Here is a 230,686-nt window from a genome sequence, read left to right on the forward strand (position 1 = left end):
GCTTTTCTCCCGCCGTGTAACCTTGCGCCTCGAGATAAAGTGCCCCTGCGGGCATCTCCTCTGTTGCGCCGGGTCGACGGCTCTCGGACCAGTCATCGCATCGGGGTGAGTGATGATGCGATCGGAACCCTAGCCGTCCATTGGAACCTGAATTGTCTGGCAGCCGATGATGCGCTGCCGATACCCCGTATCTCTCTGTTCAAGGCAAGATGGATGCCCGTTAGGGGGTTCTTGTTGCCTAAACAGCAGCTTGGGTGTGTCTGGTCGCCCGTGCCGTCGGGCCGTGGTGGGTGTGAGTGTTTGTTGCTGGTGCAACAACCGCCGTGCGAGCACTGATGTGGTGCATGGCGTGAGAATTGCCCTGATGCAGAACCGCTATAGCGGCGTCTTGCTTGCCTCGCCGGGTATCTCGCGCACCAGGCGCGGCATCAGAAAGCCCGGCAGGGCCTTGCGCAGCTCCGCGACCAGCGCGCGGGCATCAACGTCGGACACGTCGAAGTGCGCCGCCCCCGCCACCGGGTCGAGCACGTGGAGGTAGTAGGGCAGCACGCCGGCTTCGAACAGCCGCTCGGAGAGCGCCGCCAGGGCATCGGCGCTGTCGTTGACGCCGCGCAGCAGCACGCTCTGGTTGAGCAGGGTGACGCCGGCGCGCGTCAGCCGCGCGCAGGCTGCCACCACTGCGTCGTCGATCTCGTTGGCGTGGTTGATATGCAGCACCACCACCTTCTGCAGCCGCGTGGCGGCCAGCCAGTCGATCAGGGTCGCGTCGATGCGTTCGGGGATCACCACCGGCAGGCGGGTGTGGATGCGCAGCCGCCTGAGATGGGGGATCGCCTCGAGTTCGCCCACCAGCCAGGCGAGCTGGCGGTCGCTGGCGGCCAGCGGGTCGCCGCCGGAGAGGATCGCCTCGTGAATGCTGCTGTCGTCGCGCAGGTAGTCGAGGCTCTCCTGCCACTGCGCCCGCGAGGGGGCGTTGGCGTCGTAGGGGAAGTGGCGCCGAAAACAGTAGCGGCAGTTGATGGCGCAGGTCGGGCTGGCGATCAGCAGCACCCGGCCGGCGTACTTGTGGATCAGCCCGCGACGCGGGGTATGCGCCGCCTCGGCCAGCGGGTCGTTGACGAACCCCGCGGGGGTCTCGGCTTCGGCGGCCAGCGGCAGGATCTGGCGCAGCAGCGGGTCGTGGGGATCGCCGGGGACGATGCGGGCCAGATACGCCTCGGGCACGCACACCTCGAACAGCGCATGTCCGGTCGCGGCGCCGGGTAGCCAGGCGTGGTCGAGCCCCAGCCGCCGGCAGAGTGCCTCAGGGCTACGGATCGCCTGGGACAGCTGGCGCTGCCAGCGGGCCTGGTCGTGGGCGTCTGAGGCCAGCAGCGGGGTTGCGGTCTGCACTTTGGCGGGGCTTCGGGTTATCATGCGGCACACTCAACATGGCAAGGCGGTGGGCGAGGCTCGTCGTCGACATTTTCTCTGCGCGTGAGCCGGGCCACCGGTTTACGGCGTCAGCATCATCAGCGAGGCATCATGGCGAACTATTCTACCAACGAATTCAAGGGCGGTCTGAAGGTCATGCTCGACGGCGACCCCTGCTCGATTGTGGAGAACGAATTCGTCAAGCCGGGCAAGGGCCAGGCCTTCAGTCGTGTCAAACTCCGCAACCTGATGACCGGCCGGGTCTGGGAGCGCACCTTCAAGTCCGGCGAATCGCTGGAAGGTGCCGACGTCCTCGAGCTGGAGATGGAGTACCTCTACTCAGACGGCGAGATGTGGTACTTCATGATGACCGATGGCTCCTTCGAGCAGTATGCCGCGGAGAAACGCGCCCTGGGCGACACCGAGAAGTGGCTCAAGGAGCAGGTGGCCTACACCATCACCCTGTGGGACGACAAGGTGATCAACGTCAACCCGCCCAACTTCATCGAGCTGGAAGTCGTCGAGACCGACCCCGGCCTCAAGGGCGACACCGCCCAGGGCGGCTCCAAGCCGGCCACACTTTCGTCGGGTGCCGTGGTGCGCGTGCCGCTGTTTATCAACCAGGGCGAAGTACTCAAGATCGATACCCGCTCCGGCGAGTACGTTTCTAGGGCCTGACAAGCCGCGGTTTCGTACTTTCCCCACGAAGGCCATGCTGTTTCTCGGCGTGGCCTTCGCCGTTTCTTGAGGACATCGTTATGGCGACCGACTGGCGACCAACGGCGGAGATTACGACGCTGCGCGAGCGCGCCCGGCTGATCGGCGCGCTACGGGCGTTCTTCGCCGAGCGCGATGTGCTCGAGGTGGAGACCCCGGCGCTGGGCCACGGCGGCAGCAGCGACGTGCACCTGGCCTCGCTGTCGACCCAGGCGACCACTCCGGACGGCCGCGAGAGGCTGTGGCTGCAGACCTCGCCGGAATTCCATATGAAGCGGCTGCTGGCCGCAGGCTCAGGGCCTATCTTTCAGCTGGCGCGCAGCTTCCGCGACGGCGAGGTGGGGCGGCGCCACAATATCGAATTCACCATGCTCGAGTGGTACCGCCCGGGTTTCTCGCTGGGCGAGCTGATCCGCGAGTGCGATGCCCTGATCCGCCACCTGCTGCCCCAGGACCCCGGACCGCTGCGCCAGCGCCGCTATCGTGAGCTGTTTCGCGAGGCACTCGAGATTGACCCGTTTAGCGTGGCGCTGGATGAACTGCAGCGGCTAGCCTCCAAGCATGGCGGGTTGGATATGGCCGGTAGCCCCCGCGACGACTGCCTCGATCTGCTGATGAGCCTGGTGATCGAGCCGAGCCTGGGCGTCGATGGCGTCGACGTGGTGGTCGACTATCCGGCTAGCCAGGCGGCACTTGCGCGGCGACACCGCGACCCTGAGGACGGCGAGTGGGTGGCGGCACGCTTCGAGATCTATCTGGCCGGGCTGGAGCTCGCCAACGGCTACGACGAACTCACCGACACCGCTGAGCAGCGCGCCCGCTTTAACGCCGACAATGCCCAGCGCCGCGCGCTGGGACGCCCCGAGGTCGATATCGACGAGCGGCTGTTGGCGGCGCTGGCGGCGGGCATGCCGCCGGCCTGTGGCGTGGCGCTGGGTCTCGATCGGCTGCTGCAGCTGGCGCTGGGCAAGCAGAGCGTGGCGGAGGTCATGGCCTTTGCCACTTCACGATGTTAAAGCGGTAGTTAAGCGTTAAGCGACTTTCACCGCTCGGGGCTGATCCGTCGACAGGCCTACACGGGGGCGCTGTGAACCCTTCCCTGGGCGCTACTTCTTCCTTCCCTGGAAGAAGACCCCCGTTTCGACCTATCCCCGGCGCCCTTCGCTATGGGGTGGTAAGCGCGCCCAGCGACTGCCCCATGCGCACCGTATCTCCAAACGCGAGGGCGTCCTCATCGAAGGGCATCTCCTCCGCGAAGCACATCACCACCGTGGAGCCGAGCTTGAAGCGGCCCATCTCGGCGCCGCGCTCGAGGGTGATGGGAGCGTCGAAGCGGATCGACTGCACCTCGTTGCCCAGCGGCGTGACCTGGCCGGCCCACACCGTCTCGATGCCGGCGACGATCATCGCCCCCACCAGCACCATGGCCATGGGACCGCGCTCGGTATCGAAGATGCATACCAGCCGCTCGTTGCGGGCGAACAGCGCCGGCACGTGGTCGGCGGTGGCCTGGTTGACGGAAAAGATCCGCCCCGGCACGTAGATCATCTCGCGCAGGGTGCCGGTCAGCGGCATGTGCACGCGGTGGTAGTCGCGGGGGGAGAGGTAGACGGTGGCGAAGCTGCCCTGGCGGAAGGGCTCGGCGCGCTGCATGTCGCCCCCCAGCAGGCTGGTGACCGAATAGGCCTGGCCCTTGGCCTGCACCAGGGTACCGTGGCGGGTCACGCCGAACTGCGACAGGGTACCGTCGGCGGGGCACAGCAGCCCTTCACTGAGCGGGCGGGCGTCGGCCTTGAGGGCGCGGGTAAAAAAGGCGTTGAAGCAGGCGTAGGCGGTGGGGTCAGGCTCGGCGGCCTGGCTCATGTCGACCTTGAAGCGACGGATAAAGGCCTTGATCAGCAGGTTCTTGAGCCAGCCGATGCGCGTCTCGGCGAGCTTGCCCACCAGTCGCGAGATCAGGTGGTGGGGCAGCGGGTACTGGATCAGGGCGAACAGCTTGGCTAGGGACACGTGGAGATGGCTCTCTTAAAGGCTTCGGAGTAGAGGTGGTGGTATCGATCTTGACGCTGGGAGATAGCCGCTTCCCGCTCACTTCTCTATCGGCGTATCGTCGCGGTTGCCCCACTCCTTCCAGGAGCCGGCGTAGGCGCGTATCTTCTCGAAGCCCAGCGCCTTGCCCACCAGCCAGGTCAGGCCGCTGCGATGGTGGCCCTGACAGTGAGTGATCACTTCCTTGTCGGGGGTCAGGCCCAGCGCCTCGAGTTCGGTGATCAGCTCGGCGTAGTCGCGGATGCGCAGGCCGCGCTCGGCGTCCATGGCGCGAGTCCACTCCATGTTCACCGCGCCGGGGATATGGCCGAGGTGTTTGTTGTGGCCCTTCTCACCGGCGTACTCCTCGGGGGAGCGGGCGTCCCATACCGCGAACTGGCGATCACCGATGCGCTCCTTGATTCCCTCGACGTCGATATTGACCTCGGGGTTGAGGATCTCCGCCTGGTAGTCGCTGGGCGTCGGCTCGCTGGCCTGCTGCGATACTTCGAGCCCCTCCTGGCGCCAGGCGTGGATGCCGCCGTTGAGGTAGGAGTAGCGGGTATGGCCGATCAGCTCCAGGGTCCACAGCAGGCGCCCGGCCCAGCCGCCGCCCTCGTCGTCGTAGGCCACCACGTGGCTGTCGCGGGTCAGCCCCAGCGACGCGAACAGCGCTGAGAGCGCCGCGACGTCGGGCACATCGTTGGGCACCTCGCCGCTGCCGCGCACCAGCCGGCGGTGGTCGAGGAACAGCGCGCCGGGCACGTGACCCTCGGCGTAGCTTTCGGCCTTGAGCGGTACGTCGATGATCAGCAACTCAGGGGCCTCGAGGTGCTCGGCCAGCTGGTCCGGCTCGACGATCAACGGCAGGAGGTTGGCTTCAGAGCTCATGGGTGACTCCTTGCGGTCTGCAATGACGTTGGGGCGATGATGGCATACTCCCACCGCGCGCGGCGAGCGGCCTCAGTCGCCGTCCGCCTCCAGCGAGGCGAGGATACGACGATAGCTGGCAAACCGCTGCGGATGGATGTCGCCGCGGGCGACGGCGGCCAGCAGCGCGCAGCCGGGCTCCTCGCGGTGGCGACAGTCGCGAAAGCGGCAGCGACCGAGATAGTCGCGGAACTCGATGAAGCCCTCGGCGACCTGCTCGGCGTCGAGGTGAATGAGGCCGAACTCACGGATGCCCGGCGAGTCGATCAGCTCGCCGCCGGCGGGTAGGTGGTAGAGCATCGCCGTGGTGGTGGTGTGAGTGCCCTTGCGCGAGTCCTCGGAGAGCGCGCCGATGCGCAGCGCATGATCGGGCAGCAGGCAGTCGATCAGCGACGACTTGCCGACCCCGCTCTGGCCGACGAACACCGAGGTGCGGCCGGTCAGGCGCTGGTGCAGGGCGTCGAGCCCGCCCTCGCGCTTGGCGCTGGCCAGCACCACCGGGTAGCCCAGCGCCTCGTAGCGGCCCAGCAGGTCGCGCAGCTCGCCACCCTGCTCCGGCAGCAGGTCGACCTTGTTGAGCACCAGGGCCGGGGCGATGCCGGTGGCCTCGGCGGCGATCAGGTAGCGGTCGATCAGGTTGGCATGGGGCTCGGGTTCGGCGGCGAACACGATCAGGATCTGGTCGAGATTGGCCGCCACTGGCTTGAGCTGGCCGCGGGCGTCGGGGCGCTCGAGGACGCTGTCGCGCTCGCCGCGGGCCACCACCACGCCGCTGCCGTCGTTGGCCTGGCGCCATATCACGCGGTCGCCGGTGACCAGCCCATCCATGTTGGCGCGCATATGGCAGCGGTGGCGGTGACGCTCGCCGCTGTCATCGACGGCCTCGACGTCGAGGCTGCGGCCGAAGTGGGCGGTCACTCTGCCCGGCTGTTCGGGGCCGAATTCGCCGGCCTCGAGGCGTTCGCCATCGCGGGCGTCGACGCGCTCGGCGCGCTTGGCGCGTTCGGCCTGGATCTTCTCGATGCGCCAGCGCTGCTGGCGGGTCAGCTTACGTTTGCTCATGACGGCCTTGTGACGGGTACAATGAGAGCATTGTACCTCAAGGAGAGACCCCTGATGGCGGATGATCAAGGCCAGGCCCCCCGCGACGACCTGCTGGTGTGGATCGACCTGGAGATGACCGGGCTCGACCCGGCCCGTGAACGTATCATCGAAGTGGCGACGCTGATCACCAACAACCACCTCGAGGTCATCGCCGAAGGCCCGGTGATCGCGGTGCACCAGAACGCCAGCCTGCTGGAGGGCATGGACGCCTGGAACCAGAAGACCCACGGCGAGTCGGGGCTGGTCAAGCGGGTCCAGGAGAGCCGGATCGGCACCGACGAGGCCCAGCGTCAGACGCTCGAGTTCCTGCACCGCTACGTCAAGCCCGGCAGTTCGCCGATGTGTGGCAACAGCGTGCATCAGGATCGACGCTTCCTGGAGCGCGAGATGCCCGAGCTGCTGGCCTTCTTCCACTACCGCAATCTCGACGTCTCGACCCTCAAGGAGCTGGCCAAGCGCTGGCACCCGCAGGCGACCCAGGGCTTCGAGAAGCGCAACGTGCACCTGGCGATGGACGATATCAAGGAGTCGATCGCCGAACTCGCCCACTACCGCGAGACCTTTATCAAGCTGCCGCAGTGAGCGCAGCTCTTTTGTAGGCATCCTCTCAGCTGCTGGCGATCAGCGCGGCCTGCTTGTCGCGCTGCTCGGCCAGCGCCCAGCGCACGTGCTCGCGGACCAGGTCTGAAGGGTAGGCGAGCCGCGCGCGCAGCGCGGCGCGCACCGCCTCGCTGGGCGGGGCGTTGCCCAGGCCCACCGCCAGGTTGCGTAGCCAGCGCGGGTAGCCGATGCGGCGGATCGCGCTGCCCTCGGTCCTGCTCAGGAACTCCTCTTCGCTCCAGCCGAACAGTTGCACCAGCGAGGCGCGGTCGAGGTCGTGGCGCGGCGCGAAGTCGGCCTCGGGGCTGAGCCGCGTAAAGCGCGTGAAGGGGCATACCAGTTGGCAGTCGTCGCAGCCGTAGACTCGGTTGCCCATGGCGCGGCGATACTGCTCGGGGATCGCGCCGTGCAGCTCGATGGTCAGGTAGGAGATGCAGCGCCGCGAGTCGACCACTTTGTCGTCGACGATGGCGCCGGTGGGGCAGGCCACCTGGCAGGCGTCGCACTTGCCGCAGTGCTCGCTGGTGAAGGGTTCGTCCACTGGCAGCGGCAGGTCGGTATAGAGTTCGCCGAGGAAGAACAGCGAGCCGGCCTGGGGGTTGAGCAGCATCGAGTTCTTGCCGAACCAGCCGAGCCCCGCCTTCTGCGCCAGGGCACGCTCCATCACCGGCGCCGAGTCGACGAATGCGCGGTAGCCGAAGGCACCGACGCGCTGCTCGATCTGCTCGGCGAGCTGCGCCAGGCGCTTGCGGATCAGCTTATGGTAGTCGCGGCCCAGGGCGTAGCGCGAGACATAGGCGATCTGCGGTTGTCCCAACGTCTTGGTGGTCTCCACCTCCGGCGGCAGATAGTCCATGCGTACGCTGATCACCCGCAGGGTGCCGGGCACCAGCTCGGCGGGGCGGGTGCGCTTGGTGCCGTGCTTGGCCATGAAGCCCATCTCGCCGTGGTGGCCTTCCGCCAACCAGCGCTCGAGATAGCGTTCGTGGTTTTCCAGATCGGTATCGGTGATGCCGACCTGCTGAAAGCCCAGCTCACGGCCCCAGGTCTTGATCTTAGCGGCCAGCGCATGCAGCTCGCTGGCGGTGAGCGCGGTAGATGTCTCGGACATGATGGAAAGACGATGAAGGCTGAGTGGATGGGCGCAAGGGCGCATCACCTTATACTAGTATCAACAACACGTCATTGAGGAGCAGTCCATGCAGCAGGCCCTGCGCCCCCTGTTCCGCGCCGAGCAGGTGCGCGAACTAGACCGCCGCACCATCGCAGCGGGCATCGACGGCTTTAGCCTGATGCAGCAGGCCGCCAGCGCCGCCTTCGACGCCCTGCGCCAGCGCTGGCCGCAGGCGCGCCGGTTGAGCGTGCTGTGCGGCGCCGGCAATAACGCCGGCGACGGCTACGTGCTGGCGGCGCTGGCAGTGTGCGACGGTTTCGACGTGCAGCTGATCGCCCTGCGCGATCCCGAAAGCCTCGACGGCGACGCTGGCCGCGCCGTGGCCATGGCCCGCCGCGTCGGCCTTAAGCCGCAAGCCTGGTCTGCCGATATGCGCATTACCGGCGAGGTGGTGGTGGATGCGCTGCTGGGCACAGGCCTCAGCGGTGAGGTGCGTGAGCCCTTCGCCGCGGCCATCGCGGCCATCAACGCCAGCGAGCGGCCGGTGCTGGCCGTGGATATCCCCTCGGGGCTCTCGGCCGACAGCGGCGCGATGCTCGGCTGCGCGGTGGAGGCGACCCTGACCACCACCTTCATCGCCGACAAGCTGGGCCTGCATACCGGCGCCGCGGTGGCCCACGTCGGCGAGCATCGCCTGCTGACGCTGGGGGTGGACGCAGCGCGGCACGGCGACCTTGCCGCTGCGGCCTGGCTGCTGGATGACGCACCGGATCCGCTGCTGGCGCCAAGGCGCCGCGATAGCCACAAGGGCGATCACGGCCACCTGCTGGTGCTCGGCGGGGCGCCGGGGTTCGGCGGTGCGGCGCTGCTGGCCAGCGAGGCGGCGGCGCGGCTGGGGGCCGGCCGGGTCAGCCTGGCCACCGCGCCGGAGCATGTCACGGCGAGCCTCGTTCGCTGCCCCGAAGTGATGGTGCACGGCCTGCGCGGCCCCGCCGACCTGGCATCGCTGCTCGACGGCGCCGATGCGATAGCGGTGGGGCCGGGGCTCGGGCAGGGTGCCTGGGGGCAGGGCATGTGGCAGGCGGCGCTGGCGGCGGGCAAGCCGCTGGTGGTCGACGCCGATGCCCTCAACCTGCTGGCCGGGATGGCATCGCCACCCCGGCGGGATGACTGGATACTCACGCCGCACCCCGGCGAGGCGGCGGGGTTGCTAGGCTGCTCGAGTCGCGAGGTACAGCACGACCGGCCTGGCGCAGTGGCCGCACTGGCCAGGCGCTACGGCGGCCAGTGGCTGCTCAAGGGTGCCGGCACTCTGGTCGGCAATGAGGCGGACCTGGCGGTGTGCCCGTTCGGCAATCCCGGCATGGCCAGCGGCGGCATGGGCGATGCGCTGAGCGGGATACTTGGCGCCCTGGTCGCGCAGTTCGGACGCGCCGGCGGCGCTGGACTGGGTGAGCTTGCCCGCTGTGCGGCGGTGCTCCACGCCCGGGCCGCCGATCTGGCTGCGGCAGACGCCGGCGAGCGTGGTCTGCTGGCCGGCGATCTGGCATCCTATGCGCGACGATTGGCTAACCCGCGGACGAGCGATGTACGTGATACTGCCCGATGAAGATGCTCAGGTCGCCTTCGGCGCGGCGCTGGGGCGTGCGCTGGCGGGGCGCGGCCGGGTACACCTGGAGGGTGAGCTGGGGGCGGGCAAGACCACCCTGACCCGAGGTATCCTGCGCGCCTACGGTTATCAGGGGGCGGTCAAGAGCCCCACCTACACCCTGGTCGAGCCCTATCGCCTCGGCGAGATGCAAGTGAATCATTTCGACCTCTACCGTCTCGGTGACCCGGAGGAGCTCGAATTCATCGGTGCCCGCGACCTGCTCGATGACGACAGCCTGAGTCTGGTGGAGTGGCCGAGTCGCGGCGTTGGCTGGCTGCCCGCGCCGGATCTGGCGCTCGAGTTCAGGGTGCTGGACACCGGCCGCGGGGTGAGGCTCGAGGCGCATAGTGCCCATGGTGAGGCAGTGCTGGCGCGGCTTGAAAGTGCCCGCTGGCTGGCGGATAGTCCGCCTGAATGAAAGTGAACAGCGTTTTCCAGGATCCAAGCCGAGACCCGTCGATGAGTCCGAGTGACATCCGCACGACCCCGTGGCCAGGGAACCAGGCCGCCGCTGCTTCGCCCCGTGTGGCAGGGGCGAGGGTGGCGTTGATGCTGCTGTTCGCGGTGTGCCTCGCCCTGCTGCTGGCACCGACCAGCCAGGCCGCCGACATCGACAATGTTCGGCTATGGGCGGCCCCGGACCACTCGCGCCTGGTGTTCGACCTGTCCGATCCCGCCGAGGCGTCGGTGTTCACCCTCGATAATCCCGACCGGCTGGTGATCGATCTCGATAATAGCCGTATGCAGGCGGATACCTCGCGTCTCGATCTCGAGGGCAGCGCGATCAGCTCGCTGCGCACCGGGGTTCGCGACGGCAGTGGGTTGCGGGTGGTGCTCGACCTGGAAAGGCAGGTCGAACCGCGCCACTTCACGCTGCCGCCCAATGACCAGTACGGCCATCGCCTGGTGGTCGACCTCGAGTATCCCGGCGAGAGTGCGGTGGAGAACCCCATCGACCCCATCGAGGCGATGATCCGTGAGCAGGAGATCGCCGCCGGGCGCGCCAGCCTGGATAGCAGCGGGGCGCCGGAGGTGGAGGCCGAGGCCGCCGCTGCCCTGCAGCAGGCGCAGCCGCACCCGCGTCGCGACATCATCATCGCCATCGACCCCGGTCATGGCGGCGAAGACCCCGGCGCCATCGGCCCGGGCGGCACGCGCGAGAAAGACGTGGTGATGGATATCAGCCGACGGCTGCAGTCGCTGGTCGACGGCACCGAGGGCTTCCGCGCGGTGATGATCCGCGATGGCGACTACTATGTCGGCCTGCGCCAGCGCACCCAGATCGCCCGTGAGCAGAAGGCCGACTTCTTCGTCTCGATTCACGCCGATGCCTTTACCAGCGCGCGGCCCCAGGGCAGTTCGGTATATGCGCTGTCGCAGCGCGGCGCCACCTCCGAGACCGCCCAATGGCTGGCCGAGAGCGAGAACCGTGCCGACCTGATCGGCGGCGTCGACGGCAACCTCTCGCTGCGCGACAAGGACGAAGTGCTGCGCGGCGTGCTGCTCGACCTGACCATGACCGCCACGCTCAACGACTCGCTGTCGATCGGTGGCCAGGTGCTCGATCAGCTGGGGCAGGTCAATCGCCTGCACAAGTCGCGGGTCGAGCAGGCCGGCTTTCGGGTGCTGACGTCGCCTGACATCCCCTCGTTGCTGATCGAAACCGGCTTCATCTCCAACCCTGACGAAGAGCGCCGGCTCAACGATCCCGGCCATCAGCGCAAGCTCGCCGAGGCGATCATGGGCGGCCTCAAGGAGCACTTCCAGCGCAACCCGCCGCCGGCCAGCCTGCTGGCCTGGCAGCGCGACCAGGGCCGCGGCGGCGGCAGCAACGAGTACCGCATTCAGCCCGGCGATACGCTCTCGGAGATCGCCTCGCGCCATCAGGTGTCGCTGAGCCAGCTCAAGCAGGCCAACAACATCAACGGCGACGTGATCCGGGTCGGGCAGGTACTGCAGATCCCGCGCTCCTGAACCGCTTGCGAGGTGACATGACAGAGCCGCGCCGTATTCACATACTCAATCCGCGCCTGGCCAACCAGATCGCTGCCGGAGAAGTGGTCGAGCGTCCCGCCTCGGTGGTCAAGGAGCTGATCGAGAACGCCATCGACGCCGGCAGCGGCCGTATCGAGGTCGAGCTCGAGAGCGGTGGCACCAAGCTGATCCGCGTGCGCGACGACGGCAGTGGCATCGCCGAGCACGACCTGCCGCTGGCGCTGTCGCGCCACGCCACCAGCAAGATCGACAGTCTCGAGGATCTCGAGGGGGTGGCCAGCCTCGGTTTTCGCGGTGAAGCGCTGGCCTCGATCAGCTCGGTATCGCGGCTGGAGTTGACCTCCAATGCGGAACAGGACCCCCAGGCCGGCTGGCGCGTGGTCGCCGAAGGTCGCGAGATGCAGCCGCGGGTGACCCCGGCGCCGCACCCCCGCGGCACCAGCGTCGGGGTTCGTGACCTGTTCTTCAATACCCCGGCGCGACGCAAGTTTCTGCGCACCGAGAAGACCGAGTTCGGCCACGTCGAGGAGGCCTTCCGGCGCCTGGCGCTGTCGCGCTACGACATCGGCTGGACCCTGCGCCACAACCACAAGACCGTGCACCAGCTGCGCCCAGTGGGCGACGCCGCAGCGCGGGAGCGACGCATCGCCGCGCTGCTCGGCAGCAAATTCATCGACAACGCCCTGCACCTCGACCTCGAGAGCGGCGGCCTGCGGCTGTGGGGCTGGGTAGGGTTGCCGACCCATGCCCGCGCCCAGGCCGACCAGCAGTACTTCTTCGTCAACGGTCGGGTGGTGCGCGACCGGCTGGTGGCCCACGCCATTCGCCAGGCCTACCGCGACGTGCTGTTCCACGGCCGCCACCCGGTGTTCGTGCTGTATCTCGAGCTCGATCCCAGCGTGGTCGACGTCAACGTGCACCCCACCAAGCACGAAGTGCGCTTCCGCGACGGCCGCCTGGTCCACGACTTCCTGTTCTCCAGCCTGCACCGCGCGCTGGGCGAAGCGCGGCCCAACGACAGCGGCGATGGTGCTGAAGAGCCGCAGCAGCAGGCGGCAACCGAGAGCAGCGCAGCGGCCTGGCAGCAGCAGCCCATGGCGCTGCGCCAGGGCGTTGCCGAGTCGCGGCCCGGTGCCGACCGCGTGCGCCAGTTCATGGCCGGCTATCGGGCGCTGCATCCCGAGCACGAGGAGAGCCTGCTGACCCCCCAGCCGGCGCCGCCGGGCGGGGGCGCCGCGCAGACCGCACTGGCCGAGCGGCGCGAGACGCCGGTTGCAGGGACAAGTGAACTGCCTGGGGCGCGGATGACATCCGCACCCTCGCTGGGCGAGGACGACCCCACCCAGGCGCCGCCGCTGGGCTACGCCATCGCCCAGTTGCACGGCGTGTATATCCTCTCCCAGTCGCAGCGCGGCCTGGTGATGGTCGACATGCATGCCGCCCACGAGCGCATCGTCTACGAGCGTATGAAGACCCAGGTCCACGGCGGGGCGCTCGACGCCCAGCCGCTGCTGGTGCCGGTTTCGCTGGCGGCGAGCCCCGCCGAGGTGGCCACCGCCGAGGCCGAGCGCGAGGCCTTCACCCGGCTCGGCGTCGAGCTCGACGTGGCGGGGCCCGAGACGCTGCTGGTGCGCCAGGTGCCGGCGCTGCTGGGTGACGCCGACGTCGAGCCGCTGGTGCGCGACATGCTCGCCGACCTGGAGCGCTACGGCCGCTCGGACCGCCTCGAAGCGCGCATCAACGAGCTGCTCTCGACCATGGCCTGCCACGGCAGCGTGCGCGCCAACCGCAAGCTCAGCGTGGCCGAGATGAACGCCCTGTTGCGCGACATGGAACGCACCGAGCGCAGCGGCCAGTGCAACCACGGCCGCCCGACCTGGACCGAGATGAGCATGCACGATCTCGACAAGCTGTTCCTGCGCGGTCAATAACCACTTTAATGCTGGCTACCAGCCTTGCGAGGAGCCCTGGGGGCAGGGTGTAGCGAGGGTCTTTTTCCAGGGAAGGAAAAAGTAGCGCCCAGGGACGGGTTTACAGCGCCCTCGCGCAAGCCTACCCCCAGGTCAGCTCCTCTACGCCAAGCCGAGAGAAAGACCGACAAGCCCATGCCCGATACGCGCCCCCCCGCCATCCTCCTGGTGGGCCCCACCGCCGCCGGCAAGACCGATCTGGCCATCGCCCTCCACGAGCGCCTCGGCTGCGAGCTCATCAGCGTCGACTCGGCGATGGTCTACCGCGGCATGGACATCGGCACCGCCAAGCCCTCCGCCGAGGAGCTGGCTCGCGCCCCGCATCGCCTGATCGATATCCGCGACCCGGCCGAGCCCTATTCGGCAGCGGAGTTTCGCGACGATGCCCTTCGCGAGATGCGACAAATTAGCGCAGCCGGCGCCATGCCGCTGCTGGTCGGCGGCACCATGATGTACTACAAGCGGCTGCTGGCCGGGGTCGCCGAGCTACCCGCCGCGGACCCCGAGGTGCGCGCCGCGCTGGCGCGGCAGGCCGATGAGCAGGGGCTCGGCGCGCTGCACGACGAGCTGGCGCGGGTCGACCCGGCCGCGGCACGGCGCATTCATCGCAACGATCCCCAGCGGCTGATGCGCGCGCTCGAGGTGTTTCGTCTCAGCGGGCGCACACTCACCGAGCACTGGCAGTCGCAGCCCACGGAAACCTTCCCCTGGCGTACGCTGTCGATAGGACTGGCACCGTTCGAGCGCGATGTGCTGCATCAGCGGATCGAGGCGCGTTTCGACGCCATGCTGGCCGCCGGTTTTGTCGATGAAGTAGACCTGTTGCGCCAGCGGGGCGACCTGCACCCGGGGCTGCCGTCGATCAAGAGCGTCGGCTACCGGCAGGCCTGGGAAGCGCTGGAGGCGGGACATGATGATGACTGGCTGCGTCACAAGGGCGTGGTCGCCACGCGCCAGTTGGCCAAGCGCCAGCTGACCTGGATGCGCAGCTGGGAGGGGCTCGAGTGGGTCGATAGCCTGGCCCCGGATTGTCTGGATCGTGTCCTGAAACTCGTGCGCCGCCTAGGCAGTTAGCGTAAGATACGTGTTTCGATTGGCTGCCTTCTTGGCACCGTTGATGAACCATGCGCCGGCCGTGTCACCGCCGGTGTCATAGAAAAACGACATCACTCAAAGAGACAGTTAGGGAGAGCAAAATGTCCAAAGGGCAGTCCCTCCAAGACCCGTACCTGAACATTCTGCGCAAGGAGCGCATTCCGGTATCGATTTTCTTGGTCAATGGCATCAAGCTGCAGGGCCAGATCGAATCTTTCGATCAGTTCGTGATTCTGCTGCGCAATACCGTTAGCCAGATGGTTTACAAGCACGCTATCTCGACGGTGGTACCGTCGCGTAACGTGCGTCTGCCGGCCCAGGATCCTGCGGCGGCACAAGAGAGTTGATCGCGAGGTAGTGATTGTTTTTTGAACGTCCCGACGCCGGTGAAACGGCGATACTCGTCCATATCGATTTCCAGGACGAACAGGAGCGCGAAGATTCCGGCGAGTTTCTGGAACTGGTGCGCTCCGCCGGCGCCGAACCGGCTACCCTGCTGACGGGTAGCCGGCATCGGCCCGATTCTCGAACCTTCATCGGCAGCGGCAAGCTCGACGAGCTGAAGGCGCTGATGCCGATTCATCAAGCCGAGCTGGTGATCTTCAACCACTCGCTGAGCCCCTCCCAGGAACGCAACCTGGAGCGGACGCTCAAGTGCCGGGTGCTCGACCGCACCGGCCTGATTCTGGATATCTTCGCCCAACGGGCGCGGACCCACGAGGGTAAGCTGCAGGTCGAACTGGCCCAGCTCGAGTACATGTCGACGCGCCTGGTGCGCGGCTGGACTCACCTCGAGCGTCAGAAGGGCGGTATCGGCCTGCGCGGCCCGGGTGAAACCCAGCTCGAGACCGACCGCCGCCTGCTGCGCGGGCGCATCAAGTCGATTCACAAGCGCCTCGACAAGGTGCGCAGCCAGCGCGAGCAGAATCGTCGCGCCCGGGCACGCGCCGAGATTCCCAGCGTGTCGCTGGTGGGTTATACCAATGCCGGCAAGTCGACGCTGTTCAACGCCGTGACCGAGGCTTCGGTGTACGCCGCGGATCAGCTGTTCGCGACCCTCGACCCGACCCTGCGACGTCTCGAGGTACAAGACGTTGGTCCAGTGGTACTGGCCGATACGGTGGGGTTTATTCGTCACCTGCCGCACAAACTGGTCGAGGCGTTTCGTGCCACCTTGCAGGAGGCCGCCGAGGCCAGCCTGCTGGTCCACGTGATCGACGCCGCCGACCCCGACCGCGATCTCAACGTCGAGCAGGTGCAGCGGGTCTTGCAGGAGATCGGTGCCGATGAGGTACCCTGCCTGCTGGTGATGAACAAGATCGATCTGCTCGACAGCGCGCCGCGCATCGAGCGCGACGGCGAGGGGCGTCCCGAGGCGGTGTGGCTGTCGGCGCAGCAGGGCCTGGGGCTCGAGCTGCTGGCCGAGGCGCTCTCCGAGTGCCTGGCCGACGACGTCATCGACATCGCCCTGACGCTGACGCCGGCGCAGGGTAAGCTGCGTGCCGGGCTGCATGAGCTCGGAGCAGTGCGTGACGAGCAGTTCGACGAGGGTGGCTGTAGCCAGCTCGAGGTGCGCCTGCCGCGCCGCGACTTCCTGCAGCTGATGGCGCGCCTGGGTGAGCGTGCCGACGATTACCTGCCCGTTGAAGAGCGCAGCCGTCCGGTCTGGGAGGCCTGACGGCTGACGCTTCGGCGGGCCAACGCGTCGCCGTGCCGACGCACGCGATAGCGCAACCGATGCTGTTGCCGTACCGGACGGCGGTGATGTCCGGTATCGCATGAGTGATCAACGCATAGTGGAGACGACGTATGGCTTGGAATGAGCCTGGTGGTGGCAACCAGCACGACCCTTGGAGCGGCGGTGGCCGACGCGGTGGCGGCGGTAACGGCGGCGGTGGGGGTGGTGGCGGCAATAATCAGGGGCCGCCCGACCTCGATGAGGCGCTGAAGAAATTTCAGGACAAGCTCAATGGCATGCTCGGCGGTGGCCGCGGCAAGCGCGGCGGCGACGGCGGCGGCAATAAGGGGGGCGGCAAGCCGCGCAATACCTTTGCGCTACCCGGGCTGCTGGTGGTGGTGGCGCTGGCGATCTGGGCGGCCACCGGGTTCTACCTGGTCGACCAGTCGGAGCGCGGCGTGGTGCTGCGTTTCGGTGAGTACCAGGAAGTGGTCACGCCGGGTCTGCACTGGAACCCGCCGCTGATCGACGACGTGCGCATGGTCAACGTGACCCGCGTGCGTTCGCTGACCCAGACCCAGTCGATGCTGACCCGCGACGAGAACATCGTCGAGGTCGAGATCTCCGCGCAGTACCAGGTCGCCAGTCCGCGTGACTTCGTACTCAATGTGCGTAATCCGGAGCTGTCGATCGAGAACGCCCTGGACTCCGCCCTGCGCCACGTGGTCGGCGGCACCGACATGATCGATATCCTGACCTCGGGTCGTGAGATCCTCGGTAGCTCTGTCGCCAGCCGTCTGCAGTCCTACCTGGACAGCTACGGTACCGGTATTCGCCTGCAGACCATCAACATCGAGTCGACCTCGGCGCCGCAGCCGGTCATCGACGCCTTCGATGACGTGATCCGCGCCCGTGAGGATCGTCAGCGGACGATCAACGAGGGCATGGCCTACGCCAACGCGATCATCCCGGCCGCCCAGGGTCAGGCCCAGCGCCTGATCGAGCAGGGCCAGGGCTATCGTGAATCGGTAGTGGCCGAAGCCCAGGGTCAGGCCAACCGCTTCAACTCGCTGCTGACTGAGTACCAGACCTCGCCGCAGATCATGCGCGAGCGCCTCTACCTGGATGCCATCAGCGAAGTGTTCGGCAAGACCAACAAGGTGCTGATCGATGTCAGCGACAGCAGCCCGCTGATGTACCTGCCCCTCGACCAGTTGCGCTCCGGCAGCAGCGGCCAGGGCGGGCAGCGCTCCAGCGAGTCGAGTAGCGATGATATCGACCCGCAGGTGATCGAGCGCCTCCGCCAGCAACAGAGCGGCAGCGGTAGCGGTAGCAGCAACAGTGGTATCCGTCGGGAGGGCCGCCAATGATTAACAACAAGTCATTGCTCATCGTGGGTGGCCTGGCGGCCGCCGCCTGGCTGGCCAGCAACAGCCTCTACGTGGTCGACGAGACCGAGCGCGCGGTCAAGCTGCGCTTCGGTGAGGTCATCGAAGAGAACATCCAGCCGGGGCTGCACGTCAAGATCCCCATCACCCAGACGGTGCGCAAGTTCGACACCCGGGTGCTGACGCTGGATACCGATACCAGCCGCTACCTGACCCTCGAACAGAAGGCGGTGATCGTCGACTCCTACGTCAAGTGGCAGGTGGTCAATCCGACCCGCTACTACGAGGCGACCTCCGGTGACGAGATGCAGGCGGTACGCCTGATCCAGCCGCGAGTCGACGAGAGCCTGCGTAACGAGTTCGGTCGCCTGGACCTTCAGGAGATCATCGCCGAGCGGCGTGACGACCTGATGATCGGGCCGGCCGAGGAGCTCGACTCGCTGATGCGCGAGGAACTGGGGGTGTCGATTCGCGATATCCGCATCAAGCGTATCGACCTGCCCGAAGACGTCTCGGCGGCGGTCTTCGACCGCATGCGCTCCGAGCGTGAGCGCGAGGCCCGCGAATGGCGTGCCCAGGGTCAGGAGGAGGCCGAGCGGATCCGCGCCAACGCCGACCGTCGGCGCCAGGTGCTGCTGGCCCAGGCCACCGAGCGCGCCGAGACGCTGCGCGGTGAGGGTGATGCCGAAGCCGCCGCGATCTTCTCCGGCGCCTACGAGCAGGATATGGAGTTCTTCACCTTCTATCGCAGTCTCAACGCCTACCGCGAGAGCTTCGAAGGCGACGGCAACATGCTGGTGCTGGAGCCGACCAGCGACTTCTTCCGCTACCTCAACAGCGCCAACCCGATGGGCGTCGACGAGGAGTGAGCGGCCGGGCCCCGGGGTTCACCCCGGGGCCAAACGTGGTAGAATCCGCAAACCGGGCGTGGCCCGGTTTTTTTGTGCATTCGTGGCAGGACAGGACACATGACCATCGCTGACCGCTGGCTGCTTCCCGACGGCATGGACGAAGTGCTGCCGCCGCAGGCGGCCCGCATGGAGGAGCTGCGCCGTGCGCTGCTCGACCTCTATTACCGCTGGGGGTATGACCAGGTAATGCCGCCGCCGGTGGAGTTTCTCGACTCGCTGCTGACCGGCACCGGCACCGACCTCGACCTGCAGACCTTCAAGCTCACCGACCAGCTCACCGGGCGGATGATGGGCGTCAGCGCCGACGTCACCCCCCAGGTGGCGCGCATGGACGCTCACTCGCTGCGCCGCCAGGGGCCGGTGCGGCTGTGCTACTGCACCAACGTGCTGCGCGCCAAGGCCGACCAGCATCAGGGCGGGCGCAGCCCGGTGCAGGTCGGCGTCGAGCTGTTCGGTCACGCCGGCCAGGAGGCCGACCTGGAGATCCTGCGTCTGGCACTGTCGAGCCTGGCGGTGGCCGGCGCCGATGAAATTCACCTGGCACTCGGCCATATCGGCATCTACCGTAGTCTGGTGCAGGCCGCTGAACTCGATGCCACCCAGGAGCGAGCGCTGTATGAGGCGCTGGATCTCAAGTCGCCGGGGGACCTCGCGGCGCGGGTCGCGGAGTGCGTCAGCGACCCGACCCTGGCCGAGATGTTCCTGGCGCTGGCCGAGCTGCACGGCGGCGACGAGGTGCTCGAGGCGGCGCGCGGCGCCTTCGCCGAGGCGCCGGCCGCGGTCAATGCGGCCCTCGACCAGCTGCTGGCGCTGAGCGCCGGGGTGCGCGCCGAGTATCCCGAGGTCGAGCTCTATTTCGATCTCGCCGAGCTGCGCGGCTATCAGTACCACACCGGCATGATGTTCGCCGCCTATGTGCCGGGCTACGGCCAGGCGCTGGCCAAGGGCGGGCGCTATGACGATACCGGGCGCGCCTTCGGGCGCGCCCGGCCGGCCACCGGGTTCTCCATGGACCTCAAGCTGCTGGCCTCGCTGGCACTGCAGCCGCCGGCCTGCAACGGCATCTGGGTGGCGGCCGACGCGGCCGAGCAGCAGGCGGCCACCATCGCCGCACTGCGCGACGCCGGCGAACGGGTGGTGGTGGCCTTGCCGGGGCAGCGCACCGGCCCCGAGGCGCATCGCTGCAACCGCCAGCTGACCCGCAGCGGCGACGACTGGCAGGTGTCCCCCCTGGACTGATGGCCGGGGCAGGCATCGCGCGGATTCTTCGATCAAGAGACCAAAGCAATGGGCAAGAACGTAGTCGTACTGGGCACCCAGTGGGGTGACGAAGGCAAGGGCAAGGTCGTCGACCTGCTGACCGAATCGGCCAGCGCCGTGGTGCGCTTCCAGGGTGGGCACAACGCCGGCCACACGCTGGTGATCGACGGCGAGAAGACCGTCCTGCACCTGATTCCCTCCGGCGTGCTGCGTGACGACAAGATTTGCGTGATCGGCAACGGGGTGGTGCTGTCGCCGGAGGCGCTGATCAAGGAGATCCGCGAGCTCGAGGCCAAGGGGGTGCCGGTGCGCCAGCGCCTGCGCCTGTCGCCGGCCTGCCCGCTGATCCTCTCCTACCACGTGCGCCTCGACCAGGCCCGCGAAAAGGCCCGCGGCGTGGCCAAGATCGGCACCACCGGGCGCGGCATCGGGCCGGCCTACGAGGACAAGGTGGCGCGTCGCGGGCTGCGCCTGGGCGATTTGCAGCACCGCGAGCGCTTCGCCTCCAAGCTCGGCGAGGTACTCGACTACCATAACTTCGTGCTGACTCAGTATCACGGCGAGCCGCCGGTGGACTTCCAGCAGGTGCTCGACGAAGCCATGGAGATGGCCGAGGAGCTGCGCCCAATGGTCTGCGACACCGTGGGCCTGGTACATGACATGCGCAAGGCCGGCGAGAACATCCTGTTCGAGGGTGCCCAGGGCTCGCTGCTGGATATCGACCACGGTACCTATCCGTTCGTCACCAGCTCCAACACCACCGCCGGCGGCACCGCTACCGGCTCCGGGGTCGGTCCGCTGTACCTCGATTACGTGCTGGGCATCACCAAGGCCTATACCACGCGGGTCGGCTCGGGACCGTTCCCCACCGAGCTGTTCGATGCCCACGGCCGTCATCTGGCCGAACGCGGCCACGAGTTCGGCGCCACCACCGGGCGCGCGCGCCGCTGTGGCTGGTTCGATGCCGTGGCGCTGCGCCATGCGGTGCAGATCAACTCGGTCTCCGGCCTGTGCCTGACCAAGCTCGACGTGCTCGACGGTCTCGAAAACATCCGCGTCTGCGTCGGCTACCGCAGCAAGGATGGCGACGTGCTCGATACCCCGGTGGACTCCGAAGGTTACGAGGCCATCGAACCGGTCTATCAGGACCTGCCGGGCTGGAGCGATTCGACCCTGGGCATCAAGCGGGTCGAGGAACTGCCGGCCAACGCGCGTGCCTACATCAGCTTCCTCGAGGAGCAGGTCGGCACCAGCATCGATATCATCTCCACCGGGCCAGACCGCAACGAGACCATCGTGCTGCGCAATCCCTTCGACGCTTGATATTGCCAGTGCCGAGTGCGCGCGACACGCAAAGCGCCGCCCCCAGGGGCGGCGCTTTGCGTTGTGGCGGCGCGATGCTTACTGGATCGCCGCCGACAGGTCGCGGCTGCCGATGACGTCTCGTGCACTATCTTCGGTGAGCAGCTGGCGCAGGGTCTGGGAGGCCAGTTGGCTATCGCCTTCGATCACACCCTCGAGCCAGATCAGCGCCTGCTCGTTGTTGGCGCCCTCCAGGCCGTTGGCCGCCAGGTAGGCTTCGGCCAGCGCCAGGCGCGCACTTTCATGGCCCTGCTCGGCGGCGGCCAGCAGCAGGTCGCTGCCGCGCTCGGCGTCGTAGGCCAGCACCTCGCCGCGCAGGTACTCGCGGCCCAGCACCGCCTGGGCGCCGGGGTGGCCGTCGTCCACCGCGTCCTGCAGGTAGTCGAGGCCGCGCTGGGTGTCCTGGGGCAGGCCCTCGTCGCCGTGCAGGTAGGCCTGGCCGAGGTGCAGGCGCGCGCCGCTATGGCCGGCGTCGGCCGCTTGCGTGAGCAGCTGCATGCCGCGCTCTGGGTCGTCGCCGGAGTCGATCAGCAGTTCGCCCAGGTCGGCCTGGGCACCGCCGTGGCCGCCGGCCACGGCGCGCTCCAGGTAGTCGCGGGCAGCGGCTTCGTCGCCGGCCTCGAGCTGCAGGCGGCCGAGGCTCGCCGAGGCACCGGGATGACCGGCGCGGTCGGCGCGCTGCAGCCAGGCGCGGGCCTGGTCGGCGTTGGCCGCCACCCCTTGGCCCTCGAGGTAGGCGCGGCCGAGATCGGCCATGGCCCCGGGGTGGCCCTCTTCGGCGGCGCTGACCAGCGCTTCGATATCCCCCGCGGCACCCAGGTCGCGCTGGGTGTACATCAGCGCATCGCCGGCCGATTCGTGGCCGGCATCCTCGGCCTGGCGCAGCCAGTAGGCGGAGCGCTGCAGGTCGCGCTCGACGCCGTCGCCATGGCGATAGGCGCGGCCCATCACCAGCATGGCGTAATCGTCACCCTGGCGAGCGGCGTCCTCGAGCAGGTCGATGCCCCACTCGGGCTGCAGCTCGCCCTCGATCCCTTCCAGGTACGCCTCGCCGAGCACTGCCATGGCGGTGGTGTCGCCGGCCTCGATGGCCTCGCGCAGCAGGCGCTCGCCGCGCGACGGGTGATAGTCGAGAGTCTCGCCCTCCAGGTAGGCCTCGCCGAGCAGCCGCTTGGCGCTGGCCTGGCCCTGGCGTGCCGCCTCGCGCAGCAGTGTCTCGGCCTGGCGCGGGTTGCCGGCCACGCCGCGCCCCTCGAGATAGACCTCGCCGAGCTGCATGGTGGCGTAGGGGTGGCCGAGTTCGTGGCCGCGCTGCAGGTAGTCGACGGCCTGCAGCGGCTGCGAGGGCAGGTGCTCGTCGCTGAGGTAGAGCTCGCCGAGCAGCGCCAGGGCGAAGCCGTCGTCCTGGTCGGCTGCCTGCTCGAGCAGGGCTACGGCCTGCTGGGGGTCACCGGCGACGCCGTTGCCGTCGAGGTAGGCGCGGGCCAGGCTGACCGCGGCATCGGCCGAGCCGCGCTCGGCGGCGCGTTCGAGCCAGGCGATGCCCTGGCCGTCGTGGGCCGAACGCTGCAGCAGGTGGTCGCCGAGCAGCGCCATGGCGTCGACATCGCCGTGGCCGGCGGCGGTCTCCAGCAGGCTGATGGCCTGGGCCTCGTCGCCGCTCTCGAGCAGCAGGCGCGCGGCCTGGGTCTGGGCGCCGGGCTCGCCGGACTCCGCCGCCGCCAGCAGCCAGTCGAGGCGCTGCTGCGGGTCGCCCTCGAGCAGACCATCGTCCCCATGCAGGCGAGCCAAACGCTGCATGGCGCCGGTATCGCCGGCTTCTGCCTCAGCCTGGAGCCCGGCGGCGGCCTGCTCGGCGTACTGCCGGGAGCGCTCGGGGTCGTCGACCAGCCAGCCGTCGGCGCGATAGGCCTCGGCCAGGGCCAGCTGGGCGCGCTCATCGCCACGTTCGGCGGCGCGCTGATAGAGGCGCCGGGCCAGCCGGGGGTCGGCCTGGACGCCGTCGCCGCCCTCGACCATCAGTTCCGCCAGGGTGATCTCGGCGTCGCGCTCGACCTCTTCGTCGATAGCCTGCCACAGCAAGTAGTAGGCCAGGGCGTCGTTGCGCGCCACGCCGTCACCCTCGAGATAGAGCTTGGCCAGGTTGAGCGAGGCGTGGCCGCGGGAGGAGGACGGCAGCTCCAGCGCCTCGGCGTAGTGGCGCGCGGCCTCGGCGGTGTCACGCTCGACCCCGAGGCCGTTCTCGTACATCCGCCCCATGTGGTAGGACGCCGGCGGGAAGCCGAGGTTGATCATCTGGCGCAGCTGATCCTGGGCGCGGGCGTAGTCGCCCTCCTCGATGAGCTGCTGGGCGTAGTTGATGCGGCTCCAGTCGTCGCCGCTCATGTCGGCCTCGACGTTACCCTCGAACCAGTGGCTGTACTGTGCGGGCAGGGCGGTGGCGTGGTTTTCCCCCGGCGGCGTGCCGCCTGAACTGGCGCACCCGGCTAGGCTGACCAGCAGGACCAGGCCGGCACAGGCGGACAGCTGCTGCCGTGAGGTGACGAAGCGGCGTGAGTCGTGTGGTCGTAGCATGGTGGATTCCTTCCCGTGTGAGGTTGGGCGACGCTCAGCGTGCCGCCAGGCCGTCGAAACCTTGGGTGGCCGGGGCGTCGTCGTCGATGATGACCTGCTGCTGCGTCTCGGGTGGCATGACGTAGAGCGTCATGTAGCCACCGGCGCTGCGGTTGTAGAGTGGACGCAGGTGCGGCAGGAAGTCGGCGATGCGCGGATCGTCGAAGCGGGTCTGGTAGAGCTCCATCCAGACGAAGTACTGCGGGTCCTGGAGGAAGCCGGTGTACTGCTCGAGGGGCACGTCCTCGCCGAGGTTGGTCGGGTCGTCAATGGCACGCATGGCGAAATCGACCGCGTCGTGGATGTCGCGACCGTCGATTTCGAGGGCATGGATGTCGTACCCCTGGCGAGCGACCACCTCCATGATCGGAATCAGGTAGAGCAGGGCGTAGTTCTGGTAGTGGGTGGCGCGACGGCCACGGGCCACTTCCAGCGGCAGGGCGCCCTCTTCGGTGAGGTCATGGAGCGCCGAGTAGACGGCGCTGACGCCGACCTGGAACAGCTCGTCGTCCTCCAGCAGCACGCCGACCATCGCCGCGTAGAGCGCCCGGCGGTAGAAGTGGTTATTGCAGCAGCTGTTGCCCTCCTCGCCGGGGATGCTGATATGCCGGTCACTGAGGCGCTTGAGCCACTCTTCGACGTCCGCCTGCTCCTGCTCGCGTCCTTCGACGTGGGGACGTACCACCGAGTAGGCCATGGCCGCGGCGAAGATCATCGACTCGGTGGCGAACCACGCCTGGGGCTCCATCGATTCGTAGTGGAACTCCATCAGCGCATCGTTGACCGCCCAGCGTTCGAGGAAGCGCACCAGGCAGTCGGCGTAGTAGTCGTCTCCAGTGGCGACGAAGCTGCCGGCCAGCTGCGACACGCTGTCTTCGAACTGGAACAGCGGCTCCGAGGCGAGCTGCCACTCCTCGGGGTTGGGGTAGTAGCCCGGTACTCGTAGTCGGGTGGTGATCGGCGGAATGCTCAGCAGCTGCTGGCAACTGGTGCCGGTGGCGAGTTCGTCGAGCTCTTGCAGCAGCATGGCGTTATGGGTGTCGTCGAGTAGTGCCATGCGCGCCTCGACGTCGAAATAGCCGGCGTCGCGATCGGTGACGGTGTAGTCGGAGAGATCCAGGGCCTCGCGCTCGGCAGTGGTCAATGCATGGGCGCTCGATGCCACGACCAGCAGCGCGGCGCCAGCCAGCCCGGCGAGTGCCGAACGTCGAGCGGGGAGCGATAGGGCGAGAGTCGACAGCATCGGCATCATGCTCCTGGCACATACAGGCGGAAGTCACCGAAGTCGGCGTGCTGGTCGCGGGGCGTGCGCCAACCCTCGCCGTGGCCGCCGAAGAAGCTCGAGAACATCACTCCCTCGATGCCAACCCGTTCGCTGGTGCGATAGACGATGCCGTGCTGCTCGAGCACCGGCTCGCCGTCGATCCACACCCGGGCGACGCCGTCGTCGCGGTCGGGGTGATTGAGCACCACCTCCTGCTCGACGGTGACCCAGCGGTCGGTGGGGAAGTGCCACAGGCCGCGGCCCACCGAGGCGCCGTGATCCTCGTCCTGATTGACCACGTACTCATAGAGCTCGCCCTGGCCCTGCTCGCGCCACATGAAGCGCATCGAGAAGCCGTTGTCACCGTCGGCGGCCTCGCCACCGCTGGGTCCGTCGCCGCCGTAGAGCCCCGGCAGCTTGCCGCCGCGCACGAAGTCGAAGTCCTCGGCGAAGCGCACCTGATAGCGCAGGCAGGCGCGGTCGGCGTCGGCGAGGCCGGCGTCTTGGGTATAGAAGCCGGCGCCGCCCTGGCCGCGACCGTTGCCGTCATCGCCGGGGGAGGAGGTGCCGGCCGGGTAGTGCACGCGCAGCACCGGCTGGTCGAGACCGCTTTCGCCCGGGGCCAGCACCTCGACGTTGTGCTCGGTGCCCCAGTCGCGCTGGGTATCGAAGCCGCGGCGTACCGCTTGCTTGGGGGTGGTGGCATCGCTGTCCGGGCGGTGGTGGGCGACCTCGCTGTAGCGCGCCGAGCAGCCCTGCGAAGTCGGAATACTCAAGGCGTCATCGACGTCGTCGGCGGCCAGCGGCAGTGTCGCCATCAGCGCAGTGGCGGCCAGCGCAGCGCCGATGGGCCATGGACGGGGGGCAAACATCGCCATCATCAACTCTCCTGGGCTTGCTCGGGGGTATCGTCTGCGTCGCCTTGCGCCGCCTGATAGAGGCGCTCGACGAACTGCGCCACGGCGCGACCGCCCTGCCAGACCCACTCGGCGCCAGCGGCCAATACCGGCTGCTCGGTGAAGCGCACGTCGACCGGCTGGCCCACGGCATCCGCCGGCAGGTCGGTCTCGGGCACCAGCAGCACGCTGGCCACGTTCTGCTGCTGACGCACCCAGTCCGGGAAGCCGGCGCGCGGCTGGCGCTCGACGTCCAGCGCCACGCTGCGGACCTGGGCGCGAATCGGTTCCGAGGCGTGGGGCAGGGCGACGTAGGCAACCTGTTCGGGTTCGATGCGCGCGATATCGCTCATGTGCACCAGCGCCTCGACCATCACGTCGTCCTCGCCGGTGCGAATCAGCGTCATGATGCGTTCGCTCTCGTTGATGTAGGTGCCGTCGGCGCTGGATAGCGCCCAGGCCACCAGGCAGTCGCAGGGGCTTGAGATCTCGTTCATCGACATGCGTGACTGCAGCGCGCTGATCCGCGAGCTCTCGTAGTCGCGAGTGGTCTCGAACTGCTCGACCCGCGCCTGGGCGATCTCCGGCGAGGCGGTCTCGTAGTTGACGGTGTCGCCGCTGGCCGGCTGGGTCGAGTTGACCAGACTGACCTGTTGGGCGTTGGGGTCGTCGAGGCTGGCCTGGAGGTTGTCGATCAGCTGCGAGTTGTAGCGGTGCGAGGCCTGGGCCAGTATCAGGTCGGACTCGAGGTCGCTGTTGTTGACGCCGGTCAGGTACTCGTCGCGTTCGACGCGGTCACCGGCCTCCCACTGGTGCTCGCGGAGGATCCCCGCCCCGGGGGCGCGGATGTCGATGCGCGGCGCGGTGACTGCAGCGAAGCTCGGCTCGATGAGCATGAAGTTGCGGTAGGCGGTGGCGGCCGCGGCGATCACCAGTACCCCGGCGGCGGCAAACAGCAGCGCGTAGCGGCCCCATGGTTTGGGTGGCCGCCCCGGCGGGGTCGGGCCGCTGGTCTGCTGGCGCTTACGCGGGGTCTGCGGGTCCTCCTCGCTGACCAGCCGCTCGATGCTGGCATGCCGGCCGCTAAGGTGGGCGCGCACCACCTGGCGCAGCAGCTCGAGGTGGGGCGGGTCGATGGCGACGATCTGGAACGCCAGCTTATGGTCGCCGTGCTCCCCGAACGGATGGCAGCGCAGGCAGCGCGCCTGTAGCGGAATGATCAACTCGGCGCCGCCGGCTTCGACCAGCAGGCTGGCGTCGACCAGGCTGTCGATGGCCAGGGTAGTGTCGGCATGAGCGGCGAAACCACCCAGCGACAGGTCCAGCCCGCCCAGACGGCGTCCATCGGCCAGCTCGACCTGGAACGGCGGTGAGATGCGCACGTGCTGACGCTCGTCGCGGCGCTCGTGGCGCAGCGATGCGTCGGCACGGGTCGCCTCGCGGTAAGCACGCGGCTCGCTCATATGGCCGTTGCGCTCGCCATCGCGTGCGCTTGGGCCATCGTCCAGGTAGCGACGTCGAGCGCCGAGGGTGGGTTCACTTCGATCGTGGTGACCGGGAGATCGTGGGTCCATGTGACAGACTCCTTGAAAGCGCGAATCGGGGCGGACGTCAGCGGCCGTTGAGGCCGCCGCCGTCCTGGAAGATGTTCAGCGACACGGCATCCGGCGGGGCCAGCACGCCGGTGGCCAGCACCAGCACGAACAGCAGGCTGGCCAGGTAGACGCCGTGCATGAAGTGACCCATGTGGCGCTGGCGGCGTGCCGCGCGCAGGCTCGTCGGCTCGCCGGCGGAGATGCCCTGGCGCGACCACTTCTGACGATTGAAGCGGAAGCTAACGTAGGTCTTGAGCAGGGCGCCGCCGATCTGGTTGTAGTAGAGCAGTGGCACCCACAGCAGGCTGAAGCGCCCGCGCTGCCAGGCCAGGATCAGCGCGGCGATACTGCGCGTGAACAGGATCCACAGCAGGTAGGCGAAGATGAACGACGGGCGCACGAAGGCGGTCACCAGGATCGCCACCGTCGGTCCCACTAGCGTGGTCCACATCGACAAGCGCTGATCGACCAGGCTCCACCAGGTGAACAGCCCCATCGGCCGTGGCCCCAGGGCGATGGCGCGATTGCTGGTACGCAGCATGTTGCCGTACCAGCGGCGCATCAGGTCGAGGGTCGAGGCGAAGAAGCGCCGCCGGTCGGGGAGCTCCTCGAACCCCGAGACGTAGACGTCGGGCAGGTAGCGCATCTTCCAGCGGCGCTGCAGCAGCCAGTACCAGGTCGACTTGTCGTCGCCTGACAGGAACTTGAAGTTGCCGAAGCGCCAGTGCTCGACGTGGTCGTGCTCGACCAGCTCGATGAAGCTCGGCAGGGTCGCCAGCTCGGCACGAAACACGCTGTAGCGGCCGGTCAGTACCAGTAGGCGCTGTGACAGCGACATCGAACTCATCACCAGATGGCGCTGGGCGTAGCGCAGGTCGTACCACTCCTTGGTGGCGTCGCCGCCGGTGACGATGGCGTTGTTGTTGGTGGTCAGGGCGCCGAGATCATCCTGCAGCGCAAAGAACGGCAGCGAGCGAGACAGGGTGCCGGGCTCGAGGCGGATGTCGCCGTCCATCGATACCAGCAGGGCGTCCGGCGCCGGCATGCAGCGCGAGATGGCGCGCAGCACTTCGGCCATCGCCGAGCGCTTGCCATCGCCCTTCTGGAACATGTAGCGCACCTCGACGTTGGCCGGCCAACCGTGCTCGTCGAGCACATGGTCGATCACATCGACATCGCTGCGATCGGAGATCGCGGCAAAGATGACAGTGGGTACGCCATAGTCGCGGACCTCGCCAATCAGCGCATCGTAGACCGCGAAGTTGACCTCCGGCTCGATGCGGTAGGAGGTGCACAGCACGTACAGCTCGCTGGGCTTGGCCGCGGTCCCTATGGCATCCGCTTCGGCGCGCAGCCGGGGAAAGACCTGGCGGTTGTACCACACCGAGCGCAGTGCCTGGACGAGCCACCAGGAGTAGCGCCAGATACCGATGGCACCGATCACGAAGAAGAAGCTCTGCGACTCCGGCGAGAAGATGTCGCGCGGCAGTTCGCTGATCAGCACCACCAGCAGCGTCAATCCGAACAGCAGCACGGTGACCTCCGTCGCCCAGCTGGCGACGGAGGGTTTGGGACGTTTCGCTTGCATGCCGACTCCTAGGCCAGGGCGGCCTGCAGTGAGTCGCCGCGCCCGATGGCGTAGTAGTCGAGGCCGGCCTGCTTGACGCTGGCCGGCTCGAACAGGTTGCGGCCATCGATGACGATGGGGCTGGCCAGCGTCTGCTTGAGCATGGCGAAGTCGATGCTGCGAAAGGCCTTCCACTCGGTGCAGATGACCAGCGCGTCGGCGCCCTCCAGCGCTTCGTCGCGACGCTGGCACAGCGCCAGATCATCACGCTCGCCGTAGAGGCGCCGGCACTCGTCCTGGGCCTCGGGATCGTAGGCCTGCACTCGCGCTCCGGCGGCCCACAGCGACGCCATCAGCGCGCGGCTCGGGGCTTCGCGCATATCGTCGGTGTTGGGCTTGAAGGCCAGCCCCCACAGGGCGATGGTCTTGCCCGCCAGGTCGCCGTTAAAGGCGCGTTCCAGCTTAGCGAACAGCTGGTCTTTTTGGCGCAGGTTGATCGACTCCACCGCTTCGAGCAGCTGCGGCGGGTGGCCGACTTCATGGGCGGTGCGCGCCAGTGCCTGGACGTCCTTGGGGAAGCACGAGCCGCCGTAGCCGCAGCCGGGATAGATGAAGTGGTGGCCGATGCGTGGATCGCTGCCGATGCCGTGACGCACGTGCTCGATGTCGGCCCCCAGCTTCTCGGCCAGGTTGGCGATCTCGTTGATGAAGCTGATCTTGGTGGCCAGCATCGCGTTGGCGGCGTACTTGGTCAGCTCGGCGCTGCGTACGTCCATGAAGATCAGCTTGTCATGCAGACGGCTGTAGGGCGCGTAGCATTCGCGCATGGCCTGGCGCACGCGGTCGCTGTCGGTGCCGACGACGATCCGCGCGCCGCGCGAGAAGTCCTCGATGGCCGCCCCCTCCTTGAGAAACTCCGGATTGGAGCAGACATCGAAGGCCAGCGTGGCGCCACGTTCGGCGAGGGTCTCGGCCACACAGGCGCTGACCTTCTCGGCGGTGCCTACCGGGACCGTCGACTTGTCGACGATGACCTTGTACTCGCGCATATGGGTGGCGATGGTGCGGGCCACCTGCAGCACGTACTGCAGGTCGGCGCTGCCGTCCTCGTCGGGGGGCGTGCCGACGGCGATGAACTGCAGCATTCCGAACTCTACCGCCCGGGCGGCGTCGGTGGTGAAGCGCAGTCGGCCGGCATCCAGATTATGACGGATGATGGTCTCCAGGCCCGGCTCGTGAATCGGCACCTGGCCGTCATTGAGGGCGGCGATCTTGTCGCTGTCGATGTCGACGCAGATGACGTCGTGGCCAACATCGGCCAGGCAGGCGCCGGTGACCAGGCCCACGTAGCCTGAGCCAAAGATGGTAATCCGCATGAGTGACGCTCCTTGCTTGTCGGCTCTTCCATGGCGTGCGTGCTGTGAGCGGAAGATAGCGTGATAAAACCCTCTGGCCGGCCGCTTGCCCTCTCATCCATGGGGCATTCACGGCCGGCGAGATTCCAGTGAACACCCCCACGGGTTGCGCAAATCGTGCCAGGTGATTTTTTATCCGTTTAATAACAGCAATTTATTAGATTTTTTGCGTGCACATGTCGGCGCTGCTGCTTGCCGATCAGCGCCTGCTGTGTCGGTGCTCGGCAACGCCTTGTCGCCTATGGAAAAAAATATGACATGAAATCAATCGGTTAAGAATGTCTCTTCGGGGGGACACCGGGCTGTCGTCACGATGTGCCGCGCGGCGGGAGGCGGCGGATACGAGGTAGAGTCTAAATGTGAATAATTAGCATTATTGGTGGAAACGGTTGCGATCATGCCGACATCCTGCCGTCGAAGGTAAGGAAATGTGCAGGGTGCTTCACATCGGAGTTATACAGGACTAAAATGGTCCCCAATCCGAGCCGCCCACTGGCCACGACCCTCGAGGATGTGCCGCATGCTCAAGCTCTCACGCATGACCGACTATGCCGCCGTGGTGATGGCGCACATTGCGCGCCACCCGCAGCAGCCGCATGCAGCGACCGAGCTGGCCGACGCCGTCCACCTGCCGCACCCGACGGTGAGCAAGACCCTCAAGTCGCTGGTGCGTGCCGGATTGCTGGTCTCCCAGCGCGGGGCCCAGGGCGGTTACCGGCTGGCGCGAGAGGCCAGCGAGATCACCGCCAGCGATATCATCGCGGCCATCGAAGGCCCGGTGGCGATGACCGAATGCAGTCATGCCGACGGCGACTGCGATCTGGTCGCCACCTGCGGGGTCGCCGACAACTGGCAGCGCGTGTCGCTCGCCGTGCGCACCCTGCTCGACAGCGTGACCCTGGCGCACCTGGCTCAGGCCACGCCGATCAAGCTGCCGGTGCAGCTGCCGATTCAGACCGTAACGCTGGCCGCTGGCGCCAGCCGCTAATCCTACAAATGTTCATGTTGAGCTAGCTGCTCGACGGCAACGCCCGGGAGGGGATTGAACATGGCAACCGAGGAAATGGAACAGCTCGTTCGTCGCGACTACAAAGAAGGCTTCGTGACCGACATCGAGAGCGATACCCTACCGCCCGGCTTGGATGAGGACACCATCGCGTTCATCTCCAACAAGAAGGGCGAGCCGCAGTGGATGCTCGACTGGCGTCTGGACGCTTACCGCCAGTGGCTCAAGATGACGCCGCCCTCCTGGGCGCACCTCGACTACCCGCCCATCGACTATCAGTCGATCTCCTACTTCAGCGCCCCCAAGCGTGACGAGGATCGTCCTCAGAGTCTCGATGAGGTGGACCCCAAGCTGCTCGAGACCTACGAGAAGCTGGGGATTCCCCTCCACGAGCGCGCGGCGCTGGCCGGCGTGGCGGTGGATGCGGTGTTCGACTCGGTATCGGTGACCACCACCTTCAAGGAAAAGCTGGGCGAGGCGGGGGTGATCTTCTGCTCGATCTCCGAGGCGATCCGCGACTACCCGGAACTGATCAAGCAGTACTTGGGCACGGTCGTGCCGGTGGCCGACAACTATTTCGCCGCCCTCAACTCGGCGGTGTTCACCGACGGCTCCTTCGTGTTCGTGCCGGAAGGCGTGACCTGCCCCATGGAGCTGTCCACCTACTTCCGCATCAACGCCGCCAACACCGGCCAGTTCGAGCGCACCCTGATCATCTGCGAAAGCCGCGCTCAGGTCTCGTACCTCGAGGGCTGCACCGCGCCGATGCGTGACGAGAACCAGCTTCACGCCGCAGTGGTCGAGCTGGTGGCACTGGACGACGCCTACATCAAGTACTCCACGGTACAGAACTGGTACCCCGGCGACGAGAACGGCAAGGGCGGCATCTACAACTTCGTCACCAAGCGCGGCGACTGCCGCGGTGCCCGCTCGCGGATCAGCTGGACCCAGGTCGAGACCGGCTCGGCGATTACCTGGAAGTATCCCTCCTGTGTGCTGCGCGGTAAGGATAGCATCGGCGAGTTCTACTCGGTGGCGGTAACCAATGGCCGCCAGCAGGCCGACACCGGCACCAAGATGATCCACATCGGCGAAGGTACCCGCTCGTATATCGTCTCCAAGGGCATCTCCGCCGGGCGCAGCAACCAGTCCTACCGAGGTCTGGTCAAGATCGGGCCCAGGGCCAAGGGGGCGCGCAACTTCACTCAGTGCGACTCGCTGCTGATCGGCGACCAGTGCGGCGCCCACACTTTCCCCTACCAGGAGATTGGCAACAGCACCGCGACCATCGAGCACGAGGCGACCACCTCCAAGATCGGCGAGGACCAGCTGTTCTACTGCCAGAGCCGCGGGATCTCCGAAGAGGATGCGGTGAGCATGATCGTCAATGGCTTCTGCAAGGACGTCTTCCAGGAACTGCCGATGGAGTTTGCCGTGGAAGCCGAGGCGCTGTTGAGCGTCACCCTGGAAGGCGCCGTAGGCTAGGCGCTATTGCGCTCGGTCTTCGCGTAGAACATTTATTTTCGGGTCGCCTAGAGGATTTCTTAGGCGGCTTGCCAGAATCGGAAAAGGGTAATTGCAATGCTCGAAGTCAAGGATCTGCACGTTGCGGTGGAAGGCCAGGCCATCCTCAAGGGCCTCAACCTGACCATCAAGGCCGGTGAAGTCCACGCCATCATGGGCCCCAACGGGGCCGGCAAGTCGACGCTGTCGGCAGTGATCGCCGGCAAGGACGGCTACGAGGTCACCCAGGGCTCGATCACTTTCGAAGGCAAGGATGTGCTCGAGATGGAAGTCGAAGAGCGCGCCCAGGCGGGCCTGCTGCTGGGTTTCCAGTACCCGGTGGAGATTCCCGGGGTCAAGAACATCTATCTGCTCAAGGCGGCTCTCAATGCCCAGCGCACCGCGCGCGGCCAGGAAGAGGTGCCGGCTCCGGAGTTCATGAAGCTGGTCAAGGACAAGCTCGGTGAAATGAAGATGGACGCCAGCTTCCTGCAGCGCGCAGTCAACGAGGGCTTCTCCGGCGGTGAGAAGAAGCGCAACGAGATCCTGCAGATGCTGGTGCTGCAGCCCAAGCTGGCGATGCTCGACGAGATCGATTCGGGTCTCGACATCGACGCCATGAAGGTCGTCGCCGACGGCGTCAACAGCCTGCGCGCCGAAGATCGCGGCATCCTGCTGGTGACCCACTATCAGCGCCTGCTCGACTATATCGTGCCGGATCAGGTGCATGTGCTGGTCGACGGTCGCATCGCCAAGACTGGCGACGCCGAGCTTGCCAAGCAGCTCGAATCCCGCGGCTACGACTGGGTGGTCGAGGAGACGGCGGCATGAGCGAACAGAACTTTCTCGACAGCCTCGCCCGGCGCCAGGCCAAGCGCCACCAGCAGGGCCCCGAGCCGACCTGGATTGCCGCACGGCGCCAGGCCGGGGCGGCGCGCTTCGAGGCACTGGGGTTCCCCACGCGCCGCGACGAGGCGTGGAAATACACCGACGTGCGCGCCATCGCCAACGGCGAATTCTCCCTGGCGGAGGACGCCGACTTCTCGCAGACCGTCGCTGCCACCCTGACACTGCCCATAGACGCCTATCGGCTGACCTTCGTCGACGGCGTCTATGCCCCGGCGCTGTCGCAGCTCGAAGGCCTGCCCCAGGGCGTGCAGCTGGTGCCGCTGTCACAGGCGCTGGCCGACAATCACGAAGCCGTCGGCGGGCCGCTGGGCCGCTTGACCGGCGTCGAGTTCTCGCCGTTTTCGGCGCTCAATACCGCCTTCATGGAGGAGGGCGCGGTGCTGCGCCTGGCGCCGGGCAGCGTGGTCGACAAGCCGCTGGTGGTGCAGTTCCTGTCGCGTCACGGCAAGGCCCCGGTGATGAGCCATCCGCGCCTGCTGGTCGAGGCCGGTGCGCGCAGCCAGGCAACGCTGATCGAGCATCACATCGGTGAAGAGGGCGCCACTAACTTCACCAATCTGGTCGCCGAGCTGATCCTCGAGCGCGGCGCCATCCTCGATCACTACAAGCTGCAGGAAGCGCCGCTGGGCGACCTGCACGTGGCCAGCATCCACGCCGAGCAGGCCCGCGACAGCCGCTACACCTCGTATAACCTGAACCTGGGTGGCGGCCTGGTGCGCAACGACCTGATTAGCGATCTCAACGGTCAGGGGGCGGTGGCCAATTTCTACGGGCTGTTCTACGGCCAGGGCCGCCAGCACATCGACAACCATACCGTGGCCAATCACAACGCCCCGCTGACCTTCTCCAACGAGAACTACAAGGGCATTCTCGACGATCGTGCCCGCGGCGTGTTCAACGGCCGGGTGGTGGTCAAGCGCGACAGCCAGAAGATCGAGGGCTTCCAGAGCAACGCTAATCTGCTGCTCTCGGATCGCGCCGAGATCGACGCCAAGCCCGAGCTCGAGATCTATGCCGACGACGTCAAGTGCTCCCACGGCACTACCACCGGCCAGCTCGACGAAGAGGCGATCTATGCGCTGCGCGCCCGCGGCATCGACCTGCAGACCGCCCGCGGCCTGCTGACCCTGGCCTTCGCCGGCGAGGTGCTCGAGCAGGTCAATCTCGACGCCATCGCCGAGCGCGTCGAACTGGCGGTGGCCGGCAAGCTGCCGGAACGTTTCAATCTGGCCGGGCTGGTCGAGGCGGCGGCAGCGCTCGACGAGCAATGAGCGGCGCAGCCCGCAGGAGTATGTCATGACCGATCTTGCCACCCAGCCCCGGCTCGCCACACCGCCGCTCGACGTCGCCGCGCTGCGCGAGGAGTTTCCGATCCTCGCCCGCGAGGTGCACGGCAAGCCGCTGGTGTATCTGGACAACGCCGCCACCAGCCAGACCCCGCGGCGGGTGATCGCGGCGTTCGATGACTATTTCGGGCGCTACAACGCCAATATCCATCGCGGGCTGCACACCCTGGCCGACGAGGCCACGGCGGCCTTCGAGGGCACCCGTGAGACGGTGCGCGGTTTCCTCAACGCCGGCGACAGTCGCGAGATCATCTTTACCCGCGGCACCACCGAGGCGATCAACCTGGTTGCCAACGCCTGGGGCCGCGCCAACCTGCGTCCCGGCGACGAGGTGCTGGTGTCGCGCCTCGAGCATCACTCCAATATCGTGCCCTGGCAGCTGCTGGCCAGCCAGTTGGGCATCGTGATCAAGGTGATTCCGGTCGACGCCCGCGGGGTGCTCGATCTCGACGCCTATCGCGGCCTGTTCAGCGAGCGCACCCGGCTGGTCGCGGTCAATCACGTCTCCAACGCCTTCGGCACCGTCAATCCGGTGCGTGAGATGGCATCGATTGCCCACGCCCACGACGCGCTGATCCTGGTCGACGGTGCCCAGGCCGCGCCGCATCAGGCGGTGGACGTGCGCGATATCGACGCCGACTTCTACGCCTTCTCCGGGCACAAGGTCTACGGGCCCACCGGGGTCGGCGTGCTCTACGGCAAGGCGGCGCTGCTCGAGGCGATGCCGCCGTGGCAGGGCGGCGGCGAGATGATCCAGACGGTGTCGTTCGAGTCACCGACCACCTTTGCGGCGATTCCCCACAAGTTCGAGGCCGGCACGCCGGCGATCGCCGAGGTCATCGCCCTGGGTGAGGCGCTGCGCTGGATCGAAGGGGTTGGCGTCGAGGCCATCGGCGCCTGGGAAGCCGAGCTGCTCGAGGCCGCCACGGCGCGCGTGCTGCGCATCGACGGCCTGCGCCTCCTGGGCACCGCACCGCACAAGGCCAGCGTGCTGTCGTTCGTGGTCGACGGGGCGCATGCCCAGGACATCGGCCTGCTGATCGACCAGCTCGGCGTGGCGATTCGCACCGGGCACCACTGTGCCCAGCCGCTGCTGGCGCAGTTCGGTGTCGATGCCACCTGCCGTGCCTCGTTTGCAGCCTACAACACCCTCGAGGAAGTCGAGATCTTCGCTGCCGCCCTGGAGCGGGTCATCGGCATGGTGAGATAAGGAGTCGAATGAGCGATATCGAGCAGATTGCCAGCCTCCAGAAGGGCCAGAGCCTGCCGCTGCAGCGTGACGTGGAGGTGATTTCGATCCCCTTCGGCAAGACCATCACCCTGCCCGAGGACAGCATCGTCTCGGTGATGCAGGCCAAGGGCAGCAGCATCAGCGTGGCCTTCGAGGGGCGCCTCTACCTCGTCGAGGGGGCCAATCTCGACGCCCTGGGACTGGAGGCGCTGCCGCGCCCGACCTTGCACGAAAATGCCAGTGACGAGGAGATCGAGCAGTTCGTATGGGACCAACTGCGCACCTGCTTCGACCCCGAAATCCCGGTGGATATCGTCGAGCTGGGGCTGGTCTACGGCTGTCGTATCGAGCGTCTGCTGAGCGGCGAGCGCATCGTCACCATCCGCATGACGCTGACCGCGCCGGGCTGCGGCATGGGCGACGTGATCGCCGCTGACGCGCGTAACAAGATCCTCGGCGCGCCGCAGATCAGTCAGGTGCATACCGAGATCGTCTTCGATCCACCCTGGAGCCGTGAGATGATGAGCGACGAGGCCAAGCTGGAGCTGGGCATGTTCTGAACCGGCGCCCCGACGCCAGCCGCGGCTCGCCGCGTTTGCGGGGCATGCCTGTGGTCAACCGGGGAGCCCGATGCCGATATCGCTATGGAAGCCGTTCAAGGCCGTGCTGATGGCGCTGGGGGCGTTGCTGCTGGTGCTGGTGCTGCTGTTCGTCGGCGCCAACGCCTGGGTGCTGGCCAAGACCCATTCGCGCATCGAGCACGACCTGCCGATGTGCAGCGCGCAGCCGGTGGCGATCGTCTTCGGCACCTCCCACTGGACCCGCGCCGGGTCGCGCAACCCCCACTTCGAGGCGCGCATGAGTGCCGCCTCGCGACTCATCCGCATGCGCCGCGTGCAGCATCTACTGCTCTCCGGCGACAATCGCACGCGTTTCTACAACGAGCCGGTGACCATGTGGCGCGACCTGCGCGCTCGCCAGGTGCGTGACGTCGACATGACCCTCGACTACGCCGGCTTCAGTACCTTCGATACCCTGTCCCGGGCGCGTGATGTGTTCGGCGTCGAGCGCGTGCTGCTGGTCACCCAGTCGTGGCATCTGCCACGCGCGCTGTTCATCGCCGACGCGCTGGGGCTGGACGCCACCGGCTGTGCGGCCCCGGCGCAGCCGGTGGCAGGGGTATGGCGATTGCAATTGCGCGAATGGGTGGCGCGGGTGGCGACCCTGGGCGATCTCTATGTGTGGGAGCGGCGGCCCTATTTTCTGGGGCCGCTGGAGCCGCTGGAGATCGCGCCTCGGGCGTAGGGCCAGGGGTCGCTTAGCGCCGCTGTTTCTGGATGCGGTACAGCTCGCGAATCAAGGTGCGGCAGTTCTTCCAGCAGCGCTCGATGACCGGCTCGATGGCGTCCGGCAGGGGGTGGGTATGCACCGTGGCCAGCGCCTGCATCAGCACGCGCTCCTGTTCCAGCAGCTCGCCGATCAGCACCTGGCTGTCGTTGCCGACGAAGCTCTTGAGGCGACTCCACAGCCACATGTAATCGTCGCGCTCGACGTCGGCGTCGCGGGGTAGCAGGCGCAGATGTTTCTTGGCCAGCGCCTGTAGCTCATGCATGGCGACGTCGCGCTCGTCATAGTGAGGTTTCAGCGTTTCGCGCAGGGAAGGTCGCAGGCGTTCGAGATTGTCCTGAAAATAATCGAGACTGTCGGCCAGCGCTTCCAGCAGGCTATCCATCGCCACCTGGCGATTGTCGAGAAACATGAGCGGTCACCTCCTCCGGTGACCCAAATTGTGCGGGCGGAAACAGTGTTTTGCTAGCCCCGCTGCGAATAATTTTCGTGTTTGCACACTTTTATCCGTTATTCGGGGCTTAGCTTGCCTGTGGTCAGCCCTTGGGCTTAGGAGGCGCCTTGAGTGAGGGGGCGGCGTGCTTCTCGATATGTTCGATGATCAGGCCGGCGATGTCCTTGCCGGTGGCCGTCTCGATACCCTGAAGACCGGGGGAGGAGTTGACCTCCATGATCACCGGGCCATGGTTCGAACGCAGCAGGTCGACCCCGGCGACGCGCAAGCCCATGGCCTTGGCGGCGCGGATCGCCGTGGAGCGCTCTTCCGGGGTGATACGGATCACGCTGGCGCTGCCGCCGCGGTGCAGGTTGGAGCGGAACTCGCCCTCGGCGGCCTGGCGCTTCATCGACGCCACCACCTTGTCGCCGATCACGAAGCAGCGGATGTCGGCGCCCTTGGCCTCCTTGATGTACTCCTGGACCATGATATTGGCCTTCATGCCCATGAAGGCCTGGATAACGCTCTCGGCGGCCTGGTTGGTCTCGGCCAGCACCACGCCGATGCCCTGGGTGCCCTCGAGCAGCTTTATCACCAGTGGCGCGCCCTTGACCATGGTGATCAGGTCGGGGATGTCATCCGGCGAATGGGCGAAGCCGGTGATCGGCAGGCCCAGCCCCTTGCGCGACAGCAGTTGCAGCGAGCGCAGTTTGTCGCGGGAGCGGGTGATCGACACCGAATCGTTGAGCACGTAGGTGCCCATCATCTCGAACTGGCGCAGCACCGCGCAGCCGTAGAAGGTCACCGAGGCGCCGATGCGGGGAATCACCGCGTCGAATGGTTCGAGTTCCTGTCCCTTGAGGTGGATCGAGGGGTGGTGGGAGGCGATGCTCATGTAGCAGCGCAGGGTGTCGACCACGCGCACACCGTGGCCGCGGGTCTCGGCGGCTTCGATCAGCCGGCGCGTCGAGTACAGGTTGCGGTTACGCGACAACAGGGCGATATGCATGGCTAACTCCATTGGACTCGGTCTGAAAACTGGCTGTGCTTAGCCATACTGCATTAGGTGTCGTCACGGCTGACTCAGGGCTCCCCGTGCAGGAAGGTCTCGCCGGGCGCAATCAGCAAGCGGCGCATGGCGCGCCGGCCGAGCAGCATCGGGTGGCGCAGGTTGCTGCGGTCGGCCAGGGTCAGCTCGGTGTTGAAGCTCAGCGTGCCTAGCTCGAGGCGCGTGCGGATCACATAGCGCCATTCGGCATGGCCGTTGGAGCTGGTCACCCGGCGTCGATCATGCAGGTGCATCTTGAACGGGTGAGCCGGGCTGCTCGGCCCCCCGGCGCGAGTGACGAAGCTGACCCAGACGTGGCCGTGCTCCTCGAAGGACTCGATGTCCTCGGCGTGCAGCGACGAGGTGCGCGCGCCGGTATCGGCCTTGGCACACAGGCTCAGACCCAGCTCGGGCAGGGTGACCATCTCGCGGCGGCCGATGACTGCCTGGGCGTGGTAAGGCAACGATTTCATGCAAGGCTCCTCGCTCAGCGCTGAGCTGTCAGGCCGCTCAGGCGCTGGCCGATGGCCGAGCCGGGATCGGCTTGGCGCAGGGTCATCAGTACCGGCAGTCGCAGCCGGGGGATCAGGGCCAGGTCGCGGGCCAGGGCGCTGAATTCGGCCTGGGGATGTTCGGCCAGGCGGGTCAGAAAGCGCGGCAGGCGCTCGCCGTCCTCGAGGTGCTCCCAGCCGCGGGCGGCCATCGCCGCCAGCAGGTCGGGCCCGCACGCCGCCGGGTCGTCGAGCAGTTCGCCGTACCAGGCCGCGGCCACCGTGTGGCTGGCCCCCACCGCCCGCACGCAGGCGCACAGCGTCTCTAGGTCGCCCTGCTCGGCGGCTTGCTCGCCGCGCCGGCGTAGCGCCGCCGCCAGGACCGCCGTTAGTGCCAGGTGCTCGAGGCAGTAGCATAGCGGGTGCAGCACCTCACGGGGTAGGGCGTCGAGGCGTGTGGCGATGCGCTCGGCCTGGGCCGCATCGTGGCGTACCGCCACGTCGGCCAGGCCCTGCAGGCCCAGCGCCTGCCAGTCGTGCTCGCGCTCGCCAGTCAGGTACTCCTCGGCCAACTCGTGGTGCGCGCTGGCGGGGGCCTCGAGGTCGGCGCTGGCGCGGGCGTGGAGCATGGCCTGCAGCGGCAGCGTCGGCGTGAAGGCCAGCGGATTGTCCTTCATCAGGTTATCGATGCCGCCCGCCTGGGCCGACGTCTCGAGTCGTTCGGCGCTGCGGCCCAGGGTCTCCAGCAGGCGCTGAATAAAGGCGTCGCGGGGGGCCGCGCTGAGCTGGCCCTGCTCATCGAGTGGCAGGGCCAGGAACCAGATCATCGGTTCCTGGTCGGGATGCAGGCGAAATACGCAGGCCAGGCGCGCCTCGCCCTGCCAGGGGGCAGGCCAGGGCTGGTCACGCTTTTCGAACGTCGCCAGGGTCTCGGGCGCACAGGGCTCGACGCGACGGCCCATGTGATAGAGCCGCACCTCGGCGCCGCTACGGTCGAAGAAGTCGCTTAGTGTGGCAATCGGCTGCATGGCACTTTTCCTGAGTCGAGCCGCGCACTGTACCGCGAGGCCGGGCCGCTTGTCAGTAGCCGCTGAGCGGAGAGAGGCAGGGCGCTGCGTGCAGTGTTGGTCATAAAATAACCAATATCCGCCGTGGCCGATGAGGCCTGCGGCTGCGAGAGTTGTCACAAGGTTATCCACAGTCTCTTGCAGTGAATCTGTGAATTCCCTCACAGCATCGGGGTGGCCAGGCCAGGATCGGCGCGGGATAATGGCGGTATGTCCAAGGGAGAACTCATGAATCCGCATCAACAACTCGACCAGGCGCTGCGCGAACTGGAAGCCACCCTCAAGGCGGCCGACCTGTGGCGGGTCGAGCAGCCCTCGGCCCAGGCGCTGGCCAGCCAGCAGCCGTTCTGCGTCGACAGCATGGAACTGCCGCAGTGGCTGCGCTACGTGTGCGTCGCCAGACTCGATGCGCTGGTCGATGCCCGGGCGCCGCTTCCGGCCAGCTGCAGCGTGGCACCCGCCGCCGAGGTCTACCTGCGCCAGGCCCAGGTCCCGGCGCATCACCTGCTGCTGGTGGTCAAGGCAATCGAGCGCGTCGACCTCGTGGTCACGGAGAACTGAGCATGGCCTACTACTTTGCCTACGGTAGCAACATGAACCCGGCACGGGTCGAAGCGCGCATCGGCAGCACCCGGCGGGCGCTGCCGGGCACTCTGGCGGATCACGCGCTGCGCTTTGACAAGGCCTCGCGGATTCCGGGCATTGCCCATGCCAATGTCGCCAGCCAGCCCGGCGCGCGGGTCGAGGGCGCGCTGTTCGAGCTCATGTCGCCACAGCAGATCGAGCTGATGGACCCCTTCGAGGGCGTACCCCACGACTACCAGCGCCAGTGCCGCGAGATCGTCACCCACCAGGGCGTGGTCGAGGCCTGGGTGTATATCGCCGTGCCCGAGCGGGTCCGCGCTGCGCTCAAGCCGGCTCGCGAGTACCTGGCTCACCTGCTCGCCGGAGAGGCCTTCCTGAGCGCCGACTACCACGCCCGCCTGCGCGAGGTGGAGGCGGTGGAGGGGCTGGATGCCGCGACCCTGGCGGTGCTGGGGCTGCACGCCTCGACCCAGGGCTGATGCCGGGTGCGGCGCGGTCCACTGATGCCGCTTTCACCGTGCACACACAAAGACGCCGGGGCCATGGCCCCGGCGTCGCGCTTCAGCGGCTCGCAGTCGCGAGGGCCGATCAGAAGCGGAAGGTCACGCCACCGCCGATGGTCAGCGGATCGACCTTGGCGGTGCCAATTTGCTCACCGCCGGATTCGATATCGCCTTCGACGTCGGCATAGTTGGCGAAGCCGTTGAGCATCACGTTGTCGGTCACGGCGAGATCGATGCCTACCTGGCCAACTGCACCGTAGGAACGACGGACGTTCAAGTCAGGCACTGCCGCTACATTTTCGCTAGAGAAGCGAGTGTAGTTGAGGCCGGCGCCAACGTAGGGCTGCACGCGCGAGTCGAGGCCGCCCAGCGGGTAGTAGTTGACCATCAGGTTGATCGGCATACGATCCACGGTGCCAATGCCGTCGCCACCTAGGCTGAGATCGTGTTCGAACTGTTCGGTACCCGAGAGTTCGACGCCGATGTTGTCGTGAAACAGGTAGCCGAGGCCGTAGGAGAAGCCGCGCTCTGCGCTGCTGATGCCCAGGTCTTGACCCAAGGCATCACCGTTGTCGGAGCGGGTGTCGGTCTTGGCGACGCCGCCGCGTACGAAGAAGTCACCGGCGCTGTAGGCCAGGGCGGACTGCGCAGCGAACAGGCTGCAACCGGCGATGGCGGCGGCAGTGATCAATTTGGTCGTTTTCATGGGAGTTCTCCTTGAAGCCTTGCTTCGTCACATCAATGCCTTGCCAGTTGGCAACGGCGTTCCAAACCGTGTCAGGCAACCTAGTATAAGAAACGCTGTTTCCTAAGTCTGGTTGAAAAAAGCAATGAGCGCAATAGGGCCGATAAAAACTGGGTATGACGCCTTGCTCAGATGAGTATAGCGGAATCGAAGCTTTACACAAACCAGTCTGCGTAATGTTTATGTACAATAAATGCTGTGCTACATCAGGTCGCGGCAGGAGCCGCCGAGAGACCTCGCCGTGACGGCTTTTTTCATCTTAACTGAAAGAGCAATGAACCGCTGGGAGAATCGCATGCCGAGTTTCGCGACACGCCTTGCCGGACTGCCCCAGGCACCGCTGGTGGCGATGGCGCTATCGACGCTGCTGGCGCTGTGGCTACTGTGGCGACCTGAGCTACTCAGCGCGCTGGCGATGGTCTGGCGACTACCGCTGATCGTGCTGGGCGCCTGGGCGCTGGGGGCAGGGTTCAGCCTGGGGGCGGGGCTGGTGCCCGAACAGGGCCGCCTGCGCCGCTGGCTAGGGCCGCCGCTGTGCTGGTGGCTGCTGGGCGCCTTCTCGCTGGTGGTCGTGGCAAGGGCGCTGTGGGGCGGCGGCTGAGCTGCCGCTTCGGCGGGCATCAGCCACAGCGCAAGGAGCCGCCTAGCGGCGGCTCCTTGCGTTCAGGGTGTGACGATTAGCCGCGCTCGAGGGCGTCGAACTCGGCGGTCACGCTGGCTGCCGGTTCATCGGTCGCCAGGCTGACGGCGACGATGGCGAGATAGGCGAACAACACCCCGGGCACGATTTCGTAGAGGTCGAACAGGCCGCCGGAGAGCTCGGCCCAGACCACTACGGTGACGCCGCCGACGACGATCCCGGCCAGCGCGCCCCACTGGTTCATGCGCCGCCAGAACAGCGACATGATCAGCGCCGGGCCGAAAGCGGCACCGAAGCCGGCCCAGGCGTAGGAGACCAGGTCGAGCACGGTGGCATCGGGGTTGAGGGCCAGCAGGTAGGCGATCACCGCGATGCCGATCACCGCGAAGCGCCCGACCCATACCAGCTCCGACTGCGAGGCATCCTTGCGGAACAGCGCCTTGTAGAAGTCGTCGGTGAGCGCCGAGGAAGAGACCAGCAGCTGGGAGTCGGCGGTGGACATTACCGCGGCCAGGATGGCGGCGAGCAGGATGCCGGCGATCACCGGATGGAAGATCAGGTTGACCATGACCATGAACACTGTCTCGCCGTCGCCGAGCTCGCGGGAGACGAAACCCACCCCGAGCAGCCCCACGGCCACCGCGGCCACCAGGCACAGCGCCGACCAGCTGACGGCGATGCGGCGTGCGGCGGGGATGTCGTCTTCGCTACGAATCGCCGCGAAGCGCGCCAGGATGTGCGGCTGGCCGAAGTAGCCCAGGCCCCAGGCCAGCGAGCTGATGATGCCCATGGCGGTCAGCGCCTCGCCGGTGGAGGCGTCGCGGAACCAGGACAGCATGTGCTCGCTCTCGGCGGCCAGAGCCGCGCCGGCGCCGCTGGCGCCGCCGAGGTCGGTGAAGGCGATGATCGGCACGATGGCCAGGGCCGCCGCCATCATCAGACCCTGAATCAGGTCGGTCCACGACACCGCCAGGAAGCCGCCGAAGAAGGTGTAGAAGATGATCGCCAGGGTGCCCACCGTCACCGCGATGGTGTAGTCGAAGCCGAATACCGTCTCGAACAGGCGGCCGCCGGCGACCAGCCCGGAGCTGGTGTAGAACAGGAAGAACGCCAGAATGAAGATCGCCGAGATCACCCGCAGTAGCTGGGTATTGTCGTTGAAGCGGTTGGCGAAGAAGTCCGGCAGCGTCAGCGAGTCGCTGGCGCGGAAGCTATAGATGCGCAGGCGACGCGCGACGATCAGCCAGTTGAGCCAGGTACCGATCAGCAGGCCGATGGCGATCCAGCTGGCCGAGATGCCGCTCACATAGGCCGCGCCGGGCAGGCCCAGCAGCAACCAGCCGGACATGTCCGAGGCGCCGGCGGAGATCGCCGAGGTCCAGGGACCCAGTGAGCGCCCGCCGAGAATATAGTCGGAGAGGTTGGTGGTGCGCCGGTAGGCGACGATACCGATGCCGAGCATGACCAGCAGATAGACGCCAAACGTCAGACCGATGGTGATGTTGTTTTGTACCACTGGGTTGTCCTCTTGGGCGAATGGCGCGCCGCAGCGCGCCGTGAATGCTTACTTGCCGAAATCCTTGGCCATCTCCTGGGCGCGAGCGGCACAGGCCCGCATGGCACCCTCGACGGTGTGGCGCAGTTCGGCGTCCTCGAAATGCTGGATGGCGCGCTCGGTGGCACCCTGGGGCGACATCACGTTGCGTTTGAGCTGGGCCGGCTCATGCTCGCTCTTGAGGGCCATGCTGGCTGCACCAAAGCCGGTCTGCAGGGCCAGGCGGCGGGCCGTTTCGCGGGGCAGACCGAGCTTGACGCCGGCCTCTTCCATGGCCTCGAAGAACAGGAAGAAGTAGGCCGGACCGCTGCCCGACACCGCGGTGACGGCATTGAGCAGGGCTTCCTCGTCGACCCACTCCACCAGCCCCACTGCGCTCAGCAGTTCCCCGGCCAGCTCGCGCTGCGTGGCGTCGACCCGCGGGTTGGCATACAGCCCCGAGGCGCCGGCGCCGACCAGCGACGGGGTGTTGGGCATGCAGCGAATCACCGCCAGCTCGCCGCCCAGCCAGCCCTCTAGGGTATCGGCCTCGAGGCCGGCGGCGACCGATACGATCAGCGGCTTGCGCTCTTGCACCGCCTCGCGCAGTGGTTCGCAGACCTGGCGCATGATCTGGGGCTTGACCGCCAGCACCACCACGTCGGCTTCGCTGACGGCGCTGGCGTTGTCGGTGTGGGTGCGGATGCCGTAGCGCTCGTGCAGCGGCGCCAGCAGCGTCTCGTCGGGAGAGGTGGCGATGATCGACTCGGCGGGATAGCCGCCCTCGATCATGCCGCCGAAGATCGCGCTGGCCATGTTGCCGGCGCCGATGAAGGCGATGGTCTTGTGCGTCATTATTGTGCTCCTCTGACAGGGGGGCGTGTCACCGCCAGGCGCCGCATGCCGCGGCGCCCTTGTGGGTCAGCGTTCAGTGATGGTCTGCTCGCCGGTGTCGCGGTAGGTCAACTGGCTGACCACCACGGCGACCAGCGCCGAGATCAGGAACCCGGGCACCGCGGCATTGGTGATGCCGAACAGGATGGTGGCGAACAGGTTGTTGATGTCGGGCAGGAAGGCGTAGGTCCAGGCCGGCTGTTGAGAGCCCATCAGCACCGCGATCAGGCCGGCCAGCATGCCCCACAGGCTGCCCTGGCGGGTCAGCTTCTTCCAGTACAGGGTCATCAGCAGCACCGGGCCGAAGCAGGCGCCGAGGCCGCCCCAGGCGAACAGTACCAGCCAGAACACGAAGGTCTCGGCGGAGAACGCTAGCACCACGGCGAGCAGCATGATCGTGGCGGTGGCCAGGCGGCTGTAGGCGACCAGGCGAGTCTGCGAGATCTCTTCGCCACGATGGATCAGCTTGTCGTAGATATCGCGGACCAGGGCACTGGCGCCGACCAGCAGCTGGCTGTCGGCAGACGACATGATGGCTGCCAGTATCGCCACCAGCAGCACGCCCATCAGCAGCGGGCTGAGCAGCTCCTGGCCAAGGCTGGTGAAGATCGCCTCGTGGTTGCCGTCGGGCAGCATGTCGATCTCCGGGAAGTAGACCCGACCGATGATGCCGATCATCACCGCACCCCAGCCCATGATCACGTTCCACAGCGACGAGATCAGTGCTGCCTGGCGCATCTCGCTGACGTTCTTCAGCGACATGTAGCGTACCAGGATATGCGGGTTGCCGGGGCTGCCGAAGCCGATCCCCAGCAGGCCGAGAATCGCCCCGGCGGAGAAGGCGAAGGGGTCGACGAAGCCGGCGCCCTGGGCCTGCATGGCGTCGAGGATCGGGCCGAAGCCACCCAGGTTGATGATGGCGATGATCGGCAGAATCACCAGCGACGCGAACATGAAGCCGGCCTGCAGCACGTCGGTCTTGCTGACCGCGTGGAAGCCGCCGATCATCACGTAGAACAGCAGGATGACAGCCGTCAGCCACATGCCGCCGCTCTGCGACAGCCCCATGGTGCTGGAGAAGGCAGTGCCACCTGCCACCACCTGGCTGCCGACGTAGGCGATCATGAAGAACACCACGATCAGGGAGCTGACCACGCGCAGCGCCTTGCTGCCGCCGGGGAAGCGTGACTCGAGCAGGTCGGGGATGGTCAGGCTGCCGGTGGCTTGGCTGTATTCACGGAAGCGCCGGGCGACGAAGAAGAACATCACGATCTCGGCGGTGATATAGCCAGCGATGGCCCAGATGGCCTGGAAGCCGGACATGAACGCCATGCCGGTGACGCCGAGAATCAGCCAGCCGCTGCGCCCTGAGCTGACAGCACTCAAGGCCACGGTCCACTTGTTGAGATTGCGTCCGGCGAGGAAGAAGTCCTCGAGGCCGCCGGCGCTCTTCTTGGAGCTGGCCAGACCGATGATGACCAGGAAAACCAGATAGGCGCCAAATACGATGAGAGTAACGGGTTCCGCCGTCATGTCAGTTTCCTTGAATTACCTAGGTTGTTGTTCGGGAAGAGGGCGGGCATCACGCGTTACGCTGTCGGTCGCGCTTGCCCTGGATGACGTAGCAGGCGATCGATGCGGCGATCAGCAGGCCGGGGAGACCGATCAGTCCGAAGAAGATGCCGGGGGTCATGGGTGACTCCTGTTGGTATTGTGAAATGTCATGTGCGTCGTGCGGCGCTGCCCCGAGCCGGAGCCCGGGGCAATGCGTTGCTACTCGTCGCCGAGTGCCAGCAGTGACGCGTTGCCGCCCAGGGCGGCGGTATTCACCGTGACGGTCTTCTCGGTGGCGAAACGCAGCAGGTAGTGCGGGCCGCCCGCCTTGGGACCGGTGCCGGAGAGGCCCTGGCCGCCAAAGGGTTGCACACCGACGACGGCGCCGATGATATTGCGGTTGATGTACACATTGCCAACCCGAATTTTCTCCGCGATGGCGTTGGCGAAGGATTCGTTGCGGCTATGCACGCCAAAGGTCAGGCCGTAGCCGCGGCCGTTGATCGACTCGATCACGCCGTCCAACTCGCTGGCCTTGTAGCGCACCACGTGCAGGATCGGCCCGAACTGCTCGCGCTCCAGCGCCTCGATGCCGTCGATCTGGAAGGCCATTGGCGCCACGAAGGTGCCCTCGGTGGTGTGCGCGGGATCCAGCCGGGTCTCGGCGAGCAGGCGCTTCTCGGCCTTGAGTTTATCGATATGCGCATTTAGGCCTTTGCGGGCATCCTCGTCGATTACCGGGCCGACGTCGGTGCCCAGGTCGCGCGGGTCGCCGACGCGCAGCTCGTCCATGGCGCCGTCGAGGATCTCAAGCACCCTGTCGGCGACATCGTCCTGCAGGTAGAGCACACGCAGCGCCGAGCAGCGCTGGCCGGCGCTCTGGAAGGCCGACTGGATCACATCGGCGACCACCTGCTCGGGCAGCGCGGTGGAGTCGACGATCATGGCATTCATGCCGCCAGTCTCGGCGATCAGGGTCGGCAGCGGGGCGCCCTCGCGGGCGGCCAGGGCGCGATTGATGATCTGCGCGGTATCGGTGCCGCCGGTGAATACCACCCCGGTGATGCGCGGGTCGCCGCTGAGCACGCTGCCCACAGTGGGGCCGTCGCCGGGCAGCAGCTGCACCACGTCGCGGGGCATGCCGGCCTCGTACAGCAGTTCGATGACGCGGTGGGCGACGATCGAGGTCTGCTCGGCGGGCTTGGCCAGGACGGTGTTGCCGGCCACCGCGGCGGCCACCACCTGGCCGCAGAAGATCGCCACCGGGAAGTTCCACGGACTGATGGCGGCGAACACGCCCTTGCCGCCCAGCTGGAGGTGGTTGGATTCGCCGGTGGGGCCGGGCAGCGCGGTGGGCTCGGCAAACAGTTCCTCGGCGCGCATCGCATAGTAGCGGCAGAAATCCACCGCCTCCTTGATCTCGTCGACGCCGTCGGTGAGCAGCTTGCCGCCCTCCCGCGAGCACAGCGTCATCAGCTCGGCCATATGGGTTTCCATCAGGTCGCCGAGGCGGCGAATGATCGCGGCGCGCTCGGCCACCGGGGTGGCGTCCCAGCGCGGGAAGGCCGTCCAGGCCGCATCCACCGCGCGGGCGGCCTGCTCGGCGCTGGTCCACTGCACGCTGCCGACGGCCTGGCGACGATCGTAGGGGGCATTCACCGCATGGGTGTTGGCCGCATCGTCGGCGACGTCGAATGCCAGCAGCGGCTTGACGTGGTGCTGGCGGTCCATGAAGCCGGCCATCTGATCCATGAGTGGCTGATACTGACTGCGAATGTTCAAGTTCACTCCCTGCGAGTTCTTGCGACCGGCGCCGAAGATATCCCGCGGCAGCACGATCCTGGGGTTGGCATAGCGCGAGTACTGCTTGAGGGTCTCTGCCGGGTGCACGCACAGCGACTCCACCGGCACCTTGGGGTCGACCAGCTGGTGCACGAACGACGAATTGGCGCCGTTCTCCAGCAGCCGTCGTACCAGGTAGGGCAAGAGGTCCTTGTGGGCGCCTACCGGGGCATAGATACGGCAGTAGGTGCCTTTGGGGGCACGCGCCAGAGCGGCGTCATACAGGGCCTCGCCCATGCCGTGAAGGCGCTGGAATTCGAACGCGCGGTTGACGTCGTTGGCCTGCTCGAGAATCGCACTGATGGTGTGGGCATTGTGGGTGGCGAACTGCGGGAAGATCCGCCCACGGGTGTTGTCGGAGAGCAGGAACTGCGCGCACACCAGGTAGGCGACATCGGTAGATGCCTTGCGGGTGTAGACCGGGTAGCCGTCGACGCCGAGCTGCTGGGACTCCTTGATCTCGCTGTCCCAGTAGGCACCCTTGACCAGCCGAATGGGGATCTCGTCGCCCTGCCGGTCGGCCAGCCGGTTGAGGTAGTGGAGGGTGGGCAGGGCGCGCTTCGAGTAGGCCTGAACCACCAGGCCGAAGTGACCCCAGCCGCGGCAGGTGTCGCTCTCGAGCACGGCGCGGAATACTTCCAGCGACAGCTCCAGGCGGTCGACCTCTTCGGCATCGATGGTGATCGCCACGTCGCGCTCCCGGGCCATGGCGGCGAGCTCGCGGACGCTGCCGACCAGCTCCTCGAGGACCTGCTCGCGGCGCCCGAATTCATAGCGCGGATGCAGCGCCGAGAGCTTGATCGAGATCGAGGGGGCCGGTGTCTTGGCCGGTAGCGCCTTGCTGGTCTTGCCGACCTGTTGGATGGCGCGGGCGTAGTCGTCGAAGTACTTGGCGGCATCGCGACGCGTGCGCGCGGCCTCGCCGAGCATATCGTAAGAGTAGGTGTAACCCTTGTCGAACAGCGGCTTGGAGCGCTTGAGCGCCTCGTCGATATCACGCCCCAGGACGAACTGCTTGCCCATGATCTTCATCGCCTGATACATGGCGCTGCGGATCACCGGTTCGCCCATGCGATTGACCAGCTTGTTGATGAAGTTGGCCGGCTTGCCGTCGCGGGGGTGATCGAGATTGATCACGCGACCGGTCATCAGCAGGCCCCAGGTCGAGGCATTGACGAACCACGACTCACTCTGGCCGAGGTGCGACTTCCAGTCGGCGGGCCCCAGCTTGTCCTCGATCAGTGCGTCGGCAGTGGCCTTGTCGGGAATGCGCAGCATCGCCTCGGCCAGGCACATCAGCATCAGCCCCTCATGGGTGTCGAGGCTGTACTGCTGGAGCAGTTCGTCGATGGAGTCGACGGCGGTGTCCATCTCGCGCACTTCACGCACCAGCTCGGCGGTCTTGGCGGCAATCCGCTGGAAGTCGTCCTTGTCGGCGCTGAGACGCTGGACCAGCTCGTCGACGAAGGCATCCTCATCGACGATGTAGTGCTCGCTGATGCGAGCGAAAAGCGCCTCGAGATCCTGCTGCCAGGTAGCGGCATCCAGCATATTGTTGGCATTGAGCATGACGAACTCCCGCGGTTGACGGTCGGGCAGGGCCTGGCAACGACAAGACCAGGCGCACGACGCCGCCTGTCTCGACCAGGGATGTACCCCGACGTGATCGGTGATGCCCAGAATGTAGGGTGGGAGAGGGTCAAGCGTCTTGCCAATTTCCCGGCAGGATTTGTCAAAAACGGGGAAGCTTGGCGTCAGCGGGAAGGGGTTTAGACGTTAGTCGTATAGCTGTCGCCGTGGATCACGTCGGCGCTGCCGCGCTGACGCAGCTTGCTGGGGGGGTGACCGAAGGTGCGGCGGAAAGCGTGGGACAGGGCGCTCTGATTGGCGAAGCCGGTGCGCTCGGCGATATGCGATAGCGGCAGCCGGGTCGAGGTGAGCAGCTGTCGAGCGGCCCCAAGCCGCTGGCGAAGCAAGTACTGGTAAGGCGTGAGGCCGGTCTGCTCGCGGAAGCAGGCACTAAAGTGGGCTTCACTGAGGCAGGCCTCGGCAGCCAGATCGGCGACGGTAATGCGCTCGCTGAGATTGTGCTGGATAAAGCGGTCGATCAGTTGCACGTCGAGGCGCTGTGGTTGGCGCCGGCTGGGTAGCTCGGGGTGCAGGCGGGCGTGGAGGCAGCCTAGCAGTGTCGCCGCGAGCAGGTCACCCTGTGGGCTGCCCTGGGGCTGCTGGCGCTGGTAGGGCTGGGTGAGCTCCTGGGTGAGAAACCTCAAGTACTGGCGCAGCGGTTCGTCGAGGGCGAAAAAGCGTGGCGCATCGAACAGTCGCATCAGCTCGCGATGGGGGCCGCTCAGTGACGGGGCGTCCAGCGGCAGGTCGAGAATCAGCTGCCGATTGTGGCCGATGCCCTCGTAGTAGTGGACATGGTTGGCCGGCACGATGCAGCCCGAGAGGGCGGCGATAGAGCCGCCCATCCCTTCGATCTCGAATTCGGCATGGCCCGAGAGGCCGATCACCATCTGGTGATAGTCGTGGGCGTGATGCTTGATGGTGTTGTCGAGGGGCATCAAGCGAATGACACTGGGCATGGCGTCACCTCCGCGTGGGGGACTGCGCATCAGGCGTAACACATTGTACCTGGCCAGGGAGGCCTTGCCACGCGCTCAAGCGTCGAAGTGCTGTTTGTCGCGCAGCGCGATATGCGAGGCCAGGTGCTCACGCAGTGCGGCAAGTTCCTCGCAGCCAGCCTTGGACAGCAGTGGTTGGCCCCGGGCGGCCTGCCAGGGGCGGCCATGCTCGTCCATCAATCGCTGGGCACGGCGGCGGACGCTTTCGAGATGGTCGTCGTGGCGCACCGGGTAGCCCACCACCACGTTCCACTCGGTTTCACTGGCCTTGCCTTCCAGGGTCTTGTCGAAGATATCCAGCAGATGCTGGGGCTCGGTGCGGTAGCGCGGCGTACGCGACAGCAGCAGGATGCCGATCATGCTGCCGAAGACCAGCGTGCAGACACCGAGAACGAGCAAGTAGAGGGCCATGATCAGGACGGCTCCATGCTGTTGCCTGCCTTAGATGGCGATGGCACGAATGGGGCAGGTTGGGGCAACGGCCCCACGCTACCGAGCGCATGGTGCCATTCTACATGCTTCGTCTGCGGGGCTGTAGGTTGCGCAGAAACACGAGCGCCCCCAGGTGGGGGCGCTCGGGCTGGCAGCGAAGATGATCAGGCCAGATCGAAGCGATCGGCGTTCATCACCTTGGTCCAGGCGGCGACGAAGTCCTTGACGAACTTCTCCTGGTTGTCGTCCTGTGCATACAGCTCGGCGTAGGCGCGCAGGATGGAGTTGGAACCGAATACCAGGTCAACGCGGGTCGCAGTGAACTTGGTGTTGCCACTCTTGCGGTCCACGATGTTGTAGGCATTCTTGCCGGTGGGCTCCCAGCGATTCGCCATATCGGTCAGGTTGACGAAGAAGTCGTTGGTCAACTGGCCCGCACGGTCGGTGAAGACCCCGTGCTGGGTACCGCCGTGGTTGGTGCCCAGTACCCGCATGCCGCCCAGCAGCACGGTCATTTCCGGCGCCGTCAGGCCCATCAGCTGGGCACGGTCGAGCAGCATCTCTTCCGGCTTGACCAGGTACTCCTTCTTCTGCCAGTTGCGGAAACCATCGGCCAGTGGCTCAAGCGGCTCGAAGGATTCTGCGTCGGTCATCGCGTCGGTGGCGTCGCCACGGCCCTTGTGGAACGGCACGTGAACGTCGAAGCCCGCAGCCTTCGCCGCCTGCTCGACGCCGAGGTTACCGCCCAGTACGATCACGTCGGCGATGCTGGCACCGGTCTCGGCGGAAATCTGCTCGTAGACCTTGAGTACCTTGGCCAGACGCGCCGGCTCATTGCCTTCCCAATCCTTCTGCGGGGCCAGGCGGATGCGAGCGCCATTGGCGCCGCCGCGCATGTCAGAGCTGCGGTAGGTGCGCGCGCTGTCCCAGGCGGTGCAGACCAGCTCGTTGAGGCTCAGGCCGCTGTCGGCAATCTTCTCCTTGACCACCTCTTCGATGTAGTTGGTCTCGCCCTGGGGAACCGGGTCCTGCCAGATCAGGTCCTCGTCCGGCACGTCCGGGCCGATGTAGCGGGACTTCGGCCCCATGTCGCGGTGGGTCAGCTTGAACCAGGCGCGCGCGAAGCAATCCTTGAAATACTCGGGATCCGCCATGAACTTCTCGCAGATCGCTCGATACGACGGATCCATCTTCATGGCCATGTCGGCATCGGTCATGATCGGATTGCGGCGCACGGACGGATCGCTGGCATCCACCGGCTTGTGCTCTTCCTTGATGTCGACGGGTTCCCACTGATTGGCACCGGCCGGGCTCTTCTTGAGCTCCCACTCGTAGCCGAACAGCAGGTCGAAGTAGCCCATGTCGAACTGGGTGGGGTTGGTGGTCCAGGCCCCTTCCAGGCCGGACGTCACCGCGTTGGCGGCCTTGCCCTGCATGTGCGGGTTCATCCAGCCGAAGCCCTGGGTCTCCACGTCGGCGCCTTCCGGCTCTGGCCCAAGCGCCTCGGCATCGCCATTACCGTGGGTCTTGCCGACGGTGTGGCCGCCGGCGGTCAGGGCGGCAGTCTCTTCGTCGTTCATCGCCATGCGGGCAAAGGTTTCGCGCACCTGCTCGGCGGTCTTGAGGGGGTCGGACTGGCCATTCACGCCTTCAGGGTTGACGTAGATCAGACCCATCTGCACCGCCGCCAGCGGGTTCTCCATGGTGCTAGGGTTATCGACGTCTTCGTAGCGGCTATCGGACGGCTCCAGCCACTCCTTCTCGGCGCCCCAGTAGATGTCCTTCTCGGGGTGCCAGATATCGGCACGACCGTAGGAGAAACCAAAGGTCTTCAGGCCCATGCTCTCGTAGGCCACGTTGCCGGCCAAGATGAACATGTCGGCCCAACTGATCTTGTTGCCGTACTTCTTTTTCAGCGGCCACAGCAGACGGCGGGCCTTGTCCAGGTTGCCGTTGTCGGGCCAGGAGTTGAGCGGGGCGAAACGCTGGTTGCCGGTGCCACCGCCACCGCGACCGTCGGCGAGACGATAGGTGCCGGCCGCGTGCCACGCCATGCGAATCATCAGGCCGCCGTAGTGCCCCCAGTCGGCTGGCCACCACTCCTGACTATTGGTCATCAGCTCGTGCATGTCCTTTTCGAGGGCGGCGTAGTCGAGCTTCTTGACCTCTTCGCGATAGTCGAAGTCCTCGCCCATCGGGTCGGACTTGCTGTCATGCTGATGAAGAATGTCCAGGTTGAGGGCTTCTGGCCACCAGTCCGTATTGGTGGTGCCGGTGGTGGCACTGGTGTTGCCACCGTGCATGACCGGACACTTGCCTGCGGTGTTGCTGTCATTTCCGCCCATATCACTCTCCATTCATTGATGAGGGTTGCTGCGTCGATGGAATTGATTGGTAACTCAGCAGGGTAGACGCCTTCGCAAAGAGTCTCTCTCGACCCCCACTGTACGCCTCAACCGTGGTCACCTGTCACCATTGGTGCGACCAAGGTTGTAGGGCGATAGGCTTAGGTTTCCCGTCCGCTGCGTTTCATCAGTAAGGTATAACAGACCCATTGATAGTATGGATTTGATTTTTTGCACCAGTCCGATAGTGCAACTCAATAGCCGGCCGTAGGTGTCCGGGCCTCGTCGAGGCAGCCGTTGTGCTGACAGGCAGGGCGTGACGGTGCCGTGAGCGCACAGGGCATTGAGCCTTGACGAACACAAGGGCGCGATGGGGATGGGTATAGAGCGGGAGCAGGGCCGTGGAGCGGGTGAAGGGAATCGTTCATCACTTTGGATAGTTGTTTAAATTCAATGTGTTAAATAGTATCGGTAGCCAGCTGTAGCCCATTCTGTAGCCATTCCAGTAGCCGCCCAATCTCCATGAATATTACAGTCGGGAAGGGTGGCAGGTAACCAGCCGTCTGCTCAGTCTCACCGCTAGGAAGAAATGCCGCTTGGATAGGCTCCTTCCGCTGGTGCAAGCTGGCCGCAGCCGCTTGGCACTCGCTCAATCCTTGGTGGTACTCTAGCGAGGTGATACGCAGAGGGAATGAGGGACGCTATGCTCGTGGAAGTCACAATAAATACCGATGATGAAAATATGGCCGAACTAGCCCGGCGATACTGGATGCTTACGGATGAAGGGAAATTTTTGTTCAAAGTTGCTGAGTTGGCTCGTGATTTCGGCATTAAGTCACATGTCATTCCTCAAGTTGTGCAAGAACTGGCTTTCGCGCACCGCACTGACATTACTTGCACGCATTGCGATACGTACTTCTTATTGACCAAGCGCACGGATGCCACAGTGCCACACCATCGATTGGTTCCTAGTGTAGAGGGTTGGATCTGCCCCGGGTGTGTTGCTGAGGAAGTTGCGGTCGCGCGTGACTTTGCGCGCCACAAGGCGGAAGTATCAAAATCCCGCGCACTTGAGCTTAAGAGTATGTGCTGGGAAGCTGATGTTCGACACCAAATTTTTCTCCTCGCACTTCTTAAGCACTCTGGGGACGAGTTTCTTGAGCGAGTGAATCCTCTAAGTCAAAACAAACTAGATCTCCTGGCGTCTGCGCAGGAGGTGTCGTTCACGGTTGTCCGCGAGCTTCTCCAGGCTGGGCTCATTGCAATAGATCCCAATTCTCCTGAGGGTGCCTATTTTATTAACGATGATGGCGAATTTCGGATCTATCTTGAGCCGTCTGCTTGGCAGATCACCACATTTTTAGATAATGAAAGTGCTGAAAAGGGTGAGTCAGGGATCAATGGTGCGGCACTTTATGTAACTCTGGATAGACATGTCAGTAGTGAACAGTTCCTTAGAGAGAATTCCGAGGAGATCGAGAAGCTTGCCTGGGAGCAGGTGCTAGACGAGGCTCTTGCATATCTGAAGTATGCCTTGATGGAGCGTGGATTACCTCAGCGCTTTGGTGAGATGACCCATCATGTGCTTCGTAAGGCACTTGAAGAATATTCTCTTGCTCAAGTCTATCGAATGATTTGGCAAGCAGCCCGTAACGCAAGTGACTACCTAGTTCGCAATCGCACTCCTAAGCAACAAGCTGCCAATACTGTCCCAAGAAGTATTGACGGCTATTTGGAGCGGGCCAGAGCTAACGACTGGGAGGTTTCGCCTTTCCGAAGGAATTACGACTTTCCACAGTCCGTATTATCGCGCGTAATCTTTAATCAGATATTGAAGACTGACGATGGTGGATTTAACATTCCGTTGCGTGCAATCTTTGAAAAAGTATCATTGGCTTCCACTGGTGAGCCCGGTTGAGCTTGGAGAGCACCGTGAGCGATAAAATAAGAGAATATAAATGTAGTGATGTGAGCGAGATGCATAACCCTTTTTTTGATGGGAGATATACTGTCAACCATCTATATAGGGGGCAGGGAGACGCTGCTCACTCTCTGACTCCAGGAGTGGCAAGAGGTGGTGCTGACAGTGAAAGCCCTCAGCTTGGCCCCATAATATGTGGGAGTGATGAAAGCTATAAAATAATGAAATACGAATTCAGGCTGCTAAGATACTTTATTAAAGCGTGTGACAAGTCTGGTATCTCTATTCCCAATGATGGTGCTGAGCTTCGCAAGGCATTTAACCTAACTGACGAACGAGCCTCTGTTCCATTTGGAATGAGGTTTGAGGATGAGTTAGAGTATGATGCCGATGAATCATTTATTCGGCTAGATAGAAGCTGGCTAACTGAGGATGTTTACTCCCTTATGGTCATGGCCCAGCATCATGGAGTACCTACAAGACTGTTAGACTGGACAAAGTCACCCTATGCCGCTATGTACTTTGCGGCTGTTAGTGGAATGAAGAGCCTCTCCGCAAAAGATAAGGATGGTGCCATCGCCGTATGGGCGATAGATGGCAAAGAAATAAACTCCATTTCTAAAAATAGCACCAATTTTCGAGTTATCGAAACTCCCACTTCGCTTAGCGTCAACATCAATCCCCAACAAGGCTGTTTTACCACTACGATACACAAGGGAAATGACAAGGAGTCATATGAGATGGATAAGCAAGGCAATCTAGCAACACTGATTGAAAAATATACCCTTCCTGCCGAATTCTCTACATCGTTATTTAGACTTTGTGTCAGGAGTGGGTGTTCTGCTGCAAGACTTTTCTCCGGTCCGGATGGTGCAGCTCAAGAGGCCAGGGAGTTTTCCATGTACCGTGACTTGTGTAAGAAAGGATATGATCCGTGACACGTGCTCTCCGTTTAAGGGAGCATTATGGTGAAAACTTTATAACACTACGAAAAAAATAGACCCTACCGTGAAGATAGAGTCTATAAGTTTAGGCTATTTATTAGGCGCCCATTTAATAGTCATTGATTACGATTAGATTGCGATTTCCTTGGCTGACCGACAGGCTCGCTTCACCGAGGCAGGAGAGATGCCGAAGCGGTCTGCAGTGGCCTTGATGCTGGCACTGTTGTCCTGACGCCACTGGGCCACTGCCTCGTCATCAATGACCTTCTCCCGGCCAAGGTTCTTGCCTTCCGCCTTGGCCCGCTCTAGCCCTGCCAGTTGCCTCTCTTTGATGTTGGAGCGCTCCAGCTCAGCCATGGCGGCGAGCATGGTCAGCATGGCCTTACCCATGGGAGTGGAGAGGTCGAAACCTTCACGGATTGAGACCACGGCTACGCCTTTCCGTTGGAGAGTTTCAACCATATCTAGCACGTCGATGGTGTTCCGCCCCATCCGGTCGATGGCGTAGACCACGACGGTATCGGCTTCCCTGACGTAGCTCAGGAGCTGGCCGAATCCGGCCCGTTCCTTCGCCTTGATGGCTCCAGAGGTAGCCTCGTCGTTGAACCAGCGGTCTACTTTGAACCGGTTCTCGATGGCGTGACGCTGGGCGCTGGTGGTCTGGTCGTCGGTGCTGACTCGGACATAGGCGATGGTGGCGGACATGGCTGACTAACTCCCTGATGGTGGCTCATCATGCATGGCTCACAATCTGTAGGGTGGCTCATTGAAAGTCAACAGCTTTGAGCCATATCAGCGGCTGTCCTTTCATGATGGCTCACAGGGTACACCTTTTGACCCACCGTCAGGAGTCATCTGGAGCCTTGGCCGCCCGGCAGTCGCTATCAATTTCTGATTGGCCTGAGCCATCCTCTGATGAGTAGGGAGACGATGCGAGCCGGACGGTAGATGCAGTCCGTGTAATCCCTTGCTTTGTCAGTTCTATAAGAGGATATAATCCTTTATAATCATGTATTTACATTGGCATGGTGGTGCTAGTAGCGTGGCCACTGATGGTGCTCACCGAGGGCACTAAGGGTTTACATCAGACCGATAAGGAGGCGTACCCATGTGGCTGAAGCTAGAGCGTTGTGGAATCGAGTTAGGTCTAGGCAGCATCATCATCCGGCTGGTATATGGCGATGTCTTCGTCCGTGTGCCGTGGGTCGGTCAGTTAGCATGGAACCACACGGGCTTCTGCGCCGACAGGCTGAGGAGAGGGGATAAGCTGGACCCCGTGTGCTGAGTGCTATAGAGCAAGACCGATAGGCCCAGCCCTTGGACATCATCGACAGTCTAGGGGCTGGGCTTTCTTTCGGCTTTCCGATACTGAGAATCCTCCCGTTGGGCAGGGGCTACGGGGAAAAGAGCACGGCTATATACCCATCAATACCGGCTCAGATTTCTGCAGTAAAAAAGCCGCAGGAGTCCCACCAGTTCAGCCCACTTTATGAGCCTCGAACAGAATCCATTAAGGGTGGTCGACTCGCTCAAAACCAATGGCCTCGTAGCTATTGACACACTGCTCTAGCTCGCTTTTGTAGTTCCATTGCCAAGAAGCCCACGGATCAATCTCACATCGCTGTGTTTCCCCTGTGTCGGGGTTATGCATTGTCGCTTGCTTGTGATGGGCTGGGGATGCGCAAGCAGCCAGGAAGAGGAGCAGGGCGGATATGAAAAGCAATCTCACTTTATGAACTCCTATTGAAATGTTTCGACCACCCTAAAACCCCAGTCAGCAGGAGTGCAATCAGCGAGCGGGGGAGGCATGTGCTCAGCCGTTTCTGAAGTATCCCCCACTGTAGCGGCCAGCGCTGGCCCTGCCTGTGAGGCTATACGGATTGTTCTTCGGCTGCATGGACTGATGATTCGCATAGCCCTGAGCGGCAGTCCCTGCCATACCGACCAGAGCAGCGCTGGTGGAGGGACTCTGTCCGCGAGGCAATGAGCTGATCCGGTTGGAAGCTGAGGACTGAAGGCCAGTCTTCTGACGTTGCAGCTGACCAATAGTCCAGTCCTTGTTGCGGTCTAGGGTGGCACGATCCCGAGCAGCGGAAGCACCTATATCGCGGAGCCCCATCCTTACGGAGCTGCCGGACACACCGGCTTCCCCAGCAGACACACGAGCCGTTGCCATAGCGGCGCGGGCTTGGTGAGTGACCTCTTCTTGGCTATCTCGAGATGTTTGTTGTTCCTGGCTCTGCCGGATACCAACATCAGCATACTGATCGCCTAGCGCCTCATAGGTTTGCTGACGATTCTGGGCATACATCTGATTCTGGGCGTCAGCCTGGGCGGAAGCCACTTTGTATTGCTGGTGCTGCCCATACATTTGACTTCCGACGCTCAGAGCGGTTGTTGCTATAGCCACAGGCTCACACATGATAGGACTCCTTCCCTGCATCGATATGGTCGTATTCCCTTACTTCCTCACCTTCAGCGCCAGTCACTGCAAGGGAGTCTGCGAGTTCGTTCTCAGGGTGACCGCTGTGGCCTCTGACCCAATGGAAGCGGACAGAGTGAGCCCGGAGGAGGTCATCGAGCTGGCGCCATAGGTCGGCGTTTTTGACTGCCTTCCCACTGGAGCTTTTCCATCCCTTACGCTTCCAGCCGTGCCGCCACTTAGTGGCACCATTCATCACATATTCGCTGTCCGTCGTGAGATCCACAGAGGCAGCCCCCCTTCAGTGCGGACAGTGCTTCGATGACGGCTGTCAGTTCGGCTCGATTGTTGGTGATAGGGTGGCCCCTTAGCCTTCCGGCAATCTTCAGGCGTCGGCCTGTCGATGGGCTCAGCAGAACAGCTCCCCAGCCTCCTTGGGGGTTACTCTGACCATTGTTGCTACATGCTCCATCCGTCCAGATTCTGACGGTAGGGGAGGCAGTATCTAGTGTTGTATCGTCGGAATCATCGCCCGCCATCTTGAAGGCATGAGCGAGAGCATCAGGTGTAGACATGGTGATTCGTCCTCATTGTCGGAGACAGTCGGTTCCCTTCAGACAGGCGGCACCAGCAGACGGACGAACCGCCAGCCTGACCGACTGCCTTCGAGAATGTGCTGGGTTTGATAGATGATGATTATGGCTCAAGGGATGAGCCTTCTCGATAGCCTGAAGCAGATCTATCGACTTCGTTGGGAGTGCTGGCAGATGAACGGGAGGTTAGTAGATGAGACTGACTTGATGTCTTCGGTAGCGTTTACGGCGGAGCCAAGGAAGTAATGATGTCAGCCCCGAGCGAAGCGAGTTATTGGATACTCTTCAGGAGCATGTGTCAGTCCGACCAAAGACCTTCCAAGCTCGTCTGACAGTCAACCTGAAGACTCGTCAATCGATGGCCATGGTTCGTGGTTTTTACCACTTTTTGAAGCATTCTCTCCTGATGAGGCAGTCCGTGAGCTTCAGACAGTCGCAAGGTTTATCTTAAAGTTAATCCTTTCCGTTGTCCTCATGCCGCGTCTTTCACTACTTCCCAAGGCTTGACCCGATTGACCAATCCAGAAGACATCTTGAGATATACTTATAAACCTGAATTGCTAGAGCCCGAGCTATGGGCTTCGGTGGGGATTTCATACCAGAAACTGTGTGATGAAGACACAACGGACATCGTCCAGGCCTCTACAGCTTTCTTGTGAATTCGGCTGAAGAAGCCTGATGCACTGTAAGGAGTGTATCCATCTTCATCATAATCGTCCCCGCCAGCATGGAAAAAGCCACGCCAGCAGATCGTTGGATTGACCAAGATTATGTGCCGACCTCGTCCAAAGACATTCTTCTTGTAGAATCGGATAAAGCCATCTGCCTCGAACGCCTTGAGGTATCCCGAGACGTGGTTTAGCTTGATCCCGAGATGCTCAGCGATATCACTGGTGTGGTCTTCGAGGATCACGTTGCGTGTCACAATCAGGTCACACAGGGCGGTGAACTTCTGGGCTTTATCCTTCGTGAGATAAGAATCCATGACTGCTCTCACGGCTGCATCAGCCCACCGCAGCTTTTCGGAAGCCTTGCCCTGATCGACGTTCTCCCGAGTGTCCTCGCCAGACCACTCTAGGACTTCTTGTTTGTCTCTACATTGGTCTAGGGACTGAGTTTTACTGGAAGGCAAGCGCATCTCATTGGGCATTGGCCGTTCATCGATAACCTCGCCGGTGGCCATGTCAACGTCGAGAACAACGTTCTCCTCGAGAATCGCTACGCCTCCGATAAGACGATGGGTTTTGCAAATCTTTGGGCTTAACTTGTCGTCCGTTCTGACGGTCCTTCTTCGCTTGGCGTGAGTGATCGCGCTGACGTTGCTGGCTTTGATGGTAGACGTCATATCGTACTTACCTCATGAGTAGAACCACCCACCAGCAAGCCCACCACAAGCCCATAGGCACGGGAATACCTGATCGGGCGTACGAATGGCCCAGTCCCGCGCTTAGCTAGGAGGTGGCTCTACTGATAAGGGGGCGGTGTGTGATGTGGTGCGGAGGGATTGGCATAGACTGCGCGCCCGATGATCCAAGCCAGTGATGCCACCTTCTCCTGTAGTGGGCCGCAATCCGTGTGGGGCTGTGAGGCTCTCTGAGAGGTTTCAAAGGCGTAGCGGTAGGATGGCCCTGATCCGTGTGGTAGCAGCCGTCAGGCAGTCTCTCTGGCCTCAGGTGTGCTGACCCACTGCCCGCTGGAGGGAATCCCGACGAGCATCGGCCAGCTTTCTCTGTTCGTGTTCCTCTTCGAGTTGCTCCTGGGTGTCGGCGGCGAGTCGGAGGGCTTCGGCGAATGTCTGCGGCAGCTTCGGCTGAGCGACCTGCTCTTCCAGCTCCTGCCAGCGGTCCACCAGTCGAGCGGTGAACTCGGGGGATAGCTGGGCGACGATCACATAGCTGTCCCGCTTGCCAACGTGGTAGACGACGCCAGGACGTCCGCCGGAGGACTTCTCCCCCATTGGGGTAAAAGTGATGAGTCCTTTGCCTGACAGACGGGCCATTGACTGCTTCACCTTGTCGTGGCGGGACTCCACCACCTCAGCGATCTCGCGGCTGGACATGGTGGGCTCGGTGGATTGGGTCTTCATCAGATTGCTCATTGCGTAGCTCTCTCAGGCAGTTCACTGCCGTTCACAGTTGTCGAGGAACGAGCGGAGCGAGGCTCCGTCTGGGTGCGTGGCGCGGTGATTCTGTAAGGGGGCCGCATTGCACAAATCCTTCAACTGCTTGGCTTAACCAAGGAGCGTCTCCATGTAGTCCAGTTGGTTGTCTAGGAAGTCTTCGGCAGCATGGTCGGTACTGACACGCTTCGAGTCTGAAGCTCATCGAATTATGTCAGCTAGCTCAGCGGCGAACTCTTCTCCTTTGTCGGTGAGGAACACCAGCTTCCGGCGTCGTTCGCGCGGATCTTCTTTGGTCCAGACTAAGCCAAAGCCGGGTTTATCTACTTCCTGCCACTGAGAGAGAACGGCAATCGTCCTGGAAACTGTCGATTGGCGGCTGCCTGTTTGCTCAATCAGTTGTTTAATTGAAATCCCAGGGCTGGCGGCGATGTGGACAAAAAGAGAGGCAGTCTGAAGGGGCAGGTCAGAGTCTAGCTCTCTGAAAAATTGAACGACTGACAAAGCCCGCCTCATTGAAACTCTGTCAGAGAGGCCCAGGCCTTGCGAGTTGGGCTGCTTTTCTATCATTACATTTTCCTTTCTAGGAGAAGTTGGGTGGGTAGCTTTGGTGGCTTACTCAAGATGATTATATTCGCTCGAGTCTGTCAGCAGCCGTATTGTCCTGATAAATAGCTTAAGGCTAAATCTCCAAATGCTGCCTCCATATCTCTGCCATGTTGCTCCCATGCATCTATTAATTCTTCCGTTCTATATGCTGGGTGTCTAACCGGTTCTCCTCGTTCATACGCATCGAATAGTCCGCAGAATTCTTCTCCGTCCTTACCCTCATGCCGTCTCGCGCCCTCCATCGATATTAGTCCGTCGAACACCCCTTGGGAGTAACTAACACCAATCGTTCTTCCTTGATCTCCTTGCGAGAAGAAATCTTTAACATCCTTTACCGACATCAGTTCTGCAGTTGCGCTTTGCGAAATAAAAAAGGTAGTGAGGGCGAGGCAGATTGCTTTTGGCATATGTGTCATGTCCGATAAACCTTGACTAAAAGTTGTGTGCTATAAAGAGGCGCTAAAAAAAGCCAAGCCACAAGCCTATGCCGTGAATAATGCCAATCGGGAAGAATAGCGCACCCGCTATTAGGAATCCCCACCACCCTTCAGACAATGAAGTGATTACGTGTGTCAGCCATGCCGCAACGCTTATAAGCATAAGGGCCATGCCTATCACTGAGCTTAAATCAGTCTGACCGATCTGTTTTTTCTTCATCCCGTATATCCCTGCTAGGTTATTGCCATGCCAGCCCCAAGGTAGCTTAGCCAAACTCGGATACGCAAGCCGGTGCTTTATCAATGCAAGGCCTCCAGCTGTATCGTCTCCACTGCTTCAAGGCGTGTTTTGAAGGTCGGCCCCCGGTTGTAGACCCTATTGGCGGTAGTGAGCCCTCGCTCATGGCCAGTCACCCAGACGATGATTTCCTCTCTTTGACCAGCATCACCCATGATCGTAATGGCTGTGGTCCTGAAGGAGTGGAAGCATATATTCCGGTCACCCTTGGAGAGGATCTTGTTGATCAAACGGCTAAACCACTGGGAGAACTTCGGGCTCTTCTTGCCATCGCGGCGCTTAGTGGCCTCAGCCTCAGCGAATAGATATTTTCTACCGGAAGCCTTGCCGTCCCTGAGTTGATCGAGAACCCCTTGCTTGATCTCAGGATGTAAGGGGACTTCTCGGGTAGCGTTGCTGTTCTTTCCCTCACGGATTGCCAGACACCAGATACCTTGGCGCTGAACGATGTCCGTAACCTTCAGGGAACAGAGTTCATCGATCCTCGCTCCTGTGTAGAAGCCCAGGCGTGGCAGAACGTAGTAGATCCCCCGGTTGTCCTCGGTGGCGGAGAATATCGCTTCAACATCGGCTCGTGTGAACTGATCATAGTGCCGGACAGTGGCCTTGGGCTTGAGGTTATGGCCCTTGAACGGGTTACCGGAGGGAAGCTCTTCCTCCATAGAGTATTCGGCGTGGTTCCAGATAGCCGACAGTCCCGACAGATAATTGGATATTGTCTGGCGCGTCTTCCCGGTGCCAAGCTGGGAGGTGACGAAATCTTTCACCTTGGACCGCGTGATGTCAGCTAGTGAGCAGTCTTCCTCCCCTAGGTGGCCAAGCAATAGGCCCACGGCCAGGGTGTTCTTCGAGACAGTGGAAGGCTTCCGCTCGATCAAGGGTGACTCTGTCCAGTCCTCTAGAGCGCCTCTGAGGCTCAACCGGTAGCGGTTCGGTATGTGCCCCCGCTGTATGCTCTGGAAGGCGTCTAGCTCGATCTCTGGCAGCTTCTCGGGGTCTATGACGTCGGACAGCGTCACTGGGTCGCGTGGGTCGTAGCTAACAAGTGAAGCTGACGTTTCTCTCAGGTGGTCCCTTGCCTCTAGGAACATCCGCCGCTGCTGGTGCTGGCTGGCCTCTCCCTTGAGCTGGGATTCGATATCGGACAGTTCGACCAGCACTCGGTCCCTGATCCGACAGGCTTCATCGAGGTCGCCCGTCCGGGTGCTCTGTTGAAGGATCTTCTTACCGAGGTGCTTGGCGAGAACTGGCGATAGGCGCTTCTGGATGAACCAGACGTTGCCGCGCTGGCGAAGGCTGCGAGTGTCGGCGGGCTTGCCTCTGGCCATGGTGATTACCCTAATCGTTCGGCGGTCGATAGGGCGAGGATATCATTGGAGCGGGGAGCAGGTGTAGCCACTTGTGTAGCCATTTCTGTAGCACCTAACCCCATGAATGGTGGGTAAAATCATGGGTATCAATGGCTTGGGTGGCTACTGGAGCGGGTGAAGGGAATCGAACCCTCGTCTTAAGCTTGGGAAGCTTCTGCTCTACCATTGAGCTACACCCGCAAGGCGCTTTGGATAGTAAATCCAAGCGCTTAGCCATGCAAGCCGGAGCGGCGGTAGGCGGAAATTTTTACGCCGGGGTGAATCATTTCGGTCCAGGCGTGTCACAAGGGGCATGAGCACATTTCGTCGATAGCAGTCGCGAATCTCGTGCTTATGCTTACTTTCGATCTTGCCGCCACGTTAGCGCGTGGCGGCTTTTCTTTGCGTGTGATTTGCCCCAAGCCAATGCAGACGCTGCCTGGCGTTGGCGGCGGCGTGTCAGTGCTTGCCGCGCATGCGCAGAATGGCCATCAAGACGTCACGACGGGTCACGATGCCCACCAGGCGCTCTTGTTCGACCACCGGGAACACCTTCGGCTTGGTGCCAAGCATCTCCTGGGCGAGGTCGGTGATGCTCTTGTTGGGCGTGACCGACAGCACTTCGTGGCGCATCAATTCCTTGACCAGCGGCGGCTCGTCGTCGAGATAGGCGCTTTCCAGCACCTTGCCGAGCACGTCCTGCTCGGAGATGAAGCCGATCAGGTGGTCGCGCTGATCGACTACCGGTACCCCGGGCAGGCGGTGCAGGGCCAATCCTTCGACAAGAGTGTTCACCGAGGTGGTGGCCGTGACCCGATAGCAGTCGCGCGACATGATCTCACGAACGGTAGTGGGAGCCTTGTTGGGCATTAGCGATCTCCTTATGCCGGTGCGCAGTGCCGTACAGATAAGCGTATTTCGCGCTATCAGCATAGTCGAGTCCGACCACCGGCTGCGCGCGGACGGTTAACACGCCTTGCCAACGCTTTGGCGGAACCCGGTCCGGGGCGCGCGACTCGAAGGGAGACCGGCAACGCAGCTGAGAAGCTGCTGACCATTTCGACGTAAGCAGGGGAAGCCTCATGGATGCACGTCAATACCTTGCCAAGAAGGGCGTGATACTCGACAAGGACGATGACAAGCCGAACACCCTGGAGGAGCTGGCATGGTCGCGGGCCCGCGAGGCCGGCCAGCATCGTCCGCGCAGCGGCACGCCCCATGACTGGGAGGATTGGGAGCGCTATCACGATACGCTGGCGGAAGGGGCCGATGAACTGGGGCAGAAGATCAACCCCCAGGCGCACCTGCACTTCGTCAAAAACGAAGAGGCGGAGGCGCGTCAGCGCTCGCCGCTGCTACAGCCCAGGCCTGCTCGGAAAGACGACTGAAGGCGTCTCAGGCCGAGTTCACCATCAGCCGGGAGGCAAGATAGGCCTCGAGACGGCGTCGCTGCTCGGCGTCAATCAGCAAGCCCAGCTTGGTCCGCCGCCACAGAATGTCGTCCACACAGTGCGCCCATTCATGGCGCATCAGGTAATCCACTTCGCGCTGGCTGAGTCCGGCGCCATACTCCTCACCCAGATCCTCCTCCCGCTTGCAGTCGCTCAGGAAGCCCAGGCACAAGCTGCCATAGCTCGAGGCAAAGCGGCGCGCCCGGGCCTCGCCCAGGAACGGATAGTCCCGAATCAACTGCGCGCTGAACTCACTTTGCGAGCGGATGTCGCCCCCGGGGAGCAGTGCCTCGGCCGTCCAACTACCGCCCATGTGTGGCAATAGCTCGGCGATTTCGCGCAGGGCTGCCTCGGCCAGCTTGCGATAGGTGGTGATCTTGCCACCGAAGATCGACAGCATCGGCGCGCCATGGCTATCCAGATCGAGGGTGTAATCACGCGTCATCGCCGATGGGTCGGTGGACTCGTCATCGCAGAGCGGACGCACGCCGGAGAAGCTGCTGAGCACGTCATCGCGGCTGAGCTGCTGTTTGAAGTGGTAGTTGACCACATCGAGGATATAGTCGGTTTCCTCATCGCTGACCGAGACCTTTGACGGGTCACCGTCATAGCGCCGGTCAGTGGTGCCGATCAAGCTGAAGTCCTGATGATAGGGCAGCACGAAGACGATGCGACCGTCTTTGTTCTGCAGGATATAGGCGCGATCATCGTGGTTGAGGCGCGGCACTACCAGGTGGCTGCCCTGGATCATGCGAATGCCGTAGCGCGACTGACGATGCGCACTCTTCCGTATGAAGCTCTCGACCCAAGGGCCGGAGGCATTGACCAGCACCTTGGCGTGACGAACCGACTGCTCCCCGGTCAAGGTGTTTTCCAAGGTGATGACCCAGCGCCCTTGTGCTTCTTGGGCGTCGACGCAGCGTGTGCGCACCATGATCTCGGCGCCATTGTGCTGTGCTTGCAGTGCATTGAGCACGACCAGTCGCGCATCGTCGACCCAGCAATCCGAGTACTCGAAGCCCTGCACGATGTCCGGGTGCAGCGGGCTGTCGGCATCGAAGCGCACCCGTCGCGAGCCGGGAAGGCTGTCACGCTTGCCAAGGTGATCGTAGAGGAACAGGCCGGCGCGGATCATCCAGGCCGGCCGCAGGTGCGGTTGGTGAGGCAGGATGAAACGCAGTGGCCAGACAATATGCGGCGCTTTTCGCAGTAGCACCTCGCGCTCCTTGAGCGCTTCGCGTACCAGGCGAAATTCTCGGTGCTCCAGGTAGCGCAACCCACCATGAATCAGCTTGCTGCTGGCAGACGACGTGGCACTGGCTAGGTCGGCTTGCTCGCAGAGTCCGACCGAAAGGCCACGGCCAGCGGCATCGTTGGCGATGCCTGTGCCGTTGATCCCTCCGCCAATCACGAAGAGGTCCATACACGGTGTCGCTGAAGGTGAGGGCATGGCGCTATTCCATTGTTGTCATCGCTGGGTCGTCACCGGGTGACTGATCCGACTCATGTGTGTTTGAAAACGAACATAGAAGAATTTTTAACGAACATCAAGCCTCACGCCATATGGCCAAGACATTGTCAGTCAAGTGACTGAAATATTTATAAAAAATTGGTTCAGGGGCGGTGTTGAAGGTTCGTTCATGATTCGGCGTTTTTCGAATTAATCGTTTGATATCAGCGTATTGTCGAGTATCTGAGCGGCTTCGAAATGGCCCTGCATGGCGCTGTGGATCGGCGCGAGCGGCTTAGTCAAAAGTATAATGCCGGTAAAAGTCTATATAAAACAATGGCTTGCTTTGCCATCTCGGTGCGGGAGGGCGGAGGATGGGGTGTGTTCGTAATTTCATGATTGTATGTTCGAACGAAAGTGCACTAGGGTTCGAGAACGCAAGCGACGTCGTTATCCACACAACAATCACGATGAGTTCGGCATGTCTTTGATATTAGAAAATATCGATCATGTAGTCGGCGCCAGTACCCATATCGAGGACATCAGCCTTGAGCTGGCGCCAGGATCTTTCAACGTGCTGCTGGGGCGTACCCTGGCCGGCAAGACGACCTTGATGCGTCTGATGGCGGGGCTCGAGACGCCCACCCGCGGCAAGGTGATGATGCATGGCCGCGACGTGACCGGAGTACCGGTCCGCAAGCGCAATGTATCGATGGTCTATCAGCAGTTCATCAATTACCCGACCCTGACGGTGTACGACAACATTGCCTCGCCGCTGCAGTTGGCCCGGGTCGACAAGCAGGAGATTCGGCGCCGCGTACATGAGACCGCCGAGATGCTGCATATCGAGCATCTGCTCGACCGTTTCCCGCTGGAGCTGTCCGGTGGCCAGCAGCAGCGCACGGCGATGGGCCGGGCGCTGGTCAAGGATGCGGATCTGATTCTGTTCGATGAGCCGCTGGTCAACCTCGACTACAAGCTACGCGAAGAATTTCGCGACGAGCTGCGTGAGCTGTTCAAGGCCAAGAACTGCATTGCCGTCTATGCCACCACCGAACCCAACGAGGCGCTGGCGCTGGGTGGCCATACCGCGGTACTGCACGAAGGACGCTTGTTGCAGTACGGCCGCACCGAGGACGTCTACCATCGGCCGCGGGACATTCTGACCGCCGAGATGTTCTCCGAGCCGCCGATCAACGTGGTGCCTGGGCTGGTGTCAGGTAGTGAAGTCTCCTTCGATGACTCGCTCTACTTTCCTCTCGATGACGTCTTTTCGCGTCTCGACCCGGGGACCTATCACTTTGGCATGCGCGCCTCACATATCAGCCTGTCGCGGCTCCAGCCGACCGACCTGGAGGTTGATGTGAGCGTCGATCTGGCCGAAATCAGTGGGTCGGAAACCTTCCTGCACGTGCGCAACGACATCTTCTCTCTGGTGCTGCACCTGGCCGGCGTGCATCGCTTCGATACCGATCAGCGCATCAAGATCTACCTGCCGACCCACAAGATGTACGCCTTCGACCAACACGGCGCCATCGTGCATGTGCCAAGCCACCGGGGAGGGCGCTGACATGGCCGAGATCATTCTAAAGTCGCTGGCCCACAGTTACTCGGCGAGCCCCAGCTCTGCCGAGGACTATGCCATCCGCGAGATGAGTCATACCTGGCACCAGGGGGGCGCCTATGCGCTGCTGGGGCCGTCCGGCTGCGGCAAGTCGACGCTGCTCAACATCATTTCCGGGCTGCTGCATCCCTCTGAGGGGGAGGTCATCTTCGATCGGCTTATCGTCAACGACCTGCCCCCTGAAGAGCGCAACATTGCTCAGGTTTTCCAGTTTCCGGTGGTCTACGACACCATGACGGTGTTCGACAACTTGGCCTTTCCGCTGCGCAATATCGGCACCCCGGAAAGCAAGGTGGAGCCGCGGGTCAGGGAGATCGCCGATATTCTCGACCTGACGGCTCAGCTCAAGCGCAAGGCCAAGAACCTTACCGCCGACGAGAAGCAGAAGGTCTCCATGGGACGCGGCCTGGTGCGCGACGACGTCTCGGCGATCCTCTTCGATGAGCCCCTCACGGTCATCGACCCACAGCTCAAGTGGAAACTGCGCCGCAAGCTCAAAGAGATCCATGAGCAGTTCAATATCACCATGATCTACGTCACCCACGATCAGCTCGAGGCTTCGACCTTCGCTGACAAGATCGCGGTGATGTACGAAGGGCAGGTGGTGCAGTTCGGTACGCCTACCGAGCTGTTCGAAGTGCCCGCGCATACCTTCGTCGGCTACTTCATTGGTAGCCCCGGCATGAACTTCATTCCCGTCAGCGCCACCTCAGGTTCGCTAATGTACGGCGATCTCGCAATCCCGGTGAGCCAGCGTCTGGTCGAGCGTGCGCGGGACTGTCGCACCGACAACCTCAAGCTTGGGATTCGCCCCGAATTCATCGAGGTGGCTGCCGAGCCCGGCGAGGGTGGTCTCGAGGTCCAGATCAAGGACGTTCAGGACCTGGGGACCTACCGCATCATGTCTTGTTACCTGGGGGATGAGCTCTTCAAGGTGCGACTGGACGAAGACCAGCCGTTGCCTGACGCAGTGGCCTACCTGCGCTTCCCCGAGCGCTGGCTGGGGCTCTACGCCGACGAATTCCGAGTGGAGATCGAGCATGGTCAATAAGGTTCATAACAACAAAGCCTGGCTACTGGTGTTGCCGATGCTGGTGCTGGTGGCGTTCTCGGCGATCATTCCGTTGATGACGGTGGTCAACTATTCGGTACAGGATGTGTTCGACGCCAATACGCGCTTTTTTACGGGTGCTGAATGGTTCGAGCGTACTCTGAATAACGCCGGCCTTCAGGCGGCGCTGCTGCGTCAGTTCGCCTTCTCGTTCACCGTGCTGGCCATCCAGGTGCCGCTGGGCATCGGGATTGCACTACTGATGCCCAAGCGCGGCTGGCAGGCCTCGGCGGTACTGATCCTGATCACCCTGCCGTTGCTGATTCCCTGGAACGTGGTGGGCAGCATCTGGCAGATCTTCACCCGCGGTGATATCGGTCTGATGGGGGCCGGGCTGCGCGGCCTGGGCTACGGCTACAACATCACCCGCGATCCGGTGGATGCCTGGGCGACCATTATCCTGATGGATGTCTGGCACTGGACACCGCTGATTGCGCTGCTCTGCTACAGCGGGCTGCGCTCGATTCCCGAGGCCTACTACCAGGCGGCGCGCATCGATCGCGCATCCAAATGGGCGGTATTCCGCTATATCCAACTGCCCAAGCTGACCAACGTACTGGTCATCGGCGTGCTGCTGCGCTTCATGCACTCCTTCATGATCTACGCGGAGCCCTTCGTGCTGACCGGCGGTGGTCCAGGCAGTGCCACCACCTTCCTTAGCCAGTCGTTGACCACCATGGCGATCGGCCAGCAGGACCTGGGGCCATCAGCGGCATTCTCGCTGATCTACTTCCTGATCATCCTGCTGGTTTGCTGGGTGTTCTATACCGCGATCATGAATATGCAAAAAGACAAAGCCGAACGAGGGGGCGTCTGATATGAACCAGCAAATCGACACTCACGTCGAGCAGGCAGGCGCACAGCCAGGACAGTCCAGCGACGCTTTTCCGCGCGCCGAAGCAAGCAGGCGCGGGCGCTCACGCCTTCGGCCACGTACCCTGCTGGCGCTCTATCTGGTGTTCATTCTGCTGCCAATCTACTGGCTGCTGAACATGTCCTTCCAGACCAATAGCGAAATTCTTGGCTCGTTCTCGCTATGGCCGCAGAACTTCACCACGGCCAACTATACGAGGATCTTCACCGACTCCTCCTGGTACATGGGTTACGTCAACTCCATCGGCTATGTGCTGATGAACATGTTGATCAGTATCTCGGTGGCCCTGCCGGCAGCCTATGCCTTCAGTCGCTTTCGCTTCATCGGCGACAAGCACCTGTTCTTCTGGCTGCTGACCAACCTGATGGCGCCGCCGGCGGTATTCCTGCTGCCCTACTTCCAGCTCTACTATTCGGTGGGATTGTTCGACACCCATGTCGCTGTCGCCCTGGCGCACTGCCTGTTCAACATTCCACTGGCGATCTGGATTCTCGAAGGCTTCATGAGCAGCGTACCCAAGGAGGTGGATGAGACCGCGTATATCGATGGCTATAGCTTCCCGCGCTTCTTCGTCAAGATCTTCATTCCGATGATCCGCTCGGGGATCGGTGTGACGCTGTTCTTCCTGTTCATGTTCTCGTGGGTCGAACTGCTGCTGGCGAGAACCCTGACAGCCACTAATGCCCAGCCCATCGGCATGATCATGACCCGCACCTCGACCGCCTCGGGGATCGACTGGGGCACGCTGGCCGCGGCGGGCGTGCTGACCATTCTGCCCGGCATCGTAGTGGTCTATTTCGTTCGCAATCATATCGCCAAGGGCTTTGCCCTGGGCCGTACCTGAGGGGGATACGCAGATGGCTTGGATGGTCTGGACCCTACCCACGGCGGTGTTCTTCTCGACGATTGCCGCGATTCTCGCCGGCATGACTGCCTGGGAAGTGATTTCACCCACGGTGGAGCGCAAGGGCTTTCTGCCGATTGCCACCACCCGCGGTGATCGCCTGTTCATCGGGCTGCTCAGTGCAGCCTACATTCACCTGATCGTGGTGGGCTTCACCGATATCACGATCTGGTTCGCCCTCGCCGTGTCAGTGGTTTGGCTACTGATACTGATGCGCTGGGGGTGAGACGAAGTACACGGATGGATTTCGCGTCAAGGAAGACAACAATAAGCAATAACGAGGTCATCATGAAATATACCAGGATGAAACTGACGGTGCTCGCCAGCAGCCTGATGCTCGCCTCGGCGGCGCTCCACGCTGACAACCACGATGCCAGGGCCATCGCCGAAAGGCTGGTGGATGAACACTTCCAGAACTCTACGCTGTCTCGCGAGGAGCAGATCGAGGAGCTGCTGTGGTTCGCCGAGGCGGCCGAGCCGTTCCGCGGCCTGTCGATCAGCACCGTTGCCGAGGGGCTTGCGACGCACGAGTACGAGCGTGACGTGCTGGCCGTGGCCTTCGCCGAGCTGACCGGGATCGATGTTACCCACAACATCATCAACGAGGGTGATCTGGTCGATACCATGCAGAACCAGATGCAGTCGGGTAACAGCATCTACGACGGCTTCATCAACGACTCTGACGCCATCGGCACGCATATCCGCTACGGCACCACCATCAACCTTTCCGAGGCCATGGAGAACGAGTGGGCGGATTTCACTTCGCCAACGCTGGATCTCGACGACTTCATTGGCATCCAGTACACCACCGGGCCGGACGGCAGCATCTATCAGCTGCCGGCCCAGCAGTTCGCCAACCTCTACTGGTTCCGCTATGACTGGTTCCAACGCGAAGACCTGCAGGAGCAGTTCCGCGATATCTACGGCTACGACCTAGGCGTGCCCACCAACTGGACGGCCTACGAGGAGATCGCCGAGTTCTTCACCGAGCACGTCGGTGAGATCGACGGCCAGCGCGTCTACGGCCACATGGACTATGGTCGCCGCGACCCGTCACTGGGCTGGCGCTTCCACGACTCCTGGCTCTCCATGGCCGGCATGGGCAGCCCCGGGGTGCCGTTCGGCAACCCGGTGGATGACTGGGGCATTCGCGTCGACGAAGAGAGTCGTCCGGTGGGCGCCAGTGTGACCCGCGGCGGCGGCACCAATGCGCCGGCCTCGGTGTTCGCCATGCAGAAAGCCGTGGACTGGCTCAACGCCTACGCGCCGGAAGAAGCTCAGGGCATGACCTTCGGTGAAGCCGGCCCGGTACCGGCCCAGGGCCAGATCGCCCAGCAGATCTTCTGGTACACCGCCTTCACCGCCGACATGACCGACCCCAGCGTGCCGGTCACCGACGACGAGGGCAATCCCAAGTGGCGCATGGCACCGTCGCCAGTGGGGCCGTACTGGGAGGAGGGCATGAAGGTCGGCTATCAGGACGTGGGCTCCTGGACCTTCTTCGACTCCACGCCTGAGGATCGCCGCACGGCGGCCTGGCTGTTCGGTCAGTTCACCGTCTCCAAGTCGGTGTCGCTCGAGAAGCTGATGCACGGCCTGACGCCGATTCGCGAGTCGGACATCTTCTCCGACCAGATGACCGAGCTGGCGCCCAAGCTGGGCGGCCTGGTGGAGTTCTACCGCAGCCCCAACGAGTCCAACTGGACGCCGACCGGGACCAACGTGCCTGACTACCCGCGCATGGCGCCGCTGTGGTGGCAGAACCTGGCGCCGGTGATGAGCGGTGAGGTCTCGCCCCAGGAAGGCCTCGACAACCTGGCCGAGGCGATGGATGACATCATGGCGCGCCTGGCGCGGGCCAATGTCTTCGAGACCTATGCGCCGATGCTCAACGACGAGCAGGATCCTGAGTACTGGTTCGAACAGCCCGGCGCACCCAAGCCGCAGCTCGACGACGAGATGCCTCAGGGCACCACCATTCCCTACGATCAGATGATGGAAGAGTGGATGGCAGCCGGTACCCGTTGATCGGCAACTAGCCTCCCTTGCCCCGCACGGCTCAGCCGGCGGGGCTTTTTTCATGCCTGGCGATAGCGATAGTAAAGCCGCTCATCCTTGCGCGGACCGCAGATCCGCCAGTCGAGGTCGATGCCATCGTCGTGCAGCCTGAGGCGGGCGCTATACCGGTCGTCGCCGCACAGATGGGCGTCGCGGGCGACCAAGCCATCATCCTCGTCGCTGGCCACCAGATCGAACAGCCATACCGCATGCTCCTCGCCGCGTCGCTCATGATAGAGGCCGATATGATCGTCATGCAGCGCCCAGCGATAGACGTTGTGAAACGCCACCTCGGCGTCGCTGCGGTCTAGCCTGAAGCGGCCCTGTTCATGAAAGCGCAGGCCGTCGGGAGCCTGGCGGACGACCACGCTGCCTTCCCCGCGACCGTTCCAGGCGCACTGCGAGTGTGCGCCTGAACGTGCCTCGAAGCTGACCCGTGCGATGCTGGCCAGGCGTTGCGTGACGCGTATAATGTCTGTCAACTCGTTATCCACTAGAGGTTTACCAATGGGCTATCTGATCGGCGTCACGGTGCTGTGGGCCTTCTCGTTCTCGCTGATCGGCGTCTATCTGTCGGGACAGGTCGACAGCTACTTCGCCGTGCTGATGCGGATCGTGCTGGCGGCGCTGCTGTTCGTGCCGTTCCTCAAGCCACGCCTGCTGGCGCATCGCCACAAGCTGGCGCTGATGGGCATCGGCGCCGTTCAACTGGGGCTGATGTACGTGTTCTTCTACCAGTCCTTCCTGCTACTGACGGTGCCCGAGGTGCTGCTGTTCACCATCTTCACGCCGCTGTATATCACGCTCATCGACGATGCCATGGCTGGACGCTTCACGCCATTCTATCTGCTCACCGCGCTGCTGGCCGTGATTGGTGCCGCGGTGATTCGCTACGACGGCATCGACAGCGGATTCTGGTGGGGTTTCCTGGTGGTGCAGGGGGCCAACCTGTGCTTCGCCTTTGGTCAGGTCGCCTACCGCCACCTGGCGGTCCGGCTGCCTGCCGAGGTGGCGCAGTTGAGCGTGTTCGGCTGGTTCTATCTGGGGGCGGTGTGCCTGGCAGTGGTGGCCTACTTGGCATTCGGCAACCGCAGCATGATGCCGACCACGGGGCTGCAGTGGAGCGTGCTGCTGTGGCTGGGTCTGGCGGCGTCGGGGGGCGGCTACTTCCTGTGGAACAAGGGCGCGACCCTGGTCAACGCCGGCGCGCTGGCGATCATGAACAATGCGCTGATCCCTGCCGGGCTGCTGGTCAATCTGATGATCTGGAACCGCGATGCCGACCTGCCGCGGCTGGTGCTTGGCGGAGGCGTGATGCTGTCGGCACTGCTGATCAACGAGTGGTGGGTCAAGCGCCGGCAGAGCGCGGAGCTCTACCGGCAGGCCTGATCTAGCCTTCGGGCTTGGCCGTGATCTCAAGCGCCCCGTCGCTTGGCAACCCTTTATTGCGCGTTTGCCCGGGCAGGGGGCAGGCCGCATAATGAGCGGCCTCGGCACAGGGGCGATAACATGACGAATTTCAAGACCATCGGGCTGATCGGTCGGCTGGGCAGCGCCAAGGTGGTGGATACCCTCAAGCGGCTGATCCGCTTTCTCGACGGCCACGGCTATACGCTGGTGATCGAGGATCGCACTGCCACGGTGCTGCTCGACCACGGTCATCGCGAGGCGAGTCGCCAGGTGCTGGGCGAGATCTGCGACCTGGCGATCGTGGTCGGCGGCGACGGCAGCCTGCTCGGCGCTGGGCGCGCCATGTGCCGCACCGGTACTCCGGTGCTCGGCGTCAATCGCGGCCGGCTGGGGTTCCTGACCGACATTTCGCCCAATGAGCTGGAGGAGCGGGTCGGCGAAGTGCTGGCCGGGCACTACGAGGTCGAGGAGCGCTTCCTGCTCGACGCCGAGGTGTATCGCGACGATGTGCCGGTGGGGGCTGCCGATGCCCTCAACGACGTGGTCATGCACCCCGGCAAGGCGGTGCGCATGATCGAGTTCGAGCTGTTCATCGATGGCCACTTCGTCTATAGCCAGCGCAGCGACGGCCTGATCATTGCCACCCCGACCGGCTCCACCGCCTATGCGCTGTCCGGCGGCGGGCCGATCATGCATCCCAAGCTCGACGCCATCACCCTGGTGCCGATGTTCCCGCATACGCTGTCGAGCCGGCCGATCGTGGTCGATGCCGCCTCCGAAATTCGCATCCATATCGGCGAGACCAATGAGGCCTATCCGCATGTCAGCTGCGACGGCCAGACCAAGGTGGTCTCCAAGCCGGACGACATTCTCTACGTGCGTCGCAAGCCTCAGCGCCTAACGCTGCTGCACCCCCATGGCTACAACTATTACGAAGTGTGTCGCAGCAAGCTCGGCTGGAGCAGCCGGTTGGGAGATTGATGTGACCTTGGCGGCTAGCATTGAAGGCTACGACCTGATCGGCGACGTCCACGGCTGCGGCGCGACCCTGGCTGCGCTGCTTGAGAAGCTCGGCTATCATCAGCGCGGCGGCGTCTATCGCCATCCGCGGCGCAAGGTGATCTTTCTCGGCGACCTGATCGATCGCGGCCCGCGGATTCGGCTGGCGGTCAATATCGCGCGGCGCATGGTCGAGGCGGGCGAAGCGCAGATCGTCATGGGCAACCACGAGTACAACGCCCTGGCCTACTGCCACCGACTACCCGATGATGGCTGGCTGCGCCCTCACACGCCGCGCCACAACCGCATCATCATGGATACCCTCGAGCAGTATCGCGAGCATCCCGGCGAGTGGGACGACGTCCTCGCCTGGTTCATGCAGATCCCGCTGTTCCTCGACCTCGGCGAGCTGCGCGTGGTGCACGCCTGCTGGGACCAAGCGCTGATCGATGCACTGCGCCGCGAGCGCCCCGACGGGCGTCTCGACCGCGCCATGCTCGAGGCGTCGGTGGATCCCGAGACCCTGGCGTTCCGCGTCCTCGACCGGCTGACCCGTGGCAGCCATCTACCGCTGCCCAAGGGCACCGAGATTCACTCCGGTGACGGCTTTACCCGCAAGACCTTCCGCACCCACTTCTGGGCGCGGGAGCCGCAATCCTATGGCGACGTGGTGTTCCAGCCCGACAACCTGCCCGACGACCTCGAGCGGTACCCGCTAAGCGACGCCGAGCGCCAGCGCCTGAGCTATTACGGCCCCGAACAGCCGCCGCTATTCATCGGCCACTACTGGTGCGAGGGCATCCCGGCATTGCCGGCACCCAACATTGCTTGCCTCGACTACAGTGCGGTGAAATTCGGTCGCCTGGTGGCCTATCGATGGAGCGGCGAGCCGCGCCTGGATGCCAACCATTTCGTGTGGGTCAGCGTGCCCCGCGAGGAGCAGGCGCGGCCGCGGCCGTGGGAGATCGACTTCGACTAGACAGATACAAATTGTTACGCATTTTTTGCATCGGTGGCTGAACTCATGGTCGCCGGCCCCGTCAGAGTAAGTGTTCCCTTGAATGATCCCTTGCTTTAGATCCGGCGGCCCCCTCCGCCGGATTTTTTCTGTGCGTCGGGTATCATGGGCGCCACACGTCAGCCGTGCCTGGCTGGCAGGCGCCGTCGAGAAAGGAAGACGCCATGTACAAGGTGCTTGAACTGCCCCGCGATACCGACACCCGCCCGCTGCGCGAAGCGCTGTGGGCGCATCGTATCGGCCATCGCTTCACCGAGAACGAGCACGGCTACGTCCTCTGGCTGGCCGATCTCGAGCAGCGCGAGGCGCTGATGGAACTGCTCGAGCGCTGGCGCAACGGCGAGTCGATCATGCCCGAGGGCAAGCGGCGAGTGGCCCACCCGGCGGGGGCTGCCGGACTTGCCACACCGTTCACCATGGCCCCGGTCACCGCTGGCTGCGTGGCCCTGAGCCTGGCGGTGTTCGGGCTGATGGCGGTGTTTGGCGATCTGGTGATCGCCATACTGGCCATCGTGCCGCTGGGGGTGTCCAACGGCAGCCTGGTCACCATGCCGCTCGGCGAGGCGCTGGCGTCGGGGCAGGTCTGGCGGCTACTCTCGCCGGCGTTCCTGCACTTCGGCTGGATGCACCTGATCTTCAACATGCTGTGGCTGTGGTACTTCGGCCGCCAGGTCGAGGCGCTGCAGGGCTCACGGCAGATATTGATGCTGGTACTGCTCAGCGGTATCGGCGCCAATCTGGCCCAGTACGCCACCGGCACGGTGCTGTTCGGCGGCATGTCGGGGGTCGACTATGCGCTGCTCGGCTACGTCTGGCTGATGTCGCGACGTGCGCCACATAGCGGGTTCTTCGTGCCGCAGATGCTGGTGGTGTTCATGCTCGGCTGGATGGTGTTCACCATGACCGGCTTTGCCGGCATGGTCGGTTTCGGCAATGTGGCCAACGAGGCCCACGTCGGTGGACTGGCCGTGGGACTGGTCTTGGGCTGGTATTATAGCGAGCGGGCGCGGCGGCGCTGAGCACGTAACAGGAGAGAGCAATGAGCGAGATGACCTTCGATCGCATGGCGCAGCAGATGTCGCCTGAGATCTATGCAAGCCTCAAGCAGGCGGTGGCACTGCGCAAGTGGCCTGACGGGCGGGTGCTCAGTGCCGAACAGGTCGAGCTGTGCCTGGAGGCGGTGATCAAGTACGAGGCCGAAAACAAGGTGCCCGCCGAGCAGCGCGTGGGCTATCTGGAGCGTACCAGCTGCAGCAGCGACGGCGAGGACAGCATCAAGTGGGTGAACTGATCGATACCGCGGTGCAGGGCTGTCTGACCAAGATGGCGATCGTCCCGGGCAGTGGCGATGCGCCGGCCCAGTACACGCTGCGCGCCGGTCAGGAACGCCTCGACCTCAACGCACGCCTCGGCCAGCCGCTGTCGCTGCGTTTTACCGGCGCCATCGCCTGCACTCACTGCGGGCGGGCTACCAAGAAGAGCTTTGCCCAGGGCTACTGCTACCCGTGCTTCAAGAAGCTGGCGCAGTGCGACACCTGCATCGTCAAGCCCGAGACCTGCCACTACGATGCCGGCACCTGCCGCGAACCCGAGTGGGCCGAGCGCCACTGCTTCCAGCCCCACGTGGTCTACCTGGCCAACTCCTCGGGGCTCAAGGTGGGCATTACCCGCGCTACCCAGATGCCGACCCGCTGGCTCGACCAGGGGGCCATCCAGGCGCTGCCGATCATGGAGGTCGATACCCGCCAACAGTCGGGGTTCGTCGAGATGCTGTTCAAGGAGCAGGTCGCCGACCGCACCAACTGGCGGGCGATGCTCAAGGGCGAGGTCGAGCCGCTTGACCTGATCGCCGAGCGCGACCGCCTGATGGCCAGCCTCGACAGCGGCCTGGCCGGCCTGCGCGAGCGTTTCGGCGCCGACAGCCTGCGCCCGCTGGATGCCACACCGCTGCACTTCTACTATCCGGTGCTCGAGCATCCGCGCAAGATCGTCTCGCACAACTTCGACAAGCAGCCCGAGGTCGCCGGCACCCTGCTGGGCCTCAAGGGGCAGTACCTGCTGCTCGACAGCGGCGTGATCAACCTTCGCAAGTTCACCGGCTACGAGGTCAACGTCGCCTGATGACAGGGGGTTAGCGCTGTGAGCGGCGGCGCGCCTCCATCCGCTCCAGAAACACCGCCATGATGCGCTCGTAGAGTCGGGCGCCCATCACCGCATCCTCGATGCCGGCATCGACGTTGGGGTTGTCGTTGATCTCGATCACCACCACCCGCTCGCCGATCTGCTTGAGGTCGACGCCGTAGAGGCCGTCGCCGATCAGGCGGGCGGCCTTGAGGGCGGCCTTGAGCACCGCCGGCGGCACCTCGTGGGGCGGGTGGGTGCTGAAGCCGCCGCTTTTCACCTTGCCGTTGGCGTGCTGGTATATCTGCCAGTGGCCGCGGGCCATGTAGTAGCGGCTGGCGAACAGTACCTGGCCGTCGAGCACGCCGATGCGCCAGTCGTATTCGGTGGGCAGCCACTCCTGCAGCAGCAGCAGCGCCGAACTGTCGAACAGCCGCCGCGCCTCTTCGACCAGTTGGGCGTGGGACTCGATCTTGACGATGCCGCGGGAGAAGGCGCCATCCGGCACCTTGAGCACCATGGGGTAGGTCAGGTCGGCAACCTTGCCGGGCAGCGCGGTGAGGTCGTCGCGATGCAGCAGCAGGCCGTCGGGGCAGGCGATGTGCTTGGCGCGCAGCAGCGCGTGCAGGTAGACCTTGTTGGTGCAGCGCAGGATCGAACGCGGGTCGTCGATCACCACCAGCCCCTCATGCTCGGCGCGGCGTGCCATGCGGTAGGTGTGATGGTCGAGCGCGGTGGTCTCGCGGATGAACAGCGCATCGAACTCGGCCAGGCGACCGGCATCGCGGCGGGTGATCAGCGATACGTCGATGCCCAGCCGGCGACCGGCGCGGATGAACTGCTTCAGCGCGCTCCTGTTGCTCGGCGGCAGCGCCTCCTGGGGGTCGACCAGGATCGCCAGGTCGAAGCGATAGCGGCGCCGCGCCTTGGGCGTGCGCCATACCTTGCGCGAGTGGCGGTTGAGTGCACTGGCGAACAGATCCTGCTCGTCCGGGGCCAGCGAGGTCAGCGGCAGCGGCTTGAGCCGGCTCAGCCGCCAGCCATCGCTGCGGCGAATGAAACGCGCCTCGAGCAGCGGGCAGGGCAGGCGCTCGAACAGCCGCCGGGCCAGCTTGGCCAGTGCTGCCTCCTGACACTCGCCGAACATCACCCGCAGCGTCAGTTCATCCCCGCTCAGGGCACCGCGGCGTGACAGGTCGCCGAGCAGCGGATCCAGGCTATCCAGCTGCAGGTCGATCAGCGCCTTGCGCGACAGCTGGTTGAGTGTCTCGACGCTGGGCAGCACGCGCTGGCCGCGGGCCTGGGCCAGCAGCGACACATAGTAGCCGGTGTCCAGGTAGTCGAGCCCGGCGCACAGGTTGATGACGTGGGTGGCGGCATCGTGCTGTGGCGAGAGCCGCTCATCGGCGAGAAAGTCCGCCGCGCTGATCAGGTCGTCGCTGGGGTAGTAGGGGCGCCAGTCGGCGGGTTGATCGACGACGATTCGCAGCGGACACATGGGCATGGACTCCGAGGCAGGGGAGATTCGGCGCTAGCATGCGACCAAGGTGGCGTGGTAACAAGAGCGCAACACAGTGAAATAATTTCATCTTGCCAGACGCTGACATGCGTTGGCAGTACAGCGACAATCCGCGCAAACGCCACGATACGCGACCATGACCACGCAACTGCGCCCGGCGCACCCCTCCGATCTCGACGCCCTCTGCCAGCTGGAGCAGGACTGCTTCGACGGCGACCGCTTCAGCCGACGTCAGCTGGCCCACCTGCTCAAGGGCGCCAACGCCGTGACCCTGCTGGCGGTGGCCGGCGACGGCAGCCTGCTCGGCTACGGCACCCTGCTGCTGCGGCGCAACAGCCGCCAGGCGCGGCTCTATTCTTTCTGCGTACGCCCCGAGGCCCGCGGCGGCGGCCTGGGGCGGCGCCTGCTCGACGCCCTGGAAGCCGAGGCGCGCCACCGCGAACTGGCGGCAATCACCCTGGAGGTGCGCGCCGACAACCGCGTCGCCCTGGGGCTCTACCGCCGCGCCGGCTTCCAGCTGGTGCGCTGGCTAGACGACTACTACGTAGACGGCTGCGCCGCCTGGCAGATGCAGAAGCGCCTCGAGAGCGAGGCGCGCGAGGCGGGGTAGAGCAGGCCGATGCGTCTCGAGCCGTGTGGCTATCTGCGATAGGCCCTGGGCACCAGGTGCAATGCCCGCAGGCCTGGCATAGAATCGTCGCCAGTTTTCCAAGGAGCCCACGCCAATGCCCTCTTTCGATATCGTCTCCGAGTTCGACAAACACGAAGCCAGCAACGCCGTCGATCAGGCCAACCGCGAAGTCCAGACGCGCTTCGACTTCAAGGGCGTGGACGCCAGTTTCGAGCTCAACGGCGAGGTGGTCTCGCTGCAGGCCGATGTCGACTTCCAGCTCAAGCAGATGCTCGACGTGCTGCGCAACAAGCTGATCGCCCGCGGCATCGACGCGCGCTGCATGGACGAGCAGGACCCGGTGCTGTCAGGCGTCAAGGCGCGCCAAGACGTCAAGCTCAAGCAGGGCCTCGAGCAGGCCGACAGCAAGGCGATCATCAAGCAGATCAAGGACAGCAAGCTCAAGGTCCAGACCCAGATCCAGGGCGACAAGGTGCGCGTGACCGGCAAGAAGCGCGACGACCTTCAGCAGGTGATCGCGCTGCTCAAGGGCGAGCAGGGCCCCGATCTGGCATTGCAGTACGATAACTTCCGCGACTGATGCGTCTTGCTAGACAGCCCTATGGAAGCGCTGAACAAATCGCCGAGCGAGATGAAACACAAGGCGCACGGAGCACAGGAACCGGAGCATATGGGGTATATGTGAGGATTCCGAGCACCGCGCAACGCAGTGATTCGCTCGTGTAGGCATTTGTGCAGTGTTTTCTAGTAATCGATGCCGCGGCGTGCCTGCAGCCCGCTGTTGAAGGCGTGCCGGGTCTCCTGCATCTCGGTCACGGTGTCGGCCATCGCCACCAGCTCGCGGTGTGCGTTGCGCCCGGTGACTATCACCGTCTGCTCGCCGGGGCGCGCCTCGATCGCCTGTTTGACGGTGGCGATGTCGAGGTAGCCGAACTTGAGCATATAGGTGATCTCGTCGAGGACCACCAGATACACCTCGGGGTCGGCAAGCATGCGCTCGGCATAGCGCCACACCGCCTGGCAGGCCTGGGTATCCAGCTCGCGATTCTGGGTCTCCCAGGTGAAGCCGGTGGCCATGATCGCCACCTCCAGATTGCTGTCCTCCTCCAGCCGCTGGCGCTCGCCGCACTCCCATAGCCCCTTGATGAACTGCACCACCCCAACGCGATAGCCGTAGCCCAGCGCGCGGGTCACCGTGCCCCAGGCGGCGGTGGTCTTGCCCTTGCCGTTGCCGGTGAACACCAGCAGCTGGCCGCGCTGCACGGTGGCCTGGGCAACCTTGTCATCGACATGGCTCTTGAGTTTCTGCATTGACTGCTGGTGACGCGCCTGGCGGTCGCTCATGGTGGCTCCTGATGGCAGAGGGGGAATCGCCAAAGCCTACGCCAGTGACGCCCGCACGTCAGCCTGCTGGTAAATTGCATTCATTATTATGGTGCATGAGGCTACTTTCAGGGCACTGGAATTGCTCGCCTTGGTGAATGGCTAGAAAGATGTCGCTTCCCGTTATTACATCACCGCACTGATTTTATATATAGAAATCGATTTTTGGCACGCTCTATGCAGAGTCTGCTTGACTCAGGCATCCCCAAAGGATCAAGCAATGAATGCATCAATGGCCGCCTCCGTAGCCCAAACCGCTGCGTCCAGTGCGCAGAGCGTGCAGCGCCAGAGCGTCATTACTCTCGATGGAGTCAAGAAGACCTTCAGCAGTCCCGGTGCCGAATCTATCGAGGTGATCGAAGACATCACCCTGGATATCAAGCAGGAAGAGTTCGTCAGCATCGTGGGGCCCAGTGGCTGTGGCAAGAGCACGATGTTCAACATCATTGCCAGTCTGCTGGAGCCCAGCGATGGCAGCATTACCCTGCGTGGCAGCGACCCCGAGTGTGGCGCAAAGATCGGCTACATGCTGCAGCGCGACCTGCTGTTTCCATGGCGAACCATCATCGATAATGTCTGCCTTGGCCTCGAGATCCAGGGCGTACCCAAGAAGCGTCGTCATGAGATGGCGCGCGACCAGCTGGCGCGATATGGCCTGGCCGATTTCGCCGACCAGTATCCCAATACTCTCTCCGGCGGCATGCGTCAGCGCGTGGCTCTCATCCGTACGCTGATCACCGATCCCGATCTGATCCTGCTCGATGAGCCGTTCTCGGCACTCGACTACCAAACGCGACTGGTACTCGAGGAGGAGATCGTATCGATCCTGAAAGAGCACCATAAGACAGTGGTCTTGATCACCCATGATATCGGCGAAGCGATTGCCATGTCGGATCGTGTCGCGGTGATGACCCAGCGTCCTACCTCGGTAAAGAAGATCTACGACGTTGGGTTGTCCCGCGAACTGGGGTCATGTCTCAAGGCGCGCAGCGATGTCCGCTACCAGGGCTTCTTCGACAGCATCTGGGACGATCTCGACATTCAGATTGCCGGAGGTGAGTCATGAGCGAGGCACAGCTGCATACCCATGTGATTCGCGCCGGCAGCGTCAAGGAGAACGACGAACAGCTGGCCGGCAATACGCTGCTGACCGACAACCTGTGGCGTGGCGCAGGGCTGGCGCTGGTCATCCTCCTGTGGCAGGTCGGGGTCAACGTCGGCTGGATCAACTCTTTCCTGATGGGCTCGCCGGTGGGCATCGCCGGTGAAGCCTGGCGCCTGATCCAGTCCGGGCAGCTGCTCAACGATACCATTGCCACCGTCTATGCCACCGTGGTGGGTTTTCTGGCGGGCAGTATATTGGGCTCAATCTGCGGTCTGATGCTGTGGTTCTCACGCAGCGTGGCACGCATCATCGATCCGTTCATGGTCGCCCTCAATGGCCTGCCCAAGATCGCCCTGGCACCGATGATCATCATCTGGTTCGGCTCGGGGATGTTCTCCAAGATCATGCTGGCGTTCGTGGCGACCTTTGTCGTTGCGCTGCTCTCCGCTTACCAGGGTACTCATCAGATCGACCGTAACTTGATCAACCTGATGCGTTCGCTGGGTGCCAGTCGGCGTGAAATCTTCTCCAAGGTCGTGGCGCCCGCCACGCTGCCATGGATCATCTCTGCCTTCCGTTTGAATATCGGCTTTGCCCTGATTGCCGAGATCGGCGGCGAATTCATCTCCTCCGACCGTGGCCTGGGGCGCATGATCTTCGTTGCCGGCAACCTGTTCAATCTCAACGTCGTCTGGGTCGGGGTCATCATGCTGATGATCGTGGCCATCGTGCTCTACGTGATCGTCTCTCAGGTCGAGAAGCGCTTATTGCCGTGGGAGAAAGGGCACAAATAGCACCGCAGCGTCGCGTTACCAGCGAAGCAGCATCGAGTGAGCACCACCACCAATAACCACAAGAGGCACTGCACGATGAACATTACTTCAACCTACAAGCGTATCGCCTTCGGCGCTGGCCTGCTGGCACTGGGAGCATCGGCGCATACCCAGGCCGATGACATGGACACCATCCTGATCAACGAGGCCTTCCACTCGCTGCTCTATCTGCCGGTCTACGTGGCCAAGCATGAGGGGTTATTCAACGCGCACAACATCGATGTGCCGGTGGTGCGTTCGGCGGGGTCGGGACCGGCGGCGCTGGCCTCGGTGCTGTCTGGCGAGTCGCAGTTCTCGGTGCATGGGCCGGAGCATGTCGGCTTCGCCCAGGAGCAGGGCGGCAGCGGCAAGGCGATCAGCGCGGTGGCCAACAGCGCCCCGGTGTGGGTGCTGGCGCATCCCGATCTCGACTACTCGTCGCCGGCCGACCTCGAAGGCAAGGAGGTGGTAGTGGGCCTGGCCCCGGGTACGTCGAACACCCTGATCAAGCGCCTGATCGAGGATGCCGGCCTCAATGGTGAGGTCACTGTGACTGAGGTGCAGAACGGCTCCGAGCTCGGCCCGGTGCTCTCCGGGCGCGGCGATATCGCAGTGGCCTATCAGCCGCAGGTCGAGCAGGGCATCTCCCAGGGCCTGGAGATCATTCACGCCTTCACCGACGATTATCCCGAGTATGCCTTCTCGACCATCAACACCTCCCAGGAGATGATCGACGAAAACCCCGACCTGGTGATGCGTTTCGTCAGTGCCATCAACGACTCGCTGGCGCTGATCCACTCCGACGCCGACACTGCCAAGGCGGTGGCGCGCATGGAGTTCGGTGACCTGCAGGGCGATGTGGTGGACGCCGCGGTTCAGCGTATGATCGACAACAACGTCTACCCCGAGAGCGTGATGATCACCGAAGACGCCTTCACCAACGCCATCGAGATGCAGCAGTTCGTCGGCAATATCCAGGGCGAGATGTACTACGACGATATCGTTGACGCTTCCTTTGCCAGCGAGGTCGTTCAATAAGCGCCTGGAACGCGTATTCTCGGGTGGGGCCCGATGGGTTCCACCCGTTACCGTTGTTGGAGCGAGACCGGGATGCTGTCAGCGCTGCTATTCTTCTCCCTGGTGGGCGCGGTTGCCGGCGTGATTGCCGGGCTATTCGGTATCGGCGGCGGCGTGGTGATCGTGCCGGCGATGATCGTGGCTCTCAACCAGCAGGGCGTCGACCCTGCCGTGGTGATTCACCTGGCCATCGGCACCTCGCTTGCCGTCATCACCGTGACCGGCGCCTCCTCGGCCCGGGGACACTGGCGCAAGGGGGCAGTGGTGGTCGATCTGCTCAAGCGCATGCTACCCGGCCTGGTGATCGGGGCGGTGCTGGGAGGGTGGGTTGCCGACCAGCTGCGCGCCGAGCTGCTGGAGCGCTATTTCGGCGTGTTCATGCTGATACTGGCACTGCGCATGCTGCTGGCGGGGCCACCCAAGGCCGGTCGACAGGTGGCGGGTATGCCGGCGATGTTCGCCGCGAGCACCCTGATCGGCACCTTCTCGGCGCTGTTCGGCGTCGGCGGTGGGGTGCTCAGCGTGCCCTGGCTGGCGCGCAGCGGTGCCAGTCTGGCGCGGGCCATCGGTACCTCGGCGGCCTGTGGCCTGCCGATTGCCGCGGTGGGGGCGGCAACCTTCATGGTGACCGGCCAGGGGCAGGTTAGCCTGCCGGCATACACGACGGGGTATCTCTACTGGCCAGCGTTCGCCGGTATCGCACTGTTCAGCGTGCCCTGCGCCAGGCTTGGCGTCAGGCTCGCGCACTACCTGCCGCCGCGGCTGCTCAGGCGCCTGTTCGCGCTCTTGATGCTGCTGGTTGGCCTGACACTGATCCTCTGAGCGGGCTATCTGGCCCATGCACCCAAGGAGAGACGCCTCGTGAACCAAGATATGACCATTGACGCCTATCGGCTCGCGCTCAGCGAGGGCCGCGCCAAGCCGCTCGACTGGTGGCATGCCTGCACCTTGCGCATCGACCAGCGCGAACCCGAGGTGCAGGCCTGGGAGGCGCTGGCCGAGGGGCCGCCGGCGTTGGATGAGCGGCTCGCCGAGCGGCCGCTGTACGGGGTCCCGGTGGGGCTCAAGGACATCATCGAGACCGCCGACCTGCCCACCCGCTGGGGCACCCGCGGCTATCTGCACTCCGACGGGGCACTGGTGGACGCCGCCCTGGTGACGCTGCTCAGGGAGCAGGGCGCGCTGATCATGGGCAAGACGGTCTCCACCGAGTTGGCCTACTTCACGCCCGGCAAGACCCACAACCCCCACGATCTCGCGCGTACTCCCGGGGGCTCTTCGAGCGGCTCGGCGGCGGCAGTGGCCGACGGCATGGTGCCACTGGCCTTCGGTACCCAGACCGCCGGCAGCATGATTCGCCCGGCAAGCTTCTGCGGGGTGTTCGGTTTCAAGCCCACCTTCGACACCGTGAGCGCCGCCGGGGTCAAATCCTTTGCGCCATCGCTGGATACCCTGGGCTGGTTCGCGCGGCATATCGAGGATATCTGCACCACCTTCTCGGCGCTGACCCGTGCCCCGCGGATCACGCCGCTGGAGAGCCTCGCCGGGGTGCGGGTCGGCGTGCGCAGCCTGCCGGGAGACGTCGCGCCGGATGACGACGTCGAACAGGCCTTGGCCCATGCCCAGGCGCGTCTCGAGCAGGCCGGCGCCACGCTGGTGCCGCTGGAGCTGGACGCGCGCTACGAGGCGTTGGTCGAGCACCAGAAGGTGGTCATGGCCTACGAGGCCGCCCAGACCCTGGCCAGCGAGTACGCGCGCTTCGCCGGGCAGATGGGCCCCAAGCTGGTCGAGCTGCTCGAGGAGGGGCGTGGCATCAGCCACGCCCGCTACCTCGATGCGCGGCGCGCCGCGGATGCCCTACAGCAGGCGCTGAGCGCTGTGTTCGCCAGCGAGGTCGACGTGATTCTCGCCGCCAGCGCCGCCGGGGTGGCGCCAGAAGGTATCGATGCCACCGGCGACCCGCTCTACTGCCGCGCCTGGACGCTGCTCGGCGTGCCGTGCCTAAACCTGCCGCTCAGTCACGGCACCGCCGGCATGCCGGTAGGGGTGCAATTGGTGGCCGATCGCTGGCAGGATCAGTGGCTGCTGCAGATCGCCAAAACCCTGATGGCCACGGAGGCATCCGCATGAGCCAAGCGCTGCCGATCAAGACCATTCACGGCCACCACTGCCACCACGGCTGGGACAACAGCATCGCCGCGGTAGAGCAGGTGGCACCGGGCACGACCCTCAGCGTCGTTTGCCACGATGCCGCAGGGGGCCACTTCAATCGCGACTCGGGCATCGAGGCGGTGGCGTCGATGCCCTTCGAGCGCATCAATCCGGTGACCGGGCCGATCCACGTCGACGGTGCGGCGCCTGGCGACGTGCTCAAGATCACCCTCAACGACTTCACCCCTTCGGGTTTCGGCTGGACCGCCAATATTCCCGGCTTCGGCCTGCTCGCCGACCAGTTCCCCGAGCCGGCGCTGACGCTATGGGATTACGACCGTGAGACCCTTAGCCCGGCGGCCTTTGGCCAGCACGCGCGGATACCGCTCAAGCCGTTTGCCGGCACCATCGGCCTGGCGCCGGCTGCCCCCGGCAACCACTCCATCGTGCCGCCGCGGCGGGTCGGCGGTAATCTGGATATCCGCGACCTGGGCGCCGGCAGCGTGCTCTATCTACCGGTGGAAGTGGACGGCGCGCTGTTCTCGATCGGCGATACCCATGCCGCCCAGGGCGACGGCGAGGTATGCGGCACCGCCATCGAGAGTGCCATGGACGTCAGCGTCACCCTCGAGCTGATCAAGGATACGCCGCTGGCCATGCCGCGCTTCTCGACGCCCGGACCGGTGACGCGCCATCTCGACGGCGCCGGCTACGAAGTCTTCACCGGGATCGGCCCGGACCTGATGAGCGGTGCGCGTCAGGCGCTGGAGGGCGCCATCGAGTGGCTGGTCAAGACGCGCAATCTGCCCGCCGAACAGGCCTACATGCTGTGCTCGGTGTGCGGCGACCTGCGTATCAGCGAGATCGTCGACGCCCCCAACTGGGTGGTGAGCTTCTATCTGCCGCGCATCGTCTTCGAATGAGGTGACTTACTCGCCGTCCTGGTTGTTGCCGCGCTCGCGGATCGCCTCGGCGATGCGTTCGATGCCCTGGCGGTAGGCCGCCTTGCGGTAGGAGATCGCCTCCTGGTCGGCGCGGTCGAGAACCAGTGCCGCCTCGTACTCGAGTACCGCGTCCAGACGCTGGTTGACGGTGTCCTCCGTCCAGCGGTCGCCGCTGCGGTTTTGCACCCATTCGTAGTAGCTGACGATTACCCCGCCGGTGTTGGCGAGCACGTCCGGCAGCACCGGGATGCCGCGCGCCTCGAGGGCCTCGTCGGCGGCTGAGGTCACCGGGCCGTTGGCGATTTCGAGGATCAGGCCGGCGTGCACGTCGTCGACGTTGTCCTCGTGGATCTGATTCTCCAGCGCTGCCAGGGCCAGCACGTCGACCTCGAGGGCCAATAGCGCCTCCTGCTCGATCTCCTCGACGCCGTCGGCGTGGCATACCGAGTCGTCGCAGTAGACCATGCCCTTGAGCTGCTGATTGCGGGTCTTCTCCTCCTTGATCGGGTCGGGCTCCAGCCCCTCCTTGGCATAGATGGCGCCGCCGGAGTCTGATACCGCGACGATCTTGTAGCCCTTGGCGTGGGCCAGGCTGGCGAAATGGTAGGCGGCGTTGCCGAAGCCCTGTATTGCCACCGTGGTGTCCTGCGGTTTGCGGCCCTCGCGCTCGGCCCAGATGTCCAGCACCTTGAGCGCCCCGCGGCCGGTGGCCGCCACCCGGCCATAGGAGCCGCCGAGGGTGATGGGCTTACCGGTAATGGCCGCTGGGGTCTGGCCGCGCACCAGATGAGCGTACTCATCCGACATCCAACCCATGACCGTGGCGTTGGTATTGACGTCCGGCGCCGGGATATCGCGGTTGGGGCCCATCACGTCGGCGATGCCGCGAATGTACCCGCGCGCCAGGCGCTCGAGCTCCAGCCGCGAGAGCTGCTTGGGATCGACCTGTACGCCGCCCTTGCCGCCGCCGAAGGGCAGATTGACCACCGCACACTTGACCGCCATCCAGAAACTCAGCGTGGTCACCTCGAGCTGGTCGACCGCAGGGTGGAAGCGTATACCGCCCTTGGCCGGGCCGAGGCTGGTGTCGTACTGCACTCGCCAGCCGGGGAATACCTTGAGGCTGCCGTCATCCATGCGCACTGGCACGCTTACCTGCAGCGACAGCGCCGGCTGCATCAGCCGCTCGCGGGCATCCTGTGAAATCTCCAGCGCCTCGAAGACCTCCTCGAGGCGCGAGCGGGCATCGTCGAACAGATGGGTGTGATCCTGCTGGGTGGCATCTTGGCTCATGACATCCTCCTTAATGGCGATGAGCAGGGGGGAAGCAGCAGCCTATCAGCCGCTACCCCGGCTTGGATATAACGCCAGTCTAGGCCACACTGGCTTGGCAAGCATGGATGCGAGCCAAGGAGGACCGATGAGACCCATCACTCGCCGTGGGCTGCTGTGGGGCAGCCTGTATGTGCTAATGGCGCTGCTGCCGTTGGGCATCGCGCTACTCTCTCCACCCCACGAAACCCGCGGCCTGCTGGGTGCCATCGGCGTGATGTTCGGGCTATTGGCGCTGGGCGTGTTCGGCATGCAGGTGATCATCTCCGGCCGGCACCGCTGGTTTGCCGAGAGCGTCGGCTTCGACAATATCCTGCAGTTTCACCGCCAGACCGGGCTAGTCGCCTTGTGGCTGGTGCTGCTGCATCCGCTGCTGATCTTCGCTGCTGACCCGAGCTATCTCGAGTTTCTCGACCCCCGCGACGACACCCTGCGTGCCCTGGCGCTGGTCGGCCTGCTGGGTGCCAGCGTGGTGCTGATCGTAAGCTCCCTGTGGCGAGTGCAACTGGGACTCTCCTACGAGTGGTGGCGGCTGCTGCACGGCGGCCTGGCGCTGTTCGTGGTGCTCGGCGGTCTCGGCCACGCGCTGATGGCCAGCCACTATACCGCCGGCTGGCTGACCGCCGGGCTGCTGGTCGCCGCGCTGCTGGTACCGGTGTATCTGCTCGCCGACTCACGCTTGCTGCGCGTCTGGCGGCTGCGCAAGCGGCCCTGGCAAGTGGTCGACAACCAGCCGGCGCTGGGCGATGCGACCACCATCACCCTGGAAGCGGTGGGCGAGCATCGCTTCGACTTCAATGCCGGGCAGTTCTTCTGGATCACCCTCGGCGACTCGCCGTTCTCGCTGCAGCAGCATCCGTTCTCGGTAGCGTCGAGCGCTTGCCGGCCGGGCCGGGTCGCCTTCACCGCCAAGAACCTCGGCGACTTTACCGCCACCCTGCCCGAGGTGACGCCGGGCACTCGCGCCTTTATCGAAGGGCCCTACGGTGCCTTCATCCCCGATGTGCGCAGTGCCTCCGGGGCGGTGTTGATGGCTGGCGGTATCGGCGTCACGCCGATCATGAGCATCCTGCGCACCTTCCGCGACCAGGGTGTGACCCTGCCGCTATGGCTGATCTACGCCAATCCCAGTTGGGACGAGGCGACCTTCCGCGATGAGCTGGCCGAGCTCGAGGCCGAGCTGCCGCTCAAGGTGATCCACGTGCTCAGCGACCCGCCCGAGGGCTGGCAGGGCGAGACCGGCTATATCGACAAGGCGCTGCTGGAGCGCTGCCTGCCGCAAGACGACGGCCTGCGCGAGTATTTCATCTGTGGCCCGGAGCCGATGATGAATGCCGCCGAGGGGGCGCTGATCGAGCTAGGGGTACCCGTCACACGGCTCACGTCCGACCGCTTCGCCATCGTTTGAGGGAGTAGACCATGCTGCATCAATACGTGCGCTACGCCGGCAACCTGGCCGGCATCATTCTGGTCGCGGTGGCGATTGCGGCTGCCGTGATGGTGACGCGCTGAGCGAGCCTTCAACAGCCGTAGAAGCGCGCAAAGCGCTCCCAAGGCTCACGCTCGGGCACGAAGCCGTTCTCCGGCGCCGCGGGGTCGGCATGGCCCAGGGCCAGCGCGCACAGCACCAGTTCACTATCGGCAAGCGTTAGCTGCTCGCGAATCACTCGGTGGTAGGGCGCGATGGCGGCCTGGGCGCAGCTGTGCAGGCCCTGGCCACGGGCGGCCAGCATCAGGCTCTGCAGGAACATGCCGCAGTCCATGAAGCTGCCGGTATCCAGGCGCCGGTCGAGGGTCAGGATCATCGCCACCGGGGCATCGAAGAAGGCGTAGTTGCGGCGTGCCTGGGCCAGGCGTTTGCCGCGCTCCTCGCGGTGAATGCCGAGTGTCTCGTATAGCCCGTAGCCGCAGCGCCGGCGCCGACCGATATACGGCTCGAACCATTCGCGGGGATAGTAGACGTACTCGGCCTGGTGCTGGTCCGGCTCACTATCGAAGGCCGCCTGCAGCGCATCGCTCAGCGCGGCAAGCGGCTCGCCGCTCACCACGTGCACCTGCCATGGCTGAATGTTGCTGCCGCTGGGCGCCTGGCCCGCCACCCGCAGCAGATGCTCGAGCGTCTCGCGCGGTACCGGGGTAGGCAGAAAGCGCCGTATCGAGCGTCGCGACAGAATGGCATCGTCTACATGCATGGAAAGCACCTCGCGCAAGAGTAGTGGCCTATCATGGTGACGTGTTAATAGCGCTTTGACGATAACGGGAGTTCCCCTCGATGGCTCGCGCCGACTACCCCGAGACGCCGGATGGCCGCTACTTCGTCGCCAAGGATAAACTCTGGCGCAAGACCGATCCTGCCCTCGACGACACCACCCGCCGCGCACGGGTCAAGGCGCTGATGCAGGCGCGCCGCGCGGTCAAGCACGCCAAGCAGGCCGATGACGACGACGCCCTGCGCGAGGCGCGCCAGGCGGTGGACGACGCCAAGATCGCCCTCGGCGAGCGCGGCCCGGTATGGTGGGATGACGACGCGCCGGACGAGACCGGCATGCATCCGCGTAACAGCTCCTACGCCGAGTGGTGGCGCGGTCAAGAGGCGAGTAAGTGAGCGCTGGCATACTCTGGCACCTGCGTGCAGCGGCCTGGATGCGATGCTGCAGTGACGTGCTGCAGGGGTATCCCAGGTTGTGTGAAGGACGCCGGATCTTCCACTGGGCTGAGCAGGCGTAGCGACTACCCTGCGCCCGGACGCTGACGATTTCAGTCAGGCCAACACCCTGATCAACGAGGTGATGGACGACGCCCAGCGCGAGCAACTGGTCAACAACGCCAACGTTCACCTCAAGGATGGCGTCTCCCCCGAGGTACTGGAATGCGCCATTCAATACTGGCGCAACATCCATCGAGAAGCGGGCGATGTCGCGACCTGCCGCTCGGTGCGCCGAACTGGCTGGTCGAGCAGATATGGCAAGACGGGCACGCAACGCTATCGGGCACGCAGTAGCCAGGAGGCGAGTGCCACACCCACCAGGCCGATAATGGCCCCGGGGAACGCTCCCAGGCCAAGGCTGGCTCCCAGGCCGATAAACAGCGCCGCGCCTCCGCTGACAATGGCCGGTGTACCGGTTGCGTGGGGCACGTCCTGTTTGCGGTATCGCTCGAAGAGGACCACCAGGATCATGATCGGGGCGACCATCAATATGCAGAGCCCAAGCCACTCCAGTCGGCCGATCCAGAAGCCCGGCTCGCCGGGCTGGCCGGCATCTATCGGCCAGTCCAGGCGCATTCCCAGCCAGGCGGCGGGTAGCTCAGCGAGTTTATGCCAGAGATAAAGCTGCAACCCCAGGGCGCCAAGCATCGCCGTCCAGCGCCCCATCTGCTGTCGCTTGAGAAAATGGTGTACCGGTGTCTCGAAGAGCAAGACCAGGCCTATCTGGAGCCACATGACACCGAGTAGCGCCAGGGTTGGCGGCAACAGATTGCTATCGCCGCCCAAGTTGCCATTGACCATGGAAACGGGATAGCCGGCCGCTACGGCTAACCCTAGCCAAGCCAGCCCGCACAGCATCAGGCCCAGGCCGGTACGGCGGCCGAAGAAGCGGCCGTGCCACCAGGCGATACCCAGCTGCTGAGGTAGCACCCATACCAGGACGAGATTGATCCATCCGACAGAGTCATGGGTCTCGGTGACCCGTGCGCCGAACTCGAGTAGGTCGGCGATACCAGTGGGTCGGGCACGTAGCAGATCGATCGCGGCAATCAGGAGAATCAGGCCGGCTACGGCCCTGAGGCCCCAGCGACGGTCGGCCCATAGACACAGCGGCAACAGCAGTTGCACCCCAAGCAGGATCAGCAAGAACCAGAGATGAACCGTCAGTGAATGATTGAGCGGCCCGAGAATGCCCTCTTGGGTCAATAAGGCGGTTAGCGCGAACCCCGTTAATACCACCAGATAAGTGACGGTGGGCCGTGCCAGTCCCAGAGCACGATCTGCCCACCAGTGCAGGTGCGGTCTGCCTCTATCCAGGCGTTGCCGGACCCCCTGTGAGCTGACCGCGGCAGAAACAAACACGAACAGCGGCACCACCTGCACCAGCCAGGTATAAAGCCCGGCCGGCGCCCAGACGTCGAGGATATGCTCGGTATCCCTCAGGATGCCATCCTCGACACGCGGCAGTGTCGCCGCCCAGTGGCCTAACACTACGATCAAAAGTGCCAGGGCGCGCAGCGCATCCGGGTAAGGGTCTCGTTCGTCGTTGGCCGCTTCCTTGGGCTGTGCATCGTGCCGTGCGTCGCTCACAGCGTGACTCGCGCTCCTTGGTGTGCTGGCTGGCTCTTCACTCCCTGCCTTCGCCAGCATCCTAGTTGAATGCAGCGCTGCTGGCTAAGTACCTGCGCCAAGGCGGGGTGGCAACCGGCGATTTCAGTATGGCCCCGTCAACCTCGGCAGAAGTCGCGCGGCGCGATAAAATGCGGCAGCAGGGGTAGTGCTACCCTTGCGTCCTTACCCGCTTGCCCCCAGGCTTGGTTTGAACCCTAACCATGTCAGGAGGCGAGATGACGTCCACGGTATTGATCACCGGCGCCAATCGCGGCGTCGGGCTGGCGCTGGCCCAGCACTACCATCGCGAGGGCTGGCAGGTCATCGGTGTATGCCGCTCGGCCTCCGCGGAGCTGGCTGACGTGGCCGAGCGGGTCATCGAGGGTATCGATGTGACCCGTGAGGCCGATGTGGCGGGCCTGGCAGAGGCGCTGGAGGGTACGCGGCTCGACCTGCTGATCAATAACGCCGGCCTGCTACGCGACGAGCAGCTCGGCGAGATCGACTTCGACACGATCCGCGAGCAGATGGAGATCAACGCCTATGCGCCGCTTCGCGTGGCCGAGGCGCTGCTGCCGTGCCTGGGCGAGGGCAGCAAGATCGCCAATATCACCAGCCGCATGGGTTCGATCGCCGACAACGATTCCGGCGGTCGCTACGGTTATCGCGCCTCCAAGGCGGCCCTCAACGCCTTCGGTAAGTCGCTGGCGATGGACCTCGCCCCCCGCGGCATCGCCGTGGCCCAGCTCCACCCCGGCTATGTGCAGACGCGCATGGTCAACTTCGGCGGCTTGATTTCACCGGATGAGGCGGCGGCCGGCATTGCCGCACGTATCGAGGCGCTGACACTCGCCACCAGCGGTGGCTTCTGGCATAGCAACGGTGAGCCGCTGCCTTGGTAGGTGCCGCGCCGGGTAGCGACGCCGAATGGGGCGAAGGCAAGACGGTACTGCTGGCGACCACCTGGGTACAGACGCTGTGCAGCGCGGCGATGCTGCTGGTGCCGACCCTGGCGCCGCAGATCGCCGCGGCCTTCGGCCTGCCCACCGGGCTGGTGGGACTTCAGGTCAGCCTGCTTTACGGTGTGGCCATGCTGGTGTCGCTGCAGGCGGGCGCCGTCGCGAGTCGCTTGGGCGCCTGCCGGGCCAGCCAGGTGGCGATGCTGGTGGTCGCTGCTGGCTGTGCGGTGGCGCTGTGGCAGACGCCGCTGTCGCTGCTGGTTACCACCCTGCTGCTGGGGGTGGCCTACGGCATGACCAACCCCGCGGCGTCGAAGCTGCTGACACGCTTTACGCCCGCGCAGCATCGCAACATGGTCTATTCGATCAAGCAGACCGGGGTGCCGCTGGGCGGCATTCTGGCAGGCATAGCAGCACCGCCGCTGGCACAGGTGTGGAGCTGGCATGTGACCTTCCTGCTGCTAGGCGCGATGAGCTTGCTCACTGCGTGCTGGCTGCAGACCCGCCAACCCAACTGGGATCGTGACGGTGACGCGGTCGCGCCGGGCAAGGGCATTGGCAGCCTGGCGCTGCTGTGTCGGCGCCGCTCGCTTCGCTGGATGGGGCTGGCAGGGTTCTGCCTGGCCGCGGCGCAGCTGTCGCTACTCAGTTTCGCGGTGGCCTTCATGGTCGAGGAGCTGACGATCACCCTGGTGATGGCTGGCATCGTGGTCTCGGTGATGCATGCCGCCGGCGTGGCCGGCCGCCTGGGCTGGGGCTTCCTGGCCGACCGGCTGGGGCGCAGCCTGCCGGTGCTGACCGGGCTTGCGATAGGTATTGCGGTGCTATTTGCGCTGCTGGCACTGACCGGCACGCATCTGCCGCAGTGGCTGGTGGTGGTGTTGCTGGTGCTGGCGGGGGCCACGGCGATCGGCTGGAACGGTGTCTACCTGGCCGAGGTGGCGCGCACCAGTGCTACCGCCGAGGTCAGCGAAGCCACCGCGGCGGTGCTGGTGTTGACCTACATGGGGGTACTGACCGGCCCGGCAGGCGTTACCCTGCTGGTATGGCTTACCGGCAGCTACGCCATCAGCCTGCTGCTGCCGGCGCTGGCCGCGCTGATGGCGGTGGTGTGCCTGGCGCGCTGCGTGCGTGCCCACCGCCAGGAGCAGGCGGCATAGCAGCGCGATAGTTGTGTCACGCCTGACTAGATGGTCTATTACGTAGTTGCCTAATAACGAAGCGGTGTCGCTGCTGCACCGCCGATAATCAACGACCAAGGCGCGCTGTCGCTGGATGCGCCACAACGGGAGATCGATATGCGCCACTTCTCACGCACCCTGCTGGCCTCCGCCGCGGCGGTCGCCATGACCACCCTGGCGTTCCAGGCCCAGGCCGAGACACGCGTCACCTACAAGTCGGCCTCTGCCGGCACCGCCTACTACCAGATGGGCGTCGAGCTGTCCGAGGCGATCCGCCGCGGTACCGACGATGAGATCGTGCTGACCCTCGAGGAGAGCCAGGGCTCGGTGCAGAACGTCATGGAGGTGATGGCGCGCCAGGGCAACTATGTGTTCACCACGCCGCCGGGTCTGGTGGAGCAGGCGCTGGCCGGCGAGGGACCCTTCGCCGAGCGCCAGAGCCCGCGCTTCCAAGAGATCCGCGGGCTGTTCCCGATTCCCGCCATCACCATGCACTTCGTGGCCGCAGGCGACGAAGGCGTGATCTCGATGCAGGACCTGGAGGGCAAGCACATCCTGATCGGTCGCGGCACCTTCGGCGCCCGCGAGGCGGAGCGCTACCTGGAGCTGTTCGACCTGCTCGACAAGGTCGATATCGCCGATGCCTCCATCGGCAGCGGGCCGGACGCGCTGCAGAACGGCCAGGTAGATGCCTTCGTCACCGCCAGCTCGTTTCCCACGCCCAACGTGATCGAGACCGCCGCGAGCATGTCGATCAGCCTGGTGTCGCTGAGCGACGAGGAGATCGAACAGACCGGCTCGACCCGTCAGACCATCCCCGCCGGCACCTACTCCGGGGTCGACGAGGATGTCGAGACCACCTCGCTGCCGGTGATCGCCTACACCACCAGCAACATGGACGACGAGACCGCCTACCAGCTGACCAAGACCTTCTGGGAGCGCCGCGAGGCGATGGCCGAAGAGTCGGCCTGGTGGGGCAGCATCGAGCCGGACATGGTGGGCAATATCGCCGGTACCCTGCACCCGGGGGCGCTGCGCTACTATGACGAGGCCGATATCGAGGTCCCCGACTCACTGCGCGAATAAATCTCTGACGCTGATTCCTCCCATCCATGCGCCGCGGCTACCCCGGGTGGCCGCGGCGGCCGCTACTTTCTGACTGAACTCTCCTGATGTCGCTACTACTCACTTCTGATGCCGATGACGGGCGACGCCTGCACCCCGCCTGGGTGGCGCTGGGCACGGCCACGGTGGTATTCCATCTCGGCCTGATCTTCTACGGCTTGACCCCGGCGCTGGTCAGCCGGCCGCTGCACATGGCGCTGGCGCTGCCCTGGGTGCTGATCTTCATGGCCAGCACCCCCTGGCAGCGTATCAGCGGCTGGTTGCTGACCGGCCTGGGAATTGCCGCCTGCGCCTATATCGCCCTCAACGAGCGGGCCTTGGCCAACCAGTACGGCTTTATCGACACCCAGCTGCAGATGCTCATCGGGGTGTTTCTGATCTTCCTGGCCCTGGAGGCGGCGCGCCGCGCCATCGGCTGGCCGCTGCCGCTGGTGGCGCTCGCCGCACTGGCCTACGGCGCCCTTGGGCAGTACCTGCCCGGGGTGTTCGGCCACCCGGGCATGCCCATGGCCAGCTACGTGGGCACCCTGACCATCGCCGAAAGCGGGCTGTGGGGCTCGCTGACCGGGGTCAGCGTCGGGGTGGTGGCGATCTTCGTGATCTTCGGCGCGGTGCTCAACGCCGGTGAGGCGGGGCAGGGCTTCATGAACCTGGCCAGTGCCTTCGCCGGCCGCCTGACCGGTGGCGCGGCCAAGGTCTCGGTGATCTCCTCGGCGCTGATGGGCTCGATCTCCGGCTCGGCCTCGGCCAACGTGGCCTCCACCGGGGCGATCACCATTCCCTCCATGGTGCGGCTGGGCTACCCGCGGGCGCTGGCCGGCTCGGTGGAGGCGGTGGCCTCCTCGGGCGGGCAGATCATGCCGCCGCTGATGGGCGCCGGCGCCTTTGTGATGGTCGAGCTGACCGGCACCCCCTACACCCAGATCATGGCCGCGGCGCTGCTGCCGGCGATTCTCTACTTCGTCACGGTGTGGGTGGGTATCAACGCCTACGCCACCCGCCACGATCTCAAGCCGATGGCGGAGAGCGAGCGGCCCAGCCCCAAGGAGGTGCTGATTACCTCGCTGTTCTTCGCGGTGCCGTTCGTGCTGCTGCTGGAGCGCATCTTCCTGGGCGGCTATACTCCGCAGTATGCGGCGAGCATTGCGATCTTTGCCGGTATGGCACTGCTGTTCTTCGACGTCACGCTGAGCTTCTCGCTGCGCGGTTTCTTGACCCGCCTGGCCGACGCGGCGGTGACCGCCGGGCGCCAGGTGGCGGTGATCGGCGCGATCATCATTTGTGCCTCGCTGGTGATCGGCGTGCTGTCGCTGACCGGGCTGGGGGTCAAGATCACCTCGGGGATCCTGTCGCTCTCCAATGACATGCTGTGGCCGGCGCTGCTGCTCACCGCGCTGGCCTGCCTGATCCTGGGCATGGAGGTGCCGACCACCGCGGCCTATGTGATCTGCGTCTCGGTGGCCGGACCGGCCTTGACGGCGCTGGGCCTGGAGCCGCTTCTGGCGCACCTGTTCGTGTTCTGGTTCGCGCTGCTCTCGACGATTACGCCGCCGGTGTGCGGCGGGGTATTCATCGCCGCCGGCATGGTCGGCGAAAACTGGCTCAAGGTGGCGCTCAAGGCCATGGCACTGGGCATCGGGCTGTATATCATCCCGCTGGCAATGATCAGCAACCCCGACATCATCCGCCTCGACAGCAACCCTGTCGGCGCGCTGGTCGATGCGCTGAAGATCGCCGTGGGCCTCACCGGCATCTCGTTCGGGGTGATCGCGCGCAAGGCGTGGTGGCTGCGGCTGGCGCTGATCGTGGCCGGGGCCGTGGTGATCTTCGCTATCTAGCCGGCACCGGGGCGCAGTGGACCAGGTCGCCGTCCAGTGGCCGGCGGCCGAACACCACCCAGGTATCCAGCGCCGGGCCAAGATCGGCCACCAGGCTCAGCCGTTCGGGGTGGCGCTCGAGGTACTCGAGGGCGCAGATGCCCGCCTCGAGCCGCCCCGCCAGCAGCCCCTCGGCGACGCTTACAGTGGTCGGCTCCTCGACCAGCTCGGCGTAGCCGGAGAGGTCGGCGTAGTAGCGGGTGGCCGGCTGCAGGCCGAGTTGCCGGGGGCGCTCAACGTCGCTACGGGCCAGAATCGCCAGCGGCTTGCTCGGTGCGATAAAGCTGTCCACCGGGAAGGCACGATGCATGCTGCGGCCTACCCACTCGGCGTGGCTGGGGTGGGCGGTGCACTGCAGCAGGAAGTCGACCCCACCGTCCAACAGCGCCGCAAAGGCGCTATCGAAGTCGTCATGCAGCTCCATTGCCGCATCCTGAATGGCGCGGCGCTCGAGGTAGCGCTCGAGCACCAGTTCGTGGTTGTTGCCGGTGGGGCCGAGAGTGGCGAATTTCATGGGGATCTGCTGCCGAGTTAGCTGTTGTTGACGATGCACGAGTCCGTGTGAAGAGTGACTACTTGCTCAGGTATGATTTCTCCTGCTTCGCCACCTCCGGCGCCTAGAGTAAATCAACAATATGCCTAAGCATACGAAGCAGCCCTATAAGACCCACCTGCCGTCGTCACGTCACAGCCCTCTTGCTCAAGATCAGGGCTACTGTTCGATTGGAATAGCCGGGGCGTGCTATTCGTCGCACCCGCGACGGCGCTGCTGGCGCCGCCGGGCGGCCTCGCGGTCACGGCGGCGCTGCCTGGACAGGGCGTTGCCGTTGGCCAGTTGCACCAGACTTTCGATCTCGTCGTCGCCGAGCGGAGGGCGTTCGCTATTGGCCATATAGGCCTCCTGGGTCGCGCTATGCTTCATCTCGAGCGTCCAGGCAAGGCTTTGTACGAAAACTGCCTGCGCTCGGCCATGCGGCGATAAAAATCGACTCAAAATACTCATTTACACCCCGTAAACTCCGTTTTTTCGCCGATTTTTGCCTTGCCTGACCTTCGCTCGTCGACTTTTCGTACATAGCCTAAGGCCACGGCATGACAGTGAGATGTCGGCTCTCTCAGAGGGTGAGTGCTAATATAGGCAGGGATGGGAGACAGCTCATCATGTCTGGGGAACCTGCCTCATCAACGAAAGGAGTCGTCACGATGCGAAATGGACAAGGGTGTCTGGTGGTAGGCCTTGCGGGCCTGCTGGTTGCGGGGCTGGTGAGTGCCGATCCTGCCGATGAGCGCTATACCCTTACGCTGTTCCATACCAATGATCTTCACGGCCGCACCGACGCCTATCCGCAGCTGGTCAGCACGCTCGCCAAGGCGCGCGAGCGCCACGGCGACGGTCTGCTGCTCGATGCCGGCGACATCTTCTCCGGTACGCTCTACTTCACCGAGTTCCAAGGCCAGGACGCCGTCGAGTTCATGAACCTGATGGGCTACGACGCCTTCGTGCCCGGTAACCATGAGTTCGATCTTGGCGACCCGGAGGAGGGGCATCTGGCGCTGGCGGCCTTCTTCGAGGCCGCCGAGTTCCCGATCGTCGCCGCCAACATGGACTTTTCCGCGTCACCCGAGTTTGAGGCGCTGCTCGGCGAGTCGCTGGCCGAGGCACCCGAGGGCGGCACGATCCATGACGGCATCGTGGTCGAGCATCAAGGTGAGCGCATCGGCATCTTCGGCCTAAATACCCAAGACACGCCGAATATCTCGAGCCCCGGTGACGTGAGCTTCAGCGACTACCGTGAGGCCGCCGAGGCGATGGTCGAGCGCTTCGAAGCCGAAGGCATCGACAAGATCATCGCCTTGACCCACCTCGGCTATGACAGTGATCCCAGCGTCGGCAATGACCTGCTGCTGGCCCAGCAGGTCGAAGGTATCGATATCATCATCGGCGGGCATAGCCATACCCGGCTCGACCCGCCGACCCTGGTCACCGAGAACCAGCGCGGCGAGACCATGGCACCAACGGTCATCGGCCAGGCCGGCGAGTACGGTGAATATCTCGGCGTGATGGAGGTGATCTTCGACGGTGACGGCATGGTGGTGGATGTCAGCGGCGAGCTGCTGGCGGTGGAGAACAGCGACCCCGACCCCCAAGCCGCGGAGATGCTGGCGCCCTACACGGCGGCCATCGAGTCTCTGCGCGACGAGACGGTAGGCGTGGCGCTGGCGGAGACCCTGGCCAACCCGCGCCACGGCGATGGCGATGAGCAGAGCGTGCGCGCCAACGAGACGGCGCTGGGCAACCTGATCGCCGATGGCCAGCTGGCCGCCGCCCGGCGGGTGGAAACCGACACGCTGATGGCGCTGCAGAACGGCGGCGGCATTCGCCAGCCGCTGCCGGCAGGCGACGTCACCGTTGGCGACCTCATCGCCGTGCAGCCGTTCGGCAACCGCCTGACGCTGGTCGAGCTAAGCGGCGCCGAGCTGATCGAAACCTTCGAGATCGCCCTGGCCGATGCACCAGGCGAGAATGGTGGCTTCCTGCATGTCTCCGACGGCACGCAGCTGGTATACGACAGCCACGAAGCGCCGGGCGAGCGGGTCGTGACCCTGGAGGTCGAGGTCGACGGCTCGCTGGATGCCATCGCACCGGACCAGCGCTATACCGTCGCCACCAACCACTTCACCGCCGCCGGGGGTGACAGCCATCACGTGCTGGGAGCGGCCTACGACGACGGCCGCGGCACCATCGTCGGCACCACCGACTGGGAAATGCTGCGCGACCATCTGCTTGAGCTAGACGAGGTGGCGTATGCTCCCCAGGGGCGTATCGTCGATCTGGCGACACAGGGTGGCGATGAGTAAGTGGTGGGTGGCGGTCGTGCTGACGATAGCCCCGCTGGCCTCGCTGGATGCCGCCACCACGCTGCTGTCGGTCTGTTCCGCGCCCCCCGAGGCGGCCGAGCAGGGCGGCCAGCGCTCGCTATATTCACGGCAGGGGGAGGAGATCTGGTTGAGCTGGTCAGAGCGCGGCGATCTGCCGCTGGGGTGCCACGGGCTGGCGCTGCCGGTGGCCGCCGAGGCGATACGCTGGGTAGGGCCGGCGGAACGTCCCGATGGCATCGAGCTGCCCCGGGAGGTGACCCTGCAGGGAGACGTGGCATCGAGTGATGTCAACGTCAGCGACGTAATCTGGCATCTCGCCGAACCGCCCGACGACAGCACACTGGCCGAGGATGAGCCGGCGCAGCGCACCCAGCTGCCCGACGGTGACGCCAGCGCGCCGCGCTCGGCGTGGGTCTGGGCGCCTGAGGCCTGGCAGCAGACGCCGGAAGCGCTGTGGGAGTTGGCCGACGCTGAACGACTCGATGCGCTCTACCTGACGCTGCCGGTAACGCCGGAGGGCGAGCTGCACGATCCGGACGAGGTCGAGGCGTTTGTCCGCGCGGCCTCCCGCCGTGGCATCGATATCTGGCCGGTGATCGGCGACCCCCGCGATGTGCTGGCAGAGAGCCTGCCGGCGCTGCTCAATCGCGTGGCCGCCTATCGTGACTACAATCGCTCGGTGCCACCGCAGGCACGGCTCGCTGGGCTGCAGCTCGATATCGAGCCCTACCTGCTGGCGGGGTTTTCGCTGGGGGGCGACCACTGGCGGGAGCGCTACATCGCAACTATCCGAGAAGCGCATGCCGCTCTCGACGCTGCGATGACGCTGGATCTGGTAGTGCCGGTATGGTGGGGCAATCACCCGGCCTGGGGCGAGCGCTGGCTCGATGCGCTGCCCCATGACCAACTGAGCATCACGGTGATGAACTACCGCACCGACCCCGAGGCGCTGCGCCGTGGCGCACGGCCCTTCCTGGCCTGGGGCAGCGAGCATGGGGTGCCGGTTCGCATGGCCCTCGAGAGCGGCCCGCTGCCCGATGAAACCCGGCTGACCTTCTCCTCGCAGGCCGCCAGCGCCGACGGCGAGAAGGGCCAGCTATGGCTATTCGAGCAGCTCTCGCCGCCGCTACTGGTGCTCCTTGATGAGCCGCATGCCGGCCTGCCTGGTACCCCCTTTGCGCAGATACGCGAGAGCACCTTCGCCGGGGCCAACCTGACCTTTGCCGGCGACCAGGCGCGGTTAAATGCCGTGGCCGCGAGCCTGGCCGCAGAATGGCGGCAGTGGCCAGCGTTCAGCGGCATCGCCGTACACGGGCTGGATGCGGTGTACTGGTAATCTGCCGGGGCGGCGCAGTATGCCAGTTGCCGCATTCAGCTGGCGGCTGAGGGCCCTGGGTGGCACACAGCCGTGCATAGAGCGCGGCCAGTTCGAGGGCCTTGGCATCCTCGTGCCAGCCTGTCGCATAGTGCTTGGCACGGCGGGCGAGCTCGCCGCGCAGCGTCTCGTCGCCGAGCAGCCGGCTCACCTTGGCGGCGAAGTCGTCGAGGTCCTCGTCGGCAATCAGGCAACCCTCGCCTTCTATCAGTATGTCGCGGGTACCCATCATGGCGGTGGAGACCACCGGCGTGCCTAGCGCCAGGGCCTCCAGCAGCACCAGCCCCTGGGTCTCGGTGCGTGACGCGAAGACGAAGACATCGGCGGCGCGATAGGCGGCTTGTAGCTGGCCATGGCGATCCAGGTAGCCGAGGAAGCGTACGGCGTAGGCCATGCCGATCTGCCGCGCGCGGCGGGTCAGCTCGGCGCGGGCCGGCCCCTCGCCGGTGATGATCAGGCGCGTATCAGGATGCTCGGCGAGTATCCGTGGCAGCAGGTCGATCAGGAAGGCGATGTTCTTCTCGAAGGCGAGGCGGCCGACGAACAGCAGCAGGCGGGCGTTGGCCGGGAGGTCGTAGCGGGCGCGAAAGTCCTCCTCATCGGCGGGCTGGCTGAACCGCTCCAGCGCCAGGCCGGTGGGGATGACCGCGACGTGGGTCTTGACGCCATAGCGCTCCAGCGTCTCGCGCATGGCGTGGGAGGGCGCCACCAGCGCCTTGAGGCGTCGACACTGCCGCACCGAGAGGCGCCGGGCGATAAAGCGCAGCCAGCCGCTGGGTACGCCGCGCACGTAGTGGGGCAGGTACTCCTCGAACAGGGTGTGATAGGTCGCCAGCGCCGGGAAACCCAGGTGCCGTGCCAGCGCCGTGCCGGCATAGTGGGCGACGAAGGGCGTGTGGATATGCACCAGATCGAAGCCCTCCACGGCGAGGCGCGGCAGCAGGGCCATCACCTCGCGGTAGCGCATCATCCGGTCCTCGGGAGAGTTTGCCACCCCGCGCGATGCAACGCGCAGCACGTTCGGCTCGTCTACCTGGCCCACCAGGTAGTCCGGGCAGATCAACGTGACTGAGTGGCCGAGCCGTTGCAGCGCATCGCGGAAGCTGGCGATGGAAGTGGCGACACCGTTGATGCGCGGGAAGTAGACGTCGGACAGCATCAGTATCTTCATGGAGAGGACTCGGCATGGCGGCTGATATGCGCCATCCTGCGCCTTCACGGTGACGCCATGGTGACAACCAAGAGAATGGCGAGGGCGCTACACTAAGCGAGCAACCGGACAAGGAGGCAAGATGAGCAATGGCCCCTACTACCAGGGTGGCTGTGAGTGCGGCGCGGTGACGCTGATCGCAACCGCCGAGCCGCTGGCGCAAGGTCGTGATCCACAAGGGCAGGGCTGGCTGGTGCTGGACGCCGATGCGGTGCAGGTCAGCGGCGGGCTCGAGGCGTTGGAGAACGAGACCCTCGACGCTGGTCATGTCTGCAAGCGTTGCCAGCACTGCCAGCAGCGGCTTTACAGCGAGCAGGAGGGGCTGATGCTGCTGCCCGAGACGCTGCTGCCGGCGACCGGGCCCGCGCCCAGCGACGCGCTGGCCCGGCGCCTGCCATGGCGGCTATATTGAAGGGCCCTCCACCCTTCGCAAGGACTGCCATGTACCGCCTGCATATCGCCAACAAGCACTACTCCTCCTGGTCGCTGCGCCCCTGGGTGCTGATGCGCGAGCTGGGCATCGCCTTCGACGAGCAGTTGAGTCCCTTCGATCCCGACTCCAGCTGGACGCGCTTTCGCGACTTCTCGCCGACCGGCCTGGTGCCATGCCTGGTGGATGACGAGCAGGTGGTGTGGGAGTCGCTGGCCATTGTCGAATATCTTGCCGAGCGCCATCCCGGCGTGTGGCCGGCCGATAGCGCGGCGCGGGCCTGGGCGCGCAGTGCCAGCGCCGAAATGCATGCCGGATTCTCGGCGCTGCGCAGTCAGTGCCCAATGAGCTGTGGCGTGCGGGTGCGCATGGCGCGCCTCGATGATGCCCTGCTGGGCAATCTGGCGCGTTTGGAGGAGCTGTGGCAGCAGGGCCTGGCGCGCTTCGGCGGGCCCTTCCTGGCCGGCGAGGCGTTCAGCGCCGTGGACGCCTTCTTTGCCCCGGTCGCCTTTCGGGTGCAGAGCTTCGGGCTGCCGCTGGGCGAGGCCTCTAGCGCCTATGTCGAGCGGCTGCTGGCGCTGCCTGCCATGCAGCAGTGGTATGCCGAGGCCCTGGCCGAGCCGTGGGTCGACCCACAGCATGAACAGGAGGTGGAGGCGTGCGGCAGCGTACTGGCCGACTATCGAACGCCTGAACGAGACTAGGCGTTGGCCAGGCGCTTGATCTCGACCTGGGCGAACCAGTCGATATCCTGCGCTCGTGCGTCGAGCTGCTGGATGACCTCCGGGCTGGAGAAGGGCGCCTGCTCATCGAGACATACCACCACGGTGACCGCGCCTTCCAGGTAGTGCAGTTCGATATCGCGTATCTCGGGCCAAACCGCGAGTGCCTGCCAGCGCTCGGCCAGGGTCGCTTCCACGTCGGGACGCAGCGGCAGGCCGGGGAAGCGGCTGGGGTCGCCCTCACCGGCGTCGTCCTCTGGGTCGACGTGGAAGGTGAGATCGGTCAATGCCGGGAAGGCATGGCGCAGGCGCCGGCTCACCTCGTTGCCGATCTCGTGGCCTTCGGAGACGCTGATGCGCGGTGATACCACCACGTGGAGGTCGAGCATGGTGCGCCCCGCCGAGAGCCGGGTGCGCAGGTCATGGATACCGGTGACGCCGGGCACGCTCATCGCCACATCGCGCATATCGTGCTGGGTACTCACTGGCAGGGCGGTGTCGATCAGTTCGCGGCCGGCGTCCCACAGCAGGCTCCAGCCGACCTTGCCCACCAGCAGCCCGACGATCACCGCGGCGAGGGTGTCGAGCCAGCCGTAGCCCCACTGGGTGCCGAGCATCGCCAGGATGACCACCGCGGTGGAGAACACGTCGGAGCGCGAGTGCCAGGCGTTGGCCTCGAGCAGGCGTGACTTGGTGCGCCGCGCCACGCGCATGGTGGCATGGTAGAGCGCCTCCTTGGCCAGTAGCGTTACCAAGGCGATGCCGATGGCCCAGTAGCCGGGCGGGGGGATCGCGGCATTCGACAGCAGGCGCTCGACGCTCGACCAGGCGATGGCCCCGGCCACGAAGATCAGCATGCTGCCCAGGAACAGCGTAGCCAGGGTCTCGATGCGGCCGTGACCGTAGGGATGGTCGTGGTCCGGCCCCTGTTGCCCATAGTGGGTGGCGGCCAGCACGAAGCCGTCGGTGATCAGGTCGGAGAAGGAGTGCACGCCGTCGGCGATCAGCGCCGCGGAACCTACGATGACCCCGACGATGACCTTGACGATACCCACCAGGCCATCGACCCAGATGGCCAGTATCGTAATACCTCGGGTAGCGCGTTGGTCGGCCGTCATGGTGTGCTGAGTCGCCTGCTCGGATCGTTCCAGGTTGCGTGCTCGACGCATTGTCATTCGCTAAATAGTACTGAATCGGTACTGTATGAGCAATATCATACGGTGCTCAACACAGCGACTGGCGCGCCTCGCGCAAAGAGGCCTCCGATCCCGACGGCAGCGGCGCTGAGGGCGCCTTCAACCAGGTGGCGATATCGGCCTCGCTACGCTGGCGCTGGGTATAGCGGGTCAGCATATGGTAGCCGTCCGGGTAGAGCGCCAGGCGCCAGTCCGCGGTGACCTCGGCCGGCAGCCGTTCGAGCAGGGCGCACATCGCCTCCGGGGGGATCACCTGATCGTTGTCGCCATAGAGCAGCAGGGTAGGGCCCGTGACCTGGGCGGCGCTCTCCAGCGCCAGATCCATGGCGCGGGTCAGGCCGTAGAGCGTATCGACCCGTGCTCGGCGCAGGATACGCGGATCCTCGGCCAGCTTGGCCATGATCTCCTCATCGTCGGTTGGCTCGATACCCAGCCGCTCGGCGGCGCGCGCCGAGAAGGCCACGTCGGGTATCAGCCGCACGCCCAGCCATAGCCCCACGCGCTGGTACCAGGGCATCGCCACCTGGCCCCACACCGCCGGGGCAATCAGTACGCTGCCATCCACCGGCGGCGGGGTCTCGCGACTCATGGTGAGCATTACCAGCGCGCCGCCCATGCTCTTGCCGACCAGGTACAGCGGCATCTCTGGGTGGCGCTCACGCAGCAGCCTGGCGAGCAGGTCGATGTCATCGACCATGCGCTGATGGCCCGGCCACAGCCGGCGCTGGCGAGTGACGCCGAAGCCGCGCTGGTCGAAGGCATAGACCTCGATGTTGTGCTCGGTCAGCGCCTCCGCCAGCACGTCGAAGCTGCCGCCGTGGTCGTTGAAGCCGTGCACCGCCAGTACTACCGCGTCGGGGGTCTCACCGGCTGTTGACCAGTGCCATAGCGGCAGGCGGTAGCCATCCTCGGCGGTCACGTAGCGTCCATCCAGCTGCGGCGCTTCGCCCCCCGGCCCAGGTGACTGTAGCGTGGCACCGCCACTGCACCCCGCCAACAGCATCAGCAGGGGCAGCAGCACGGCAAATGGGCAGCGGGATGGCGGATTGCCTGACATCAAAGGAAGAGATCGCCCTGTGCAGTGGGTGGTCTGAATCGGCTGCAATCGAGGCCCTCGTCGATGCGCTCGGCCATGCCCAGGCGGCGCCTGGCGTGCTGGAAGCGCTGGGCCAGCAGGTCGGCGAAGACGCCCTCGCCGCGGAAGCGATGCCCGAAGCGGCCGTCGTAGTCCTTGCCGCCGCGGCACTGGCGAATCAGGCTCATCACCTTGGCGGCGCGCTCGGGGTAGTGGGCCTCGAGCCAGGCCTCGAACAGCGGCGCCACCTCGTGGGGCAGGCGCAGCAGCATCCATCCGGCGGTGCGCGCACCGGCGCGGCAGGCGGCCTCGAGCAATGATTCTAACTCATGGTCATTGAGGCCGGGAATCATCGGTGAGAGCAGCGCCCCCACCGGCACGCCCACGGTGTTGAGCTCGCGAATCACCCGTAGCCGCGCCTGGGGCGAGGCGGTGCGCGGCTCCAGGCTGCGCTTGAGGTTGGCATCCAGGCTGGTGAGGCTGACGAAGACCCGCACCAGGCGCTGCTCGGCCATCTCGGCCAGCAGTTCGCTGTCGCGCAGGATCAGCGCGCTCTTGGTCACCAGGGTGACCGGATGGCGGCAGGCCAGCAGCAGTTCCAGCACCCGGCGAGTGGTCTGCCACTCGGCCTCGATGGGCTGGTAGCAGTCGGTATTGCCGGAGAGATTGATCGGTCGGCATACATAGCCCGGCTTGCACAGCTCCTCCTCGAGGCGCTCCACCAGGCCGCTCTTGGCGATCAGCTTGGTCTCGAAGTCGAGCCCCGGCGAGAGGTCCCAGTAGGCGTGGCTGGGCCGCGCGTAGCAGTAGACGCAGCCGTGCTCGCAGCCGCGGTAGGGGTTGATCGAGCGGTCGAAGCCGAGATCCGGCGAGCGATTCCACGACAGCGCCGTCTTGGGATGCTCCTCGCGCACCTCGGTGGCCAGCGTTGCCGGCGCCTCGTCCTGCCACCAGCCGTCGTCCACCGCGTCGCTGTGGGTGGGGGCGAAGCGATTGTGAGGATCATAGGTGGCGCCACGGCCCTTGAGCGGGGCCCGGTAGTCGGCTGAGTGTGAGGCGGGCATCGGTGGCACCTCGCATGATGTGTGTATGAATATACAGTATAGAGGTGTGGCCCGACCCTGCAAGGTCACTGCCGCGGCGACTCTGCTACCATTGGCCCCTTCCCAGGACCTGCGGCCAGGAGCGGCACGTGAGCCACGCCTTTTCTTCCCTTCCCGATGTCGATGCCGCCTGTGCTGCGCAGGCGGCGGCACATCTCGATACCCTGACCAAGCCACCCGGCAGCCTGGGGCGGCTGGAGCCGCTGGCGGTACAGCTGGCCGGCATCCGCGGGGAATCCTTCCCGCTGGTCAGCCCGCCCGGGGTGCTGGTGTTCGCCGCCGATCACGGCGTGGCCGCCGAGGGCGTCTCGGCCTTTCCCCAATCGGTCACGGCACAGATGGTCGCCAACTTCGTCGCCGGCGGGGCGGCGATCAACGTCTTTGCGCGGCAGATCGGCGCGCGGCTCGAGGTGATCGATGTCGGGGTTGCCAGCGTCGTGTCGGGGGCGGGCGTGGTCGACGAGAAGGTTCGTGCCGGCACCGCCAACTTCGCCGTCGAGGATGCCATGACCCGCGGCGAGGCCATGCAGGCTATCGGCGTGGGGCAGCGCGCCGCCGTGCGCGCCGTGGAGGCCGGCTGCCGCTGCCTGATCGTCGGCGAGATGGGCATCGCCAACACCACCGCCAGCAGTGCCCTGCTGGCGGTGCTAACCGGGCGCCCGGTCGCCGAACTGGTGGGGCGCGGCACCGGCATCGATGACGCCGGCCTGGCGCGCAAACGGGCCGTGATCGAGGCGGCCATCGCCGCGCGGGCGCCGGATGCCGACGACCCCCTCGGCGTGCTGGCAAGTCTCGGTGGCCTGGAGATCGCCGCCATGGCCGGCGCCTTTTTGGAGGGCGCGGCGCGGCGAGTACCGCTGCTGGTGGATGGCTTTATCGCCACCGTGGCGGCGCTGCTGGCGTGTCGGCTGGCGCCTGAGCTGCGCGACTACCTGATATTTGCCCACCGCTCGCATGAAGCGGGGCACGGTGCGGCGCTGGCGGCCCTGGAGGCCAGCCCGCTGCTCGACCTCGAGCTGCGCCTCGGCGAGGGCAGCGGCGCGGCGCTGGCCTTTGTGCTGCTGGAGTCGGCCTGCCGCATGCTCAGCGAGATGGCCACCTTCGAGACCGCCGGCATCAGCGCCGGCCCAGCGTAAGAGGCTCGCGCATGTCGCAATGGCTGCTGCCCGGCGCGCTCGCCGTGCCCTTGACCCTCGCCGGCCTGGGCCTGCTGGTGGCGGCGATCATTCTCGACCTGCTCGCGGGGGACCCGCGGCGCCTGCCGCATCCGGTGGTGGGCATCGGGCGTGCCATCACCTGGCTGGAGGCGCGCTGGAACCACGGCCCGGCCGCATCGCGCCGCCGCTGCGGGGCGTTGATGACCGCGCTGGTGGTCGTGGGCGCCTATGCCGTCGGTTGGGCGCTGCTCACCCTGCTGGGGTGGCTGCACCCCTGGCTTGGCTGGGCCGCCGAGCTATGGCTGCTGTGGAGCTGCCTGGCGATCAAGGGCCTGGCCGACGCCGGGCGTGCGGTGGCAGCACCGCTTGCCGAGGGGGACCTGCCGGCGGCGCGCCGGGCGCTGGGCATGATCGTCGGTCGCGATACCCAACAGCTCAACGAGAGCGACATCGCCCGCGGCGCCGTCGAGACCGTCGCCGAGAACAGCGTCGATGGCATCACCGCGCCGCTGTTCTGGGCGCTGATCGGCGGTGCGCCGCTGGCGCTGGCCTACAAGGCGGTGAACACCCTCGACTCCATGGTCGGCTACCGCAACGCCCGCTATCGCGACTTTGGCTGGGCCTCGGCGCGGCTCGACGACCTGGCCAACTGGCCGGCGGCGCGGCTCACCGCCTTAGCGATCTGGCTGTCGAGCGGGTGGCTGCCCGGTGAGTGGCAACGGCGCGGGGCGCTGGCGGCCACGTGGCGCGAGGCACCGCGCCACCCCAGCCCCAACGCCGGCTGGCCGGAGGCGATGGTGGCCAACCTGCTCGGCGTGCAGCTGGGTGGCGTCAATTACTACGCCGGCGAGGTGTCGCATCGCGCGACCCTGGGCAGCCCGCATCGGCCGCTGTGCGCGGCGGATATCGGCGCTGCGATACGCTTGATGCACGGTGGTTGGGTGGTGAGCCTGCTGCTTATGCTAACGTCGCTGCTGCTGCTGGGAGAGATATGGAGATGACCGATGCGACGGGCGCCGCGGGCTGGCCGCGCCACGGCGGCCAGCCCGATGCCTTTATCGAGCTGGCGTGTCGCCATGGGCTCGACCCGGGGCGGCCGCTCTGCGACCTCAGCGCCAATATCAACCCGCTGGGCCCGCCGGCCTGGCTGGAGGCGCAGCTGCGCACGACCCTGCCGGCCCTGGCGCGCTACCCGGACCCCGACTACCGCCAGGCCCGCGAGGCCATCGCCGCACGTGACGGGCTGGCCCCGGCCCAGGTGCTGCTGACCAACGGCGGCGCTGAAGCGATCTTTCTCGCCGCCGCGCTGCACGCCGGCCAGCGCGGGGTGATCGTCGAGCCGACCTTCGGCGAGTATGCCCGGGCGTGCCGCCACTACGGTGTCGGCATCCATCGCCTGGCCTTGACGGCGCAGGACTTCTCCCTCGATCAGGTCGCCGCCGAGGCGGCCATGGCCGAGGCCGACGTGATGTGGCTGTGCCGGCCCAACAATCCGAGCGGCACCCTGGTGCCGCGCACCCAGATCGAGGCGCTGCTGCGCGCCGGATTGACCCACGGCTGCCGGCTGGTCGTCGACGAAGCCTTCGTCGATTTTACGGCACAGGACGAGTGCCTGACGCCGCTGCTGGCCGAGTATCCCAACCTGCTGCTGCTGCGCTCGTTGACCAAGTACTACGCCCTGCCCGGGCTACGCCTGGGCTATCTGCTCGGCAGTGCCGACAGCGTGGCGCGCGCCGCCGAGTGTCAGCTGCCGTGGAGCGTCAATGCCCTGGCCGCCGACCTGGTGGCACCGCTACTGGACGACCATGACTACCAGCGCCAGACGCGGGCCTGGCTCGACGCCGAACGTCCCTATTTGCAAAGCGGCGTGGCGCGACTCGGCTTCGTGGCGCCGCTGACTGAGGCCAATTTCCTGCTGCTGCGCGATCCCCGCGCCGCGGCCGGCTCCGGCAGCGCCGACCCGCTGTTTGCCCACCTGCTCGCTCACGGCCTGCTGGCCCGGCACACGCATAACTTTGCCGGCCTCGACGGCGGCTGGCTGCGGGTGGCGCTGGGTGAGCGCGACGCCAATTGCCAACTGCTGGAGGCGCTCGCCGCCTGGAGGCAAGCATGATTGCCTTCGTCAGCGGCGGCGCCCGTTCAGGCAAGAGCGCCTACGGCGAAGCGCTGGTGCGCCGCTGGCAGCAGCAGCGCGGCGGGGCGCGCTACTACCTGGCCACCGCCAGCGCGGACGATGGCGAGATGGCGGCGCGCATCGCCCGGCATCGCGCCGAGCGCGGCAGCGGCTGGATCACGCAAGAGGCGCCGCTGGCGCTGGACACCGCCCTGGCCGAGGTCGAGGCCGGCAGCGTGGTGCTGCTCGACTGCCTGACGCTGTGGGCCAGCCGGGTGCTGTTCGACAGCTCCCTTGACCAAGCCGCAGCCACGGCGCTGCTGGAGGGCACCCTGGCACGAGCCCGGGCGCGGGACATCGACCTGGTCGTGGTCTCCAACGACCTCAATGAGGGCATGCCGCCGGACGATGAGCTCAGCTGGCGCTATCTGGCGCTGCTGCAGGCCGCGCACTGCCAGCTGGCGGCAGAGGCCGACGTGGTGATCCAGCTGATCGCCGGCCTGCCTCAGGCGTGGAAGGGGAGCCTGCCATGACGTCAGCGTTCTACGGGCTGCTGCTGGCACTGCAGTTCCTGACCCGGGTGCCGATCCCGGTCGCCTGCCCCTGGACGCCCGCCACCAGCCGCTGGGCGGTGCGCTGCTACCCGCTGGTGGGCATGCTGCTGGGCGCCTTGATGGCGGCGGCGGGGCAGCTCTTCGCGGGGCTGCCGACGCCGCTGCTGGCGCTGCTGCTGCTCAGCCTGTGGGTGGCGCTGTCCGGGGGGCTGCACCTGGACGGGCTGATGGACGTGGCCGATGCCCTGGGTAGCAATACGCCGCTGGAGAAGCGCTGGGCGATCATGAAGGACCCCCATGTCGGCAGCTTCGCGATCATTGCGCTGCTGTTCCAGCTGGCGTGGAAGGGCGCGCTGCTGTGGGCCTGGCTGGAGGCCGGCATCAGCCTGCTATGGCTGGTGGCGGTGCTGGGGCTGGGACGGCTGGCGGCGGTGGCGCTGCTGGTGCAGGTGCCGGCGGCCCGAAAAGAGGGGCTGGCGTGGTCCTGGCAGCAGCATCTTGGCCATCGCGACCTGCTGCTGTCGATGCTGCCGCTGGCGCTGCTGTGGTCGCTGACGCCGGGCTGGCTGCTGTCGCTGGGGGCGCTGCTGGTCTTTCTACTGTCATACGGCGCGCTGATCATACGCGCTTTCAAGGGCATCAACGGCGATATCGTCGGTGCCGCCATCGAGGGAGGAGAACTATGGCTGCTGCTGGTCGTTTGGCTATCACTGTCGTCCGTCACGGGCTGACGGCCTGGAACATCGAGCGTCGCTACCAGGGCCAGCGCGACATTCCGCTGCTGCTGCCGGATGCCGTGCCGGGCCTCGACCGCCTGCGCGATGACCTGCGCCGCTATCAGGCCGAGCAGCCGTTCGATGCGATCTACTCCAGCGACCTGGTTCGCTGCCGCCAGACCCTGGCCCATGTGCTGGAGGGGCGCGAGGGCGATACTGCGCTCCACGTCGAGCCGCGGCTGCGCGAGATGGACTTCGGCGCCTACGAGGGCAAGTGCTACGAGGAGCTCAAGGACCTGCCGGCCTATCGTGCCTGGATCGACAGCCAGGGCGAGCAGGCGCCGCCCGAGGGGGAGTCGGCTGCCGCGCTGCGGGCGCGGCTCGATGCCTGGTTCGATGACCTGCTCGAGGCCGCCGAGGCGCACGCCTGGCAGCGTCTGCTGGTGGTGACTCACGGCGGGGTGATCCGCGAGCTGCGGCGCCGCTTCGAGGCCATCGACTTCTGGGATGGCAGCGTCGCCCAGGCCGAAGGGCGGCGCTTCATGTTCGACAAGTCGGGAGGGACGTGGCAATGCAGCTGGTCATCGGCGGTGCCTGTGCCGGCAAGCGCGAGCTAGTCCGAGGCTGGTACCCGCAGGCGCGCTGGCATCTGCTGGGTGCCGCGGACGCCATGCTGCCGCTTAAGGGAGAGCAATTGGTAGTGAGCGGCTGGGCGGCCTGGATCGAGGCGGCGCTCGAGCGTGGGGCGGAAGGCGATGACGCCCTGCGTCTGGCGCTGGCCGAGCGCCTCGACGCCCTGCTGGCCGCCGAAGCCGAGCGGGCCGCCCAGGTGGTACTGATCGTCGAGGAGATGGGCCGCGGCATCGTCCCGATGGGCGCCGAGCGGCGCCGCCTGCGCGATCTCAACGGTTGGCTGGCCCAGGACGCCGCGGTGCGCTGCGAACGGATCTGGTATGTGCGCCACGGGCTCTATCGAAGGTTGAGGTAGCCCAAGGCAACGACACTACCCCCTCAGCGAGGACGCCGGGGGCAGGGCGAAGAGGAGGTTTGCGCCATGGATGGCGCAAGGTAGCGCCCAGGGATGGGTTCACAGCGCCTCCTCGTAGGCCTGCCGACGGATCAGTTCCGAGCGGTGTGGCTATCTGCATTATTGAGGCGGATTCCCACGAATTGACCTTTACCAAGCGCATTGCTAGCTTACCGCCACTCTCAGGTGCTGGCGGTGAGCTCACGGCCAGTTAAACGGGAAGTCGGTGCGCGAGTCCTATCCATCGTTTTCGCCACTCCGACGCTGCCCCCGCAACGGTGATCGAGTCAACGTCCGTCGATATGCCACTTTGCCCGCTTGGGCATGGGAAGGCGACGGTCGAGGAGGTGCCAGAAGCCTTCGCTCGTCAGCCCGGAGACCGGCCCGAGAGCCTCGTGCAAGCCCAAAGAACATCACGCCGTGCGGGTGAGCACGGCGAGCAAGGGACTCTCCATGAACGCTTTACTCTCTTCCCGTGGCCTGGGGGCTTTCGCCTTGGCCGCGTTACCGCTGGCCGTCCAGGCCCAGGGTTCGCCAGCATCACAGGCTGATGATGCCAGCGGCCCGCAGCAGCTCAACCCGATGGTGGTCACCGCCGCGCTGGCGCCGCGTACCGCGGACGAGAGCCTGGCCTCGGTGACGGTGCTCGACGAGGCCACGCTACGCCGCCAGGATCCCACCAGCGTGACCGATCTGCTGCGCGGCCAGCCCGGCGTCGACGTCACCTCCAACGGCAGTTTCGGCAAGAACAGCAGCGTCTATCTGCGCGGCACCGGTAACGACCAGAACGTGCTGCTGATCGACGGTATTCGCTTGCGCTCGGCCACTAGCGGCGGTGCCGCCTGGCACTACCTCGAACCGCGCATGTTCGATCGCGCCGAGATCGTGCGCGGCCCGCGCGGCAGCCTCTATGGTGCCGACGCCGTGGGCGGGGTAATACAGCTGTTCACGCCAGAGGCCGAGGAGGGCGGCCCGCATCCGCGCATTTCGGCGGGTGGCGGCTCCTTCAACACCCAGCGCTACAGTGCCGGCTTCTCCGGCAGTGATGGCGGCACCCGCTACAGCTTTGCCGGCAGCCATTTCAGTACCGACGGCACGCCGGTGCGCCGCGGTGGAGAGGACAAGGGCTACGACAACACCTCGGCGCTGGCGCGAATGGCACATACCTTCGAGAGTGGCGCCGAGGTTGGCTTCCTGACGCTGCGCGCCCGCGGCAGCAACGAGTTCGACGGTGGCGAGACAGACTTCGTCCAGCAGGTGGCCGGGGTCTATGGCGAGCTGCCGATCAGCGAGCAGTGGACCAGCCGCCTGACGCTGAGCGAGGCGCGGGATGAGGGCGATACCCTCGATAGCCGTGGTGCCTCCACCTTCGATACCCAGGCCCGCACGCTGCGCTGGGAAAACACCCTGGACGTTGGACGCCATGAGCTGGTGGCTGGCGCCGAGTATGTCGAGGACCGTGTAGATAGCTCTACCGACTACGCCGAGACACGCCGCGACAATATCGCGATGTTCACCCAGGGCCTGCTCGACTTCTCGCCGCTGGCGCTCCAGGCCAGCCTGCGCTTCGACGATAACCAGGCCTACGGCGAGGAAGTCACCGGCAGCCTGGCGCTGGGATACGATCTCGATCGCCAGCACACCCTGCGCGCCAGTGTCGGCACGGCCTTCAAGGCACCGACCTTCAACGATCTCTACTTCCCGGGCTTTGGCAATCCTGACCTGGAAGCGGAGACCTCCGAAACGCTGGAACTTGGGGTGCGTGGCCAGTATGCGGATTGGTTCTGGGATGCGGCGCTCTATCAGACCGACATCGACAATCTCATCTCCGCCCAGCGCGGTGGCTTGACGACTAATATTCCCACCACCCGTATCCGCGGCATCGAGCTGTCCGGCGGTGCCGAGATCGACGACTGGAGTCTGGCGGCAGCGCTGACCTACAGCGATCCGGAGAACCGTGCCACCGGCAAGCGTATCGCGCGTCGCGCCTCGCAGAGTCTGCGCCTCGACGCCGACCGCGAACTCGGCGAGTGGTCGCTGGGCGGTTCCTGGGTCGTGCAGAATCACCGCTACAATGATGCCGACAATGAAGAACGGATCGGCGGCTACGGGTTGGTCAATCTGCGTGCGGGCTGGCAGTTTGCGCCGCTCTGGTCGGCACGGCTGAGCGTGGAGAATGCGCTTGATAAGGACTACGTCACCACTCGCTTCTTCGATGGCGATGACTACCTCAGCGCCGGCCGTGCAGCCTACGTCAGCGTCCACTTTGGCCACTGACCGGACGCGCCGCGGCAGCGCCTGGCGCTGGCTGCTGGTCGCGCTGGGGCTGGCCGTCCTTCCGGGGCCCACGGCGATGGCGGATGGCGGGGAGCGCTGCGTGGTCGACGACCGCGACCGCGAGGTGTGCCTGGCGGCGCCGGCACGCCGTATCGCCACGCTCTCACCCGGCGCTACAGAGCTGACCTGGGCCGCCGGCGGCGGTGACCGGGTAGTGGCAGTGGTCTCCTACAGCGACTACCCGCCGGCGGCGCGGGAGGTCGCCTCGGTGGGCAGCCATACCCGGGTCGATCTCGAGGCCCTGGTGTCGCTGCAGCCAGACCTGGTGATCGGCTGGATCACCGGCAACCCCGCCGAACAGCTCGAGACCATCGAGCAGCTCGGCGTGCCGGTGTTCTATATCGAGCCGCGCAGCATCAATAGCGTGGCGACGGCCATCGAGCGCCTGGCGCGGCTGGCGGGCAGCGAAGCGGAGGGTAATGCCGCCGCCGCGGAGTTTCGCGCCGGGATGGAGGCGCTGGCCGACGAGTACGCCGCTGCCGAGCCGGTGGCGACCTTCTATCAGGTCTGGGACGAGCCGCTGATGAGCGTCAACGATGAGCACCTGATCGGCGAGGTGGTACGGCTATGCGGCGGGGTCAATGTTTTCGGCGAGCTCTCGCGGCTGGTGCCGCGCATCGACGACGAAGCGGTGCTGGCCGCCGACCCGGAGGCGATCGTTGCCGGCGGCATGGGGGAGGAGAACCGCCACTGGCTGACCCACTGGCAGCAGTATCCCGGCCTGACGGCGGTGGCGCGTGACAACCTGTTCTTCGTGCCGCCGTCGCTGATTCAGCGCCCCACGCCGCGCCTGCTGGAGGGCAGCCGTATCCTCTGCGAAAAGCTCGAGGTGGCGCGTGGCCGCCGCTGAGCTGGGCGCACGGCCGCTGCTGGCGGGCCGCGGCATATGGCTGCCGCTGGCGGTGCTGGCGCTGGCTGGCTGCGCCGCGCTGGGGCTGTCGCTTGCCGTGGGCAGCGCCAGCGTATCGACGGAGGCGCTGTGGGCGGTGCTGCTCGGCGAGGGCGACGCCCTGTCGCGCACGCTGGTTCTCGAGCTGCGCCTGCCGCGTTCGCTCTCTGCCTTTGCGGTGGGCGGGCTGCTCGCCGTGGCCGGCGCCCTGATGCAGGTGCTGCTGCGCAACCCGCTGGCCGACCCCTACGTGCTGGGGCTCTCCGGCGGCGCCTCGGTGGGGGCGCTGGCGGCGATGCTGGCGGGGCTTGGCGGGGCGGTGATCACCGGCTCGGCGTTTGCCGGGGCCTTTCTCTCCACGCTGCTGGTCTTCGGCCTGGCCCACGGCACCGGCAGTTGGACGCCGTCGCGGCTGCTGCTGACCGGGGTGGTGGTCGCCGCCGGCTGGGGCGCGGTGATCACCCTGATGCTGGCGCTGAGCCCGGCGGAGCGGCTGCCGGGCATGCTCTACTGGCTGATGGGCGATCTCTCTTACTCGCGCACGCCCTGGCCGCCGCTGGCGCTGCTGCTGGTCATCTGCCTGCTACTGATGCCGCTGGGCCGCAGCCTCAACGTGATGGCGCGGGGGCCGCTGCAGGCGGCGGCCTTGGGGGTCAATGTGCGCCCGCTGGAGTGGGGCATCTATCTGGCGGCCAGTGCCCTGACCGCCATGGCGGTGACCACCGCCGGCAGCATCGGCTTCGTCGGCCTGGTGGTGCCGCATATGCTCCGCCTGCTGCTGGGCAACGACCAGCGCCTGATCCTGCCGGCCTGCGCCCTGGCCGGCGGCACCTTGCTGGTGCTCGCCGACACCCTGGCGCGCACCATGATCGCCCCGGAGCAGCTGCCGGTGGGCGTGATCACCGCGCTGCTCGGCGTGCCGACCTTCCTCTACCTGCTCTACCGGAGCCGCTGATGAACCGCCTGGCGCTGCGTGATCTGGTCATCGACGTGCCCGGCCGCGACGACGGTCGCGCGCTGTCGCTCGGCGTCGAGCCAGGCCAGGTGTGGGGCGTGCTGGGGCCCAACGGCGCCGGCAAGACGACCCTGCTGCACACCCTGGCCGGGCTGCGCGCGCCGCGTACCGGCCAGGTACTGCTCGATGGCCAACCACTCGCCACGCTGGGTCGACGCCAGGTGGCGCGGGCCCTGGGGCTGGTGTTTCAGGATCGCCAGGACGGCTTTCCCGCCACGGTGCGCGAAACCGCGCTGATCGGCCGCCACCCGTGGCTGTCGGCGTGGCAGATGGAGGGCGGCGAGGATCTGCGCCTGGCCGAGGCGGCGCTGGCGCGATTGGACGTCGACCACCTCGCCGAGCGCCTGGTGAGTACGCTCTCCGGCGGCGAGCGGCAGCGCCTGGCGATTGCCACGGTGCTGACCCAGGCGCCGCAGATCTGGCTCGCCGACGAACCCACCAACCATCTCGACCTCCACCACCAGACCGCGGTGATGGCGCTGCTCGCCGAGCAGGCCGCTGCCGGCCATGCCGTGATGATGTGCCTCCACGACCTCAACCTGGCGGCGCGCTGGTGCGACCACCTGCTGCTGCTCTATCCCGATGGTGAGGCGTGCTGGGGCCCGCGGGAGGCGATGCTGGAGACCAGCGCCCTGGAGCGACTCTACGGCCAGCGCCTGGCCACCGCCGAGGTAGACGGTGCGCCGGTTTTCGTCCCTGTGAGGTAGCCCCGAGCGGGCGTGTCGGTGCAGCGCTACAGGGCGTTGCGAAAGCGCATGATCCGACGCTGGTCGTGGGGATCTTCGAGGAAATCGACGTGCACGCCGAAGGTGTGGTGCAGCCTCTCGGCCGTGAGTACTTGGTGGGGTGGGCCGACATCGACAAGGCGACCGCCATCCATCACGCCGATGCGGTCGCACTCCATGGCCTGGTTGAGGTCGTGCAGGGCAATCACCACGGTGACCGACAGCTGCCGAACCAATGACAGGATCGACAGCTGGTGCCTAATATCGAGGTGGTTGGTGGGCTCGTCGAGCAGCAGGATCCTCGGCTGCTGAGCCAGGGCGCGGGCGATATGCACGCGCTGGCGTTCGCCGCCGGACAGCGTATGCCAGAGCCTATCCGCCAGATGCGCCATGCCGACGTTGTCCAGGGCCTGGTCGACGATGGCATCGTCCTGCTCCGACCACGGCTGCAGCGCCGAGAGGAAGGGCGTTCGGCCCAGCGCTACCGCCTCGCGAACCACGATGCGGTCGAGGGTCTCGGCCTGCTGCTCGACGAAGGCGATGGTGCGCGCGACGTCGCGCTGGCGCATCGCGTACATCGAGGCGTCGTTGACCAGTACGCGCCCAGTCCTGGGCTTGCGCAGCCCGGCCAATACCCGCAGCAGGGTGGTCTTGCCCGAGCCGTTGGGGCCAACCAGGCCAAAGGTCTCGCCGGGCGCTACCGCGAGGCTGACGTCCTCCAACAGCCGGTGGCCGTGGACGCGCCAGTCGATGCGTTCGGCGGCCAGCTTCATTTGGTCCGCGACCCGCGCACCAGGATCACCGCGAAGGCCGGGGCGCCGATCAGCGCCGTGACCACCCCGATCGGCAGCACCTGCCCCGGTACGATGATGCGCGAGAGGATGTCCGCGGCGATCAGGAACACCGCGCCGGCCAGCGCCGAGGCGGGCACCAGCCGGGTGTGGCGGCTGCCGACGATAAAGCGCATGGCGTGGGGAATCACCAGCCCCACGAAGCCAATGGCGCCGACCATCGAGACCATCATGGCGGTGACCAGGGCCATGCTGGCAATCAGGATGCCGCGCACGCGGCGCACCGAGATGCCCAGCGAGGCGGCGCTGTCGGCACCGAACGTAAAGGCATCCAGCGCCCGCCGGTACCACAGGCAGACCAGCAGGCCGGCCACCGCGGCGGGCAGCCCCAGGCCAACATCCTCCCAGCGTACCCCGGAGAGGTTGCCCATCAGCCAGAACATGATGCCCCGCGCCTGCTCGGCGCTCGCCGACTTGGTGATGATAAAGGCGGTGAGGGCGTTGAACAGCTGCGAACCGGCGATGCCGGCGAGGATGATGGCGCCAGCGGCCTGGGTACTGCGCCCGCCGCCGGTGCCGCTGCCGGCGGCGTGAGCGAGCATCACCACCAGGCCGAACGCCAGCCCCGCCCCGGCAAAGGCGCCGAGGGAGAGCGACAGCGCGCCGGCGCCGAGCCCGGCGATGGTCACCGCCACGGCGCCGGTGGAGGCGCCGGCGGAGATCCCCATCAGGAAGGGGTCGGCCAGCGGGTTGCGCAGCAGCGCCTGCAGGACCACGCCGGCAAGCGCCAGGCCGGCCCCGCAGCAGGCGGCAAGAATTGCGCGACTCAGGCGGTAGTTCCAGATGATGCCGGCATCGATCCGGTCCACGGCATAGCCCGCGCCCCACAGCTGATTGGCCAGCACCTTGAGAATGGTGTCCAGCGCAATCGGCGTCTCGCCGATGGCGGTGCCGGCCATTATCGCCATGAACAGGACCAGCGGCGTCAGCCAGGTCCAGTGCCAGCGAATGCGTATCGCCGGGTGCAGTGCCAGGGTCGAAATCATTGCTCGAAGAATCACTGGTCGAAGGGCATCGTCGACAGGGCGTCGACCAGCGCTTCGAGGCCGAATATCGTGCGCATGGTGGCGCTCATGGCATGGGCATCCATCTCAACGATACGTCCATTTCTTACCGCCGACATCTCCCGAGTCACTGGGTCGCTGTGCAGAAATTCGAGCTTGTTCTCTATATCGTCGGCCGGAAATCGGCGACGATCCATGCTGGCGACCACGATGATATCCGGGTCGGCCCGGGCGATTGTTTCCCAGCCAACGACAGGCCACTCTTCATCGGATTCCACCACATTGCGAATGCCGAGAACGTTCATCATGTAGCCCGGCGCGCCGAGCCGGCCGGCGGCATAAGGATCCGCTGACTCGTCGGGGGAGGAGAACCAGAACATCGCCGACAGGTCTTCCGGCAGCGCCAGGCGCTGGGCGGTCTCGACGGCCTCGGCCTCGCGTGCCTGCAGGTCGGCGACCAGGGCATCGCCGTCCTCGGCAACGTCGAAGATGCTGGCCAGCTCATGAATGCCCTTGTAGACATGCTCAGGGGAAAAGGCCGCAATGCGCGTGCCGTCGCCACCGGTACTATTGTCCTTGGTGTCGCAATCCGCCGGCATCACATAGGTGTTGATACCCAATTCATGAAACTGCTCTCGGCTGGCCACGCTGCCGGTAGGGCCGATATGCCACTCATACTGGGCGGCGACGAGCTCGGGTCTGCGGTTGACGACGGACTCGAAACTGGGGTCGTTGTCGGCCAGGCGCTCGATATCGGCATTGACCTCGCTGAACTCAGGCAGCACCGGATTGAACCACACGGACGTCGCGGATACTCGCTCGGAAAGCCCCAGTGCATAGAGAATTTCAGTCGCCGACTGCCCGACGGTAACCGTGCTCTGAGGAGCGGATTGGAAGCTGATTTCCATGCCGCAATTCGTCAGCGTCAAGGGATAGTCCGTGCCGTCCGCGATGACCAATGGTGCAGGAAAAAGAGCGAGGATTGCCAGTAATCGTCGGGCGTAATTCATCACGTCATGTCCAAGTGGCGGGGAGGTGGTGGCCTATCTGCTACCGGTGGGCGGCGATCATAGCACTGCATTTTGCATGTGGGAGCCGCGATTGCCACCTGCCGGGCTCAGAATTTAAAGAAATGTTATAACATATCTTTTTATGGAAGCAACGCCGCTTGGACAGATCCGTCGACAGGCCTACGAGGAGGCGCTGTAACCCCGCCCCTGGCGCCAGGCGGGCAAATTGCGCCGATTGCGGCAATTGGATTAGGATGGCAGCCATGAAGACGGGTGCCCCTGCTGCCAGGGGATAATCGGGAAGTATGGTATGGCGCTTGCGCCTATCCCATCGCTGCCCCCGCAACGGTAATGAGTGAGTCGCCTGCAACAACCACTGGCTTAGGCTGGGAAGGTGCAGGCAACGGCGTGATCTCCTTGATTGCGTCCTCCTCGAGCCCGGAGACCGGCCCGTTATTTCGTTTCATCCAGTGACGGTGCGGTGGGCACCGGGGATAGCGCGTGTTTGTGATCTTCCAGTTTTCCACCGACGCTTCCGGCGTCGGTGCCCGCGGCGTGCCACGGCCCCAGCGTACCCTGACCGGTTCGAGGCGAGGCCGTGATGACCACCGTGAGTGAGTTTCCCTTCGTCGCCGTGGTTGGCCAGCAGGCCCTCAAGACCGCGCTGCTGCTCAACGCCATCGACCCCCGTATCGGGGGCGTGCTGATCAGCGGCCCGCGCGGGACTGCGAAGTCCACCCTGGCTCGGGCGCTGGCGGCTATCCTGCCCGATGACCCCGAAGGGCGCCGTCCGCCGTTCGTCACCCTGCCGCTAGGCGCCAGCGAAGAGCGCCTGACCGGTAGCCTGGACCTGCAGCGGGTGCTGTCCGAGCGCGAGGCGAGCTTTCAACCGGGCCTGCTGGCCAAGGCCCACGGCGGCGTGCTCTACGTCGACGAGGTCAACCTGCTGCCGGATCCCCTGGTGGACCTGCTGCTCGATGTGGCCGCGAGCGGCACCAACATCGTCGAGCGCGACGGCATCAGCCATACCCATCCCGCCCGCTTCAGCCTGATCGGCACCATGAACCCCGACGAAGGGGAACTGCGCCCCCAGCTGCTCGATCGCTTCGGCCTATGTCTCGAACAGGGCGCGGCGATGAGCGTCCGCGAGCGGGTGGCCATCTTGCAGCAGCGCGAGGCCTTCGACCGCGACCCCGAGGGCTACGTGGCCCGCCAGGCCGAGGCCCAGGCCGCGCTGACCCGGCGGCTGGGGCAGGCGCAGCGCCTGCTGGCCGAGATCACCAGCGAGCCCTGGGTCTACGAGCATATCGCGCTGCGCTGCGAGTCCGCCGCCGTCGAGGGCCTGCGGGCCGACGTGACCTGGCACCGGGCCGCCCAGGCCCATGCCGCCTGGCGCGGCGCGACCACGGTGGACCGGGAGGACCTGGATAGCGTCGAGCCCTGGGTCCTGGCGCATCGCCGGCACTCGGATCATCCCACAGACCCGCCTCCAGGCCACGGCCCGGACCAGACCCCGCCGCCTCCCGATAGCGGCAACGCCGCTGACGACAGCCAGGCGCCGGGTGCTAGCGAGAGCGCTCCAGCCTCGCAAGCGCTGGGGCAGTGGGGCGCCATGCCGCCGGTCACCCAGAAAAGCGTCACTGTGCCGGCGGCGGATCTGCCGGGAATCTCCCTGGAAACACCCGCGAAACCGACCACCTCGGCGCCTTCGGCATCCGTGCGCCGCGGACAGCAGCCCGGCCAGCGTCGGGCACATCGCCAAGCATCCCGACCTGACTGGTTCGCCACCCTGGTCGCCAACCGCGGCCGCTGGCCCTGGCGGGAGCTGCGCTTTCGCCAGGCCCGCTGCGGCCAGCCGGTGCTGCACCTGGTGCTGCTGGATACCTCCGCCTCGACCCTGGGCCGGCAGCTGCTGGGCCGAGCCAAGGGCCTGGTCGAGCGGCTGGCGCAGCAGGCCTATGACGCCCGGGAGCAGATGGCGGTGCTGGGCTTCGGCAATGGCGGCGTCACGCCTGTGCTGCTACGCCGCCGCGCGCCCAAGGCGCTGCGTGAGCGGCTCGATGCCGCCGACGGCGGCGGCGGCACGCCGCTGCGCGACGCCGTGCTGCGGGCGGCGCGCCTGATTCGCCAGTGGCGGCGACAGGATCCTGGCCTGCATGTGCGGACCTACCTCATCACCGACGGGCGTACCCGCCAATCCCTGGATGGCCTGCCGCCGCTGGGTGACTGCATCGTCGTGGATACCGAGCAGGCCGCGGTCAAGCGGGGCAGGGGAACGCAGATCGCCCGGCAGCTGGGGGCGCTGTACCGGCCCCTGTCGCATCTGGAACGCCGCCTGGAGACCACATGACCGAGCATGATCCCAACCGTGCGGCGCCGACGAGTGCCGCCTGCCCTGCGGTGTTTATCGCCGCACCCGCCTCGGGCCAGGGCAAGACCACGGTAACCGCTGCGCTGGCGCGGATGCTGCGCAACCGGGGCAAGGTGGTGCGGGTCTTCAAGACCGGCCCGGACTACCTGGATCCCCTGGTGCTGGCCCAGGCCTCCGGCCAGCCGGTGGACCAGCTCGACCTGTGGATGGCCGGCGAGGCCTACTGCCGGCAGCGCCTGTTCGAGGCCGCGCTCGAGGCGGACCTGATCCTGGTCGAAGGCGCCATGGGCCTGTTCGATGGCGAACCCTCCAGCGCCGATCTCGCCGCCCTGTTCGACCTGCCGCTGGTCATCGTCATGGACGTCAAGGGCATGGCCCAGACGGCGGCGGCGCTGGTGGCCGGCCTGGCGGGCTTCCGCGACGACATCCGCATCGCCGGAATGATCGCCAACGCCTGCGGTTCGCAGCGCCACCGCGAGCTGATCGAAGCGGCGCTGCCTGACGCCATTCCGCTGCTGGCCGCGGTACCGCGGGACCCCGCCCTGGCCCTGCCCGAGCGCCACCTGGGGCTGGTGCAGGCCGATGAGATCCGCGATGAGCTAGAGGCCCGCTTCGAGGCCGGCGCCGCGGCGCTCGAGGCCGAGGGGCTGGCGGAGGCCGTGTTGCGACTGCCGCCGGTCATGTTTTCGGCGCCAGGCGTGGAAGCACTGCACGCCTTGTCGTCGCTTACTCAATACCTTGCCGGCCAGACCATCGGCGTGGCCCGGGATGCGGCCTTCAGCTTTATCTACCAGGCCAACCTGGACCTGCTGGAGGGGATGGGCGCGACCCTGCGCTTCTTCTCACCGCTCAACGATGCCCAGCTGCCGACCTGCGACGCGCTCTGGTTCCCCGGCGGCTACCCGGAGCTCCACACCGCGCGGCTGGCGGAAAACGGCGCCATGCGCGATGACGTTCGCCGCTTCTTTGACGCGGACAAGCCGATTCTCGCCGAGTGCGGCGGCCTGCTCTACTGCCTCGAAACCCTGACGGACTATGCCGACAGCACCCACGCCATGCTGGGGCTGCTGCCCGGCCACGGCGCCATGCGCGGACGGCGCGGCTGCCAGGGGATGCAGACCGCCGAGCTACCGGAGGGGCCGGTGCGCGGCCATGCCCATCACCGCTCGCTGGCAGAGGGCACCCCCGAAGCCATCGCCTTTGGCCGGCGCCAGCGCCACCCCGCGCCGGGCGAGGCGATCTATCGCCAGCGCCGCCTGACGGCGACCTATCTGCACCTGTTCTTCCCCGACAACCCCGCCGCCGTGGCCCGCCTGTTCATGCCGGGCCAGGCCAGCGAGACTCACTCCATCACCACACAGGAAACTCACGGATGAACCTGAACAAGATCCCCGCCACGGTGGTGACCGGCTTCCTGGGCAGCGGCAAGACCACGCTGCTGGCCAGCCTGCTGCGCCAGGTCACCGGCGAGCGCATCGCCGTCATCGTCAACGAGTTCGGCGAGCAGGACATCGACTCCAGCCTGCTGCGCGGCTGCGCCTTGAGCTGTGAAGAAGACGCCACCGCCGTGGAAACCGAGAGCGGCATCTTCGAACTGGCCAACGGCTGCATCTGCTGCACCGTGGAGGAGGAATTCCTGCCGGTGATGAAGAAGCTGATGGCGCGCCGCGACGACATCGACCATATCCTCATCGAGACCAGTGGCCTGGCGCTGCCCAAGCCGCTGGTGCAGGCCTTCAACTGGCCGGAGGTGCGCCAGCACTGCACCGTGGATGCCATCATCACCCTGATCGACGGGCCAGCGGTGGCCGCCGGCCGCTACGCCAGCGACGTCGGCAAGGTGGAGGCCCAGCGCCTGGCCGACGACTCCCTGGACCACGACCCCAGCCTGCGCGAACTGCTCGACGACCAGCTGAGCGCCGCCGACCTGGTGCTGGTCAGCAAGACCGACCTGCTCGAGCCGGCCGACCGCAAGCGGGTGGAGGAACTGGTGGCCCAGCGGGTGCCGGCATCCGTCAAGACGCTGTTCATCGACCAGAGCCTGGCCGCGGACAGCGCCCAGCTGGAAGCCCTGATGGGCATCGGCGCGGCGAGCGAGGAGGGCATCGACCGCATCGACAACCACCACGATCGTCATCACGCCGAGGGGGCGCACCACGACCACGCCCACGACCATTTCGACTCCTGCGTGATCCGCCTGGGCGAGGTCGACGGCGACCTCCTGGCGGAGAGCCTCCAGCAGCTGCTGAAAGCCCACGAGATCTATCGCGCCAAGGGCTTCGCGGCGGTTCCCGGCAAGCCCATGCGCCGGGTGATCCAGGCCGTCGGTGAGCGCCTGGACGGCTACTTCGACCGGCTCTGGAGGCAGGACGAACCGCGCTGCACCCAGCTGGTGATCATCGGTCGGGCGCTGGACAAGCAGGCCCTGCACGCGGCCCTGGCGAGCGCCGAGATCGAAGCGACCGCCTGATGCATCTCTTCGCCGCCAAACCCGGGGGCTTCGTCGAGGATGAGGGCATCGTCGACCTGCAGCAGAGCCCCGCCGAGATCGTCATCCTGTCCGCCGCCGACAGCAGCCTGTCGGCGCTGGCCCAGGCGGTCGAGCGGCTGAGCGTGACGCTCGGCGACGACTACCCGACGGTGCGGTTGGCGAACTGGATGAACCTGGTCAAGCCCGCCGCCTACGACCTCTACGAGGACCGCGTGCTGGAGAAGGCGCGGGTGGTGATCGTCTCGCTGCTGGGTGGCAGCGGCTACTGGCGCTACGGCCACGAGCGGTTGCTGGCCTGGGCCGCCGCTGGACGCGGGCGGCAGCTGATCCTGGTGCCGGGCTGCGACGCCCCGGACGACGCCCTGCTGGAGGACTCCAGCGTGCCTTTCGCCTCGGCCCACCGGGTGTGGCGCTACCTGCGCGAAGGCGGCGTGGACAACGCCGAGCAGCTGCTGCGCTTTGTCGGCAGCGAGTGCTTTGGCCATGGGTTGGACTGGCAGGAGCCCAGGGCGATTCCCGCGGCGCTGCTCTATATGCCGCATGCCGCCACGCAGCGGGAAGCGACACTCAGTGAGTGGCGAGAGTATCGTCACCCCGACCGCCCGGTCTGCCTGCTGCTCTTCTACCGCAGCCACCTGCAGGGCGCCAACACTGCCATGCTGGATGGCCTGATCGAGGCGCTGCGGGAGCAGGGGCTCGAGCCGCTGGCGGTGGCCGTGGCGTCGCTCAAGGAGGAGGCCTGTGTGGCCTTCGTCAATCACCTGATCGAGCAGACCGGGGCCATGCTGGTGGTCAATACCACCAGTTTTTCCGTCAATCGCAGTGACGACGACAAGGAGGCCCTGGGAGGGGACCCGTTCGAGGGGCGCTTCGCCGGGCAGTTCGTCGGCCGGCCGGTGGTGCTGCAGGCCATATTGGCGAGCAGCACCGAGGAGGACTGGCAGGCCAATGCCGGCGGCCTGCACAGTCGCGACGTGGCCATGCAGGTGGTGCTGCCGGAGATGGACGGCCGCGTCATCACCCGGGCGGTGGGCTTCAAGAGCGAGGCACACTACAGCGAGCGCTGCCAGCTGTCGGTGATCCGTCATGTGCTGCACCCCGAGCGTGCCGCCTTCGTGTCCACGCTGGCGCGCCGCGTATGTGGGTTACGCCAGACACCCAATGCCGACAAGCGCCTGGCGCTGGTGCTGGCCAACTACCCCAACCGCGATGGGCGCATCGGCAACGGCGTCGGCCTGGATACCCCGGCCTCGACGCTGCAGCTCCTGCGGGCGCTGGCCGCGGCGGGCTATCCGGTGAGCGATGTCCCGGATGACAGCGACGGCCTGATTCGGCTGCTGCAGGGCGGCGTCACCAATGACCGCGATGTGCTGGACCAGCGCGCCTGCTGGCAGAGCATCGGGCTCGACGACTACCTGGCGTGGTTCCGGACCCTGCCGGAGACGCTGCAGGAAGCGGTATGCACACGCTGGGGGGCGCCGTCGGAGGACCCCAAGTGCCGCCAGGGCCGGCTGATGATCGCCGGGGTTCGCCTCGGCGAGACCTTCGTCGGCATACAGCCGGAGCGTGCTTTCACTCAAGGCCCCTGGCGCATCGACGACCCGGTCAAGAGCTACCACGACACCGAGCTGGTGCCGCCCCACAGCTACCTGGCGTTCTATCTCTGGCTACGCGAGCACTACCAGGTGGATGCGGTGGTGCACGTGGGCAAGCACGGCAACCTGGAGTGGCTGCCGGGCAAGAGCACGGCGCTTTCCGCCGAGTGCTGGCCGGATATCGCCCTGGGACCGCTGCCGCACTTCTATCCGTTTATCGTCAACGACCCGGGCGAAGGCGCCCAGGCCAAGCGCCGCAGCCAGGCGGTGATCATCGACCACCTGATGCCGCCGCTGGCCCGCGCCGAACTCTATGGCGCCATGGCGGAACTGGAAGCCCTGACCGACGAGTATTATCAGGCCCTGGGCATGGATCCGCGGCGCGAGACGCTGCTGCGCGAGCGGATCATCGAGCATCTGCGCCGCACTGGTATCGACCAGGAGCTGGCCCAGAGCGGGAATAATAGCGCCGAGGGTACGGATGACGAGCGCCTGCTCAACGAGCTGGACACCTACCTGTGCGATATCAAGGAGGCCCAGATCCGCCATGGCCTGCACGTGTTGGGCACCTTGCCGCCGCGGGACAAGCAGGCGGGAACCCTGGCCGCCATCCTGCGCTTGCCGCGGGGCGAGACGCCGGCCCAGCGCGGCCTGCTGCACAACCTGGCAAACGACCTGGGGCTGGCCGCAGACTTCGATCCGCTGATGGCCGGGGCCGAGCCCTGGAGCGGCCCGCGGCCGCCGGCCCTGGCCGAGCAGGACAGCTCCGCCTGGCGCACCGCCGCCGATACCCGCGAGCGCTTGGAGCTGCTCGCCCACCAGCTGATCGACGCCTACGTGCTGGAACCGGGCTGCCTGGCCACCCTGGCTCGGGACTACCCGGCCACCGTCGAGCAGTGCCGCTATGCCCGCGAGCGGCTGTGGGCCTCAATGCAGCGCGGCGCCGAGATGGAGATTCAGTCGCTGCTGGATGGCCTCGACGGCCTGTTCGTTCCACCCGGGCCGAGTGGCGCCCCCAGCCGCGGGCGGCTGGACGTGCTGCCCACCGGGCGCAATTTCTACAGCGTCGATAACCGGGCGATACCCTCACCCGCGGCCTGGTCGCTGGGCGAGAAGTCGGCCCAGGCCTTCGTCGAGCGCTACCTGCAGGATCACGGCGACTACCCGCGTCAGCTGGGGCTGTCGATCTGGGGTACCGCCACCATGCGCACCGGCGGCGACGACATCGCCCAGGCCTTTGCGCTGATGGGGGTGCGGCCGATCTGGTCGCTGGGCTCCCAGCGGGTGATCGATGTTGAGGTGATTCCCGCCATGCTGCTGCAGCGCCCCCGGGTGGACGTCACCCTGCGGGTCTCCGGCTTCTTTCGCGACGCCTTTGCCAACGTCATCCGCCTGTTCGACCGCGCGGTGCGGGCGGTGGCCGAATATGCCGAGCCTGGCGATGCCAACACCATTCGCACGGCGGTGCTGGCGCGCTGCCGGGAGCTCGAGGGCCAGGGGCTCGACCCGGATGCCGCCGCCCAGGAGGCCGCGTATCGTATCTTCGGCAGCAAGCCCGGTGAGTATGGCGCCGGCCTGAACCGCATGATCGACAGTCGCGCCTGGGACAGTGCCGACGACCTGGCCGAGGCCTATCTCGATGCCGGGGCCTACGCCTACGGCCAGTTCCCGGCGTCGGGGACCGCTGCGCGGCGGGCCTTCGAGGAGCGGATCAAGGGCCTGGACGCGGTAATGCACAACCAGGACAACCGTGAGCACGACATCCTCGATTCCAACGGCTACTACGAATTCCAGGGCGGCATGGCCAACGCCAGCCGCGCTCTCGGCGGGCAGGCGCCGACCATCTACCACGCCGATCACGCCAACCCGGCGCAGCCGCGCATGCGCACCCTCAAGGAGGAGCTGGCGCGGGTGATCCGCTCCCGGGTGCTCAATCCCAAGTGGATCGACGCCATGCGCGAGCACGGCTACAAGGGCGCCTCCGAGATGGCCGCCACCGTCGACTACCTGTTCGCCTACGACGCCACCACCGATCTGGTCGCCGACTACCAGTACGCCCAGGTCAGCGAGGCGCTGGTGCTGGATCCGCGCAACCAGCAGTTCCTGCGCGAACACAACCCGGCGGCGCTGGAGGAGATGGCGGAGCGGCTGCTGGAGGCCGTTCAGCGGGGCCTGTGGCAAGAGCCCGGCGAGCAGGGTCCGGCTCTGCAGGACCTGCTGCTCGAGATCGACGAGACCCGGGAGCTGGCGGCCCATGGTGGATAAGAGGGATAAGTCGGCCAATCCTTCCGAGCCGCGTCTTAGAGGGTGTTTACAAATGTCACGAGCGACGGCCAGGCAAGGCGAAATCAGCCGAAAAAGCGGAGTTTACTGGGTGTTAAATGAGCATTTTGAGGCTGATTTCAACGCCGCATGGCCTAGCGCAGTAGTTTGTAAACGCCCTCTTATCAAGGGTTGGTGCCCCGGTGCCTGGCGACCCATGGCCAGCGGCGACGGCCTGCTGGTACGCGTGCGCCCTCCGCTGGGGCGACTCAGCCGCCAGCAGATGCTGGCGCTGTGCGAGGCGGCCGAGACCTTCGGCAGCGGCCTGATCGAGCTCACCAGCCGCGCCAACCTGCAGCTACGCGGCGTATCCGAGGCCAGTTGGCCCGGCCTGATGGAGTTCCTCGTCGAGCATGGGCTGGTCGACCCGGACCCCCACAGCGAGCGCCGGCCCCAGCGGCTGCTGGCACCGGACTGGCAGGCGGGCGACGCCACCTTTGAGGCGGCCCGCCTGCTGGAGGCCCGCCTCGACGAATTACCGGCACTGCCGGCCAAGTGGGGCCTGGCCATCGATGCCGGTGCGGCGCCGCTGCTGGGTGAGGTGTCCGCGGACCTGCGTATCGAGCGCGCGGAGGAAGGGGGCTTACCGGCGCAGGCTTCGGGCGCCTTATTAGTCCGTGCCGATGGGCGGGCGCTGGGCACCCCGGTGGACTCGCCCGCCGCCGGCGTCGCGCTGCTGATTCGGCTGGCGCACTGGTTCGTCGACAGCGGCGGGCGCGATGCCGGGCGAATGCGCCGTCACACGGCACCGCTGCCGGCCTGGGCGCCGGCAGTCATGGCCCCCGCCGAGGCTGGCCCCCGGCTGCCCTTGGGCGCCTATCTCGAAGGAGAGGGCGCACGGGGCAGGGTGGTTGGCCTGCCGTTTGGGCGGGCTCCGGCCGCGGCGCTGCGTGCCGCTGTCGATTCGGTGTCGGTCAGCGCCGTGCGGGTCACGCCCTGGCGGCGCCTGCTGCTTGAGGGCGAGGCGCCAGCATCCGTCCCCGGGCTGCTGGATGATGAACGGGACCCGCGCTTAGGCGTGGATGTATGCCCGGGCGCTCCCCACTGTGAGCAGGCGAGCGTCGAGACCTTGGCGCTGGCTGAGCGGTTGAGTGGCCGGGTCGAGGGCAGCGTGCATGTGTCCGGCTGTGCCAAGGGCTGTGCCCGCCAGGCGCCGGCCGATCTCTGCCTGAGCGGGCGGGGCGGGCGCTTCGATCTGATCGTCGGCGGCCGTGCCGATGGCACGCCGGTTGCCACCGGTCTCGATGAGTCCGAGGCGCTGGAAATGGTTTCAAAGCGGTGGGCTAGATGAGCGCCGGGAACAAGGCGGAGCGAGGGTCTTTTGCCATGGGTGAGGAGGATTCCTCCGAACGGGCTGGCCATGGATGGCCAGCACCGGTCCTGCAAGCGGAGCAGGATGCGAGAGCGCAGCAGGGCAAAAGTAGCGCCCAGGGATGGGTTTACAGCGCCCTCGCGATGGTCCGACACATCGGGGCTTGTTGCCGGCCAAGCTCCCGGTTGAGAAAAACGCTGATGGTGTATCTGGAGAGAACGAATGCCTCACGTCTATGAAACGGATGGTCCGGCCATCTACCGGGAGTCCTTTTCCATCATCCGGCGCGAGGCCGAGTTGGCGCGCTTCGCGCCGGAAGAAGAGCCGGTGGCCGTGCGCATGATTCATGCCGCGGGCTTGGTGGAGCTTGCCTCATACATTCACTTTCGCGACGACGCGGTGAACCGGGCCCGGGCGGCGCTAGAGAGCGGCGCGCCGATCCTGTGCGACGCGCGCATGGTCTCCGAGGGCATCACCCGCAAGCGCCTGCCGAGTGACAACCCGGTGATCTGCACCCTGCACGACGAGCGGGTGCACGACCTGGCCCGGGAGCTGGGCAATACCCGCTCGGCGGCGGCGCTGGAGCTGTGGCGACCTCACCTGGAGGGCGCGGTGGTGGCGATCGGCAATGCACCCACCGCGTTGTTCCACCTGCTGAACATGCTGGAAGACCCGGACTGCCCCCGCCCGGCGGCCATCATCGGCTGCCCGGTGGGCTTCGTGGGCGCCGCCGAATCCAAGCAGGCGCTGTGGGAGAGCGCTGCGGCGCCCTGCGTTGTCGTCCAGGGGCGACTCGGCGGCAGTGCGGTGACAGTAGCCGCCATCAATGCCATGGCGGATCGCAGCGAATGACCCTTGATAGCATGAAACCCGGCACCATCCACGGGGTCGGCCTCGGGCCCGGCTGCCAGGACCTGATGAGCGTGCGCGCCGACCGGCTTATCCGCGGGGCGTCGCATGTCGCCTATTTCCGCAAGAAGGGCCGCACCGGCCACGCCCGCAGCATCGTCGAAGGCATGCTCACGGCTGAGACCATCGAGCTGCCGATGGAGTACCCGGTCACCACCGAGATTGCCTTCGACGATCCCCGCTACAACGAGCTGCTGGCGGCCTTCTACGAACGCCACGTCGGCCAGCTGACCGAGATCGCCGACGCCGGCCAGGATGTGGTGGTGCTGTGCGAAGGCGACCCGTTCTTCTACGGCTCCTTCATGCACCTTTATACACGCCTGCAGGGACGGGTGCCGGTGGCGGTGGTGCCGGGCATCACCGGCATGTCCGCCGCCTGGACCGCCACCGGGCAGCCGGTGACCTGGGGCGACGACATTCTCACCGTGCTGATGGGCACCCTGCCGGAGGCGGTACTGAGCGAACGCATCGCCCAGACCGATGCCCTGGTGGTGATGAAGATTGGTCGCAACCTGGACAAGGTCAAGCGAGCCCTGGCCCAGACCGGCCGGGAAGACGAAGCCTGGCTGATCGAATACGCCGCCATGTCACAGCAGCGGATCCTGCCACTGCGCGACGTGGGCGACAGCGTGCCGTACTTCTCCATCCTGCTGATTCATGGCAATGGGAGGCGGCCATGATAGAGGCGTCCATGAGGGGTTGGTTAAAGGTGGTCGGACTCGGCCCAGGCGATGATGCGCTGATCACCCCCGAGGTCTCTGCCGCACTGGCGGAGGCCACCGATGTGGTGGGCTATGTGCCCTATGTGGAGCGGGTGGCACCGCGGCCGGGATTGACGCGCCACGGCTCGGACAACCGCGAGGAGATCCGCCGGGCCGAGCAGGCGCTGCAGCTGGCCGCCAATGGCCGTCGGGTGTTGGTGGTCTCGTCGGGGGATCCCGGGGTATTCGCCATGGCTGCGGCCCTCTTCGAGGCGCTGGAGGCGGGGGAGCCTGCGTGGCGTGCGCTGGACATCCAGGTGCTGCCGGGTATCTCCGCCATGCTGGCTGCCAGCGCGCGGGTGGGGGCGCCGCTGGGGCACGATTTCTGCTGTATCAACCTCTCCGACAACCTCAAGCCCTGGGCGTTGATCGAGAAGCGCCTGCGGCTGTCCGCCGAGGCCGACTTCGCGATGGCCTTCTACAACCCCCGCTCCCGGGCACGGCCGGAAGGTTTTGAACGCGCCCTTGAGGTATTGCGCGAGGCATGCGGGCCGGAGCGTTTGATCGTGTTCGCCCGGGCCGTCTCCACGCCTGAGGAGTCCCTGCGGGTCACGACCCTCGGCGAGGCCACGCCGGAGATGGCCGATATGCGCACCCTGGTAATAGTGGGCTCCAGCCAGACGCGTCTTATCCAGCGCCATGCCAAAAGTGACGAGAGCGCCGAGCGTCAGAGCACGCCCTGGGTTTATACGCCGCGCTCGGTGTCAGGGGCGGATGCATGACAAAGCCAAGAGAGAACCGTCTCGACGGAGTGGACTTCCTGACGCGAGGGCAGCGCCGGCCGCTCGATCATCACCACCGGCAGCCCCAGTTGGCGGGCCGCGGTGAGTTTGGCCACCGCGCCCTCGCCGCCGGAATTCTTGCACACCAGGCGCTGGATGCCGTGCTCCCGCAGCAGGGCCAGGTCGCCTTCCAGGGTAAAGGGGCCGCGGTCGAGGATCACTCGGTGACGGGGCAGCGGCGGCGAAACTTCCGGCGTATCGACCAGGCGCAGCAGATAGTGGTGCTGGGGCTGGGCGGCGAAGGCGGCGAGGTGCTGGCGCCCGATGGCCAGCAGGATTCGCTCGGCCGGCCCGGAAAGCGCCGCCACCGCGGTCTCGAGGCCGGCCACGCGCTGCCAGCGGTCACCGGTCTGGGGCGCCCAGGGCGGCCGGGTCAAGGCCAGGCAGGTGATGCCGCTCTGTTTCGCCGCTGCGATGGCGTTGCGGCTCATTTGCTCGGCGAAGGGGTGGGTGGCATCGACCAGGTGAGTGATGCGGTTGTCTGCCAGAAAGGCGGCCAGGCCCTCCACGCCACCGAAACCGCCGACGCGGGTCGGCAGCGGCTGCGCCTTGGGTATCGCCACCCGGCCGGCATAGCTGAACAGGGCGGGAATCCTACGCTCGGCCAGGGCAGTGGCCAGGGCACTGGCTTCGGAGGTACCACCCAGAATCAGGACGTTCGTTGGGGTTTGCATAATGGATGACGTTGACGCTCCCTGGCTGACGCTGCTCGGCTGGGGCGAGAGTGGCACAGCGGGCTTGACGGCGGCAAGCCAGCAGGCGCTGGACGCCGCCGAGGTGGTGTTCGGCGCCCGACGCCACCTGCGCCTGCTGCCGCCCCTGGCCGCCGAGGTGCGCGAATGGCCGGTGCCCTTCGCCGACGGCATTCCCCCACTATTGGGTGAGCGCGGCCGCCGGGTGGTGATGCTGGTCTCCGGCGACCCGTTCTGGTTCGGCGCGGGGAGCAGCCTGGCGCGCCAACTGGACGACCGTGAGTGGCGGGCGATACCCACGCCCTCGACGTTCAGCCTGGCGGCCTCCCGCCTGGGCTGGCCGCTGCAGGATTGCACCTGCCTGGGCCTGCATGCCAAGCCCCTGACTCGCATCCGGCCCTACCTGCACCGCGGCAGGCGCCTACTGGTGCTAGTGAGGGACGGGGACGCAGTGATCGAGCTGGCCGGCTGGCTCGAGCGTTTCGGTTTTGATGCCTCCCGGCTGCATCTGCTGGAAGCGCTGGGCGGCGACCGCGAGCGCGTCCGCAGCGTGCAAGCTGGCGATGCCATGCCAGGCGATATCGCTCACCCGGTCGCCGTAGGATTGGAGGTCGCCGGAGACGGGCCGGCCCTGCCGCTGACGCCTGGCCTGCCGGATGCGCTGTTCGAGCACGATGGCCAGATCACCAAGCAGACTGTGCGCGCCATGACCCTGGCGGCCCTAGCCCCGAGGGCGGGGGAGCGGCTGTGGGATATCGGCACGGGGTCGGGCTCGGTGGCCATCGAGTGGCTGCTGGCCCACCCGGATAACCAAGCCGTGGCCTTCGAGCGTGACGCTGAGCGTGCGGCGCGGGCACGTCGCAATGCCGATAACCTCGGCGTCGACTGGCTAGAAGTAGTGGAAGGCAGCGCCCCCGACACACTGGATGATCAAGCGCTGAGCGAACAGCCCCCCGATGCCGTCTTTATCGGCGGCGGGCTATCGCAACCCTTGCTGGAGGCGCTGTGGCAGCGGCTGCCGGCCGGCGCTCGCCTGGTGGCCAACGCGGTGACCCTGGAGTCCGAGGCCCTGCTGGCCCAATGGCAGCAGCAGGCCGGCGGCGAGCTACTGCGCCTCGAACTGTCCACCGCCGCGCCCATCGGCACCCGGCGGGGCTGGAAAGCCAGCTACCCCATCGTGCAGTGGCGGGTAACTCGGCAATAAGCGCGCGCCATCAATATGCATTGAAGGCACCACGAGCGTGTCGCTGGCTTATGATGGTGTTGCGCAGACACTTTTCGTTAGAAGCCTAGCAAGGAGATGGCGTGATGGCGTTGCTAAGGGGCATATTGTTCGATCACGACGGCACCCTCGTGGATTCCGAAATGACCCACTTCGAGATGTGGGAAACCATCCTCGGGGAGTATGGCGTTCAGCTGACCCTGGCTTGCTACCAGCTTCACTATGCCGGCATTCCTACCTCGGCCAACGCCTCGGACATGGTATCCCGCTTTGCGATGCCGGTGTCAGCCGGCCAGCTCGTCGCAGCGAAGGAAGCGTTGAACCGAGACTTCCTCGCGCAGCGGGCGTTTCCGTTAAGAGCTGGGGCCTATGACGCTGTCACTGGGAGTCGCGCTGCGGGATTGCAAACCGCCATCGTGACCGGGGCAGGCCGGGCCGGGGTGGATATGACGCTGAGATCGTACGCCCTAAGTGATCATATCGACGACGTGGTAAGTGGCGACGATGTCTTGCATAGCAAGCCCGCGCCGGACTGCTACCAACTTGCGCTACAACGCCTGGGGCTGCCGGCGGAGCAGTGCGTCGCGGTGGAGGATACAGAGCACGGTGTGGCTGCCGCTACTGCTGCCGGTATCACCTGTCTCGCCGTCCCCACGGCGATGTCGAAGCATCATGACTTCTCTCGTGCTGCAGGCATATTCGAGACCCTCGATGCCGCTATCGAGTGGGTAATGACCGAGTACCGCCTATGCCGGCCCTGACGAATGCCATCTTCATTATCGTGATGGCGTGGCTGATGGCAGGCTGCGCCAGTAGCGAGCCACGGCCGGTATCGAATGGGGCCGAACCGCCTACCGAGCAGGCCGCGGCAGTTGCCTACTACATCGCAAGACTGCCAGATCGCGACTATGTAGAGACCTACGGCGACGCCGATAATCCCCGGCCCTGGTACACCGCTGCCGAAGCGCTTGGCGAAATAGGCAAGCCCGCCATCCCGGGGCTGGTTGAGCGGCTTGATAGTGACGACGACTACGAGCTAATGCTGGCACTCTACGCCATGATGCTGGCCTCCCAGGACCCCACCTTGCAGGCCGAGACAGGTGGTGACTTCCTGCGCCTGGGCACGGTGCTGAGTGAAGAGACCAACCCCGCCAATCGCCGGCTGGCACTGACGTGGTGGCAGCGCTATCGGCATCTATGGCAGTAACCGTCGCAACACCTATCGCGCTATGTCATACGAAAGGGTGAGGTGCGTTTACAGCAGGTTTATCACCCATGTAGGCGATGTCGCGAATGAGCGACTACAGTGTAAGGTAGTGCAAATATACAGCTGCCGCCGGGAGGGTAGGGAATATGCCAAGCACTGCCGTTAATCAGCAACCCTGTCCTTGGCATCCTGCTCGCGCCGCTGGTCAATACCGCTCCGCCCGTGGGGCCACCCGAGCCAATGTCGGAACGACGTTATCCACGATAAGGTGGGGTCATGACCGTAGCCAGAAACTATCTCAGCAAAGCAGCCAGCACGTTTCCCTAGTCATCGAACGCTTCGCCCAATACCTGTTGGATACATAGGAAGTAAATTTTGAACGAAACGTTTTTAGCCCTTCAAAAAGAAGCCCTCTTTACAAAAGAGGTTTTGGGTGCAGGTGCAACACAGATTCGCAAGGCTAACTACGCGAATAAAGGAATTTACTTTCAAGCTTTTACAAGTCTGGCAACTGGATTGGAAAGGATCGGGAAACTTTGCTTGATGCTTGACTACTATGCTAGTAATGGTGGAAGTTTTCCCGATTTTAAGTATCTCAAAAACGAAATCGGCCACGATATAGAGCTGTTGTATGAGCGGTCGCTGGAGGTTGCTGCGAGGCGGGGCGTTAAATTTTATTTTTTAAAGAACCTTGAAGGTGAGATTCACAAAGAAATCCTCAAGGTACTTTCAGCGTTTGCCAAGGGTGATCGTTATTCAAATATAAACCTCCTTGTAAATAGTAAGCAGCAGGGAGATCCAGTGGCATCGTGGGTTGAATCAGTCGATCTCCCGCTATTCCAGAAAAGGGTCTCAGAGCGGAAAAAGGAAACGATAGCACACAATGCAAGAGCGATGGCTGAGCTAACCGGTGGACTTATTCATGTGCAACACACTTCAGAAACTGGGCAGGAAATAACAGATGTTGAGCAAGGCAGTCTGTTAACTGGAATTCAACAGGCTGTAGCTCCATACCGACAGCTTTACGTTATTCACATCATACGATTTTGGTCTGAGCTACTAAGGTCTATTCAATACACTGCAATGGAGCTAGGTAAGCCTGATATTCCTTTTTTCAGTGAGATCATTGCACCATTTGTTAATAATGACTCATACATCCGGACTCGAAAGACATGGGATACACTGTAGCGGTGGTGATCAAGGCCCAAAATTTGCAAGTCGCTGTTTCTGGAAAGCTTTTCCACTGCTTCGCGGCTTTGAAACTGCCGCAGAGCTTCGCGTTAAAGCCCGTTGGGCGTTCGTAATCCTAACTGTGTAGTTGTAGAGAAGAAATAAGGAATAAAGAGGAATATGAAATTAGCACGGATTGAAATTTCGAACTTCAGGTTGCTAAAGAGTTTTTTCTTGGATTTGGAAGATGAGCTATCTCTAGTTATAGGAAAAAATAACACTGGTAAAACATCTGTGTTAGCCTGTTTAGATAAGCTAGTTGTTCAATCAGAAAAAAATGCAATCACCTACGAAGACTTTAATATTGACCTAAGAGCTACACTAGAGAGAATTCTTCTAGGTGAACTTGAAATAGGTGCTAAGGATCAGTACGTTGCTCTTGGTATACAGCTAAAGCTTTTCATTAAATATAATGAGTTGGATGATCTTTCTAAAATCAGCTCCTTGATAATGAGCTTAGATCCTGATGATGATAATGTAATTCTTTCTTTTGAATACAAACTTTCATTCGAAAAGCTAAGCGAGCTAAAAGTTAAGTATAATTCTGAGGCTGAGAAGTTTGATAACAAGCCTCGTCTATTCCTGAAGGAGAATTTATATGATTACTTCGGTCCAGTTGTTAAAAAAAGCCTTTTATATAATGACGAAAACCATTTTTTGGATTTGCACAAGGAAAGGATAAACCTTAAAGATATTCTGGCAATTCAGTTTATTAATGCGAAACGAAGCGTCACTAACAAGCAAAACGATAAAACTCTTTCCAACCAAACGTCAAGCTTGTATAAGCAGGTTGATGAATCGGATGAACAAGAAGAAGCTTCTGACGAATTTAAAAAAGAACTGCGTAGAACCGATGATAAGCTTAGTGGCATTTATCAGAACATGTTTAATGGTATAATCGGTAAGGTGAACAAATTCGGCGGTATCAGTCCAACTGATACAGATATCAAAATCACCTCTACATTGCAGCATAGAGAGTTGCTAGAAGGCAATACTACTGTAATGTATACCCATCAAACTCATGATTTACCTGAACATTATAATGGTTTGGGGTATATGAATTTGATTAGCATGATTTTTGAAATTGAAATGCTAATGAGTCGGCTAAGGCGGTCAATTAAGGAAAAGCCAGCAGCTATTAACCTGCTATTTGTTGAAGAGCCTGAAGCCCACACTCATCCCCAAATGCAATATGTGTTCATAAAAAACATTAAAGAATTATTAAGGCAAAGCCGTCTAAGAGAAGATGGAGTGGCCATCCACCTCCAGTCTATTATTACCACGCATTCTTCGCATATAGTTTCAGAAAGCAGTTTTGATGATATTAAGTATCTTAAGAAATCCGCCAAAACCCATCAAGTACAGGCGAAAAATCTAAAGGATTTAGAACAATCATACTCTTCTAGTAAAGATCCCGATAAAGACGTAGAGCTTAAGAAAGCGTACCGTTTCTTAAAGCAATACTTAACCCTTAATCGAGCAGAATTGTTTTTTGCCGATAAGGCGATATTTATAGAAGGTGATACGGAGCGGATTATTTTGCCTTCAATGATGAAAAAAGTTGATCAAGATTCTCCGAAGACTGATGAACAGCCATTGCTCTCTCAGAATATTTCAATTGTAGAGGTGGGAGCGCATTCTCAAACCTTTGAAAAATTCATTGATTTTGTTGGTCTTAAATCACTAATTATTACTGATATTGATAGCTATTACGAAAGCATCCTATACGAGGAGGATGGTGTAACGCCTCAAAAGTATCAAAATGGTAATGATAAAACCAAAGAGGTGCAATGTTCTCCTTTAGATCCTAAAGGGGCAAAGTCATCTAATTCATCTCTAAATTTCTTTTTTAAACGAGAAGAGTTGGGTTTCTACAAAGGATTGGGTTTTGAATTTAAGAGTTTAAGTAAGTCATTCGGGAATGACGCTTGGCAACAAGATCCAGCTGGATTTCTTAAGATTGTTTATCAGGTAGAAGAATATGAATATTATGCTAGAAGCTTTGAAGACGCATTTTTCAGTTTAAATAAAGAACTGCTCTATGCTGGGCATAGTGGATTTCCGTCTTTAACAAAAAAATATTTGGATTTGTATCTATCTAACGATATTGATGCTTTCGAATTTTCAGAAAAAGCAGTTAATAGCAAACCATCCCTCGCTATTGAAATTCTGCTTAATAGTGAGACGACTGAAGAAGGAATTGAGTTTTCAAACTGGCAGATTCCCCTCTATATCAAGGAAGGATTGTTATGGCTTCGAAAAGACTAGATTTAAAAAGCCTTTCTGAGGAATCAAGGCAAGTCGTTAACTTGATTCAAGATAAGAAGCACTTCCTACTTAGTGGTGGAGCTGGGAGCGGTAAGACATATTCTTTAGTGGAGGTTTTAAAAGCTGTTATTGGCGATAGCCCTTCGTTAAATATTGGATGCATCACATACACCAACGCTGCTGTAAATGAAATTGAAGATCGAATTTCTCACGACAATTTATACGTTTCGACTATACATGATTTTTTATGGGAAAATATTAAAGGCTTTCAATCAGAAGCTAAAGAAACATTGATTGAGCTTATAAACTCCCCTGAAGAAGCCAAGATTAATTATTCCGATAATGAGGTTGTTCTTCAGGGTTTTTTTGATGATTGCGACCTAATTCAATACAAAGAGTATTTGAAGCTGTCGGAAGGTATAATATCACACGATGAGGTCATTATTCTGGCCTCTAAGATGTTTGAAAAGTACGAAAAGCTATGCTCAATAACAAAGGATAAGTATCCATTTATATTTGTAGACGAATATCAGGATACCGATCCTTTGGTTGTAGAGATACTGCTTGAGCACCTCGAAAAGTCAACCAAAGAGAATGTTATTGGTTTTTTCGGTGATGCAATGCAATCGATATATGATGGCAGTGTTGGAAATTTAGATAAGTATATTAATACTGAATCACCGAAAATAATTGAGGTGTTAAAGAAACAGAATCGTCGTAACCCCTATAAAGTGATCAGCTTGGCAAATAAGTTAAGAGTTGATGGGCTTATCCAGGAGCCTTCGAAAGATAAGTCCGCGCCGAATATGGATGAGAAAGGCGAGGTCAAGCAAGGAGTTGTCGAGTTTTTATACTCAACTAGCGATAGCCTGGAATTAGTAAGACGATATCTTGGTTGGGATTTTGACAATATTGATTTAGTTAAAGAGCTTAATCTTACTCATAGCCTTATTGCAAATAAGGCTAATTTTCCCGAACTGATGCGTATTTATGATAAGGATAAAATTCGGGATTACATTAGAAACAAAATAAGGAAACCTCTCGAAAGAGATGAGCCTGAGTACGAGACGGCTGGAAAAACGCTTGAGCAAATTATTGAGCATATGGGAAGTCCAAGCCCAACACCTGCACAGAGTAGTTATATCGAAAACTATCCGAACTATTTTAAATTAGCTAAAGAACAGCTTTACGACAAAATATCAAAACTTTACATAGACAAAGAGCAGCTGCTTGATGATAAGAAAAATCATATCGGTGATGTAAGTAAGCCTTCTTCTAATAGAGATGATTTGATAAGACATTTGTTTAAAATAGAAAATTGCATACGACTTTATCAGTCTAAGAGGTTTAATCAATTCATTAAGTCGACTGATTACTCCGTTACTTCTGTCGATGATAAAGTTCGGCTGAATGAAGCTATTCAATCTTTTGAAATACATGAGGGTATTACGATAGGTGAAGCTATCGACCTTGCTCATGAACTGGGCTTGGTCATCAAGGATGATAAGCTGACCAGATGTTTTGAAGAAAAATATTATCTATACAAGCAGGTGTGCGAGGTTCATTATCAAGAGTTCCGAAATGTATATGAATATCTTGAAGGGTACTTGCCATTCTCAACTCAGCATAAAACTAAAGGCGCTGAATTTCCTAATGTTTTGGTAGTCTTGGATAATGGAAAGTGGAACCAATACAATTTTAATTATCTTTTTGAACGGAACGGTACTGACAGTGTTAGGCAGAGATCTGAGAAAATATTCTATGTGTGTTGTACCCGTGCAAAAGAAAGATTAGCTGTGTTCTTTCCAAATCCAGATGCTCCAGTCATTCAAACAGCAGTTAGCTGGTTTGGTGAGGATAATGTTGTAGACTTGGATGCGAGATAGTGCTAACTAAATTTGGGTTTAATAATAGCTGCACTAGGACGCCAACATTGCGCTGTGCTCCGTGTTTGCGACTTTTAACCCAAGCGTCAGCCTGTAGAAAATCCCGCTGCTCCCGGCGTGGTGCACTCCTAATTGGGATCTATGATATTTTTCGCTCCTGAAATCAAGACGCTAAGGGTTACGTGGGGCTTAGGGGGAAAGAACCGCAGTGGACGATTCGATGACAGTGGCGGGTTTCGGCTTTCGCCGCGGGGCACAGCTGGCGTCGTTGATTGATGCGCTGGAGCGGATCGAGGCAGAGTATGGCGCCGTCGAGCGGCTGGCCGCGGCGCAGTCTATGCTGCCGCTGGTTCAGGCGTTGGGGCGTGCGCGGGGCATTGCGGTGGCCGCCGTGGAAGATGCCGCCCTGCCAGCCGCCGTTACCCTGACTCGTTCCGAACAGAGCTTGCAGGCCCGGGGGACGGGTAGCGTCGCCGAGGCGGTGGCCCTGCTGGCGGCGGGGTCGGGTGCGGCACTGCTTGGGCCGCGGTTGATTTCGACGGACCGAATGGCCACCGTAGCGGTCGCCCGACGCTTTATAGAGGCGCCCTGATAGGATACTCAGCATGACCATACACTTTATTGGCGCCGGCCCCGGTGCCCCGGACCTGCTGACGCTGCGGGGCCGGGACCTTATCGCGTCGTCTCCCGTATGCCTCTATGCGGGGTCGCTGGTGCCCGAGCAGCTGCTCGAGCACTGCCCGGCAGGTGCCCGGATCATCAACACCGCGCCACTATCCCTGGATGAGATCATCGCCGAGATGCGCAGCGCCCATGCCGCGGGCCTGGACGTGGCCCGGCTACATTCCGGGGATCTGTCGGTGTGGTCCGCCATGGGCGAGCAGCTGCGCCGGCTGCGCGAGCTGGAGATTCCCTACGCCATTACCCCGGGCGTGCCGTCCTTCGCTGCGGCGGCCGCTACCCTGGGCCAGGAGTTGACGCTGCCGGGGGTGGCGCAATCCGTGGTGCTTACCCGCACGCCGGGGCGGGCCAGCGCCATGCCGGACGGCGAGACCCTGGCCAACTTCGCCAGGACCGGCGCCACCCTGGCGATCCATCTCTCCATCCACCATCTGGCCCAGGTGGTGGAAGCGCTGGTGCCGTTCTACGGCGCCGACTGCCCGGTGGCCATCGTCTGGCGAGCCAGTTGGCCCGATGAGCGGGTGGTACGGGGGCGCCTTTCGACGGTGGCCTCCCAGGTAGACGACGCCATGCAGCGCACGGCGCTGATCCTGGTAGGGCCGGTGCTGGACAGCGAGGACTTCCAGGAGAGTAGCCTCTACGCAGTGGGCTACGACCGCCGCTTTAGGCCCCAGTCGGCGGACTCGCCCTTCGCCGGCACCGCACCCGGCGACGAGAGGGCCGATAAGAGGAATGAGCGATGATCCACCTCTCGCTGATCGGCATCGGCACCGGCAATCCCGAGCATGTCACCCTGGCTGCCGTGCGGGCGCTGAATGAAGCGGACCTGATCCTGCTGCCGCGCAAGGGGGAGGGCAAGTCTGACCTGGTCGACCTGCGCCGGCTGCTGTGCCGCAATCTGCTGGATGATTCGTCAGGGGCCCGAGTGGTGGAGTTCGACCTGCCGCGCCGCGATGGCCGCGCCGATTACCTGGGCGCGGTGGACGGCTGGCACGCAGAAATCGCCGAAGTCTGGGCAGCGCTGATGGCGACCCATCTCCCCCAGGGCGGTCGAGTCGGCATGCTGATCTGGGGCGACCCGTCGCTGTATGACAGCAGCTTGCGCATCGCCGAGCGCCTGAGCGCCAAGGGGCAAGAGGTCGAGATACGTGTGGTGCCGGGCATCACCAGCCTGCAGGTCCTCACTGCCGAGCACCGCATCCCCCTCAATGCGCTGGCCGAACCGGTGCAGATCACCACCGGGCGGCGGCTGCGCGAGCGCGGCTGGCCCAGCGATGCCGCAAGTGTCGCGGTGATGCTCGACAGCGGCGGAGCCTTCGAGTCGCTGCCGCCGGAGGGCCTGTATATCTGGTGGGGCGCCTACCTGGGCATGCAGAAACAGTGCCTGATCCACGGCTGGCTGGTGGACGTGGCCGCGTCGATCCTCGCGCAGCGCGCCGCCCTGCGCGAGCAGCACGGCTGGATCATGGACGTCTATCTATTACGGAGAATGAAATGAAGCACGTCGACCCCCAGCGCCACGCCGAGCGCATGGCCCACAAGCAGAAGATCATGAACGAGCGCATCGCCCAGGCCAACAAGGAGCAGGGCGTGCTGCTGGTGCTCACCGGCCCCGGCAAGGGAAAGAGCAGCTCCGGCTTCGGCATGCTGGCCCGGGCCCTGGGGCACGGTATGAAGGTGGGCGTGGTGCAGTTCATCAAGGGCAAGTTCCAGACCGGCGAGGAGGCGTTCTTTCGCCAGGTGCCGGGCGTGGCGTATCACGTGATGGGCGAGGGCTATACCTGGGACACCCAGGATCGCGACAGGGACGTGCAAGCCGCCGAGGCGGCCTGGGAGGTGGCCCGCGGCATGCTCCAGGATCCGAGTGTCGATCTGGTGCTGCTCGACGAGCTCAATATCGCCCTGCGTCATGAGTACCTGAGCCTCGACCGGGTGCTGGACGATCTCCAGGCGCGGCCGGCCATGCAACACGCCGTGGTCACCGGTCGCCATGCCCCGGAGGCGCTGATCGAGCTGGCCGACACCGTCACCGAGATGCGCGTGGTCAAGCACGCCTTCAAGGAGCAGGGCATCAAGGCCCAGAAGGGCATCGAACTGTGATCCCCGATCACGCCTTCCCCCAGGCGCAGCGGGACGGCCTTTATCGCGCCATCCATGAGCGTCGGGACGTACGCGCCCAGTTCCTGCCGGACCCGATTCCCCCGGAGGTGCTGGCCCGCCTGCTGGAGGCTGCCCATCATGCGCCGTCGGTGGGTTTCATGCAGCCCTGGGACTTCCTGGTGATCGACAGCCTGGCGCTCCGCGAGCGAGTGCACGGCATCTTCCAGCGCGAGAATGCCAAGGCCGCCGAGCACTATGCCGGCGATCGCGGAGAGACCTATCGCCGCCTCAAGCTGGAGGGGATTCTGGAGAGCCCCATCAACCTGTGCATCACCTGCGACCGAGCGCGTGGCGGCGAGCATGTGCTGGGGCGCAACAGCATCGTCGAGACGGATCTGTTCAGCACCTGCCTGGCGGTGCAGAACCTGTGGTTGGCGGCCCGTACCGAGGGCATCGGCGTGGGCTGGGTGAGTATCCTCGATCAGCACGAATTGGCCGAGGTACTGGGCCTGCCCGAGCAGGTCTACCCCCTCGCTTACCTGTGCCTGGGCTATGTCAGCGAGTTCCTGGAGCAGCCCGAGCTGGCCCGCAGCGGCTGGCGCCAGCGCCTGCCCCTGGCGGAGCTGGTGCACGGCAATGGCTGGGGCGAGCCGCTGGCGGATGAGGTGCTACATGAGGCGCTGGACGAGGTGGCGAGATCGTGACGACCTTGATGATTCAGGGCACCACCTCGGATGCCGGCAAGAGCACGGTGGTGGCGGGGCTGTGCCGAGCCCTGGCGCGGCGCGGCGTGTCGGTGGCGCCGTTCAAGCCGCAGAACATGGCGCTCAACAGCGCGGTGACGGTGGACGGCGGCGAGATTGGCCGCTCCACGGCGCTGCAGGCGTTGGCCGCAGGCGTCGAGCCGCATAGCGATATGAACCCGGTGCTGCTCAAGCCGGAGAGCGACCGCGGCGCCCAGGTGATCCTGCGCGGGCGGGTGCACGGCCATATGGACGCGCTGGACTACCACGCCTACAAGCGCACCGCGCAGGAGAGCGTACTGGCAGCGTGGCAGGCGCTGTCTTCCCGATATGACGTGATCATTGCCGAGGGCGCCGGCAGCCCAGCGGAGATCAACCTGCGCGCCAACGATATCGCCAACATGGGCTTCGCCGAGATGGTGGATTGCCCGGTGGTTCTGGTCGGCGATATCGACCGCGGCGGGGTCTTTGCCCAGCTAGTGGGAACGTTAGAGCTGCTCAGCGATAGCGAGCGCTCACGCACCCGCGGCTTTATTATCAACCGCTTTCGCGGCGATATCGGACTGCTCGAGCCGGGCCTGGCGTGGTTGACTGAACGCACCGGCAAGCCGGTGTATGGGACGCTGCCCTATCTGCAGGGATTGTTGCTGGACGCCGAGGATAGCGTGGGGCTGAGTGGCGTGACGTCCGACGCCGCGGCGCTTCGCGTCGTGGTGCCGGCGCTGCCGCGGATCAGTAATCACAACGACTTCGATCCCTTGCGCCTGCATCCGCAGGTCGAGCTCAGCTTTGTCGGGCCGAACCAGATGGGGCCAGGCCAGGCGATCCCGCCTGCGGACCTGATAATCCTGCCCGGTAGCAAGAGCACCCGCAGCGACCTGGCCTGGCTGCGTGAGCAGGGCTGGGAGGCGGCGATCCAGCGCCACCTGCGCTACGGCGGCAAGCTGCTCGGCATCTGCGGCGGCTTGCAGATGCTGGGCCAGGCGATACATGACCCAGATGGCCTGGAGGGCCCGGCCGGTTCGACGCCGGGGCTCAAGCTGCTCGACCTCGAGACGCGCATGGTGGCGGGCAAGCAGCTGCGTAACGTGAGTGGCCGCTTGTTGCCCGACGGCGCGGCGATCAGCGGCTACGAGATCCACAACGGTGTCAGCGAAGGGCCGGCGCTGGCGCGCCCGCTATGCGAGCTTGACGGCCGACCCGACGGTGCCGTCAGCGACGACGGCCAGGTCATGGGCACCTACTTGCATGGCCTGTTCGACCGGCCAGAGGCGTGCGCGGCGCTGTTGGCGCGCTGCGGGCTGCACGCTGGCGGGGCGGTGGACTACGCCGCCCATCGCCAGCGTGAACTCGAGCGCCTGGCCGATACCCTGGAGCAGCACCTGGATATGGACGCGATCCTGGCAATGCTGGGGTGACTCAGCGCCGCGGCCCCTCGTGGAGCACCAGCTCGACGCGCCGATTGGCGGCGCGACCTTCGGCGCTTTCGTTGCTCTCCAGCGGCTGGGTGTCGGCGTAGCCGATGGCGCGCAGCCGCGACTCGGGGATGTCTTGCCCCTGCAGGTAGCGCACCACGGCGATGGCGCGGGCGCCGGAGAGCTCCCAGTTGGAGGGGAAGCGCGGCGTGGCGATCGGCACGTCGTCGGTGTGGCCCTCTACCGAGATGCGCCCATCGAAGGCCAGCAGCGTACCGAGCAAGCTCTCCAGCACCTGGCGGCCGTCACCGGTGAGGTCGGCCTGGCCGCTGGCGAACAGCAGGTTGTCGTCGATGCGCAGGGTCACCCCTTCGTTGCCACGGGTCACCGAGACGCCCTCGGGCATCAGCCCCTCCAACTGCGGCAGCAGGCCGCTATGGCGCGGCTGCAGCCCGGCGCCGCGCGAGCCGGCGGCATGAACCGCCGCGGCAATGGCCGATTCGCTGAGCGTGGGCGACTCGCCGGCGTACTGCTGGCCGCGATCACCGAGGCCGTTGCCGGCCAGGGATAGCAGCAGCACGAATAGCGTGATCAGCAGCGTCAGCACGTCGAGGTAGCTGATCAGCCAGCTCTCGCCTTCATCCTCACTGCCGCCGGGCAGCAGGTCCTGATGGCTGTTGCGCAGTTCAGACATGCTGACCGGCCTCGTCGTCGCCGCGGCGCGGCACGTTGGGGTCGTTGATCTCGTCGTGGAAATTGGCCATGAAGGAGTTGAGCGTCTCCTCGATGAACGACGGCAGGCGCCGCTTGGTGATCAGCGAAATGCCCTCGAGCACCATGTTCATGGCGATCAGCCGCTCCTCGGTGCGTCGCTCGAGCTTCACGGCGATGGGCTTGAACACCAGGTTGGCGAGCAGGATGCCGTAGAAGGTGGTGAGCAGCGCCACCGCCATGCGCGGGCCGATCACGCCGACGTCGCCGGCCTCCATGACTTCCAGCATGTTCACCAGCCCGACCAGGGTGCCGATCATGCCGAAGGCCGGCGCGTAGGTGGCCATGGTGCGGAAGATCTGCGCCTCGGCGTGCTCGCGGGCCTTGAGCCGGGCGATGCGCCAGCGCAGCAGGTCGATGATCTCCTGCTCCTTGGTATTGGCAATCACCAACTGGATCCCGGTGCGCAGAAAGGGGTTGCGGGTATTCTCCAGCGCCCGCTCCACGGCCTGCACGTCGCCCTGGAACCACAGCCGCGACATGTCCACCAGCTCCTTGATGTCGTCGCGGGCGTAGGTGTTCTCACGGCGAAAGACGATGCCGACCAGGCGTGTGACGCGGACCACTTCGCGCAGCGGGTAGCTGATGAAGGTAGCGGCCAGGGTGCCGGTAATGACGATGGCAAGCCCCGGCAGGTTGAGGAAGCTGGCCGGGGACTCGGCGGTGAACAGCAGTACGCTGGCCAGCAGCAGGATGCTGGCGAGGATGCCGATTAGCGTAGAAGGGTTCATGCAGGATTCCTTGCCGAGAGTGCGCGACGGGGTTACTCGCACTATCGGCAGGGCAGCCGCGGGCCTTGAACGCTAGCGGCCCCGGCCTTGATCTGGATCAAGTCTCTGTCAGGCGCTCGGGAAGGGAGGCGGACTCGGGGAGGTGGTGCTTGAACAGCGCCGGATCGTCGCTGATCACGCCGTCGACGCCCCAGTCCCACTGCGGGGCGAAGGCGACTGGATCGTTGGGGGTATAGCAGAACAGCGCGTAGCCGGCGTCCTTGATCTCGCGAGCGCGCTTCTCTTTCAGCTTGCGCCAGTCGACGTGCAGGCTGAAGGCATTAAGCGCCTCGGCGTCGCGCCGCCACTCGCGTGGTGTCTTCTCGAAGAGCAGCCCCAGGCGCAGCTTGTCGGGATCGCGCTGGACGTCACGCGCGGCATCCAGCGCTGTGCGGTTGAACGACGAGACGATCAACCGCTCGGCGGGCAGCGCCGCCAGCGCCAGGGGGATCACGGTGTGGGTCAGGGCCAGCGGGTCGCGGCCGCGGTTGACCTTGAGCTCGAGGTTGACGCCCATCTCCAGCTCGTTGAGCAGCGCCAGCATCTCGTCGAGGGTGGCCATGCGTTCGCCGGCGAAGTGGCCGCTGAACCAGCCGCCCACGTCCAGCGCGCGGGCGCGTTCCAGGTCGAGCTTGGCCAGCTTGCCGCGGCTGTCGGAGCAGCGCCGCACGCCGTTGTCGTGCCAGATCACCGGGGTGCCGTCGCCGAGCAGCTGTACGTCGATCTCTACCCAGTCGCAGCCGATCTGCTTGGCCGCGCGCACCGCGCTCAGGGTATTCTCCGGCAGGTGCGCCGACAGCCCGCGGTGGGCAATGGTGCGGGGAAGCCCATCGGCGGTATAGGCGTATGACATTCGCTAGGCCCTCCTGAGTGTTTGGCCGAGATTATCTCAGCATGATGACAACCACATTACTTACCTCCCTGGCCCCAGGGCGCCACTCCCCAGGATATGCTAGGCTGCGCGGTTTTGGGCGCGCCGGCAAGCGCGCCGTACGTGGAATCGAGGTAGTCGAATGAAGGTCATGCATGTCACCGATGTCGCCCAGCGCGACGCCTGCCTGGCGCGGCTGTGCGCCGAGCACTACGGCCAGTCGGCGGGGTTGACGCCGCTGGTGGTGTTTGCCGGCACCCGGCGGGTGCTGTTCGCCGAGGAAGCGGCGCGGCTGCTGGCGCTTGTCGACGCCCAGGGCGCGCCCCAGGCGCTGGCGCTGCTGGTGCTCGACGAGGCCGGCGAAGGAATGACGCTGCGCCTGGCGTGCCGTCTCGGCGATGACGATGAGCCCAAGCGGCGCCTGATCGCCGAGCTGGCGCTCAAGGCACCGCTGCGGGTCGATGCTATCGATGCCGAGCAGGAGGCCTTCTACCAGTCGTGCGGCATCAACCGCTGGTTTGGCGGCGAGCAGGGCGCCCGCATCGGCCTGGCGACATCGCATCCCGCCACCCAGCTGGCGGCGCTGGCAGCCACGATCAAGATCGATGAGCAGCAGGTGCTGCGCCGTTTCAAGCACGATGCCAAGGCTTTCGAGGCGGAAAAGCGCGACTTCGTTGAAGGGCTCGAGTCGTTCCCTGCCACACTGACTTGACCGTGGCACGAAACAGCGTTTGGATAGCGTGACATCCCGTTAGCAATCTAAGGAAGCATCCATGGCCAAGCGTATTCAGTTTGCCAAGACCGGTGGCCCCGAGGTCCTCGAGCTAGTCGACGTCGAGCCCAAGGCGCCCGGCGCCGGTGAGGTCCAGGTCCGCAATCAGGCGGTGGGCCTCAACTTCATCGATATCTACTTCCGCACCGGGCTGTATCCGGCGCCGTCGATGCCCTCGGGCCTCGGCACCGAAGGTGCCGGCGTGGTCGAGGCGGTCGGCGAGGGCGTCACCCATCTCAAGGTCGGCGACCGCGTCGCCTACGCCCAGGGCCCGCTGGGTTCCTATGCCGAGGTGCACACCCTGCCGGCTGCCAAGGTGGTGGTGCTGCCCGACGGCATCGACTGCGATACCGCCGCGGCCAGCATGCTCAAGGGCCTGACCGTGCAGTACCTGATGCGTCAGACCTATGAACTGAAGGGCGGCGAAACCATCCTGTGGCATGCCGCGGCCGGCGGCGTCGGCTCGATCGCCTGCCAGTGGGCGCGTGAGTTGGGGGTCAAGCTGATCGGCACCGTCAGCTCCCCGGAGAAGGCCGCCCTGGCCAAGCAGAACGGCGCCTGGGAGACCATTGACTACACCAAGGAAGACGTCGTCGAGCGGGTCAAGGAACTGACCGGCGGCGCGATGTGCGACGTGGTCTACGATTCGGTGGGCAAGGACACCTGGGAGACCTCGCTGAACTGCCTCAAGCCGCGTTCGCTGATGGTCAGCTTCGGCAACGCCTCGGGGGCCGTGGAAGGGGTCAATATCGGTATCCTCAACCAGAAGGGCTCGCTGTTCGTGACCCGCCCCAGCCTCAACGGCTACGCCGACACCCGCGAGCGCTTCGAGGCCATGTGCCAGGATCTGTTCGCGATGCTCGAGAGCGGCAAGATCAAGATCGACATCGCCCAGCGCTTCGCCCTGGAAGAGGCCGGCAAGGCCCAGCAGGCGCTGGCCAGCCGCAAGACCACCGGCTCGACCATTCTGCTGCCCTGAGCAGCTCGCTGTAGACCTTCGCGGCGCCCGCCTTTTTAGGCGGGCGCCGTCGTTTTGCTACTCCAGATCGATATAGGCGCCGAGCTCGCGCATCCGCGACTCGAAGCGGGTGACGTTGTCGACCAGCGCTTCCGGTCCGTAGGCGACGCACTCGGCGAGGATCGCCTCGATCAGGGTGATCGCCGAGAGGATCGACGGAAAGAAGTGCGGCGTGGCAGTGGCGATATTGAAGGTCAGCGCAGCGCCGGGTACCAGCGGTGAGCGCAGGGTGTCGGTGACCACGATGGCCTCGACGCCGTTGGCGCGGGTCACCTCGAGGGCTCGCACGGTCTCGGCGCAGTAGGGGTCGAAGCCGAAGGCTACCACCACGTCGCCCTCGCCGAAGGTGGCAAGCTCGGTGAGCAATCCGCCTTCCTGGCCACGAATCAGCTGTACGTTGGGCATCGCGATGCGCCCCACGTAGGCGAAGTGGTAGGCACAGGCGAAGGCGTCACGAAATCCCACCACGGCGACCTTGCCTGCCGCCAGCAGGCGCTCGGCGGCATCGCGGACCTTGGGCTGCATGTCGGCGGTGAACAGCCGGCCGATGTTGTCGAACGCGGTATCCCCCACGTCGACGAATACCTGATCGTCGCTCCCGGCCAGCGCCTTGAGGCTCGAGGCGCGCCCCGAGAGTTCGATGGGGCCGGCCTGGACCGCCGACTGGAAGATCTCGCGGAACTGCTCGTAGCTATCGAAGCCCAGCCGCTTGGCCAGCCGCATCAGCGTCGATGAGGTCACCCCGGCGGCGGCGGCCGACTTGCGGATCGACTGAAAAGCGATCTCCATCGGGTTGTCGAGCACGTAGCGTGCGGCCAGCTTGAGCTGTGGGCTGAGTTCCGAATAGCTCTCGGCGAGGGCCTGATTGACGGCATCGAGGGTGGTGATGGGAGCGGTGGCGTGATCCTGCGTCATCGTGACCTCGTTGTTATGCGGCTGCTCGATGTGGGCGGCATTGTAACGTATTGCCACGGCCATGAGTGTCACAAATGATACATGGTGATAAATATCATGATACATGCGTATTGACAGCCGTCGGCGCTCGACTTTAGCATCGCAACCAACACATATGTGTCATGGCAATGTATTTAGTGGCACTTATGTTCTGTCAACCATGTATCCAGGCCCCTGCCGAGGAGAACCGATGCGTCGCCCTACCTACGAGACCCTGATCGTCGAGCCCCGCGAGGCGATCATGGTCATTCGCTTCAATCGTCCCCATCGCCTCAATGCCGTCGTCGAAGAGCTCTACCGTGAACTGCTGCAGGCGTTTGGCGAAGCGGAGCGTGACCCCAAGGTGCGCACGGTGATCCTCACCGGCGAGGGGCGCGCCTTCTGCGTCGGGGCTGATATGAAGGAGCACGGCGGTGCCGCGCGCACCCTCTATCAGCGCCGCCAGTACCTGCAGCTGGGCAACGACGTGTGCGAGGCGATCCTGCGCCTAAACAAGCCGGTGATTGCCGCGGTCAACGGCTATGCGCTGGGCGCCGGGGCCGAGATGGCGGTGGCCTGCGATTTCATCGTGATGGCGGACGAGGCCCAGCTCGGCTTCCCCGAGACCGGCATCGGCACCTGCGTGGGCGGCGGCGTCTCCAAGCTGCTGCCTCAGCTGGTGGGCCTGGGCATGGCGCGCGAGCTGCTCTATACCGGCAAGCGGATCGACGGCGAGCAGGCCACCCGCATCGGCCTGGCCAGCGACCACTGGCCGGTCGCATCGCTGCTGCATGAAGCCGAGCGGCTGGCCCAGACGTTGGCCAAGCAGGCGCCGGTCTCCATGGCGATGCTCAAGCGGCTGGTCAACCAGGCCAGCGAAACCGGGCTGGAAAGCCAACTGCAGCAGGAGCTGGATGCGGTCTTCACCTGTTCGACCACCGATGACTGGCAGGAGGGCGTCGACGCCTTCGCCGAGAAGCGCGCTCCGCGCTTCAAGGGGCAGTGAGCATGAATCCTATCGAAGGACATCTGCCGAGCCGCAGCCCGCTGCACGATATCCTGGCGCCCACCGGCATTGCCGTGATCGGTGCCTCGTCCGATCCCACCAAGCGTGGCTACAAGGCCATGGTCGGCCTGATCAAGGACGGCTACCGCGGTGACATCTATCCGGTCAATCCCAAGGCCGACATGATCCTGGGGGTCAAGGCCTGGCCGTCGGTGACGGCGATTCCCGGTAATCCCGAGCTGGCGCTGATCTGTACCCCGGCGGCCAGCGTGCCCGAGCTGATCGCCGAGTGCGGGCGGCGCGGCATCAAGGGGGCGGTGATACTGGCCAGCGGCTTCGCCGAGATCGGCGGCCAGGGGGCGGCGCTGGAGCAGGCGATGATGGACAAGGCGCGCGCCCACGGCGTGCGCATCATCGGCCCCAATACCTCGGGTATCTTCAATCTTCACCAGCGGATCAACCTGCTGGCGCTGGATAACGTGCGCCCTGGCGATGTGGGGATCATCTCGCAGTCGGGCAACATGCTGCTGGCGCTGGCGCTGGAGGCCCAGCACAACGGCCAGGTGGGCTTCTCGACCTATGTTGGCCCTGGCAACCAGAGCGACATCGGCTTCAACGACTACCTGCGCTACCTGGGCGAGGACGAGCAGACCCGGGTGGCGACGCTCTACGTAGAAGGCTTCCGCGACGGCCGCAAGTTCCTCGACGTGGCCCGCGAGGTCACCGCCATGAAGCCGGTGGTGGTCTACAAGTCCGGCTCCACTGAGCAGGGCCAGAAGGCCGCCAGCTCGCACACCGGGGCGCTGGCCGGCAGCTACACCATGACCGTGGACCTGCTCAAGCAGGCCGGGGTCAGTGTGGTGCAGTACTCCGACGAGATCCTGCCGGTGGCCGAGGGGCTAGGGCTGCTGCAGAAGGCCCGCGGCAAGCGCGTGGCGGTGATTTCCGACGGCGGCGGCCAGGCCACCATCGCCTCTGACCGGCTGGCCGAGGCGGGCCTGGAACTCGCCGAGCTCAGCGAGGCGACCCGCGACCGGCTGCGCGCGATCCTTTTTCCCCAGGCGTCTACCGTCAACCCGGTGGACGTGGCCGGCTCCACCGACGCCAACCCCTCGCTGCTGGCGACCTGCATGGAGATCGTCGCCGCCGACGACAACGTCGACAGCGTGTTTCTGGTCGGCATGTTCGGCGGCTACAGCATCCGCTTCGCCGAGTCGCTGCTGGGCGATGAGATGCGCGGCGCCGAGGCGATGGTCGATCTGGCCAAGGCGACCACCAAGCCGCTGGTGATCTATAGCCTCTATACCCCGGTCAAGCCGCCGGCGCTGCGCCGATTGCACGAGGCAGGGTTACCCATCTATGCCTCCATCGAGCATGCCGTGCGGCTGCTGGCGGCCCTCGGCGAGCGCGGCCAGTACCTGGCCGAAACCCATCGTCATGCCCGTGAAAAGACGGTCGAGCCGCGCGCCGAGCTGAGCGCCATGTTCCAGCAGGCCCGGGCCGAGGGGCGCGATCTCTTCGAGTATGAGGCCAAGCGGCTGCTGCGCGACCACGGCGTCGCGGTGCCACAGGAGCGGGTGGTCAGAAACGCGGCCGACCTGGCCGAGGCGGCGGCCCTGTTTCGCGACGAGCGTGGCGATATCCCGCTGGCCATGAAAGTGGTCTCGAAAGACATCCTGCACAAGTCCGACGCCGGCGGTGTACGCCTCAACGTAGTCGGCGAGGCCGCCATGCACGAGGCCCGCCAGGCGATCCTCGATGCCTGCCACACCTACGACGCCGGCGCGGAGATCGAGGGCGTGCTGATCGCCCCCATGGCCAAGAAGGGCGTGGAGGTGATCGTCGGGGTGATCCGTGATCCGATCTTCGGCCCGGTGCTGATGTTCGGCCTCGGCGGTATCTTCGTCGAGATCCTCGAGGACGTGGCCTTCCGTTCGATCCCGCTCTCCCGCCACGACGCCGAATCGATGGTCGAGCAGATCAAGGCCAAGAAGATCCTCGGCGGCGTGCGCGGCGAGAAGGCCGTGGACAAGACGGCGCTGGTCGACCTGCTGCTTACCGTGTCACGCCTGGTCGAGGCATACCCCGCGCTTTCCGAACTCGACCTCAATCCGGTGATCGTCAACGCCGACGGCTATGCCGTGGTCGACGCCCGGGTTATCGTCGCGCGAGACGCCCAGATCACCGACGCCTACCAGACCGACGAAAGGGACGCCGACGCATGAGCCAGATCGCTACTCAAGACAGCGTGCCGCAGCTGTCCGATGCCCAGTTGACCCTCGAGGAGAGGGTGGCCACCCTGACCCTGGATCGTCACGACGTGCGCAACGCCCTGACCGGTACCGGGCTGGTCGACGATATCGTCGCCGTGGCCGAGTGGGTCAACCGCTGCGACGCGGTCTCGGTGCTGATGATCACCGGCGCCGGTTCGGCGTTCAGCGCCGGCGGCAACGTCAAGGATATGGCCCAGCGCGGCGGCGACTTCGCTGGCGACGTGGCCGAGGTCGCCGAGCGCTACCGGCGCGGTATCCAGCGTATCCCGCTGGCGCTGCAGGGCGTCGAGGTGCCGATCATCGCCGCGGTCAACGGCCCGGCCATCGGCGCGGGCTTCGATCTGGCCAATATGGCCGATATTCGCATCGCCTCGGACAGGGCCAAGTTCGGCGAGACCTTCCTCAACCTGGGGATCATTCCCGGCGACGGCGGCGCCTGGTTTCTGCAGCGGCTGATCGGCTATCAGCGCGCCTTCGAGCTGACCCTCTCCGGCCGGGTGATCGGCGCCGAGGAGGCCCGCGAGTACGGCATCGTGCTAGAGGTGGTCGAGCATGAGGCACTGATGCGCCGGGCAGGCGAGCTGGCGGCACAGTTTGCCGCCCAGCCGCCCAAGGCGACGCGACTCACCAAGCGCCTGATGAAGCAGGGCAGTCGCCTGGAGCTCAAGGACTTTCTCGACCTGTGCGCGACCTTCCAGGGGATGTGTCATAACGAGCCGGAGCATCTCGAGGCGGTCCAGCGCATGCTGGAGAAGATGGCCCGGTAGCCACTCGCAAGCGGTATCCAGGGAGGGTGCCAAGGCCCCGCCTCGGCGGGGCTTTTCTTACCTCACGCGAAAAGAGGGTTTTTACAAAACAGGCGAACGAAGGCAAGACGAGGCAAAAATTGACGAAACAGCGCAGTTTACGGGGTGTAAATGAGCATGTTGAGTCAGTTTTTAACGACGCATTGTCGAGTGCAGCCCTTTTGTAGAGCCCCTCTAAAAAAATGCTGGCGTTAATAAGGCTCTCCTGTTGTGCTGGTGACGGTGCTGCTCAACAGGGAGGTGGGAAAGCCGTGGCCGACAGTACGCTGGTGTTCATCGTTCTGGGACTGACCCTGGCGGCCTTCGTCTGGGGTCGCTTTCGCTACGATCTGGTGGCGCTCTCCGCGCTGCTGACGTCGGTGATGCTGGGGCTGGTGGAGGCCGACCGAGCGTTCATGGGCTTTGGCCACCCGGCGGTGATCACCGTGGCCGCTGTGCTGGTGCTGAGCAAGGGCTTCGAGCGCTCGGGGTTGGTCGACGTGATCGCCGAGCAGACGCTCAAGGTCGGCGAGCGGCTGGTGCTGCAGCTGCTGGTGTTGACCGGCACCGTGACGGTGCTCTCGGCGGTAATGAACAACGTCGGGGCGCTGGCATTGCTGCTGCCGGTGGCGATGCGCATGGCCCGCGAACACAACAGCTCCCCTTCGCTGCTGCTGATGCCGCTGGCCTTCGGCTCGCTGCTGGGCGGCCTGATGACGCTGATCGGTACCCCGCCGAATATCATTATTGCTACCTACCGCGGCGCCCAGACCGGCGACAACTTTGGCATGTTCTCGTTCTTCCCCGTCGGTGTGGTGGTGGCCGCGGTGGGCCTCGCGTTTATCGTGCTGGTGGGTTGGCGTCTGACCCCGCGTCGCGAGGGCCAGTCGTCCGCCGAAGAGCTGTTCGATACCGACAACTATCTGGTCGAGCTCAAGGTGGGGGAGGAGTCCAAGGCCATCGGCTGGACCCTGCGCGAGATGCACGAGGCGCTGGAGGAGACCATTCCGGTGGTGGCGGTGGTGCGTGATGACGAGCGACGCGCCGGCCACGCCTTTCACGGCAGCCTGCGGGAGGGCGATATCCTGCTGGTGGAGGGCGGCCCCGAGGAGATGAAGCTGCTCGAGGACAAGGCGGGACTGTCGCTGGGGGCGGAGCCCGAGGACGAAGAGGAAGGTGCCGATACCGCCAAGGAGACGGAGGAAGCGCAGCAAAACAAGGACAAGCAGGGCAAGAAGAAGCGCAACGGCGTCGATACCGAGGGCCTGCAGCTGGTCGAAGCAGTGGTGCGTAACGACTCGATGATGGTCAACCGCACCGTGGTTCAGCTGCGTCTGCAGAACCAGCACGGCCTGCACCTGGTGGCGGTGGCTCGCGACGGGGCGCGACTCAAGCAGCGGCTGCGCGAGATTCGCTTCAAGGCTGGCGACGTGCTGCTGCTGCAGGGCGATGAGAGCGGACTGGCCGAGAGCCTGGCGACGCTGGGCTGCCTGCCGCTGGCCAACCGAAACCTGACCATCGGCCAGCCGCGCATGCTGCTGCTGTCGATCGCTATCTTCGCACTGGCGATCATCGCCATGCTTACCGACCTGCTGCCGGCCGCGGTGGCGCTCGCCACGGCGGCGCTGGTATCGCTGCTGGTCGGGGTATTGCCGCTGCGCGACGGCTATCAGGCCATCGACGGGCCGGTGATCGTGCTGCTGGCGGCGATGCTGCCGGTGGGCGAGGCGCTGGATACCAGCGGTGGCGCGGCGCTGATCGCCGAGGCGATGCTGGCGCTAGGCAGCGGCTGGCCGCCGGTGGCCACCCTGGTGGCGCTGTTCGTGATCTCGACGCTGCTCTCCAACGTGATCAACAATGCCGCCGCCGCGCTTTTGATGGCGCCGATTGCCGCCAGCCTGGCAAGCGGCTTCGGCCTGTCGCTGGATCCGTTCCTTATGGTGGTGGCGGTCAGCGCCTCCTGCGCCTTCCTGACGCCCATCGGCCACCAGTCCAACACCTTGGTCATGGGGCCTGGGGGCTATCGCTTCAGCGACTACTGGACGCTCGGTCTGCCGCTGACGCTGTTGGTGCTAGTGGTATCGATTCCGATGATCATGCTGGTATGGCCGCTGTGAGCGCATGAAAAAGGGGATGGCCGCCTGGCCATCCCCTTTTATTGCGACGCTGCGAATGGGCTCGCAGCGCTACGTGGCGGATTTATTCAGCGGCGGAGAGCCACTCCTCGACCAGGTCCTGGTTGTCGGCGACCCACTGCTGAGCGCTCTCGTAGGGGTCGGCGCCATCTTCCTGGTTCATCAGCATGACTTCGCCCATCTGCTCCGGCGTCCACTCGAAGGCATCGAGGATGGCATGCACTTCGGGCATGTCATCGGCGAGACCCTGGCGTACCACGGTGTGGATCTGCTCGGCGCCACCGTAGATCTCCTGTGGATCCTCGAGGTACTTGAGGTCCCAGCGGGCGAACATCCAGTGGGGTGTCCAGCTGGTGACGACGATGTCTTCCTCGTTGTTGATGGCGCTGCTCAGCGCGGCGACCATGGTGGCGTCGCTGCCGCTGCGCAGGCGCAGGTCGAGGCCATACTCGTCGACCACCTCCTCGGTCAGGCCCATCAGGCCGGCGCCGGGATCGATGCCGATGATCTCGCCATCGAACAGATCGGCGTTGTCGTTGAGGTCCTCGATGGAGTCGACGTCGGTGTACTCGGGGACCACCAGGCCGAGCTTGGTGCCGTCCAGGTTGACGCCCAGGTCCTCGACGTCATCGCCGACACGCTCGAGGTAGTCGGCATGGGTGGTGGGTAGCCAGGCGGCGACGATGGCATCGGCATCGCCGGTGGAGAGTGCCTGCCACATGGCGGCGGCGGACAGCGAGGTCATGTCGACCTCGTAGCCGGCCTGCTCGAGCACCGCACGCACCACGTTGGTGGAGGCGACTTCCGAAGCCCACTCGACGTAGGCCAGGTTGACCGTGTCCTGGGCCTGGGCGGCGCCGGCGGCGGTGAGGCCGACGCCCGCGGCCAGTGCCAGGCTGGTAGTGCGGATGTGGCGATTCAGCGCTTGCTTCTTCATGTTTTTCCCCTCTTTGCGGTTCACTAATACACCATGGTGGCCCGGGTGAATGGATTCAAGGGACCACCCTGGCCTTACGACTTGCGTTCCTTGCTCAGCGACTGGGTCAGGCGGTCGAGCAGCATGGCCAGAATGACCACCGCGATACCCGCCTCGAAGCCGTCGCCGGGGCGCAGCCGCTGGATGGCGCGCCACACTTCGCTGCCCAGGCCGTCGGCGCCGATCATGGCGGCGATCACCACCATCGACAGCGCCAGCATGATGGTCTGGTTGATGCCGGCCATGACCGTCGGCAACGACAGCGGCAGCTGTACCTTGACCAGCTTCTGGCCGCGGGTGGCGCCATAGGCGTCGGCGGCCTCGATCAGCTCCTTGGGTACCTGGCGGATGCCCAGGGTGGTGAAGCGGATCGCCGGTGGCATGGAGAAGATCACCGTGGCGAAGATCGCCGAGACCGAGCCGATGCCGAAGAACGGAATCGCCGGAATCAGGTAGACGAAGGCCGGCATGGTCTGCATGAAGTCGAGCACCGGCATGATGGTGCGATAGAGCCGTTCGGAGAGCGCCGCGGTGATACCCACCGGGATGGCGATGACCACGGCCACCAGGGTGGCGATCACCACCAGGGTCAGCGTCTCGATCATCGGGTTCCACAGGCCCAGGTTCCAGATCAGCGCCAGGCCGGCGGCACCGCCGATGGCGAGCCGGGCGTTGGCCACTTTCCAGCAGATCGCCACGATGATCAGCAGCAGCGCCCAGGGCGGCAGCCACATCAGCGCATCGTTGAGGCCGTTGATACCGGTCTGGGTGGCACGGGAAATGGCGCGGGTCACCATCGAGTATTCGCTGGTCAGCCAGTCCAGGCCACCCTCGATCCAGTTACCCAGGGGGATGCGGGGAATATCGATAGCCATTATGCCTCTCCTGCCGTGGTGGGGCGCTCTGCGATGAGTGTGGGCTCAGCGGCCTGGGCCAGCTGGTCGAGTACGGCGCCTTTGACGACCACGCCGAGCAGGCGCTGCTGGTCGTCGACCACGGCAATCGGGAAGCTGTGCTCACTGAACATGGCAAACAGGTGGTGCATCGGCTCCTCGAGTGTGACCCGCCGGAAATCCTGGGTCATGACATCGGTGACGCGCTCCTTGCCCTGCTCCAGCGCCTGGCTGGCCGCCTCGGCCTCGATCAGGCCGATCAGGTGCTGGTCGCGGTCGATGATGTAGATCGAGTCGAGGCTATGCTCATGCATCTTGCGCAGCGCGGTGCGCGGGCCGTCGCTGTCGCGCACCGTGGAGCGAACCCGGCGCATGGCGCTCTCGGCGGTGAGGATGCGCGCCTTGTCGACGCCTTCGATGAAGCGCCGCACATAGTCGTCGGCGGGCTTGGTGAGGATCTCCTCGGGGGTGCCGATCTGCACGATCTCGCCATCCTTGAGCAGCACGATACGATCGCCGATGGTCAGCGCCTCATCCAGGTCGTGGGTGATGAACACCGTGGTCTTCTGCATCCGACTCTGCAGCTGCAGCAGTTCCTGCTGCATGTCGCCACGGATCAGCGGGTCGAGGGCCGAGAAGGCCTCGTCCATCAGCAGCACGCTGGCGTCGTTGGCCAGCGCCCGGGCCAGGCCGACGCGCTGCTGCATGCCCCCGGAGAGCTGGTTGGGGTAGGCATCCTCCCAGCCATCCAGGCCGACCTGCTTGAGCGCGGTGCGGGCGATCTCGCGGCGTTCGGCGGGATCGATGCCGCGAATTTCGAGACCAAACTCGGCGTTCTTCTGCACGGTGCGATGCGGGAACAGCGCGAAGTTCTGGAACACCATCGAGAAGTGGCGGCGCCGGCATTCGAGTAGTGCTTTTTCGCCCAGGGTGGGGATGTTCTCGCCGTCGATCACGATCTCGCCCTCGGAGGGTTCGATCAAGCGATTCAGGCAGCGGATCAGGGTCGATTTGCCGGAGCCCGAAAGCCCCATGATGACCAGCAGTTCCCCCTCGTGGACATCGAAGTCGATATTGGACAGGCCCAGTGTCTGGCCCGTCTTTTCAAGGATCTCCGGGCGTTTGAGCCCCTGGTCACGCAGTGCCAGGGCCTTCTTGGGCTGAGAGCCGAAGACCTTGCTCAGGTTGCGTACGCGAATCTTGACGTTGCGTTCTTCATTCATTGGATTGCCTGTTGTCGTCCCCAGTTCGTGGCGCGGGCCTGACGCGGCAGCGTCGAGGCGTTCGTACACCGACCGAATCGCAGTGGCGGGCGGGGAGTGCGTCACTCTGACGGTTGCGAATGGTGCCTGGCAGCGTAGCGAAATGGCTGCGTGCGGCATGTGGGCGGATCACCGCGGCGATCCTGAAAGCAGGCGGTTTTTATAGTCCCTACGGTTACGATGGTGTCATGCACCTGCTCCGCTGTTGGCTACAAATAGTAATACTGCGGAATCAACATGATACCGGAACGGAGGGGGGGAGTGCCAAGGGCGCGAGGCGACTGGCCCAAAACGCGACACCCCGGCCGGCGCCGGGGTGTCGCGGTGGGGAAGGGATCAGGCGGCGTTGTGCCAGACTACCTTCTCTTGCTGCTGGGCGAAGGCGTCGAAGGCGAAGTCGTCGACGGTCAGCATGGCCAGGACTTCCGTTTCATACTCGGCCATGAAGCGGGCATCCTCCTCGCTGATCAGCTCGGCTTCGCGGGCGGCAGCGAAGCGCTGCTCCGGATGCAGGGCTTCTACCGGCAGTTCGCCCTTGGCGTAGGCCTTGTTGACGGTGCGATATAGCGCCTCGGCGCGGTCGTAGTCGACCAGCAGGGCGTTGTAGCGTGCCAGCGGGTTGTCCTGCTGGCCCTCCTCCTGCTGGTCCCAGGTATTGCCGAGCAGCTTGCTGCGCAGCGCACTGTGGCGCGACACTTTCTGGGCGATCTCGCGGGTCAGGTCGTCGTGGGGCGTCGTCCAGCGGCGACCCATCGGCATGACCAGCCACGACAGCAGCTTGCCCAGGCCCCTGTTGGGCAGGTTGTCGAACAGCTCGATCAGCGCCTGCTCGGCGCGATGCAGCAGCAGGGTGCAGCTGTAGTGCATCAGCGCGGCCTCGCTTTCCACCTTGTCCGAGGCGTGCCACTGCTTGAGCACCATGGAGGTCAGGTAGAGGTTGGAGAGCACGTCGCCGAGGCGCGCCGACACCATCTCGCGGGATTTCAGCGCCGAACCGAGGCTAGCCATGGCGGCATCGGCGCACAGCCCGAAGGCGGCGGAAAGGCGCGCCACTTCCTGGGCATAGGGGGCGGCGACCTCGTCGAAGGGCGTGCTGGCCTTGCCTAGCCCCAGGCCCTGGGTGAAGGCGCGGGCGGTGTTGCCGAAGATCAGCCCGGCGTGGCCGAAGAAGGCCTTGTCGAAGGCCTTGAGGTCGTCGGCGTCCTTGGCCGCCAGCTCCTCGAGCACGTAGGGGTGGCAGCGGATCGCCCCCTGACCGAAGATCATCAGGTTGCGGGTCATGATATTGGCGCCTTCCACGGTGATGGCCACCGGGTTGGCGCTGTAGCCGATGCCGATATAGTTGCGCGGCCCCAGGGTCACGGCCTTGCCGCCGTGGATGTCCATGGCGTGGCTGAGCAGGTCGCGCTGGTACTCGGTGAGCTGGCTCTTGAGGATCGCCGACGGCACCGCGGGCTTATCGCCCTTGTCGATAATGTTGGCGGTTTCCATCACCGCGGCCTGGGAGATGTAGGAGAGCGCCGCGATACGCGCCAGCGGCTCCTGAATGCCTTCCATCTCGGCCACCGGCAGGTTGAACTGACGACGGATGCGGGCGAAGCCGCCGCTCCAGCCCAGCGCGTAGCGCGAGGTGCCGGTCGCACCGGAGGGCAGGGTGATGCAGCGGCCCACCGACAGGCACTCGACCAGCATGCGCCAGCCCTGGCCGGCCATTTCCGGGCCGCCGATAATGGTATCCAGCCGTACGAACACGTCCTTGCCCACGATCGGGCCGTTCATGAACGGGCTGCCGATGGGGTGGTGGCGACGCCCTATCTCCATGCCGTCGGTGTCGCGGGGAATCAGCGCACAGGTGATGCCCAGGTCGTTCTCGCCGCCGAGCAGGCCGTCGGGGTCGAACATGCGGAAAGCCAGGCCTACCACGGTGGCGATCGGCGCCAGGGTGATCCAGCGCTTCTCGAAGTTGAGGCGCAGGCCGAGCACTTCCTCACCGTCGACCATCTGCTTGCAGACCACGCCGGTGTCGGGGATCGACGTGGCGTCTGAGCCGGCGCGCGGGCCGGTGAGGCCGAAGCAGGGGATCTCGCGGCCATCGGCCAGGCGCGGCAAGTAGTGATCCTTCTGCTGCTGGGTGCCGTACTTGAGCAGCAGTTCGCCCGGGCCCAGCGAGTTGGGCACGCCGACGGTGACCATCAGCGTCTCGTTGACGGCGAGCTTCTGCAGCACCGCCGACTGCGCCTTGGCGGAGAAGCCCAGGCCGCCGTACTGCTTGGGGATGATCATGCCGAAGAAGCCTTCCTTCTTCAGGTACGCCCACAGCTCGGGGGGCAGGTCGGCGCGCTCGCGGGTGATCTCCCAGGCGTTGGTCATGCCCGATGCCACGTTGCACTGATGATCGACGAAGGCGCGCTCCTCATCGGTAAGGCCGTCGTCGCCGTAGGCCATCAGCGCCTCCCAGTTCGGCTTGCCGCTGAACAGCTCGCCGTCCCAGCCCACGCTGCCGGCTTCCAGGGCGGTACGCTCGGTGTCGGAGACCTTGGGCGCGACCTTCTTGAAGGTGGCGAAGATGCGCGGCGTCAGCCATTTGCTGCGCAGCGCCGGCAGGCCACACGCGGCCACCGCCGCAGCGCCGATCAGCAGCAGGATACCGAGCAGCGGAGCGCCGAACAGCACCCCGACGATGCCGGTGGCGGCGAGCACGGCAAGCGCCGGCAGGGCGCCGGCTTCGCGGCGCATCACCATCAGCAGGCCAACCACGGCCACGATGATCAACAGCAGTTGCAACATGCGGGATCTCCTCCAGTGCCAGTCATCAACGAGATGACCAAATTCTAACAAGCGTTTGAATGCTTGTAGACTAGTGCATTGGTCGCGCCCTGGCCAGTCTTGCTTACCACGCAAACGACCCCGCTGAGAGTCTCAGCGGGGTCGTTTTGTTCACTCGGGTGGGGAGGGGAGAAATCAGCTGCGCGCAGGGGTGCTGCGGGCTGGCGTATCGCCAGCGATGTAGTAGGGCGCGTCGCTCTTGGGCAGCGGCTCGCGGTCGCGGATGCGGTCGGCGATCTTCTCGGCGAGCATGATGGTCGGCGCATTTAGGTTGCCGGTGGGAATGACCGGGAACAGCGAGGCATCGACCACGCGCAGGCCATGCACGCCGTGGACCCGGCCCTGGCCGTCGGTCACCGCCAGTGCGTCATCGCCCATGCGGCAGCTGCCGCAGGGGTGGTAGGCGGTCTCGGCGTGGGCCTTGACGAAGGCGTCCAGCTCGGCGTCGCTCTGTACTTCCGGCCCTGGCGAGATCTCGCGGCCGCGATACTCGTCCATGGCCGGCTGCTGGATGATCTCGCGGGTCAGGCGGATGGCGTCACGAAACTCCTGCCAGTCCTTCTCCTTGCTCATGTAGTTGAACAGGATGCTCGGTGCCTGGCGCGGGTCGCGGGAGGTCAGTCGGATGCGACCGCGGCTCTCGGAGCGCATCGAGCCGACGTGGGCCTGGAAACCGTGGGCCTGAACCGCACTCTTGCCGTTGTAGCTGATGGCAATCGGCAGGAAATGGTACTGCAGGTTGGGCCACTCCTCCTGGTCGCGGCTGCGGATGAAGCCGGCCGCCTCGAACTGGTTGCTGGCGCCGATACCGGTGCCCTTGAACAGCCACTCGGCGCCGATCTTGGGCTGGTTGTACCACTTCAGTGCTGGGTACAGCGAAATCGGCTGCTTGCACTCGTACTGGATATACATCTCCAGGTGATCCTGCAGGTTCTCGCCGACCCCCTTGAGGTCGTGGACCAGCGGGATGCCCAGTTCGGCGAGGTGCTCGGGGTTACCGATGCCTGAGCGCTGCAGGATCTGCGGCGAGGCGATGGCACCGCCGCAAAGCAGTACTTCGCGGCGGGCGAGGGCTTCGATCGGCTGCTTCTTGTGCAGGTAGCAGACGCCTGTTGCACGCTTGTCCTCGAACAGGATGCGGTCGGTGGTGGCGTGGGTGACGATGGTCAGGTTGCTGCGCTGCTTGGCGATGTCCAGATAGCCGCGCGCCGTGGAGGCCCGTCGCCCGTTGGGTGTGACGAAGCGATCCATGGGGCCAAAGCCTTCCTGCTGGTAGCCGTTGACGTCCTCGGTCTTGGGGTAGCCCGCCTCTTGCCCCGCCTCGATAAAGGCGTGATAGAGCGGGTTGTTGCCCGCCTTGGGCGTGGTCACGCTGACCGGGCCGTCGCCGCCGTGATAGGCGTTGGGACCGATATCGCGGGTCTCGGACTTCTTGAAGTAGGGCAGGCAGTCGGCGTAGGTCCAGTCCTCGAGGCCGGGCTGCTTGGCCCAGTTGTCGTAGTCCAGGGCGTTGCCGCGGATGTAGCACATGCCGTTGATCAGCGAGGAGCCGCCCAGCCCCTTGCCGCGGCCGCACTCCATGCGCCGGCCGTTCATGTGCGGCTCGGGATCGGTCTCGAAGGCCCAGTTGTAGCGCTTGCCCTGCAGCGGGAAAGCCAGCGCCGCGGGCATCTGGGTGCGGAAGTCGAAGCGGTAGTCGGGGCCGCCGGCCTCGAGCAGCAGCACCCTGACGTCGGGATCTTCGGTGAGGCGCGTGGCCAGGACATTGCCCGCCGAGCCGGCGCCGATGATGATGTAGTCGAATTCCTGAGTCTGGGGCATGCGACCTCCTTAAAACACCGACTCGAACGGTCCCATCTCGATCTGGATCGATTTGGTCTGGGTGTAGTGCGCCAGGGTCTCGACGCCGTTCTCGCGCCCCACGCCGGACTGCTTGTAGCCGCCCACCGGCATCTCCGAGGGTGACTCGCCCCAGGTGTTGATCCAGCAGATGCCGGCTTCCAGCTGGTGGATGGTCTGGTGGGCGCGGTTGAGTCGCTCGGTGAAGATACCGGCGGCCAGGCCGTAGTGGGTGTCGTTGGCGCGGCGGATGACCTCGTCGTCCTCGTCGAAAGCGAGGATCGACATCACCGGGCCAAAGATCTCCTCACGCACGATGCGCATCTCGTCGCTGCAGTCGGTGAACACCGTAGGCGCGGCCCAGGCGCCGCTTTTCCAGTCGATGCCGGCACGGTCGCCCTGGTTCCAGTCGTCGCCGCCGGCCAGTAGGCTGGCACCTTCCTGCTTGCCTAGGGCGATATAGGAGAGGACTTTTTCCTGATGCTCGAAGCTCACCAGCGGGCCGAAGTTGATCGCCGGGTCGAGCGGGTCGCCGGCCTTGATGCGCGCCACGCGCTCCTTGATCTTGGCCTCGAAGGCCTCCTTGACGCTGCGCTGAACGAACACTCGGGTGCCGTTGGTGCAGATCTGCCCACTGGAGTAGAAGTTGGCCATCATCGCCGCATCCGCGGCGCGATCCAGGTCGGCGTCGTCGAATACGATCAGCGGCGACTTGCCGCCGAGTTCCATGGTCACGTCCTTGAGGGTCGAGCCGGCGGCGGCCGACATCACCTTCTTGCCGGTACCCACTTCGCCGGTGAAGGAGATCTTGTCGACACCGGCATGGCCGGTGAGCAGTTGGCCGACGCGGCCGTCGCCGTGGACGACGTTGAACACGCCGTCGGGCAGGCCCGCCTCGGTGAAGATCTCGGCCAGCTTCATGGTGGTCAAGGGGGTGACTTCGCTGGGCTTGAAGACCACGGCGTTGCCGGCGGCCAGTGCCGGGGCGGACTTCCAGCAGGCGATCTGGATCGGGTAGTTCCAGGCGCCGATGGAGCCGATTACACCTAGCGGCTCGCGACGGGTGTAGACGAAGGAGTCGTCGCGCAGCGGGATCTGGCTGCCCTCGATGGCGGCGGCAAGGCCGGCGTAGTATTCCAGGGCGTCGGCGCCGGTGACGATATCCACGGCAGCGGTCTCGCTGATCGGCTTGCCGGTGTTGCGGGTCTCGAGTTCGGCGAGCTCGTCATTACGCTCCCGCAGCAGCGATACGGCGCGCTGCAGGATGCGCCCGCGCTGCATGCCGGACATCGCGGCCCAGATCTTCTGGCCTTTGCGGGCAGCGGCCACGGCGCGGTCGACGTCGGCCTCGCTGGCCTGCTGGACCTTGGCCAGTACGCTGCCGTCGAAGGGGTTGACGACCTCGAAGGTCTCGCCGGACGTGGCATCGACGTGGCGGCCATCTATATAGAGTTGCTGTGTGGTCAGTTGAGTCATCGAGTGTCTCCCGTCACTGTGAGGCGTTACGCCCCAGCTGTTCGTCGAGGTAGTCGTAGGCGAGTGAACGTGCGCGGTCGACGTCGAGGCCTTCCGGGGCCAGCGCGCCGCGCAGCCACAGGCCGTCGATCATGGCCGCCAGGCCGGCGGCGGCGCGGCGCGCCTCGGCCTTGGGCAGGCAGTATCGAAACTGGTGGCATAGATTGGAGTAGAGGCGCCGGTCATTGACGTACTGCAGGCGCTGCAGCGGCCGGCGATGCATGCTGCTGGCCCAGAACGCCAGCCAGGTCTTCATTACCGACTGGCTGACCTGGCTGCGGTCGAAGTTGCCGTCGATGATCGCGCGGATGTGCTCACGAGGGCTGTGCGCGGGCAGTGATCGACGGCGCACGGCAACCGCTTCACCCAGATCGTTGAGGATCTGGCGCATGGTCGCTTCGAGCAGGCCATCCTTGCCGCCGAAGTAGTGGCTGATAATGCCCGCCGAGACGCCGGCACGCCGCGCGATGCGAATCACCGTGGCGTCGGCCAGGCCAGCCTCGTCGATCGCTTCCATGGTGGCGCGAATCAGCTGGCGGCGGCGGATGGGTTCCATACCTACCTTGGGCACCGGTCGCCTCCTTTGGCTATGCTCTGCTGTGAATTTCGGGCTAGTGGTAATAGCCGCTTGGGCTGGCCAGGTCGCGGCTAACCCATTAAGGTAGAAAGTATGCCTCTTTTTTATTGAACGTTCAATCAATAAAAGAGAGGCTGCGCCAAGAATAAACGTACGCGCTGTATTCATCGATTCATCGACGCAAGGAGAACCTCATGTCGAATCACACTCGCCTACTGTTCACGGGATCGCTGCTGGCCATGGGGGTGATGGCTGCAGGAGCGGCTCAGGCCAACGAGCCAGAGTCATGTAGCACCGTGCGCTTCGCCGAGGTCGGTTGGACCGATATTACCGCGACCACCGCCGTGGCCCGGGAGTTGCTCGAGGGGCTTGGCTACGAGACGCGGGTCGACACCGTGTCGGTGCCGATCGCCTACAGTGGCATGCGCAACGGCGACTTCGACGTTTTTCTTGGTAACTGGATGCCGTCGATGGCATCGATCAGCGACCCCTATATCGAGGATGGTGACGTCGATCGCCTGAGCGCCAACCTCGAGGGTGCCAAGTACACCCTTGCCGTGCCGCAATACGTGCACGACGCAGGCGTGACCTCGGTGGCCGATCTCGACGACCACGCCGAGCAGTTCGAGAGCGTCATCTATGGCATCGAGGCCGGTAACGACGGCAACGAGCTGATCCAGGACATGATCGACGACGACGCCTTCGGGCTCGGCGATTGGCGTCTGCGCGACTCCAGTGAGGCGGGCATGCTGGCCGAGTTGCGCTCGAAGGTGGGCAATGAGGAGTGGATGGTATTCTTGGGCTGGGCACCTCATCCGATGAATACCAACTTCGACATGGCTTATCTGTCGGGTGCCGACGACTACTTTGGTCCCGACATGGGCGGTGCCACCGTCTATACCAACACCCGCGGCGGTTATGCCGAGGAGTGCGGAAACGTTGGCACGCTGCTCGACAACCTCGCCTTCACCCTGGAGATGGAAAACCAGCTGATGGCGGCCATCATGGACGACGGTGAGGATCCGCGTGACGCAGCCCGTGCGCATCTACAGGCGAATCCCGAGGTTCTCGATGAGTGGCTGGCCGGCGTCGAAACCCGTGACGGCGCCGAAGGCCTGGCGGCGGTACGTGCCGCGCTCGATATCGAGTCGTGATCCTTGCAAGGGGGCTTGTCAGGTGTGTCCGGCATAGGCATAATTCGCCCCCGTTACCCGCCTGGCAGCAGGCGGGTGACCCCCTGGCTACGTAGCTCAGCTGGTTAGAGCACATCACTCATAATGATGGGGTCCCCTGTTCGAATCAGGGCGTAGCCACCAGGATATTCCGACGACGCCCGATGCCCTTGGTATCGGGCGTCGTGCGTTGTGTGGGCGAGAAGCCAAAGCGGGCCAGGTGCTTGACCTCGGTGATCTGATCCGTATACTACGTCGCGTGTTCCGGGATGTTCCCCGATAGCTCAGTTGGTAGAGCAAATGACTGTTAATCATTGGGTCGCAGGTTCGAGTCCTGCTCGGGGAGCCATACGCTTCTTAATCCTCTGGAACATCACGACAGCCAAGCGATTCCCCGATAGCTCAGTTGGTAGAGCAAATGACTGTTAATCATTGGGTCGCAGGTTCGAGTCCTGCTCGGGGAGCCATCTCGCCGCTGTCTGCCTCGTAGTACGCACGTCATTCCCCGATAGCTCAGTTGGTAGAGCAAATGACTGTTAATCATTGGGTCGCAGGTTCGAGTCCTGCTCGGGGAGCCATCACCATCATGTGCCATATCACGCCGCTGTATTGAGCAAGCCTCCGCTTGACCGTTTCCGTGCGCGTGTGGTCTGTTCGATGGCCTATGTATCGTGTTATCCAAAGGGGTGCGTTGAGGTGTGGCGGAGGCTTGAAAGCTGGTCTATATTTTTCTTCCCGAAGGGCTTGCGCCGCATCCGGTAAATCCGTAAAGTACGCATCCGCTGCTGCCGACGGGCATACGTAGGCAGCGGTAGAGAGAAGGGCAAGCAGTTGGTTTTGTTGGGTTTTTCTTGTCGGGTCGAGAAGAAAAGCGATTGACAGGCCCGCCGGAAACGGTAGAATGCGCCCCACTCGAACGGCGCGTCGCAAGACGCTCGGGCAGGCGGAGTTCGCTGCGATGTGGTCGCACTGATCGCCACCGCCGAGGCTTGACAAGCCGCACCGTTTCAGTAGAATACGCCTTCCTCGCCGGGCGCTGGCGGCTCTTCACGAGCCACGGCAACAGCGAGACGCTCTTTAACAATCGATCAGGTAATTCATGTGGGCGCTTGTCGATGACGAGGTGATCAGTCACCACATCATCAAGGCAAGCGACTCGTCACCGATCTTCGGATCGGAATTGAGTAAACGTTTGAACCTTGAGCCAAGATTGGTTCGCTTTTGCCTGGTGTCTTCGGATGCTGGGTGAGCAAGAACCGCATTGATTGAAACTGAAGAGTTTGATCATGGCTCAGATTGAACGCTGGCGGCAGGCCTAACACATGCAAGTCGAGCGGTAACAGATCCAGCTTGCTGGATGCTGACGAGCGGCGGACGGGTGAGTAATGCATAGGAATCTGCCCGATAGTGGGGGATAACCTGGGGAAACCCAGGCTAATACCGCATACGTCCTACGGGAGAAAGCAGGGGCTCTTCGGACCTTGCGCTATCGGATGAGCCTATGTCGGATTAGCTTGTTGGTGAGGTAAAGGCTCACCAAGGCGACGATCCGTAGCTGGTCTGAGAGGATGATCAGCCACATCGGGACTGAGACACGGCCCGAACTCCTACGGGAGGCAGCAGTGGGGAATATTGGACAATGGGGGCAACCCTGATCCAGCCATGCCGCGTGTGTGAAGAAGGCCTTCGGGTTGTAAAGCACTTTCAGTGAGGAAGAAGGCCTTGGGCTTAATACGCTCGAGGAAGGACATCACTCACAGAAGAAGCACCGGCTAACTCCGTGCCAGCAGCCGCGGTAATACGGAGGGTGCGAGCGTTAATCGGAATTACTGGGCGTAAAGCGCGCGTAGGTGGCGTGATAAGCCGGTTGTGAAAGCCCCGGGCTCAACCTGGGAACGGCATCCGGAACTGTCATGCTAGAGTGCAGGAGAGGAAGGTAGAATTCCCGGTGTAGCGGTGAAATGCGTAGAGATCGGGAGGAATACCAGTGGCGAAGGCGGCCTTCTGGACTGACACTGACACTGAGGTGCGAAAGCGTGGGTAGCAAACAGGATTAGATACCCTGGTAGTCCACGCCGTAAACGATGTCGACTAGCCGTTGGGAGCCTCGAGTTCTTAGTGGCGCAGTTAACGCGATAAGTCGACCGCCTGGGGAGTACGGCCGCAAGGTTAAAACTCAAATGAATTGACGGGGGCCCGCACAAGCGGTGGAGCATGTGGTTTAATTCGATGCAACGCGAAGAACCTTACCTACCCTTGACATCTTCGGAAGCCGAGAGAGATCTTGGTGTGCCTTCGGGAACCGAAAGACAGGTGCTGCATGGCTGTCGTCAGCTCGTGTTGTGAAATGTTGGGTTAAGTCCCGTAACGAGCGCAACCCCTGTCCCTATTTGCCAGCGATTCGGTCGGGAACTCTAGGGAGACTGCCGGTGACAAACCGGAGGAAGGTGGGGACGACGTCAAGTCATCATGGCCCTTACGGGTAGGGCTACACACGTGCTACAATGGCAGGTACAAAGGGTTGCAAGACGGCGACGTGGAGCTAATCCCATAAAGCCTGCCTCAGTCCGGATCGGAGTCTGCAACTCGACTCCGTGAAGTCGGAATCGCTAGTAATCGTGAATCAGAATGTCACGGTGAATACGTTCCCGGGCCTTGTACACACCGCCCGTCACACCATGGGAGTGGACTGCACCAGAAGTGGTTAGCTTAACCCTCGGGGGAGCGATCACCACGGTGTGGTTCATGACTGGGGTGAAGTCGTAACAAGGTAGCCGTAGGGGAACCTGCGGCTGGATCACCTCCTTATCGACGCGTCATCTCGTGTCGGCAAGTGCTCACAATGAATTACCTGATCGGCCAGAGCAAAGACTGTGTTAGTAAGCTGGGTCTGTCGCTCAGTTGGTGAGAGCGCACCCCCTGACCTTAAATGGAAAGCAGGGTGAGGTCGGCCAGCGGGTTACCAGCGAGCTTGCAACGGTACAGTGCCGGGTCTGTAGCTCAGTTGGTTAGAGCGCACCCCTGATAAGGGTGAGGTCGGCAGTTCAAATCTGCCCAGACCCACCAAATTTGCGCGATACGTCGTTGAAAGACTCCTCGTATAGCAGGCTATACGTCGTCATCTTTCGCCTTGTCTCGCACAAATTACATTTCGCACGCTAAACGGCGGAAGAAATGTCAGGAGGGGCCATAGCTCAGCTGGGAGAGCGCCTGCCTTGCACGCAGGAGGTCAGCGGTTCGATCCCGCTTGGCTCCACCAAACTTCCTGATGCTACGTTGAAAGTCTCCTCGCATAGCGCACTATGCGTCGTCGCCTTTCGCCTTGCCTCAGATCGTTTGGCCGCTAGCGTCCAACAGTCGAATTACCTGATCGGATCCGCAGTCATAAGCCACCATCGCATCAGCCGATGACCGGTTTATGACTGTCGATTGACAGTCTGCTCTTTAACAATGTGAATCATGCTGACAAATTTCTCCGCAAGGAGAAATGCAAGATACGTTTCAAGCGTATCCGGCAATTGTCGTACGTAATCGCAGACCAGACCCTTTCGGGTTATATGGTCAAGCGATTAAGCGCACACGGTGGATGCCTAGGCAGCCAGAGGCGATGAAAGACGTGGAAGCCTGCGATAAGGCTCGGTGAGGTGGCAAACGACCTGTGACCCGGGCATTTCTGAATGGGGAAACCCACCCAGCATAAGCTGGGTATCCCACACTGAATCCATAGGTGTTGGGAGGCGAACCAGGGGAACTGAAACATCTAAGTACCCTGAGGAAAAGAAATCAACCGAGATTCCCCTAGTAGCGGCGAGCGAACGGGGACCAGCCCTTAAGCGTGTGACTGATTAGGCAAACGAGTTGGGAAACTCGACCATAGTGGGTGATAGTCCCGTAGCCGAAAATCTGATCACGTGAAATCGAGTAGGTCGGGGCACGTGAAACCTTGACTGAAGACGGGGGGACCATCCTCCAAGGCTAAATACTCCTGGCTGACCGATAGTGAACCAGTACCGTGAGGGAAAGGCGAAAAGAACCCCGGAGAGGGGAGTGAAATAGATCCTGAAACCGTGTGCGTACAAGCAGTGGGAGCCGACATGTTCGGTGACCGCGTACCTTTTGTATAATGGGTCAGCGACTTATATTCAGTGGCGAGCTTAACCGTATAGGGGAGGCGTAGGGAAACCGAGTCTTAACTGGGCGACCAGTCGCTGGATATAGACCCGAAACCGGGCGATCTATCCATGAGCAGGTTGAAGGTTGAGTAACATCAACTGGAGGACCGAACCAGGATCTGTTGAAAAAGATTTGGATGACTTGTGGATCGGAGTGAAAGGCTAATCAAGCCCGGAGATAGCTGGTTCTCCTCGAAAGCTATTTAGGTAGCGCCTCACGTATCACCGCCGGGGGTAGAGCACTGTTTCGGCTAGGGGGTCATCCCGACTTACCAACCCGAGGCAAACTCCGAATACCGGTGAGTGCGAGCGTGGGAGACACACAGCGGGTGCTAACGTCCGTTGTGAAAAGGGAAACAACCCAGACCGTCAGCTAAGGTCCCGAAATCCTGGTTAAGTGGGAAACGATGTGGGAAGGCTCAGACAGCTAGGAGGTTGGCTTAGAAGCAGCCATCCTTTAAAGAAAGCGTAATAGCTCACTAGTCGAGTCGGCCTGCGCGGAAGATGTAACGGGGCTAAACCAGGTACCGAAGCTACGGGTTCATCCTTAGGGATGAGCGGTAGAGGAGCGTCGTGTAAGCCGATGAAGGTGGATTGAGAAGTCTGCTGGAGGTATCACGAGTGCGAATGCTGACATGAGTAACGACAAGGGGAGTGAAAAACTCCCCCGCCGGAAGACCAAGGGTTTCTGTTCGATGCTAATCAGAGCAGAGTGAGTCGGCCCCTAAGGCGAGGCCGAAAGGCGTAGTCGATGGGAAACGGGTCAATATTCCCGTACCTGACATGGTTGCGATGGGGGGACGAAGAAGGCTAGGTGAGCCAGGCGTTGGTTGTCCTGGTGAAAGTCGGTAGGCTGAGGGTTTAGGCAAATCCGGATCCTCAAGGCCGAGAGACGAGACGAACAGACCACGGTCTGGAAGTCACTGATGCCACGCTTCCAGGAAAAGCCTCTAAGCTTCAGACCATGTGAGACCGTACCCCAAACCGACACAGGTGGTCAGGGTGAGAATCCTAAGGCGCTTGAGAGAACTCGGGTGAAGGAACTAGGCAAAATGGTGCCGTAACTTCGGGAGAAGGCACGCCGCGTTAGTGTGAAGGGACTTGCTCCCCGAGCACGAGGCGGTCGAAGATACCAGGTGGCTGCAACTGTTTATTAAAAACACAGCACTCTGCAAACGCGTAAGCGGACGTATAGGGTGTGACGCCTGCCCGGTGCCGGAAGGTTAATTGATGGTGTTAGCCGCAAGGCGAAGCTCTTGATCGAAGCCCCGGTAAACGGCGGCCGTAACTATAACGGTCCTAAGGTAGCGAAATTCCTTGTCGGGTAAGTTCCGACCTGCACGAATGGCGTAATGATGGCCACGCTGTCTCCACCCGAGACTCAGTGAAATTGAAATCGCAGTGAAGATGCTGTGTACCCGCGGCTAGACGGAAAGACCCCGTGAACCTTTACTATAGCTTCACACTGGATGCTGATGTTGCTTGTGTAGGATAGCTGGGAGGCTTAGAAACCCGGACGCCAGTTCGGGTGGAGCCAACCTTGAAATACCAGCCTGGCATCATTGGCGTTCTAACTCAGGCCCGTTATCCGGGTCGAGGACAGTGTGTGGTGGGTAGTTTGACTGGGGCGGTCTCCTCCCAAAGAGTAACGGAGGAGCACGAAGGTACCCTCAGCACGGTTGGAAATCGTGCATTGAGTGCAAGAGCATAAGGGTGCTTAACTGCGAGACAGACACGTCGAGCAGGTACGAAAGTAGGTTCTAGTGATCCGGTGGTTCTGTATGGAAGGGCCATCGCTCAACGGATAAAAGGTACTCCGGGGATAACAGGCTGATACCGCCCAAGAGTTCACATCGACGGCGGTGTTTGGCACCTCGATGTCGGCTCATCACATCCTGGGGCTGAAGTCGGTCCCAAGGGTATGGCTGTTCGCCATTTAAAGTGGTACGCGAGCTGGGTTTAGAACGTCGTGAGACAGTTCGGTCCCTATCTGCCGTGGGCGTCGGAAGTTTGAGAAGAGCTGCTCCTAGTACGAGAGGACCGGAGTGGACGCACCTCTGGTGTTCCGGTTGTCACGCCAGTGGCATTGCCGGGTAGCTATGTGCGGACAGGATAACCGCTGAAAGCATCTAAGCGGGAAGCCCCCTTCAAGATGAGACTTCCCTGAGGCTTTACGCCTCCTGAAGGGCCCAGCGAGACTAGCTGGTTGATAGGCACGGTGTGGAAGCACAGCAATGTGTTGAGCTAACGTGTACTAATGGCCCGTGAGGCTTGACCATATAACCCCAAGGGGTCTGTGGATTACGCGACAATTGACGGATGCGTTGAGACGTATTGGTTGGCATGATTCCCACGTTTTTCGCCTGACGACCATAGCGTGCGGGAACCACCTGATCCCATGCCGAACTCAGCAGTGAAACCGCTCAGCGCCGATGGTAGTGTGGGGTCTCCCCATGCGAGAGTAGGTCATCGTCAGGCACTTATACCAAAACCCCAGCTTCGGAAGAGGCTGGGGTTTTTTCATGGGCGTGGGGAAACCCGCTCTTTCTATGTGGGGCCGCTTCGCGGGCCGGCCCCTCGCCGGCTCGGGGCGTTCGACCGCCCTCGCGGCGGTGCCGCGAAGGGCCGGGCGGTCTCACCCCCATGCGAGAGTAGCGGAGCGCCGCCCGGGTCATCGTCAGGCACTTATTGCACAGAAAACCCAGCCATAAGGCTGGGTTTTTTGTTTAGAGAAAGGAATGTCTATCCCCAAACCCCGAGTACGCAAGTGCTCGGGGTTTCGTCGTTTTTGGGGCAGCGTCCTTGAGGCGGGCCTGGTGGCCGGCTAGACTGCCTGCCTTCAACAGGAGGTGATCGTGATTCCCCAGCACTTGTTGCTCTACTGTCGTCCCGGCTTCGAGTCGGACCTGTGCGCCGAGATCCAGGACAAGGCGGCACAGGCGGGCTGGGGCGGCCACGCCGAGGCTGCCCCAGAAAGCGGCTACGTGCGCTTTGTGGTGGCCGGCGACGAGGCAGTCAACGGCCTGCATCGTGACGTACCGCTGGCTTCGTTGGTATTCGCCCGCCAGAGCCTGGTGGCGCTTCCTCCACTAATGGGGATGGCGCGTGAGGATCGTCTGACGCCCATCGTCGAGCAGGTGATGGCCAGCGGCTGGAGCTTCGAGTCGCTGTGGCAGGAGACCCCGGACACTAATGACGGCAAGGCCCTGAGCGGATTGGCCAAGGCACTGGCACGGCCGCTGGAATCGGTATTGAAGAAACGCGGTGCGCTACGCCGTAAGGCCGGTGGGCGCCGCCTGCATCTGTGGTGGACGGCTGGCGACAGCGTGCAGCTGGGAATGAGTTTTCCCAACAACCGCAGTGAGCATCCCGGTGGCATTCTACGCCTGCGCTCCCCCCGCGAAGCGCCGAGCCGTTCGACGCTGAAACTCGAAGAGGCCTGGCACGTCTTCGTGCCGCGTGACGAGTGGGCAGCGCGACTCAACGATAGCATGCAGGCAGCCGATCTCGGTGCGGCACCTGGCGGTTGGACCTATCAGCTGGTGCGCAAGGGCATGTACGTCTATGCCATCGATAACGGCCCGATGGACAAGGGGCTGATGGCCACCGGCCAGGTCGATCATCTGCGCGAGGATGGGTTCGTATGGGAGCCGCCCAACCGCCTCGACTGGCTGGTCTGCGACATCGTCGACAAACCGGTGCGGGTGATCGAGATGATCGAGCGCTGGCTAGTACGGCGCTGGTGTCGAGAGGCGGTGTTCAATCTCAAGCTGCCGATGAAGCAGCGCTGGGCGGAAGTGCAGCGCTGCCTGGGGCGTTTGGCGGCCTCACTCGAGGAGGCCAACGTGACGGCTGAGATTCGCTGCCGACAGCTGTATCATGACCGGGAAGAGGTCACGGTACATGTTCGTCTGCTCGACTGAACGGCTCAGCGATGCTCGTAGACGCGAATGTGCTCTTCGTCGGCGAGTAGCGGCTTGACGCGCTGCATGACGCGCTCACGCTCGCTGCTGTGGAGCCAGTCCTTCCAGGCACTGAGGTCGCGCCACTGGGTAATCAGCAGGCGCCGTTCCGGGTGATGGCGCTCACAAAGGCTCTCGCCGGCGATGAAGCCGCGCGCGCTAACCGATGCCCGCATGGCTTCTCGCGCCGCCTGCTCGTACTCCTCTTCGAGACCGGGCATGATGCGGCGCTCGATGACGATCTTGATCATGTGACTACTCCATTCACCTGCTGACTCATCTACCCAAGAGGATACGAGAACGATCATGGCCGACCAAGTCGACGAACTTCCCAGCCACGATGTGGAGCTGGATACCACCGGCCTCTATTGCCCCGAGCCGATCATGCTGATGCACAGCCGCGTGCGGGATATGCAGGCTGGGCAGGTTCTCAAGGTCATTGCCAGCGATCCTGCAACCACCCGCGACATCCCGAAATTTTGCAGTTTCCTTGGCCATGAGCTGCTCATCCAGCGCGAGATGGATGACGGCTATCTGTACTTCGTGCGTCTCGGCTAAGCCTTGGCCGAACATCGTCGGCACGCGTCGATGCGTCTGACAACGCATGTGTCGTGTGGGACATGACCATTCAGCGTGCCACCATCAGCGCCAGGGCCTCCAGGGTCGTCGGGTCCTCGTCCTTGATGCGATTGGCGATGGCGCGCTGAAAGAAATACACCACCCGGTGCCGGCTATGTCCGGGATAGAGGCAGGGGTCGCCGGCCAGCACTGGGGTCGACTCGACCTTGCTTTCGTCGACCAGCAGCGCTTCGATTTGCCCATCGCTGTAGAGTCGCCAACCAAACACCTGCTTGAGTTGCCATGGCTGGCCTTCAGCGTCCATGCACAGGGCATGAGTGCCGAGGGTATCCGGCAATTGCTGTATCAGCGTCGCGGCATCGGTCTCTTCGTAGTCGAAATAGGCGGCGGCATGCTCGAGCTCGAACAGCTTGTGCTCGGGCGGATCGGTAAAAATCTCCTCGGTCTCGGGATCGCGATAGCCGACGAAGTGCCCATACTCGGGATCGTCCAGAGCGTGGCAGGGTGTCAACGATTCCATCCACGGCACCAGGCCGACGACCTCACCATCTTCTCGCAGGCCCCATGCCAGTAACGGCATGCCATACAGCGTGTCCGGATCGGAGGCGAGATGATAGAGCATCTCGAGGCCATCCAGTTCGGGCGCCAGGCGCACCAGGCGACGCTTGGCGTGCAGCCGTTGTCGCATGACCTCCAGGTCGATGACCTGGGCAGGGCGGGGGGACAGTGGGATTCCCATGATTACCCTCCTTGAGCGCGTTGTAACGGCAGTGGAACGGCCTGAATTCACTATTAGCACAGTCCTGCGAGTAAAGTTAACCCCAAGAACCATCTTCCTGACGTTGCTGGGTCAACGCACACTGCGTCGACCAGCGCTCGAGCAGCGACCGGTGGGTGTCATAGGCCTGGCGAAAGCGCAGCCAGGGCGCACTGGCATCGCCATTGTCGGCGCTGGTGGCCAGCCAGGTCTGGCGGTACCGTTCCGCTGCTGAGCGCGAGACGGGATGGGCGTCGAATACCGCGTTGACCGCGTTCAACCAGCGCTCGGCCTGGGACTCGAGGTGCGTCAGATAGGCGTCGACCTCGGCGCGTAGCGGGCTGCCATCGAAGTCGTCCAGGCGCTGGCAGGTCGGCGTTGCGTCGAGGGCGGAAGCGAGCATGCGGTTGCTCTCTTCGAGGCGCTGGGTGGTGAGCATCAGGCTGCGCAGCACCCGGGCGGTAAGGGGCTCGCGACTCAGTGTCTGGAGATGATCGGCGAGGGTCGAGCCGTCGGGCTCCCAGGCGGGATCGAACTGATGCAGAACGCCCTCCCTCAGGTACTCGAGAGCGGCGAGATGCGCCTCGAAGTCGATGTGTGACGCGACCGGCAGTGGCCGGCTGGCCCGCGAGAAATTGCCCACCCACTCGCTTGAGCCAAACAGGGCGTTCCAGCTGGCCCATGGCAGGTGCTCGGTCTTGGTGTCGGTGATGCGCTCCAGGCGTTGGCGGTCGCTGTCGGCGAGGTCATCCGGCACATCCGAGCGCCAGCAGGCGTCCAGGCGGCGCCAAAGTTCCAGTTCGTATAGCCAGCGCTGGCTGGGCACGGCGACGCGTCCTAGCTGGTTGTTGCGCTCCGCGACCAGCGAGGTGATCTGGCACTCACGCAGGGCATAGACGTTGAGCAGGCTTTCGCGTATCTCGGGAATCTCGAACAGGCGCTGGTCCTGGTCGGGGAAGGCGCCGATATTGTCGGGTGCCTGGGGTTCGGGGGCGCGCGCGTCGAGCGCCTCGGCGAGGCGCTGCTGATAGTCGCTCAGCAAGTCGTCGGCGTCGCTTCCGCCGCAGGCGGTAAGCAGGCTGGCGAGTAGCGCCGCGAATAACCCTCCGCGGGCATGATATAGGGCGTTAGCTACGCGGGATCTGCCATCGTCCATCTCTTACCGCCTTGCTGATCTTGTCCAGGCGCAGCCCCAGCAGGACGGCTGCCACCGTGAGGCCAAACACCAGGCCGATCCAATAGCCGTAGATGCCCAGCGGGTCGAGCCAGGCGCCGAGGCCGCGAGTGCCGAGCCAGTGCCCGCCCAGCAGGCCCACCAGCCAGTACGACACCAGGGTGATCGCCATGATGATGCGAGTGTCCTTGTAGCCGCGCAGGGCGCCGGCCATGTTGATCTGCAGGGCATCGGAGACCTGATAGATCATGGCCAGCACGATCAATGACAGCGCGAGCTGCTGCACCTCGACATTGTGAGTGTAAAGCGCGATCACCGGTTCCGAGGCGAACCAAAGAATCAGGTTATTGATGCCGGCGATCATTACGCACACAGCGATACCGTTCCAGGCCACGAAGCGTGCCAGCTCGGGCTTGCTGGCGCCGAGGGTATTGCCGACCCGCACCGTCAGCGCCATGCCCAGCGACAGTGGCAGCATGAACAGGATCGAGGTGAAGTTGAGTGCCACCTGATGGCCGGCCACCACCACCTCGCCGAAGCTGGCGATGAACAGAGCGATCAGCGTGAAGAGCGTGACCTCGACGAAGATCGCGACGCCGATCGGCACTCCGACGTAGAGCAACTCGCCGATCATGGCGCGTCGCGGCGGTGTTGGAGAGTGCCACAGCGTGACCGGCGCATAGGCCCGTGAACGCCGCGTATACAGCAGCATGGCCAGGCTCATCACCCACATCGATAGCGCGGTGGCGATGCCGCAGCCCAAGGCGCCCAGCGCCGGGAAGCCGGCCAGTGGCCCCGCCAGGTTCGGGCCGAACAGCGCCACCAGACCGTCGCCGCCGTAGATCAGCAGGTAGTTGGCGGGCACGTTGACGGCCAGGCCGACCAGGCTGATCCACAGCGAAGGGCGGGTATGGTTCATGCCATCGGAGAAGGCCCGCAGCGCCTGGAATAGCGCCACCCCGGGCATGCCGAAGGCGACCGCCGACAAGTAGGCGGCAGACAGCTCGGCGACGTTCTCGGGGACGTTCATCAGCCGGAAGATCGGCATCACCGTGAACCACAGCAGCAGCCCAGCCACCAGGCCGAGGGCCAAGGCCACCCACAGCGCCTGGTGGACGTTGGGGCGAATGCGCTCGACGTTGCCGCCGCCGAGCAGCTGAGCGACGATCGGCGTCAGCCCCATCAGAGTACCGGTCATGAACAGCATCAGCGGCAACCACAGGCTCGATCCCACCGACACCGCGGCAAGGTCGGCGGCGCTCAGGCGGCCGGTCATCATCACATCGGTGACGCCCATGCCGGCCTGGGCCAGCTGGGCGCCGCAGATCGGCAGCGCCAGGCGCATCAGCAGGCGGGTTTCGGTGCGCGAGCGTGCCAGCAGCGAAGAGCGGAACTGCACCAAGGGGGAATACTCCTTCTCGAAGGTACCGGGCACCCGATCCCGGTGCCCGAATAAGGCCCAGGGCTATCGCAGGCAGGTAGCAATGCTCGGGACTGATCCGCCGACAGGCCTGCGATCACCCTAGAGTGATGTCTGACTGCTTGGTCAGATTTGTCCGGGCAAGATAGTCTAGCAAGGCATAGGGATTTCCGCCCGCTTGCCGGAGCTTTATACTGTGCGACGCGAATTTCCGAGCGGAGAGCCTGGTGACCCACCGGTTGGACGATATCATTGCGCTGTTCGACGGGCTGTTCATGCCCGACTACCGTACTCGCCTGGTGCGCGGCGGCGATGAACCCCTCTATCTGCCGGCGGATGAGCGCTGCGACTACCATCGGGTCATCTTTGCGCGCGGTTTCTTTGCCAGTGCGCTGCATGAGATCAGCCACTGGTGCATTGCCGGGGCGCGGCGTCGCCGGTTGGAGGATTACGGCTACTGGTACCTGCCCGACGGCCGCGATGCCGACCAGCAGCAAGCCTTCGAGAATGCCGAGGTCTCCCCCCAGGCGCTGGAGCTGCTGTTGGCCGAGGCCTGTGGGCACCCTTTCAACGTCAGCGTCGACAATCTGGGCGAGGTGGAGGTGGACCGCGATGCCTTTCAGCGCCGCGTCGAGGCGCGCGCCGCGCGCTACCGCGAGGAGGGGTTGCCGTTACGAGCGGCGGCCATGGAGGCCGCGCTGAGAGCCTATTACCACCACGGACACTCGCTTGAGGCGGCCATCGATTTGGGTCTCACATCTGCGCCACTCCCTGTGTAGGAGCGACTTCAGTCGCGATGCAGCGCGCAGCGCTGCCATGCCGGAGCCACCCAACCCCAATCGTGACTGACGTCACGCCTACCTTAACTCTCTTCCGCCAGGCGCTGATGCAGCGCCAGCATTACCTGAACCTCCTGCTCGGGGCGCATCGGCTCCATACCCAGCTCGCCGAATAGCTCGCTGCGCGCGCGAGCCCACTCGCCGGGACCGAGGTCGGCATACAGCGACTCGGCGGGGGCTAGCTCGACGAAGGGATCGAGCCCGAAGACATCGAACAGCCGTGACAGGGCAGCCTCGTCGTCGCTGACGCCGGCGGTGTAGAGGGTGGCGCTGAAGTGATCGTTCTCCAGCTCGCGAATCACGTCCAGCGGGCTGACGCCGAGGTTTTCGAGCTCCTCGAGACTGTAGTCGCCGAGCGAGATCAGCTCATCGTTGAGCCAGTCGTCATCGGGCTGGATCAGGGTGTGCTTGACCTGTCCATCGGCCAGCGCCCAGGCAATGGCCAGCGGCAGGCCACCTTCTTCGCCGGTCTCGACGGCAATGAAGCCGGGAAAGTCGTCCATGTCAGGTCTCCTCGTGGAGCGCGTTGAGGCCAAAGAAGCGGCGAGCGGTATCGCTGGTGGCAGCGGCCAGCGCCGCCTCGTCGTCACCACGCCAGTGGGCGATCTCGGCGGCGATCCACGGCAGCAGGGCCGGCTCGTGGCGGCGTCCCTTGAGTTTGGCAGGTAAATGGCGCGGCAGCAGATAGGGGCAGTCGGTTTCCAGCATCAGCCGGGTGGCGGGAATCTCCCCGACCAGCTCGCGCAGGTGATGGCCGCGGCGCTCGTCGCAGATCCAGCCGGTCAGGCCGATATGCAGATCGAGATCCAGGTAACCGTAAAGCGTGGAGCGTTCGCCGGTGAAGCAGTGCACCACGGCGTGGGCGATATCGTCACGCCACGCCTTGAGGATCTCCAGCATGCGGCTGCCGGCATCGCGCTCGTGGATGAACAGCGGCAGGCCGCTCTCCACGGCCAGGCCCAGCTGGGCCTCGAAGGCATGCTCCTGCTCGGCGGGGGTGGAGAAATTGCGGTTGAAATCGAGGCCGCATTCGCCTACCGCGACCACCTCGGGCTGGCGGTGCAGCTCGCGCATGTCGGCCTCCAGCGAGCTATCCCACTGGCTGGCATCGTGGGGATGGACGCCGGCGGTGGCATACAGCCGCGATGCGTGGCCGCGGTGATGGCGGGCCATCTCGACGGCCTGCGCGGCGTGCGCGCGGTCGGTGCCGGTGAGGATCAGCTCATTGACGTTGGCCGCTCGGGCGCGCCGCAGGACCGCGTCCAGATCATGGGTGAAGCTCTCATGGGTGAGATTGGCACCGATATCCACCAGCGGTGCAGGGCTCACCCGCTGCAGCGCCTCGGGTAGAAAGTCGTCGAAGGTGTCGGTCGGCTCGGCCACGCCAGCGCTCCCTTGGTAAATCGAGGGCGTATTGTACCTGCAAGGCCGCGCCGACGACCACGTCGGCTCGGGCATGCGTTACACTAGGCGCCTTTAGCGCATGCAAACGAGGTGGTGAACGCGTGACCCTGCTACGACTGGAACAGCTGCAGCTCGCCTATGGCAACCAGGTGCTGCTCGACGGCGCCGACCTGGTGCTCGAAAAAGGCGAGCGGTTGGCGCTGGTGGGCCGTAACGGCACCGGTAAATCGACGCTGCTAAAGCTGGTGGCCGGCGAGATCCAGGCCGACGGCGGCAGCATCTGGCGTGCCCCGGGGCTGAAGATCGGCGTGCTGGCCCAGGACCTGCCGAGCGCCTCCGGGGAGACCATCTTCGACGTGGTCGCCCAGGGCCTGCCCGAGGCCGGTGAGCTGCTCGCCGAGTACCACCATCTGGTGCAGGCGCCGGACCCCGACATGCGGCGCATGGCGACGCTGCAGACCCAGCTCGAGGCCATCGACGGCTGGTCGTTCCACCAGCGTATCGACACCGTGCTGACCAAGTTGGGGCTGCCTGCCGATAATCAGATGGATGCGCTCTCCGGCGGCTGGCGGCGTCGCGTGGCGCTGGCTCGTGCGCTGGTCGCCGAGCCCGATCTGCTGATGCTGGATGAGCCCACCAACCATCTCGATCTGGATACCATCGCCTGGCTCGAGGAGCAGTTGGCGGCCTTCAATGGTGCCGTGCTGTTCATCACCCACGATCGTGCCTTCCTCTCCAAGTTGGCCACGGCGATTCTCGAGCTCGACCGCGGCCGCCTGGGGCGCTATCCCGGCAACTATGCCGAGTACCAGGCGCGCAAGCAGCACGAGCTGGAGATCGAGGCGCGCGAGAACGCCGAATTCGACAAGAAGCTGGCCCAGGAGGAGGCCTGGATCCGGCAGGGCATCAAGGCGCGCCGGACCCGCAATGAAGGCCGGGTGCGGGCGCTGGAGCAGATGCGCCGCGAGCGCAGCCAGCGCCGCGAGCGTCAGGGCAATGCCTCGCTGTCGGTGGATACCGGCGAGCGCAGCGGCAAGCGAGTGGTCGAGCTCAAGGGCGTCAGCCAGCACTTCGGCGACGACTGGGTGATCCAGGATCTCAGCCTCGAGATCCAGCGTGGCGACCGTATCGGCCTGATCGGTCGCAACGGCGCCGGCAAGACCACGCTGCTCAAGATCCTGCTCGGCGAACTCGCGCCCAGCCAGGGCGAGGTCAAGCTAGGCACCAATATCAAGGTCGCCTACTTCGACCAGCTGCGCGCCGGCCTCGAGCCGGAGAAGAGCGTCTACGACAACGTCGCCCAGGGCAGCGACCGGGTCAGCGTGGGCGGCAAGGACAAGCACGTCATCAGCTACCTGCAGGATTTCCTGTTCACCCCCGAGCGCGCCCGCCAGCCGGTCAAGGCGCTCTCCGGCGGCGAGTCCAACCGACTGCTGCTGGCCAAGCTGTTCACCCAGCCGGCCAACGTGCTGGTGCTCGATGAGCCGACCAACGATCTCGACGTCGAGACCCTCGAGCTGCTCGAGGAGCTGCTGCTCGACTTCGATGGCACCCTGCTGCTGGTCTCCCACGACCGAACCTTCATGGATAACGTGGTGACCGGGGTGCTGGCCTTCGAGGGGCACGGCATCGTGCGTGAATACGTCGGCGGTTACAGTGATTGGGTGCGCCAGGGCGGCAAACTGCCGCCGGCGCCGTGGGATTTCGATGCCGCCAAGGGCAGCCATGAGGCCAAGCGCGAGGCCCCGACGCCTGTCGCCGAGGAGGCGGCGTCGCCTGCGCCGAGGAAAACCGTCAAGCTCTCCTACAAGCTGCAGCGCGAGCTGGATCATCTGCCGGCCGAGATCGAGCGCCTGGAGAGTGAGGTGGCGTCCTTCGAGGCCAAGGTGGGGGATCCTGCCTTCTACCAGGGCGAGGCCGCTGGGGTCACTGCCACCCTGGAGGCGCTAGCCGCCAAGCAGGGCGAACTGGATGCCGCCATGGAGCGGTGGATGGAGCTGGAGGCGATGGCGGCGGGGGAGGGGTAAGCGACGGTTCGCTACTGCGCTCGCTAAGCGAATCCGCCGCTTCCCGATGTATGTGGCTACTCGTCGGTTTCGCCATCCTTGCCAACGCGGACGGCCAGCACATCGCACTTGGCGCCGTGCAGCACCCCGGTAGAGGTGGAGCCGAGCAGCAGGGCGAAACCGTGACGGCCATGGGAGCCGACCACGATCAGGTCGACGCCGTGCTCCTCGGCGAAGCGGTGGATCTCGGTATCCGGCATGCCGACCACCACGTGCTGGTTCTCGGCCGGCACGTTATGCGGGTCGGCGATCTCGGCCAGGCGCTGCTTGGCGTGATCGTCGAGCTGGTCCTGGATACTGGTCAGGTCCATGGGGATATCGCCGCCGTAGGCGAAGCCCAGCGGTTCCAGGGTGTGCATGATCGATAGTTTGGCGCCGTTACGCTCGGCGATGGGTATCGCTCGCTCCAGCACCTTGTAAGAGTCCTTGGTGAGGTCGACGGCGACCAGCACGTGACGATATTCGTTGCTCATGGGGCACCTCCAGTGACGAGGTTGGCAGAGTGATGTGTCCTGCCTTCCACTCTAGGCTGGCTGAGAGCGTCTCACAACGATCTATATCAACGTTTTAGCATCTTTCGCGAGGGAACATGAACTGGCTGTTGATGGCGTTTATCCTGGCCCTGCTGGTGTCGCCGGTGATGTGGCTCAAGCCGAGCCCCAGGCAAAAACGTGTGATGCGACTGCGTGAGCATGCCCGCAAGGCCGGCGTCAGGGTCACGTTGGCAGAGCCCCCGCTGCATGCCGCCGGCAAGCAGATGCCGAGGTACCGCTGGGGCTATCCCAAGGAGCAGCCCGGTCCGCGCTTCGTGGCGGTCCGCGAGAGTGCCTCGAGCAGCGTCCTCAAGCCCGTCTGCCACGGTTGGCGCTGGCGCATCGAGCCGCTGCGGCCACTGCCCGAGCAGGCGCGGCAGCGGCTCGAAGCGCTGCTCACGCGCCTCCCACAGGACGCCCTGGTGCTGGAGTCTGACACCCATGGACTGGTGCTGTGGTGGTATGAGTCCCAGGGCGCCGAGCGCTTCGACAGCTATCTCGGCGACCTGGCGGCACTGCGTGACAGCCTGGCGGGTCGCCCCGACAAGCCGACGACGATCAAACCACGACTGACGTGACCGGGCGCTGCGGGCCAGCGTTCACTCGTCGCTCTCCCGGGACTGTATCGCCAGTCCGTTCTCCTCGATGCGGGTCAGGTAGTCATCCAGGCGGGCAATGTCGCCGTCGCTGAGCCCTGCCAGCATCTCCTCGCGGGCCTCCCTGACCACGATGTCGATCTGCTGCAGCAGCGGCATGGCGGCGGGAGTGAGGTGGATGCGCTTGGTGCGGCGGTCCTGGTCGCAGGGGCAGCGCTCCACCAGCCCCTGTTCGGCGAGCTGGTCAAGCGTGCGCACCAGTGATGGCGCCTCGACGCCGATCACCCGTGCCAGGTCGCACTGGGGTTGGCCGTCGCCCAGGCGCCACAGGTGGTAGAGCGTGATCCAGCGGGTCTGGGTCAGCTCGAGGGGGGCCAGGCGCTTGTCGATGATCGCGCGCCACAGGCGCGGCACGCGATTCAACTTGGTGCCGATGTTCTGGTGAGGAGAAAGATTGGACATAGTCAGGCCGGTTCGCAGGCGAATCAATGAATTGTCCGAACCGTGCGCCTGCAATGCAAGCCTTATGCGCGTCTGTGCTTATTCATTTCGCTTTTAAGTCCCACGCTGGCCTGGCCAGCGGTGCGCTTTCACCTCGTGCCGGGCATCAGTTGTCGCAAGTCGAGCCCGGGTATGCCGGGCGGCGAGGTGATCTGTCCGTCGGCCAGGTCCGCGGTGTCAGGCGCGTCGCTGACCGTGAAGCGCAGCACGCCAAGGCGCTGCCCGGAGGCGGTGACCACATCGACTCGCCAGCGACCATCGGACTCGGCGGGGAAGTTCTGTTTGCGGCTCCAGGCCCGATAGCCCTGCTGGCGCCCGCCGTGAATGGTCAGCGCAATGCGATCGATGAGTTCGCCATCGTGGCGCCATTCGTGGAAGACCTCCTCCTGCAGCCCGCGGGGTGCGCGTATCGCGGTGTAGGCATAGAGGCCACTCTCGGCCAGCGCGTCGCGGGTCAGTGCCACGCTGCCGCCCGGGGTGCGCGACTCGACGTTCAACTGCGGTGACAGGGCGCTGCCGGTCAGCCACAGATTGGCTGGCGGCACCCAGCCGCGACCGGTCCAGGCGGCGCCGGCCAGCAGCAGCGTCAGGCCGAGCATGGCAAACCAGCTGCGTATCCGCTTGGGCTGCACCAGATGCATCAGGCTCGGCAAGCTGAAGAGCACCATCAGGCCCAGCGCATAGTACAGGCTTTCGCTGGTGGTGAGCTGGAGCATGATCGGCAGGGTCACCAGCACCACTACGAACACGCACTGGGCATGGAAGGCGAAGTACACCCAGCGATAGCGCTCGGCGAGCTTGAAGTAGAGCGGGTCGAGAATGGAGAGTAGGGCAAGCCCCATGATCAGCAACGTGAACAGCGCTTGGCCGCTGGCCCATACCGTGGTCGCCAGCAGGAACGGCAGACTGAAGAACAGTGTCTCCTGGTGGATCAGCTGGGCGATGAAGGTGGTGGCTCCCCGCGGCAGCGTCGGATAGCCGCGCCGCGACAGCGCACGGCCGATCACGCTCTCCGAGAGCAGCAGCAGCCAGGCCAGCAGCATGCCCAGCGCCAGGGCGGCGCCCAGCCACTGCTGGCGGTCGACCAGGAAGAAGCTCGCCACGCCGGCGCCGAAGGCGATGGGCGGCCACACCCACAGATAGGGGCGTAGTCGTTCGAGCAGCCGTTCCACGCCGCGCTGGGCGCGCGCCAGGCGAGCGGCACGGGTCGGGTTGCGCGGCACGGGAGCAGCGGGGTCGGGCGTCTTGCAGGGCGTGGTCATGCCGTTGGCAATCTCCGGGAAAAGCGTAGAGGCTAGCAGCCCCACTATGACAGACGGAGTCGAGAAACGACGACACCCGCTGCGCCAGGCACTACTTTGGTGGGGAGCGGCTGCCACGGGCTTGACGTCGACGCCAAGCTGGACCAAGCTGTTCGGCAATCAAACGGCCGTATGAAATCGTGGAGTTTCGCGGATGATCTATCAAGGCAATGCCATTACGGTGGCCAGCAACGGCGATAACATCGCCACTCTGACCTTCGACCTGAAGGACGAGTCCATCAACAAGCTCTCCAGCGCCGTGGTCACGGAGCTGGGCGAGGCGGTCCAGGCGCTGCAGGGTAACAGCGACCTCAAGGGCCTGGTGATCGCCAGCGCCAAGGACGTGTTCATCGTCGGTGCCGACATCACCGAGTTCCACGGCATGTTCTCCAAGGGTGAGGCGCAGATTGCCGAGATGCTCGAGCAGGTGCACGGCATCTTCAACGCCATCGAGGACCTGCCGTTTCCCACCGTTACTGCCATCAACGGCCTGGCGCTGGGCGGCGGCTGCGAGGTTACCCTGACCACCGACTTCCGGGTGATGGGCGACAAGGCCAAGATCGGCTTGCCCGAGACCAAACTCGGCATTCTGCCCGGCTGGGGCGGCTGCGTGCGCCTGCCGCGTATCGTGGGCGCCGACAACGCCATCGAGTGGATCGCCGGCGGCAGCGAAAACCGTGCCGATGCCGCGCTCAAGATGGGCGCGGTGGATGCCGTGGTACCCAACGAGCAGCTGCAAGCGGCGGCGCTGGATATCCTGGCGCGTGCCAACCGCGGAGAGCTCGACTATCAGGCGCGCCGCGACGAGAAAACCGGCCCGCTCAAGCTCAATCCCATCGAGCAGATGATGGCCTTCGAGACCGCCAAGGGCTACGTCGCCGGCAAGGCCGGGCCGCACTACCCGGCCCCGGTAGAGGCCATCAAGGTGATCCAGAAGGGCGCCGGCGAGGAGCGTGGCCGCGCCCAGGCGATCGAGGCCAAGGCCTTTGCCAAGCTGGCGCTGACCGATGTCTGCTACAACCTGGTGGGGCTGTTCCTCAACGACCAGGTGGTCAAGAAGAAGGCCGGTCAGTACGAGAAACAGGCCCAGCCGGTCAAGCAGACCGCGGTGCTGGGGGCCGGCATCATGGGCGGCGGCATCGCCTACCAGAGCGCCTCCAAGGGCACCCCGATCCTGATGAAGGACATCAAGGAGGAGGCCATCGAGCTGGGTCTCAAGGAGGCGCGCAAGCTGTTCGGCAAGCAGGTCGAGCGCAACAAGCTGACCACCGAGCAGATGGCCGAGAAGCTCTCCAATATCCGCCCGACCCTCTCCTACGGCGACTTCGGCCACGTCGACCTGGTGGTCGAGGCGGTGGTCGAGAATCCCAAGGTCAAGGACGCGGTACTCACCGAAGTCGAGGGGCTGGTGGACGACAAGGCGATCCTCACCTCCAACACCTCGACCATCTCGATCAACCGTCTGGCCGAGAACCTCAAGCGCCCCGAGAACTTCTGCGGCATGCACTTCTTCAACCCGGTGCACCGCATGCCGCTGGTCGAGGTGATCCGCGGTGAGAAGACCAGTGACGCTGCGGTGGGCGCCACCGTGGCTTACGCCCGCGCCATGGGCAAGACGCCGATCGTGGTCAACGACTGCCCGGGCTTTTTGGTCAACCGGGTGCTGTTCCCCTACTTCGGCGGCTTCAGCATGCTGGTCGAGCAGGGCGCCGACTTCCAGCACGTCGACAAGGTGATGGAGAAGTTCGGCTGGCCGATGGGCCCCGCCTATCTGCTCGATGTGGTCGGCATGGACACCGCGGTACACGCCAACGAGGTGATGGCCGAGGGCTTCCCCGACCGCATGGCCCGCGATGGCAAGACTGCGATCCAGGTGATGTACGACAACGAGCGCCTGGGCCAGAAGAACGACAAGGGCTTCTACGCCTATGAGGAAGACAAGAAGGGCAAGCCGAAGAAGGTCAGCGACGACGCGGCCTACGCTCTGGTCAAGCAAGTGGTGAAGGAAGAGAAGACGTTCAGCGACGAGGATATCATCGCCCGCATGATGGTGCCGCTGTGCCTGGAGACCGTTCGCTGCCTGGAGGACGACATCGTCGCCACCCCGGCCGAGGCCGACATGGCGCTGATCTACGGCATCGGCTTCCCGCCGTTCCGCGGCGGCGCGCTGCGCTACATCGATGCCATGGGCGTGGCAGCCTTCGTCGAGCTGGCCGACGGCCTGGCCGATGAACTCGGTCCGCTCTACGCGCCCACCGACAAGCTGCGCGAGATGGCCAAGTCCGGCGACACCTTCTACGGCAAAAGCGCCTGAATTCACCACGAACAGGAGTAGTGAAAGATGAGTTTGAATCCGAGAGATATCGTGGTGGTCGACGGCGTGCGTACCGCCATGGCCAAGGCCAAGAACGGCGCCTTCCGTCACGTGCGCGCCGAGAACCTGTCCGCCGCGGTGATGCAGGCGCTGTTCGCGCGCAATGCCAATCTCGACCCCAGTGAGGTCGACGACGTGATCTGGGGCTGCGTCAACCAGACCCTCGAGCAGTCGATGAATATCGCCCGCAACGCGGCGATCATGACCGGTATTCCGCGCTCGGTGCCGGCCCAGACCGTCAACCGCCTGTGCGGTTCTTCCATGACTGCGCTGCATATCGCCGCGGCCAACATCAAGGCCGGCATGGGCGACTTCTACGTCATCGGCGGCGTCGAGCACATGGAGCACGTGCCCATGGCCCACGGCGTCGACGTCAACCCGGCGGCCAGCAAGTACGCCGCCAAGGCGGCGATGATGATGGGCCTGACCGCCGAGCTGCTGGGCAAGATGCACGGCATCAGCCGCGAGGAGCAGGACAAGTTCGGCGTGCGCTCTCACCAGCGCGCCCAGGCAGCGCTCGATAACGGCCGCTTCGACAACGAGATCATCGGTGTCGAGGGCCATGACGGCAACGGCTTCCGCGTGCGGGTCGACCGCGACGAGGTGATCCGCGGCGACGCCAGCCTCGAGTCGATGGCCGGCTTGAAGCCGGTGTTCGACCCGCGCAACGGCACCGTTACCGCCGGGACCTCCTCGGCGCTCTCGGTGGGCGCTTCGGCGATGGCGGTGATGAGCTACGAGCGCGCCCAGGCGCTGGGCCTCGAGCCGATCGCCAAGGTGCTCTCCACCGGGGTGGCCGGCTGCGACGCTTCGATCATGGGTTACGGCCCGGTGCCGGCCTCGCAGAAGGCGCTCAAGGCCGCCGGCCTGACCGCCGACGACATCCAGACCGTCGAGCTCAACGAGGCGTTCGCGGCCCAGGGCCTGCCGGTGCTCAAGGATCTCGGCTTCCTCGACGCCATGGACGACAAGGTCAACCTCAACGGCGGCGCCATTGCCCTCGGCCACCCGCTGGGCTGCTCCGGGGCGCGGATCTGCACCACGCTGCTGAATGTCATGCAGCAGCAGCAGACCAGCCTCGGCCTGGCGACCATGTGTATCGGCATGGGGCAGGGTGTAGCGACGGTGTTCGAACGCCTGCGCTAAGCGTAACCCACAAGAAGCGCTTGAAACGGCACCCCAGCGGTGCCGTTTTTCGTGATGTGTCAGACGCTCGCGTGCTCAGTCTGCGGTGTTGTTGTCAGTTGCAGCCTCTTCTTCATCCGCGATCCAGCCCTGCTCACGGTAGTATCGCAGGGCGCCGTCATGCAGTGGCGCGGAGAGTCCTTCGCTGATCATTAGCTCCGGGGTCAGTTCGTTAAAGGCTGGGTGATACGCCTTGAGTGTTTCGAGGTCATCGAACACAGCAGCCACCAACTGATAGATCAGCTCATCCTCTGTATTCGCAGAGGTGACCAGGGTGGCGCGCACGCCAAAGGTATGTATCTCCGGTTGATCATCGGCGTAGACCCCCGCTGCAATGGCTGCCGGCGTAAAGTAGGGAAGCGCATCGACCAGCCGATCGATCTCCTCGCCCTCGACATCGACCAGCATCGCATCACAAAGGCGGATGGCCTGCGCCACCGAGTCGTTGGGATGCCCCACGGTGTACACCATGGCGTCGACGTTGCCATGGCATAGCTCCAAAGACTGCTGGTCGGCCGGTAAGTCGTTGGCCAGGCTGAAGTCATCCAGCGACCAGCCCTTGGCCTCCAGCAGGGTCATCATGGTGCCGCGCTGACCGGAACCTGGGTTCCCGACGTTGACAGCCCGCTGGTATAGATCGTCGAAGTGTTGGATACCGCTGTCTCTTCGGACGACTAGCGTAAAGGGCTCGCCGTGGAGCGAGAACAGTGAACGCAAGCTGTCATCGGCCCCGATCTCGGCAAAGCCCTGCTCGCCGGTAACGGCATAGTGCTGAAGGTCGGACTGGGCCAGTGCGACGTTGACGACACCCTCGCGCACGTTAGCGAGATTCTCGGCTGAGCCGTCGCTCGTCTGGGCGTCACACGGATTCGTCAGCATACGGCACAGCGTGCGTCCGGCGAGATGGTAGACGCCTGCTGGGCTGGCGGTGCCGATGGTGATTCGTGTCTCCTCGGCCTGGGCCACCGTGGGGAGGAGCGTCAAGGCAACCATGCTGGCAGCGATGCAACAGGGGGGGGGCCAGCGCGATGAGCATTTGTCATTCGATGGGCTCAGGACGATAGGCATGTTGAACTCCTGGAGCGGCCATCGGCCTGCCTAGAGGCTAGGCGGGTCGAGGGCGAGGTCGTGACATCGTTGGCTGGCGAAACGAGCGTCTACTCAGAGCATAGTGGGCTCTCGGCGTTTGGGGAAACGCCGTGTCGGCAGTGGTTGGGCTCACAGAATACCGGCGTCGAGTCCGGCGGCCAGGCTCATGGCCAGTTCCTCGACCTGCTCAAGAAAGCTCTCCTGCCACTCGCCGTGAAGGATCAGCGGCGCCTGCACCCATTTCCAGCCCAGGCCGCCGGCGATGCCCTCCACCGCGCGTCGAGTGCCGGTGCCGTCGAGTCCGGCGCGCACGTAGAGCGCGCAGGGCAGGCCCCGCTTCTCCTCGAGTAGCGGGTAGTAGCTACGGTCGAAGAAGTCCTTCAATGCACCGCTCATATAGCCGAGGTTCTCGGTGGTGCCGAGCAGGATGGCATCGCACTCCAGCACGTCCTCGGGCCCCGCCTCCAGCGGCGGCTTGACCACTACCTCTACGGCCTCTATTTGCGGATGGCGCGCCCCGCGCTCGGCAGCTTCGCGAAGGGTGAGGGTATTGGTCGAGGGGGCGTGGGCGACGATCAACAGGGTTTTCATCATGACGCTGAGGCCTGGGTAATGTATTCCACGCACTCCAGCGACTCGGTGGCCATCACGATCTGCTCCAGCTCGTCGCAGAAGGCATTCAAGGCCTCGCTGGCGTGCCCCGGGGTGCGGTGCAGCTCGATGTCGACATGCCCGAGTGGCGGCAATCCTTCATCGTTGCCAACCACACGGCACCCCTCTGGCACGCTTCGCGGGGTCTTTACCGTCAGCGCCAGGCCGGCCTGCACCGGCAGGTTGATACCGGTGGGGGACTGGCTCGAGTAACGTACGTCCCAGCGGCGGTCTTCACGGCCCAAGGCGGCGAAGGCGTGGGCACGGAAGATACAGCCCTCGGGGTTGAGCGCCAGGGGTAGCGTCTCCCAGGCGTCGAGCCGCGTCTGCTCGGCGACCACCCACACCAGCGGCTCGCGGCCCAGCAGTTGGCCCGACTGCGTCGGCATATGGCGGATCGCCAGTACCACGTCCAGCAGCCCCTCCTGAAAAGCATGCACCTGGGCGGCGCTGATATCGCACACCACCTCCAGGCGCACATCCGGGTAGCGCGCGGCGAAGCGTGGAAGCAGCTCCGGCAGGTAGGTGCTGGCCTGCTCCTCCGAGGTGCCGAGTCGGATCAGCTCGCCCTTGCGCTCGGCGCCCATCACCTGGATCGCCTCATCCTGTAGCTTGAGGATGTGCCGCGCGTAGGGCAGCAGGCGACCGCCGGCGGGTGTCAGGATCACGCTGCGGCTGGTGCGCTCGAACAGCGCCTCGCCCATGCGGTCCTCGAGGCGCTTGATCTGCAGGCTCACCGCTGACTGGGTGCGGTGCAGCACCTTGCCGGCGGCACTGAATCCCTCGCACTCGGCGACGGTGACAAAGGCACGCAGCAGGTCGGTGTCCATTATCTATGAGCTCCTGAAATGCGTTTTATCTTAACCATTCATTTCTATTATCGAACCTGTCTCTCTACCCTGTCCAATACGCTAGCCAACGGCAGGAGTCATCACCATGCACGCCACCGCCCCCCACACCCACGACAGCTCGTTAAACGGTCTCGAGGGCCTGATCGACCTGGCTCGCTACCCCATCGAGGACCTCGACAGCGCAGCCGGCCAGGCGTTGATCGAAGAGTGTCGCGCCCAGCTCGCCGACGACGGCTGCGTGGTGCTGAAGAATTTCGTTCCTGACGATGCCCTTGACCGCCTCGAGCGCGAGACCGAACGGCTGTCGCCGGAGGCCCACTACAACCAGACCGAGACCAACCCCTACAACAGCGACGGCGACCCCGAACTGCCGGCCACGCACCCCAAGAATCGCTTCGACGACCGCACCAATGGCTTCGTCGCCGGCGACCGTATCGGCAGCGAGACCATCATTCGCCAGGTCTACGAGCACGCCGGCTTCCAGCGCTTCATCGCCAGCGTGGTCGGCATGCAGGAGATCCACGAGTACGCCGATCCGCTCGCCGGCCTGGTGATCAACGTGCTGCGCGAGGGGTGCCAGCACCCCTGGCACTACGACACCAACGAGTTCATCGTCACCATGATGACCCGTCAATCCCACGGCGGCGGGCGCTTCGAGTACGCGCCGGGCATTCGCAGCCCCGAGGGCGAGAACTTCGCCGCCGTCGAGCGGGTGCTCGATGGCGATCGCGCTCGACTCACCTCGCTGGCGCTGGAGCCCGGCGACCTACAGATCTTCTTCGGCCGCTACTCGCTGCACCGCGTGACCCCGGTGGAGGGCGACAAGGAGCGCCACACGGTGATCTTCGCCTATGCCAAGGAGCCCGGTTTCATCGGTCGCCCCGAGCGTGCCCAGCGTATCTTCGGGCGCATGGCGCCGATCCACGAACAGCTGCTGCGAGACGGCATGACGCGCAGCGACAACCTGGCCGATTGAGTCCCGATTCGAGCAGATCGCCCCGCATAGAGAGGTTTCATGAGCATCGTAGAATTCGACAACCTGTCCGATAACGAGCCCGACAAGATCCCGGTGGTGCCCTCGGCGCCGATGGCCAACGGCGATAGCATTCCCACCGCCTTCGACCCCAAGCAGCTGCGCGCCGGACGCCTGGCACGGCTGCGTGGCATGATGGCCGAGCAGGGCTATGCCGCGGTGGTGCTGTTCGATCCGTACAATCAGCGCTATGCCACCGGCTCGCGCAACATGTTCGGCTATTTCCTGCGCAACTCCTCGCGCTATATCTACGTGCCGCTGGACGGGCCGATCATCCTCTTCGAATACCCCGGCAGTGCCCACGTTTCCACCTGGCTAGAGACCATCGACGAGGCGCGCACCTCCAAGGTGGTGTGGTCGGCGGTCAACCAGCGCGACAACCTCTCCAGTGACCCCTTCGGCGTCGAGATCGCCGAGCTGATCGAGGCCCATGGTGGCGGCAACAAGAAGATTGGGCTCGACCGCTGCGCGCTCAACCTGGCGCGCTCGCTGGAGGCCCAGGGGCTCGACGTCTACGACTGCATGCAGGACACCCTGCACTGTCGGCGCATCAAGACGCCGGAGGAGATCGCCTGCCTGGCCCAGTCGATGGCCGGCAGCGAGGCCGCGGTGGCCGAGGTGGAGGCCGCCATCAAGCCGGGCATGCGCGAGAACGACCTGTTCGCGATCCTCTACGGCGAGGTGATCCGCCAGGGTGGCGAGTTCATCGAGACCCGGCTGCTGTCGTCGGGGCCGCGCACCAACCCCTGGTTCAATGAAGCCAGCGATCGGGTGATTCGCGCCGGCGAGCTGGTCGCGCTGGACACCGACACCATCGGCTGCCACGGCTACTATTCGGACTTCTCGCGCACCTTCCACGTCGGCCCCGGCCGGCCCAGCGGCTACCAGCAGAGCCTCTATCAGATGGCCCATGAGCAGGTGCACCACAACATGGCGATCCTCAAGCCGGGCATGAGCTATCGCGAGATCGCCGAGAAGGCGTGGAAGATCCCCGAGCGCTTTCTCGACCGCCGCTATCCGTCGATCATCCACGGCGTGGGCATGCACGGCGAGACGCCGCTGGTCGCCCACCACATGGACTTCGACCGTTTCTCCAAGGACGGCATCCTCGAGCCCGGCATGGTGGTCTCGGTGGAGAGCTATATCGGCGAGGTCGGCGCCGCCGACGGCGTCAAGCTCGAGGAGGAGGTGCTGGTCACCGAGACCGGCATCGAAAAGCTCAGCGGCTATCCCTTCGATGACGTGCTGCTCGGTCGCCAGTATTGATCTCACCGCCAAGGGCTGAGCTGGCTCAGGCTTGGGTTATCCCCTTCCGATGATTACGGAGATAGGGTCAATGAGCGGTTTGGGGAGTCCTAACGTTTGTCCCACGAGCTATTGTCGAACGATGTTGCGCTCCGAGCAGTGCGGCTACGTCAGCCAAGGCTGTGGTAATGGCATGCAGGCTTAACCTGGATTATCGAAGCGCGTGACCCATGCCGTGGTAGCCTGTCAGCATCGCCTTCGTGCCGGCTATTCTCGCTGGCAGTGGTATGCATGGAGTCTCCCAATGAGCGATGCCTTTACCCTCGGTTGCCCCCACTGCCTGGCGATCAATCGCGTCAGCCCCGCCCGCCTGAGTGATGCGCCCAAGTGCGGCAAATGCAAGCAGGCGCTGCTGAGTCGCGAGCCGCTGGCGCTCACGGCGGCAAGCTTCTCGGCGCTGGTCGAGCGCAGCAGCCTGCCGGTGGTCGTCGACTTCTGGGCCAGCTGGTGCGCCCCATGCAAGATGATGGAGCCGGTTTTCGCCGAGGCGGCCCGCGACCTGACAGCCCGCATACGCTTTGCCAAGCTGAATACCGAACAGGAACGCTCGCTGGCCGGTCGTTTCGGCATTCGCAGCATTCCCACGCTGATCGTGTTTCGCGATGGCTACGAGGTGGCACGTCAGCCCGGGCTGCTGAATGGCGTGCAGCTGCGTGAGTGGCTGCAGCCCCACCTGGTATGAAGGCTGCCCCACGGGCATCGAGCAGGGAGACTCTCGTGTCGCCGACTGGTTCACTCAAGGTCTATTACGATGGCGTCTGCCCCGGTTGCCGCTGCGACCGAGCTCGCTATGAACGCTGCGCTGGCGAGGCGGGCGAGCGGGTCGCCTGGTGCGATGTGACCACCTATCAGCAGACGCTGCGCGACAAGGGCATCGATCCCCAGGCGGCGCTGCTGTCACTGCACGTGGAGGACGATACGGGGCGCATCGTCGACGGCATCGATGCCTATGTGCTGCTGATGCAGCGCGTGCCGCGCCTCAAGCCACTGGCCTGGTTGATCGGACTGCCGGGCGTCAAGGCGCTGCTGACCCGGTGGTACGATCGCTGGGTGCGCAGGCGTCTGGCCCGTGAGGGGCGACTGCCGGATTGATCGCGAAGCGCTCTGCATAGATACCCAACCCCGTGCTCATGCCGCGTTGGCAGATACGGTATCCTGAGGGCTCCCGCAGCGGCGGGAGACGGCAATCACCAGGAGCACGAGCGTGAGCAAGACATTACGGATGATCGGGGCGTCGCTGCTGATGGCGGGCCTGAGTGCCTGTGGGGGCGAGCAGGATGGCGAAACCCGAAACGCCACCGAGCAGCCCGACCTGAGCCGCGACTATGCGGCACTCGTGGGCGAATGGCGGCTGGTGGACTTTCATCAACCGGGCATCAGCGCCATGAGCGAGGAGCAGGCCGACAGCTGGCTGGGGGCCCGGCTGCGTATCAGCGACGACTGGTTCGCCCTCGGCGAGTACTACTGCGAGTCGCTGACCCATATCGGCGAGGTGCTGCCGGTCAACCAGGTGCGCGATGACTTCCGCCTCCAGGCGGGCGATCTGGCGCCTTTGGAAGGGCGTGAGCAGGTGGCGCGCCATCGCCTCGACTGTGAGGAGGGCGAATGGCCGACCCTGGGCGGTACGCTGCTGATGCTTGATGACAATCGCGCACTCGCCCCCTGGGATGGCGTGTTCTTCGAGCTGGAGCGTGACGACGGCTTCCGCGCCACCGGTACCGAGCCGGCCTGGAACCTGGCCATCAGCGCGCAGGGCATGCGCTTCTCGGTGCCGTTCGACGATCGCGATGTGCGCACCGAACTGCCCGAGCCGGAAGCCGGCTCCGAAGAGGGCTCGCGGGTCTATCACGCCACCACCGAGGGCAACTATCTGCGCGTGGTGATAACCCCCGAGGCGTGTCGCGACAGCATGAGCGGTGCACCCTTCGAGACCTCGGTGCGGGTGACCCGAGACGGTGAGGTCTTCAACGGTTGCGGGGGGGCCATGCCGACGCTGTCGCCCTGAGGGTCAGCCCAGCGTCTCGAGCGTCTGGTGCAGCGAACGGGGCAGGATGCCCAGGTCATCGCAGCGCCCGGCGTCGGCGCCGACCACGTTGTCCTGCTGCATCAGCAGCACCTGGTCACGGGTCAGGGGTGGATTGGGAAGCCAGCCGGTCGCCGCGGCCAGCAGTCGCCAGGCGATGAAGGGGACCGGGAGCAGCGGTCGATGCCGCCCCTGACAGCGCATTATCCGCTCGAGGATCTCGCGGTAGCTGAGCACCTCGGGGCCGCCCAGCTCGAACAGCCGGCGCGCCGGCGGGTTGGATGAGAACAGCCGTCCCACGGCGCGGGCCAGATCGTCGACGTGCAGCGGCTGCAGGCGCGTCTCGCCGCGGCCGAACAGGGGAATCAGCGGCAGTCGTGTCAGGCCCTGAAGGGCGGTGAGGAAGGCGTCATCCGGCCCGAACAGCACGCTGGGGCGCAGGATCGTCGCCTTGGGAAAGTGCTCGAGCACGGCATGCTCGCCGGCGGCGCGGGCGCGCACATAGGCCGAGGGGGAGTCGAGGCTGGCGCCGATCCCGGAGAGCTGCACCAGGGTGCTGATACCGCTCTGCTGCGCCAGGCATGCGATCCGCGCCGCAGCTGCGACGTGTACCGACTGAAAGCTTGCGCCGCGGGATTCCACATAGCAGCTTACGGCATTGACGACGCCGCCAGCGCCCTCCAGCGCTGCGGCGAGGCTCGTCTCGTCGTGGACATCGGCGCGCACCAGGCTGAGTGGATCGCTCGCATCGTGCCACTCGGGCAGCGCGGGGTGGCGCGCGGCAAGGCGTACGCGATGCCCGCGCTCGATCAGCTCGCGGACGATGGCGCGACCGGCAAAGCCGGTGCCGCCGAGCACGAGGATCGGACGCGGTGCCATGCTCAGCGCTGCTGGGCCAGGTCCAGCAGGCGCTCCACCGCCAGCAGCAGCTGTCGGCGTGGCTGGGCGCCTTCCAGGATGCCGGCGTGCTCGCCGTTCAAGGCGAAGCGCAGGCCGGGCACCCCCTGAATCCCGAGCTCCCCCGCGGCTTGCTGATCGTCGAGCACCCGCTGGCGATAGCGCCCCTCGGCCAGCGCTTGGCGCAGGCCGTCGCTATCGAGTTCCAGCGCCCCGGCGGTTGCGCACAGCGCTTCGCCATCGGCCAGGTCGAGGCTGTCCTCGAAGAAGCCGCGAAACAGCGCATGGCGTAGTGTGGCGGCGGCCTCGCTCGACTGGTCGGCTGCCCAGGCGCTGGCTTCATGCGCCAGTCGCGAGCGCGGTTGCAGGCGCGGCAGGCGTAGCGTCATGCCACGCTCCTCGGCCATGGGGTAGACGGCGCGCGACCAGATATCGTGCAGATAGTCGCCGTCGGGGTCGAGGGTCGGCGCCGGCGCGGGGCGCAGCTCGAAGGCGCGCCAGCGGATCGTCAAGCGGTCGCCGAAGCGGGCGCTCAAGGCGTCGAGCTCGGGTTCTTCCAGATAGCAGAAGGGGCACACATAGTCGCTGAAGACGTCGAGGGTAAGCGGCGTTGCGGTCATGGCGGGCTCACACGAAAACGAGCCGCCGGCAGTGCCGGGGCTCGAGGGGATGAAAAGGCGATGGGCGGGTCAGGCGGTGGTGTTGATCAAGGTGCCGATGTGCCCTTCGCTGGCCAGTTGGGGTTGTGCCGAGGCCGACTCCATCAGCGCGGTGACCTGCTGCTGTTGCGTATCCAGAGCCTCGCGAAACACCTGCATCTGCGCGTGCTGGGCGGCCTGGGCTTGCTGCAGCACCAGCGATTCGCTGACGACGCTATTGACGGCGGGATCCATCCGCTTACCTCCCATGCAATGAATATGCGCCCAACCTAGCAGCCCCGCGAGCCGCTTGCAAAGGCGCCAGTGGAGCCTGAACCCGCCTCGGTGTAGGCTTGCGGGTTTTTGCCATCGCTATCATCAGGAGCCCGCATGAGCGATCTGCCCCACTGTCCGGCCTGTGCGTCGGAGTTCACCTACCATGACGGCATCCAGTGCGTGTGCCCCGAGTGCGGCCACGAGTGGGCGCCCGGCGAAGAGACGGCCGAGGGTCGTGAAGACGTGCTGGAGGCACGCGATGCCCATGGCAATCCACTGGCCGACGGCGATAGCGTAACGGTGATCAAGGACCTCAAGGTCAAGGGCTCCTCCTCGGTGATCAAGGTCGGCACCAAGGTCAAGAACGTTCGGCTGATCGAGGGCGACGCCGATGGCGGCCACAACCTCGACTGCAAGGTAGAGGGTATCGGCCCACTGAAGCTTACCTCGGCCTTCGTCAAGAAGGCCTGAGGCCTGGCTACTCGCCCTGCAGCGTGGCGATGAGGCGCCGTGGCCCACCCTGGTCGCGGTGCTCGCCGAGCCAGATGCCCTGCCAGGTGCCGGTGGCCAGGCGCCCGCCGCGCACCGCCAGGGTCAGCTGGGTGCCGAACAGGCTGGCGGCAACGTGGGCGGGCATGTCGTCGGGGCCCTCGAGCGTGTGCCGAAAGTAGGGCAGGTCGCCGGGCACCAGGCGCCGCAGGAAAGCGTCCATGTCGTGACGCACGTCGGGGTCGGCGTTCTCGTTGAGCGTCAAGGACGCCGATGTGTGCAGCAGCTGCAGGTGCAGCAGCCCAACCTCGCAATCGCCCAGGGCCGGGATAGCGGCGACCACCTCGTCGCTGATCAGATGGAAGCCGCGCGCGCGTGGGGCCAGGCGAATCTCCGTTTGATGCCACATGCTGGTTTCCTCCTGGGTGGGATGGAGCCTATGGTAATAGCACAGGCAACATCGCGTCAGGAGGACACCGATGGCAATGACGCCGATTCACCATGCAGCGGACCACGCTGATTCCCTCGCCGAGCGGATTCTGGTTCAGGCCCTCGAGATGGCCGAAGAGAAGGGCTGGGACGGCGTCGAGCTGACCCGCGTGGCGGCAGCGCTGGAGATGCCGGCCGCTGCGGTGCTCGACCACTACCGCGATCTCGACGCCGTAGCCGACGCCTGGTTCCTGCGCGGCTGGCGCGCCATGCTCGCCGAGAAGCCCGAAGGGTTCGCCGACTGGGCGGCCCGCGAGCGCATCGAACACTGCCTGCTGGCCTGGTTCGATGCACTGGCGGCGCATCGTCGCGTCAGCGTCGAGATGCTGCGCAGCAAGGCCCATCTGCCGCACCTGCACACCTGGGTGCCAATGGTCTTCGATCTCTCGCGAACGATTCAGTGGCTGCGTGAGGCGGCGATGCTCGAGGCGCCGTATGGTACGCGCCGCGCCCAGGTCGAGGAGGTCGGCCTGACGGCGCTGTTCGTCGCCACACTGCGGGTCTGGGCGCATGACGCGACGCCGGGACAGCGGGATACCCGGGCGTTTCTCGACAAGCGCCTGCGACGGGCCGAGCGCCTACTTCAGCAGCACTGGGGGACGCCTGCCAGGTCCACCGCCGAGCGTTGACAGCTGCGCAGGCTTCTTCGATGCTGTCGTTCCACGACATCCCATGCAATACCAAGGAGGACGCCCACGATGGCATTTGCACCCTCGACCATGCAGCTAGAGAGCCCGGCCTTCGACAATCATGGCAAGATTCCCAGCCAGTACACGGGTGAGAGCGACAACGTCTCGCCGGCGCTGAGTTGGTCAGGCGCGCCGCAGGGCACCAAGGGCTTCGCGGTGATCTGCCACGACCCGGATGCGCCGCTGGTCAAGGAGGGGCAGTACGGTTTCGTGCACTGGGTGCTGTATAACCTCCCGGGCTCGGTGACGGCGCTGGAGGAGGCGACCGACAAAGGCACCGCCGGCGTCAACGACCGGGGTAATAACGGTTACATGGGGCCAATGCCCCCGGAGGGGCACGGCCTGCATCTCTACTATTTCTGGGTGCTGGCGCTGGACGCCGAGCTGGAGCTGCCCGCCGGACTGACCCTCGCGCAATTGCTCGAGAAGGTCGAGCCGCACCTGCTGGGCATGAACCGCCTGGTCGGCACTTACCAGCGCGACTGAGTCACTTAGCCCCGGCCTCCCGGGCCGCCAGCTCCTGGGGCAGCAGCGCGGCGTGGATCACCCGGTTGACCGGCGTGGCCACGCCGAGCTCGACGCCCAGCCGCACCACCGCACCATTCTGCGAGTCGAGCTCCGACGGCCGACCGTCGACAATATCGCGCTGCATCGAGGCGGTGCTCTTCTCCGGCAGGGCATCGATGAATTTCATCGCCCGCGCTACGGCGTCGTCCGGCAGTGCGACGCCCTTGGCCACTCCCACCCGATAGATCTCCTCGAGGATCGATTCGATCAGCGCGCGGCTGTCGGGCAGGCGGCGGGTCACGCCGATCGGTGCCCGGCTGATGCTGCCGATGCCGCTCATGGCGCAAATGAACAGGAACTTGCTCCAGATAGCGACCTGGATATCCTCGGCGACCTCGGCGGTGATGCCTTCCGCACCAGACAGGCACTCGCGGATGGCGGCCACCCGTTCGCTCTTGCGGTTGTCGAGTTCACCCAGCCGAATGAAGGGCTCGATGCCGGCGTGGCGGATCACCCCGGGGGCCTCGCGCCAGGCGAGGATGCCGCACAGCCCGCCGATGACTCTGTTGGCGCCAACCTCGCGGGCCAGATGGTCGGCGGCCTCGACGCCGTTCTCGAGGGGCAGCACGCAGGTATCGGGGCCGAGCAGCGGTGCCATGGCCGCCGCTGCGTCGGCCACCTGCCAGGCCTTGACGGCGACGATCACCAGATCGACCGCTCCGACGCTCGCCGGGTCATCGCTGGCCTGCGCCGGGGCGACCTGGAAATCGCCGTGGATGCTGTGCACCTTGAGGCCGTCGCGCTGGATGGCGGCCAGATGCTCGCCGCGGGCGATGAAGGTAACGTCTTCACCCGCGGCGGCCAGGCGGCCGCCGAAGTAGCCGCCGACGCCGCCGCTGCCATAGATCGCAATGCGCATGGGGGTCTCCTGAGTAAGACGGCCGCCCGTGAGCGACCGGGGGATAGTGTCAGTCGTTGAAACGGGTCAGCGCCTGCTCGGCAGCGTCCTGCCAGCGGCCGGGCAGGCTGGCGGCCTGCTGCAGTGCCCGGTGCGCCTCGCTGTGCTCGCCGAGCCCCTCCAGGGTCAGCCCCAGGTTGAGCCAGGCTACGGCCAGGTCCGGCTGCTGCTCGGTGGCGTGCCGAAAGGCCTCGACCGCTTCCTCGGGCTGGCCGGCGCCGTACTCGGCATTGCCCAGCGCGAACCAAGCCATGGCGTCCTGCGGCCAGCGCTCGGTTACCGAGCGCCAGGCGGGCAGCGCGGCCTCGGCGTCGTTGGCCTGCTCGAACGAGGCGATGGCGTCCATAGCGCGGCGTGGCCCTACGCTCACCGGCAGTTCACCGGGGGGCAGCGCAACCATCGCCCAGCGCTCGCTGCGCGCCCAGGTAGCGTCGAAGCGGCGGAACGACTCCTGGCGGTTGGCTTCCTCGCCGCTGTGCAGCGTGAGTAGCTGCTCATCGAGGTCGTAGCCGATCGCCACCGCGTAGTGCCACATCGGCCACAGCGGCAGCGACAGGTTCTGCATCACCACCACCGGGTGGCCGGCGTCGAGCTCCTCGAGCAGCGACGCGAAATTGCCGTCGAGCACGAAGCTGACGCGGTCGTAGCGGCGCACCGTGGACTGCATCTCGGGCTGCACGCTACCGTCGCGATTGGGCAGGAAGACCTGGGGAATCAGGGTGTCGACGCTGACATCGACGTCGGAATGGTTGAGCACCATGGCCAGCGAGGCGGGACCGCACTGATAGTCGCGCTGGGCGTGGAAGGGCACGCCGTCGATATAGGTGCGCTCGGCGACCCCCATCTCGCCGGGGCTGGCCAGGCGCGGACTGGTGGCGCAGCCGCTGAGCAGCACAAGGGCAGCCATCAACAGCAGAACGCCCGCAGTGCGGGCGTTCCATGCTTGCCGTTGTGACTGCTGTCGCGGCGCTTGCCGTTCGAGCAGATGAGACATGCGGCTGCCTCAGCGAGTGAACGGGAAGACGTTGGTCAGGCCGAGCAGATCGGTGACCAGCAGCAGTACGAAGATGAAGACCAGCGCCCCGACCACGCTGGCACCGGCCGGCAGGTCGTCGAGCTGTTCGGCCATCTGGCGCACTTCGGCGTCGGACAGGGCCGCTACGCGGGCCTCGACGTCGGCGGGATCGACGCCCTGGGCGACCAGCTGATCCTGGACGTCCTGGCGAGAGAGCATTTCGTTGATGCGTTCGCGGTCGGCGCTGACCTGATCGGCGCTCAGGGCATCCTGAGTGGTGACCATGGCGCTGCTGGGCGCGGCTTGCGGGGCAGCGGCCACCGGCAGGCTGCCGAGGACCAGGAAGGCGATCAGCAGCGGGCTGAGGACTCGAGAGAGCTTCTTCATCATGGGATGGTTCCTTTCTTTTGGGAGTGGCTTCCGGCTTCTTGATGATCCTAGCGTCTTGGCATCCATGCTTGCCGCGATGCCATATCAGTATAGGGTTAGATGCCGATGATTTTCATGCCTTTTTTGTCGATTCTTTGTCAAGCAACTGGCGAATCAGCGAGGTGTCGGCATCGCGGTGGGTGGGCAGCTCGAAGCGTGCCTCGGCAATCGCCCGCCGCGACAGCCGCGCCTGAAGCAGTGTTTCACCGTCGTCGGCCGCGGCCAGGGTCTCACCGCGCGGTCCGAGAATCCGTGAGCCGCCCCAGAAACGGCTGCCATTCTCCATGCCGATGCGGTTGGCCATGACTACCGGGGTGCCGTAGGTCATGGCGTAGAACTACAGGTTGGTGGCCCAGTTGTGCTCGTTGGAGAAGGCCTGGCTGACGATGCCGCTGGCCGAGTTGATCGGCGCGCAGAGCACCTCCGGACGCGTCAGCAGGGCGGCGTTCACCAGCGCCGGATTCCACAGGTCGGCGCAGATCAGCGGGCTGGCCGTCCAGCCGTCGCGTATGCGGAAGGCGGTAAGCCGGCGGCCTGGCGTGAACCACTTGCCCTCCTCGAGGCCGCCGTAGCTGGGCAGGTTGAGCTTGCGATGCACCGCTTGCACGCCGCCGTCGTAGAGCACGGCCATGGCGTTGTAGCACTCGCCGGGGCTCGCCTCCTCGACGAACCCCACCAGCGTGCGCATCCTGCCGCAGGCCTCGGCCAACTCGACCAAGCGTGAGTCGTGGGCGCTCATGGCCACGTCGAGCACGCCACGACCTAGGCCGTAGCCGGTCAGCGACAGCTCGGGAAACACCAGCAGCTCGCAGCCGGCGGTGCGTGCGGCCTCGATCAGCGGACGGTGGCGGGCCAGGTTGGTCTCGATATCAGCCAGGTGGCAGTCGAGCTGAGCGGCGGCGACGTGGAGATGATCGGCATCGGGCATGCGAGCTTACTCGAGAGGAAAAGGCGCGGTTCAACCCACAGAGGCCGCCCGCAGGCGGCCTCTGTGAACGCAGGCTGCTGGCAGTGTGCCAGCCGTGCACGCTGAGCTGACGGGTTACAGCAGGTCATGTTCCTCGAGGAACGCTTCGGCTACGCGTTCGATGGTCTCGCGCTCGACGTCGACGCGGGCGTTGAGCTCGGCCATGGTGGCATCGTCGAGCAGCGCCGACAGGGCGTTGAGCTGCTCCTCGAGCTCAGGGAACTCCTCGAGGGTCTCCGCGCGGATCACCGGCGTCAGGGCATAGGCCGGGAAGTAATCGAGGTCGTCTTCCAGCACGCGCAGGTCGAAGGCCGGGATGCGGCCGTCGGTGGCGAATACCACTGATACCTCGACCTCGCCATCGCGCAGCGCCGGGTAGGTGAGGCCGGTGTCCATACGGCTGACGTTGCGGCGGCCGAATTCGAACTCGTACATCTCCTGCAGCGGGCGCAGGCCGTCGTCGCGGGCGTAGAACTCTACGTTAGAGGCCAGCGTCAGCGCCTCGCCGTCGTTGATCGCCGCGGCCAGGTCGGAGATAGTGACGATGCCGCGCTCCTTGGCATCATCCGCGCGCATCGCCAGGGCATAAGTGTTGTTGGCATTGGACGGCTCGAGCCATACCAGGCCGACCTCGGCATCGAGCTCCTTGACCCGGGCGTAGGTTTCCTCGGCATTGAGGCGCTCGCTGATGTCGTTGTAGGTAATCAGCGAGGTGCCGGTGTACTCCCAGTAGAGGTCGACCTGGCCGTTCTCCTGGGCCTGGCGCAGCACCGCGGAGCCCATGCCAATACGGCTATCGATGTCGTAGCCGAGCGCGTCGAGATACTGGGCGGTCATGCTGGCGATGATCTGCTGCTCGGTGAAGCTCTTGCCGCCCACTACCAGATCGGCGGCGTTGGCACTGGCTGCAGTCAGGGCGCCGGCGAGGGCCAGGCCAGAGAGGGTCGAGACGAGGTATTTCATGGTCGTTCTCCTAACATCAGGGTGTTGTCGTTAGTGTTGGGGGGATTGACGTGCGGGGTTGACGCCCCGCGGCACGACGAAGAAGGCGATGACGGCGATCAGCGCGTCGACAAAGATCGCCAGCAGCGCCGTGGGAATGGCCCCGGCCAGCATCATCACCGGGTCGTAGAGATCGATGCCGGTGAAGATCAGCTCGCCGAGCCCGCCGGCCCCGATCAGGAAGGCCAGCGGTACGGTGCCGATATTGATGGCGAGTGCCGTGCGGATCCCGGCGAAGATCACGTACAGCGCATTGGGTAGCTCGACGCGCAGCAGCCGCTGGGTCGGCGACATGCCGATACCCGCGGCGGCCTCCATCAGCGCCGGCGAGACGCCCTTGAGCCCGGCGTAGGTGTTGCGCGCAATGGGCAGCAGGGTGGCGACGAACAGCCCGAAGATAGCCGGCACGGTGCCGATGCCGAGAAAGCTCATCGACAGCGCCAGCACCGCCAGGGTGGGGATGGTGGTACCCACGTTGAGCACCTGCATCAGGCTCTCGGCCCAGCGCGCCATCGACGGCCGCGACAGCAGGATACCCAGTGGAATCGCCACGCCGATGGCCAGGCTGCCGGAGACGGCGGTCAGCCACAGGTGCTGGCCGGCCAGGTACTGGACGTCGGGAAGGTGCCAGAGGAAGTCATCGATGATGCCGCTGGCGTGGCTCCACACCCCGGCGGCGAACACCGCCAGCAGCAGCAGGGCGCGCAGCGCGCCTTTCATGCTCTGGATAGGCATCGGCTCACTCCCTCGCGGCGGCGTCGGTGGAACCAATGGCGGCCTGGCGGGCGCGGTAGCGTGAGCCCAGGTGACTGGTGATGGCGCGCTGGGTGATCTGCCCGCATACCCGGCCGTCGTCGTCCACGCAGGGTAGCCAGGTGATGTCGTGGGCGAACATCAGCGAGGCGACCTTGCGCAGGTCGTCGTCGAGATGCACCGCCGCTGGCACGTTCTGAAAGTGATCGCGGCAGTAGCCCTTGGTGGTGCGCGCCACCGAGCGGCTGACGATGCCGGCCGGCTGGCGCTTGTCGTTGACCATCAGAATGGCGTTGGAGTAGCCGAAGTCGTCGATGCGCGCCAGGGCGGTTTCCAGGGTGTCGCCGGGGGTCACGCTGCCGATCTCATCGGAGACGATCTCGCGCACCTTGACCAGGTTGAGACGCTTCAGCGCGCGGTCCTCACCGAGGAAGGATTCGACGAAGGCATCCTTGGGTGCGGTCAACAGGTCGTCCGGCGTGTCGTACTGCACCAGCCGCCCCTCGCGGAAGATCGCGATGCGATCGCCCATCTTGATTGCTTCATCGATGTCGTGGCTGACGAACATGATGGTCTTGTTGAGTGCCTGCTGCATCTTGAGGAACTCGTCCTGGATCACCGCCCGGTTGATCGGGTCGATGGCGCCGAAGGGCTCGTCCATCAGCATCACCGGTGGGTCGGCGGCCAGCGCCCGGGCCACCCCGATGCGCTGCTGCTGACCGCCGGAGAGTTCGCTCGGGTAGCGCTTGAGGAAGGCGTCCGGCTCGAGGGCGATCATCGCCATCAGCTCGCGGGCGCGCTCACGATACTTGGCCTTGTCCCAGCCCAGCAGGCGCGGCACCACGGTGATGTTCTCCTCGATGGTCATGTTGGGAAACAGCCCGATCTGCTGGATCACATAGCCGATGTTGCGGCGCAGGGTCTGGGTGTCCATGCCGGTGGTGTCGTCGCCGTTGATGAACACCTTGCCTGAGGTCGGCCGCACGATACGATTGATCATCTTCAGCGTGGTGGTCTTGCCGCAGCCGGAGGGGCCGAGCAGGATACAGATCTCGCCGGAGGGCACCTCCATGCTGATATGGTCGGCGGCGACCACCGCTCCCTTGGGGGTGTCGAAGACCTTGGTCAGGCTGTCGAGTCGAATCATGCGGGAATCCTTGTCGGGTAGCAGTGGCGCTGGGGCTCAGGCGGTGGACGCGGCGCGTTCCATCCCCTTGGGCGTCAGGCGCTTCTGCAGCGCCAGCAGGGCGTAGTCGACGACGATCGCCAGCAGACTCACGGCAATCGCGCCGACGATCAGCTGGCGCGGGTCGGACTGCGAAATGCCGCGGCTGATGAAGGTGCCAAGCCCGCCGGCACCGATGTAGGCGGCGATCGCCATCACCCCGATATTGAGCACCACGGCGGTGCGTACGCCGGCCATGATCACCGGCACCGCCAGCGGGATCTCGACGATGCGCAGGCGCTGGTTGGGACTCATGCCGATGCCGCGGGCGGCCTCGCGCAGCGCCGGGTTGACATTGTTGATGGCGGTATAGGTGTTGCGGATGATCGGCAGCTGCGAATAGAGCAGTACGGCGATGACGGCCGGCACATAGCCGATGCCGTGGCCGATCAATGACAGAATCGGAATCATGATGCCGAACAGCGCAATGGACGGGATGGTGATGATGATCGAGGCGGCGTAGAGCACATTGCGCGCCAGACGCTCATTGCGGGTGATGGCGATGCCGATCGGTACGCCGGTGAGCGTGGCCAACCCTACGGCTACACCGACCAGCGCGATATGCTCGAGGGTACGACTGGCCAGCAGGTCGATATTGTCGAGTGCGTATTGAATCAGCTCCACGCGGCAGTTCCTCCGTGTAGGGGCGACGCTGGTCGGAAGCAGAGCACGACCCGGCTGGCAGCGCACGCATAGCGCGTCGCGGCTCATGGACGAGTCGTCGAACTCGAGGCAGGGCGGGTCGCGTTGGAATGACCTCAGTCTAGCAAAGGCGGGTATCTATTTGTTTTGAAAATGAATAACGATTTCAAATTGGATGAACGACGTAACGTTATAGATGCTTGTAACATTTTGATACGTAACGAAAAAAGGGCATCGTCTCAGTTGACGATACCCCAATTTATACCCCGAATGTGAAGCGCTACCCTATTGTATGGGCAGCGATAGATGTCTAACGGTACCACGGGGTTCCCATGAATCCCACGTCACCCTAGCCATTCACCCAACCTGACCTTGCCCCAACACCTACCCATCATGGCCTGTCGCTGATACTGTGTGTGTATACAGCCAGGGACTGTGAAGCCAACGGCAGGGTAGGGGACCATGAAGGATAAGCAAAAAGAAAAAACTGACAATAAATGGCGCGTCAGCAATCTTGAGTTACCATTGTTAGCTAAATTAATGATGGGCTGTGCATTGTTAGTATGTATCCTAATAATGTTGGGATATATCTTTATAGTGGGACCGGGCTTATCAAGCAGGGCAGAAGACTGGGCATACTTTGGGGCATTGATGTCTGGTACTTTTGGTATGTTAGCTTCATTTGCTGCATTAGCGACACTACTGATAGTGATACAGCAATTTAAATCGCAAGATAAAATCACTGAAAAACAAATTGAGTCGATAGAGTTTGACCGCTATGATCGCCACCGCAGAATATTCTTTGAACGCTTAGAGGGAATAGAAAATCTATTAGAAAACAGAATAGCGATTAATAATAAGGAAGAGCTATATCAGCAGATATACCCAGATAACTCGCCGATGAGGTGTGATGTAAAGATCAGTCTAGATGCTGATAATAAACGGGTAGGCGATTTGAGCGACATTTTGAGCTGTATGGAAACTATTAAGGAGAGTTTAAAAAATAAGAAAAACACCATTGAAGACATCGTTATTCTGATTAGAATGCAAGGGTTGCTAAGAATTGAGCCGGTTGGTGAAATAGATATTGGCGACTTACGTATAGGTGAAAAGCGTTTGGCAATTAATATGTATAATATGTCAGAGTCTATTGATAGAATGGTGAGGGTGATTGATACGATTCTTGTTTATAGTGGAAATGATAAACTAAGTGGTGATTATCATGTGTTCAGCGAAGGGATGCACATAAAAGATAAGTTAATTAAAGACGCATATCGCTTAAGAAGGAATAACAATGAAGACGGACTGAGGGTTCATGGTGATCATGTACATGACATATATCTTGATATGTACGTTAATTTTGCAAGCTTTAAATCGAGCATCCCTATAACTGAAGAATATCAAAAATTATCGAACTTGCTCCAACAGATAATGGTAGATAGAAAAACAAGAAACCAATATATTAAAAATCCAGAAGACGTCTTATACATCAGGAGCTTCCTACTAAACGAAGAAGTAAGAAAGTGCTTGGACGCTGATGCTTTATACTATGTTCAAAAAATAGAACCTCAATTAAGTGCCAAAGAAACATTTCTAAAGCTGTAAATACTAATGCTCACAGAAGATGAACGCTATCAGTTGATCCAGTAGCGCAAGCTCTTCGAGCTTCAGGGCTGGCGCAACCCTGATAAAAACCCTCCTTACAGGTTCAGAGAGAACGAGAACTAGTAAGGTCGCTTGCAGGCGCAATTGTCTAGATGTGGAGCTTAAGTTAACAATGCATCAATATCACTTAGGCCGTCAAGGCTGTGGCGATAAGTTGCTCGTCTAGTAAAAAAAATGGTTCAGTATTTTTGGTATGTTGCTTATCTCATCAATGAGATTAAGGCTTGCTGATTATATTCCTTTATAATGCATATGGTTCTTAGCTAGTAGTTTGAGAGATTTTGGTATAAACTCTATATGTTGCATAGGTTTTTCTATACCTTTTGCAATGTAAAAACCGTAAGTTCTAGCATACAAAAACTAGGTAAAATTGGTGATAGAATATGAAAAATATACTTGGAGCAACCCTAACCTCTTTGCTGCTATGTTTGTCACTGGCAAGTTATGCATCAGACGAATCTTGGACACGTGAAATGAGAACAGAATTTCGACAAGGTTGCGCATACGAGCTTGAGAGGGTCGGAATGACTTCAAGTAGCGCTTGGACAAGGTGCGATTGCATGACTGATAAAGTAGAAGAAGAATTTGGGTTGGCTGAGTTTGGCTATTTTATTTCTTCTGAAGAAAGAAATGATGCTGAAATCATGGAACGAACAGATCGTGCAATTGCTCCATGTTTTGAATAGCCTGATATTGCTTATTTTTTATTTTATAACTATGTTTTTTGTAAATTCATTAGCTATACCTGTGCTCCACTGGCTATAACAAGTGACAGGTATAGCTATTTTTTATCAATCCTATCGTGTTCTACCGAGCAGGTTATCGTCTATCAAGATCTTCATAAGACCAAAACCTATGAAGCCCTTTGAATGAACACAGATCAGGATCGTCTGGTGGCTCAACAAACACTATATACATCCAACCACTAGAGTCGATGCCCGTTTCCTCCTTGTAAATGGCTTCTACATGCCGGCCGCATTCCAATAAAACTTGGAATTCAAACAGGTCAATTATTTCTTCATTTTCGAGTTTTCTTAATGTTTGAGTCCACAAGTCTGGTTCGTGAGGAGTCGAACCTTCGAGATCATACATGAATCCAAAGCATAAACCATTTTCCATCTCGCCTAAGAAAAATGCACCACCCAAGATGTTGGCTGTCTCATTTCTTCCGAGGCTCCGTGCTTCGTAGAAGCTCAGCTTCCACAGGCGGTAAAACAAATCTTGTGGTAAATGTGAACCGTCAATAAACACGAGGTCATTTTTCAACATTGCTGATTTCACCTTGCTGAAGATTTCTATAAGTAATCATGTAGCATATGAAACAAGCAGTAGCAACCACCTGAGTCCATTAACGAAGGTGGAAGTAGCTAGCCAACACCTAGATGCCGCCTCCATTTTGGGTATACCTCTAGCACTACACCTTGGCTGGCGCATTGGTGTGTGTTGGTAATTGACTATTTTGATCCATAGCAGCACACTGTCTTCACAGCACACCAAAACAGCACAGAGGCTTGCCAATATGTTCATCCGTGCCTACCTACGCGCCAGCACACAAGATCAAGACGCCAGCAGAGCCAAAGATAGCCTTCAGCTCTTCACAGAGGGCTTTCAGCAGGCGATAGCTTGTCACTACATCGAGAACGCCAGTGGTGCCACAGCAGAGCGCCGAGAGCTTCGCAGGCTGTTGACGGATGCTCAGCAAGGTGACGTGCTGCTGGTTGAGAGCATCGACAGGCTTTCGCGTCTCCCTGCTGGTGACTGGAAAAGGCTACGGGCTGAAATCGATCAGAAAGGTTTGCGTGTTGTGGCGGTCGATCTTCCCACCAGCCATCAAGCCATGAGAGCTTCTGAGGGCGATGAGTTCACCGCCAGGATGCTCGATGCTATCAATTCGATGATGCTCGATATGATGGCGGCGATTGCCAGGAAGGATTATGAGCAGCGCCGAGAGCGCCAGCAGCAAGGCATAGAGAAGGCGAAAGCTGAAGGTAGGTACAAGGGTCGGCCAGTAGACGAAGAGAAGCACAGGCGGATTGCTGAGCTTCTGAGGGCGGGATTCAGCGTCAGGAAGGCAGCTGATCATGCTGGCGCCAGCACCTACACGGTTCAGAAAGTCAAAAAAAGCCTGAATTAGTATATCTTCATGTAAGCTGTCTTGGTTACAAGCTATACCTATATTCAGTAGGGTTCCGAAAGTACCTTCGCTGAAGACAGAGCTGCCATCCCTTGATTTGGATTTAAAAGCATACTACATTAACCTTTCTTCATTAAAGGGGTGGTGCAATGCTAAAAATCAAAATGTTTGTTGCAGGTTTGGGCTTGGTTCTTCTCGCTGGGTGCACAATTACAGGTGAGCCTAGGATAGACAGGGTGGCTTTCGATAGTGAAGGGTATGTTGTTAAAACAGAGAGATTCAGAGATTCTATTACGGTAGGGGAAATAACCGACTTTCCTGGTACAAGCACTTTCACTTATGGTGGAAGAATTGCACCAAATTTCAGTAATGAAACCTTTGAAGAAGTTCTACAAGAGAGCTTGAGCAATGCCAACCTCTCTGGCAACAACTATACACTGAATGCAAGGCTAGTTGATAGCGGTGATTGGTCTGACTGGGGCTTCGTCTGGGGAACCGACACTAGAAGAACAGAAATTGAGTATGCTCTTCTAGAGGGGGAAACAGTTGTTTTCCAAGAAGTTATTGTAAGCGATGTGGAAATGGAAATCAGTAAAATAAAGCCATTTTACTTGATGCAGAGAGATGTGGCTGAAGTAAATTATGCTAAAAACATAGAGTTGCTTATTGAAAAGATCAATGATATGTAATAGCTAAGTTTGTTAAAAAGACCAGTTGATATCGACTGGTCTTTATTGCTAGGTGCGAGTGGTGTCCTTGCAGATTGTCTTGCCCAGTGTCTTTTTGGGCCGAACCTGCTGCATGGGGTGTGTTATAGACAGCAAGGACTAGACAGGACAAGACATCACTTTAGGACACAATTTGATTTTAATCGTTGAATGAGACTCCAGCGTGCTGTATCGGACAAATGGCATCTGAGCAATCATTGATTGAGTTTGAAGTGTTTTCAAATGCCTTAGTGACATAACGTTCTAGGCTGCTACCTTCAGTATCATAGTATTCTTGAAGAAGAAACTTGTTTATCTTGTTTCCATATGTACGGCTTTTGTTCAACGTCTGGATTTTTTTATTAACTACGCTTTCAAGGCTATCATAGTCAGGAAGAATGGTTTCACCATCTGCCAACATGATATGGTAATGGTAGTTATCCATTGCTTCTGTTCTTTCTCTCACTACAATCCCTTCAAAAAACTTGTTGCCAGAGTTGTATTGACCTTTCAAGAAATATCTATTGATCATCTTCAGAATATCATTCAGTAAGCTAGTAGAACTCTTGCTGCTCATTCCGTAATCAAAGGTGACTGTTAGATGATACCTAGTATCGAGTTCTGACAATAGCTTAATGTAACCATCTCATAATTTCTCTTTTTGAAAGAAATTGGCGTTAAGTTTTCTATCAAATATGTTGCTCTGAATGTTCATTGTTACTCCTTATATTTTATAATAGTCAATACTAGTACAATGCCCTAGGTGAAGATACTAGGAGCAGAAGCAGTGTCATGTTGTCAGCGCCCCTCTAGAGCTTCCGCTATAAAAGCGCAAAGATAGAAATTTGCTGAGATCAGAGCAAGATGTCATCAAGTAAGTCTCTCCAATCTGAAGTTATTTATACGAAAGTGAAAAATTTTCTGAGATCTTCTGAGCGATACGCTACCTTAGCAATGGCTAGCTCTGGTTAATCGTCGTGTCAGAAGAGGGTCTAAGTCCCGTTGTATCGCTGTAGAATGAGAGTGAGGCTTTCTTTCCTAGATTGATGTTGAATACTGTACATGATCACTGGCCAAAAAAAATATTGGATGGTCTTCGAAAGAATATGGATAGTTCTGAAGTTATTTCAGGGGGTTGCATGGCTAGATAATCGGCTTAACATTGGATCATGCCAACCAAGGAGAAAAACACAAATGAGTAATCACGAGAACCTAGAAACTCAATCAAAAACTGCCGATCAACTATTCAAAATTCGTCAAGTATGCGAACGTCTTTCGATCAGCAAATCGTCTCTGTATCGCCTTATTAACGATGGCCATCTACCAGAAGGAACGAAAATACCCTTTGCTGGTGTAAGATGGCGAGAATCTGATATACAGTCGTTTATAGATGAATATTACAAATGAAAAAGCCCCTCAATGGTGCTTTTAATGCCTAGAAACGATCCGAAATTCCTACTGAATATAGGTATACCTTGTAACCGCTATGAGGCCATCAGGCGGTCAATTTCATCTGACCACCACTGCATCATGGCTCGACGTTCGTCTAGATAATCCGCAGCATTGTAGGCGGCTCTAACTTGATTCACAGGCACGTGCGATAGCTGGCGCTCGATGATATCCCCACGGTAACCACTCTGGTTCAGTATCGTGCTAGCCGTTGACCTGAAACCATGCGGTGAAAATTTGAATTGTAATTTCAGTGATCTGACGGCCACGTTACAGGTTGATAGATTCATGTGCTTACTGGCATCAGATTCGTTTGGAAAAACATAATGCGAATTCTTTGGTAATCCCTCTAGTAGCGTTACCACCTGATCAGACAATGGCACCACGTGTGGTACTTTATTCTTCATACGCTGACCTGAGATCGTCCATAGTGAATTCACCAAATCAAATTCATCCCATGTCGATTTAGCTAATTCATTTGTCCTAACAAACGTCCTCGCCAATATGTGCAGCGCGGTTTTGGTTCTATGCCGTGATGTACTATTGCTGATAGCCTTCAGTAGTATCGTGAACTCATGCTTAGTGAGTGCTGGGCTATGCTTGGTCTTCGCTGGCTTGATAGCACCCTTTAATGCACTAGTGGGATCATTTTCACAGTGCAAGTTAATGATCGCATATTTGAAGATCATCCCCATCACTGTACGTGCCTGTACTGCTACGGTCGCAGCACCTCGACTAGCTATCGCTTGTAGAATTTGCAGACAGGCTCTAGACGTAATCTCATCGATAGGTGTGTTGCCTAACTCTGGCAGTATATCTCTCTCGAGAACACGCCTGACCGATTTAGTATATGCCTCGCCCCATTGCCCCGAGCTTTGCTTAAACCATTCCTCTGCAATGACTCCGAATGCCTCTGGCATGACCACGGTCGCACTTTTACGGTCACGTGCCAGCTTCCGCTGTGCGACATCTGCTCTAGCAGCAGCCAGTGATACGGCAGGGTAGTTACCTAGCGTTAGGAACGTATCCTTGCCGCCTGTCCGATCACGGTAGAGCCATGCCTTCGCTCCAGACTTCCTCACGTGCAGGTACAGACCACCACCATCGTGCAGCCTGTAGTCGCTGCTACGTGCTTTGGCGTTCCTGACCTCAGTCGCTGTTAGCCCCATCCCTCGCACCTCACAATCATGGGTGACAATACCCCGAACCATACCCCACTTTTTCGGTGATGTGTAGATATGGCTAGGAACGGGCAGGGACAATGGATTTTATAAAGTATTGATATTAATGAATTTATTTTAAATCTAGCAGTGCCTATCGGTATCAATAAAATTTCAAATTGCAATCATGAATAATGCTGCTAGACCGTTGGGCTGGGCGCAGGGGAGAGCGGTGCCGGACCGGCCAGCAGGCGGGCAAAGTCGTCGGCGGGTAGCGGTCGGCTGATCAGGTAGCCCTGGATCTCATCGCAGCCCTCGGCAGACATGAAACCGAGCTGCTCGGGGGTTTCGACGCCTTCGGCCGTCACCGTCAGCCCCATGCTGTGGCCGAGGGCGATGATTGCGCGGGCAATGGCGGCATCGTTGGTGCCGCTGGGGATATCGCGTACGAAGCTGCGGTCGATCTTGAGCTTGTGAATCGGCAGCCGCTTGAGATGGCTGAGCGAAGAGTAACCGGTGCCGAAGTCGTCGATGGCCAGGCTGATGCCCTGCTCCTTGAGCTGGCCGAGGGCCTCGATGGCGCGCTTGGCGTGCTGCATGATAAAGGTCTCGGTGACCTCGAGCTCGAGATGATGTGGGCTGAGCCCGCTGACGGTCAGGGCACGATTGACCGCATCCACCAGTCGGCCGCTGTCGATCTGGTCGCCCGCCAGGTTGACCGCCAGCCGCTCCAGGCTCAGGCCCTCGGCCTGCCAAGCCACCAGCTGGGCGCAGGCCTGCTCGAGCACCCACTGGCTGATCTCGCCCAGCAGGCCGCTGTTCTCGGCGGCATCCAGGAACAGCCCGGGGGCGGTGAGACCACGCACGGGATGCTGCCAGCGTACCAGCGCCTCGGCGCCGATGATCTGGCCGCTAGTGGTGGCCACGATGGGCTGATAGTGGACCACGAACTCACCGCGCTCCAGGGCGAAGCGCAGCTCGGTCTCGAGCAGCAGCTGGGCCTGGGCGGCAGCGGTGAGCTCGGTGGTATAGAAGTCGTAGCAGTTGCGGCCGCGGGCCTTGGCGCGATACATCGCGGCCTCGGCGTACTCGAGCAGCTCAGCGATATCCTTGGCATCGCTGGGATAGACGCTGATGCCCAGGCTGGTAGTGACGAACAGCGTCTGGTCGCCAAGCATGAAGGGCTGGTTGAAGTGGCTCAGCAGCTTACCGGCGATGATCATGGCGTCCTGGGGGATCATCAGGTCCTCGAGCAGGATCGCGAACTCATCGCCGCCCAGGCGTGCCACGGTGTCGGTGGCGCGCAGGCCGTGCAGCAGACGCTGGCTGACCTGGCGCAGCAGGCCGTCGCCGTGGCGGTGGCCGAGGGTCTCGTTGATGACCTTGAAGCGGTCGAGGTCGAGCAGCAGTACTGCCAGGTTGCGGCCGAAGCGCTTGGCGCGGCGCTGGGCATGGCGTGCACGCTCGAGAAACAGCGCACGATTGGCCAGACCGGTAAGGGAGTCGTAGTAGGCCAGCTCGTTGAGCTGCTGGCGCACCCGGTGGGTGGCCATGCTGGCGCCGAGCACGTCACCAACCATCTGCAGGGCGTCGAGTTCGACGCCTGACCACGCCCGCTCGTTGTGGTTGTCATCCAGGCCGATGAAGCCCCATAGGGTGTCATCCACGCGGATCGGCATCACCGCCAGCGACAGGATGCCCTGGGGCTTGAGAATGGCCTGCTCAGAGGCGGGAAAGTCGCGCACTTGGCCGCTGATCGGCAGGCCTTGTACGAGCTGCTGGGTCCAGCGACCGTCTCCGAGCAGGTCAAGGGGGGTGTCCTGCAGCGCGGGATTGTCGATCTGGGGAGGGATCCGCTCAGCCACCCATTCCAGACACTGGCTGGCCAGCCAACCCCGCTGCGCATCGTGATGCAGCTGAAACACGTACACTCGGCTGGCATCCATGGCTTTGCCGAGCCTGGCCAGCACCGCATGCTGTGACTCGCCGTCGTCGCCGCTACGCAATAGTCGGGTCGCGGCGAAGTGCATCGCTCGGATGATCCTGCCGCGTCGGGTGACTTCCCGGTCCGTCGAGTGAGCGCTCATGAACGCCGGCTCTCCTGCCATGTGATAATGACGATTGCCCAAGTTTATGAGCATTTCGTTATCTCAACAGTAGCAGTTTTGTCACCGTGCGGGTGTCAGCCGGCCGTGGCCGGCTGCACGTCGCGGTCTCGTCGGCGCAGCACCCACTTCTCGCACTCGACGATCAGGAACAGCGCTACGCTGGCGGCCATGATCATCAGCCAGTGGCCGGCACCCAGCGCAGCGCTGCCGAAGATCAGCTGCATGAACGGCAGGTAGGTCCAGGCCAGCTGCAGCAGCATCACCAGGCCGATGGCGATCCACACCGGCCGGCTGCCGAATATGCCCTCCCAGGAGAGCGAGCTGTTGATCAGGTAGCGGCTGTTGATCAGGTAGGCGGCGGTGCCGGTGACCAGGATGTTGACCGCCCCGCTGCGCGCCAGCTCCTCGCTGCCGCCCTGGGCCAGGATCCAGCTGAACATGCCGAATACACCGGCCAGCAGCAGCATTGATACGAACACTACCCGCCACAGCAGGAACATATCGAGCAGCGCGGCATCGGCATCGCGCGGCTGGCGGGCCATGATGTCGGGTTCGGCGTCCTCGAAAGCCAGCGCCAGGCCGAGGGTCACCGCCACCACCATGTTGACCCACAGCGCCTGCAGCGGGGTCACCGGCAGCAGGGTGCCGGCCAGCACCGCGAGCATGATCGCCAGCCCCTGGCCGCCGTTGGTCGGCAGCAGGAAGGTGATGGTCTTGCGGATATTGTCGTAGACCTTGCGGCCCTCCTCGATGGCACCGGCGATCGTGGCGAAGTTGTCGTCGGCGAGCACCATCTCGGCGGCCTCCTTGGCCGCCTCGGTGCCCTGGATGCCCATCGCCACGCCGACGTCGGCGCGCTTCAGCGCCGGGCCGTCGTTGACGCCGTCGCCGGTCATGGCGCAGATCCCGCCGCGGGCCTGCATGGCCTTGACCAGGCGCAGCTTGTGCTCCGGCGCGGCGCGGGCGAAGACGTCGACCTCGAGGATACAGTCTTCCAGCTCGGCGTCCGACATCGCCTCGACCTCGCGCCCGGTCAGCGCTCGCTCGGTGTGGGCGAAGCCTAGCTGCTGGGCGATGGCGCGGGCGGTCACGGCGTGGTCGCCGGTGACCATCACCGGACGGATACCGGCCGCCAGGCACTGCTTTACGGCGCGAATCGCCTCCTCGCGGGGCGGGTCGAGCAGCCCCACCAGCCCCAAAAGCACCAGCTCCTCCTCGGCGTGCTCATCGCTCAGTTCATCGACGTCGTGAAGTGTCTTCTCGGCCAGCGCCAGCACCCGCAGGCCGCGGGCGGAGAGGGCGTGGATGCGCCTTTCCCATGCCTGCACGTCGAGTTCGACACTGTCACCGTCAGCGCTGCGCTGGCGGTGGCACATCTCCAGCAGCCGATCCGGTGCGCCTTTGACCAGCAGCCGCGGCTCGCCGTCGAGGTCGTGCAGGGTGGCCATGTACTTGCGTTCCGACTCGAAGGGGATGGCGTCCTGGCGCTGGTGGTCGCCACGCAGGTCGCGGGCCTCGATGCCGGCCTTGGCCGCGGCCACTACCAGCGCGCCTTCGGTGGGGTCGCCGTGGATCAGCCAGCGGCCCTCCTCCTCGGCGAGTTCGGCGTCGTTGCACAGCACCCCGACCTTGAGGAAATGCTTGAGCGCCGGCTGCTGATCGAGATCCAGCGCGTCCTCCATTTGCCGGTCGTCGACCACGCCATGGAAGTCTCCTTCTGGCGCGAAGCCGACGCCCTCTATACCGATCTCGCCGTCGGGTAGCCAGATCGCCTGGGCGGTCATCTCGTTGCGGGTCAGGGTGCCGGTCTTGTCGGAGAAGATCGTCGAGATCGAGCCCAGCGTCTCCACCGCCGGCAGCCGGCGGATGATGGCGTTGCGCTTGGCCATGGCCTGTACGCCGAGTGCCAGGCCGATGGTGACGATGGCCGGTAGGCCTTCGGGGATCGCCGCGACGGCCAGGCCCACCGCGGCCATGAACATGTCGCCGAGGGGCTGACCGTGGACCAGCATGCCGAACAGCCCGGTGAACAGCGCGGCGCCGAGGATGAACAGCGCCAGCACTCGGCCGGCGCGGTCGATCTGGCGCAGCAGCGGGGTCTTGAGCTGCTCGACGCCGCGCAGCATCTCGGAGATACGACCTATCTCCGAGCGGGTGCCGGTTTCCACCACCAGCCCGCGGGCAGTGCCCTGCACGACGATGGTGCTGGCATAGGCCATGGCCGTGCGGTCGCCCAGGTCGCTGTCCGCCTCGACCGGCTCGAGCTGTTTGTCGACCGGGGTCGACTCGCCGGTCAGCGCGGCCTCTTCGGTGCGCAGTCGCTTGGCCTCGATCAGGCGCAGGTCGGCGGGCACCCGGTCGCCGCTCTCGACCATCACGATATCGCCCGGCACCAGCGCCTCGGCGTCGATGGTCTGACGCTGCCCGCCGCGCAGTACCTTGGCCTGGGGCGAGAGCATGTTGCGGATGCTGTCCAGCGCCTGCTCGGCCTTGCCTTCCTGGACGAAGCCGATCAGCGCGATGATCACCACCACGCCGACGATGGCCGCGGCGTCGAGGGTGTGACCAAGCCCCAGGCTGGCCACTGCCGCCACCAGCAGGATCATCATCAGGATATTGTTGAACTGCTCGAGCAGCCGCCGCCACCAGGGGCGGCCCTCGGCCTGCTGCAGCCGGTTGGGGCCATAGCGTTCGAGGCGCTGCTTGGCCTCGGCGTCGCTGAGTCCCTCGGCCTGGCTATCGAGCTCGGCCAGGGCGTCCTGGGCGGATAGCGCGTGCCAGGCGGTGTTGTCCTGGCTGTCAGAACGGGTCGACGGCTGGTCAGGCATCCTGGCCTCCTTGTCGGGAATCGATGATAAGCAGATGTAGCATAGACAATGCTGCACTGCAGTGATCCATATCAAGCCATGCCAAGGTGATCTAGGCATGGCAGACTGCGGCTTTTCAAGTGCACACCAGCGAGGAGAGTGCCGAATGGCCGAGCGACGCCCCTGTCCGTGTGGTGATGGCCAGGACTATCAGGTCTGCTGCGGGCGCTACCATGGGGGCACGCCAGCGCCCACCCCCGAGGCGCTGATGCGCTCGCGCTTCAGCGCCTTCGTGCTGAAGCGCCTTCGTGCTGAAGCGCGACGACTACCTGCTCGAGACCTGGCACCCCGACACGCGGCCGGCGAGCCTGCCCGACGACGACACGACCCGATGGGTGCGGCTCGAGGTGCTGGAGAGCGGGGCCTCGGGTGAAAAGGGGCATGTGCACTTCCGCGCGACCTTCCGCGAGGGCCGGCGCTGGGCGGTGCTGGAGGAGGCGTCGCGCTTCGTTCGCGAGGCGGGGCAGTGGTATTACCTGAACGGGCGCCCCGGCGTGACCCGCTTGAAGCCCGGCCGCAACGACCGCTGCCTGTGCGGCAGCGGTCGCAAGTTCAAGGCCTGCTGTGGAGGCCCTTAGCGCTTTCCGCTTCGCGATGCGTTAGAGCCAGCTGGCGACCCCCAGCAGCAGAGCCACCAGCCCCAGGCTGACGCCGAAGGTGGGCCAGGGAACCAGCCACGCCTCGGCGCGGCGCAGTTGGTGCCGCCAGTGCCGCGCCGCGCTCTGCAGGGCTCGGCGACGAGTACGCTGGCGCTCTCTCTGATGTTGTCGGGCGGCCTCTAGCCAGTGGTGTAGCGGGGTCGCCGCCAGCAGCGCGCCGGCCAGCGCCAGGGCCAACAGCAGCGGCAGCCCGTCGCTGAGCATGCTTGACGCTGGTAAGCCCGGGGATAGCCACCAGGGCAGCAGCGCGGCCAGGATGCCGAGCCCGATCAGCCCTGTCAGTAGCCAAGGCGCGAGAGGGAGCGGTCGCGGTGGCGAGGCGCCGCGATCCAGCAAGAGAAAGAGCCGCAGCATCAGCAGGCTGCTGGCGATACCGCTCAGCGTCGCCAGTCCGCCGGGCAGCCCGGCGGCGCTTAGGCTCTCGGTCAGACCCTGCTTGAGGAGCGCGCTGCCGCTGGGCGGCACCCCGGCCAGGGTGAGGGCGGGCAGCAGCAGCACTGCCAGCACCAAGCGACGGGCGGCGGGCGCGGCGCGTGCGGCGAGGCCGGCCCCGGCAAACAGCGCGGCCTTGGCCAGGGCGTGGGTGGCGACCAGCAGAATCAGGGCGGGGCGGGCGGCCTCGACACCGAGCATCAGCAGGCCCAGCAAGGTCGCCATCAGCCCCAACTGGCTGACACTGGACCAGGCCAGCAGTCGCTTGGCGGAGGCGCTGAGCAGGCCGCGCAGCACGCCGTAGCCGGCACCGGTCAGGCCTAGCGCCAGCAGCGCGATGGCCAGCGGCGTCGCTGCCTCGGCGCCGGGCAGCAGGCGTAGCGCACCCAGGACGCCGACCTTGACGATCAGCCCAGAGAGCACCGCACTGGCTAGCGGCGGGGCCACCGGGTGGGCCAGGGGCAGCCAGGCGTGCAGGCCGGGTAGCCCCGCCTTGAGCGCTAAGCCCAGGGTCAGGGCGGTCAGGGTGGGCATCGACAGCCCCGTTTCGGCCAGCGCGGCGAAGTGCAGTGAAGACGCCTCGCGCCAGGCCATCACCAGCCCCAACACCAGCGCTAGTTCGGCCAGCAGCATCATCGCCAGGTAGCCGGCAGCGGCACGTCGCGACTCGGCGCCCCCATCGAGCCGAACCATGGCCCAGCCCACCAGGCTCAGCAGGCTCGCGCCTACCAGAAAACTCAGCAGATCGACTGCCACCAGCACCAGCAGATGAAGGGCGGCGGCGGCAGCCAACAAGGGGACGAGCCCCGGCGGGGAAGCGGTGGCGAGCGGCCAGCGCCAGGCCGCCGCCAGCGCCAGGGGCCAGATCACCCCGGCCGCCAGTACCAGTGGCCAGGCATCGTCGACCAGAGCGAAGCGTGGCAGCGGCGAGACGGGCATCCAGGCCAGGGCGGCCAGGCCCGCCAGCCAGCCCAGCAGAGCCAGGGCCAAGGCCGCGCTGAGGGTGACGCCGCAGGGGCGGCGGAGCGCAACAGCCTCAGCCGGTCGCAGAACCAGCTCGCCGAGCCGCCAGAGCCAGGCGGCGGTGAGCAGTGTGCCGAGCAGCAGCAGGGCGGCGATGCCGGGGTGGGCGTTGGCAAGGCTCGCGTCGAGCAGCCACCATTTGCCGACGAAGCCGCCCCCGGGCGGCAGCCCCACCAGGCCGAGCCCGGCCAGGGCGATGATGCTCCACGCCAGGGGAGCCTGTCGGGCGCTGCCGACTAGCCCCGACAGGCGGTCGTGGCCATAGGCTCGCTGGATGGCGCCCGCGGCCAGGAAGAGGGCGCCTTTGGCCAGGCCGTGCGCCACCAGCAGCAGCACCGCCCCCTGGGCCGCCTTGCCATGCCAACTGCCGCCGGCAAGGGTTGGCAGCAGGAGGGCATAGCCGCTCTGGGAGAGAGTCGACCAGGCGATCACCAGCTTGAGGCGGCGCTGCAGGATTGCCTGAAGGCCGCCCCAGATCAGCGCGCCGGCACCAAGCAGGGCCAGGGCGGGACGCAGACTGCCGTCAAGCTGCGCCAGGGGCCCCAGCCAGAGCCGCCACAGCACCATCAGCGCCGCCGCCACCACCGCGCCGGAGAGCAGGGCGCTGACCGGCGCCCGGGCGCGGGAGTGGGCCGCCGGCAGCCACAGGTGCAGGGGCACTAGGGCCGCCTTGATCGCCAGCCCCAGGGTCAGCATGACTGCCGCCAGCCGGGTCGCCGGGGTGGTGGACAGTGTCTCGGCCAGCAGTCCCAGATCGAGGAGTCCGGTCTGGCCGTAGAGCAGGGCGACGCCGAGCAAGTAGAACAGGGAGCCGAGCAGCGAGGCGAACAGGTAGCGCAGCGCGGCGCGGTGGCGAGGATCGTCGTGGCTGCGGGCTACCAGCCCCACGGCGGCCAGGCTCATCAGTTCCAGGATCACATAGAGGTTGAAGAGGTCCCTGGCGAGCAGCAGTGCATTGAGGGAGGCCCACAGCATCCACCAGAGGCTCCACAGGAAACGGTCGTCGCGGCTGTCGGGGTCGGCCAGCAGGGACAGGCTGGCCAGCCCCATCAACAGGGCGGTCATGCCCAGCATTGCAGCGGCGGGTAGGTCGAGCCACCAGGCGATGCCCAGTGGCGGCGCCCACCCGCCCACGGCCAGCGTGACGGGCAGCGAAGGCCAGCTCGCCAGCAGGCCCACGGCACCGACGATGATCCCGAGCAGGGCGAGGGCGACCTGGGTACGCGGGACGGCCAGCCCCAGGAAGGCGGTCAGGGCCAGTCCCAGCGGGAACACCAGAGTGCCGGGCAGCCACCAGACGGCCAGGCTCATGGGTCGCTCTCGTCGTGATAGGGCTGAGTGGCGCGAAGTATCAGCGCCAGTGCCGTGGCGGTCGTGCTTACCGCCACCACGATCCCGGTGAGCACCATGGCGTGTGGCACTGGATCTAGCCCCGCCTCGGTACGGGCCAGGGTCACCAGCAGCAGAAAGAGCGCGCTGGCCAGCACGTTGAGCGCCAGGATCCGCCGCAGTAGGCTGGCGGCGCGGAACAGCCCGAGCAGCGCCAGGCCACTCAACAGCGCGGCGAGCAGCGCGAAGAAACCGCTCATCGTCCCGGCTCCCCATAGAGGTAGCAGGCCATCAGCATCAGCGCGATGGAGAGGGCAGCCGCCACCTCCACGACGAGGATGGCCAGTCCGGCGATGGCCACCGGTATCGCGAAGAAGGTGCCAGTGAGCAGCAGCCCGCCGAGGGCCATGCCCATGAACAGCACCAGGCCGGTGCTCAGTAACAGGCGCAGCAGCGGTTGACGATCGGGGCGTTGCATCCAGGGCACGGCATCGGCCAGCAGCAGCAGGACGCCGCCGGCGCCGAGCACGGCACCGGCGGGGAAGGCGCCCCCCGGGGCATGGCTGCCCCGCCACAGCAGGTAAGCCGGCACCATCAGAAAGAGCGGATGTAGCAGCCGGGTGAGGGCGGGCAACCCCGGCAGGGCGGTCACCGGAGCATAGGGGCGCAGCTCGGGGCCCAGCGACCAGACGAGCCATACTGCCCCCAGCATCACCGCCAACTCCAGCAGGGTGTCGAGGGCGCGCAGATTCAGCAGCACCGCCGTGACCGGGTGCTGCACGCCGCTCTCGGGCAGGGCCGCCGCTACTTCGGTGACGAGTCCGGGGCGCGGCAGCTGCCAGGCCACCCAGGCCAGCCACAGGCCGAGCAGCACGACAGCGCCCAGTGCCAGGGCGACCGGAGGGCGTTGCCAGGACCGCAGTGCGAGTCGCGTTGTCGGCTCATTGGGCAGCCGGCCTAGCGCCGCGAGCAGCAGGGCGCCGGTAACCCCGGTGCCGATGGTGGCCTCGGCCAGTGCAATGTCGAGGGCCTCGAGACGCACCCAGACCAGGGCCATGACCAGGCCGAAGGCCATGAAGTGCACCACGGCGGCAAAGGGCTTGGGGTGGAAGAGGGCTTGCCAGGCCAGCCACAGCAGGCCGGCACCCAGCAGCAGGTCGAATCCGATGATGAAGGTAATCACGGATCCCACGACCCCCGTCGAGTCCGCGGACGCAGCCCCCTGGCGAGGGCGGTGGAGGCCATCAGGGTAGCGCCGATGCTCGAGGCCACCAGCACGAGTCCCCAGACCAGCATGATCTTGAGGGCTGCCGAGACGCTGGCCGCCTGACAGGCCAGCCCCAGGCAGAGCAAGCCGAGCCCCAGGTTATCGGCCTTGGTCAGGGCGTGCAGCCGCGCGTAGACATCGGGGAAGCGCCGCAGGCCAAGGGCGCCGGCCATGAAGAACAGCACCCCCGCGGCGATCAGCCAGGGGGCAATCAAGGCGAGTCCCTTAGTCACCTTCGGCCTCCTCGGGGCGGCGTTGCGCCTCGTGCAGTCGCGTCCAGGTGCGGGTCACGAAGGTTGCGGTGGCCACTGCAGCCAGCAGTCCAAAGAGCAGGGCGACATCCACCAGCGCCGGTTGTGCCAGGCGGGTGCCGAGAAGCAGCAGGATGGCGATGGCCAGGGTGCTGAGCTGTTCGGCACCCAGCATGCGGTCGACGCTGGTGGGACCGCGCCAGATCCGCCACAGGCCAACCGTCGCGCACGCCAGCAGCAGCATGGCGGCGAGGGTATGCGGCATCAGTCGATCTCCTTCTGGTCGACATACAGGCG

Annotated in this window: 201 protein-coding genes, 7 tRNA genes, 3 rRNA genes, 6 pseudogenes and 2 riboswitches (1 of these 219 only partly in view); of the genes and pseudogenes, 123 read left to right on the top strand and 94 right to left on the bottom strand. The window is 64.0% G+C overall.

What is annotated here, in order from left to right; translation table 11 throughout:
* Positions 1-375: 375 nt before the first annotated feature.
* On the bottom strand, positions 376-1,392 hold the full coding sequence (locus BWR19_06000; GenBank protein APX94916.1) for an EF-P beta-lysylation protein EpmB: 1,017 nt from the start codon (positions 1,390-1,392) through the stop codon (positions 376-378).
* Positions 1,393-1,524: 132 nt separating this feature from the next.
* On the opposite strand from BWR19_06000, the gene BWR19_06005 reads away from it, so the two are divergent.
* Both BWR19_06005 and BWR19_06010 read left to right on the top strand, forming a co-directional pair.
* On the top strand, positions 1,525-2,091 hold the full coding sequence (locus tag BWR19_06005) for an elongation factor P (protein APX92530.1): 567 nt from the start codon (positions 1,525-1,527) through the stop codon (positions 2,089-2,091).
* An 80-nt stretch (positions 2,092-2,171) separates the two neighbouring features.
* Positions 2,172-3,146 (top strand): elongation factor P lysine(34) lysyltransferase, encoded by a 975-nt coding sequence (locus BWR19_06010; protein APX92531.1) that lies wholly within the window; start codon positions 2,172-2,174, stop codon positions 3,144-3,146.
* Between the two features lie 148 nt (positions 3,147-3,294).
* Here the strand turns inward: BWR19_06010 and BWR19_06015 are convergent, their stop codons facing one another.
* The 3 genes from BWR19_06015 to BWR19_06025 form a co-directional block, all read right to left on the bottom strand.
* Positions 3,295-4,140, bottom strand: coding sequence for a phosphatidylserine decarboxylase (locus BWR19_06015; protein APX92532.1), 846 nt, complete (start codon positions 4,138-4,140; stop codon positions 3,295-3,297).
* 78 nt (positions 4,141-4,218) lie between these two features.
* Complete coding sequence (locus tag BWR19_06020; protein APX92533.1) at positions 4,219-5,049, bottom strand: thiosulfate sulfurtransferase; 831 nt, start codon at positions 5,047-5,049, stop codon at positions 4,219-4,221.
* A gap of 72 nt (positions 5,050-5,121) precedes the next feature.
* Positions 5,122-6,150, bottom strand: a complete 1,029-nt coding sequence (locus BWR19_06025) for a ribosome biogenesis GTPase RsgA (GenBank protein ID APX92534.1) — start codon at positions 6,148-6,150, stop codon at positions 5,122-5,124.
* A 51-nt stretch (positions 6,151-6,201) separates the two neighbouring features.
* Between BWR19_06025 and BWR19_06030 the strand changes: the two genes are divergently transcribed.
* A complete protein-coding gene (locus BWR19_06030) occupies positions 6,202-6,774 on the top strand; it encodes an oligoribonuclease (GenBank protein ID APX94917.1) in 573 nt (190 codons plus the stop codon).
* Positions 6,775-6,799: 25 nt separating this feature from the next.
* On the opposite strand, the gene BWR19_06035 is transcribed toward BWR19_06030, so the two are convergent.
* Positions 6,800-7,903 (bottom strand): tRNA epoxyqueuosine(34) reductase QueG, encoded by a 1,104-nt coding sequence (locus BWR19_06035; protein APX92535.1) that lies wholly within the window; start codon positions 7,901-7,903, stop codon positions 6,800-6,802.
* Positions 7,904-7,991: 88 nt separating this feature from the next.
* Between BWR19_06035 and BWR19_06040 the strand changes: the two genes are divergently transcribed.
* The 11 genes from BWR19_06040 (at position 7,992) to BWR19_06090 (ending at position 21,177) form a co-directional block, all read left to right on the top strand.
* On the top strand, positions 7,992-9,515 hold the full coding sequence (locus BWR19_06040) for a bifunctional ADP-dependent (S)-NAD(P)H-hydrate dehydratase/NAD(P)H-hydrate epimerase (protein ID APX92536.1): 1,524 nt from the start codon (positions 7,992-7,994) through the stop codon (positions 9,513-9,515).
* Positions 9,493-9,975 (top strand): tRNA (adenosine(37)-N6)-threonylcarbamoyltransferase complex ATPase subunit type 1 TsaE, encoded by a 483-nt coding sequence (locus BWR19_06045; protein ID APX92537.1) that lies wholly within the window; start codon positions 9,493-9,495, stop codon positions 9,973-9,975. The genes BWR19_06040 and BWR19_06045 overlap by 23 nt, the downstream gene beginning before the upstream one ends.
* Positions 9,976-10,106: 131 nt before the next feature.
* Positions 10,107-11,531, top strand: coding sequence for an N-acetylmuramoyl-L-alanine amidase (locus tag BWR19_06050; GenBank protein APX92538.1), 1,425 nt, complete (start codon positions 10,107-10,109; stop codon positions 11,529-11,531).
* 17 nt (positions 11,532-11,548) lie between these two features.
* Entirely contained in the window at positions 11,549-13,483 is a 1,935-nt protein-coding gene (locus BWR19_06055; GenBank protein ID APX92539.1) for a DNA mismatch repair protein MutL, read from the top strand.
* A gap of 174 nt (positions 13,484-13,657) precedes the next feature.
* Complete coding sequence (locus tag BWR19_06060; GenBank protein APX92540.1) at positions 13,658-14,596, top strand: tRNA (adenosine(37)-N6)-dimethylallyltransferase MiaA; 939 nt, start codon at positions 13,658-13,660, stop codon at positions 14,594-14,596.
* A 122-nt stretch (positions 14,597-14,718) separates the two neighbouring features.
* The gene (locus tag BWR19_06065; GenBank protein APX92541.1) at positions 14,719-14,964 is read left to right on the top strand and encodes an RNA chaperone Hfq; all 246 of its coding nucleotides are present in this window, start codon (positions 14,719-14,721) and stop codon (positions 14,962-14,964) included.
* A gap of 14 nt (positions 14,965-14,978) precedes the next feature.
* Positions 14,979-16,295 (top strand): GTPase HflX, encoded by a 1,317-nt coding sequence (locus BWR19_06070; protein APX92542.1) that lies wholly within the window; start codon positions 14,979-14,981, stop codon positions 16,293-16,295.
* A 131-nt stretch (positions 16,296-16,426) separates the two neighbouring features.
* Positions 16,427-17,665, top strand: coding sequence for an HflK protein (locus tag BWR19_06075; protein ID APX92543.1), 1,239 nt, complete (start codon positions 16,427-16,429; stop codon positions 17,663-17,665).
* Positions 17,662-18,552, top strand: a complete 891-nt coding sequence (locus tag BWR19_06080) for an HflC protein (protein ID APX92544.1) — start codon at positions 17,662-17,664, stop codon at positions 18,550-18,552. Before BWR19_06075 ends, BWR19_06080 begins: the two co-directional genes overlap by 4 nt.
* A 99-nt stretch (positions 18,553-18,651) precedes the next feature.
* A complete protein-coding gene (locus BWR19_06085) occupies positions 18,652-19,833 on the top strand; it encodes an ATP phosphoribosyltransferase regulatory subunit (protein ID APX92545.1) in 1,182 nt (393 codons plus the stop codon).
* Positions 19,834-19,881: 48 nt separating this feature from the next.
* Positions 19,882-21,177, top strand: coding sequence for an adenylosuccinate synthase (locus BWR19_06090; protein ID APX92546.1), 1,296 nt, complete (start codon positions 19,882-19,884; stop codon positions 21,175-21,177).
* Between the two features lie 78 nt (positions 21,178-21,255).
* On the opposite strand, the gene BWR19_06095 is transcribed toward BWR19_06090, so the two are convergent.
* From BWR19_06095 to BWR19_06120, 6 genes and pseudogenes are all read right to left on the bottom strand, one after another.
* Positions 21,256-23,790: a hypothetical protein gene (locus BWR19_06095; protein ID APX92547.1), complete on the bottom strand. Its 2,535-nt coding sequence runs from the start codon at positions 23,788-23,790 to the stop codon at positions 21,256-21,258.
* 34 nt (positions 23,791-23,824) lie between these two features.
* Complete coding sequence (locus tag BWR19_06100) at positions 23,825-25,078, bottom strand: poly(beta-D-mannuronate) lyase (GenBank protein ID APX92548.1); 1,254 nt, start codon at positions 25,076-25,078, stop codon at positions 23,825-23,827.
* Positions 25,078-25,929, bottom strand: a complete 852-nt coding sequence (locus tag BWR19_06105; protein APX94918.1) for a hypothetical protein — start codon at positions 25,927-25,929, stop codon at positions 25,078-25,080. The genes BWR19_06100 and BWR19_06105 overlap by 1 nt, the downstream gene beginning before the upstream one ends.
* Before the next feature lie 44 nt (positions 25,930-25,973).
* Positions 25,974-27,563, bottom strand: a complete 1,590-nt coding sequence (locus BWR19_06110) for a pilus assembly protein PilZ (GenBank protein APX92549.1) — start codon at positions 27,561-27,563, stop codon at positions 25,974-25,976.
* Positions 27,564-27,627: 64 nt separating this feature from the next.
* A pseudogene (locus tag BWR19_06115) lies at positions 27,628-29,172 on the bottom strand (alginate biosynthesis protein Alg8).
* 8 nt (positions 29,173-29,180) lie between these two features.
* On the bottom strand, positions 29,181-30,527 hold the full coding sequence (locus BWR19_06120; GenBank protein APX92550.1) for a UDP-glucose 6-dehydrogenase: 1,347 nt from the start codon (positions 30,525-30,527) through the stop codon (positions 29,181-29,183).
* Between the two features lie 559 nt (positions 30,528-31,086).
* Between BWR19_06120 and BWR19_06125 the strand changes: the two genes are divergently transcribed.
* The 7 genes from BWR19_06125 (at position 31,087) to BWR19_06155 (ending at position 37,866) form a co-directional block, all read left to right on the top strand.
* Positions 31,087-31,554 carry an SUF system Fe-S cluster assembly regulator gene (locus BWR19_06125; GenBank protein ID APX92551.1) on the top strand — a complete coding sequence of 156 codons (468 nt, stop codon included), beginning with the start codon at positions 31,087-31,089 and terminating at the stop codon, positions 31,552-31,554.
* 60 nt (positions 31,555-31,614) lie between these two features.
* A complete protein-coding gene (locus BWR19_06130; protein APX92552.1) occupies positions 31,615-33,057 on the top strand; it encodes a Fe-S cluster assembly protein SufB in 1,443 nt (480 codons plus the stop codon).
* Positions 33,058-33,153: 96 nt separating this feature from the next.
* Positions 33,154-33,906: a Fe-S cluster assembly ATPase SufC gene (locus BWR19_06135; protein ID APX92553.1), complete on the top strand. Its 753-nt coding sequence runs from the start codon at positions 33,154-33,156 to the stop codon at positions 33,904-33,906.
* Positions 33,903-35,255: a Fe-S cluster assembly protein SufD gene (locus BWR19_06140; GenBank protein APX92554.1), complete on the top strand. Its 1,353-nt coding sequence runs from the start codon at positions 33,903-33,905 to the stop codon at positions 35,253-35,255. Before BWR19_06135 ends, BWR19_06140 begins: the two co-directional genes overlap by 4 nt.
* A gap of 25 nt (positions 35,256-35,280) precedes the next feature.
* A complete protein-coding gene (locus BWR19_06145; GenBank protein ID APX92555.1) occupies positions 35,281-36,540 on the top strand; it encodes a cysteine sulfinate desulfinase in 1,260 nt (419 codons plus the stop codon).
* Between the two features lie 8 nt (positions 36,541-36,548).
* The gene (locus BWR19_06150; GenBank protein ID APX92556.1) at positions 36,549-37,121 is read left to right on the top strand and encodes a putative Fe-S cluster assembly protein SufT; all 573 of its coding nucleotides are present in this window, start codon (positions 36,549-36,551) and stop codon (positions 37,119-37,121) included.
* A 70-nt stretch (positions 37,122-37,191) separates the two neighbouring features.
* Positions 37,192-37,866 carry a sanA-like protein gene (locus tag BWR19_06155; GenBank protein APX92557.1) on the top strand — a complete coding sequence of 225 codons (675 nt, stop codon included), beginning with the start codon at positions 37,192-37,194 and terminating at the stop codon, positions 37,864-37,866.
* Between the two features lie 13 nt (positions 37,867-37,879).
* Here BWR19_06155 and BWR19_06160 read toward each other — a convergent pair whose 3' ends face one another.
* The 4 genes from BWR19_06160 to BWR19_06175 all read right to left on the bottom strand — a co-directional run bounded on the left by BWR19_06160 (position 37,880) and on the right by BWR19_06175 (position 40,911).
* Positions 37,880-38,320 (bottom strand): hypothetical protein, encoded by a 441-nt coding sequence (locus tag BWR19_06160; protein ID APX92558.1) that lies wholly within the window; start codon positions 38,318-38,320, stop codon positions 37,880-37,882.
* 124 nt (positions 38,321-38,444) lie between these two features.
* On the bottom strand, positions 38,445-39,353 hold the full coding sequence (locus BWR19_06165) for a ribosomal protein S6 modification protein (GenBank protein ID APX92559.1): 909 nt from the start codon (positions 39,351-39,353) through the stop codon (positions 38,445-38,447).
* Positions 39,354-39,427: 74 nt separating this feature from the next.
* Positions 39,428-39,865 (bottom strand): ATP-dependent zinc protease, encoded by a 438-nt coding sequence (locus BWR19_06170; GenBank protein APX92560.1) that lies wholly within the window; start codon positions 39,863-39,865, stop codon positions 39,428-39,430.
* A gap of 14 nt (positions 39,866-39,879) precedes the next feature.
* Positions 39,880-40,911 carry a hypothetical protein gene (locus BWR19_06175; protein APX92561.1) on the bottom strand — a complete coding sequence of 344 codons (1,032 nt, stop codon included), beginning with the start codon at positions 40,909-40,911 and terminating at the stop codon, positions 39,880-39,882.
* A 267-nt stretch (positions 40,912-41,178) separates the two neighbouring features.
* On the opposite strand from BWR19_06175, the gene BWR19_06180 reads away from it, so the two are divergent.
* On the top strand, positions 41,179-41,511 hold the full coding sequence (locus BWR19_06180; GenBank protein ID APX92562.1) for a hypothetical protein: 333 nt from the start codon (positions 41,179-41,181) through the stop codon (positions 41,509-41,511).
* A gap of 2 nt (positions 41,512-41,513) precedes the next feature.
* Entirely contained in the window at positions 41,514-42,014 is a 501-nt protein-coding gene (locus tag BWR19_06185; GenBank protein ID APX92563.1) for a gamma-glutamylcyclotransferase, read from the top strand.
* Between the two features lie 109 nt (positions 42,015-42,123).
* On the opposite strand, the gene BWR19_06190 is transcribed toward BWR19_06185, so the two are convergent.
* Positions 42,124-42,744, bottom strand: a complete 621-nt coding sequence (locus BWR19_06190; protein ID APX92564.1) for a hypothetical protein — start codon at positions 42,742-42,744, stop codon at positions 42,124-42,126.
* A 313-nt stretch (positions 42,745-43,057) separates the two neighbouring features.
* Between BWR19_06190 and BWR19_06195 the strand changes: the two genes are divergently transcribed.
* On the top strand, positions 43,058-43,384 hold the full coding sequence (locus BWR19_06195; GenBank protein ID APX92565.1) for a hypothetical protein: 327 nt from the start codon (positions 43,058-43,060) through the stop codon (positions 43,382-43,384).
* Positions 43,385-43,460: 76 nt separating this feature from the next.
* Here the strand turns inward: BWR19_06195 and BWR19_06200 are convergent, their stop codons facing one another.
* The 7 genes from BWR19_06200 to BWR19_06230 all read right to left on the bottom strand — a co-directional run bounded on the left by BWR19_06200 (position 43,461) and on the right by BWR19_06230 (position 54,651).
* On the bottom strand, positions 43,461-44,939 hold the full coding sequence (locus BWR19_06200; GenBank protein ID APX92566.1) for a sodium/proline symporter: 1,479 nt from the start codon (positions 44,937-44,939) through the stop codon (positions 43,461-43,463).
* Positions 44,940-44,987: 48 nt separating this feature from the next.
* On the bottom strand, positions 44,988-45,812 hold the full coding sequence (locus BWR19_06205; GenBank protein APX92567.1) for a pyrroline-5-carboxylate reductase: 825 nt from the start codon (positions 45,810-45,812) through the stop codon (positions 44,988-44,990).
* A gap of 66 nt (positions 45,813-45,878) precedes the next feature.
* Positions 45,879-47,384, bottom strand: coding sequence for a hypothetical protein (locus BWR19_06210; GenBank protein ID APX92568.1), 1,506 nt, complete (start codon positions 47,382-47,384; stop codon positions 45,879-45,881).
* A gap of 240 nt (positions 47,385-47,624) precedes the next feature.
* The gene (locus BWR19_06215; GenBank protein ID APX92569.1) at positions 47,625-50,816 is read right to left on the bottom strand and encodes a bifunctional proline dehydrogenase/L-glutamate gamma-semialdehyde dehydrogenase; all 3,192 of its coding nucleotides are present in this window, start codon (positions 50,814-50,816) and stop codon (positions 47,625-47,627) included.
* Positions 50,817-51,016: 200 nt separating this feature from the next.
* The gene (locus BWR19_06220) at positions 51,017-51,835 is read right to left on the bottom strand and encodes an AraC family transcriptional regulator (GenBank protein ID APX92570.1); all 819 of its coding nucleotides are present in this window, start codon (positions 51,833-51,835) and stop codon (positions 51,017-51,019) included.
* A gap of 75 nt (positions 51,836-51,910) precedes the next feature.
* Positions 51,911-52,285: a hypothetical protein gene (locus tag BWR19_06225; protein ID APX92571.1), complete on the bottom strand. Its 375-nt coding sequence runs from the start codon at positions 52,283-52,285 to the stop codon at positions 51,911-51,913.
* Between the two features lie 185 nt (positions 52,286-52,470).
* Positions 52,471-54,651, bottom strand: a complete 2,181-nt coding sequence (locus BWR19_06230; protein ID APX92572.1) for a catalase/peroxidase HPI — start codon at positions 54,649-54,651, stop codon at positions 52,471-52,473.
* Between the two features lie 703 nt (positions 54,652-55,354).
* Here BWR19_06230 and BWR19_06235 point away from each other — a divergent pair.
* Positions 55,355-56,569 (top strand): hypothetical protein, encoded by a 1,215-nt coding sequence (locus BWR19_06235; GenBank protein APX92573.1) that lies wholly within the window; start codon positions 55,355-55,357, stop codon positions 56,567-56,569.
* A gap of 59 nt (positions 56,570-56,628) precedes the next feature.
* Positions 56,629-57,510, top strand: coding sequence for a hypothetical protein (locus BWR19_06240; protein ID APX92574.1), 882 nt, complete (start codon positions 56,629-56,631; stop codon positions 57,508-57,510).
* Between the two features lie 135 nt (positions 57,511-57,645).
* Here BWR19_06240 and BWR19_06245 read toward each other — a convergent pair whose 3' ends face one another.
* The 10 genes and pseudogenes from BWR19_06245 to BWR19_06290 all read right to left on the bottom strand — a co-directional run bounded on the left by BWR19_06245 (position 57,646) and on the right by BWR19_06290 (position 66,213).
* The gene (locus BWR19_06245; protein ID APX92575.1) at positions 57,646-58,221 is read right to left on the bottom strand and encodes a resolvase; all 576 of its coding nucleotides are present in this window, start codon (positions 58,219-58,221) and stop codon (positions 57,646-57,648) included.
* Between the two features lie 1,108 nt (positions 58,222-59,329).
* Positions 59,330-59,938, bottom strand: a complete 609-nt coding sequence (locus BWR19_06250) for a hypothetical protein (protein APX92576.1) — start codon at positions 59,936-59,938, stop codon at positions 59,330-59,332.
* Positions 59,931-60,477 (bottom strand): annotated as a pseudogene (locus BWR19_06255) (ribonuclease HI). The gene BWR19_06250 and the pseudogene BWR19_06255 overlap by 8 nt, the downstream one beginning before the upstream one ends.
* A gap of 598 nt (positions 60,478-61,075) precedes the next feature.
* On the bottom strand, positions 61,076-61,876 hold the full coding sequence (locus BWR19_06260) for a hypothetical protein (protein ID APX92577.1): 801 nt from the start codon (positions 61,874-61,876) through the stop codon (positions 61,076-61,078).
* Between the two features lie 324 nt (positions 61,877-62,200).
* A complete protein-coding gene (locus BWR19_06265; protein ID APX92578.1) occupies positions 62,201-62,617 on the bottom strand; it encodes a hypothetical protein in 417 nt (138 codons plus the stop codon).
* A 234-nt stretch (positions 62,618-62,851) separates the two neighbouring features.
* Positions 62,852-63,166 carry a hypothetical protein gene (locus tag BWR19_06270; protein APX94919.1) on the bottom strand — a complete coding sequence of 105 codons (315 nt, stop codon included), beginning with the start codon at positions 63,164-63,166 and terminating at the stop codon, positions 62,852-62,854.
* Between the two features lie 552 nt (positions 63,167-63,718).
* Entirely contained in the window at positions 63,719-63,916 is a 198-nt protein-coding gene (locus BWR19_06275; GenBank protein ID APX92579.1) for a hypothetical protein, read from the bottom strand.
* Between the two features lie 80 nt (positions 63,917-63,996).
* Positions 63,997-65,322 (bottom strand): hypothetical protein, encoded by a 1,326-nt coding sequence (locus BWR19_06280; protein APX92580.1) that lies wholly within the window; start codon positions 65,320-65,322, stop codon positions 63,997-63,999.
* 148 nt (positions 65,323-65,470) lie between these two features.
* Positions 65,471-65,544: transfer RNA gene (locus BWR19_06285), tRNA-Gly, on the bottom strand.
* Positions 65,545-65,802: 258 nt separating this feature from the next.
* A complete protein-coding gene (locus BWR19_06290) occupies positions 65,803-66,213 on the bottom strand; it encodes a histidine kinase (GenBank protein ID APX92581.1) in 411 nt (136 codons plus the stop codon).
* 212 nt (positions 66,214-66,425) lie between these two features.
* Here BWR19_06290 and BWR19_06295 point away from each other — a divergent pair.
* Positions 66,426-66,647: pseudogene (locus BWR19_06295) on the top strand (hypothetical protein).
* 91 nt (positions 66,648-66,738) lie between these two features.
* Here BWR19_06295 and BWR19_06300 read toward each other — a convergent pair.
* On the bottom strand, positions 66,739-68,244 hold the full coding sequence (locus tag BWR19_06300; protein ID APX92582.1) for a glycerol-3-phosphate dehydrogenase: 1,506 nt from the start codon (positions 68,242-68,244) through the stop codon (positions 66,739-66,741).
* 481 nt (positions 68,245-68,725) lie between these two features.
* Between BWR19_06300 and BWR19_06305 the strand changes: the two genes are divergently transcribed.
* The 6 genes from BWR19_06305 (at position 68,726) to BWR19_06330 (ending at position 74,785) form a co-directional block, all read left to right on the top strand.
* Positions 68,726-69,814 carry an ABC transporter ATP-binding protein gene (locus BWR19_06305; GenBank protein ID APX92583.1) on the top strand — a complete coding sequence of 363 codons (1,089 nt, stop codon included), beginning with the start codon at positions 68,726-68,728 and terminating at the stop codon, positions 69,812-69,814.
* A 1-nt stretch (position 69,815) separates the two neighbouring features.
* On the top strand, positions 69,816-70,919 hold the full coding sequence (locus tag BWR19_06310) for an ABC transporter ATP-binding protein (protein ID APX92584.1): 1,104 nt from the start codon (positions 69,816-69,818) through the stop codon (positions 70,917-70,919).
* Positions 70,909-71,796 carry an ABC transporter permease gene (locus BWR19_06315; GenBank protein ID APX92585.1) on the top strand — a complete coding sequence of 296 codons (888 nt, stop codon included), beginning with the start codon at positions 70,909-70,911 and terminating at the stop codon, positions 71,794-71,796. The genes BWR19_06310 and BWR19_06315 overlap by 11 nt, the downstream gene beginning before the upstream one ends.
* A 1-nt stretch (position 71,797) precedes the next feature.
* Positions 71,798-72,697, top strand: coding sequence for a sugar ABC transporter permease (locus tag BWR19_06320; GenBank protein ID APX92586.1), 900 nt, complete (start codon positions 71,798-71,800; stop codon positions 72,695-72,697).
* A gap of 13 nt (positions 72,698-72,710) precedes the next feature.
* The gene (locus tag BWR19_06325) at positions 72,711-72,983 is read left to right on the top strand and encodes a hypothetical protein (GenBank protein ID APX92587.1); all 273 of its coding nucleotides are present in this window, start codon (positions 72,711-72,713) and stop codon (positions 72,981-72,983) included.
* Positions 72,984-73,045: 62 nt separating this feature from the next.
* The gene (locus BWR19_06330; protein ID APX92588.1) at positions 73,046-74,785 is read left to right on the top strand and encodes an ABC transporter substrate-binding protein; all 1,740 of its coding nucleotides are present in this window, start codon (positions 73,046-73,048) and stop codon (positions 74,783-74,785) included.
* 50 nt (positions 74,786-74,835) lie between these two features.
* On the opposite strand, the gene BWR19_06335 is transcribed toward BWR19_06330, so the two are convergent.
* The gene (locus tag BWR19_06335; protein APX92589.1) at positions 74,836-75,297 is read right to left on the bottom strand and encodes a hypothetical protein; all 462 of its coding nucleotides are present in this window, start codon (positions 75,295-75,297) and stop codon (positions 74,836-74,838) included.
* A gap of 25 nt (positions 75,298-75,322) precedes the next feature.
* Here BWR19_06335 and BWR19_06340 point away from each other — a divergent pair, with 25 nt between their 5' ends.
* The 6 genes from BWR19_06340 to BWR19_06365 all read left to right on the top strand — a co-directional run bounded on the left by BWR19_06340 (position 75,323) and on the right by BWR19_06365 (position 80,363).
* The gene (locus tag BWR19_06340) at positions 75,323-76,204 is read left to right on the top strand and encodes an EamA family transporter (GenBank protein ID APX92590.1); all 882 of its coding nucleotides are present in this window, start codon (positions 75,323-75,325) and stop codon (positions 76,202-76,204) included.
* A 120-nt stretch (positions 76,205-76,324) separates the two neighbouring features.
* Positions 76,325-77,206 carry an NAD kinase gene (locus tag BWR19_06345; GenBank protein APX92591.1) on the top strand — a complete coding sequence of 294 codons (882 nt, stop codon included), beginning with the start codon at positions 76,325-76,327 and terminating at the stop codon, positions 77,204-77,206.
* Between the two features lie 19 nt (positions 77,207-77,225).
* Positions 77,226-78,203: a serine/threonine protein phosphatase gene (locus BWR19_06350; GenBank protein APX94920.1), complete on the top strand. Its 978-nt coding sequence runs from the start codon at positions 77,226-77,228 to the stop codon at positions 78,201-78,203.
* A 203-nt stretch (positions 78,204-78,406) separates the two neighbouring features.
* Positions 78,407-79,261 (top strand): rhomboid family intramembrane serine protease, encoded by an 855-nt coding sequence (locus BWR19_06355; protein APX92592.1) that lies wholly within the window; start codon positions 78,407-78,409, stop codon positions 79,259-79,261.
* 20 nt (positions 79,262-79,281) lie between these two features.
* A complete protein-coding gene (locus BWR19_06360; GenBank protein APX92593.1) occupies positions 79,282-79,533 on the top strand; it encodes a hypothetical protein in 252 nt (83 codons plus the stop codon).
* Positions 79,530-80,363 (top strand): hypothetical protein, encoded by an 834-nt coding sequence (locus BWR19_06365; protein APX94921.1) that lies wholly within the window; start codon positions 79,530-79,532, stop codon positions 80,361-80,363. Before BWR19_06360 ends, BWR19_06365 begins: the two co-directional genes overlap by 4 nt.
* A 10-nt stretch (positions 80,364-80,373) precedes the next feature.
* Here BWR19_06365 and BWR19_06370 read toward each other — a convergent pair whose 3' ends face one another.
* On the bottom strand, positions 80,374-81,861 hold the full coding sequence (locus tag BWR19_06370) for a glutaminyl transferase (GenBank protein ID APX92594.1): 1,488 nt from the start codon (positions 81,859-81,861) through the stop codon (positions 80,374-80,376).
* Between the two features lie 157 nt (positions 81,862-82,018).
* Between BWR19_06370 and BWR19_06375 the strand changes: the two genes are divergently transcribed.
* Together BWR19_06375 and BWR19_06380 are read left to right on the top strand one after the other, a co-directional pair.
* On the top strand, positions 82,019-82,492 hold the full coding sequence (locus tag BWR19_06375) for a GNAT family N-acetyltransferase (GenBank protein ID APX92595.1): 474 nt from the start codon (positions 82,019-82,021) through the stop codon (positions 82,490-82,492).
* A 115-nt stretch (positions 82,493-82,607) separates the two neighbouring features.
* Positions 82,608-83,093 (top strand): YajQ family cyclic di-GMP-binding protein, encoded by a 486-nt coding sequence (locus tag BWR19_06380; GenBank protein APX92596.1) that lies wholly within the window; start codon positions 82,608-82,610, stop codon positions 83,091-83,093.
* Between the two features lie 164 nt (positions 83,094-83,257).
* On the opposite strand, the gene BWR19_06385 is transcribed toward BWR19_06380, so the two are convergent.
* On the bottom strand, positions 83,258-83,857 hold the full coding sequence (locus tag BWR19_06385; GenBank protein ID APX92597.1) for a cob(I)yrinic acid a,c-diamide adenosyltransferase: 600 nt from the start codon (positions 83,855-83,857) through the stop codon (positions 83,258-83,260).
* A 259-nt stretch (positions 83,858-84,116) separates the two neighbouring features.
* On the opposite strand from BWR19_06385, the gene BWR19_06390 reads away from it, so the two are divergent.
* The 6 genes from BWR19_06390 (at position 84,117) to BWR19_06415 (ending at position 89,964) form a co-directional block, all read left to right on the top strand.
* Positions 84,117-84,962 (top strand): ABC transporter, encoded by an 846-nt coding sequence (locus BWR19_06390; protein APX92598.1) that lies wholly within the window; start codon positions 84,117-84,119, stop codon positions 84,960-84,962.
* A complete protein-coding gene (locus BWR19_06395; protein APX92599.1) occupies positions 84,959-85,795 on the top strand; it encodes an ABC transporter permease in 837 nt (278 codons plus the stop codon). Before BWR19_06390 ends, BWR19_06395 begins: the two co-directional genes overlap by 4 nt.
* A gap of 75 nt (positions 85,796-85,870) precedes the next feature.
* Positions 85,871-86,851, top strand: a complete 981-nt coding sequence (locus tag BWR19_06400) for an ABC transporter substrate-binding protein (GenBank protein ID APX92600.1) — start codon at positions 85,871-85,873, stop codon at positions 86,849-86,851.
* A gap of 72 nt (positions 86,852-86,923) precedes the next feature.
* Positions 86,924-87,712 carry a hypothetical protein gene (locus tag BWR19_06405; GenBank protein ID APX92601.1) on the top strand — a complete coding sequence of 263 codons (789 nt, stop codon included), beginning with the start codon at positions 86,924-86,926 and terminating at the stop codon, positions 87,710-87,712.
* Positions 87,713-87,763: 51 nt separating this feature from the next.
* Positions 87,764-89,020: an amidase gene (locus BWR19_06410; GenBank protein APX92602.1), complete on the top strand. Its 1,257-nt coding sequence runs from the start codon at positions 87,764-87,766 to the stop codon at positions 89,018-89,020.
* Positions 89,017-89,964 carry an acetamidase gene (locus BWR19_06415; protein APX92603.1) on the top strand — a complete coding sequence of 316 codons (948 nt, stop codon included), beginning with the start codon at positions 89,017-89,019 and terminating at the stop codon, positions 89,962-89,964. Before BWR19_06410 ends, BWR19_06415 begins: the two co-directional genes overlap by 4 nt.
* Positions 89,965-89,970: 6 nt before the next feature.
* Here the strand turns inward: BWR19_06415 and BWR19_06420 are convergent, their stop codons facing one another.
* The gene (locus tag BWR19_06420) at positions 89,971-91,242 is read right to left on the bottom strand and encodes a glutamate dehydrogenase (protein APX94922.1); all 1,272 of its coding nucleotides are present in this window, start codon (positions 91,240-91,242) and stop codon (positions 89,971-89,973) included.
* Between the two features lie 163 nt (positions 91,243-91,405).
* Here BWR19_06420 and BWR19_06425 point away from each other — a divergent pair, with 163 nt between their 5' ends.
* On the top strand, positions 91,406-92,725 hold the full coding sequence (locus BWR19_06425; GenBank protein APX92604.1) for a hypothetical protein: 1,320 nt from the start codon (positions 91,406-91,408) through the stop codon (positions 92,723-92,725).
* 112 nt (positions 92,726-92,837) lie between these two features.
* Here BWR19_06425 and BWR19_06430 read toward each other — a convergent pair whose 3' ends face one another.
* Positions 92,838-93,509 (bottom strand): nitroreductase, encoded by a 672-nt coding sequence (locus BWR19_06430; GenBank protein APX92605.1) that lies wholly within the window; start codon positions 93,507-93,509, stop codon positions 92,838-92,840.
* A gap of 80 nt (positions 93,510-93,589) precedes the next feature.
* On the opposite strand from BWR19_06430, the gene BWR19_06435 reads away from it, so the two are divergent.
* Both BWR19_06435 and BWR19_06440 read left to right on the top strand, forming a co-directional pair.
* Positions 93,590-93,922, top strand: coding sequence for a hypothetical protein (locus BWR19_06435; GenBank protein APX92606.1), 333 nt, complete (start codon positions 93,590-93,592; stop codon positions 93,920-93,922).
* A gap of 169 nt (positions 93,923-94,091) precedes the next feature.
* A pseudogene (locus BWR19_06440) lies at positions 94,092-94,229 on the top strand (hypothetical protein).
* Between the two features lie 71 nt (positions 94,230-94,300).
* Here the strand turns inward: BWR19_06440 and BWR19_06445 are convergent.
* Entirely contained in the window at positions 94,301-95,614 is a 1,314-nt protein-coding gene (locus BWR19_06445) for a hypothetical protein (GenBank protein APX92607.1), read from the bottom strand.
* Positions 95,615-95,856: 242 nt separating this feature from the next.
* Between BWR19_06445 and BWR19_06450 the strand changes: the two genes are divergently transcribed.
* The 4 genes from BWR19_06450 (at position 95,857) to BWR19_06465 (ending at position 100,738) form a co-directional block, all read left to right on the top strand.
* Positions 95,857-96,537 (top strand): short-chain dehydrogenase, encoded by a 681-nt coding sequence (locus BWR19_06450; GenBank protein APX92608.1) that lies wholly within the window; start codon positions 95,857-95,859, stop codon positions 96,535-96,537.
* A complete protein-coding gene (locus BWR19_06455) occupies positions 96,531-97,754 on the top strand; it encodes a hypothetical protein (GenBank protein APX92609.1) in 1,224 nt (407 codons plus the stop codon). Before BWR19_06450 ends, BWR19_06455 begins: the two co-directional genes overlap by 7 nt.
* Before the next feature lie 138 nt (positions 97,755-97,892).
* A complete protein-coding gene (locus tag BWR19_06460; protein ID APX92610.1) occupies positions 97,893-98,861 on the top strand; it encodes a TRAP ABC transporter substrate-binding protein in 969 nt (322 codons plus the stop codon).
* An 86-nt stretch (positions 98,862-98,947) separates the two neighbouring features.
* Complete coding sequence (locus BWR19_06465; GenBank protein ID APX92611.1) at positions 98,948-100,738, top strand: TRAP dicarboxylate transporter subunit DctM; 1,791 nt, start codon at positions 98,948-98,950, stop codon at positions 100,736-100,738.
* Here BWR19_06465 and BWR19_06470 read toward each other — a convergent pair.
* Both BWR19_06470 and BWR19_06475 read right to left on the bottom strand, forming a co-directional pair.
* Positions 100,731-101,291, bottom strand: coding sequence for a hypothetical protein (locus tag BWR19_06470; protein ID APX92612.1), 561 nt, complete (start codon positions 101,289-101,291; stop codon positions 100,731-100,733). The two genes, BWR19_06465 and BWR19_06470, sit on opposite strands and share 8 nt — an antisense overlap.
* Before the next feature lie 228 nt (positions 101,292-101,519).
* A complete protein-coding gene (locus tag BWR19_06475; GenBank protein APX92613.1) occupies positions 101,520-101,699 on the bottom strand; it encodes a hypothetical protein in 180 nt (59 codons plus the stop codon).
* Between the two features lie 281 nt (positions 101,700-101,980).
* Here BWR19_06475 and BWR19_06480 point away from each other — a divergent pair, with 281 nt between their 5' ends.
* On the top strand, positions 101,981-103,636 hold the full coding sequence (locus tag BWR19_06480; GenBank protein APX92614.1) for a bifunctional metallophosphatase/5'-nucleotidase: 1,656 nt from the start codon (positions 101,981-101,983) through the stop codon (positions 103,634-103,636).
* A gap of 7 nt (positions 103,637-103,643) precedes the next feature.
* Complete coding sequence (locus tag BWR19_06485; GenBank protein ID APX92615.1) at positions 103,644-104,993, top strand: hypothetical protein; 1,350 nt, start codon at positions 103,644-103,646, stop codon at positions 104,991-104,993.
* On the opposite strand, the gene BWR19_06490 is transcribed toward BWR19_06485, so the two are convergent.
* Entirely contained in the window at positions 104,950-106,203 is a 1,254-nt protein-coding gene (locus BWR19_06490; GenBank protein APX92616.1) for a glycosyl transferase family 1, read from the bottom strand. The two genes, BWR19_06485 and BWR19_06490, sit on opposite strands and share 44 nt — an antisense overlap.
* 121 nt (positions 106,204-106,324) lie before the next feature.
* Here BWR19_06490 and BWR19_06495 point away from each other — a divergent pair, with 121 nt between their 5' ends.
* Entirely contained in the window at positions 106,325-106,654 is a 330-nt protein-coding gene (locus BWR19_06495; protein APX92617.1) for a hypothetical protein, read from the top strand.
* Between the two features lie 29 nt (positions 106,655-106,683).
* The gene (locus tag BWR19_06500; protein ID APX92618.1) at positions 106,684-107,376 is read left to right on the top strand and encodes a glutathione S-transferase; all 693 of its coding nucleotides are present in this window, start codon (positions 106,684-106,686) and stop codon (positions 107,374-107,376) included.
* On the opposite strand, the gene BWR19_06505 is transcribed toward BWR19_06500, so the two are convergent.
* The 3 genes from BWR19_06505 to BWR19_06515 form a co-directional block, all read right to left on the bottom strand.
* On the bottom strand, positions 107,373-108,512 hold the full coding sequence (locus BWR19_06505) for a cation-efflux pump (GenBank protein APX92619.1): 1,140 nt from the start codon (positions 108,510-108,512) through the stop codon (positions 107,373-107,375). The genes BWR19_06500 and BWR19_06505 overlap by 4 nt on opposite strands.
* 106 nt (positions 108,513-108,618) lie before the next feature.
* On the bottom strand, positions 108,619-109,647 hold the full coding sequence (locus tag BWR19_06510; GenBank protein APX92620.1) for an alpha/beta hydrolase: 1,029 nt from the start codon (positions 109,645-109,647) through the stop codon (positions 108,619-108,621).
* The gene (locus BWR19_06515; GenBank protein ID APX92621.1) at positions 109,647-110,729 is read right to left on the bottom strand and encodes a radical SAM protein; all 1,083 of its coding nucleotides are present in this window, start codon (positions 110,727-110,729) and stop codon (positions 109,647-109,649) included. Before BWR19_06515 ends, BWR19_06510 begins: the two co-directional genes overlap by 1 nt.
* Positions 110,730-110,857: 128 nt before the next feature.
* Between BWR19_06515 and BWR19_06520 the strand changes: the two genes are divergently transcribed.
* From BWR19_06520 to BWR19_06570, 11 genes are all read left to right on the top strand, one after another.
* On the top strand, positions 110,858-111,904 hold the full coding sequence (locus tag BWR19_06520; protein APX92622.1) for a nicotinate-nucleotide--dimethylbenzimidazole phosphoribosyltransferase: 1,047 nt from the start codon (positions 110,858-110,860) through the stop codon (positions 111,902-111,904).
* Between the two features lie 11 nt (positions 111,905-111,915).
* The gene (locus tag BWR19_06525) at positions 111,916-112,926 is read left to right on the top strand and encodes a cobalamin biosynthesis protein CobD (protein APX92623.1); all 1,011 of its coding nucleotides are present in this window, start codon (positions 111,916-111,918) and stop codon (positions 112,924-112,926) included.
* Entirely contained in the window at positions 112,923-114,038 is a 1,116-nt protein-coding gene (locus tag BWR19_06530; protein ID APX94923.1) for a threonine-phosphate decarboxylase, read from the top strand. Before BWR19_06525 ends, BWR19_06530 begins: the two co-directional genes overlap by 4 nt.
* Positions 114,035-114,571, top strand: a complete 537-nt coding sequence (locus tag BWR19_06535; GenBank protein ID APX92624.1) for an adenosylcobinamide kinase — start codon at positions 114,035-114,037, stop codon at positions 114,569-114,571. Before BWR19_06530 ends, BWR19_06535 begins: the two co-directional genes overlap by 4 nt.
* A complete protein-coding gene (locus BWR19_06540; GenBank protein ID APX92625.1) occupies positions 114,568-115,323 on the top strand; it encodes an adenosylcobinamide-GDP ribazoletransferase in 756 nt (251 codons plus the stop codon). The genes BWR19_06535 and BWR19_06540 overlap by 4 nt, the downstream gene beginning before the upstream one ends.
* A complete protein-coding gene (locus BWR19_06545) occupies positions 115,275-115,925 on the top strand; it encodes a histidine phosphatase family protein (GenBank protein APX92626.1) in 651 nt (216 codons plus the stop codon). The genes BWR19_06540 and BWR19_06545 overlap by 49 nt, the downstream gene beginning before the upstream one ends.
* Positions 115,880-116,296 (top strand): hypothetical protein, encoded by a 417-nt coding sequence (locus BWR19_06550; GenBank protein ID APX92627.1) that lies wholly within the window; start codon positions 115,880-115,882, stop codon positions 116,294-116,296. The genes BWR19_06545 and BWR19_06550 overlap by 46 nt, the downstream gene beginning before the upstream one ends.
* Before the next feature lie 206 nt (positions 116,297-116,502).
* Positions 116,503-116,738: riboswitch (cobalamin riboswitch) on the top strand.
* A gap of 50 nt (positions 116,739-116,788) precedes the next feature.
* On the top strand, positions 116,789-118,612 hold the full coding sequence (locus tag BWR19_06555) for a TonB-dependent receptor (protein ID APX92628.1): 1,824 nt from the start codon (positions 116,789-116,791) through the stop codon (positions 118,610-118,612).
* Positions 118,602-119,522, top strand: a complete 921-nt coding sequence (locus BWR19_06560; protein ID APX92629.1) for a cobalamin-binding protein — start codon at positions 118,602-118,604, stop codon at positions 119,520-119,522. The genes BWR19_06555 and BWR19_06560 overlap by 11 nt, the downstream gene beginning before the upstream one ends.
* A gap of 19 nt (positions 119,523-119,541) precedes the next feature.
* Positions 119,542-120,516 carry an ABC transporter permease gene (locus tag BWR19_06565; protein ID APX94924.1) on the top strand — a complete coding sequence of 325 codons (975 nt, stop codon included), beginning with the start codon at positions 119,542-119,544 and terminating at the stop codon, positions 120,514-120,516.
* A complete protein-coding gene (locus BWR19_06570) occupies positions 120,516-121,283 on the top strand; it encodes an ABC transporter (GenBank protein ID APX92630.1) in 768 nt (255 codons plus the stop codon). Before BWR19_06565 ends, BWR19_06570 begins: the two co-directional genes overlap by 1 nt.
* A 26-nt stretch (positions 121,284-121,309) precedes the next feature.
* On the opposite strand, the gene BWR19_06575 is transcribed toward BWR19_06570, so the two are convergent.
* Genes BWR19_06575 through BWR19_06585 form a run of 3 tightly spaced genes read right to left on the bottom strand, consistent with a single transcriptional unit; the run spans position 121,310 to position 124,166 of the window.
* A complete protein-coding gene (locus tag BWR19_06575; protein ID APX92631.1) occupies positions 121,310-122,074 on the bottom strand; it encodes a histidinol phosphatase in 765 nt (254 codons plus the stop codon).
* Positions 122,071-123,138 (bottom strand): ABC transporter permease, encoded by a 1,068-nt coding sequence (locus BWR19_06580; GenBank protein ID APX92632.1) that lies wholly within the window; start codon positions 123,136-123,138, stop codon positions 122,071-122,073. The genes BWR19_06575 and BWR19_06580 overlap by 4 nt, the downstream gene beginning before the upstream one ends.
* An 11-nt stretch (positions 123,139-123,149) precedes the next feature.
* On the bottom strand, positions 123,150-124,166 hold the full coding sequence (locus BWR19_06585; GenBank protein APX92633.1) for an ABC transporter substrate-binding protein: 1,017 nt from the start codon (positions 124,164-124,166) through the stop codon (positions 123,150-123,152).
* Between the two features lie 254 nt (positions 124,167-124,420).
* Positions 124,421-124,635, top strand: a riboswitch (cobalamin riboswitch).
* Between the two features lie 132 nt (positions 124,636-124,767).
* Between BWR19_06585 and BWR19_06590 the strand changes: the two genes are divergently transcribed.
* The 8 genes from BWR19_06590 to BWR19_06625 all read left to right on the top strand — a co-directional run bounded on the left by BWR19_06590 (position 124,768) and on the right by BWR19_06625 (position 136,649).
* Positions 124,768-126,516: a magnesium chelatase gene (locus tag BWR19_06590; protein ID APX92634.1), complete on the top strand. Its 1,749-nt coding sequence runs from the start codon at positions 124,768-124,770 to the stop codon at positions 126,514-126,516.
* Positions 126,513-127,913, top strand: a complete 1,401-nt coding sequence (locus tag BWR19_06595) for a cobyrinic acid a,c-diamide synthase (protein ID APX92635.1) — start codon at positions 126,513-126,515, stop codon at positions 127,911-127,913. Before BWR19_06590 ends, BWR19_06595 begins: the two co-directional genes overlap by 4 nt.
* Positions 127,910-129,007, top strand: a complete 1,098-nt coding sequence (locus BWR19_06600) for a cobalamin biosynthesis protein CobW (GenBank protein APX92636.1) — start codon at positions 127,910-127,912, stop codon at positions 129,005-129,007. The genes BWR19_06595 and BWR19_06600 overlap by 4 nt, the downstream gene beginning before the upstream one ends.
* Complete coding sequence (locus BWR19_06605; protein ID APX92637.1) at positions 129,007-132,888, top strand: cobaltochelatase subunit CobN; 3,882 nt, start codon at positions 129,007-129,009, stop codon at positions 132,886-132,888. The genes BWR19_06600 and BWR19_06605 overlap by 1 nt, the downstream gene beginning before the upstream one ends.
* A 214-nt stretch (positions 132,889-133,102) precedes the next feature.
* The gene (locus BWR19_06610) at positions 133,103-134,236 is read left to right on the top strand and encodes a cobalamin biosynthesis protein CobG (protein APX92638.1); all 1,134 of its coding nucleotides are present in this window, start codon (positions 133,103-133,105) and stop codon (positions 134,234-134,236) included.
* A 243-nt stretch (positions 134,237-134,479) separates the two neighbouring features.
* Positions 134,480-135,109 (top strand): precorrin-8X methylmutase, encoded by a 630-nt coding sequence (cobH, locus tag BWR19_06615; protein ID APX92639.1) that lies wholly within the window; start codon positions 134,480-134,482, stop codon positions 135,107-135,109.
* A gap of 11 nt (positions 135,110-135,120) precedes the next feature.
* Complete coding sequence (locus tag BWR19_06620; protein ID APX92640.1) at positions 135,121-135,846, top strand: precorrin-2 C(20)-methyltransferase; 726 nt, start codon at positions 135,121-135,123, stop codon at positions 135,844-135,846.
* A gap of 11 nt (positions 135,847-135,857) precedes the next feature.
* Positions 135,858-136,649: a precorrin-3B C(17)-methyltransferase gene (locus BWR19_06625; GenBank protein ID APX92641.1), complete on the top strand. Its 792-nt coding sequence runs from the start codon at positions 135,858-135,860 to the stop codon at positions 136,647-136,649.
* Here the strand turns inward: BWR19_06625 and BWR19_06630 are convergent.
* Positions 136,613-137,383, bottom strand: a complete 771-nt coding sequence (locus BWR19_06630) for a cobalt-precorrin-6A reductase (GenBank protein ID APX92642.1) — start codon at positions 137,381-137,383, stop codon at positions 136,613-136,615. The two genes, BWR19_06625 and BWR19_06630, sit on opposite strands and share 37 nt — an antisense overlap.
* 1 nt (position 137,384) lies before the next feature.
* Here BWR19_06630 and BWR19_06635 point away from each other — a divergent pair, with 1 nt between their 5' ends.
* From BWR19_06635 to BWR19_06690, 12 genes are all read left to right on the top strand, one after another.
* A complete protein-coding gene (locus BWR19_06635; GenBank protein ID APX92643.1) occupies positions 137,385-138,605 on the top strand; it encodes a cobalamin biosynthesis bifunctional protein CbiET in 1,221 nt (406 codons plus the stop codon).
* A gap of 104 nt (positions 138,606-138,709) precedes the next feature.
* On the top strand, positions 138,710-139,384 hold the full coding sequence (locus BWR19_06640) for a hypothetical protein (protein ID APX92644.1): 675 nt from the start codon (positions 138,710-138,712) through the stop codon (positions 139,382-139,384).
* A 23-nt stretch (positions 139,385-139,407) separates the two neighbouring features.
* Entirely contained in the window at positions 139,408-139,830 is a 423-nt protein-coding gene (locus tag BWR19_06645; protein APX94925.1) for a hypothetical protein, read from the top strand.
* A 372-nt stretch (positions 139,831-140,202) separates the two neighbouring features.
* On the top strand, positions 140,203-141,018 hold the full coding sequence (locus BWR19_06650; GenBank protein ID APX92645.1) for a hypothetical protein: 816 nt from the start codon (positions 140,203-140,205) through the stop codon (positions 141,016-141,018).
* 162 nt (positions 141,019-141,180) lie between these two features.
* Positions 141,181-143,328, top strand: coding sequence for an ATP-dependent endonuclease (locus BWR19_06655; GenBank protein ID APX92646.1), 2,148 nt, complete (start codon positions 141,181-141,183; stop codon positions 143,326-143,328).
* Positions 143,310-145,214, top strand: coding sequence for a DNA/RNA helicase (locus tag BWR19_06660; protein APX92647.1), 1,905 nt, complete (start codon positions 143,310-143,312; stop codon positions 145,212-145,214). Before BWR19_06655 ends, BWR19_06660 begins: the two co-directional genes overlap by 19 nt.
* Positions 145,215-145,434: 220 nt before the next feature.
* Entirely contained in the window at positions 145,435-145,806 is a 372-nt protein-coding gene (locus tag BWR19_06665; protein APX94926.1) for a hypothetical protein, read from the top strand.
* Positions 145,807-145,819: 13 nt separating this feature from the next.
* A complete protein-coding gene (locus BWR19_06670; GenBank protein ID APX92648.1) occupies positions 145,820-146,638 on the top strand; it encodes a precorrin-4 C(11)-methyltransferase in 819 nt (272 codons plus the stop codon).
* The gene (locus BWR19_06675) at positions 146,635-147,393 is read left to right on the top strand and encodes a precorrin-6A synthase (deacetylating) (protein APX92649.1); all 759 of its coding nucleotides are present in this window, start codon (positions 146,635-146,637) and stop codon (positions 147,391-147,393) included. Before BWR19_06670 ends, BWR19_06675 begins: the two co-directional genes overlap by 4 nt.
* Complete coding sequence (locus BWR19_06680) at positions 147,390-147,995, top strand: cob(I)yrinic acid a,c-diamide adenosyltransferase (protein ID APX92650.1); 606 nt, start codon at positions 147,390-147,392, stop codon at positions 147,993-147,995. The genes BWR19_06675 and BWR19_06680 overlap by 4 nt, the downstream gene beginning before the upstream one ends.
* The gene (locus BWR19_06685; GenBank protein APX92651.1) at positions 147,992-148,699 is read left to right on the top strand and encodes a 5,6-dimethylbenzimidazole synthase; all 708 of its coding nucleotides are present in this window, start codon (positions 147,992-147,994) and stop codon (positions 148,697-148,699) included. Before BWR19_06680 ends, BWR19_06685 begins: the two co-directional genes overlap by 4 nt.
* Entirely contained in the window at positions 148,696-150,156 is a 1,461-nt protein-coding gene (locus BWR19_06690) for a cobyric acid synthase CobQ (GenBank protein ID APX92652.1), read from the top strand. Before BWR19_06685 ends, BWR19_06690 begins: the two co-directional genes overlap by 4 nt.
* Position 150,157: 1 nt before the next feature.
* Here the strand turns inward: BWR19_06690 and BWR19_06695 are convergent, their stop codons facing one another.
* The 3 genes from BWR19_06695 to BWR19_06705 form a co-directional block, all read right to left on the bottom strand.
* Positions 150,158-150,847: a flagellar motor protein MotB gene (locus BWR19_06695; protein ID APX92653.1), complete on the bottom strand. Its 690-nt coding sequence runs from the start codon at positions 150,845-150,847 to the stop codon at positions 150,158-150,160.
* A complete protein-coding gene (locus tag BWR19_06700) occupies positions 150,840-151,655 on the bottom strand; it encodes a chemotaxis protein MotA (protein ID APX92654.1) in 816 nt (271 codons plus the stop codon). Before BWR19_06700 ends, BWR19_06695 begins: the two co-directional genes overlap by 8 nt.
* A 97-nt stretch (positions 151,656-151,752) precedes the next feature.
* Positions 151,753-152,547, bottom strand: a complete 795-nt coding sequence (locus tag BWR19_06705; protein APX92655.1) for a glycerophosphoryl diester phosphodiesterase — start codon at positions 152,545-152,547, stop codon at positions 151,753-151,755.
* Between the two features lie 160 nt (positions 152,548-152,707).
* On the opposite strand from BWR19_06705, the gene BWR19_06710 reads away from it, so the two are divergent.
* Both BWR19_06710 and BWR19_06715 read left to right on the top strand, forming a co-directional pair.
* Positions 152,708-153,277, top strand: coding sequence for a hypothetical protein (locus BWR19_06710; GenBank protein APX92656.1), 570 nt, complete (start codon positions 152,708-152,710; stop codon positions 153,275-153,277).
* A 61-nt stretch (positions 153,278-153,338) separates the two neighbouring features.
* Positions 153,339-154,316, top strand: a complete 978-nt coding sequence (locus tag BWR19_06715) for a quinone oxidoreductase (GenBank protein APX92657.1) — start codon at positions 153,339-153,341, stop codon at positions 154,314-154,316.
* 57 nt (positions 154,317-154,373) lie between these two features.
* Here the strand turns inward: BWR19_06715 and BWR19_06720 are convergent, their stop codons facing one another.
* Positions 154,374-155,270 carry a silent information regulator protein Sir2 gene (locus BWR19_06720; protein APX94927.1) on the bottom strand — a complete coding sequence of 299 codons (897 nt, stop codon included), beginning with the start codon at positions 155,268-155,270 and terminating at the stop codon, positions 154,374-154,376.
* Positions 155,271-155,499: 229 nt separating this feature from the next.
* Here BWR19_06720 and BWR19_06725 point away from each other — a divergent pair, with 229 nt between their 5' ends.
* The 4 genes from BWR19_06725 (at position 155,500) to BWR19_06740 (ending at position 161,469) form a co-directional block, all read left to right on the top strand.
* Positions 155,500-156,294, top strand: coding sequence for a crotonase (locus BWR19_06725; GenBank protein ID APX92658.1), 795 nt, complete (start codon positions 155,500-155,502; stop codon positions 156,292-156,294).
* 2 nt (positions 156,295-156,296) lie between these two features.
* Positions 156,297-158,519 (top strand): acetyl-CoA synthetase, encoded by a 2,223-nt coding sequence (locus tag BWR19_06730; protein ID APX92659.1) that lies wholly within the window; start codon positions 156,297-156,299, stop codon positions 158,517-158,519.
* Positions 158,516-159,334 (top strand): enoyl-CoA hydratase, encoded by an 819-nt coding sequence (locus BWR19_06735; GenBank protein APX92660.1) that lies wholly within the window; start codon positions 158,516-158,518, stop codon positions 159,332-159,334. The genes BWR19_06730 and BWR19_06735 overlap by 4 nt, the downstream gene beginning before the upstream one ends.
* A gap of 290 nt (positions 159,335-159,624) precedes the next feature.
* Positions 159,625-161,469: an SLC13 family permease gene (locus BWR19_06740; GenBank protein APX92661.1), complete on the top strand. Its 1,845-nt coding sequence runs from the start codon at positions 159,625-159,627 to the stop codon at positions 161,467-161,469.
* Positions 161,470-161,551: 82 nt separating this feature from the next.
* On the opposite strand, the gene BWR19_06745 is transcribed toward BWR19_06740, so the two are convergent.
* From BWR19_06745 to BWR19_06775, 7 genes are all read right to left on the bottom strand, one after another.
* Entirely contained in the window at positions 161,552-162,424 is an 873-nt protein-coding gene (locus BWR19_06745) for a glycine/betaine ABC transporter substrate-binding protein (GenBank protein APX92662.1), read from the bottom strand.
* A gap of 74 nt (positions 162,425-162,498) precedes the next feature.
* On the bottom strand, positions 162,499-163,332 hold the full coding sequence (locus BWR19_06750) for an ABC transporter permease (GenBank protein APX94928.1): 834 nt from the start codon (positions 163,330-163,332) through the stop codon (positions 162,499-162,501).
* A 5-nt stretch (positions 163,333-163,337) separates the two neighbouring features.
* Positions 163,338-164,579, bottom strand: coding sequence for a glycine/betaine ABC transporter ATP-binding protein (locus BWR19_06755; GenBank protein ID APX92663.1), 1,242 nt, complete (start codon positions 164,577-164,579; stop codon positions 163,338-163,340).
* A gap of 375 nt (positions 164,580-164,954) precedes the next feature.
* Positions 164,955-167,405, bottom strand: coding sequence for an acyl-CoA dehydrogenase (gene fadE / locus BWR19_06760; protein ID APX92664.1), 2,451 nt, complete (start codon positions 167,403-167,405; stop codon positions 164,955-164,957).
* A gap of 174 nt (positions 167,406-167,579) precedes the next feature.
* The gene (locus BWR19_06765; GenBank protein ID APX92665.1) at positions 167,580-169,265 is read right to left on the bottom strand and encodes a choline dehydrogenase; all 1,686 of its coding nucleotides are present in this window, start codon (positions 169,263-169,265) and stop codon (positions 167,580-167,582) included.
* Between the two features lie 9 nt (positions 169,266-169,274).
* Positions 169,275-170,759, bottom strand: coding sequence for a betaine-aldehyde dehydrogenase (locus BWR19_06770; GenBank protein ID APX92666.1), 1,485 nt, complete (start codon positions 170,757-170,759; stop codon positions 169,275-169,277).
* Positions 170,760-170,772: 13 nt separating this feature from the next.
* Positions 170,773-171,354 (bottom strand): transcriptional regulator BetI, encoded by a 582-nt coding sequence (locus BWR19_06775; protein ID APX92667.1) that lies wholly within the window; start codon positions 171,352-171,354, stop codon positions 170,773-170,775.
* 215 nt (positions 171,355-171,569) lie between these two features.
* Here BWR19_06775 and BWR19_06780 point away from each other — a divergent pair, with 215 nt between their 5' ends.
* The 11 genes from BWR19_06780 to BWR19_06830 all read left to right on the top strand — a co-directional run bounded on the left by BWR19_06780 (position 171,570) and on the right by BWR19_06830 (position 180,642).
* Positions 171,570-172,529, top strand: coding sequence for a glycine/betaine ABC transporter substrate-binding protein (locus BWR19_06780; GenBank protein APX92668.1), 960 nt, complete (start codon positions 171,570-171,572; stop codon positions 172,527-172,529).
* An 85-nt stretch (positions 172,530-172,614) separates the two neighbouring features.
* Positions 172,615-172,691: transfer RNA gene (locus tag BWR19_06785), tRNA-Met, on the top strand.
* Positions 172,692-172,820: 129 nt separating this feature from the next.
* Positions 172,821-172,896 (top strand) — tRNA-Asn (locus BWR19_06790).
* Between the two features lie 42 nt (positions 172,897-172,938).
* Positions 172,939-173,014, top strand: a tRNA-Asn gene (locus BWR19_06795).
* A 35-nt stretch (positions 173,015-173,049) separates the two neighbouring features.
* A tRNA-Asn gene (locus tag BWR19_06800) sits at positions 173,050-173,125 on the top strand.
* 690 nt (positions 173,126-173,815) lie between these two features.
* Positions 173,816-175,360, top strand: a 16S ribosomal RNA gene (locus tag BWR19_06805).
* A gap of 176 nt (positions 175,361-175,536) precedes the next feature.
* Positions 175,537-175,613 (top strand) — tRNA-Ile (locus BWR19_06810).
* Between the two features lie 117 nt (positions 175,614-175,730).
* A tRNA-Ala gene (locus BWR19_06815) sits at positions 175,731-175,806 on the top strand.
* Positions 175,807-176,099: 293 nt separating this feature from the next.
* Positions 176,100-179,013, top strand: a 23S ribosomal RNA gene (locus BWR19_06820).
* A gap of 68 nt (positions 179,014-179,081) precedes the next feature.
* A 5S ribosomal RNA gene (rrf, locus tag BWR19_06825) occupies positions 179,082-179,197 on the top strand.
* Together the 16S, 23S and 5S rRNA genes with 2 tRNA genes alongside form the textbook arrangement of a ribosomal RNA operon.
* A 377-nt stretch (positions 179,198-179,574) precedes the next feature.
* On the top strand, positions 179,575-180,642 hold the full coding sequence (locus BWR19_06830; protein ID APX92669.1) for a 23S rRNA (cytidine(2498)-2'-O)-methyltransferase RlmM: 1,068 nt from the start codon (positions 179,575-179,577) through the stop codon (positions 180,640-180,642).
* 5 nt (positions 180,643-180,647) lie between these two features.
* Here BWR19_06830 and BWR19_06835 read toward each other — a convergent pair whose 3' ends face one another.
* Positions 180,648-180,932: an antibiotic biosynthesis monooxygenase gene (locus tag BWR19_06835; GenBank protein APX92670.1), complete on the bottom strand. Its 285-nt coding sequence runs from the start codon at positions 180,930-180,932 to the stop codon at positions 180,648-180,650.
* A 55-nt stretch (positions 180,933-180,987) separates the two neighbouring features.
* Between BWR19_06835 and BWR19_06840 the strand changes: the two genes are divergently transcribed.
* Positions 180,988-181,239, top strand: a complete 252-nt coding sequence (locus BWR19_06840; GenBank protein APX92671.1) for a sulfurtransferase TusA — start codon at positions 180,988-180,990, stop codon at positions 181,237-181,239.
* A gap of 70 nt (positions 181,240-181,309) precedes the next feature.
* Here the strand turns inward: BWR19_06840 and BWR19_06845 are convergent, their stop codons facing one another.
* The 3 genes from BWR19_06845 to BWR19_06855 form a co-directional block, all read right to left on the bottom strand.
* Positions 181,310-181,999 carry a hypothetical protein gene (locus BWR19_06845; protein APX92672.1) on the bottom strand — a complete coding sequence of 230 codons (690 nt, stop codon included), beginning with the start codon at positions 181,997-181,999 and terminating at the stop codon, positions 181,310-181,312.
* 76 nt (positions 182,000-182,075) lie between these two features.
* Positions 182,076-183,173 (bottom strand): hypothetical protein, encoded by a 1,098-nt coding sequence (locus BWR19_06850; protein APX92673.1) that lies wholly within the window; start codon positions 183,171-183,173, stop codon positions 182,076-182,078.
* A complete protein-coding gene (locus BWR19_06855) occupies positions 183,145-184,536 on the bottom strand; it encodes an MATE family efflux transporter (GenBank protein ID APX94929.1) in 1,392 nt (463 codons plus the stop codon). The genes BWR19_06850 and BWR19_06855 overlap by 29 nt, the downstream gene beginning before the upstream one ends.
* Before the next feature lie 302 nt (positions 184,537-184,838).
* On the opposite strand from BWR19_06855, the gene BWR19_06860 reads away from it, so the two are divergent.
* The gene (locus tag BWR19_06860; protein ID APX92674.1) at positions 184,839-185,390 is read left to right on the top strand and encodes a transporting ATPase; all 552 of its coding nucleotides are present in this window, start codon (positions 184,839-184,841) and stop codon (positions 185,388-185,390) included.
* An 83-nt stretch (positions 185,391-185,473) separates the two neighbouring features.
* On the opposite strand, the gene BWR19_06865 is transcribed toward BWR19_06860, so the two are convergent.
* Together BWR19_06865 and BWR19_06870 are read right to left on the bottom strand one after the other, a co-directional pair.
* Entirely contained in the window at positions 185,474-185,953 is a 480-nt protein-coding gene (locus BWR19_06865) for a hypothetical protein (GenBank protein ID APX92675.1), read from the bottom strand.
* 1 nt (position 185,954) lies between these two features.
* Positions 185,955-186,833, bottom strand: a complete 879-nt coding sequence (locus BWR19_06870; GenBank protein APX92676.1) for a hydrolase TatD — start codon at positions 186,831-186,833, stop codon at positions 185,955-185,957.
* A 122-nt stretch (positions 186,834-186,955) separates the two neighbouring features.
* Here BWR19_06870 and BWR19_06875 point away from each other — a divergent pair, with 122 nt between their 5' ends.
* Positions 186,956-188,881: an ABC transporter ATP-binding protein gene (locus tag BWR19_06875; GenBank protein APX92677.1), complete on the top strand. Its 1,926-nt coding sequence runs from the start codon at positions 186,956-186,958 to the stop codon at positions 188,879-188,881.
* A 56-nt stretch (positions 188,882-188,937) separates the two neighbouring features.
* Here BWR19_06875 and BWR19_06880 read toward each other — a convergent pair whose 3' ends face one another.
* Positions 188,938-189,393 (bottom strand): universal stress protein UspA, encoded by a 456-nt coding sequence (locus BWR19_06880; protein ID APX92678.1) that lies wholly within the window; start codon positions 189,391-189,393, stop codon positions 188,938-188,940.
* Positions 189,394-189,509: 116 nt separating this feature from the next.
* Here BWR19_06880 and BWR19_06885 point away from each other — a divergent pair, with 116 nt between their 5' ends.
* Entirely contained in the window at positions 189,510-190,031 is a 522-nt protein-coding gene (locus BWR19_06885) for a preprotein translocase subunit YajC (GenBank protein ID APX92679.1), read from the top strand.
* A 21-nt stretch (positions 190,032-190,052) separates the two neighbouring features.
* Here BWR19_06885 and BWR19_06890 read toward each other — a convergent pair whose 3' ends face one another.
* Complete coding sequence (locus BWR19_06890; protein ID APX92680.1) at positions 190,053-190,511, bottom strand: transcriptional regulator; 459 nt, start codon at positions 190,509-190,511, stop codon at positions 190,053-190,055.
* Positions 190,512-190,639: 128 nt separating this feature from the next.
* Positions 190,640-191,722: a hypothetical protein gene (locus tag BWR19_06895; GenBank protein ID APX94930.1), complete on the bottom strand. Its 1,083-nt coding sequence runs from the start codon at positions 191,720-191,722 to the stop codon at positions 190,640-190,642.
* Positions 191,723-192,005: 283 nt separating this feature from the next.
* Between BWR19_06895 and BWR19_06900 the strand changes: the two genes are divergently transcribed.
* Both BWR19_06900 and BWR19_06905 read left to right on the top strand, forming a co-directional pair.
* Positions 192,006-194,165 (top strand): multifunctional fatty acid oxidation complex subunit alpha, encoded by a 2,160-nt coding sequence (locus BWR19_06900; GenBank protein ID APX92681.1) that lies wholly within the window; start codon positions 192,006-192,008, stop codon positions 194,163-194,165.
* Positions 194,166-194,192: 27 nt separating this feature from the next.
* The gene (locus BWR19_06905; protein ID APX92682.1) at positions 194,193-195,371 is read left to right on the top strand and encodes an acetyl-CoA C-acyltransferase FadA; all 1,179 of its coding nucleotides are present in this window, start codon (positions 194,193-194,195) and stop codon (positions 195,369-195,371) included.
* A gap of 75 nt (positions 195,372-195,446) precedes the next feature.
* Here BWR19_06905 and BWR19_06910 read toward each other — a convergent pair whose 3' ends face one another.
* The 3 genes from BWR19_06910 to BWR19_06920 all read right to left on the bottom strand — a co-directional run bounded on the left by BWR19_06910 (position 195,447) and on the right by BWR19_06920 (position 197,980).
* Positions 195,447-196,403, bottom strand: a complete 957-nt coding sequence (locus tag BWR19_06910; GenBank protein APX94931.1) for a hypothetical protein — start codon at positions 196,401-196,403, stop codon at positions 195,447-195,449.
* Between the two features lie 225 nt (positions 196,404-196,628).
* Positions 196,629-197,090 carry a flavodoxin gene (locus BWR19_06915; GenBank protein ID APX94932.1) on the bottom strand — a complete coding sequence of 154 codons (462 nt, stop codon included), beginning with the start codon at positions 197,088-197,090 and terminating at the stop codon, positions 196,629-196,631.
* A complete protein-coding gene (locus BWR19_06920) occupies positions 197,090-197,980 on the bottom strand; it encodes a LysR family transcriptional regulator (GenBank protein ID APX92683.1) in 891 nt (296 codons plus the stop codon). The genes BWR19_06915 and BWR19_06920 overlap by 1 nt, the downstream gene beginning before the upstream one ends.
* Positions 197,981-198,086: 106 nt before the next feature.
* Here BWR19_06920 and BWR19_06925 point away from each other — a divergent pair, with 106 nt between their 5' ends.
* The 5 genes from BWR19_06925 (at position 198,087) to BWR19_06945 (ending at position 202,344) form a co-directional block, all read left to right on the top strand.
* Entirely contained in the window at positions 198,087-198,977 is an 891-nt protein-coding gene (locus BWR19_06925; GenBank protein ID APX92684.1) for a hypothetical protein, read from the top strand.
* 39 nt (positions 198,978-199,016) lie between these two features.
* Positions 199,017-200,300 (top strand): aminopeptidase, encoded by a 1,284-nt coding sequence (locus BWR19_06930; GenBank protein ID APX92685.1) that lies wholly within the window; start codon positions 199,017-199,019, stop codon positions 200,298-200,300.
* Positions 200,301-200,583: 283 nt separating this feature from the next.
* Complete coding sequence (locus BWR19_06935) at positions 200,584-201,021, top strand: thiol reductase thioredoxin (GenBank protein ID APX92686.1); 438 nt, start codon at positions 200,584-200,586, stop codon at positions 201,019-201,021.
* Positions 201,018-201,431 carry a thiol-disulfide oxidoreductase gene (locus tag BWR19_06940; GenBank protein APX92687.1) on the top strand — a complete coding sequence of 138 codons (414 nt, stop codon included), beginning with the start codon at positions 201,018-201,020 and terminating at the stop codon, positions 201,429-201,431. The genes BWR19_06935 and BWR19_06940 overlap by 4 nt, the downstream gene beginning before the upstream one ends.
* A 130-nt stretch (positions 201,432-201,561) precedes the next feature.
* Positions 201,562-202,344, top strand: a complete 783-nt coding sequence (locus BWR19_06945; GenBank protein APX92688.1) for a hypothetical protein — start codon at positions 201,562-201,564, stop codon at positions 202,342-202,344.
* 3 nt (positions 202,345-202,347) lie between these two features.
* On the opposite strand, the gene BWR19_06950 is transcribed toward BWR19_06945, so the two are convergent.
* The 3 genes from BWR19_06950 to BWR19_06960 form a co-directional block, all read right to left on the bottom strand.
* Positions 202,348-203,241, bottom strand: coding sequence for an epimerase (locus BWR19_06950; protein APX92689.1), 894 nt, complete (start codon positions 203,239-203,241; stop codon positions 202,348-202,350).
* Between the two features lie 2 nt (positions 203,242-203,243).
* Complete coding sequence (locus BWR19_06955; GenBank protein APX92690.1) at positions 203,244-203,879, bottom strand: hypothetical protein; 636 nt, start codon at positions 203,877-203,879, stop codon at positions 203,244-203,246.
* A 69-nt stretch (positions 203,880-203,948) separates the two neighbouring features.
* Positions 203,949-204,152, bottom strand: coding sequence for a hypothetical protein (locus tag BWR19_06960; protein APX92691.1), 204 nt, complete (start codon positions 204,150-204,152; stop codon positions 203,949-203,951).
* A gap of 135 nt (positions 204,153-204,287) precedes the next feature.
* Between BWR19_06960 and BWR19_06965 the strand changes: the two genes are divergently transcribed.
* Positions 204,288-204,644: an alkylphosphonate utilization protein gene (locus tag BWR19_06965; protein ID APX92692.1), complete on the top strand. Its 357-nt coding sequence runs from the start codon at positions 204,288-204,290 to the stop codon at positions 204,642-204,644.
* 7 nt (positions 204,645-204,651) lie between these two features.
* On the opposite strand, the gene BWR19_06970 is transcribed toward BWR19_06965, so the two are convergent.
* Positions 204,652-205,071 (bottom strand): hypothetical protein, encoded by a 420-nt coding sequence (locus tag BWR19_06970; GenBank protein APX92693.1) that lies wholly within the window; start codon positions 205,069-205,071, stop codon positions 204,652-204,654.
* A 70-nt stretch (positions 205,072-205,141) separates the two neighbouring features.
* Between BWR19_06970 and BWR19_06975 the strand changes: the two genes are divergently transcribed.
* Both BWR19_06975 and BWR19_06980 read left to right on the top strand, forming a co-directional pair.
* The gene (locus BWR19_06975) at positions 205,142-205,780 is read left to right on the top strand and encodes a hypothetical protein (protein ID APX92694.1); all 639 of its coding nucleotides are present in this window, start codon (positions 205,142-205,144) and stop codon (positions 205,778-205,780) included.
* Positions 205,781-205,849: 69 nt separating this feature from the next.
* Entirely contained in the window at positions 205,850-206,326 is a 477-nt protein-coding gene (locus tag BWR19_06980) for a phospholipid-binding protein (protein APX92695.1), read from the top strand.
* 1 nt (position 206,327) lies between these two features.
* Here BWR19_06980 and BWR19_06985 read toward each other — a convergent pair whose 3' ends face one another.
* The 8 genes and pseudogenes from BWR19_06985 to BWR19_07020 all read right to left on the bottom strand — a co-directional run bounded on the left by BWR19_06985 (position 206,328) and on the right by BWR19_07020 (position 213,320).
* Complete coding sequence (locus BWR19_06985) at positions 206,328-207,266, bottom strand: 2-dehydropantoate 2-reductase (GenBank protein APX92696.1); 939 nt, start codon at positions 207,264-207,266, stop codon at positions 206,328-206,330.
* 49 nt (positions 207,267-207,315) lie between these two features.
* Positions 207,316-208,299: a hypothetical protein gene (locus tag BWR19_06990; protein ID APX92697.1), complete on the bottom strand. Its 984-nt coding sequence runs from the start codon at positions 208,297-208,299 to the stop codon at positions 207,316-207,318.
* A 9-nt stretch (positions 208,300-208,308) separates the two neighbouring features.
* Positions 208,309-208,707 carry a hypothetical protein gene (locus tag BWR19_06995; protein APX94933.1) on the bottom strand — a complete coding sequence of 133 codons (399 nt, stop codon included), beginning with the start codon at positions 208,705-208,707 and terminating at the stop codon, positions 208,309-208,311.
* A gap of 115 nt (positions 208,708-208,822) precedes the next feature.
* Positions 208,823-209,677 (bottom strand): annotated as a pseudogene (locus tag BWR19_07000) (NAD+ synthetase).
* A 114-nt stretch (positions 209,678-209,791) separates the two neighbouring features.
* On the bottom strand, positions 209,792-210,679 hold the full coding sequence (locus tag BWR19_07005; GenBank protein ID APX92698.1) for a glycine/betaine ABC transporter substrate-binding protein: 888 nt from the start codon (positions 210,677-210,679) through the stop codon (positions 209,792-209,794).
* A gap of 30 nt (positions 210,680-210,709) precedes the next feature.
* Positions 210,710-211,453: an ABC transporter permease gene (locus tag BWR19_07010; protein ID APX92699.1), complete on the bottom strand. Its 744-nt coding sequence runs from the start codon at positions 211,451-211,453 to the stop codon at positions 210,710-210,712.
* A 4-nt stretch (positions 211,454-211,457) separates the two neighbouring features.
* On the bottom strand, positions 211,458-212,618 hold the full coding sequence (locus BWR19_07015; protein APX92700.1) for an ABC transporter ATP-binding protein: 1,161 nt from the start codon (positions 212,616-212,618) through the stop codon (positions 211,458-211,460).
* Positions 212,619-212,654: 36 nt separating this feature from the next.
* Positions 212,655-213,320 (bottom strand): choline ABC transporter permease, encoded by a 666-nt coding sequence (locus BWR19_07020; protein APX92701.1) that lies wholly within the window; start codon positions 213,318-213,320, stop codon positions 212,655-212,657.
* Positions 213,321-216,522: 3,202 nt separating this feature from the next.
* On the opposite strand from BWR19_07020, the gene BWR19_07025 reads away from it, so the two are divergent.
* On the top strand, positions 216,523-217,137 hold the full coding sequence (locus tag BWR19_07025; protein ID APX92702.1) for a serine recombinase: 615 nt from the start codon (positions 216,523-216,525) through the stop codon (positions 217,135-217,137).
* Between the two features lie 1,901 nt (positions 217,138-219,038).
* Entirely contained in the window at positions 219,039-219,251 is a 213-nt protein-coding gene (locus BWR19_07030; protein APX92703.1) for a hypothetical protein, read from the top strand.
* Positions 219,252-219,328: 77 nt separating this feature from the next.
* On the opposite strand, the gene BWR19_07035 is transcribed toward BWR19_07030, so the two are convergent.
* From BWR19_07035 to BWR19_07045, 3 genes are all read right to left on the bottom strand, one after another.
* Entirely contained in the window at positions 219,329-220,462 is a 1,134-nt protein-coding gene (locus BWR19_07035) for a hypothetical protein (GenBank protein APX92704.1), read from the bottom strand.
* Between the two features lie 191 nt (positions 220,463-220,653).
* Positions 220,654-222,483: a hypothetical protein gene (locus BWR19_07040; GenBank protein ID APX92705.1), complete on the bottom strand. Its 1,830-nt coding sequence runs from the start codon at positions 222,481-222,483 to the stop codon at positions 220,654-220,656.
* Between the two features lie 152 nt (positions 222,484-222,635).
* Complete coding sequence (locus BWR19_07045) at positions 222,636-225,389, bottom strand: carbonate dehydratase (GenBank protein APX92706.1); 2,754 nt, start codon at positions 225,387-225,389, stop codon at positions 222,636-222,638.
* Between the two features lie 145 nt (positions 225,390-225,534).
* Here BWR19_07045 and BWR19_07050 point away from each other — a divergent pair.
* A pseudogene (locus tag BWR19_07050) lies at positions 225,535-226,006 on the top strand (zinc chelation protein SecC).
* A gap of 21 nt (positions 226,007-226,027) precedes the next feature.
* Here BWR19_07050 and BWR19_07055 read toward each other — a convergent pair.
* The 6 genes in view from BWR19_07055 to BWR19_07080 are tightly spaced (each overlapping or abutting the next) and all read right to left on the bottom strand, a layout consistent with a single transcriptional unit that may run on beyond the window.
* The gene (locus tag BWR19_07055; GenBank protein APX92707.1) at positions 226,028-228,853 is read right to left on the bottom strand and encodes a hypothetical protein; all 2,826 of its coding nucleotides are present in this window, start codon (positions 228,851-228,853) and stop codon (positions 226,028-226,030) included.
* The gene (locus BWR19_07060; GenBank protein ID APX92708.1) at positions 228,850-229,131 is read right to left on the bottom strand and encodes a hypothetical protein; all 282 of its coding nucleotides are present in this window, start codon (positions 229,129-229,131) and stop codon (positions 228,850-228,852) included. Before BWR19_07060 ends, BWR19_07055 begins: the two co-directional genes overlap by 4 nt.
* The gene (locus BWR19_07065) at positions 229,128-230,054 is read right to left on the bottom strand and encodes a sodium:proton antiporter (GenBank protein ID APX92709.1); all 927 of its coding nucleotides are present in this window, start codon (positions 230,052-230,054) and stop codon (positions 229,128-229,130) included. The genes BWR19_07060 and BWR19_07065 overlap by 4 nt, the downstream gene beginning before the upstream one ends.
* Entirely contained in the window at positions 230,051-230,371 is a 321-nt protein-coding gene (locus BWR19_07070; protein ID APX92710.1) for a Na+/H+ antiporter subunit G, read from the bottom strand. Before BWR19_07070 ends, BWR19_07065 begins: the two co-directional genes overlap by 4 nt.
* Positions 230,364-230,654: a multiple resistance and pH regulation protein F gene (locus BWR19_07075; GenBank protein APX92711.1), complete on the bottom strand. Its 291-nt coding sequence runs from the start codon at positions 230,652-230,654 to the stop codon at positions 230,364-230,366. Before BWR19_07075 ends, BWR19_07070 begins: the two co-directional genes overlap by 8 nt.
* Positions 230,654-230,686 carry the 3' portion of a hypothetical protein gene (locus BWR19_07080; protein APX94934.1) on the bottom strand. 426 nt of this gene lie beyond the right edge of the window, so 33 of the gene's 459 nt are visible here — the last part of the coding sequence; its start codon lies off the right edge, out of view; it ends in the stop codon at positions 230,654-230,656. The genes BWR19_07075 and BWR19_07080 overlap by 1 nt, the downstream gene beginning before the upstream one ends.

It is taken from the genome of Halomonas sp. 1513, from assembly GCA_001971685.1.
Lineage (GTDB): Bacteria > Pseudomonadota > Gammaproteobacteria > Pseudomonadales > Halomonadaceae > Franzmannia.

Coding starts and splice junctions, on each gene's coding strand:
- BWR19_06005 (APX92530.1), top strand. CDS start 1,525: ATGGCGAACTATTCTACCAACGAATTCAAGGGCGGTCTGAAGGTCATG.
- BWR19_06010 (APX92531.1), top strand. CDS start 2,172: ATGGCGACCGACTGGCGACCAACGGCGGAGATTACGACGCTGCGCGAG.
- BWR19_06020 (APX92533.1), bottom strand. CDS start 5,049: ATGAGCTCTGAAGCCAACCTCCTGCCGTTGATCGTCGAGCCGGACCAG.
- BWR19_06025 (APX92534.1), bottom strand. CDS start 6,150: ATGAGCAAACGTAAGCTGACCCGCCAGCAGCGCTGGCGCATCGAGAAG.
- BWR19_06035 (APX92535.1), bottom strand. CDS start 7,903: ATGTCCGAGACATCTACCGCGCTCACCGCCAGCGAGCTGCATGCGCTG.
- BWR19_06040 (APX92536.1), top strand. CDS start 7,992: ATGCAGCAGGCCCTGCGCCCCCTGTTCCGCGCCGAGCAGGTGCGCGAA.
- BWR19_06045 (APX92537.1), top strand. CDS start 9,493: ATGTACGTGATACTGCCCGATGAAGATGCTCAGGTCGCCTTCGGCGCG.
- BWR19_06050 (APX92538.1), top strand. CDS start 10,107: ATGCTGCTGTTCGCGGTGTGCCTCGCCCTGCTGCTGGCACCGACCAGC.
- BWR19_06055 (APX92539.1), top strand. CDS start 11,549: ATGACAGAGCCGCGCCGTATTCACATACTCAATCCGCGCCTGGCCAAC.
- BWR19_06060 (APX92540.1), top strand. CDS start 13,658: ATGCCCGATACGCGCCCCCCCGCCATCCTCCTGGTGGGCCCCACCGCC.
- BWR19_06065 (APX92541.1), top strand. CDS start 14,719: ATGTCCAAAGGGCAGTCCCTCCAAGACCCGTACCTGAACATTCTGCGC.
- BWR19_06075 (APX92543.1), top strand. CDS start 16,427: ATGGCTTGGAATGAGCCTGGTGGTGGCAACCAGCACGACCCTTGGAGC.
- BWR19_06080 (APX92544.1), top strand. CDS start 17,662: ATGATTAACAACAAGTCATTGCTCATCGTGGGTGGCCTGGCGGCCGCC.
- BWR19_06085 (APX92545.1), top strand. CDS start 18,652: ATGACCATCGCTGACCGCTGGCTGCTTCCCGACGGCATGGACGAAGTG.
- BWR19_06090 (APX92546.1), top strand. CDS start 19,882: ATGGGCAAGAACGTAGTCGTACTGGGCACCCAGTGGGGTGACGAAGGC.
- BWR19_06095 (APX92547.1), bottom strand. CDS start 23,790: ATGCTACGACCACACGACTCACGCCGCTTCGTCACCTCACGGCAGCAG.
- BWR19_06100 (APX92548.1), bottom strand. CDS start 25,078: ATGCCGATGCTGTCGACTCTCGCCCTATCGCTCCCCGCTCGACGTTCG.
- BWR19_06110 (APX92549.1), bottom strand. CDS start 27,563: ATGGACCCACGATCTCCCGGTCACCACGATCGAAGTGAACCCACCCTC.
- BWR19_06120 (APX92550.1), bottom strand. CDS start 30,527: ATGCGGATTACCATCTTTGGCTCAGGCTACGTGGGCCTGGTCACCGGC.
- BWR19_06125 (APX92551.1), top strand. CDS start 31,087: ATGCTCAAGCTCTCACGCATGACCGACTATGCCGCCGTGGTGATGGCG.
- BWR19_06130 (APX92552.1), top strand. CDS start 31,615: ATGGCAACCGAGGAAATGGAACAGCTCGTTCGTCGCGACTACAAAGAA.
- BWR19_06135 (APX92553.1), top strand. CDS start 33,154: ATGCTCGAAGTCAAGGATCTGCACGTTGCGGTGGAAGGCCAGGCCATC.
- BWR19_06140 (APX92554.1), top strand. CDS start 33,903: ATGAGCGAACAGAACTTTCTCGACAGCCTCGCCCGGCGCCAGGCCAAG.
- BWR19_06145 (APX92555.1), top strand. CDS start 35,281: ATGACCGATCTTGCCACCCAGCCCCGGCTCGCCACACCGCCGCTCGAC.
- BWR19_06150 (APX92556.1), top strand. CDS start 36,549: ATGAGCGATATCGAGCAGATTGCCAGCCTCCAGAAGGGCCAGAGCCTG.
- BWR19_06155 (APX92557.1), top strand. CDS start 37,192: ATGCCGATATCGCTATGGAAGCCGTTCAAGGCCGTGCTGATGGCGCTG.
- BWR19_06160 (APX92558.1), bottom strand. CDS start 38,320: ATGTTTCTCGACAATCGCCAGGTGGCGATGGATAGCCTGCTGGAAGCG.
- BWR19_06165 (APX92559.1), bottom strand. CDS start 39,353: ATGCATATCGCCCTGTTGTCGCGTAACCGCAACCTGTACTCGACGCGC.
- BWR19_06170 (APX92560.1), bottom strand. CDS start 39,865: ATGAAATCGTTGCCTTACCACGCCCAGGCAGTCATCGGCCGCCGCGAG.
- BWR19_06175 (APX92561.1), bottom strand. CDS start 40,911: ATGCAGCCGATTGCCACACTAAGCGACTTCTTCGACCGTAGCGGCGCC.
- BWR19_06180 (APX92562.1), top strand. CDS start 41,179: ATGAATCCGCATCAACAACTCGACCAGGCGCTGCGCGAACTGGAAGCC.
- BWR19_06185 (APX92563.1), top strand. CDS start 41,514: ATGGCCTACTACTTTGCCTACGGTAGCAACATGAACCCGGCACGGGTC.
- BWR19_06190 (APX92564.1), bottom strand. CDS start 42,744: ATGAAAACGACCAAATTGATCACTGCCGCCGCCATCGCCGGTTGCAGC.
- BWR19_06195 (APX92565.1), top strand. CDS start 43,058: ATGAACCGCTGGGAGAATCGCATGCCGAGTTTCGCGACACGCCTTGCC.
- BWR19_06205 (APX92567.1), bottom strand. CDS start 45,812: ATGACGCACAAGACCATCGCCTTCATCGGCGCCGGCAACATGGCCAGC.
- BWR19_06210 (APX92568.1), bottom strand. CDS start 47,384: ATGACGGCGGAACCCGTTACTCTCATCGTATTTGGCGCCTATCTGGTT.
- BWR19_06215 (APX92569.1), bottom strand. CDS start 50,816: ATGCTCAATGCCAACAATATGCTGGATGCCGCTACCTGGCAGCAGGAT.
- BWR19_06220 (APX92570.1), bottom strand. CDS start 51,835: ATGCCCAGTGTCATTCGCTTGATGCCCCTCGACAACACCATCAAGCAT.
- BWR19_06225 (APX92571.1), bottom strand. CDS start 52,285: ATGGCCCTCTACTTGCTCGTTCTCGGTGTCTGCACGCTGGTCTTCGGC.
- BWR19_06230 (APX92572.1), bottom strand. CDS start 54,651: ATGGGCGGAAATGACAGCAACACCGCAGGCAAGTGTCCGGTCATGCAC.
- BWR19_06235 (APX92573.1), top strand. CDS start 55,355: ATGCTCGTGGAAGTCACAATAAATACCGATGATGAAAATATGGCCGAA.
- BWR19_06240 (APX92574.1), top strand. CDS start 56,629: ATGCATAACCCTTTTTTTGATGGGAGATATACTGTCAACCATCTATAT.
- BWR19_06245 (APX92575.1), bottom strand. CDS start 58,221: ATGTCCGCCACCATCGCCTATGTCCGAGTCAGCACCGACGACCAGACC.
- BWR19_06250 (APX92576.1), bottom strand. CDS start 59,938: ATGTGTGAGCCTGTGGCTATAGCAACAACCGCTCTGAGCGTCGGAAGT.
- BWR19_06260 (APX92577.1), bottom strand. CDS start 61,876: ATGACGTCTACCATCAAAGCCAGCAACGTCAGCGCGATCACTCACGCC.
- BWR19_06265 (APX92578.1), bottom strand. CDS start 62,617: ATGAAGACCCAATCCACCGAGCCCACCATGTCCAGCCGCGAGATCGCT.
- BWR19_06270 (APX94919.1), bottom strand. CDS start 63,166: ATGAGGCGGGCTTTGTCAGTCGTTCAATTTTTCAGAGAGCTAGACTCT.
- BWR19_06275 (APX92579.1), bottom strand. CDS start 63,916: ATGAAGAAAAAACAGATCGGTCAGACTGATTTAAGCTCAGTGATAGGC.
- BWR19_06280 (APX92580.1), bottom strand. CDS start 65,322: ATGGCCAGAGGCAAGCCCGCCGACACTCGCAGCCTTCGCCAGCGCGGC.
- BWR19_06290 (APX92581.1), bottom strand. CDS start 66,213: ATGCCCAACAAGGCTCCCACTACCGTTCGTGAGATCATGTCGCGCGAC.
- BWR19_06300 (APX92582.1), bottom strand. CDS start 68,244: ATGCCCTCACCTTCAGCGACACCGTGTATGGACCTCTTCGTGATTGGC.
- BWR19_06305 (APX92583.1), top strand. CDS start 68,726: ATGTCTTTGATATTAGAAAATATCGATCATGTAGTCGGCGCCAGTACC.
- BWR19_06310 (APX92584.1), top strand. CDS start 69,816: ATGGCCGAGATCATTCTAAAGTCGCTGGCCCACAGTTACTCGGCGAGC.
- BWR19_06315 (APX92585.1), top strand. CDS start 70,909: ATGGTCAATAAGGTTCATAACAACAAAGCCTGGCTACTGGTGTTGCCG.
- BWR19_06320 (APX92586.1), top strand. CDS start 71,798: ATGAACCAGCAAATCGACACTCACGTCGAGCAGGCAGGCGCACAGCCA.
- BWR19_06325 (APX92587.1), top strand. CDS start 72,711: ATGGCTTGGATGGTCTGGACCCTACCCACGGCGGTGTTCTTCTCGACG.
- BWR19_06330 (APX92588.1), top strand. CDS start 73,046: ATGAAATATACCAGGATGAAACTGACGGTGCTCGCCAGCAGCCTGATG.
- BWR19_06340 (APX92590.1), top strand. CDS start 75,323: ATGGGCTATCTGATCGGCGTCACGGTGCTGTGGGCCTTCTCGTTCTCG.
- BWR19_06345 (APX92591.1), top strand. CDS start 76,325: ATGACGAATTTCAAGACCATCGGGCTGATCGGTCGGCTGGGCAGCGCC.
- BWR19_06355 (APX92592.1), top strand. CDS start 78,407: ATGTACAAGGTGCTTGAACTGCCCCGCGATACCGACACCCGCCCGCTG.
- BWR19_06360 (APX92593.1), top strand. CDS start 79,282: ATGAGCGAGATGACCTTCGATCGCATGGCGCAGCAGATGTCGCCTGAG.
- BWR19_06370 (APX92594.1), bottom strand. CDS start 81,861: ATGTGTCCGCTGCGAATCGTCGTCGATCAACCCGCCGACTGGCGCCCC.
- BWR19_06375 (APX92595.1), top strand. CDS start 82,019: ATGACCACGCAACTGCGCCCGGCGCACCCCTCCGATCTCGACGCCCTC.
- BWR19_06380 (APX92596.1), top strand. CDS start 82,608: ATGCCCTCTTTCGATATCGTCTCCGAGTTCGACAAACACGAAGCCAGC.
- BWR19_06385 (APX92597.1), bottom strand. CDS start 83,857: ATGAGCGACCGCCAGGCGCGTCACCAGCAGTCAATGCAGAAACTCAAG.
- BWR19_06390 (APX92598.1), top strand. CDS start 84,117: ATGAATGCATCAATGGCCGCCTCCGTAGCCCAAACCGCTGCGTCCAGT.
- BWR19_06395 (APX92599.1), top strand. CDS start 84,959: ATGAGCGAGGCACAGCTGCATACCCATGTGATTCGCGCCGGCAGCGTC.
- BWR19_06400 (APX92600.1), top strand. CDS start 85,871: ATGAACATTACTTCAACCTACAAGCGTATCGCCTTCGGCGCTGGCCTG.
- BWR19_06405 (APX92601.1), top strand. CDS start 86,924: ATGCTGTCAGCGCTGCTATTCTTCTCCCTGGTGGGCGCGGTTGCCGGC.
- BWR19_06410 (APX92602.1), top strand. CDS start 87,764: ATGACCATTGACGCCTATCGGCTCGCGCTCAGCGAGGGCCGCGCCAAG.
- BWR19_06415 (APX92603.1), top strand. CDS start 89,017: ATGAGCCAAGCGCTGCCGATCAAGACCATTCACGGCCACCACTGCCAC.
- BWR19_06425 (APX92604.1), top strand. CDS start 91,406: ATGAGACCCATCACTCGCCGTGGGCTGCTGTGGGGCAGCCTGTATGTG.
- BWR19_06430 (APX92605.1), bottom strand. CDS start 93,509: ATGCATGTAGACGATGCCATTCTGTCGCGACGCTCGATACGGCGCTTT.
- BWR19_06435 (APX92606.1), top strand. CDS start 93,590: ATGGCTCGCGCCGACTACCCCGAGACGCCGGATGGCCGCTACTTCGTC.
- BWR19_06450 (APX92608.1), top strand. CDS start 95,857: ATGTCAGGAGGCGAGATGACGTCCACGGTATTGATCACCGGCGCCAAT.
- BWR19_06460 (APX92610.1), top strand. CDS start 97,893: ATGCGCCACTTCTCACGCACCCTGCTGGCCTCCGCCGCGGCGGTCGCC.
- BWR19_06465 (APX92611.1), top strand. CDS start 98,948: ATGTCGCTACTACTCACTTCTGATGCCGATGACGGGCGACGCCTGCAC.
- BWR19_06470 (APX92612.1), bottom strand. CDS start 101,291: ATGAAATTCGCCACTCTCGGCCCCACCGGCAACAACCACGAACTGGTG.
- BWR19_06475 (APX92613.1), bottom strand. CDS start 101,699: ATGAAGCATAGCGCGACCCAGGAGGCCTATATGGCCAATAGCGAACGC.
- BWR19_06480 (APX92614.1), top strand. CDS start 101,981: ATGCGAAATGGACAAGGGTGTCTGGTGGTAGGCCTTGCGGGCCTGCTG.
- BWR19_06490 (APX92616.1), bottom strand. CDS start 106,203: ATGAAGATACTGATGCTGTCCGACGTCTACTTCCCGCGCATCAACGGT.
- BWR19_06495 (APX92617.1), top strand. CDS start 106,325: ATGAGCAATGGCCCCTACTACCAGGGTGGCTGTGAGTGCGGCGCGGTG.
- BWR19_06500 (APX92618.1), top strand. CDS start 106,684: ATGTACCGCCTGCATATCGCCAACAAGCACTACTCCTCCTGGTCGCTG.
- BWR19_06505 (APX92619.1), bottom strand. CDS start 108,512: ATGACGGCCGACCAACGCGCTACCCGAGGTATTACGATACTGGCCATC.
- BWR19_06510 (APX92620.1), bottom strand. CDS start 109,647: ATGTCAGGCAATCCGCCATCCCGCTGCCCATTTGCCGTGCTGCTGCCC.
- BWR19_06515 (APX92621.1), bottom strand. CDS start 110,729: ATGCCCGCCTCACACTCAGCCGACTACCGGGCCCCGCTCAAGGGCCGT.
- BWR19_06525 (APX92623.1), top strand. CDS start 111,916: ATGTCGCAATGGCTGCTGCCCGGCGCGCTCGCCGTGCCCTTGACCCTC.
- BWR19_06530 (APX94923.1), top strand. CDS start 112,923: ATGACCGATGCGACGGGCGCCGCGGGCTGGCCGCGCCACGGCGGCCAG.
- BWR19_06535 (APX92624.1), top strand. CDS start 114,035: ATGATTGCCTTCGTCAGCGGCGGCGCCCGTTCAGGCAAGAGCGCCTAC.
- BWR19_06540 (APX92625.1), top strand. CDS start 114,568: ATGACGTCAGCGTTCTACGGGCTGCTGCTGGCACTGCAGTTCCTGACC.
- BWR19_06545 (APX92626.1), top strand. CDS start 115,275: ATGGCTGCTGCTGGTCGTTTGGCTATCACTGTCGTCCGTCACGGGCTG.
- BWR19_06550 (APX92627.1), top strand. CDS start 115,880: ATGCAGCTGGTCATCGGCGGTGCCTGTGCCGGCAAGCGCGAGCTAGTC.
- BWR19_06555 (APX92628.1), top strand. CDS start 116,789: ATGAACGCTTTACTCTCTTCCCGTGGCCTGGGGGCTTTCGCCTTGGCC.
- BWR19_06570 (APX92630.1), top strand. CDS start 120,516: ATGAACCGCCTGGCGCTGCGTGATCTGGTCATCGACGTGCCCGGCCGC.
- BWR19_06575 (APX92631.1), bottom strand. CDS start 122,074: ATGAAGCTGGCCGCCGAACGCATCGACTGGCGCGTCCACGGCCACCGG.
- BWR19_06580 (APX92632.1), bottom strand. CDS start 123,138: ATGATTTCGACCCTGGCACTGCACCCGGCGATACGCATTCGCTGGCAC.
- BWR19_06585 (APX92633.1), bottom strand. CDS start 124,166: ATGAATTACGCCCGACGATTACTGGCAATCCTCGCTCTTTTTCCTGCA.
- BWR19_06590 (APX92634.1), top strand. CDS start 124,768: ATGACCACCGTGAGTGAGTTTCCCTTCGTCGCCGTGGTTGGCCAGCAG.
- BWR19_06595 (APX92635.1), top strand. CDS start 126,513: ATGACCGAGCATGATCCCAACCGTGCGGCGCCGACGAGTGCCGCCTGC.
- BWR19_06600 (APX92636.1), top strand. CDS start 127,910: ATGAACCTGAACAAGATCCCCGCCACGGTGGTGACCGGCTTCCTGGGC.
- BWR19_06605 (APX92637.1), top strand. CDS start 129,007: ATGCATCTCTTCGCCGCCAAACCCGGGGGCTTCGTCGAGGATGAGGGC.
- BWR19_06610 (APX92638.1), top strand. CDS start 133,103: ATGGCCAGCGGCGACGGCCTGCTGGTACGCGTGCGCCCTCCGCTGGGG.
- cobH (APX92639.1), top strand. CDS start 134,480: ATGCCTCACGTCTATGAAACGGATGGTCCGGCCATCTACCGGGAGTCC.
- BWR19_06620 (APX92640.1), top strand. CDS start 135,121: ATGAAACCCGGCACCATCCACGGGGTCGGCCTCGGGCCCGGCTGCCAG.
- BWR19_06625 (APX92641.1), top strand. CDS start 135,858: ATGAGGGGTTGGTTAAAGGTGGTCGGACTCGGCCCAGGCGATGATGCG.
- BWR19_06630 (APX92642.1), bottom strand. CDS start 137,383: ATGCAAACCCCAACGAACGTCCTGATTCTGGGTGGTACCTCCGAAGCC.
- BWR19_06635 (APX92643.1), top strand. CDS start 137,385: ATGGATGACGTTGACGCTCCCTGGCTGACGCTGCTCGGCTGGGGCGAG.
- BWR19_06640 (APX92644.1), top strand. CDS start 138,710: ATGGCGTTGCTAAGGGGCATATTGTTCGATCACGACGGCACCCTCGTG.
- BWR19_06645 (APX94925.1), top strand. CDS start 139,408: ATGGCGTGGCTGATGGCAGGCTGCGCCAGTAGCGAGCCACGGCCGGTA.
- BWR19_06655 (APX92646.1), top strand. CDS start 141,181: ATGAAATTAGCACGGATTGAAATTTCGAACTTCAGGTTGCTAAAGAGT.
- BWR19_06660 (APX92647.1), top strand. CDS start 143,310: ATGGCTTCGAAAAGACTAGATTTAAAAAGCCTTTCTGAGGAATCAAGG.
- BWR19_06665 (APX94926.1), top strand. CDS start 145,435: ATGACAGTGGCGGGTTTCGGCTTTCGCCGCGGGGCACAGCTGGCGTCG.
- BWR19_06670 (APX92648.1), top strand. CDS start 145,820: ATGACCATACACTTTATTGGCGCCGGCCCCGGTGCCCCGGACCTGCTG.
- BWR19_06675 (APX92649.1), top strand. CDS start 146,635: ATGATCCACCTCTCGCTGATCGGCATCGGCACCGGCAATCCCGAGCAT.
- BWR19_06680 (APX92650.1), top strand. CDS start 147,390: ATGAAGCACGTCGACCCCCAGCGCCACGCCGAGCGCATGGCCCACAAG.
- BWR19_06695 (APX92653.1), bottom strand. CDS start 150,847: ATGTCTGAACTGCGCAACAGCCATCAGGACCTGCTGCCCGGCGGCAGT.
- BWR19_06700 (APX92654.1), bottom strand. CDS start 151,655: ATGAACCCTTCTACGCTAATCGGCATCCTCGCCAGCATCCTGCTGCTG.
- BWR19_06705 (APX92655.1), bottom strand. CDS start 152,547: ATGTCATACGCCTATACCGCCGATGGGCTTCCCCGCACCATTGCCCAC.
- BWR19_06710 (APX92656.1), top strand. CDS start 152,708: ATGAAGGTCATGCATGTCACCGATGTCGCCCAGCGCGACGCCTGCCTG.
- BWR19_06715 (APX92657.1), top strand. CDS start 153,339: ATGGCCAAGCGTATTCAGTTTGCCAAGACCGGTGGCCCCGAGGTCCTC.
- BWR19_06720 (APX94927.1), bottom strand. CDS start 155,270: ATGACGCAGGATCACGCCACCGCTCCCATCACCACCCTCGATGCCGTC.
- BWR19_06725 (APX92658.1), top strand. CDS start 155,500: ATGCGTCGCCCTACCTACGAGACCCTGATCGTCGAGCCCCGCGAGGCG.
- BWR19_06730 (APX92659.1), top strand. CDS start 156,297: ATGAATCCTATCGAAGGACATCTGCCGAGCCGCAGCCCGCTGCACGAT.
- BWR19_06735 (APX92660.1), top strand. CDS start 158,516: ATGAGCCAGATCGCTACTCAAGACAGCGTGCCGCAGCTGTCCGATGCC.
- BWR19_06745 (APX92662.1), bottom strand. CDS start 162,424: ATGAAGAAGCAAGCGCTGAATCGCCACATCCGCACTACCAGCCTGGCA.
- BWR19_06755 (APX92663.1), bottom strand. CDS start 164,579: ATGAATGAAGAACGCAACGTCAAGATTCGCGTACGCAACCTGAGCAAG.
- fadE (APX92664.1), bottom strand. CDS start 167,405: ATGTTGCAACTGCTGTTGATCATCGTGGCCGTGGTTGGCCTGCTGATG.
- BWR19_06765 (APX92665.1), bottom strand. CDS start 169,265: ATGCCCCAGACTCAGGAATTCGACTACATCATCATCGGCGCCGGCTCG.
- BWR19_06770 (APX92666.1), bottom strand. CDS start 170,759: ATGACTCAACTGACCACACAGCAACTCTATATAGATGGCCGCCACGTC.
- BWR19_06775 (APX92667.1), bottom strand. CDS start 171,354: ATGGAACCCATCCGCCGCCGCCAGCTGATTCGCGCCACCATGGAAGCG.
- BWR19_06780 (APX92668.1), top strand. CDS start 171,570: ATGTCGAATCACACTCGCCTACTGTTCACGGGATCGCTGCTGGCCATG.
- BWR19_06835 (APX92670.1), bottom strand. CDS start 180,932: ATGATCAAGATCGTCATCGAGCGCCGCATCATGCCCGGTCTCGAAGAG.
- BWR19_06840 (APX92671.1), top strand. CDS start 180,988: ATGGCCGACCAAGTCGACGAACTTCCCAGCCACGATGTGGAGCTGGAT.
- BWR19_06845 (APX92672.1), bottom strand. CDS start 181,999: ATGGGAATCCCACTGTCCCCCCGCCCTGCCCAGGTCATCGACCTGGAG.
- BWR19_06850 (APX92673.1), bottom strand. CDS start 183,173: ATGGACGATGGCAGATCCCGCGTAGCTAACGCCCTATATCATGCCCGC.
- BWR19_06855 (APX94929.1), bottom strand. CDS start 184,536: ATGCGCCTGGCGCTGCCGATCTGCGGCGCCCAGCTGGCCCAGGCCGGC.
- BWR19_06865 (APX92675.1), bottom strand. CDS start 185,953: ATGGACGACTTTCCCGGCTTCATTGCCGTCGAGACCGGCGAAGAAGGT.
- BWR19_06880 (APX92678.1), bottom strand. CDS start 189,393: ATGAGCAACGAATATCGTCACGTGCTGGTCGCCGTCGACCTCACCAAG.
- BWR19_06885 (APX92679.1), top strand. CDS start 189,510: ATGAACTGGCTGTTGATGGCGTTTATCCTGGCCCTGCTGGTGTCGCCG.
- BWR19_06890 (APX92680.1), bottom strand. CDS start 190,511: ATGTCCAATCTTTCTCCTCACCAGAACATCGGCACCAAGTTGAATCGC.
- BWR19_06900 (APX92681.1), top strand. CDS start 192,006: ATGATCTATCAAGGCAATGCCATTACGGTGGCCAGCAACGGCGATAAC.
- BWR19_06905 (APX92682.1), top strand. CDS start 194,193: ATGAGTTTGAATCCGAGAGATATCGTGGTGGTCGACGGCGTGCGTACC.
- BWR19_06910 (APX94931.1), bottom strand. CDS start 196,403: ATGGTTGCCTTGACGCTCCTCCCCACGGTGGCCCAGGCCGAGGAGACA.
- BWR19_06915 (APX94932.1), bottom strand. CDS start 197,090: ATGAAAACCCTGTTGATCGTCGCCCACGCCCCCTCGACCAATACCCTC.
- BWR19_06920 (APX92683.1), bottom strand. CDS start 197,980: ATGGACACCGACCTGCTGCGTGCCTTTGTCACCGTCGCCGAGTGCGAG.
- BWR19_06925 (APX92684.1), top strand. CDS start 198,087: ATGCACGCCACCGCCCCCCACACCCACGACAGCTCGTTAAACGGTCTC.
- BWR19_06930 (APX92685.1), top strand. CDS start 199,017: ATGAGCATCGTAGAATTCGACAACCTGTCCGATAACGAGCCCGACAAG.
- BWR19_06935 (APX92686.1), top strand. CDS start 200,584: ATGAGCGATGCCTTTACCCTCGGTTGCCCCCACTGCCTGGCGATCAAT.
- BWR19_06940 (APX92687.1), top strand. CDS start 201,018: ATGAAGGCTGCCCCACGGGCATCGAGCAGGGAGACTCTCGTGTCGCCG.
- BWR19_06945 (APX92688.1), top strand. CDS start 201,562: ATGATCGGGGCGTCGCTGCTGATGGCGGGCCTGAGTGCCTGTGGGGGC.
- BWR19_06950 (APX92689.1), bottom strand. CDS start 203,241: ATGGCACCGCGTCCGATCCTCGTGCTCGGCGGCACCGGCTTTGCCGGT.
- BWR19_06955 (APX92690.1), bottom strand. CDS start 203,879: ATGACCGCAACGCCGCTTACCCTCGACGTCTTCAGCGACTATGTGTGC.
- BWR19_06960 (APX92691.1), bottom strand. CDS start 204,152: ATGGATCCCGCCGTCAATAGCGTCGTCAGCGAATCGCTGGTGCTGCAG.
- BWR19_06965 (APX92692.1), top strand. CDS start 204,288: ATGAGCGATCTGCCCCACTGTCCGGCCTGTGCGTCGGAGTTCACCTAC.
- BWR19_06970 (APX92693.1), bottom strand. CDS start 205,071: ATGTGGCATCAAACGGAGATTCGCCTGGCCCCACGCGCGCGCGGCTTC.
- BWR19_06975 (APX92694.1), top strand. CDS start 205,142: ATGGCAATGACGCCGATTCACCATGCAGCGGACCACGCTGATTCCCTC.
- BWR19_06980 (APX92695.1), top strand. CDS start 205,850: ATGGCATTTGCACCCTCGACCATGCAGCTAGAGAGCCCGGCCTTCGAC.
- BWR19_06985 (APX92696.1), bottom strand. CDS start 207,266: ATGCGCATTGCGATCTATGGCAGCGGCGGCGTCGGCGGCTACTTCGGC.
- BWR19_06990 (APX92697.1), bottom strand. CDS start 208,299: ATGTCTCATCTGCTCGAACGGCAAGCGCCGCGACAGCAGTCACAACGG.
- BWR19_06995 (APX94933.1), bottom strand. CDS start 208,707: ATGAAGAAGCTCTCTCGAGTCCTCAGCCCGCTGCTGATCGCCTTCCTG.
- BWR19_07005 (APX92698.1), bottom strand. CDS start 210,679: ATGAAATACCTCGTCTCGACCCTCTCTGGCCTGGCCCTCGCCGGCGCC.
- BWR19_07010 (APX92699.1), bottom strand. CDS start 211,453: ATGCCTATCCAGAGCATGAAAGGCGCGCTGCGCGCCCTGCTGCTGCTG.
- BWR19_07015 (APX92700.1), bottom strand. CDS start 212,618: ATGATTCGACTCGACAGCCTGACCAAGGTCTTCGACACCCCCAAGGGA.
- BWR19_07025 (APX92702.1), top strand. CDS start 216,523: ATGTTCATCCGTGCCTACCTACGCGCCAGCACACAAGATCAAGACGCC.
- BWR19_07030 (APX92703.1), top strand. CDS start 219,039: ATGAGTAATCACGAGAACCTAGAAACTCAATCAAAAACTGCCGATCAA.
- BWR19_07035 (APX92704.1), bottom strand. CDS start 220,462: ATGGGGCTAACAGCGACTGAGGTCAGGAACGCCAAAGCACGTAGCAGC.
- BWR19_07040 (APX92705.1), bottom strand. CDS start 222,483: ATGCACTTCGCCGCGACCCGACTATTGCGTAGCGGCGACGACGGCGAG.
- BWR19_07045 (APX92706.1), bottom strand. CDS start 225,389: ATGCCTGACCAGCCGTCGACCCGTTCTGACAGCCAGGACAACACCGCC.
- BWR19_07055 (APX92707.1), bottom strand. CDS start 228,853: ATGAGCCTGGCCGTCTGGTGGCTGCCCGGCACTCTGGTGTTCCCGCTG.
- BWR19_07060 (APX92708.1), bottom strand. CDS start 229,131: ATGAGCGGTTTCTTCGCGCTGCTCGCCGCGCTGTTGAGTGGCCTGGCG.
- BWR19_07075 (APX92711.1), bottom strand. CDS start 230,654: ATGCCGCATACCCTCGCCGCCATGCTGCTGCTGGCGTGCGCGACGGTT.